225 protein-coding genes, 12 tRNA genes, 1 other RNA gene and 1 pseudogene (1 of these 239 only partly in view) are annotated in these 220598 nt (G+C 66.7%); 87 read left to right on the top strand and 152 right to left on the bottom strand.

Going from position 1 to position 220598, the window contains the following annotated elements:
- Positions 1-37 precede the first annotated feature (37 nt).
- The 10 genes from pcaF to HH110_RS11345 form a co-directional block, all read right to left on the bottom strand.
- Positions 38-1246, bottom strand: coding sequence for a 3-oxoadipyl-CoA thiolase (pcaF, locus tag HH110_RS11390; RefSeq protein ID WP_176989906.1), 1209 nt, complete (start codon positions 1244-1246; stop codon positions 38-40).
- Between the two features lie 7 nt (positions 1247-1253).
- Complete coding sequence (locus HH110_RS11385; RefSeq protein ID WP_176989770.1) at positions 1254-1901, bottom strand: 3-oxoacid CoA-transferase subunit B; 648 nt, start codon at positions 1899-1901, stop codon at positions 1254-1256.
- Positions 1898-2587 (bottom strand): 3-oxoacid CoA-transferase subunit A, encoded by a 690-nt coding sequence (locus HH110_RS11380; RefSeq protein WP_176989769.1) that lies wholly within the window; start codon positions 2585-2587, stop codon positions 1898-1900. The genes HH110_RS11385 and HH110_RS11380 overlap by 4 nt, the downstream gene beginning before the upstream one ends.
- A 150-nt stretch (positions 2588-2737) precedes the next feature.
- Positions 2738-4057 carry an MFS transporter gene (locus tag HH110_RS11375; protein ID WP_176989768.1) on the bottom strand — a complete coding sequence of 440 codons (1320 nt, stop codon included), beginning with the start codon at positions 4055-4057 and terminating at the stop codon, positions 2738-2740.
- 49 nt (positions 4058-4106) lie between these two features.
- The gene (gene aroD / locus HH110_RS11370; protein WP_176989767.1) at positions 4107-4958 is read right to left on the bottom strand and encodes a type I 3-dehydroquinate dehydratase; all 852 of its coding nucleotides are present in this window, start codon (positions 4956-4958) and stop codon (positions 4107-4109) included.
- Positions 4958-6253 carry a carbohydrate porin gene (locus tag HH110_RS11365; protein WP_176989766.1) on the bottom strand — a complete coding sequence of 432 codons (1296 nt, stop codon included), beginning with the start codon at positions 6251-6253 and terminating at the stop codon, positions 4958-4960. The genes aroD and HH110_RS11365 overlap by 1 nt, the downstream gene beginning before the upstream one ends.
- 20 nt (positions 6254-6273) lie before the next feature.
- Entirely contained in the window at positions 6274-7785 is a 1512-nt protein-coding gene (locus HH110_RS11360; RefSeq protein ID WP_176989765.1) for a nitrous oxide reductase family maturation protein NosD, read from the bottom strand.
- A gap of 311 nt (positions 7786-8096) precedes the next feature.
- Positions 8097-9662, bottom strand: coding sequence for a YdiU family protein (locus HH110_RS11355; protein ID WP_176989764.1), 1566 nt, complete (start codon positions 9660-9662; stop codon positions 8097-8099).
- A gap of 37 nt (positions 9663-9699) precedes the next feature.
- Positions 9700-10392 (bottom strand): glutathione S-transferase family protein, encoded by a 693-nt coding sequence (locus HH110_RS11350; RefSeq protein WP_176989763.1) that lies wholly within the window; start codon positions 10390-10392, stop codon positions 9700-9702.
- A gap of 161 nt (positions 10393-10553) precedes the next feature.
- On the bottom strand, positions 10554-10763 hold the full coding sequence (locus HH110_RS11345; protein ID WP_017356920.1) for a cold-shock protein: 210 nt from the start codon (positions 10761-10763) through the stop codon (positions 10554-10556).
- A gap of 300 nt (positions 10764-11063) precedes the next feature.
- On the opposite strand from HH110_RS11345, the gene HH110_RS11340 reads away from it, so the two are divergent.
- The gene (locus tag HH110_RS11340; RefSeq protein ID WP_176989762.1) at positions 11064-11531 is read left to right on the top strand and encodes a YaiI/YqxD family protein; all 468 of its coding nucleotides are present in this window, start codon (positions 11064-11066) and stop codon (positions 11529-11531) included.
- Between the two features lie 192 nt (positions 11532-11723).
- Here the strand turns inward: HH110_RS11340 and HH110_RS11335 are convergent, their stop codons facing one another.
- Complete coding sequence (locus tag HH110_RS11335; RefSeq protein WP_176989761.1) at positions 11724-12608, bottom strand: pseudouridine synthase; 885 nt, start codon at positions 12606-12608, stop codon at positions 11724-11726.
- A 41-nt stretch (positions 12609-12649) separates the two neighbouring features.
- Here HH110_RS11335 and HH110_RS11330 point away from each other — a divergent pair, with 41 nt between their 5' ends.
- From HH110_RS11330 to HH110_RS11320, 3 genes are all read left to right on the top strand, one after another.
- On the top strand, positions 12650-13201 hold the full coding sequence (locus HH110_RS11330) for a YaeQ family protein (protein WP_123729025.1): 552 nt from the start codon (positions 12650-12652) through the stop codon (positions 13199-13201).
- A complete protein-coding gene (locus HH110_RS11325) occupies positions 13198-14382 on the top strand; it encodes an aminoacetone oxidase family FAD-binding enzyme (protein ID WP_176989760.1) in 1185 nt (394 codons plus the stop codon). Before HH110_RS11330 ends, HH110_RS11325 begins: the two co-directional genes overlap by 4 nt.
- A 92-nt stretch (positions 14383-14474) precedes the next feature.
- Positions 14475-16544: an EAL domain-containing protein gene (locus tag HH110_RS11320; protein WP_176989759.1), complete on the top strand. Its 2070-nt coding sequence runs from the start codon at positions 14475-14477 to the stop codon at positions 16542-16544.
- A 118-nt stretch (positions 16545-16662) separates the two neighbouring features.
- Here the strand turns inward: HH110_RS11320 and fabV are convergent, their stop codons facing one another.
- From fabV to queA, 6 genes are all read right to left on the bottom strand, one after another.
- Positions 16663-17922 (bottom strand): enoyl-ACP reductase FabV, encoded by a 1260-nt coding sequence (fabV, locus tag HH110_RS11315; RefSeq protein WP_176989758.1) that lies wholly within the window; start codon positions 17920-17922, stop codon positions 16663-16665.
- A gap of 230 nt (positions 17923-18152) precedes the next feature.
- On the bottom strand, positions 18153-19127 hold the full coding sequence (secF, locus tag HH110_RS11310; RefSeq protein WP_176989757.1) for a protein translocase subunit SecF: 975 nt from the start codon (positions 19125-19127) through the stop codon (positions 18153-18155).
- Between the two features lie 19 nt (positions 19128-19146).
- Positions 19147-21000 carry a protein translocase subunit SecD gene (secD, locus tag HH110_RS11305; protein ID WP_176989756.1) on the bottom strand — a complete coding sequence of 618 codons (1854 nt, stop codon included), beginning with the start codon at positions 20998-21000 and terminating at the stop codon, positions 19147-19149.
- A gap of 58 nt (positions 21001-21058) precedes the next feature.
- Positions 21059-21403, bottom strand: a complete 345-nt coding sequence (gene yajC / locus HH110_RS11300) for a preprotein translocase subunit YajC (protein ID WP_019183141.1) — start codon at positions 21401-21403, stop codon at positions 21059-21061.
- Positions 21404-21558: 155 nt separating this feature from the next.
- Positions 21559-22689 carry a tRNA guanosine(34) transglycosylase Tgt gene (gene tgt, locus HH110_RS11295; RefSeq protein WP_176989755.1) on the bottom strand — a complete coding sequence of 377 codons (1131 nt, stop codon included), beginning with the start codon at positions 22687-22689 and terminating at the stop codon, positions 21559-21561.
- Between the two features lie 66 nt (positions 22690-22755).
- Positions 22756-23823: a tRNA preQ1(34) S-adenosylmethionine ribosyltransferase-isomerase QueA gene (queA, locus tag HH110_RS11290; RefSeq protein WP_342589239.1), complete on the bottom strand. Its 1068-nt coding sequence runs from the start codon at positions 23821-23823 to the stop codon at positions 22756-22758.
- Between the two features lie 211 nt (positions 23824-24034).
- Here queA and HH110_RS11285 point away from each other — a divergent pair, with 211 nt between their 5' ends.
- Together HH110_RS11285 and HH110_RS11280 are read left to right on the top strand one after the other, a co-directional pair.
- Positions 24035-25531, top strand: coding sequence for an aminotransferase class III-fold pyridoxal phosphate-dependent enzyme (locus HH110_RS11285; RefSeq protein WP_176989753.1), 1497 nt, complete (start codon positions 24035-24037; stop codon positions 25529-25531).
- A gap of 237 nt (positions 25532-25768) precedes the next feature.
- On the top strand, positions 25769-26362 hold the full coding sequence (locus HH110_RS11280) for a TIGR00730 family Rossman fold protein (RefSeq protein ID WP_123729018.1): 594 nt from the start codon (positions 25769-25771) through the stop codon (positions 26360-26362).
- 21 nt (positions 26363-26383) lie between these two features.
- Here the strand turns inward: HH110_RS11280 and HH110_RS11275 are convergent, their stop codons facing one another.
- Positions 26384-29233 carry an EAL domain-containing protein gene (locus HH110_RS11275; protein WP_176989752.1) on the bottom strand — a complete coding sequence of 950 codons (2850 nt, stop codon included), beginning with the start codon at positions 29231-29233 and terminating at the stop codon, positions 26384-26386.
- A gap of 203 nt (positions 29234-29436) precedes the next feature.
- Here HH110_RS11275 and HH110_RS11270 point away from each other — a divergent pair, with 203 nt between their 5' ends.
- The 5 genes from HH110_RS11270 (at position 29437) to HH110_RS11250 (ending at position 33597) form a co-directional block, all read left to right on the top strand.
- Positions 29437-29991: an RNA polymerase sigma factor gene (locus tag HH110_RS11270; protein ID WP_176989905.1), complete on the top strand. Its 555-nt coding sequence runs from the start codon at positions 29437-29439 to the stop codon at positions 29989-29991.
- Positions 29988-30923, top strand: a complete 936-nt coding sequence (locus HH110_RS11265) for a hypothetical protein (protein ID WP_176989751.1) — start codon at positions 29988-29990, stop codon at positions 30921-30923. Before HH110_RS11270 ends, HH110_RS11265 begins: the two co-directional genes overlap by 4 nt.
- A 44-nt stretch (positions 30924-30967) precedes the next feature.
- Positions 30968-31576 (top strand): YigZ family protein, encoded by a 609-nt coding sequence (locus HH110_RS11260; RefSeq protein ID WP_176989750.1) that lies wholly within the window; start codon positions 30968-30970, stop codon positions 31574-31576.
- On the top strand, positions 31569-33335 hold the full coding sequence (locus HH110_RS11255; protein ID WP_176989749.1) for an ABC transporter transmembrane domain-containing protein: 1767 nt from the start codon (positions 31569-31571) through the stop codon (positions 33333-33335). Before HH110_RS11260 ends, HH110_RS11255 begins: the two co-directional genes overlap by 8 nt.
- A gap of 67 nt (positions 33336-33402) precedes the next feature.
- Positions 33403-33597: a hypothetical protein gene (locus HH110_RS11250; protein ID WP_176989748.1), complete on the top strand. Its 195-nt coding sequence runs from the start codon at positions 33403-33405 to the stop codon at positions 33595-33597.
- Between the two features lie 147 nt (positions 33598-33744).
- Here the strand turns inward: HH110_RS11250 and HH110_RS11245 are convergent, their stop codons facing one another.
- The 6 genes from HH110_RS11245 to hrcA all read right to left on the bottom strand — a co-directional run bounded on the left by HH110_RS11245 (position 33745) and on the right by hrcA (position 41137).
- The gene (locus HH110_RS11245) at positions 33745-34857 is read right to left on the bottom strand and encodes a prephenate dehydrogenase (protein ID WP_176989747.1); all 1113 of its coding nucleotides are present in this window, start codon (positions 34855-34857) and stop codon (positions 33745-33747) included.
- Positions 34854-35762, bottom strand: a complete 909-nt coding sequence (gene pdxY, locus HH110_RS11240; RefSeq protein ID WP_019183153.1) for a pyridoxal kinase — start codon at positions 35760-35762, stop codon at positions 34854-34856. The genes HH110_RS11245 and pdxY overlap by 4 nt, the downstream gene beginning before the upstream one ends.
- A 304-nt stretch (positions 35763-36066) precedes the next feature.
- The gene (gene dnaJ / locus HH110_RS11235; RefSeq protein WP_176989746.1) at positions 36067-37203 is read right to left on the bottom strand and encodes a molecular chaperone DnaJ; all 1137 of its coding nucleotides are present in this window, start codon (positions 37201-37203) and stop codon (positions 36067-36069) included.
- A gap of 164 nt (positions 37204-37367) precedes the next feature.
- Positions 37368-39296: a molecular chaperone DnaK gene (gene dnaK, locus HH110_RS11230; protein WP_176989745.1), complete on the bottom strand. Its 1929-nt coding sequence runs from the start codon at positions 39294-39296 to the stop codon at positions 37368-37370.
- A gap of 175 nt (positions 39297-39471) precedes the next feature.
- On the bottom strand, positions 39472-39987 hold the full coding sequence (grpE, locus tag HH110_RS11225) for a nucleotide exchange factor GrpE (RefSeq protein ID WP_176989744.1): 516 nt from the start codon (positions 39985-39987) through the stop codon (positions 39472-39474).
- Between the two features lie 82 nt (positions 39988-40069).
- The gene (gene hrcA / locus HH110_RS11220) at positions 40070-41137 is read right to left on the bottom strand and encodes a heat-inducible transcriptional repressor HrcA (protein WP_019183158.1); all 1068 of its coding nucleotides are present in this window, start codon (positions 41135-41137) and stop codon (positions 40070-40072) included.
- A 125-nt stretch (positions 41138-41262) separates the two neighbouring features.
- Between hrcA and recN the strand changes: the two genes are divergently transcribed.
- The gene (recN, locus tag HH110_RS11215) at positions 41263-42924 is read left to right on the top strand and encodes a DNA repair protein RecN (RefSeq protein WP_176989743.1); all 1662 of its coding nucleotides are present in this window, start codon (positions 41263-41265) and stop codon (positions 42922-42924) included.
- A gap of 32 nt (positions 42925-42956) precedes the next feature.
- Here the strand turns inward: recN and HH110_RS11210 are convergent, their stop codons facing one another.
- Positions 42957-43874: a LysR family transcriptional regulator gene (locus HH110_RS11210; RefSeq protein WP_176989742.1), complete on the bottom strand. Its 918-nt coding sequence runs from the start codon at positions 43872-43874 to the stop codon at positions 42957-42959.
- Positions 43875-43970: 96 nt separating this feature from the next.
- On the opposite strand from HH110_RS11210, the gene HH110_RS11205 reads away from it, so the two are divergent.
- A complete protein-coding gene (locus HH110_RS11205) occupies positions 43971-45212 on the top strand; it encodes an SGNH/GDSL hydrolase family protein (protein ID WP_176989741.1) in 1242 nt (413 codons plus the stop codon).
- An 87-nt stretch (positions 45213-45299) separates the two neighbouring features.
- Here the strand turns inward: HH110_RS11205 and fur are convergent, their stop codons facing one another.
- Complete coding sequence (fur, locus tag HH110_RS11200) at positions 45300-45707, bottom strand: ferric iron uptake transcriptional regulator (RefSeq protein WP_070470227.1); 408 nt, start codon at positions 45705-45707, stop codon at positions 45300-45302.
- Between the two features lie 104 nt (positions 45708-45811).
- Between fur and HH110_RS11195 the strand changes: the two genes are divergently transcribed.
- Positions 45812-46204, top strand: a complete 393-nt coding sequence (locus HH110_RS11195) for an outer membrane protein assembly factor BamE (RefSeq protein ID WP_121042056.1) — start codon at positions 45812-45814, stop codon at positions 46202-46204.
- Between the two features lie 16 nt (positions 46205-46220).
- Here HH110_RS11195 and HH110_RS11190 read toward each other — a convergent pair whose 3' ends face one another.
- Together HH110_RS11190 and HH110_RS11185 are read right to left on the bottom strand one after the other, a co-directional pair.
- The gene (locus tag HH110_RS11190; RefSeq protein WP_176989740.1) at positions 46221-46481 is read right to left on the bottom strand and encodes an RnfH family protein; all 261 of its coding nucleotides are present in this window, start codon (positions 46479-46481) and stop codon (positions 46221-46223) included.
- A gap of 3 nt (positions 46482-46484) precedes the next feature.
- Entirely contained in the window at positions 46485-46913 is a 429-nt protein-coding gene (locus HH110_RS11185; protein WP_176989739.1) for a type II toxin-antitoxin system RatA family toxin, read from the bottom strand.
- A 57-nt stretch (positions 46914-46970) separates the two neighbouring features.
- On the opposite strand from HH110_RS11185, the gene smpB reads away from it, so the two are divergent.
- Positions 46971-47474, top strand: a complete 504-nt coding sequence (smpB, locus tag HH110_RS11180; protein WP_176989738.1) for an SsrA-binding protein SmpB — start codon at positions 46971-46973, stop codon at positions 47472-47474.
- Entirely contained in the window at positions 47474-47902 is a 429-nt protein-coding gene (locus HH110_RS11175) for a GNAT family N-acetyltransferase (RefSeq protein WP_176989737.1), read from the top strand. Before smpB ends, HH110_RS11175 begins: the two co-directional genes overlap by 1 nt.
- 17 nt (positions 47903-47919) lie before the next feature.
- Here the strand turns inward: HH110_RS11175 and HH110_RS11170 are convergent, their stop codons facing one another.
- The gene (locus tag HH110_RS11170) at positions 47920-48669 is read right to left on the bottom strand and encodes a hypothetical protein (RefSeq protein WP_241696526.1); all 750 of its coding nucleotides are present in this window, start codon (positions 48667-48669) and stop codon (positions 47920-47922) included.
- Positions 48670-48836: 167 nt separating this feature from the next.
- Between HH110_RS11170 and HH110_RS11165 the strand changes: the two genes are divergently transcribed.
- The 5 genes and pseudogenes from HH110_RS11165 to HH110_RS11150 all read left to right on the top strand — a co-directional run bounded on the left by HH110_RS11165 (position 48837) and on the right by HH110_RS11150 (position 51376).
- Positions 48837-49190, top strand: coding sequence for a hypothetical protein (locus tag HH110_RS11165; protein WP_121042052.1), 354 nt, complete (start codon positions 48837-48839; stop codon positions 49188-49190).
- 106 nt (positions 49191-49296) lie between these two features.
- Positions 49297-49699: a transfer-messenger RNA gene (gene ssrA, locus HH110_RS11160) on the top strand.
- Between the two features lie 313 nt (positions 49700-50012).
- Positions 50013-50072, top strand: a pseudogene (locus tag HH110_RS19570) (hypothetical protein); the annotation flags it as partial.
- Between the two features lie 105 nt (positions 50073-50177).
- The gene (locus HH110_RS19450; protein WP_241696524.1) at positions 50178-50615 is read left to right on the top strand and encodes a site-specific integrase; all 438 of its coding nucleotides are present in this window, start codon (positions 50178-50180) and stop codon (positions 50613-50615) included.
- A gap of 65 nt (positions 50616-50680) precedes the next feature.
- The gene (locus HH110_RS11150; protein ID WP_176989736.1) at positions 50681-51376 is read left to right on the top strand and encodes a hypothetical protein; all 696 of its coding nucleotides are present in this window, start codon (positions 50681-50683) and stop codon (positions 51374-51376) included.
- An 875-nt stretch (positions 51377-52251) separates the two neighbouring features.
- Here the strand turns inward: HH110_RS11150 and yecR are convergent.
- The 3 genes from yecR to HH110_RS11135 form a co-directional block, all read right to left on the bottom strand.
- Positions 52252-52575, bottom strand: coding sequence for a YecR family lipoprotein (gene yecR, locus HH110_RS11145; protein WP_176989735.1), 324 nt, complete (start codon positions 52573-52575; stop codon positions 52252-52254).
- Positions 52576-52889: 314 nt separating this feature from the next.
- On the bottom strand, positions 52890-53456 hold the full coding sequence (locus HH110_RS11140) for a hypothetical protein (RefSeq protein WP_176989734.1): 567 nt from the start codon (positions 53454-53456) through the stop codon (positions 52890-52892).
- 429 nt (positions 53457-53885) lie between these two features.
- Positions 53886-54530, bottom strand: coding sequence for a hypothetical protein (locus tag HH110_RS11135; protein ID WP_176989733.1), 645 nt, complete (start codon positions 54528-54530; stop codon positions 53886-53888).
- A 73-nt stretch (positions 54531-54603) separates the two neighbouring features.
- Between HH110_RS11135 and HH110_RS11130 the strand changes: the two genes are divergently transcribed.
- Together HH110_RS11130 and HH110_RS11125 are read left to right on the top strand one after the other, a co-directional pair.
- Positions 54604-54852 carry a hypothetical protein gene (locus HH110_RS11130; protein ID WP_176989732.1) on the top strand — a complete coding sequence of 83 codons (249 nt, stop codon included), beginning with the start codon at positions 54604-54606 and terminating at the stop codon, positions 54850-54852.
- Positions 54849-55118 carry an AlpA family transcriptional regulator gene (locus HH110_RS11125; protein WP_176989731.1) on the top strand — a complete coding sequence of 90 codons (270 nt, stop codon included), beginning with the start codon at positions 54849-54851 and terminating at the stop codon, positions 55116-55118. The genes HH110_RS11130 and HH110_RS11125 overlap by 4 nt, the downstream gene beginning before the upstream one ends.
- A gap of 129 nt (positions 55119-55247) precedes the next feature.
- On the opposite strand, the gene HH110_RS11120 is transcribed toward HH110_RS11125, so the two are convergent.
- The 4 genes from HH110_RS11120 to HH110_RS11105 all read right to left on the bottom strand — a co-directional run bounded on the left by HH110_RS11120 (position 55248) and on the right by HH110_RS11105 (position 58634).
- Positions 55248-56090 (bottom strand): alpha/beta hydrolase, encoded by an 843-nt coding sequence (locus HH110_RS11120; RefSeq protein WP_176989730.1) that lies wholly within the window; start codon positions 56088-56090, stop codon positions 55248-55250.
- A gap of 115 nt (positions 56091-56205) precedes the next feature.
- Positions 56206-56517, bottom strand: coding sequence for a hypothetical protein (locus HH110_RS11115; protein WP_176989729.1), 312 nt, complete (start codon positions 56515-56517; stop codon positions 56206-56208).
- A 55-nt stretch (positions 56518-56572) separates the two neighbouring features.
- Positions 56573-57124 carry a TetR/AcrR family transcriptional regulator gene (locus HH110_RS11110; protein WP_176989728.1) on the bottom strand — a complete coding sequence of 184 codons (552 nt, stop codon included), beginning with the start codon at positions 57122-57124 and terminating at the stop codon, positions 56573-56575.
- A gap of 4 nt (positions 57125-57128) precedes the next feature.
- A complete protein-coding gene (locus tag HH110_RS11105; RefSeq protein ID WP_176989727.1) occupies positions 57129-58634 on the bottom strand; it encodes an MFS transporter in 1506 nt (501 codons plus the stop codon).
- A 207-nt stretch (positions 58635-58841) separates the two neighbouring features.
- On the opposite strand from HH110_RS11105, the gene HH110_RS11100 reads away from it, so the two are divergent.
- Positions 58842-59120, top strand: a complete 279-nt coding sequence (locus tag HH110_RS11100; protein WP_176989726.1) for a hypothetical protein — start codon at positions 58842-58844, stop codon at positions 59118-59120.
- Positions 59121-59124: 4 nt separating this feature from the next.
- On the opposite strand, the gene HH110_RS11095 is transcribed toward HH110_RS11100, so the two are convergent.
- Positions 59125-59460, bottom strand: coding sequence for a hypothetical protein (locus HH110_RS11095; RefSeq protein ID WP_194243709.1), 336 nt, complete (start codon positions 59458-59460; stop codon positions 59125-59127).
- Between the two features lie 127 nt (positions 59461-59587).
- Between HH110_RS11095 and HH110_RS11090 the strand changes: the two genes are divergently transcribed.
- Together HH110_RS11090 and HH110_RS11085 are read left to right on the top strand one after the other, a co-directional pair.
- Complete coding sequence (locus HH110_RS11090) at positions 59588-59998, top strand: g-type lysozyme inhibitor (protein ID WP_176989725.1); 411 nt, start codon at positions 59588-59590, stop codon at positions 59996-59998.
- 55 nt (positions 59999-60053) lie between these two features.
- Positions 60054-60722 (top strand): hypothetical protein, encoded by a 669-nt coding sequence (locus HH110_RS11085; protein ID WP_176989724.1) that lies wholly within the window; start codon positions 60054-60056, stop codon positions 60720-60722.
- Here the strand turns inward: HH110_RS11085 and HH110_RS11080 are convergent.
- Entirely contained in the window at positions 60703-61272 is a 570-nt protein-coding gene (locus HH110_RS11080; protein WP_206677550.1) for a GNAT family N-acetyltransferase, read from the bottom strand. The genes HH110_RS11085 and HH110_RS11080 overlap by 20 nt on opposite strands.
- Positions 61273-61394: 122 nt before the next feature.
- Between HH110_RS11080 and HH110_RS11075 the strand changes: the two genes are divergently transcribed.
- Positions 61395-61631 carry a hypothetical protein gene (locus HH110_RS11075; RefSeq protein ID WP_176989722.1) on the top strand — a complete coding sequence of 79 codons (237 nt, stop codon included), beginning with the start codon at positions 61395-61397 and terminating at the stop codon, positions 61629-61631.
- A 133-nt stretch (positions 61632-61764) separates the two neighbouring features.
- Positions 61765-62640, top strand: a complete 876-nt coding sequence (locus HH110_RS11070) for an endonuclease/exonuclease/phosphatase family protein (RefSeq protein WP_176989721.1) — start codon at positions 61765-61767, stop codon at positions 62638-62640.
- Between the two features lie 90 nt (positions 62641-62730).
- Here HH110_RS11070 and HH110_RS11065 read toward each other — a convergent pair whose 3' ends face one another.
- The 5 genes from HH110_RS11065 to HH110_RS11045 form a co-directional block, all read right to left on the bottom strand.
- On the bottom strand, positions 62731-64161 hold the full coding sequence (locus HH110_RS11065; protein ID WP_176989720.1) for an efflux transporter outer membrane subunit: 1431 nt from the start codon (positions 64159-64161) through the stop codon (positions 62731-62733).
- Positions 64155-64892, bottom strand: a complete 738-nt coding sequence (locus HH110_RS11060) for an SDR family oxidoreductase (RefSeq protein ID WP_121041922.1) — start codon at positions 64890-64892, stop codon at positions 64155-64157. The genes HH110_RS11065 and HH110_RS11060 overlap by 7 nt, the downstream gene beginning before the upstream one ends.
- A gap of 25 nt (positions 64893-64917) precedes the next feature.
- Positions 64918-68088, bottom strand: a complete 3171-nt coding sequence (locus HH110_RS11055) for an efflux RND transporter permease subunit (RefSeq protein ID WP_176989719.1) — start codon at positions 68086-68088, stop codon at positions 64918-64920.
- Between the two features lie 106 nt (positions 68089-68194).
- Positions 68195-69409, bottom strand: coding sequence for an efflux RND transporter periplasmic adaptor subunit (locus tag HH110_RS11050; RefSeq protein ID WP_176989718.1), 1215 nt, complete (start codon positions 69407-69409; stop codon positions 68195-68197).
- A gap of 91 nt (positions 69410-69500) precedes the next feature.
- Entirely contained in the window at positions 69501-70274 is a 774-nt protein-coding gene (locus HH110_RS11045) for an SDR family NAD(P)-dependent oxidoreductase (protein WP_176989717.1), read from the bottom strand.
- Positions 70275-70641: 367 nt separating this feature from the next.
- On the opposite strand from HH110_RS11045, the gene HH110_RS11040 reads away from it, so the two are divergent.
- The 3 genes from HH110_RS11040 to HH110_RS11030 all read left to right on the top strand — a co-directional run bounded on the left by HH110_RS11040 (position 70642) and on the right by HH110_RS11030 (position 72663).
- On the top strand, positions 70642-71664 hold the full coding sequence (locus tag HH110_RS11040; protein ID WP_121041912.1) for a LysR family transcriptional regulator: 1023 nt from the start codon (positions 70642-70644) through the stop codon (positions 71662-71664).
- 106 nt (positions 71665-71770) lie between these two features.
- On the top strand, positions 71771-72406 hold the full coding sequence (locus tag HH110_RS11035; RefSeq protein ID WP_176989716.1) for a hypothetical protein: 636 nt from the start codon (positions 71771-71773) through the stop codon (positions 72404-72406).
- On the top strand, positions 72403-72663 hold the full coding sequence (locus HH110_RS11030; protein ID WP_176989715.1) for a hypothetical protein: 261 nt from the start codon (positions 72403-72405) through the stop codon (positions 72661-72663). Before HH110_RS11035 ends, HH110_RS11030 begins: the two co-directional genes overlap by 4 nt.
- 244 nt (positions 72664-72907) lie before the next feature.
- Here HH110_RS11030 and HH110_RS11025 read toward each other — a convergent pair whose 3' ends face one another.
- Both HH110_RS11025 and HH110_RS11020 read right to left on the bottom strand, forming a co-directional pair.
- Entirely contained in the window at positions 72908-73603 is a 696-nt protein-coding gene (locus HH110_RS11025; protein WP_176989714.1) for an OmpA family protein, read from the bottom strand.
- Between the two features lie 151 nt (positions 73604-73754).
- Positions 73755-75170 (bottom strand): FAD-binding domain-containing protein, encoded by a 1416-nt coding sequence (locus HH110_RS11020; RefSeq protein ID WP_176989713.1) that lies wholly within the window; start codon positions 75168-75170, stop codon positions 73755-73757.
- Between the two features lie 168 nt (positions 75171-75338).
- Between HH110_RS11020 and HH110_RS11015 the strand changes: the two genes are divergently transcribed.
- Genes HH110_RS11015 through HH110_RS11005 form a run of 3 tightly spaced genes read left to right on the top strand, consistent with a single transcriptional unit; the run spans position 75339 to position 76860 of the window.
- On the top strand, positions 75339-75968 hold the full coding sequence (locus HH110_RS11015) for a superoxide dismutase (protein WP_176989712.1): 630 nt from the start codon (positions 75339-75341) through the stop codon (positions 75966-75968).
- Positions 75968-76522, top strand: coding sequence for a flavin reductase family protein (locus HH110_RS11010; protein ID WP_176989711.1), 555 nt, complete (start codon positions 75968-75970; stop codon positions 76520-76522). Before HH110_RS11015 ends, HH110_RS11010 begins: the two co-directional genes overlap by 1 nt.
- Before the next feature lie 11 nt (positions 76523-76533).
- A complete protein-coding gene (locus HH110_RS11005) occupies positions 76534-76860 on the top strand; it encodes a tetratricopeptide repeat protein (protein ID WP_176989710.1) in 327 nt (108 codons plus the stop codon).
- 25 nt (positions 76861-76885) lie between these two features.
- On the opposite strand, the gene HH110_RS11000 is transcribed toward HH110_RS11005, so the two are convergent.
- The 4 genes from HH110_RS11000 to HH110_RS10985 are packed head-to-tail and all read right to left on the bottom strand — an operon-like array spanning position 76886 to position 82641.
- Complete coding sequence (locus tag HH110_RS11000; RefSeq protein ID WP_176989709.1) at positions 76886-77521, bottom strand: inorganic diphosphatase; 636 nt, start codon at positions 77519-77521, stop codon at positions 76886-76888.
- 49 nt (positions 77522-77570) lie between these two features.
- On the bottom strand, positions 77571-78920 hold the full coding sequence (locus HH110_RS10995; RefSeq protein WP_194243725.1) for a metallophosphoesterase family protein: 1350 nt from the start codon (positions 78918-78920) through the stop codon (positions 77571-77573).
- A gap of 32 nt (positions 78921-78952) precedes the next feature.
- On the bottom strand, positions 78953-80071 hold the full coding sequence (locus tag HH110_RS10990; protein WP_176989707.1) for a phytase: 1119 nt from the start codon (positions 80069-80071) through the stop codon (positions 78953-78955).
- Entirely contained in the window at positions 80071-82641 is a 2571-nt protein-coding gene (locus HH110_RS10985; RefSeq protein ID WP_176989706.1) for a TonB-dependent receptor, read from the bottom strand. Before HH110_RS10985 ends, HH110_RS10990 begins: the two co-directional genes overlap by 1 nt.
- 161 nt (positions 82642-82802) lie before the next feature.
- Here HH110_RS10985 and upp point away from each other — a divergent pair, with 161 nt between their 5' ends.
- Both upp and HH110_RS10975 read left to right on the top strand, forming a co-directional pair.
- A complete protein-coding gene (gene upp, locus HH110_RS10980; protein ID WP_176989705.1) occupies positions 82803-83438 on the top strand; it encodes a uracil phosphoribosyltransferase in 636 nt (211 codons plus the stop codon).
- Between the two features lie 106 nt (positions 83439-83544).
- Complete coding sequence (locus HH110_RS10975) at positions 83545-83829, top strand: PsiF family protein (protein WP_176989704.1); 285 nt, start codon at positions 83545-83547, stop codon at positions 83827-83829.
- Positions 83830-83950: 121 nt separating this feature from the next.
- On the opposite strand, the gene HH110_RS10970 is transcribed toward HH110_RS10975, so the two are convergent.
- The 6 genes from HH110_RS10970 to rsmD all read right to left on the bottom strand — a co-directional run bounded on the left by HH110_RS10970 (position 83951) and on the right by rsmD (position 88736).
- Positions 83951-84838, bottom strand: a complete 888-nt coding sequence (locus tag HH110_RS10970) for an MBL fold metallo-hydrolase (RefSeq protein WP_176989703.1) — start codon at positions 84836-84838, stop codon at positions 83951-83953.
- A 96-nt stretch (positions 84839-84934) separates the two neighbouring features.
- Complete coding sequence (gene ggt / locus HH110_RS10965) at positions 84935-86671, bottom strand: gamma-glutamyltransferase (protein ID WP_176989702.1); 1737 nt, start codon at positions 86669-86671, stop codon at positions 84935-84937.
- Positions 86668-86952: a YfhL family 4Fe-4S dicluster ferredoxin gene (locus tag HH110_RS10960; protein ID WP_019183239.1), complete on the bottom strand. Its 285-nt coding sequence runs from the start codon at positions 86950-86952 to the stop codon at positions 86668-86670. Before HH110_RS10960 ends, ggt begins: the two co-directional genes overlap by 4 nt.
- A 125-nt stretch (positions 86953-87077) precedes the next feature.
- Positions 87078-87569 carry a hypothetical protein gene (locus HH110_RS10955; RefSeq protein WP_070427135.1) on the bottom strand — a complete coding sequence of 164 codons (492 nt, stop codon included), beginning with the start codon at positions 87567-87569 and terminating at the stop codon, positions 87078-87080.
- A 47-nt stretch (positions 87570-87616) separates the two neighbouring features.
- Positions 87617-88126, bottom strand: a complete 510-nt coding sequence (gene coaD, locus HH110_RS10950) for a pantetheine-phosphate adenylyltransferase (protein ID WP_176989701.1) — start codon at positions 88124-88126, stop codon at positions 87617-87619.
- 7 nt (positions 88127-88133) lie between these two features.
- Positions 88134-88736 carry a 16S rRNA (guanine(966)-N(2))-methyltransferase RsmD gene (gene rsmD, locus HH110_RS10945; RefSeq protein ID WP_176989700.1) on the bottom strand — a complete coding sequence of 201 codons (603 nt, stop codon included), beginning with the start codon at positions 88734-88736 and terminating at the stop codon, positions 88134-88136.
- 286 nt (positions 88737-89022) lie between these two features.
- Between rsmD and htpG the strand changes: the two genes are divergently transcribed.
- Complete coding sequence (gene htpG, locus HH110_RS10940; RefSeq protein ID WP_176989699.1) at positions 89023-90921, top strand: molecular chaperone HtpG; 1899 nt, start codon at positions 89023-89025, stop codon at positions 90919-90921.
- Between the two features lie 49 nt (positions 90922-90970).
- Here htpG and HH110_RS10935 read toward each other — a convergent pair whose 3' ends face one another.
- Positions 90971-91267, bottom strand: coding sequence for a hypothetical protein (locus tag HH110_RS10935; protein WP_176989698.1), 297 nt, complete (start codon positions 91265-91267; stop codon positions 90971-90973).
- Positions 91268-91432: 165 nt separating this feature from the next.
- On the opposite strand from HH110_RS10935, the gene ftsY reads away from it, so the two are divergent.
- The 3 genes from ftsY to HH110_RS10920 are packed head-to-tail and all read left to right on the top strand — an operon-like array spanning position 91433 to position 94360.
- Complete coding sequence (gene ftsY / locus HH110_RS10930; protein WP_176989697.1) at positions 91433-92896, top strand: signal recognition particle-docking protein FtsY; 1464 nt, start codon at positions 91433-91435, stop codon at positions 92894-92896.
- A gap of 50 nt (positions 92897-92946) precedes the next feature.
- Positions 92947-94086, top strand: a complete 1140-nt coding sequence (gene mutY, locus HH110_RS10925; RefSeq protein WP_176989696.1) for an A/G-specific adenine glycosylase — start codon at positions 92947-92949, stop codon at positions 94084-94086.
- A 4-nt stretch (positions 94087-94090) separates the two neighbouring features.
- Positions 94091-94360: an oxidative damage protection protein gene (locus tag HH110_RS10920; RefSeq protein WP_019183247.1), complete on the top strand. Its 270-nt coding sequence runs from the start codon at positions 94091-94093 to the stop codon at positions 94358-94360.
- A 103-nt stretch (positions 94361-94463) separates the two neighbouring features.
- On the opposite strand, the gene HH110_RS10915 is transcribed toward HH110_RS10920, so the two are convergent.
- From HH110_RS10915 to HH110_RS10870, 10 genes are all read right to left on the bottom strand, one after another.
- The gene (locus HH110_RS10915) at positions 94464-94928 is read right to left on the bottom strand and encodes a DUF6491 family protein (RefSeq protein ID WP_176989695.1); all 465 of its coding nucleotides are present in this window, start codon (positions 94926-94928) and stop codon (positions 94464-94466) included.
- A 105-nt stretch (positions 94929-95033) separates the two neighbouring features.
- Positions 95034-95747 carry a lipoprotein-releasing ABC transporter ATP-binding protein LolD gene (gene lolD, locus HH110_RS10910; protein ID WP_176989694.1) on the bottom strand — a complete coding sequence of 238 codons (714 nt, stop codon included), beginning with the start codon at positions 95745-95747 and terminating at the stop codon, positions 95034-95036.
- Positions 95740-96981: a lipoprotein-releasing ABC transporter permease subunit gene (locus HH110_RS10905; protein ID WP_176989693.1), complete on the bottom strand. Its 1242-nt coding sequence runs from the start codon at positions 96979-96981 to the stop codon at positions 95740-95742. The genes lolD and HH110_RS10905 overlap by 8 nt, the downstream gene beginning before the upstream one ends.
- 23 nt (positions 96982-97004) lie before the next feature.
- Positions 97005-97352, bottom strand: a complete 348-nt coding sequence (locus tag HH110_RS10900) for a hypothetical protein (RefSeq protein WP_176989692.1) — start codon at positions 97350-97352, stop codon at positions 97005-97007.
- A gap of 52 nt (positions 97353-97404) precedes the next feature.
- Positions 97405-97653 (bottom strand): succinate dehydrogenase assembly factor 2, encoded by a 249-nt coding sequence (locus tag HH110_RS10895; protein WP_019183252.1) that lies wholly within the window; start codon positions 97651-97653, stop codon positions 97405-97407.
- A gap of 105 nt (positions 97654-97758) precedes the next feature.
- A complete protein-coding gene (locus HH110_RS10890; RefSeq protein WP_088432210.1) occupies positions 97759-98544 on the bottom strand; it encodes a succinate dehydrogenase iron-sulfur subunit in 786 nt (261 codons plus the stop codon).
- Between the two features lie 163 nt (positions 98545-98707).
- A complete protein-coding gene (gene sdhA, locus HH110_RS10885; RefSeq protein ID WP_176989691.1) occupies positions 98708-100498 on the bottom strand; it encodes a succinate dehydrogenase flavoprotein subunit in 1791 nt (596 codons plus the stop codon).
- 31 nt (positions 100499-100529) lie between these two features.
- Positions 100530-100916, bottom strand: a complete 387-nt coding sequence (gene sdhD / locus HH110_RS10880) for a succinate dehydrogenase, hydrophobic membrane anchor protein (protein ID WP_176989690.1) — start codon at positions 100914-100916, stop codon at positions 100530-100532.
- Positions 100913-101305 carry a succinate dehydrogenase, cytochrome b556 subunit gene (gene sdhC / locus HH110_RS10875; protein ID WP_176989689.1) on the bottom strand — a complete coding sequence of 131 codons (393 nt, stop codon included), beginning with the start codon at positions 101303-101305 and terminating at the stop codon, positions 100913-100915. The genes sdhD and sdhC overlap by 4 nt, the downstream gene beginning before the upstream one ends.
- A gap of 56 nt (positions 101306-101361) precedes the next feature.
- A complete protein-coding gene (locus tag HH110_RS10870; RefSeq protein WP_176989688.1) occupies positions 101362-101535 on the bottom strand; it encodes a DUF1674 domain-containing protein in 174 nt (57 codons plus the stop codon).
- A 39-nt stretch (positions 101536-101574) separates the two neighbouring features.
- On the opposite strand from HH110_RS10870, the gene HH110_RS10865 reads away from it, so the two are divergent.
- Entirely contained in the window at positions 101575-102444 is an 870-nt protein-coding gene (locus HH110_RS10865) for a folate-binding protein YgfZ (protein WP_176989687.1), read from the top strand.
- A 123-nt stretch (positions 102445-102567) separates the two neighbouring features.
- Here HH110_RS10865 and HH110_RS10860 read toward each other — a convergent pair whose 3' ends face one another.
- Positions 102568-103659, bottom strand: a complete 1092-nt coding sequence (locus tag HH110_RS10860) for an ABC transporter ATP-binding protein (RefSeq protein ID WP_176989686.1) — start codon at positions 103657-103659, stop codon at positions 102568-102570.
- Positions 103660-104013: 354 nt separating this feature from the next.
- Between HH110_RS10860 and zwf the strand changes: the two genes are divergently transcribed.
- The 5 genes from zwf (at position 104014) to HH110_RS10835 (ending at position 109997) form a co-directional block, all read left to right on the top strand.
- Positions 104014-105453 carry a glucose-6-phosphate dehydrogenase gene (zwf, locus tag HH110_RS10855; RefSeq protein WP_176989685.1) on the top strand — a complete coding sequence of 480 codons (1440 nt, stop codon included), beginning with the start codon at positions 104014-104016 and terminating at the stop codon, positions 105451-105453.
- Positions 105450-106457 carry a glucokinase gene (glk, locus tag HH110_RS10850; protein WP_176989684.1) on the top strand — a complete coding sequence of 336 codons (1008 nt, stop codon included), beginning with the start codon at positions 105450-105452 and terminating at the stop codon, positions 106455-106457. The genes zwf and glk overlap by 4 nt, the downstream gene beginning before the upstream one ends.
- The gene (gene pgl / locus HH110_RS10845) at positions 106454-107176 is read left to right on the top strand and encodes a 6-phosphogluconolactonase (protein WP_176989683.1); all 723 of its coding nucleotides are present in this window, start codon (positions 106454-106456) and stop codon (positions 107174-107176) included. Before glk ends, pgl begins: the two co-directional genes overlap by 4 nt.
- Before the next feature lie 45 nt (positions 107177-107221).
- Positions 107222-109138 (top strand): phosphogluconate dehydratase, encoded by a 1917-nt coding sequence (edd, locus tag HH110_RS10840; protein WP_176989682.1) that lies wholly within the window; start codon positions 107222-107224, stop codon positions 109136-109138.
- A 199-nt stretch (positions 109139-109337) separates the two neighbouring features.
- Complete coding sequence (locus HH110_RS10835) at positions 109338-109997, top strand: bifunctional 4-hydroxy-2-oxoglutarate aldolase/2-dehydro-3-deoxy-phosphogluconate aldolase (RefSeq protein ID WP_176989681.1); 660 nt, start codon at positions 109338-109340, stop codon at positions 109995-109997.
- A 54-nt stretch (positions 109998-110051) separates the two neighbouring features.
- On the opposite strand, the gene HH110_RS10830 is transcribed toward HH110_RS10835, so the two are convergent.
- From HH110_RS10830 to ispG, 3 genes are all read right to left on the bottom strand, one after another.
- Complete coding sequence (locus tag HH110_RS10830; RefSeq protein WP_019183265.1) at positions 110052-110699, bottom strand: response regulator; 648 nt, start codon at positions 110697-110699, stop codon at positions 110052-110054.
- A 222-nt stretch (positions 110700-110921) separates the two neighbouring features.
- On the bottom strand, positions 110922-111629 hold the full coding sequence (locus HH110_RS10825) for a phosphatase PAP2 family protein (protein WP_176989680.1): 708 nt from the start codon (positions 111627-111629) through the stop codon (positions 110922-110924).
- Positions 111610-112875, bottom strand: a complete 1266-nt coding sequence (ispG, locus tag HH110_RS10820; protein ID WP_176989679.1) for a flavodoxin-dependent (E)-4-hydroxy-3-methylbut-2-enyl-diphosphate synthase — start codon at positions 112873-112875, stop codon at positions 111610-111612. Before ispG ends, HH110_RS10825 begins: the two co-directional genes overlap by 20 nt.
- A 144-nt stretch (positions 112876-113019) precedes the next feature.
- Here ispG and HH110_RS10815 point away from each other — a divergent pair, with 144 nt between their 5' ends.
- A complete protein-coding gene (locus HH110_RS10815) occupies positions 113020-114246 on the top strand; it encodes an ATP-binding protein (RefSeq protein WP_176989678.1) in 1227 nt (408 codons plus the stop codon).
- Positions 114243-114827, top strand: a complete 585-nt coding sequence (locus HH110_RS10810; RefSeq protein WP_176989677.1) for a response regulator transcription factor — start codon at positions 114243-114245, stop codon at positions 114825-114827. Before HH110_RS10815 ends, HH110_RS10810 begins: the two co-directional genes overlap by 4 nt.
- Before the next feature lie 70 nt (positions 114828-114897).
- Here HH110_RS10810 and HH110_RS10805 read toward each other — a convergent pair whose 3' ends face one another.
- The 7 genes from HH110_RS10805 to pcnB all read right to left on the bottom strand — a co-directional run bounded on the left by HH110_RS10805 (position 114898) and on the right by pcnB (position 121542).
- The gene (locus HH110_RS10805; RefSeq protein WP_176989676.1) at positions 114898-115830 is read right to left on the bottom strand and encodes a hypothetical protein; all 933 of its coding nucleotides are present in this window, start codon (positions 115828-115830) and stop codon (positions 114898-114900) included.
- 26 nt (positions 115831-115856) lie between these two features.
- Positions 115857-117371 carry a glucose-6-phosphate isomerase gene (gene pgi, locus HH110_RS10800; RefSeq protein WP_176989675.1) on the bottom strand — a complete coding sequence of 505 codons (1515 nt, stop codon included), beginning with the start codon at positions 117369-117371 and terminating at the stop codon, positions 115857-115859.
- Positions 117368-117748: an aspartate 1-decarboxylase gene (panD, locus tag HH110_RS10795; protein WP_019183273.1), complete on the bottom strand. Its 381-nt coding sequence runs from the start codon at positions 117746-117748 to the stop codon at positions 117368-117370. The genes pgi and panD overlap by 4 nt, the downstream gene beginning before the upstream one ends.
- Before the next feature lie 248 nt (positions 117749-117996).
- Positions 117997-118839, bottom strand: a complete 843-nt coding sequence (gene panC / locus HH110_RS10790; protein WP_176989674.1) for a pantoate--beta-alanine ligase — start codon at positions 118837-118839, stop codon at positions 117997-117999.
- Positions 118836-119651 (bottom strand): 3-methyl-2-oxobutanoate hydroxymethyltransferase, encoded by an 816-nt coding sequence (gene panB / locus HH110_RS10785; protein ID WP_176989673.1) that lies wholly within the window; start codon positions 119649-119651, stop codon positions 118836-118838. The genes panC and panB overlap by 4 nt, the downstream gene beginning before the upstream one ends.
- Positions 119652-119682: 31 nt before the next feature.
- Positions 119683-120171, bottom strand: coding sequence for a 2-amino-4-hydroxy-6-hydroxymethyldihydropteridine diphosphokinase (gene folK / locus HH110_RS10780; protein ID WP_176989672.1), 489 nt, complete (start codon positions 120169-120171; stop codon positions 119683-119685).
- 3 nt (positions 120172-120174) lie between these two features.
- The gene (pcnB, locus tag HH110_RS10775) at positions 120175-121542 is read right to left on the bottom strand and encodes a polynucleotide adenylyltransferase PcnB (protein WP_176989902.1); all 1368 of its coding nucleotides are present in this window, start codon (positions 121540-121542) and stop codon (positions 120175-120177) included.
- A gap of 50 nt (positions 121543-121592) precedes the next feature.
- On the opposite strand from pcnB, the gene HH110_RS10770 reads away from it, so the two are divergent.
- The 3 genes from HH110_RS10770 (at position 121593) to fdxA (ending at position 123276) form a co-directional block, all read left to right on the top strand.
- Positions 121593-121667 (top strand) — tRNA-Glu (locus HH110_RS10770).
- Positions 121668-121914: 247 nt separating this feature from the next.
- Positions 121915-122847 (top strand): SMP-30/gluconolactonase/LRE family protein, encoded by a 933-nt coding sequence (locus HH110_RS10765; RefSeq protein WP_176989671.1) that lies wholly within the window; start codon positions 121915-121917, stop codon positions 122845-122847.
- A gap of 105 nt (positions 122848-122952) precedes the next feature.
- On the top strand, positions 122953-123276 hold the full coding sequence (gene fdxA / locus HH110_RS10760; protein ID WP_123728932.1) for a ferredoxin FdxA: 324 nt from the start codon (positions 122953-122955) through the stop codon (positions 123274-123276).
- 70 nt (positions 123277-123346) lie between these two features.
- Here the strand turns inward: fdxA and HH110_RS10755 are convergent, their stop codons facing one another.
- Together HH110_RS10755 and dapA are read right to left on the bottom strand one after the other, a co-directional pair.
- Positions 123347-123871 carry a hypothetical protein gene (locus HH110_RS10755; protein WP_176989670.1) on the bottom strand — a complete coding sequence of 175 codons (525 nt, stop codon included), beginning with the start codon at positions 123869-123871 and terminating at the stop codon, positions 123347-123349.
- Positions 123872-123897: 26 nt separating this feature from the next.
- Entirely contained in the window at positions 123898-124791 is an 894-nt protein-coding gene (dapA, locus tag HH110_RS10750) for a 4-hydroxy-tetrahydrodipicolinate synthase (RefSeq protein WP_176989901.1), read from the bottom strand.
- Positions 124792-124955: 164 nt separating this feature from the next.
- On the opposite strand from dapA, the gene HH110_RS10745 reads away from it, so the two are divergent.
- The 10 genes from HH110_RS10745 to HH110_RS10700 all read left to right on the top strand — a co-directional run bounded on the left by HH110_RS10745 (position 124956) and on the right by HH110_RS10700 (position 130876).
- The gene (locus tag HH110_RS10745; protein WP_019183297.1) at positions 124956-125516 is read left to right on the top strand and encodes a glycine cleavage system protein R; all 561 of its coding nucleotides are present in this window, start codon (positions 124956-124958) and stop codon (positions 125514-125516) included.
- A 78-nt stretch (positions 125517-125594) separates the two neighbouring features.
- Positions 125595-126074 (top strand): peroxiredoxin, encoded by a 480-nt coding sequence (locus HH110_RS10740; protein WP_176989669.1) that lies wholly within the window; start codon positions 125595-125597, stop codon positions 126072-126074.
- Positions 126075-126155: 81 nt separating this feature from the next.
- Positions 126156-127553: a PhoH family protein gene (locus HH110_RS10735; RefSeq protein WP_176989668.1), complete on the top strand. Its 1398-nt coding sequence runs from the start codon at positions 126156-126158 to the stop codon at positions 127551-127553.
- Between the two features lie 23 nt (positions 127554-127576).
- Positions 127577-128056, top strand: coding sequence for a hypothetical protein (locus HH110_RS10730; RefSeq protein ID WP_176989900.1), 480 nt, complete (start codon positions 127577-127579; stop codon positions 128054-128056).
- 30 nt (positions 128057-128086) lie between these two features.
- Positions 128087-128737, top strand: a complete 651-nt coding sequence (locus tag HH110_RS10725) for a YoaK family protein (protein WP_176989667.1) — start codon at positions 128087-128089, stop codon at positions 128735-128737.
- 64 nt (positions 128738-128801) lie between these two features.
- The gene (gene thiD / locus HH110_RS10720; RefSeq protein WP_176989666.1) at positions 128802-129611 is read left to right on the top strand and encodes a bifunctional hydroxymethylpyrimidine kinase/phosphomethylpyrimidine kinase; all 810 of its coding nucleotides are present in this window, start codon (positions 128802-128804) and stop codon (positions 129609-129611) included.
- Complete coding sequence (locus tag HH110_RS10715) at positions 129608-130447, top strand: alpha/beta fold hydrolase (protein ID WP_176989665.1); 840 nt, start codon at positions 129608-129610, stop codon at positions 130445-130447. The genes thiD and HH110_RS10715 overlap by 4 nt, the downstream gene beginning before the upstream one ends.
- 62 nt (positions 130448-130509) lie before the next feature.
- Positions 130510-130586: transfer RNA gene (locus HH110_RS10710), tRNA-Arg, on the top strand.
- 54 nt (positions 130587-130640) lie between these two features.
- Positions 130641-130717, top strand: a tRNA-Arg gene (locus HH110_RS10705).
- A gap of 82 nt (positions 130718-130799) precedes the next feature.
- Positions 130800-130876 (top strand) — tRNA-Arg (locus HH110_RS10700).
- Positions 130877-130956: 80 nt separating this feature from the next.
- Here HH110_RS10700 and HH110_RS10695 read toward each other — a convergent pair.
- Together HH110_RS10695 and HH110_RS10690 are read right to left on the bottom strand one after the other, a co-directional pair.
- Positions 130957-132102 (bottom strand): alpha/beta fold hydrolase, encoded by a 1146-nt coding sequence (locus HH110_RS10695; protein ID WP_176989664.1) that lies wholly within the window; start codon positions 132100-132102, stop codon positions 130957-130959.
- A 110-nt stretch (positions 132103-132212) separates the two neighbouring features.
- Positions 132213-133139: a LysR family transcriptional regulator gene (locus HH110_RS10690; protein WP_176989663.1), complete on the bottom strand. Its 927-nt coding sequence runs from the start codon at positions 133137-133139 to the stop codon at positions 132213-132215.
- A gap of 140 nt (positions 133140-133279) precedes the next feature.
- On the opposite strand from HH110_RS10690, the gene HH110_RS10685 reads away from it, so the two are divergent.
- A complete protein-coding gene (locus tag HH110_RS10685; RefSeq protein WP_176989662.1) occupies positions 133280-133981 on the top strand; it encodes a pirin family protein in 702 nt (233 codons plus the stop codon).
- A gap of 57 nt (positions 133982-134038) precedes the next feature.
- Here HH110_RS10685 and HH110_RS10680 read toward each other — a convergent pair whose 3' ends face one another.
- The 3 genes from HH110_RS10680 to HH110_RS10670 form a co-directional block, all read right to left on the bottom strand.
- Complete coding sequence (locus HH110_RS10680; RefSeq protein WP_176989899.1) at positions 134039-136177, bottom strand: TonB-dependent siderophore receptor; 2139 nt, start codon at positions 136175-136177, stop codon at positions 134039-134041.
- A gap of 231 nt (positions 136178-136408) precedes the next feature.
- Entirely contained in the window at positions 136409-137557 is a 1149-nt protein-coding gene (locus tag HH110_RS10675; protein ID WP_176989661.1) for an aldo/keto reductase, read from the bottom strand.
- Between the two features lie 112 nt (positions 137558-137669).
- Positions 137670-138350, bottom strand: a complete 681-nt coding sequence (locus HH110_RS10670; RefSeq protein WP_241696522.1) for an ankyrin repeat domain-containing protein — start codon at positions 138348-138350, stop codon at positions 137670-137672.
- Between the two features lie 185 nt (positions 138351-138535).
- Here HH110_RS10670 and HH110_RS10665 point away from each other — a divergent pair, with 185 nt between their 5' ends.
- The 6 genes from HH110_RS10665 to HH110_RS10640 all read left to right on the top strand — a co-directional run bounded on the left by HH110_RS10665 (position 138536) and on the right by HH110_RS10640 (position 143902).
- Entirely contained in the window at positions 138536-138913 is a 378-nt protein-coding gene (locus HH110_RS10665) for a VOC family protein (RefSeq protein WP_176989660.1), read from the top strand.
- A gap of 195 nt (positions 138914-139108) precedes the next feature.
- Complete coding sequence (locus tag HH110_RS10660) at positions 139109-140284, top strand: site-specific integrase (RefSeq protein WP_176989659.1); 1176 nt, start codon at positions 139109-139111, stop codon at positions 140282-140284.
- A gap of 55 nt (positions 140285-140339) precedes the next feature.
- A complete protein-coding gene (locus HH110_RS10655; RefSeq protein ID WP_176989658.1) occupies positions 140340-140831 on the top strand; it encodes a hypothetical protein in 492 nt (163 codons plus the stop codon).
- Entirely contained in the window at positions 140828-141709 is an 882-nt protein-coding gene (locus HH110_RS10650; protein WP_176989657.1) for a hypothetical protein, read from the top strand. Before HH110_RS10655 ends, HH110_RS10650 begins: the two co-directional genes overlap by 4 nt.
- Before the next feature lie 754 nt (positions 141710-142463).
- Positions 142464-143408: a nucleotidyltransferase gene (locus tag HH110_RS10645; RefSeq protein WP_176989656.1), complete on the top strand. Its 945-nt coding sequence runs from the start codon at positions 142464-142466 to the stop codon at positions 143406-143408.
- The gene (locus tag HH110_RS10640) at positions 143393-143902 is read left to right on the top strand and encodes a hypothetical protein (protein ID WP_176989655.1); all 510 of its coding nucleotides are present in this window, start codon (positions 143393-143395) and stop codon (positions 143900-143902) included. The genes HH110_RS10645 and HH110_RS10640 overlap by 16 nt, the downstream gene beginning before the upstream one ends.
- Here the strand turns inward: HH110_RS10640 and HH110_RS10635 are convergent.
- Positions 143899-144132 carry a hypothetical protein gene (locus HH110_RS10635; protein WP_176989654.1) on the bottom strand — a complete coding sequence of 78 codons (234 nt, stop codon included), beginning with the start codon at positions 144130-144132 and terminating at the stop codon, positions 143899-143901. The genes HH110_RS10640 and HH110_RS10635 overlap by 4 nt on opposite strands.
- A gap of 63 nt (positions 144133-144195) precedes the next feature.
- Here HH110_RS10635 and HH110_RS19445 point away from each other — a divergent pair, with 63 nt between their 5' ends.
- Positions 144196-144555 carry a hypothetical protein gene (locus HH110_RS19445; RefSeq protein WP_241696521.1) on the top strand — a complete coding sequence of 120 codons (360 nt, stop codon included), beginning with the start codon at positions 144196-144198 and terminating at the stop codon, positions 144553-144555.
- Positions 144552-144809, top strand: a complete 258-nt coding sequence (locus tag HH110_RS10625; protein ID WP_176989653.1) for a hypothetical protein — start codon at positions 144552-144554, stop codon at positions 144807-144809. The genes HH110_RS19445 and HH110_RS10625 overlap by 4 nt, the downstream gene beginning before the upstream one ends.
- Positions 144810-144826: 17 nt before the next feature.
- Here the strand turns inward: HH110_RS10625 and HH110_RS10620 are convergent, their stop codons facing one another.
- On the bottom strand, positions 144827-145501 hold the full coding sequence (locus HH110_RS10620; protein ID WP_176989652.1) for a hypothetical protein: 675 nt from the start codon (positions 145499-145501) through the stop codon (positions 144827-144829).
- A gap of 161 nt (positions 145502-145662) precedes the next feature.
- On the opposite strand from HH110_RS10620, the gene HH110_RS10615 reads away from it, so the two are divergent.
- Positions 145663-146517 carry a hypothetical protein gene (locus HH110_RS10615; protein ID WP_176989651.1) on the top strand — a complete coding sequence of 285 codons (855 nt, stop codon included), beginning with the start codon at positions 145663-145665 and terminating at the stop codon, positions 146515-146517.
- Entirely contained in the window at positions 146514-146777 is a 264-nt protein-coding gene (locus HH110_RS10610; protein WP_206677549.1) for a hypothetical protein, read from the top strand. Before HH110_RS10615 ends, HH110_RS10610 begins: the two co-directional genes overlap by 4 nt.
- Before the next feature lie 65 nt (positions 146778-146842).
- On the opposite strand, the gene HH110_RS19315 is transcribed toward HH110_RS10610, so the two are convergent.
- A complete protein-coding gene (locus tag HH110_RS19315; RefSeq protein ID WP_206677548.1) occupies positions 146843-147466 on the bottom strand; it encodes a hypothetical protein in 624 nt (207 codons plus the stop codon).
- A 75-nt stretch (positions 147467-147541) separates the two neighbouring features.
- Here HH110_RS19315 and HH110_RS19310 point away from each other — a divergent pair, with 75 nt between their 5' ends.
- Positions 147542-147874 carry a site-specific DNA-methyltransferase gene (locus HH110_RS19310; RefSeq protein ID WP_206677547.1) on the top strand — a complete coding sequence of 111 codons (333 nt, stop codon included), beginning with the start codon at positions 147542-147544 and terminating at the stop codon, positions 147872-147874.
- Complete coding sequence (locus HH110_RS10600; protein WP_176989649.1) at positions 147871-148107, top strand: AlpA family transcriptional regulator; 237 nt, start codon at positions 147871-147873, stop codon at positions 148105-148107. The genes HH110_RS19310 and HH110_RS10600 overlap by 4 nt, the downstream gene beginning before the upstream one ends.
- A gap of 21 nt (positions 148108-148128) precedes the next feature.
- On the opposite strand, the gene HH110_RS10595 is transcribed toward HH110_RS10600, so the two are convergent.
- The 16 genes from HH110_RS10595 to rlmE form a co-directional block, all read right to left on the bottom strand.
- A tRNA-Ser gene (locus HH110_RS10595) sits at positions 148129-148221 on the bottom strand.
- 81 nt (positions 148222-148302) lie between these two features.
- Positions 148303-148506, bottom strand: coding sequence for a carbon storage regulator CsrA (gene csrA / locus HH110_RS10590; protein WP_019183311.1), 204 nt, complete (start codon positions 148504-148506; stop codon positions 148303-148305).
- Positions 148507-148651: 145 nt separating this feature from the next.
- Positions 148652-151300 (bottom strand): alanine--tRNA ligase, encoded by a 2649-nt coding sequence (alaS, locus tag HH110_RS10585; protein ID WP_176989648.1) that lies wholly within the window; start codon positions 151298-151300, stop codon positions 148652-148654.
- 107 nt (positions 151301-151407) lie between these two features.
- Entirely contained in the window at positions 151408-151899 is a 492-nt protein-coding gene (gene recX, locus HH110_RS10580; protein WP_176989647.1) for a recombination regulator RecX, read from the bottom strand.
- A 110-nt stretch (positions 151900-152009) separates the two neighbouring features.
- Entirely contained in the window at positions 152010-153050 is a 1041-nt protein-coding gene (gene recA / locus HH110_RS10575; RefSeq protein WP_123728917.1) for a recombinase RecA, read from the bottom strand.
- A gap of 205 nt (positions 153051-153255) precedes the next feature.
- Positions 153256-153906, bottom strand: a complete 651-nt coding sequence (lexA, locus tag HH110_RS10570; protein ID WP_176989646.1) for a transcriptional repressor LexA — start codon at positions 153904-153906, stop codon at positions 153256-153258.
- Positions 153907-154439: 533 nt separating this feature from the next.
- Entirely contained in the window at positions 154440-156119 is a 1680-nt protein-coding gene (gene ubiB / locus HH110_RS10565) for a 2-polyprenylphenol 6-hydroxylase (RefSeq protein WP_176989645.1), read from the bottom strand.
- Positions 156120-156155: 36 nt separating this feature from the next.
- Complete coding sequence (locus HH110_RS10560; RefSeq protein ID WP_176989644.1) at positions 156156-156650, bottom strand: CinA family protein; 495 nt, start codon at positions 156648-156650, stop codon at positions 156156-156158.
- 138 nt (positions 156651-156788) lie between these two features.
- Positions 156789-158099 (bottom strand): ribosome rescue GTPase HflX, encoded by a 1311-nt coding sequence (gene hflX / locus HH110_RS10555; protein ID WP_176989643.1) that lies wholly within the window; start codon positions 158097-158099, stop codon positions 156789-156791.
- 26 nt (positions 158100-158125) lie between these two features.
- On the bottom strand, positions 158126-158407 hold the full coding sequence (gene hfq / locus HH110_RS10550; protein ID WP_019183319.1) for an RNA chaperone Hfq: 282 nt from the start codon (positions 158405-158407) through the stop codon (positions 158126-158128).
- A 107-nt stretch (positions 158408-158514) separates the two neighbouring features.
- Entirely contained in the window at positions 158515-159468 is a 954-nt protein-coding gene (gene miaA / locus HH110_RS10545) for a tRNA (adenosine(37)-N6)-dimethylallyltransferase MiaA (RefSeq protein ID WP_176989642.1), read from the bottom strand.
- Entirely contained in the window at positions 159468-160367 is a 900-nt protein-coding gene (folP, locus tag HH110_RS10540) for a dihydropteroate synthase (protein ID WP_176989641.1), read from the bottom strand. The genes miaA and folP overlap by 1 nt, the downstream gene beginning before the upstream one ends.
- A 57-nt stretch (positions 160368-160424) precedes the next feature.
- Positions 160425-160928, bottom strand: coding sequence for a hypothetical protein (locus tag HH110_RS10535; protein WP_176989640.1), 504 nt, complete (start codon positions 160926-160928; stop codon positions 160425-160427).
- 107 nt (positions 160929-161035) lie between these two features.
- On the bottom strand, positions 161036-161221 hold the full coding sequence (locus tag HH110_RS10530) for a hypothetical protein (protein ID WP_019183322.1): 186 nt from the start codon (positions 161219-161221) through the stop codon (positions 161036-161038).
- Between the two features lie 100 nt (positions 161222-161321).
- On the bottom strand, positions 161322-163265 hold the full coding sequence (gene ftsH / locus HH110_RS10525; RefSeq protein WP_176989639.1) for an ATP-dependent zinc metalloprotease FtsH: 1944 nt from the start codon (positions 163263-163265) through the stop codon (positions 161322-161324).
- Between the two features lie 53 nt (positions 163266-163318).
- Positions 163319-163951: a 23S rRNA (uridine(2552)-2'-O)-methyltransferase RlmE gene (gene rlmE, locus HH110_RS10520; protein ID WP_176989638.1), complete on the bottom strand. Its 633-nt coding sequence runs from the start codon at positions 163949-163951 to the stop codon at positions 163319-163321.
- 65 nt (positions 163952-164016) lie between these two features.
- Between rlmE and yhbY the strand changes: the two genes are divergently transcribed.
- A complete protein-coding gene (gene yhbY / locus HH110_RS10515; RefSeq protein ID WP_019183325.1) occupies positions 164017-164322 on the top strand; it encodes a ribosome assembly RNA-binding protein YhbY in 306 nt (101 codons plus the stop codon).
- 13 nt (positions 164323-164335) lie between these two features.
- Positions 164336-164710: an Mth938-like domain-containing protein gene (locus HH110_RS10510; protein WP_176989637.1), complete on the top strand. Its 375-nt coding sequence runs from the start codon at positions 164336-164338 to the stop codon at positions 164708-164710.
- Positions 164711-164762: 52 nt separating this feature from the next.
- On the opposite strand, the gene HH110_RS10505 is transcribed toward HH110_RS10510, so the two are convergent.
- Genes HH110_RS10505 through surE form a run of 4 tightly spaced genes read right to left on the bottom strand, consistent with a single transcriptional unit; the run spans position 164763 to position 167626 of the window.
- Positions 164763-165542, bottom strand: coding sequence for a peptidoglycan DD-metalloendopeptidase family protein (locus HH110_RS10505; protein ID WP_176989636.1), 780 nt, complete (start codon positions 165540-165542; stop codon positions 164763-164765).
- Positions 165539-166153, bottom strand: a complete 615-nt coding sequence (locus HH110_RS10500; RefSeq protein WP_176989635.1) for a YqaA family protein — start codon at positions 166151-166153, stop codon at positions 165539-165541. The genes HH110_RS10505 and HH110_RS10500 overlap by 4 nt, the downstream gene beginning before the upstream one ends.
- A gap of 19 nt (positions 166154-166172) precedes the next feature.
- Entirely contained in the window at positions 166173-166850 is a 678-nt protein-coding gene (locus tag HH110_RS10495; protein ID WP_176989634.1) for a protein-L-isoaspartate(D-aspartate) O-methyltransferase, read from the bottom strand.
- Positions 166847-167626, bottom strand: coding sequence for a 5'/3'-nucleotidase SurE (surE, locus tag HH110_RS10490; protein ID WP_176989896.1), 780 nt, complete (start codon positions 167624-167626; stop codon positions 166847-166849). Before surE ends, HH110_RS10495 begins: the two co-directional genes overlap by 4 nt.
- Before the next feature lie 186 nt (positions 167627-167812).
- Between surE and HH110_RS10485 the strand changes: the two genes are divergently transcribed.
- Complete coding sequence (locus tag HH110_RS10485) at positions 167813-168352, top strand: Smr/MutS family protein (protein WP_176989633.1); 540 nt, start codon at positions 167813-167815, stop codon at positions 168350-168352.
- Positions 168353-168382: 30 nt separating this feature from the next.
- On the opposite strand, the gene truD is transcribed toward HH110_RS10485, so the two are convergent.
- The 9 genes from truD to HH110_RS10440 all read right to left on the bottom strand — a co-directional run bounded on the left by truD (position 168383) and on the right by HH110_RS10440 (position 176135).
- Positions 168383-169426: a tRNA pseudouridine(13) synthase TruD gene (gene truD / locus HH110_RS10480; RefSeq protein WP_176989632.1), complete on the bottom strand. Its 1044-nt coding sequence runs from the start codon at positions 169424-169426 to the stop codon at positions 168383-168385.
- Entirely contained in the window at positions 169423-169920 is a 498-nt protein-coding gene (ispF, locus tag HH110_RS10475) for a 2-C-methyl-D-erythritol 2,4-cyclodiphosphate synthase (protein WP_176989631.1), read from the bottom strand. Before ispF ends, truD begins: the two co-directional genes overlap by 4 nt.
- Before the next feature lie 37 nt (positions 169921-169957).
- Positions 169958-170656 (bottom strand): 2-C-methyl-D-erythritol 4-phosphate cytidylyltransferase, encoded by a 699-nt coding sequence (gene ispD / locus HH110_RS10470; protein ID WP_176989895.1) that lies wholly within the window; start codon positions 170654-170656, stop codon positions 169958-169960.
- On the bottom strand, positions 170653-171003 hold the full coding sequence (gene ftsB / locus HH110_RS10465) for a cell division protein FtsB (RefSeq protein ID WP_176989630.1): 351 nt from the start codon (positions 171001-171003) through the stop codon (positions 170653-170655). Before ftsB ends, ispD begins: the two co-directional genes overlap by 4 nt.
- 4 nt (positions 171004-171007) lie before the next feature.
- On the bottom strand, positions 171008-172294 hold the full coding sequence (eno, locus tag HH110_RS10460; RefSeq protein WP_176989629.1) for a phosphopyruvate hydratase: 1287 nt from the start codon (positions 172292-172294) through the stop codon (positions 171008-171010).
- Between the two features lie 69 nt (positions 172295-172363).
- Positions 172364-172780 carry a hypothetical protein gene (locus HH110_RS10455; protein WP_241696520.1) on the bottom strand — a complete coding sequence of 139 codons (417 nt, stop codon included), beginning with the start codon at positions 172778-172780 and terminating at the stop codon, positions 172364-172366.
- The gene (kdsA, locus tag HH110_RS10450; protein WP_019183338.1) at positions 172777-173607 is read right to left on the bottom strand and encodes a 3-deoxy-8-phosphooctulonate synthase; all 831 of its coding nucleotides are present in this window, start codon (positions 173605-173607) and stop codon (positions 172777-172779) included. Before kdsA ends, HH110_RS10455 begins: the two co-directional genes overlap by 4 nt.
- A 105-nt stretch (positions 173608-173712) precedes the next feature.
- Entirely contained in the window at positions 173713-175377 is a 1665-nt protein-coding gene (locus HH110_RS10445; RefSeq protein WP_176989628.1) for a CTP synthase, read from the bottom strand.
- A gap of 518 nt (positions 175378-175895) precedes the next feature.
- Complete coding sequence (locus HH110_RS10440) at positions 175896-176135, bottom strand: hypothetical protein (RefSeq protein WP_176989627.1); 240 nt, start codon at positions 176133-176135, stop codon at positions 175896-175898.
- 163 nt (positions 176136-176298) lie between these two features.
- Here HH110_RS10440 and parE point away from each other — a divergent pair, with 163 nt between their 5' ends.
- Positions 176299-178188, top strand: coding sequence for a DNA topoisomerase IV subunit B (gene parE / locus HH110_RS10435; RefSeq protein ID WP_176989626.1), 1890 nt, complete (start codon positions 176299-176301; stop codon positions 178186-178188).
- A 128-nt stretch (positions 178189-178316) separates the two neighbouring features.
- Positions 178317-178889 (top strand): GNAT family N-acetyltransferase, encoded by a 573-nt coding sequence (locus HH110_RS10430; RefSeq protein WP_176989625.1) that lies wholly within the window; start codon positions 178317-178319, stop codon positions 178887-178889.
- 116 nt (positions 178890-179005) lie between these two features.
- Here HH110_RS10430 and HH110_RS10425 read toward each other — a convergent pair whose 3' ends face one another.
- The gene (locus HH110_RS10425) at positions 179006-180127 is read right to left on the bottom strand and encodes an inorganic phosphate transporter (RefSeq protein ID WP_176989624.1); all 1122 of its coding nucleotides are present in this window, start codon (positions 180125-180127) and stop codon (positions 179006-179008) included.
- Between the two features lie 13 nt (positions 180128-180140).
- Positions 180141-180767 carry a DUF47 domain-containing protein gene (locus HH110_RS10420; protein ID WP_176989623.1) on the bottom strand — a complete coding sequence of 209 codons (627 nt, stop codon included), beginning with the start codon at positions 180765-180767 and terminating at the stop codon, positions 180141-180143.
- Between the two features lie 282 nt (positions 180768-181049).
- Here HH110_RS10420 and HH110_RS10415 point away from each other — a divergent pair, with 282 nt between their 5' ends.
- A complete protein-coding gene (locus tag HH110_RS10415) occupies positions 181050-182360 on the top strand; it encodes a hemolysin family protein (protein ID WP_176989622.1) in 1311 nt (436 codons plus the stop codon).
- The gene (locus HH110_RS10410) at positions 182344-183000 is read left to right on the top strand and encodes an exopolysaccharide biosynthesis protein (RefSeq protein ID WP_176989621.1); all 657 of its coding nucleotides are present in this window, start codon (positions 182344-182346) and stop codon (positions 182998-183000) included. The genes HH110_RS10415 and HH110_RS10410 overlap by 17 nt, the downstream gene beginning before the upstream one ends.
- Positions 183001-183106: 106 nt before the next feature.
- Here HH110_RS10410 and HH110_RS10405 read toward each other — a convergent pair whose 3' ends face one another.
- The 4 genes from HH110_RS10405 to HH110_RS10390 all read right to left on the bottom strand — a co-directional run bounded on the left by HH110_RS10405 (position 183107) and on the right by HH110_RS10390 (position 186012).
- The gene (locus HH110_RS10405; RefSeq protein WP_176989620.1) at positions 183107-183616 is read right to left on the bottom strand and encodes a pyridoxamine 5'-phosphate oxidase family protein; all 510 of its coding nucleotides are present in this window, start codon (positions 183614-183616) and stop codon (positions 183107-183109) included.
- A 97-nt stretch (positions 183617-183713) separates the two neighbouring features.
- Positions 183714-184706: an LLM class flavin-dependent oxidoreductase gene (locus HH110_RS10400; RefSeq protein ID WP_176989619.1), complete on the bottom strand. Its 993-nt coding sequence runs from the start codon at positions 184704-184706 to the stop codon at positions 183714-183716.
- A gap of 138 nt (positions 184707-184844) precedes the next feature.
- Positions 184845-185597 (bottom strand): sulfurtransferase, encoded by a 753-nt coding sequence (locus HH110_RS10395; protein WP_176989618.1) that lies wholly within the window; start codon positions 185595-185597, stop codon positions 184845-184847.
- 49 nt (positions 185598-185646) lie between these two features.
- Positions 185647-186012, bottom strand: coding sequence for a DUF6164 family protein (locus HH110_RS10390; protein ID WP_176989617.1), 366 nt, complete (start codon positions 186010-186012; stop codon positions 185647-185649).
- A 66-nt stretch (positions 186013-186078) separates the two neighbouring features.
- Here HH110_RS10390 and HH110_RS10385 point away from each other — a divergent pair, with 66 nt between their 5' ends.
- Complete coding sequence (locus HH110_RS10385) at positions 186079-186519, top strand: FKBP-type peptidyl-prolyl cis-trans isomerase (protein ID WP_176989616.1); 441 nt, start codon at positions 186079-186081, stop codon at positions 186517-186519.
- A gap of 10 nt (positions 186520-186529) precedes the next feature.
- Positions 186530-187777 carry a TIGR03862 family flavoprotein gene (locus HH110_RS10380; RefSeq protein ID WP_176989615.1) on the top strand — a complete coding sequence of 416 codons (1248 nt, stop codon included), beginning with the start codon at positions 186530-186532 and terminating at the stop codon, positions 187775-187777.
- A gap of 197 nt (positions 187778-187974) precedes the next feature.
- On the opposite strand, the gene HH110_RS10375 is transcribed toward HH110_RS10380, so the two are convergent.
- From HH110_RS10375 to HH110_RS10340, 8 genes are all read right to left on the bottom strand, one after another.
- Complete coding sequence (locus HH110_RS10375; RefSeq protein ID WP_342589238.1) at positions 187975-188424, bottom strand: GNAT family N-acetyltransferase; 450 nt, start codon at positions 188422-188424, stop codon at positions 187975-187977.
- Positions 188425-188450: 26 nt separating this feature from the next.
- Positions 188451-190073, bottom strand: coding sequence for an FMN-binding glutamate synthase family protein (locus HH110_RS10370; RefSeq protein ID WP_176989613.1), 1623 nt, complete (start codon positions 190071-190073; stop codon positions 188451-188453).
- A gap of 30 nt (positions 190074-190103) precedes the next feature.
- Positions 190104-191390 carry a nucleotide sugar dehydrogenase gene (locus HH110_RS10365; protein ID WP_176989612.1) on the bottom strand — a complete coding sequence of 429 codons (1287 nt, stop codon included), beginning with the start codon at positions 191388-191390 and terminating at the stop codon, positions 190104-190106.
- Positions 191391-191694: 304 nt separating this feature from the next.
- Positions 191695-192150: a BLUF domain-containing protein gene (locus HH110_RS10360; RefSeq protein ID WP_176989611.1), complete on the bottom strand. Its 456-nt coding sequence runs from the start codon at positions 192148-192150 to the stop codon at positions 191695-191697.
- A 75-nt stretch (positions 192151-192225) separates the two neighbouring features.
- A complete protein-coding gene (locus tag HH110_RS10355) occupies positions 192226-193263 on the bottom strand; it encodes a TraB/GumN family protein (RefSeq protein WP_176989610.1) in 1038 nt (345 codons plus the stop codon).
- Between the two features lie 90 nt (positions 193264-193353).
- Positions 193354-193440: transfer RNA gene (locus HH110_RS10350), tRNA-Leu, on the bottom strand.
- A gap of 66 nt (positions 193441-193506) precedes the next feature.
- Positions 193507-194916 carry an oxygen-independent coproporphyrinogen III oxidase gene (gene hemN, locus HH110_RS10345; protein ID WP_176989893.1) on the bottom strand — a complete coding sequence of 470 codons (1410 nt, stop codon included), beginning with the start codon at positions 194914-194916 and terminating at the stop codon, positions 193507-193509.
- Positions 194917-194960: 44 nt separating this feature from the next.
- Positions 194961-195404, bottom strand: a complete 444-nt coding sequence (locus tag HH110_RS10340) for a group III truncated hemoglobin (RefSeq protein ID WP_176989609.1) — start codon at positions 195402-195404, stop codon at positions 194961-194963.
- 182 nt (positions 195405-195586) lie between these two features.
- On the opposite strand from HH110_RS10340, the gene HH110_RS10335 reads away from it, so the two are divergent.
- Complete coding sequence (locus tag HH110_RS10335; protein ID WP_176989608.1) at positions 195587-195880, top strand: hypothetical protein; 294 nt, start codon at positions 195587-195589, stop codon at positions 195878-195880.
- Positions 195881-195882: 2 nt separating this feature from the next.
- The gene (locus tag HH110_RS10330; protein WP_176989607.1) at positions 195883-196974 is read left to right on the top strand and encodes a 4Fe-4S dicluster domain-containing protein; all 1092 of its coding nucleotides are present in this window, start codon (positions 195883-195885) and stop codon (positions 196972-196974) included.
- Between the two features lie 51 nt (positions 196975-197025).
- Here the strand turns inward: HH110_RS10330 and HH110_RS10325 are convergent, their stop codons facing one another.
- The 7 genes from HH110_RS10325 to HH110_RS10295 all read right to left on the bottom strand — a co-directional run bounded on the left by HH110_RS10325 (position 197026) and on the right by HH110_RS10295 (position 202284).
- Complete coding sequence (locus HH110_RS10325) at positions 197026-197274, bottom strand: hypothetical protein (protein WP_176989606.1); 249 nt, start codon at positions 197272-197274, stop codon at positions 197026-197028.
- 271 nt (positions 197275-197545) lie between these two features.
- Positions 197546-198007 (bottom strand): BLUF domain-containing protein, encoded by a 462-nt coding sequence (locus HH110_RS10320; RefSeq protein ID WP_176989605.1) that lies wholly within the window; start codon positions 198005-198007, stop codon positions 197546-197548.
- Between the two features lie 151 nt (positions 198008-198158).
- Positions 198159-200198, bottom strand: a complete 2040-nt coding sequence (locus HH110_RS10315) for an ATP-binding protein (RefSeq protein ID WP_342589237.1) — start codon at positions 200196-200198, stop codon at positions 198159-198161.
- 4 nt (positions 200199-200202) lie between these two features.
- Positions 200203-201714 (bottom strand): ATPase domain-containing protein, encoded by a 1512-nt coding sequence (locus tag HH110_RS10310; protein ID WP_342589241.1) that lies wholly within the window; start codon positions 201712-201714, stop codon positions 200203-200205.
- Between the two features lie 121 nt (positions 201715-201835).
- Positions 201836-201909, bottom strand: a tRNA-Cys gene (locus HH110_RS10305).
- A gap of 77 nt (positions 201910-201986) precedes the next feature.
- Positions 201987-202062, bottom strand: a tRNA-Gly gene (locus HH110_RS10300).
- 146 nt (positions 202063-202208) lie between these two features.
- Positions 202209-202284: transfer RNA gene (locus HH110_RS10295), tRNA-Gly, on the bottom strand.
- Between the two features lie 206 nt (positions 202285-202490).
- Between HH110_RS10295 and HH110_RS10290 the strand changes: the two genes are divergently transcribed.
- On the top strand, positions 202491-202835 hold the full coding sequence (locus HH110_RS10290) for a hypothetical protein (protein ID WP_176989602.1): 345 nt from the start codon (positions 202491-202493) through the stop codon (positions 202833-202835).
- Positions 202836-202924: 89 nt separating this feature from the next.
- On the opposite strand, the gene HH110_RS10285 is transcribed toward HH110_RS10290, so the two are convergent.
- The 12 genes from HH110_RS10285 to uvrB all read right to left on the bottom strand — a co-directional run bounded on the left by HH110_RS10285 (position 202925) and on the right by uvrB (position 216597).
- Positions 202925-203000, bottom strand: a tRNA-Gly gene (locus HH110_RS10285).
- 47 nt (positions 203001-203047) lie between these two features.
- On the bottom strand, positions 203048-203671 hold the full coding sequence (pgsA, locus tag HH110_RS10280) for a CDP-diacylglycerol--glycerol-3-phosphate 3-phosphatidyltransferase (RefSeq protein WP_176989601.1): 624 nt from the start codon (positions 203669-203671) through the stop codon (positions 203048-203050).
- A gap of 9 nt (positions 203672-203680) precedes the next feature.
- A complete protein-coding gene (gene uvrC, locus HH110_RS10275) occupies positions 203681-205528 on the bottom strand; it encodes an excinuclease ABC subunit UvrC (RefSeq protein WP_176989600.1) in 1848 nt (615 codons plus the stop codon).
- Positions 205525-206940: a hypothetical protein gene (locus tag HH110_RS10270; RefSeq protein WP_176989599.1), complete on the bottom strand. Its 1416-nt coding sequence runs from the start codon at positions 206938-206940 to the stop codon at positions 205525-205527. Before HH110_RS10270 ends, uvrC begins: the two co-directional genes overlap by 4 nt.
- Positions 206941-207043: 103 nt before the next feature.
- Complete coding sequence (gene kdsB, locus HH110_RS10265; RefSeq protein ID WP_176989598.1) at positions 207044-207817, bottom strand: 3-deoxy-manno-octulosonate cytidylyltransferase; 774 nt, start codon at positions 207815-207817, stop codon at positions 207044-207046.
- Between the two features lie 66 nt (positions 207818-207883).
- Entirely contained in the window at positions 207884-208906 is a 1023-nt protein-coding gene (gene lpxK / locus HH110_RS10260; RefSeq protein WP_176989597.1) for a tetraacyldisaccharide 4'-kinase, read from the bottom strand.
- Positions 208906-210654 (bottom strand): lipid A export permease/ATP-binding protein MsbA, encoded by a 1749-nt coding sequence (msbA, locus tag HH110_RS10255; RefSeq protein ID WP_176989596.1) that lies wholly within the window; start codon positions 210652-210654, stop codon positions 208906-208908. Before msbA ends, lpxK begins: the two co-directional genes overlap by 1 nt.
- Positions 210651-211073 carry a biopolymer transporter ExbD gene (locus HH110_RS10250; RefSeq protein WP_019183376.1) on the bottom strand — a complete coding sequence of 141 codons (423 nt, stop codon included), beginning with the start codon at positions 211071-211073 and terminating at the stop codon, positions 210651-210653. Before HH110_RS10250 ends, msbA begins: the two co-directional genes overlap by 4 nt.
- A 3-nt stretch (positions 211074-211076) precedes the next feature.
- Positions 211077-211751 (bottom strand): MotA/TolQ/ExbB proton channel family protein, encoded by a 675-nt coding sequence (locus tag HH110_RS10245; RefSeq protein WP_176989595.1) that lies wholly within the window; start codon positions 211749-211751, stop codon positions 211077-211079.
- Between the two features lie 3 nt (positions 211752-211754).
- Positions 211755-214130, bottom strand: coding sequence for a DNA internalization-related competence protein ComEC/Rec2 (locus tag HH110_RS10240; RefSeq protein WP_241696519.1), 2376 nt, complete (start codon positions 214128-214130; stop codon positions 211755-211757).
- Positions 214131-214384: 254 nt separating this feature from the next.
- Positions 214385-214459 (bottom strand) — tRNA-Val (locus tag HH110_RS10235).
- A 107-nt stretch (positions 214460-214566) separates the two neighbouring features.
- Positions 214567-216597, bottom strand: a complete 2031-nt coding sequence (uvrB, locus tag HH110_RS10230) for an excinuclease ABC subunit UvrB (protein WP_176989593.1) — start codon at positions 216595-216597, stop codon at positions 214567-214569.
- 155 nt (positions 216598-216752) lie between these two features.
- Between uvrB and HH110_RS10225 the strand changes: the two genes are divergently transcribed.
- On the top strand, positions 216753-217283 hold the full coding sequence (locus HH110_RS10225; RefSeq protein WP_176989592.1) for a GspH/FimT family pseudopilin: 531 nt from the start codon (positions 216753-216755) through the stop codon (positions 217281-217283).
- Positions 217284-217353: 70 nt separating this feature from the next.
- Here the strand turns inward: HH110_RS10225 and HH110_RS10220 are convergent.
- The 3 genes from HH110_RS10220 to HH110_RS10210 all read right to left on the bottom strand — a co-directional run.
- Positions 217354-217430: transfer RNA gene (locus HH110_RS10220), tRNA-Asn, on the bottom strand.
- A gap of 68 nt (positions 217431-217498) precedes the next feature.
- On the bottom strand, positions 217499-217954 hold the full coding sequence (locus HH110_RS10215; RefSeq protein WP_176989591.1) for a type IV pilin protein: 456 nt from the start codon (positions 217952-217954) through the stop codon (positions 217499-217501).
- Positions 217951-220598 carry the 3' portion of a pilus assembly protein gene (locus HH110_RS10210; RefSeq protein WP_176989590.1) on the bottom strand. The gene runs 1165 nt beyond the window's last position, so the window shows 2648 of its 3813 coding nt (coding positions 1166-3813); the start codon falls outside the window, past its right edge — the gene reads right to left on this strand; it ends in the stop codon at positions 217951-217953. The genes HH110_RS10215 and HH110_RS10210 overlap by 4 nt, the downstream gene beginning before the upstream one ends.

The following is a 220598-nucleotide window of genomic DNA, read 5'->3' as shown; positions in this document are numbered from 1 at the left end:
CGACAGCGGCCGTGAAGCGTAGGAAAGGAAGACGGATTCAGACGCGCTCGATCGCCAGCGCCACGCCCTGGCCGACACCGATGCACATGGTGGCCAGGCCGCGTCGGCCGCCGCTGGCCTCCAGCTGGCGCAGCAGCGTGAGTGCGAGCCTCGCGCCGCTCATGCCAAGCGGATGACCGATCGCGATGGCGCCGCCGTTGGCGTTGACGTGCGCCGCATCGTCGGGGAGCCCGAACTCACGCAGGCAGGCCAGCCCCTGCGAGGCGAACGCCTCGTTGAGCTCGATCGCGTCGAAATCGGCGATGCCCAGCCCGAGCCGGCTCAGCAGGCGGCGAGTGGCCGGGACCGGGCCCATGCCCATGATCGCCGGCTCCACGCCGGCACTGGCAAAGCCGAGGATGCGCGCACGCGGCGTCAGCCCCAGCGCCTCCACCTGCGTACCGGACGCCAGCAGCAGCGCCGCGGCCCCATCGTTGATGCCCGAGGCATTGCCGGCGGTGACGGTACCGGGCTGGCGGAACAGGGGTTTCAGCCTGCTCAGCGCCTCGATCGTGGTATCGGCACGCGGGTGTTCGTCGTGCGCCACGCGCACGCTTTCGCCACGTTTGCGACCCGGCGCGTCGACCGCGACGATCTCGCCCTCGAAGAACCCGCGCTGCTGGGCCGCGGCGGTGCGCTGCTGGCTGCGCAGCGCGAATGCATCTTGGTCCTCGCGCGAAATCGCGTAGCGCTCGGCGACATTTTCCGCGGTCTGTCCCATGGTTTCCACGCCGTGCAGCTCGCGCAAACGCGGGTTGATGAAGCGCCAGCCCATGGTGGTGTCTTCCAGGCTCTGATCCCGCGCGAACGCGGCACCCGGCTTGCCCATCACCAGCGGCGCGCGCGACATTGATTCGACCCCGCCGGCGATGGCCAGCCCGAGCTCGCCAGCGGCGATACCGCGGGCCACCGTGCCGATCGCATCCAGGCCCGAGCCACACAACCGGTTGACGGTGCTGCCCGGCACGCTGACCGGCAGGCCGGCCAGCAGCAGGCTCATCCGCGCCACGTTGCGGTTGTCTTCGCCGGCTTGGTTGGCGCAGCCCAGGTACACCTCCTCGATCAGCGCCGGGTCCAGCTGCGGATGACGCGCCAGCAGCGCCTTGATCGGGAGCGCGCCCAGGTCGTCGGCACGGATGCCGGAGAGCGCCCCGGCATAGCGGCCGATCGGGGTTCGGATACCATCGACGATATAGATGTCCTGCAGGCTCATGTCAGGCTCCTTCACTCATCTGCAGCGGCAGGCCGGTCAGCTCGCTCAGCTTCGCCAGCGTCACCCCGTCGACCATCTCCAGCACGGTCGCGCCGTCCTTGCCCAGGTCGAACACGGCGACATCGGTATAGACCCGCGAGACGCAGCGCAGGCCGGTCAGCGGATAGCTGCATTCGGCCACCAGCTTGCTCTGCCCCTGCTTGGTCAGCAGGTCCATCATCACGAAGACCTGCTTCGCGCCGATCGCCAGATCCATCGCACCCCCTACCGCCGGAATCGCATCGGCGGCACCGGTGCTCCAGTTGGCCAGGTCGCCCTGCGTCGATACCTGGAACGCGCCGAGCACGCAGATGTCCAGGTGTCCGCCACGCATCATCGCGAACGAATCGGCATGGTGGAAATAGCAACCACCGGTCAGCAGGGTCACCGGCTGCTTGCCGGCGTTGATCAGGTCCGGATCCTCCTCGCCGGGTGCAGGCGCCGGGCCCATGCCGAGCAGGCCATTCTCCGACTGCAGGAAGATCTCCTTGTCGGCCGGCAGGAAGTTGGCCACCGTGGTCGGCAGCCCGATGCCGAGATTGACGTAGGCACCTTCGGGGATGTCACGCGCGACGCGCGCGGCCATCTGTTCGCGGCTGAGGCGGTTCATGCGCGGTCTCCTGCAGCGGTGGACGCGGGCAGTTCGACCACCCGCTGCACGAAGATGCCCGGGGTCACCACCGCCTCGGGGTCGAGTTCACCGAGTGGCACGACCGACGCCACCTGCACGATCGCACAGCGCGCGGCCATCGCCATCAGCGGACCGAAATTGCGTGCGGTCTTGCGGTAGACCAGGTTGCCCCAGCGGTCGCCGTGGTGGGCCTTGATCAGCGCGAAGTCAGCATGCAGCGGGTACTCGAGCACGTAATGGCGGCCATCGATCTCGCGGGTTTCCTTGCCCTGCGCCAGCTCGGTGCCATAGCCGGTCGGGGTGAAGATCGCACCCAACCCCGAGCCGGCCGCATGGATGCGCGCGGCCAGATTGCCCTGCGGCACCAGTTCCAGTTCGATCTCGCCGGCGCGGTAGGCCGCGTCGAAATGCTGCGAGTCGGCCTGGCGCGGGAACGAACAGATGATGCGGCGCACGCGCTTGTGCCTGATCAGTGCGGCCAGCCCGCTGTCACCGTTGCCGGCGTTGTTGTTGATGATGGTCATCCCGCGCGCGCCCTGCGCGATCAGGGCATCGATCAGCGCGTCAGGCATGCCGGCGGTACCGAACCCGCCGATCATCACCGTGGCGCCGTCGTGGATATCGGCCACCGCTGCGTCAGCGCTGGCCACGGTCTTGTCGATCACTGCATTGCTCCTTGCCACGCATTGCGATGCGCGGCCACGTGCGGGAAGACTCTGGAAAGGACAATGGTGCGCAGCGCAGCGCGCACGGTCAATCCGATATTCGGCCACTTGATTCGATAATCGCACATCATTGTGATTCTCCTTCCGGGCTCAGGTACGCGTCTGGCCCACGCCGACGCGCAGCCCCAGGCAGGCCCACGCGGCGAGGGCCAGCGGCAGCGCGCACAGCACGTACAGCGCCGCTGGCGACCAACCCGCATCGACCAGCAGGCCCACGCTCAACGGCGAGAGAATCGCGCCGACGCGCCCGATCCCGATCGCCCAGCCGAGCCCGGTGGTGCGCACGTCCGCGGCGAACACCACCGGCGCGGCGGCATACAGGCCGGCCATCGCCCCGAACAACGCTGCGCCGATCACGAAGGCGATCGGGAAGGCGATCTCCAGGCGGGTGTTGAAGCCGGCGAACAACAGCATCGCCAGCATGGCCAGCACCAGGCTGGCGGCGGTCAGCCGCGACAGCGCCCAGCGCGAGGCGAGCCAGCCGAACAGACTGCCGCCGACGATGCCACCGAGGTTGAGCAGCACCCCGCCGGTGATGCCCTGCTGCGCCGAGACGCCGGCGGACACCAGCAGTTTCGGCGTCCAGCTCAGCACGAAATAGAACGCGAACATGTGCAGGAAGAACGCCATCGCGATCAGCACCGCCACCCGCCGCAGATCGCCGACGAACAGCGCCGCATAGCCCTTGCGCCCATCGGCACGCACGGGCACCGGCGGCAAGGCCTGCAGGGTCGGCATCCGCATGCGTGCCAGCAGCGCATTCAGCCGCGGCAGCGCATCCTTCGGCCGACGCGCGACCAGGAAATCCAGCGATTCGGGCAGGCAGGCCATCACCAGCGGAATGCACAGCAGCGATGCACCGGCACCGATCAGGAACACGCTGTGCCAGCTGAAGTGCTCCAGCATCCACGCGGCCAGCAGGCCGCCGAGCGTGGCCCCGATGGGGTACCCGGTCGCCTGCATCGCCACCGCCGTGCTGCGCCATTTCGCATTGGCATACTCGGCCGTGATCACCCCTACCCCGGCCAGCATGCCGCCGATGCCGATGCCGGTGAACACACGCAGTGCGGCGAGCTGCCAGGCGTTGGCGGCCAGCGCGGATGCAGCCATGCCCACGGTCAGGATCACCAGGCAGAGCATGATCATCGGCCGGCGACCCCAGCGGTCGGCCAGCGGTGCGAGCAGGAACGAGCCCAGCGCCATTCCCACCAGGCCGGCACTCAGCATGATGCCCAGTACCTTGCCCGACAGCCCCCAGTCGGCCGATACGTGCGGCGCGGTGAACGCCATCACCATCACATCGAAGCCATCAAGCATGTTCAACAGCACGCAGATCGCGATGGCGGTCCACTGGAAGGGACTCATCCGCTCGAGCACGAGCGGGGAAGCGGAGGCGGTGGCATGGCTCATACAAGGATCCTGCGACGACGTGGTGCGGAAGGCGTCCGGCGGGGAGGTCTCAACGACCGGCCTGGCTGGAAGCGTGGATGACCTGGAGCACCGACTGCAGCTGCTCGACCTCGACCTGGCCCGGCGCCGAGGGCGTGCCGATCATGCCGAAGGTCAGCGCCTGGCCGAAGGTTTCACCGGCCAGCCGCGAGACCACGCCGGTGCCGCCCATGGACATGGTCAACAGCGGCTTGCTGCTGCGCTGGCGCACCTGCCAGGTGGCATCCAGCAGCGTCAGCACATCGCCGGCGTCCTGCGGCATAACCGCGATCTTCAGCACATCCGCGCCCATCGCGTCCTGCCGCAGCAGCCGCGCGATGATCTCCTCGCGCGCGGGCGTGGCATGGAAGTCATGGCTGGACATCACCACCTTGACCCCGGCCTTGTGCGCCTGCGCGACCAGTGACGCCACAAGGGTGGGATCGCGGAACATCTCCACGTCGATCAACTGGGCGAAGCCACCGCGCAGCAGCATGGTGTACAGCGCCGCATAGTCCGCATCGCGGATGGGCTTGCTGCCGCCTTCGGCCTGGGTGCGGAAGGTGACGATCATCGGCTTGCCGTCCAGCGTGCGCGCGATGCGCTTGCCGAGCGCGACCAGCGCCTTGCCGTCGGTGGCGATGTCCAGGTAATCGATGCGCCATTCGGCCAGATCGGTCGACGGGCTGGCGGCGATCGCGGTGGCCTGCTGAAGCGCGAGCTCGGCGGTGGCGCCGGTGATCGGCACGATGGTGCGCGGCGCGCCTTCGCCGATGCGCAGCGCACCGACCTGCAATGGCGTCACCGCCGGCGGGGCGGCCTGCGCGACGGATGCCACGCCGCCCAGCACGGCGGCCAACAGATAGGGAGTGAGTGCGCGCATCAGAAGGTGACCTTGGTCTGTACACCCAACGCCCAGGCGTTGTCGGTGCGGGTATAGGCGAACGTGCCGGGATTGACGATGTACTGCACGTCCGGGCGGATCATCAGCCAGGGGGTGACCTGGATGCTGTAGGACAGTTCGAACAGTTCCTCGGCCTGGCTGAGCTGGTACAGCGGCGAATCGCCCGGCACGCCCATGCCGACGAGATCGGCGCGGCGCGCATCGACCAGGCGGCGGTTGATGTCCGCACCGACGTACCCCAGCGCGATGCTGTCCTGCGCGCGCGAGCCGATGCCCTGGTAGACGCCGCCCAGCGCGTACCAGCGGCGGATCTGCGCGGTATCGGTGTCGGACACCATGTACTGCGCGAACGCGGTCAGCCCGCGCTGCGGATCACCTGCTTCGCGGGTCAGGCGCTGCTCGGCCAGCAGGTAGGCGCCGTGGCGTCCCGTGGTCGGCGAGGTATCCAGGCCACGCTGGCTGACCCGCGAGGTGTCGTAGTAGCCGCCGAACTTGTACACGCCCGGATGGGTGCCGCCCTTGTCCGGGGTCCAGGTTACTTCCAGCGGGAACAGCGAGCCGGTGGTGCCCGACACGAACGGACGGAGCGCATTGCGTTCGATGTTGCCGCCGAGGTTCGGGTTGACCTGGAACCAACCGGTGCGCACGTTCAACGCCGGGCTCACTTGTTGGGCCACTTCACCGCCCCAGCGTGCCGTGGGGTAGTTGTACCAGCCGCTGTTGCCGGACATGGCCAGCGGATGCGCGCAGAAGGCCGCGTTGACGAAGTGGGTCAGCAGGCTGTGCAGGCCGAACTGATTACCCATCGCGTAGTAGCCCAGCTTGAAATACGACTGGCCGGCGTTGAAGGTCTGGTCGTAGCTGGCTTCGGTAAGGCGGGTGTACTGGCCACCGTAGGCTTCCTGGATCGGGAAGCGGTTGCCGACCAGATCGGCCGAGGTGCTGTTGCCGCGACGGTCGTTGAGCGTGACGTGGAACGCACCGCCGCTCCAACCGGCCAGCGTACCCATGTCCAGATCGATGCCCACGCGCACCTGCTGGGCATAGCGCGCGCCGGTACGGCCGTAACCGCCGTCGACCACGCCCATGGCTTCGCCGACATAGTCGCCGCGGAAGCGGATGCCGCGTTCGTCCAGCGCGGTGCGGGTGCCGCCCCAATCGCCGGTAAGGGTAGTGGCGTCGTAGCGGTTGGCGGTCTGCGCGGTGGCCAGCGCCGGGCACAGCAGCGCAGCGGCGGCCAGCGTGGACAGGGAGGTTCGGATCAGGGCAGCCATGGGCATCTCTCGTAGGGGGATCAGCGCAGCGACAGCGGCGCGCTGAGGGGCGACGTCGCGCCCAGCGCGGAGGTCGCGGTGGCGGTCACGGTGGCGATGTCGGCCGCCTCGCCGTTGGCCGGCAACGCCAGCGTGAACCGGCCCTGCCCCTGCGCATCGGTGATCGCCTCGACCGTGCCGAGCAGGCGTTCGGCTTCGCGACCGTGGGGGGCGCGGTTGCCGAAGACCTCCAGCCGATAGCGCTGGCCGGGCACGCCCTGGAAGACACCCTGCACCGTGCGCGCCGCACCGCTGCCCTGCACCGCTCGCAACGTCGGCGCGGCCTGGCCGAGATTGGGGGCCGGCTGGCACTCGGCCTGACCCGGCGCGGTGCAGATGTGCGCGCGCTTGGCGGGATCGCTGTCCACCCCGCGCCCGCGCGAACCGACGAAGTTCGCATGTTCCAGCCCGGGCACGCCGAATACGATGGCGCCGCGTGGCTGGCCCTGGGCGCAGGCACCCCCGGCCTCACAGCGCTCGATCTTCAGCCCGTTGTCGAAGATGCGGTTGGCGCTGAAGCGGTTCGGTGCGCTGACCGGCTGCGGTCGCACTGCGATGCCGATGCCATTGCCGGTGATCGTGTTGCCATCCACTACGTTTTCGCTCCCGGTGATGCTCAGCCCGATCGAATTGCCGGTGAAGGTGTTGGCCGCGATGTAGTTGCGGTTGCCCCAGTTGATCTGCAGGCCATCGGAGTAATCGACGAAGCGATTGCGCACCACGGTGTTGTCATTGCCCCACAGGATCTCGATGCCCTGCGACGGTTCGGGATTGGCGGCGGTGGACTGGAACAGGTTGTCGGCCACCAGGTTCCAGGCCGCACCGCGGGTCAGCTCCAGCCCATCGCCGTTGTCCACGAACTGGTTGCGCACGATCCGGTTGTGCACCGTGGTGGTGGCGGTGGACTGGCCCTTGCCGTCGTCACCGGTGAGCATGATGCCGGCACCGCCTTTGTTGGCGACGATGCGGTTGTCGTGGATCTCGCTGTGGCTGCTGCGGTTGATCAGCACGCCGATGCAGAAATTGCGGATCTCCAGCCCCGTCAGTTCGACGCCGCGGGTATCGCGCAGGACCAGCCCCGGCAGCGTGGTGGTACGCACATTGGTGCCGGACTGGCCGGGTTCGGCCCCCGGGCAGGCATCGGTCCCGGTGCCGGTGACGTAGGCCGAGCCGTCGATGGCGACGTACTGGCCTTCGCGCGCCCACGGCGTGCCGACGATCTGCACCGGCCCGACGATCTCCGGCAGCGGCGTGGCCGGACGGATCACGTAGGGGGCGTTGCCCACCGCGGCGATCTCGATCCGGTAGCGCCCCGGCGCCTGGTTGGCGGTGCTGATCGCCCAGCGCAGCGAGCCCGGGTTGGCATCATCGGCATAGCGCTCGACCCGGAGCACCTCCAGCGACGTGCGCGCGGGCTCGGCCTGGAAGGCGTGCGCCAGCGATGGCAGCACGGCAAGCAGGGACAGGGACACAACAGACAGACGGCAACGCATGCGCATACTCCGCACAGGGAAGGGAACTCCTGCGGTCTTCCCCTGCACCTGGCTTCAGTACCGGTTCGGCACTGCCCTCGCCCGCCAGAGGTGGATCGCTTGGAACGGGATTGAAAGTAGGTTTATCGCACTGCACCATTCAAGTGCGTTTATCGACTATGCGTGCGATTATCGAACAATGTCCGTACGACCATTGTCGTAGAAGCGGCCGCGACGACGGCCACGGCCTTGCTGCAGCGAGGCTGCGACAGCGCGATCAGCGAGGGGAATCAGACGTAGCGGGCGGCATCCATTGCGCCGCCCGGGGGTCCTTACGAGCTGCAGGACAGCATCGAGCAGCCGGCCTTCTCACGCGCCCACTCGGGCCGCTTGCCCGCGAAATGCTCGCGCCCGGGCTGCACGTCATAGGGGTGGCGCAGCACCTCCAGCAACGCATGCACGCCACTGAGGTCACCCTGCTCCGCCCGTTCGATCGCCTCCTGGGCCAGCCAGTTGCGCAGCACGTAGACCGGATTGGCACGGCCCATCTGCTGCTGCCGCGCCTGCACACTCAAGCCATCGGCACGCAGGCGCGCCGCATACTGCTGCAGCCAAGCCTGCAGTGACGGCAGCACCGCCTCGCGGCGTGCCGGGCTGTAGAAGGCCTCCTCCAGCACCGCCACGGAAGGTGACGCGGCATCGAGCGCCATCAGGCCGCGGAAAGCAAGGGCCATGTCCATCTCGCCCTCGTGCAGGATCTCCAGCCAGGCCGCCATCAACGCCACATCCTCGTCGCGACAAACGTCCAGGCCCAGCTTGGCGGCGATATCGGCGCGCTCGCATTGGGCGTGCACCTGCTGGAAGCGCGCCAGCCCGTCGTGCAGCGGCGTGACATCTTCGAACAGCGGCGCCAGTGCCTGTGCCAGCCGGGTGAGATTCCAGTACGCCACCTGCGGCTGCGTGCCGAAACGATAGCGTCGCCCCTGCGCGTCGGTGGTGTTGGGCGTCCACTCCGGATCGTAATCCTCGATCCAGCCGTACGGGCCGTAATCGATGGTGAGACCGAGAATGGACAGATTGTCGGTGTTCATCACCCCGTGCACGAAGCCGACCCGCATCCAGTGCGCGACCAGCACCGCGGTGCGTTCGCAGATCTCGGCGAACCAGCGTGCATGGCGCGCGTCGCCCAGCTCGGCGAGCGCAGGAAAATCCCGCGCGATGCAGACATCGGCGAGTTGCCGCAGCAGCGCCGTGTCGCCGCGCGAGGCCGGCAGCTCGAAGGTGCCGAAGCGGATGAAGGACGGCGCGACGCGGCAGACGATCGCGCCGGGTTCGGCCTCGGGGTGGCCGTCATAGAACATGTCGCGCACGACGGCATCACCGGTCCCGACCAGGCTCAACGCGCGCGTGGTCGGCACGCCGAGATGATGCATCGCCTCGCTGCACAGGAACTCGCGGATCGACGAACGCAGCACCGCGCGTCCGTCGGCACCGCGCGAGTACGGAGTGCGCCCCGCGCCCTTCAACTGCAGCTCCCAGTGCGCACCGTCCGGCGTGAGCAGTTCGCCCAGCGAGATCGCGCGGCCATCGCCGAGCTGCCCCGCCCAATGCCCGAACTGATGGCCACCATAGTTGGCCGCCCACGGTGCCATGCCGGCGTACAGCGCATTGCCGCCGAACACCCGCGCGAAATCGGCGCTCTCGATCAGGTCCTCGCCCATGCCGAGCAGTGCGGCCACCTCCGGCGAGTACGCCAGCAGCCGGGGTGCCGCGACCGGGGTGGGCATCACCGACGACCACGCGGCCTCGCGCACCTCACGCACGCGCGGGCCGGTTTCCGGGTCGCCGGGCAGGTCCCGGATGAAGCGATTGTCGAAACGCAGGGGCTGGGTGCTCATCGGTATGAAATGGGGGCAGCCAGGCTGCCCCGCAAGCTCAGCGCGAACCGCCGCCGAGGTTCAACGGACCACCGCGTTCCACCGCACGCTGGTACGCCGGGCGCTGCTCGATCCGCGCCAGGTACGCCTGCAGCCGTGGGTAGGCGGCCATGTCGCCACCGCGCGCGGCGGCGGCCTGGATCGGGAAGCTCATCTGGATATCGGCGGCAGTGAAGCGCTCACCCGCGAACCACGGCGACTGGGCAAGCTCGCGCTCCATCCAGTCCATGTGCAGCTTCACCTGCGGACCGACGAAGCCCTTCATCACCTTGTCGGCGATCGAGCGCGCGATCGGCTTGGCGAAGAACGGCATCGGCGCCTTGCGCAGCCGCGCGAACACCAGCGTCATCACCAGCGGTGGCATCGCCGAGCCTTCGGCGTAGTGCATCCAGTAGCGGTAGCGCACGCGCTCGGGCGCCTGCGCCGGCATCGGCTCGGGCGAGAACTGGCGGCCACTGTCGTAGCGATCGGCCAGGTATTCCAGGATCGCGCCGGATTCGGCGAGGACCAGCGCGTCGTCCTGCAGTACCGGGGACTTGCCCAGCGGGTGCACATCGCGCAACGCCTGCGGCGCCAGCCAGGTCTTCGGGTCGCGCTGATAGTTGACGACCTGGTACGGCAGGCCCAGCTCTTCGAGCATCCACAGCACGCGCAGCGAGCGCGAGTGGTCCAGATGGTGCACCTTGATCATCGACGGTTCCGCAGGGTCAAAGCGGCATCGTAACCGGGCGGCCGGGAGGATGACGTCGTCAACACAGTCTGCGTCGACCAGGGCCGAATGCCGCCCAATAAAAAACGCCGGAAGCTTTCGCTTCCGGCGTTTTAGGCGACCTTACGGTGGCGGGGGGTCGATTAGACCGCCTGCACCTGGTCAGCCTGCATACCCTTCTGGCCCTGGACGGCGACGAACGTCACCTTCTGGCCTTCCTGCAGCGACTTGAAGCCGGTGCCCTGGATCGCGCGGAAATGCACGAAGAGGTCCGGGCCGCTTTCCGGGGTGATGAAGCCGAAGCCCTTGGCGTCGTTGAACCACTTCACGGTGCCCTGCTGACGATCAGACATGTACTAACTCCTGAAACAATAGTTGAAATAATCGCGGCCGCCGCGTATCGGAGCCGAGACTGAGTTGCAGGCGTTGGTAAAGCGGATCGATGAGCAGATCGTGAGATCAACTGCACCAGGCCACGATTCACGGTGACCCTAGCAAACACAGTGTGGATGACGATACTCGTGTTTTACCGAAAAAGCGATAGCTGGTTTATTCAGCCATCCCCCCTTCTCGCCTGACAGGACAAGGGGTCGGGCGATCTTACACGAAATCCCACCCCCTATTCAGATTTTTCCTACCTTAAGATCAGCCAAATGACCGGTGCCCCTCCCCCTAAAGTTCACATCTGGGTGGACGCCGACGCCTGTCCGGCGGTGATCAAGGAGATTCTGTTCCGCGCGGCCGAACGCGCCGGGATCGAGATGACCCTGGTCGCGAACCACTGGCTGCGGACGCCGCCGTCCCGTTTCATCCGCTCGATCCAGGTGCCGCCGGGCCTGGACGTGGCCGACAGCGTGATCGTGGAACGGATCCAGCCCGGCGATCTGGTCGTCACGCAGGACATCCCGCTGGCGGCACTGGTGCTGGACAAGCACGCGGTCGCGCTGAACCCGCGCGGCGAGCTGTACACCCCCGACAACATGGCCGAGCGGCTGTCGATGCGCAATTTCATGGAGGAACTGCGCGGCTCGGGCATCCAGACCGGCGGGCCGGCGCCCCTGCACGCGCGCGACAAACAGGCTTTCGCCGCGCAGCTGGACCGCTGGCTGGCCAAGCGTTAAGGCTGATGAACCGTTATCGCCCTGATGAACGGTTGGCAGGCTGAGGGTCCGGCGTGGATGGGGTCCGGCGTGGATGGGGTCCGGCGTAGCTGAGGCCCGGTCCTGGTAGTGCCGGCCGCTGGCCGGCTCCTCCGTAGCACCCGGTGACCACAGGACCGACCATGGACCCCGGCAGCCGGCCAGCGGCCGGCCCTACAGGTGAAGCGACAGGCCGCTGGTGAACGTGCGCCGCTCCCCGGTCAGCGGATCATCGAACGCCAGTTCCTTGGCCAGCAGCTGCAGCGGCACCCCCGCCGGAGCATCCGCGAGCAGCTCCGGGTACAGATCGTCGCCCAGGATCGGCGCGCCCAGTCCTGCCAGGTGCACGCGCAGCTGGTGCTTGCGGCCGGTGACCGGGTGCAGCCGGTAGCGCCAGACCGGTCCGGTGCCGTCGATCACCTCGATACGGGTCCGCGCATTGGGCTCACCGGGCACCTCGGCCATGCGGAAGAACGGCTCGCCGGGGACCAACCGGGTATGCCGCTCCAGCGGGAACGAAAATTCGGGCAGTCCCGGCGCCAGCGCTTCGTACACCTTGTCGATCCGGCGCTCGCGGAACAGCCGCTGGTAGGCATCACGACTGTCCGGCCGGGTCGAGAACAGCACCAGCCCGGCGGTCAGCCGGTCCAGGCGGTGCAGCGGCACCAGGTCGATGTTGCCGGTGCGCGCCACCAGCCGGGCCAGCAGCGTCTCGCGCACGTAGCCCCCGGCCGGGGTGACCGGCAGGAAGTGCGGCTTGTCGGCCACCAGCAGGTGCGCGTCCTGATGGACGATGGCCTCCACGAACGGAATCACCGGCTCATCGGCCACCTCACGGAAATACACGATCTCCAGCCCGACCTGCCAGGCATCATCCGGCCGCAGCGCCCTGCCCTGCACATCCTGCACCCGCCCGCGGGCGAAGCGGTCCACCCACTGCGCACGGTCGATGCGTGGGAAGCGCGCGCACAGCCCGTCCAGCAGGCTGGGCCAGTCGCCAGGCGGCAACTGCAGGCGGCTGGGCGCGGGGGCAGCGAGGATCGGATCGGACGGACTCATGGCGAACCATTATCATGGCGCTCTTTGTTTCAGGTATCCCCATGGCCCTCACCGCCACCATCCGCAAGGCCGAACTGCAGATCAGCGACATGGACCGCGGCTATTACGCCAGCCACACGCTGACGCTGGCCCAGCACCCGTCCGAGACCGATGACCGCCTGATGGTGCGCCTGCTCACCTTCGCGCTGAACGCCGATGACCGGCTGGAGTTCGGCCGCGGCCTGAGCGTGGACGACGAGCCGGACCTGTGGCGCCGCGATTACACCGGCGACGTCGAACTGTGGATCGAACTGGGCCAGCCCGACGAGTCGCGCCTGCGCAAGGCCGCCGGCCGCGCGCGGGCGGTGCAGCTGGTCACCTATGGTGGCCGCGCCGCCGATATCTGGTGGGACCGCAACGCCTCCGCGCTGAAGAAGCTGTCCACGCTGGAAGTGATGGACCTGCCGGGCGAGTTCGTCACCGAATGGGGCGCGCAGATCGAACGCACGATGCAGTGGGACGTGCAGATCCAGGACGGCGAAGTGCAGTTGACGTCCGACAAGGCGCAGCTCAGCGTCATCCCGACCTGGCGCAAGCAGAAGCCGCAGGCGTGAGTGTGATCCGCTGCGACGTGCTGGTCATCGGGGCCGGTGCGGCCGGGCTGATGTGCGCGCTCACGGCGGGCCGGCGCGGACGCATCGTGCAGGTGATCGACCACGCCAACAAGGTCGGCAAGAAGATCCTGATGTCCGGCGGCGGGCGCTGCAACTTCACCAATACCGGCACCACGGCGGCCAACTTCCTGTCGGCCAACCCGCACTTCTGCAAATCCGCGCTGGCCCGCTATACGCCCTGGCATTTCATCGAGATGGTGGAGCGGCACGGCATCGCGTATCACGAAAAAGAGCTGGGCCAGTTGTTCTGCGACATCTCCTCCAAGCAGATCGTGAAGATGCTGGTGGACGAATGCCAGGCCGCAGGCGTGCAGATCCGTACCGACTGCGGGGTGCAGAAGGTGGAGCGCAGCGCGGACGGCTTCCACGTGCACACCGCGCAGGGGCATTTCCATGCCGCCTCGCTGGTGGTGGCCACGGGCGGCCTGTCGATCCCGAGCATGGGTGCGACCGGCTTCGGCTATGAGCTGGCCCGCCAGTTCGGCCATGAGGTCCTGCCGACCCGCGCCGGGCTGGTGCCGCTGACCCTGAGCGGCAAGCACCAGGAGCGCTTCAATGACCTCAGCGGGGTGGCGCTGCCGATCGCGGCGCGCTGCAACGACGTCGAGTTCCGCAATTCCATGCTGATCACCCACCGCGGCATCAGCGGCCCGGCGATCCTGCAGATTTCCTCGTACTGGCAGCCCGGCGACGAGCTGCGGCTGGACCTGCTGCCCGGCCAGGACGCGCTGGACTGGCTGCGCCGGATGAAGGCCGAGCGCGGTGCCGCCGAGCTGCGCACGGTGCTGTCCGAGGTGCTGCCGCGCCGGCTGGCGCTGCGCCTGTGCGAGCACTGGCTGCCGGACCGGCTGGTGCGCCAGATCGACGAACCGCAGCTGCGCCAGGCGGCCGATCTGCTGCAGAATTTCCCGCTGGTGGCCAGTGGCACCGAGGGATACCGTACCGCCGAGGTGACGCTGGGCGGGGTCGACACCCGCAAGGTGTCCTCCAGTACATTTGAATCCCAATTGGTTCCCGGCCTGCACTTTATCGGGGAAGTGCTGGACGTGACCGGCTGGCTGGGGGGCTACAACTTCCAGTGGGCCTGGGCCTGTGGCCATGCCGCGGGCAGCGTGGCCTGAGCCGGAACGAACGTTCCGTGATCGGCTGCCGTTTGCCGCATGGACGTAGTCACACGCATCGTGTATCAAGTTTGCAGTCCGGGGAGTAGTGAATGCAGAACGCGAATGACATGACGGTCCGCCTGCTGATCGTGGACGACAGCGGCGAGAACGCCGAGACCATCGTCAGCACGCTGCGCAACAGCGGCATCGCGGTGCGCCCGACGCGCCCGCAGCACAGCGAGGAACTGGCCCAGGTGCTGGGCACCCAGCCGATCGACCTGGTGCTGGTCACCGCCGCGCAGAGCATCCCGCTGCTGCAGGTGACCCAGCAGATCGCCGCCAGTGGCAAGGACATACCGATGATCCTGCTGGCCGAATCGATCAACGAGAACGAGTGGGTCGAAGCCGGCGCCAACGGCATCCGCGCCATTGCCCTGCGCCACCGCCCCGAGCACCTGCTGGCGGTGGTCCGCACGGAATGGACCGATCTGCATGCGCGACGCGGGCTGCGCCGGATCGAGGCGCAGATGCGCGAGACCGAGCGCCGCTGCGACGCACTGATCTCCTCCTCGCGCGACCCCATCGCCTACGTCCATGAAGGCATGCACATCCGGGCCAACGAGGCCTACCTGGAGATGTTCGGCTACGAGACCTTCGACGACGTGGAAGGCATCTCGCTGCTGGACATGGTCGCCCCGCAGCACGTGGACGGCTTCAAGCAGCTGCTCAAGTCGATGAGCAAAGGCGATGCCCCGCCCCCGCAATACCAGGTGGATGCGCGCAACCAGGACGGCGCGGTGTTCCCGGCGACGATGGAGTTCACCCAGGCCAGCTACGAGGGTGAATCCTGCCTGCAGGTGGTGTTCCGCCGGCGCATGGAATTCGACCCGGAGCTGGCGCGCGAGGTCGAAGACCTTCGCCAGCGCGACCAGGTCACCGGCCTGCTCAACCGCCCGACCTTCATGCTGCACGTCGAGAACGCGGTCGCCCAGGCCGGCCGCAGCGAAGGCCGTTTCGGCCTGCTGCTGATCGAGCCGGACCATTACGCGCGCCTGCTGCCGGAGATCGGCCTGGACTCGGCCGATGCGCTGATCGGCGCCCTCGCCCGCGTGCTGGCCCAATCGGTTGGCGACACCGCCCAAGTGGCCCGCTTCGGCGAACACAGCTTCGCGGTGCTGACCGAGGGCGCGTATGCGCAGACTGTCGCGTTGGCCGACCAGATCCGTGACGCCTTCGCCGGGCAGGTGTTCAGCATCGGCGAGCGCTCGGCCACGGTCACGGTCAGCGTGGGCGGCGTGCAGGTCGGCGAGAAGATCGCGAGCATCGGCCAGGTGCTGGCCCGCGCCACGGAGTGCACGCAGGCCGCACTGGAGCTGGGCAACACCACGCGGGTATTCGACCCGGCCGCAGTGGACCGCGTGGAGGAAGAGCGCATCCAGCACTGGGTGGCACGCATCCGCCAGGCGCTGGATGGCGATGGCTTCCAGCTGCATTACCAGCCCGTGCTCAACCTGCAGGGCGAGGCGCTGGAGCTGTACGAGGCGTACCTGCGCCTGGAGCACAACGGCGAGCTGCTCAGCCCGACCGCGTTCCTGGGCATCGCCGAGGATCACGGCCTGCTGGCCGACATCAACCGCTGGGTGGTTACGCACGCGATCGGCATGCTCGCCGCGCGCAGGCGCGAGGGCCATATCACCCACATGATGGTCAAGATCACCCCGGAATCGTTCAACGATCCGCAGATGATCGCCACCCTGCGTCGCGAGCTACAGGCCCAGGGGGTGCCGGGCGAACAGCTGTGGCTGCACGCGCCGGAGGCCAAGGTGTTCACCCATCTGCGCAACGCGCAGCAGTTCCTGTCAGCGGTCGCGCCGCTGGGCTGCCGGATCGGCCTGGAGCAGTTCGGTTCGGGGCTGGATTCGTTCCAGCTGCTGGCGCATTTCCAGCCGCAGTTCCTCAAGCTGGACCGCGATTTCACCTGCGATTTCGCCAGCACCCGCGAACACAGCGAGAAGATCAGCGAGATCACCGCGCGTGCGCAGGCGGCCAACATCCAGACCATCGCCGAGTTCGTCGCCGATGCCAACTCGATGAGCCTGCTGTTCAGTGCCGGCGTGGATTACGTGCAGGGCGAGTTCGTCGGCCCCGCCGGCCCGGCGATGAATTTCGATTTCAGTTGAGGGGAAGCGTCACGACCAAGGGTCGTGACCTACCGGTCATGCGGTGCGGGGCGGCGCGACGATACGCCGTGACCCCCGCCGGTAGATGCCGACCGTGGGTCGGCATCGATCCTTCCGATCAGGCCATCTCGACCAGGTTCGGAATCTTCACATCGGTCGCGACGTCGGCGTCGTAATCCACGCCCTCCACGCCGAACCCGAACAGGCGCAGGAAGTCGGCCTTGTAGCCGGCCAGATCGCTGATCTCGTACAGGTTTTCGTTGGTGACCTGCGGCCACAGCGCGACCACCTCACCCTGCACTTCCGGCGCCATTTCCTTGTAGTCCGCGCGCAGGCGGCCGGCGTCATCGATCAGCGCGACCTTGCGGCCGCCGTCGGTGACCAGGTCATGGCGCAGGCGCTCGGTAGCAGTGCCCGCGTCCTTGCCGCCGTAGAGGATGTCGTACAGCGTATCGAGCTGCTCGATGCAGCCTTCGTGCGTGCCCTTGGCCTTCATCACCTTGAACAGCAGCGACAGGTACAGCGGCATGGTCGGGATCGCCGAGCTGGCCTGGGTGACCACCGCCTTGAGCACGGACACGCGCGCATCGCCACCGATCGGGGCCAGCTTCTGGCGCAGGCCGACGACCTTCTCGTCCAGATCCTTCTTGGCCGCGCCGATGGAGCCGTTCCAGTAGATCGCCTGGGTGATTTCCTCACCGACGTAGGTGAACGCCGTGGTGGTCGCGCCTTCGGCCAGCACACCGGCCTCCAGCAGCGCATCGATCCACATCTGCCAGTCTTCGCCGCCCATGACGGCGACGGTGCCGGCGATCTCTTCCGGCGTCGCCGGCTCGATCGTGGTCTCGGTGATGACTTCCTTGTCGGTGTCCAGGCCACGCAGCGTGATCGGCGCACCGATCGGCTTGAGCGTGGAGCTGATCACTTCGCCGGTCTTGGGATGCTTGCGGCGCGGCGCGGCCAGGCTGTACACCACCTGGTCGACCTGGCCGAGATCCTGCTTGATCAGCTCGATGACCTTGGCCTTGACCTCGTCGGAGAAGGCATCGCCATTGACGCTCTTGGCATACAGGCCGGCCTGCTCGGCGTACTTGTGGAACGCGGCGGTGTTGTACCAGCCCGCCGTGCCCGGCTTGGTCTCGGTGCCCGGGCGCTCGAAGAACACCCCCAGCGTGGCGGCATCGCTGCCGAAGGCGGCGGTGATGCGTGCGGCGAGGCCGTAGCCGGTGGAGGCGCCAAGCACCAGCACCTTCTTCGGGCCGTTGGCGATCTTCGGCTTGGACTGGATGTAATCGATCTGCTGCTTGACGGCCGCATCGCAGCCGACGGGATGGGTGGTGACGCAGATGAAGCCGCGCACACGCGGTTTGATGACCATGTAAACCTCGAGGGGGACTGGCGCAGGGCGGACCGGCGCGATGAAAAGGGAGGTCGCGCGCCACCGGAGCGGCTGCGCGGAACGCAAGGGATCGTAGTGCGCAGCGCTGCGGAGTACAACCGACGGGGGTGTATGTTCCTTGTGGCCTGGGGTCGATGTGGGCGGGAGGGCAGCCAAAAGAAAGGCCGCGCAATGCGCGGCCTCCCAGATACTTCATACCACCAGCACCCTTACGGACGACGCTCCAGCGCTTCCACGTCCTTGGCCTTCGGCAGCAGATCCTGCTTGCTCACCGCCAGCGCGCCCATCGTCAGCAGCGGGCAGGCAATGAAGATCGACGACAGCGTACCGATCACCGCACCGATCATCTGGCTCAGCGCCAACCCTTCCAGCGAACCACCGCCGTACAGGTACAGCGCCAGCACGGACAGGAAGAACACCAGCGAAGTGATGATCGTGCGCGACAGCGTCTGGTTGATCGACCGGTTCATCACTTCCAGCGGCTCGACACGCAGGCTGCGGAAGTTTTCACGCACACGGTCGAACACCACGATGGTGTCGTTGATCGAGAAGCCCATCACCGACAGCAGGCCGGCCAGCACGGTCAGATCGAACTCGCGGCCACTCAGCGAGAAGTAACCGGCCACCACCAGTACGTCGAACAGCGTGGTGATGATCGCCACCATCGCGAACTTCCACTCGAAGCGGAAGCCGATGTAGATCAGGAAGCCGATCAGCACGAACAGGGCCGCGTACAGGCCGTTCAGGGCCAGCTCCTTGCCGACCTGCGGGCCCACGAACTCGGCACCCACGATGGCGGCCTGGTTGCCCTCCACGGAGATCGCCTTCTGCACGGCTTCCGCGGTGCGGTTGTTGGCTTCGCCGGCATTCTCGCCAGCGGCCATCTCCTGCGGCTGCAGACGGATCAGCAGGTTGCTGCCGCTGCCGAAGCTCTGCACCTGGGCACCGGCATAGCCGGCACCTTCCAGGTGCTCGCGGACGGCATCGACGTCAGCGGGCTTGTCGAAGCGTACTTCGACCACAGTGCCGCCGGTGAAGTCCAGCGCGTAGTTGAAGCCCTTGAAGGCAATGCAGCCGATGGCGGCAATGAACACCAGCGCCGCCAGCGATACAGCCACCCAGCGGGTGCGCATGAAGTCGAACTTGGTGTCGTTCGGGATCAGATGCAACGGGAAAAGTTTCATGGTTTCTATTCGCTTCCCGTCAGATGGCCAGGGTCTTGAGCTTCTTGCGGCGGCTGTAAAGCAGCACGGCAAGGGCACGCGAGACGGTGATTGCAGTGAACATGGAGGCCAGGATGCCGACGATCATGGTCACGGCGAAGCCCTTCAGCGGGCCGGTACCGAACGCATACAACGCCACACCCGCCAGGATGCCGGTGAGATTGGCGTCCAGGATGGTCCCGGAAGCCTTCTCGTAACCGGCGACGATGGCCGACTTGGGCGGCATGCCGGCCCGCAGCTCTTCACGGATACGCTCGTTGATCAGCACGTTGGCGTCGACCGACAGGCCGATCGACAGCGCCAGACCGGCGAAGCCCGGCAACGTCATCGTCGCGCCGAACAGCGACATCACCGCCACCACGATCAGCAGGTTGAACAGCATGGCCACCGAGGTGATCACGCCGAACATGCGGTAGTACACGGTGAAGAAGATCAGGGTGAACAGGAACGCGAAGCCGACCGCGGTCACGCCGCGCTCGACGTTCTCCGCACCCAGGCTCGGGCCGACGATGCGCTCTTCGACGAAGTCCATCGGTGCGGCCAGCGAGCCGGATTTCAGCAGCTTGGCCAGGTTGTCCGCTTCGAGCTTGTCCAGGCCGGTGGTCTGGAAGTTCTTGCCGAACACGCCGTTGATGTTGGCGACCGAGATCACCTCTTCCTTGACGCGGAAGCTGCGCACTTCCTTGCCGTCGACCACGTTCACGGTCGGGATGCGCTCGGTGTAGACCACCGCCATCGGCTTGTTCACGTTGGCGCTGGTGAAGTCGAACATGCGCTGGCCGCCGACGTTGTTCAGCGTCACGCTGACCGCCGCCGAACCGTTCTGGTCGGTGGTGGCCTGCGCGGCGACCATCTGGTCACCGGTCACGATCACGCGCTTGTTGAGCAGGATCGGGCCGCGGTTGTCGCGCTGCTGGTAGACCTTGGCCTCCGGCGGGATGCGGCCGCTGGTGATCGCATCCTGGGCATTGCCCTCGACCACGGCGCGGTACTCCAGCGTCGCGGTGGCACCGATCATGCGCTTGGCTTCGGCGGTGTCCTGCACGCCCGGGAGCTGCACGACCACGCGGTCGGCACCCTGGCGCTGGATGATCGGCTCGGCCACGCCGAGCTGGTTGACGCGGTTGCGCAGGGTATTGACGTTCTGCTCGATGGCGCCATTGGCGATCGCGGTCAGCTCGGCCTCGGGCATGCTCACCGTGATGCGGTTGCCCGCCACCTCGTAGCCCAGCGTCGGCTGCGCCTTGAGCATGACCTCACGGGCACGCGCCGCCGCATCGGCACCGGCGGACGGGCTGATGGTGGCCACGATGGTGTTGTCGCCACGACGCTCCACCGACTGGTAGGCGATGCGGGCATCGCGCAGGCTGGTCCGCACGTCTTCGGCGTAGGCATCCAGACGCTTGTCCAGGGCCGCCTTCTGGTCGACCTGCAGCACGAAGTGCACGCCGCCCTGCAGATCCAGGCCCAGCACCATCGGCTTGGCGCCGAGGTCGCTCAGCCAGTCCGGCACGGTGGACGCCAGGTTCAGGGCGACCACGTAGTCCTCGCCCATCTCGTCGCGCAGGGCGTCGTTGGCGGCGGTCTGCGCCTGCAGCGTCGGCAGGCGCACGATCAGGCTGTCGCCTTCCTTGGCCACCGACAGCGGCTCCACGCCGGCCTGCTTGAGGTCACCCAGCACGCGGTCGCGCAGGGCGTCGTCGATCTGCCCGCCACGGTTGGCGGTGATCTGCACGGCAGGGTCCTTCTGGTAGATGTTGGGCAGTGCGTACAACGCACTGACCGCCAGCACGATCAGGATGAGGAAATACTTCCAGCGTGGAAATTCGAGCATTGCTTGGGTCCCGCGCGGTGCCCGTCCCGGCACCGCGGTTGAACGGAAAGGGAGTGGATCAGTTGGCCGACTTCAGCGTGCCGGTCGGCAGCACATTGCCCACGGCGCCCTTCTGCACGCGGATGCGCACGTTCTCGGCCACTTCGATGGTGATGAAGTTGTCGCCGATGTCGGTGACCACGCCGGCGATGCCGCCGTTGGTCAGCACTTCGTCACCGCGCTTGACCTTCTCCAGCATGGCCTTGTGTTCCTTCTGGCGCTTCATCTGCGGGCGGATCATCAGGAAGTACATGATCGCGATCAGGATGATCGGGAACAGCAGGGTGGTCAGACCCATGCCCTGCGGCTGGCCACCGGCGGCCTGGGCGTTGGCGGTGGGAATCAGGAAGGCGAGCAGGTTCATAGTGTGTCCTTGGGTTGGGAGGCGCCCTGCCCCCTTTGAGGGTCAGGGAGTCGCCGCGAAACGGGGGTCAGCCTCGAAGTATGCCATGGCCCCGGGAGTTCGTCCTTGGGCCGTTTGGCAGGGTCGGCGCGCCGGAGCGGCCGGCCGGGGTCACTTTACAGCGCGGGCGTGACCGCACCACGGGCCGCGTAGAAAGACTCGCGGAAGGCGGTAAAGGTTCCCGCCGCGATCGCCTCGCGCATGTCGGCCATCAACTTCTCGTAGTAATAGAGGTTGTGGATGGTGCCCAGCATGGGCGCCAGCATCTCGTTGCAGCGGTCCAGGTGGCGCAGGTACGAGCGCGTGTAACCGCTGGTGCAGGCATGGCAGCCGCAGCCAGGCTCGATGGTGTCCATGTCGCGCTCGTAGCGGGCGTTGCGGATGCGCACCGTGCCGAACGAGGTGAAATAGTGGCCGTTGCGGGCGTTGCGGGTCGGCATCACGCAGTCGAACATGTCCACCCCGCGGGCGACGCCTTCGACCAGATCTTCCGGGCGGCCCACGCCCATCAGATACCGCGGGCGGTCGGCCGGCAGGATCGGATGCATGTGGTCGAGCATGGCGTTGCGCTCGTGTTCGGGCTCGCCGACGGCCAGCCCGCCGATGGCATAGCCGTCGAAGCCGATCTGCTGCAGGCCCTCGGCCGAGCGGCTGCGCAGATCGTGATGGACACCGCCCTGGACGATGCCGAACAGCGCCGCGTCGTTGCCCAGCTCATCGTGCGCGTTGCGGCTGCGCTGGGCCCAGCGCAGGCTCAGCTCCATCGAGGTGCGCGCGACCGGCTCGGTGGCCGGGTACGGGGTGCACTCGTCGAAGATCATCACCACGTCCGAGTCGAGCACCTTCTGGATGCGCATGCTCTCTTCCGGGCCCAGGAACACGCGGGCGCCGTCGGTCGGCGAGGAGAAGGTCACGCCCTGCTCGGTGATCTTGCGGCGGTGGGCCAGCGAGAACACCTGGAAGCCGCCGGAGTCGGTCAGGATCGGGCCGTTCCATCGCGCGAAGCCGTGCAGGCCGCCGTGGTCGGCGATCACGTCCAGGCCCGGGCGCAGGTACAGATGGAAGGTGTTGCCGAGGATGATCTCCGCACCCAGCGCGCGGATCTGCTCCGGCAGGATGCCCTTCACCGAGCCATAGGTGCCCACCGGCATGAAGGCCGGGGTTTCCACGGTCCCGCGCGGGAAGGTCAGGCGGCCGCGGCGGGCGCGACCGTCGGTGGTCTGGAGCTGGAACTGGAGTCGGGACATGGAGCGGTCATTCGGGCAAATAGTCTGCCATTGTCGCCGAAAACGGCCGCGCCTGCCCCGCCAGCCTCATTCCCCCTGCGGGAACAGCAGCATCGCATCGCCATAGCTGAAGAACCGGTACTTCTCCTGGATCGCGGCCTGGTAGGCCTCGAACACCCGGGCCTGGCCGGCAAACGCCGAGATCATCATCAGCAGCGTGCTTTCCGGCAGATGGAAGTTGGTCACCATCGCGTCCACGCTGCGGATGCGGTAGCCCGGGGTGATGAAAATCTGGGTTTCCCCGGCGTACGGCAGCAGCTCGCCCTCGCGCATGGCGCTTTCCAGCGCCCGCACCACGGTCGTGCCGACCCCGATCACCCGGCCGCCGGCAGCGCGCGTGCGGCGCACCTGCTGGACCAGCTCGGCGCCGACGTTCAGCCATTCGCGGTGCATCACGTGTTCCTTCAGGTCGTCCACGCGGACCGGCTGGAACGTGCCCGCGCCCACGTGCAGGGTCACATGGCCGAAGTCGACGCCGGTGTCCTTCAAGGTGGCCAGCAGGGCTTCATCGAAGTGCAGCCCGGCGGTCGGGGCGGCCACCGCGCCGATCTCGCGGGCGAACACCGTCTGATAGCGCTCGCGGTCGTCCACCCCCGGCTCGCGCTGGATGTAGGGCGGCAACGGCAGCCGGCCGGCGTGTAGCAGCCACTGCTCCAGCGCCTCGGGCACATGGAACTGCAGCACATAGAACTCGCCATCGCGGCCCAGCACCTCGGCCTCGCCACCCGCATCCAGGGCGATGCGGCTGCCCGGCTTGGGCGACTTGCTGGCGCCGACCTGGGCGCGCGCCTGCTGCCCGCCGAGCAGGCGCTCGATCAGGATCTCGACGCGGCCGCCGCTGGCCTTCTGGCCGAACAGGCGGGCCGGGATCACGCGGGTATCGTTGAACACCAGCAGGTCGCCCGCACGCAGCAGCTGCGGCAGGTCGCGCACCTGGCGGTGCTCGAAGGGGGCCGGGGCTGGCGGGACCACCATCAGGCGGCTGGCCGAGCGCTCCGCGAGCGGGGCCTGGGCGATCAGTTCGGGCGGCAGGTCGTAGTTGAAATCGGACTTCTTCAAGGGAGCGCACGGCAACGTGTAGGCAATGTCGGCCATTGTACGACTGGCCCTCGGTGGCAATGCAGCTTTGAGCAAACGTCGCGCAAAATGCTGCTCTGCAACAGTTTTTGACGGGGTTATCGCGCGAAAAACCGCGTGCTAGCATCGAGCCGGAAGTCTGATGCACGAGCAGGAATGCCCGAAGCGCGCGCGAATAGACGCGCGTTTTGCTTTTCCGCCGTGCCGCCATCGTTTCAGGAGATCTGCAATGAGCTTCATCGAACGTCTCGCCCCGCTTCGCGCCCAGCCCGGCACCCGCCTCACCACCGGCCTGGATGACGCCACCCTCGAACGCCTGGCCGCCGGCCACCCCGCCCTGGTCGCCGCCATCGATGCCGCCGCCGCTGAATTCGAGCGTGTGCGCGCCGATCTGGGCGACCTGCTGGCCCTGGACGAGCGCGCCCAGATCGATGCGATGCAGGAGGGGTTCGTCAATTTCTATGCCGATGATGCGGTCACCCCGTATGTCGCCCTCGCCGCCCGTGGCGCGTGGGTCGTCACCCTGAAGGGTGCAGTGCTGTACGACGCCGGCGGCTACGGCATGCTCGGCTTCGGCCACGCCCCCGAGGCGGTGATGGAGGCGATGGCCGCCCCGCAGGTGATGGCCAATGTGATGACCCCCAGCCTGTCCCAGCATCGCTTCATCCAGGCGCTGCGCAAGGAGATTGGTCACCGGCGCGGCGGCTGCCCGTACAGCCACTTCATGTGCCTGAATTCCGGCTCCGAAGCGGTCGGCCTGGCCGCCCGCATCGCCGACGTCAACGCCAAGCTGCAGACCGACCCGGGCGCCCGCCACGCCGGTGCGAAGATCAAGCGCGTGGTGGTCAAGGGCAGTTTCCACGGCCGCACCGACCGTCCGGGCCTGTATTCCGACTCCAGCCGCAAAACCTACATGCAGCACCTGGCCAGCTACCGGGGCGAGGACACGGTCATCGCGATCGCGCCGTATGACGAAGACGCGCTCAAGCGCGTGTTCGCCGAGGCCGAGCAGAACCGCTGGTTCATCGAGGCCGTGTTCCTGGAGCCGGTGATGGGCGAAGGCGATCCGGGCCGTTCGGTGCCGCCGACGTTCTATGCGCTGGCCCGCGAGCTGACCCGCCAGCACGGCAGCCTCCTACTGCTGGATTCGATCCAGGCCGGCCTGCGCGCGCACGGCGTGCTCTCGATCGTGGATTACCCGGGCTTCGAAGGCCTGGACGTGCCGGACATGGAGACGTATTCCAAGGCGCTCAACGCCGCCCAGTTCCCGCTCTCGGTGCTGGCCGTGACCGGGCATGCCGCGCAGCTGTACCGCAAGGGCATCTACGGCAACACGATGACCTCCAACCCGCGGGCGCTGGACGTGGCCTGCGCCACGCTGTCGCTGCTGACGCCGCAAGTGCGCGAGAACATCCGCGTGCGCGGTGCCGAAGCGGTGCGCAAGCTGGAGCAGCTGAAGACCGAGCTGGGCGGGCTGATCACCAAGGTGCAGGGCACCGGCCTGCTGTTCTCCTGCGAGCTGGCCCCGCAGTTCAAGTGCTACGGCACCGGTTCCACCGAGGAATGGCTGCGCAACCACGGCATCAACGTGATCCATGGCGGCGAGAACTCGCTGCGCTTCACCCCGCACTTCGGGATGGATGGCGAGGAGCTGGACCTGCTGGTCGGCCTGGTCGGCCGCGCCCTGAAGGAAGGCCCGCGCAAGGAGCAGTCGCAGGCCGCCTGAGTTCGGCGGCCGTGCGGGTGTGAGCCCGCACGGTGGGTAGCCGACCGACGGGAGGAGAAAAGGCAGCCGACCAACGGTCGGCTCTACCCCCGTGGCCGATTGGCCCCCGCGCCCGAAACACGCGATAATCCGGCACCGCACCTGCGGAACGACACCCCGTCACGAGACCAACGCACCGGTCATCGGCGGGGCTTTTTCGTTTCCGGTCGCTACAGATACGAACAACAGGAAGATCCAATGAAGTCGATTTGCGTTTACTGTGGTTCCAACCCCGGCAGCAAGCCGGTCTATACCGAGCGCGCCATCGCGCTGGGTGACCGCATCGCCCGGGACGGCCTGCGCCTGGTCTACGGCGGCGGCAACGTCGGCCTGATGGGCACCGTGGCCAATGCCGTGCTGGAAGGCGGTGGTGAAGTCACCGGCGTGATCCCGCAGCAGCTGGCGGACTGGGAAGTCGCCCACCGCGGCCTGACCGAGCTGGAAATCGTCGGTTCGATGCACGAGCGCAAGTCGCGCATGTTCGACCTCTCCGATGCGTTCGTGGCCCTGCCCGGCGGCTTCGGCACCATGGAAGAAATCTTCGAGATGCTGACCTGGCGCCAGCTGGGCATCGGCAACAAGCCGTGCGCGTTCCTGGATGTGGACGGCTTCTACGCCCCCCTGATCGGCATGATCGATCGCATGGTCGAAGAGCGCTTCCTGCACCCGGCCCAGCGCGCGGACCTGTGGTACGGCTCGGACATCGATGAAATGCTCGCCTGGATGCGCGCCTACGAGCCTGCGCAGGCGTCCAAGTGGATCGATGAGAAGCGGGCCAACGCGCTGCGTTGATCCACCCGCTGCCGCGACGGTTCAGGCCGTCGCGGTCGCCGCCATCGGGGCCGGCCGGCCGAGCAGGTAGCCCTGGCCGTAATCGCAGCCCAGCTGCAGCAGCGTGTCGTGCTGGGCCTGGGTCTCGATGCCCTCGCCCACGGTTTCGATGCCCAGCGTGCGCGCCAGCGACAGCACGCCCTGCACCAGCGCGTGCGTGCTCTGCATGTCCTGCCCATGCAGGCCGGCGATGAACGATTGATCGATCTTCAGCGTCGAGATCGGGAACCGGTGCAGGTAGGACAGCGCCGAGAATCCGGTGCCGAAATCATCCAGCTGCACCAGCACGCCGCGGTCGCGCAGGGTCTGCAGGATGCGCAGCGTACGCGGGCCATCATCGAGCAGCGCCACTTCGGTGATTTCCAGGCGCAACCGATGCGGATCGGCGCCGGCCGCTTCGATCAGTCCGAACAGGCGGGCGCTGAAGTCGGCCGAGCGGAAGTGCCGCGGCGACACATTCACCGACAGATAACCGCGGCCGCCGCGCGCGAGCTGGGTGATCACCTGCTCGTACAGCAGCCAGTCCACCTGCTCGATCAGGCCGCTCTCCTCGCCCAGGTCCAGGAACGCACTGGGCAGCAGCAGCCCGCGACGCTCGTGCTGCCAGCGCAGCAGTGCCTCGTGGCCGACCAGCTCGCCGTCGCTGAGCCGCATGATCGGCTGGTAGAACGGCACGAAATCGCGGTTGATGATGGCCCGGCGCAGGTCCGCTTCCAGGTCCAGGCTGCGCAGCGCCTGCTCGCGCATCGCCTCATCGAACACGGCGCAGCGGTCATTGCCCTGCGCCTTGGCCCGGTACATCGCCGCATCCGCATCGCGCACCAGTTCTTCGCCGTTGCGATAGCGCGGATTCCACATGGCGATGCCCAGGCTGCCGGACGGGAACAGCTCGCGCCCCTTCACCCACATCGATTCCTCCAGCGCCACCAGCATGCGCTGCGAGAACTCCAGCGCCGAGGCCAGGCCATCGCCACACTGGAGCAGGATCGCGAACTCGTCGCCCCCAAGCCGGGCGACCACGTCCTGTGCGGAAATCATCGAGACGATGCGTTTGGCCACCTCCACCAGCATTTGATCGCCGGCGGCATGGCCGATGCTGTCGTTGACCAGCTTGAACCGGTCCAGGTCCAGGAACAGCACCGCAAAGCCCTGCCCTTCGCTGCCGCGCGCACGCGCGATCGCATCTTCCAGCCGATCCAGCAGGTGCAGGCGGTTGGGCAAACCGGTCAGCGCGTCGTGCATGGCCTGGTGGGTCAGGCGCTGTTCGGCGCGCAGGCGCTCGCCGATCTGGCCGAGCAGTTTGTCGTTGACGTCGGCCAGCTCGCGGGTTCGCTCGTCCACGCGCTTTTCCAGGTCGGCATGCGCGTTGCGCAGCCGCTCCTGGTCGCGCTGGCGGGACAGGCCGTTGCCGATGTTCTGCGCGACGAAGGTCAGCAGACGCTGGTCGTGGACGGTGAACACCACCTCCGGCGAATAGCTCTGCACCACGATCACGCCGACCACATCGTCATCGCTCAGCAGCGGCACCCCGAGCCAGCAGTTCGACCGGGCGCCGAACTCACGGACCACGCCGCTGTCGCGCAGCGCGTCGATGCGCTCGCGGGTCGCCAGCAGGGGTTGCCGGTTGCGCACGATGAACTCGGTCAGTCCTTCGCTGAAGGGGCGCGGCGCGCGCGACGGGTTGTACTCGTCCACCGAGTACACGAATTCCAGCCCATCGCCCTTTTCGTTGACCAGCGCGATGTAGAAATTGCGTGCGTCCAGCAGCGTACCGACGACGCCATGCACCTGGCCGTAGTACTGCGACAGCGACTCGGCGCTCATCGCCAGTTCGGCGATGTTGAACAGGGCCAGCTGCAGTTTCTCGGCGCGGCGGCGCTCGACCACCTCCTCCTGCAGGTTGCGGTTGGCGCGCTGCAGCTCCACCGTGCGGCGCTCGACCTGGCGCTCCAGCTGCACCTGCGCCTGGCGCCGGTCCATCGCGGTGAGAATATGCTGGGCGACATAGCCCAGCAGGGTGCGGTCGGCCTCGTCATAGCGCGCGCGGTGTTCGTAGCTCTGGACTACGATCGCGCCGCACACGCGCCCATCGCGCAGCATCGGGACGCCGAGCCAGTCCAGGCTTTCCGGCCCGCGCTGCGGATCGTGCTCGTCATCGAGGATCGCCAGCAGCTCGCGCGAGGGGCCGCTCAGCGGCTCGCCGTGCCGCAGCAGCGCGAAGGTCAGGCTGCGCGGCATTTCGTGTTCTTCGTAGCTGCGGTCCGGGTCGGCGACGAAGTCGTCTTTCTGGTCGGCGAAGTACAGGAACCGCACCCGGTGCCGGATGTCGTCGTACTCGACGATGAAACAGTTCTGCGCGTACATCAGCGAATTGAGCACGCGGTGGAAGTGGCGCAGCATCTCGGCCATTTCCAGATCCGCGCCGGCCAGATCGGCGATCTCGTACAACGCCTGCTGCAGGCGTTTGGATTCCTCCAGCGAGGCGATCTCGCGACGCTGCCGGGCCAGCGACAAGGTGCTCTGGACCAGCAGGCGTGCGGCCGTCCACCAGCTGTCCGGCGGCGGGCCGGCAGCCAGCGTCACGCTCACGCTCAACCCGACACCGTCGTGGGTCCAGCGCTGCTGCCATGGCGGCCCGCCCTGCATCGCCGCGCCGCTGCCCTCCGGATGGGCCTGGCTGCCCTCGCCCAGCAGCGGATCAGACCAGGCCAGTACGACCGCTGCCCCGGCCGGCAACAGGGCGCACAACGCCGTGGCGACTGCGGCAGGGATCACCGCATCACCGTCCCGTTGCACTGAAGAGGTCACCATCTGGCTGGACACGTCGCTCATCTCTCGGGTGCCGGCTGCCCGGCACCTCCCCTGTCCTGCGAGCATAACGCGCGAACCGGGGGGCAGTGGAAGAGCCCCAACCCCTTCCGGCACGGCGGGACGTTCTTACTGCCATGTCCCAGGTCATCGCCATGCCAGCCCGTTCCGCCACCCGGCACGCCATCGACTATGCGAACACCCCCGCAGCGCTTACTCTGTGCGGCGTGGATGCCCTCGCCCTGCCGACCGACGAAGCACTGATGCTGGCCTGGGCCGGCGGCGACCTGCGTGCGTTCGAGGCACTGTATGGCCGCCATCGCAGCCGCCTGTACAGTTTTCTGCTGCGCCAGCTGCGCGACGGCGCGCTGGCCGATGAGATGTTCCAGGATGTCTGGCAGAGGGTGATCGCGGCCCGTGCCGGCTGGCAGCCCGAGGCGGCCTTCACCACCTGGCTGTTCCGGATCGCCCACAACCGCCTCAACGACCATTGGCGCGCCGCCAGGCACCGTCCCTCGGCACCGATCGACGCCGACGAGCGCGTGGCGGCGATCACCGATGCACGGACCCCGGAAACCCAGCTGTCCGACTTCGAACAGCGCCGCCAGCTGCAGTTGGCGATGGAGCAGCTGCCGCCGGAACAGCGCGAAGTCCTGCAGCTGCGCCTGGAACAGGAACTGAGTCTGGAAGAGATTGCCGAGATCACCGGCGTCGGCCGCGAGACGGTCAAGTCACGGCTGCGCTATGCCATGGACAAACTGCGTGCGGGGTTGAGCGGATGAATCGCCCGGATCCGCTGACGCCCGAAGAACGCGAGCTGGCCCGGCTGCTGGGTCGCCCAAGCGCGACCGGCCCCGCGCCGTCGCTCGACGAGGCCGTGCTGGCCGCCGCGCGTACCGCGGTGGAAGCACCGGCCGCCGACGCGGCCACCTGGAAGCTGCCACCGGACGCCCCGGCACGTTCGCGGCGCCCGCGCTCGCGGCTGCCGGCGGTGTTCGGGCTGGCCGCCTCGGTGATCTTCGCCGTCGGCATCGCCTGGCAGCTCAAGCCCGAAGCCCCGCCCGCGCCTCCGCTGGCCGAACCAGTCGCCGCACCCGCATCGAGCGCCACCGTGACGAAGGCTGCGCCGGCGATGGACGCCGCGCCGTTGCCGGCCCCGGCCGCTGCACCACCGCCCGTCCCGCGGCAGCGCGCGGCGAAGGCGGCAGTAGAGACGCCGGCACCGGCCAGTACGACCGCTGCGCCGACGCGTGCGCGCGCCGTGTCTGCGCCGCGCCCCGAACCCATTGCCGCACCTGCGCCGCCCGCATCGGCACCGGCACCGGCACCGGCACCGATGATGTCCGCCCCCGCACCCGAAGCAGCGGCGTCCTATGCCATGGATGCAGGCGAACCGGCGCTGGACGCCGTCGCGGTGACCGGCTCGACGATCGAGCGCTCGGCGCCGGCCAAACCCGCCCCGGGTGCTCCCGGCGTGATGCGTCGCGGCGCCGCGCCGATGGCCGCACCTGCCTCGGCAGACGATGCCGTGCGTGCACTGCACCAAGCCGTTGCCGCCGATGCCGGCCTGCCCCGCAAGCAGTGGCTCAAGCGCATCCGCGAACGCCGCGACGCCGGTGATGTGGACACCGCGCGCGCCAGCCTGGAGCGCTATCTGCAGCACTACCCGGAAGTACGCATCCCGCGCGACCTGCGCCAGCTGCTCGAGAACTGATGCTGCGCGTACGGTGACCGGGCATCCCCACTAGAATGAGGGGAATGCCCGATACGCTCGCCACCCCCGTCAGCCACAGCCTGGAGATCAAGCACAGCCGCTTCGTCGCCCATGCCGCGCCAATCCCGCATGCGGCCGCCGCGCTGGAGTTCCTGCAGCAGGTTGCCATCGTGGATGCCACCCACAACTGTTGGGCCTATCGCTACGGGAATGAATACCGCTCCAGCGATGACGGCGAGCCCTCCGGCACCGCCGGCCGTCCGATCCTGGCCGCGATCGATGGCCAGAGCTTCGATCGGGTGATGGTGGTGGTGACCCGCTGGTATGGCGGCATCAAGCTGGGCGCTGGCGGCCTCGTACGCGCCTATGGCGGCACCGCCGCCGAATGCCTGCGGGTCGCGCCGCGGCTGCCGCTGATCGCCATGGCCGAGCTGGACGTGCACGCCGGCTTCGAGGATCTGGGCCCACTGCACGCCGCGCTGGGCATGCATCTGGCCGAGAAAGTGGACGAAGGGTTCACCGCCGACGGCGTGAACCTGCACCTGCGCTTGCCGGCCGATCAGGTCGAGCCGTTGAAAAACCGCCTCCGCGACGCCACTCGTGATCGTGTCCGTATTGAATCCCGCACCGAACCAGGCCCATCGAATGACTGACGCACCCGCTCCGCACGACACGCCGATGCGCCGCCTGGGCAGCTTGAACACCCTATGGCCGTTCGTACGCCGGCATGTCGGGCTGTTCAGTGCCTGGCTGGTGGCCCTGGCGGTGTCCTCGGTCGCCACCCTGAGCCTGCCGGTCGCGGTCCGCCAGATGATCGACCACGGCTTCACCAGTGGCGGCCAGATCAACAAGGCGTTCGCGCTGCTGTTCCTGGTCGCGGTGGTGCTGGCCTTGGCCACCGCCGCGCGCTTCTTCTTTGTCTCGCTGCTGGGCGAAAAGGTGGTCGCCGATCTGCGCAGCCGCCTGTATGCCCACCTGATCACGCTCGGCGCCGGCTTCCACGACCGCAGCCGCAGCGGCGAGCTGGTCTCGCGCCTGACCGCCGACAGCGAACTGCTGCGCAGCGTGATCGGCTCGACCATGTCGGTGGCGCTGCGCAGCACCGTCACCGTGATCGGCAGCCTGGTGATGCTGTTCGTCACCAGCCCGCATCTGGCGGCGTGGTCGTTGGTCGGCATTCCGCTGGCGGTGCTGCCGATCATCATCGGCGCCCGTCGCCTGCGCAACATCGCACGCGCCAGCCAGGACCGCATCGCCGATGCCAACAGCCTGGCCTCGGAAACCCTGGGCGCAGTGCGTACCGTGCAGGCCCACGCGCGTGAGCCGTATGAGCGCGGCCGCTTCAACGCCGCCCTCGGCGATGCCATCGGTGCCGCGCGTCGTCGCATCCGCGCGCAGTCGATCGTCACCGCCAGCGCCATCGTGCTGGTGTTCGGCGCCATCGTCGGCGTGCTGTGGCTGGGCGCGCACGAGGTGATCGACGGCAACATGAGCGCCGGCACGCTGGGCCAGTTCGTGCTGTATGCGCTGATCGGCGGCGGCTCGGTCGGTGCCTTGGCCGAAGTCTGGAATGAACTGCAGCGCGCGTCGGGCGGCATGGGCCGGATCGCCGAGCTGCTGCAGGAGGACGTGGAGATCACCGCCCCCGCCCATCCGACCCCATTACCGCAGCCGCTGCGTGGCGAAATCCGCTTCGAGGATGTCGTGTTCCATTACCCGCAGCGCCCGGATACCGCCGCGCTGGACCATGTGGACCTGCACGTGCGCCCGGGCGAGACTGTCGCGCTGGTCGGTCCGTCCGGTGCCGGCAAGAGCACCATCCTGTCGATGCTGCTGCGCTTCCACGATCCCGCGGCCGGCCGCATCCTAATCGACGGCGTGGACCTGCGCGAGGTCGATCCGGCGCAGCTGCGCGAGCAGCTGGCACTGGTGCCGCAGCAGCCCACGTTGTTCGCGAGCAGCGCGTTCGAGAACATCCGCTACGGTCGCCTGGAAGCGACCGATGAAGAGGTGCAGCGCGCGGCCGAAGCCGCCGAGGCCGATGAGTTCCTGCAGGCCCTGCCCGAAGGCTATTCCAGCGAGCTGGGCGAGCGCGGTGCGCGCCTCTCCGGCGGCCAGCAACAGCGCATCGCGATCGCCCGCGCCCTGCTCAAGGACGCACCGATCCTGCTGCTCGACGAAGCCACCAGCGCCTTGGACGCCCAGAGCGAGCGCGCCGTACAGCAGGCACTGGAGCGGTTGATGGCCGGCCGCACCACGCTGGTGATCGCGCACCGCCTGGCCACCGTGCTCAAGGCCGACCGCATCGTGGTCATGGACCACGGCCGCATCGTCGCCCAAGGCACGCATGCCGAGCTGCTCGCCGAGGGCGGTCTCTACGCCGAACTGGCACGTCTGCAATTCATCGATTGATGACGGGCCGGTAACACCGGCCATCGCATCCTGCAGCCCTCACTGGATGCGCTGCAGGAGGTGTTTCATGTCGTTCCGACAGTTCCCCGCCACCGACGCCAACGGCGACGATTACGTCATCATCGAGTTCAAGGATGAGCAGCCCGATGCTTCTGCGGGCAACGGCCAGAGTGCGCGCTACGAGCTGGCCGATGGCCGCCATCTGATCCGCGACGGCCGCGAGTTCCGCACGGCGGGCGGCGAGCTCACCCTCGTCACCTGAGGCGTTGAAAAAAAGTTACGCGGATGTTGGTCAATTTTTGACCAAGCATCTTGACAGCCTTTGCCCGCAAGGCGCGTACGCACTTATCCACACGTTTGTGCGCAGATCATCCACACCCCCTGTGGATGAATGCTGCAGCGCACCGTGTCAGCGGACCAGCACGCGGCCGATGCCCGAGGCATCGATCTCGATGGCCGCCGCCTGCAGCGCGAGGGCATCGCTGCCCGCCACGAAGCTCACCCGGAAGTGCACCTCACCGGCGGGCGTGCGCGAGGAATGGATCGAGGCCAGGCTGACCCCATGCCGCTCGAACACATGCAGCAGCTCGCGCAGCGAACCGGGCCGGTCTTCGGGCAGATGCACGCTGATCGCGTTGCGCTCGGTCAGGTCGGCCAGCAGGTAGCCGACCCGCTCGAAGGTGTAGTTGCCGTCGGCCAGCACCTCCGTCCCCATGCTGTCACGGTTGTCCAGCAGCAACTGCTGGCGGAACGCTGCGCGCGCCGCGTCATCGCCCTGCTCCAGCTGTGCCCGAAGCTGCTGCAGCTGGGCCAGCAGGCGATCCAGCATCGGTGCCACGTGCGGATTGCCAAACTGGATGTCTTCGTAGATCGCCGGATTGAGCGAGAGGATGCGCGCGATGATGGCGGTATCCAGCTCGAACGAGGCCGACCGGTACGGCATCAGCGCCGACAACGCGCCCAGGATCGGCGCGTACTCGCGCAACACGCCGGCCTGCGCCAGATGCGTGGCATGCACCATCGCCTGGACCAGCGCCATGACCTGGTCGTGATGCTCGGGCGTGGCGCGCACGCACTCCGCTTCCAGTGCGTCGCACAGCTGCTGCACGAACGGCTGCCACTGCGCCAGGCGCGCCTCGCAGACCACCATCACCCTGCCCTTCAGCGTGGGTGCCTTGGGCGGGGCCGTCATCGGATGCAGGCCCACCACCTCGGCCTGCGAGGCAAGCATCGCCTCCACCGGTGCGGATTTGACCGAGGTGACATCCAGCCACAGGCGACCGGCTTCACGACCCGCCGATCGCGCGACGTAGTCGGCGATCAGCGCGGGCGTGTGCCGGATCGGTGCCGAGAAGATCAGCACCTGCGCGCGCTCGAGCAGGGTCTCCGGGCTGTCCGACTGCGGATCGGCTGGATCGTGGCCGATCACCTCCAGACCCAGTCGCTGCGCCAGGAACCGGCGCAGCCAGCGCCCGTAGGCACCGTCGCTGCCGACGATGCCGACCACCGGCGTCAGGCTCACGCCAGGCGCTCGGGAACGAAGCGATCCGGCAGGGCCAGCGCTGCCGGCGCCGCCGCCAGCACATCGAACTCTTCATGGCCGTTGGCCAGGGTGGTCTCCAGCGCGACGTGCACGCCGGCGATGGCGCGCGAGATCGCCTGTTCGAAGGTTTCCCCACGCAGCAGGAAGGCGACCAGCAACGACATCAGCACGTCGCCCGTGCCCGCCACGTCCACCGGCAGGTGCGGCGAGGACCAGCGCCAGATCGCGTCGCGGCTGACCGCCAGCGTGACCAGCTGGCCCGGATCGCCACCGACGCTGTGCGCTAGCACCCACTCCGGGCCACGCGCCAGCAGCGCCTGCGACGCGGCGATCGCATCGTCCTGGGCCAGGCTGGGCATGCCGGTCAGGCGGCCGAGTTCAAAGGCATTCGGCGTGACCAGCCAGGCATGCGGCAGCAGACGTTCGGCGAAGACCTTTTCCAGGCCCGGCTCGACATAAGGGCCGGTGTGGGTGTCGCCGATCACCGGGTCCAGGCAGTAACGCAGCTGCGGCGAGGACGGCAGCACCGCATCGAGCCAGTCGGCGAAGGCCGCACCGTTGCCAACGCTGCCGAAGTAGCCCGACACCAGCATCCGCGCCCGCTGTGGCAGGCCGCGCTCACCGGCGCCGAGCAGCAGATCGGCGAACCAGTCCGAGGGCAGCACGCGACCGCGCGTCGTTTCGTAGAACGGCGCGTTGCTGAGCAGCGTGGTGGGGATTTCGGCCACGCGCACGCCCAACGCGCGCAGCGGCGGCACGGCAGCACTGTTGCCGGCATAGCCGTACACCAGCTGGGACTGCACCGAGATGACGTCGACCGGCGACGGACCGTCCGGGCGCTGGCGGCGGCCGTGGACCAGGTGGCTTTCGAGGGATTCGTTCATGCCGACATTTTACGCCTGCCCCGCGCAGGTGTCGGCGATGCTTGCAGATGCAATCGTACCCACAGCCCCCACCATGGGGGCGAACGATGACGATGCGAAGCGCGCGCGACGGCGGGTGTGTAGGGCGGTGGGGTGCGATGCCCTTGTCGGCGAATGTCCCCCGGCGTCGGCCTGCGGCCGTCGCCTCCTCCTTGAGTTCGCCCACAAGGGCATCGCACCCCACCCAGTCGAGACGCCTGGCGGCCCAAAGAAAAAGCCCCCTGTTTCCAGGGGGCCTTCGCTACTTCACAGGAACCGGCGTCGCTTACGACGTCATCCGGTCCCAGAAGCCCTTCACGCCATCGATGAAGGTCGCCGACTTCGGCGAGTGCTTGCGGGCTTCATCACCGGTGAAGGTGGTCTCGAACTGTTCCAGCAGCTTGCGCTGCTCCGGGGTGAGATTGACCGGGGTCTCCACCACCACGCGGCAGTACAGATCGCCTTCGCTGCGGCTGCGTACCGAGCGCACGCCCTTGCCGCGCATGCGGAACAGCTTGCCGGTCTGGGTCTCGGCCGGAATGCGGATTTCCGCATAGCCACCGAGCGTCGCCACGCGCACGGTATCGCCCAGCGCGGCCTGCGAGATGCGGATCGGCACTTCGCAGTGCAGGTCGTCGCCATCGCGCTGGAAGATCGCGTGCTCGCGCACCCGCACTTCCACGTACAGATCGCCTGCCGGGGTGCCGGCCGGACCGGCCTCGCCCTCGCCGGACAGACGGATGCGGTCGCCGGTGTCGACGCCCGCAGGCACCTTGACCGACAACACCTTGTCTTCCTCGACACGGCCATTGCCGTGACAGGTCTTGCAGGGATTCTGGATGATCTGGCCACGGCCGTTGCAGTGGTGGCAGGCCTGCTGCATCGCAAAGATGCCGCGCTGGATGCGCACCTGGCCCTGGCCACGGCAGACCGAGCAGGTCTCGACCTTGCCATCTTCCGAACCGCTGGCGTTGCAGTCATCGCACTCGACCAGACTCGGAATCTCGATGCGGCGTTCCACGCCCATCACCGCTTCTTCCAGGTCCAGCTCCATCACGTAACCGATGTCGGCACCGCGACGGGCCTGGCGCGGACCACCACCGCCGGCGCCACCGCCGAAGATGTTGCCGAAGATGTCCCCGAAGATATCGCCCATGTCCGGGCCACCCGGACCACCGCCACCGCCGCCCATGCCGTGCTCGAACGCCGCGTGGCCGTGGGCATCGTACATACGGCGTTTGTTGCCGTCGGACAGGGTTTCGTAGGCTTCCTTGCATTCCTTGAAGGCGGCCTCGGCCTCGTTGTCACCCGGATTGCGGTCCGGATGGAACTTCATCGCGCAACGGCGATAGGCCTTCTTCAGTTCTTCGTCGCTGGCGGTGCGGGACACGCTCAGCACTTCGTAGTAATCGCGCTTGCTCATAGCTTGAATCGGTTTCCGGAAGTCGGGATTCGTCAAAGCGGAAGAGCGGCACCAGGTCCGCTCTTTCGCCGGGCGCCCCGACAGGCCGGGATACGGCTGTCAGGACCAGAAGGGGGATACGACAACGGGACGTTGCCTGCGCAACGTCCCGTGTCATGGCCGGATCAGGACTTCTTGTCGTCCTTGACTTCGGTGAATTCGGCGTCGACCACATCGTCGTGCGCGCCGTTGTTGCCACCGGCATCCGGACCCGGTGCGGCGCCACCCTGCTCGGCCGCCGCGGAGGCCGCGAACAGGGCCTGGCCGGCTTCTTCCAGCACCTTCGACTTGGCTTCGATCTGGGCCTTGTCGTCGCTCTTCATCGCGGTTTCCAGATCGGCCAGGGCCGACTCCACCTTGCCGATCACGTCGCCACCGACCTTGCTGCCGTGCTCGGTGATCGCGGTACGGGTACCGTGGATCAGCGCGTCAGCCTGGTTGCGGGCCTGGACCAGCTCATGGAATTTCTTGTCTTCTTCGCGGTTGGCTTCCGCGTCGGCGACCATGCGCGCGATCTCGTCCTCGGACAGACCCGAACCGGCCTTGATCTCGACCTTCTGTTCCTTGTTGGTCTTCTTGTCCTTGGCCGACACGTGCAGGATGCCGTTGGCGTCGATGTCGAAGGACACTTCCACCTGCGGCAGGCCGCGCGGCGACGGCTCGATGCCGGAGAGGTCGAACTTGGCCAGCGACTTGTTGAAGCGGGCCTGCTCGCGCTCACCCTGCAGCACGTGCACGGTCACGGCCGACTGGTTGTCCTCGGCGGTCGAGAACACCTGCGAGGCCTTGGTCGGGATGGTGGTGTTCTTCTCGATGATCTTGGTGAACACGCCACCCAGGGTCTCGATGCCCAGCGACAGCGGGGTCACGTCCAGCAGCAGCACGTCCTTGACGTCGCCGCCCAGCACGCCGCCCTGGATCGCGGCACCCAGTGCCACGGCTTCGTCAGGGTTGACGTCCTTGCGCGGTTCCTTGCCGAAGAACTCGGTCACGGCCTGCTGCACCTTCGGCATGCGGGTCTGGCCACCGACCAGGATCACTTCACCGATGTCGCTCGAACGCAGGCCGGCATCGTTCAGCGCGATGCGGCACGGCTCGATCGACTTCTTGATCAGGTCTTCCACCAACGCTTCCAGCTTGGCGCGGGTCAGCTTGATGTTCAGGTGCTTCGGGCCCGACGCGTCAGCGGTGACGTACGGCAGGTTCACTTCGGTCTGCTGGCTGGTGGACAGCTCGATCTTGGCGCGCTCGGCGGCGTCCTTCAGGCGCTGCAGGGCGAGCGGATCCTTGCGCAGGTCGATGCCCTGGTCCTTGTTGAACTCGTCGACGAGGTACTCGATGACGCGGTTGTCGAAGTCTTCGCCGCCCAGGAAGGTGTCGCCGTTGGTGGCCAGCACTTCGAACTGCTTCTCGCCGTCGACGTTGGCGATCTCGATGATCGACACGTCGAAGGTGCCGCCGCCCAGATCGTACACAACGATCTTGCGGTCACGGCCGTCGCCCTTGTCCAGGCCATAGGCCAAGGCAGCCGCGGTCGGCTCGTTGATGATGCGCTTGACTTCCAGGCCGGCGATGCGGCCGGCGTCCTTGGTCGCCTGGCGCTGGCTGTCGTTGAAGTAGGCCGGCACGGTGATCACGGCCTCGGTGACGGTCTCACCCAGGAACGCTTCGGCGGTCTTCTTCATCTTCTCCAGCACGCGGGCGGAGATTTCCTGCGGGGCCATCTTCTTGCCGTCGCTGGTCTGCACCCAGGCGTCGCCGTTGTCATGGGCCAGGATGCCGTAGGGCACGTGCGCGATGTCCTTCTGGACTTCAGCGTCGGTGAACTTGCGGCCGATCAGGCGCTTGACGGCGTAGAAGGTGTTCTTGGGGTTGGTCACGGCCTGGCGCTTGGCCGAGGCGCCGACCAGGACTTCGCCGTCCTTGGTGTAGGCGACGATGGAGGGCGTGGTGCGATCGCCTTCCGCGTTTTCGATGACGCGGGCCTTGCCGCCGTCCATGATCGCCACACACGAGTTGGTGGTGCCGAGGTCGATACCAATGATCTTGCCCATGAGGGAGACTCCTGAAAGTTCTGGGTACATCCGGCAGCTGCCGGGTTATGAATGGGATGTGTGGGACGCTGCGGACACTTTCAAGCCGTCCATCAAACACAGTGTTCGATGGCGACCCAACGCGTTCAGCGTCCGGTCGAGCCGCCGGGCCAGGCCCGGCAGACCGGGATGTGGGTCAGTCGCGGGCCACCACGACCAGCGCCGGACGCAGCAGGCGGTCGTTGAGCAGGTAGCCCTTCTGGAACACCTGGACCACGCTGCCCGGCGCCGCGCCGGGCGCGTCGACCTGGCTGATCGCCTGGTGGTGGTCCGGGTTGAAGGTCTGGCCGGTCGGGTCGAGCAGGGTCAGGCCATTGTCGGCGGCGACCTTGAGCAGCTGCTTGTAGGTCAGTTCAAGACCTTCGCGCAGCGGGCTCGGTTCGCTGCCGGCGGCATTGAGGCCGGCATCGAGGCTGTCGAACACCGGCAGCAGCTCGCCGAGCAGCTTTTCATTGGCGAAGCGGCGCGCCTGTTCCACGTCGCGGGCAACGCGCTTGCGCTGGTTGTCCAGGTCGGCGCGTTCGCGCAGCGACTCCGAACGCAGCAGGGCCAGCTCGTTGTGCAGGCTGTCCAGCTGCTGCTGCAGGGACGGCTCAGCGGCCGGCTCGCCGGCGGGATTCTGGGATGCGATATCTGACTGATCTTGGTTCATTTCCGGATCCTTGGCGGTGACTCTCCGCCTCCACCCACCCCTATGTGGGCGCGGCTACGGGATTCAAGAGTCCAGGGCTGCTTTATGCGCGATCGCGGGACAATCCGCCGCCGCCGGGCGAGCCCAGCGCGGCCCCCAGTACCTGGGCGGTGGCTTCCACCAGCGGGATCATGCGGTCGTAGGCCATCCGCTTCGGGCCGATCACCCCCAGCACGCCCAGCACCTGGCCATCGGCCGAGTACGGGGCGGTGACCAGCGAGACGCTCTCCAGCGGCATCACCCCGGTCTCTTCCCCGATGAAGATGCGCACCCCGGGGGCCTGGATGGTGCGCTCGAGCAGTTGCAGGATCTCGCGCTTGCTGGCGAACACGTCGAACAGCTCGCGCAGCCGCTCCAGGTCGGAGAGGTCCTGCACGCCCATCAGCCGGGTCTGCCCGGCCAGCACCATGTCATCGGCCGGCGGCACCATCGCCTGCTCGGCCAGCTCGATGCTGTGCGCCAGCAACTGCTCCATCTCCGACTGCGCATCGCGCAGCTCCAGCAGCAGCCGGGCCCGGATCTCGGCCAGCGGCCGCCCGGCGCAGTTCGCATTGAGATAGTTGGCGACCTGCTCCAGCTCGCCCGGGTCGAAGCTGCGCCGCGGCTCGATCACCCGGTTCTGCACTTCGTTGTCGGCGAACACCAGGATCGCCAGCACCCGGCGCGCGTCCAGCGCCACGAAATCGATATGCCGGAACGCGAACTGCTCCCGGCGTGGGGCACTGACCACCCCGACGAAGTGACTCATCGCCGACAGCAGCTCCGAGGCACTGCCGAGCAGGGCCTGGGTGCCGGTGCCGGTGGCCAGCTCGGTACGCAGGCGGCTGAGCTCGCCCTCGCCCGGCGGCTGCATCTTGACCAGGCTGTCCACGAACACCCGGTAGCCGTGCGCGGTCGGCACCCGGCCGGCGGAGGTATGCGGCGAGCTGAGCAGGCCCAGGTCTTCCAGGTCACCCAGGATGTTGCGGATCGTGGCCGGGCTGACGTCCAGGCCGGCATGCCGGGCAAGCGTCTGCGAGCCGACCGGCTCGCCATCCTGGATGTGGCGGGCGATCAGCGTCCGCAGCAGATGGCGGGCGCGTGGCGCGAGATGTGACGCGGAAGGATGCATGGAATCAGCCTGTGAGACGCCCACTTAGATAATGGCTGCACGGGGCGTTGGCAAGTCATTGGAGACGCCCCCGGCCCATGCTAGCGTGCGCGGCTTGGAGACACCCCTCGTGTACAACGTAGACCATGCTTAGACATCTATCGATCAAGGATTTCGCGGTCGTCCGCGCCACCGAGCTGGAATTCGGCGCCGGCATGACCGTGGTCTCGGGTGAAACCGGCGCGGGCAAGTCGCTGATGGTGGACGCGCTGGGCTTTTTGTCCGGGCTGCGCGCCGACAGCGGCGTGGTCCGCCACGGTGCCGCGCGCGCCGAGCTCTCGGCCGAATTCGCGCCGCTGGCCGACGCCCCGGCGCGCCAGTGGCTGCGCGACAACGAGCTCGACGACGAAGAACAGTGCCAACTGCGACGCGTGATCCGTGCCGACGGTGGTTCGCGCGCCTTCATCAATGGCCGCCCGGTGACGCTCTCCCAGCTGACCGAGCTGGCCGGCATGCTGGTGGAGATCCACGGCCAGCACGAACAGCAGGCCCTGCTCTCGCGCCCCTCGCAGCTCTCGCTGCTGGACGCTTTCGCCCGCAACGACGCCGAGCGCGCCCAGGTCCGCCAGACCGCGGCACGCTGGCAGGCGCTGGTCGATGAAGCCGAGGCCTTGTCGCGCCAGGGCGACGTGAGCGACCGGATCGGCTACCTCGAGCACCAGCTCGGCGAGCTCAAGCGCGAAGACCTCGACCCGGCCTCGATCGCCACCCTGGGCAGCAGCCACCGCCGCCAGGCCCATGCCAGCGCGCTGATCAGCGCCTGCGACGTGGCCGTCAGCCGCCTCAACGGCGACGACGAGGTCTCGGTGCTGCAGCTGCTGCAGCAGACCCGCCACGATCTGACCCGCGTGGCCGAACACGACAGCCGTCTCGGCGAAGTCGACGCCCTGCTCGACAGCGCCGCCATCCAGCTGGACGAAGCGCTGTCCCTGCTCGATCGGGTCCACGACGACCTGGATGCCGACCCGGAGCAGTTCGAGGACATCGAACGCCGGCTGGGCCGCCTGCACGACCTCGCCCGCAAGCACCGCGTGCCGATGGAAGCGCTGGGCGAGCACCGCGACGCGATGGAGGCCGAAGTCGAGCAGCTGCGCGGCGCCGATGAGCGCCTGCAGGCCCTGGCCGGTGAGATCGACCGCGCCGCCGGGCAGTGGAAGACCGTGGCCGAGGTGCTCAGCGCCAGCCGCCGCAAGGCTGCCAAGGCGCTGTCGGACACCACCACCACCCTGATCGGCGAGCTGGGCATGGGTGGCGGTCAGTTCCTGATCGATATCGAGCCGCAGACCGTGGCCAAGCCGGACCCGAACGGCGCCGAGCGGGTCGAGTTCCTGGTTGCCGCCAACGCCGGCCAGCCGCCTCGCGCCCTGCGCAAGGTCGCCTCGGGCGGTGAACTGTCCCGGATTTCGCTGGCGATCGAAGTGGCCGCGCTGGGCCTGGATGCCGTGCCGACCATGGTCTTCGACGAAGTCGACTCGGGCATCGGCGGCGCCGTGGCCGATATCGTCGGGCAGAAACTGCGCGCCTTGGGCGAGAAGCGTCAGGTGCTGTGCGTTACCCATCTGCCGCAGGTCGCCTCCAAGGGCCACGCCCACTACCGGGTCAGCAAGGCCCCGGTGGACGGCATGACCCAGAGCGCGGTCGAGAAGCTCGATGCCAAGGCCCGCGAAGAAGAGCTCGCCCGGATGCTGGGCGGCGTGGAAGTCAGCAAGGAAGCCCGCGCCGCGGCGCGCAAGCTGCTCCAGGTCTGACCGGTAGTGCCGGCCGCTGGCCGGCTCCTCCATCATCCCAGGGGCCTGGCCAGGTCCACCCGCGCCACCAGGAAATCCAGCAGCGCGCGCACCCGCAGCGGCAGGTAACCGCCCTGCCCCTGGAACACCGCATGCACCTCTTCCAGATCGCCGGGATTGGCGTGCTCCAGCACCGGCAGCAGCCGCCCGGCCGCGACATCGGCCTGCACCTGGAACGCCGCCAGCCGCGCGATGCCCACGCCGCCGAGCACCAACCGGCGCAGGGCCTCGCCATCACTGGCGCGCACGTTGCCCTCGGTCGGAACGACCCTCCGTTCCCCGTTGAGCTCCAGCGGCCAGCCCGTATAGGCGCGTGGGTGCCCGATATCGAGCCGGTTGTGCGCCAGCAGCGCGTCGGCGTCTTCCGGCAACCCATGCCGGGCGGCATAGTCGGGGGCGGCCACGATCATCATCCGGGTCGCGCCCAGCCGCCGCGCGACCAGGCTGGAGCTTTTCAGCGGCCCGGCCCGCACCGCCACGTCGGTGCGCTGCTCGAGCAGATCGATCACCTCGTCGGTCAGCACCAGGTCCACCCCGACCTGCGGGTGCAGGGCGAGGAAGCTCGGCAGCAGCGGCAACAGGAAATGCTGGCCGAACGGCACGTTGGCGTTCACCCGCAGGCGCCCGCGCGGCTCGGCATGTGCGCTGGCACAGCGCTCGGCCTCGTCCAGATCGGCCAGCACCCTCAACCCGCGCTCATAGAAGGCGCAGCCCTCCTGGGTCAGCTGCAGCTGCCGGGTCGAGCGCTGCAACAGGCGCGTGCCCAGCCGCTGCTCCAGCCGCGAGACCAGCTTGCTGACTGCCGAGGGGCTCAGCTCAAGCGAGCGGGCCGCCGCCGAGAACCCGCCGGTTTCGACAACCCGGACGAATACTTCCAGTTCGCCGGAGCGGTTGATGTCGGTGCCTGCCATGGGATGAATCCAGTTCACAGATGATTGTCCGCAAGCAGTCTAGTTCACAGGTAATCCGCAGATCACCATGGCGTCCCTTCGCCCACGGACTGCCCGATGAATACCCTCGCCCGCCTCACCGCCACCGCCCTGCTTGCCACCGCCGGGAGTGCGGCAGCAGCCCCTCCGACGACGTGGGTAGCCAGTTGGCAGGCCAGCCCGCAACCGGTCTGGGACGCAGGCTTCCTGTTCCCCACGCTGATTCCCGGGCACCTGGAGGCACAGACCTTCCGCCAGACCGCGCGCCTCGGCCTGGGGGGCGAGAAGCTGCGCGTGCGCCTGAGCAATGCGTATGGCAGGCAGCCCCTGCGGATCAGCGCGGCCAGCGTTGCTGCCGGGACGGGACGACCCCCGCTGCCGCTCTCGTTCGACGGGCACAGCGACACCCTGATCGCGCCCGGCAAGGAACGCCTGAGCGACCCGCTGGCGCTGGCCACGGCCGATCTGCAGGCCGTGCAGGTGAGCGTCTACCTTGCCGAACACACGCCGCTGCAGACGTTCCACTGGGACGGCCGGCAGACCGCGTCGTTCGCCGCTGGCGACCAGACCCTCGCCCCCGCCCTGACCGCCACCGCGACCACGACCGCCCGCCTGTTCGTCTCGGGCATTGATGTGGAAGTGCCCGCCGACGCCCGGAGCGTGGTCGTGATCGGCGACTCGATCACCGATGGCGCGACCGCCAGTCTGGACCGCGACCAGCGCTGGACCGACCACCTCGCCGCGCGCCTGGCGCCGCAGGGGGTGGCCGTGGTCAACGCCGGCATCTCCGGGGGACGCCTGCTCCGCGATGGCATGGGTGAGGCAGCGCTGTCGCGGTTCCAGCGTGATGTGCTCGATCAATCCGGCGTGGCCAGCGTGATCGTGCTGCTGGGAACCAACGACATTGGCTGGCCCGGCACCGCCTTCGCCCGCACCGAGCCGGCGCCGACCCTGGCCGAGCTGCAGGCGGGCTATCTCGCCCTGGTCGAGCGCGCCCATGCGCGCGGCGTCCGCATCCTCGGCGCGACCCTGCCGCCGTTTGAAGGCGCCCTGCCCGGTACCCCGCTGGACGATTACTACCAGCCCGACAAGGACGCGCTGCGCCGTCGGCTCAATGACTGGCTACGGCAGGAAAGCCCGTTCGATGCCGTGATCGATCTCGATGCCATGCTGCGCGACCCGGCCGATCCCTCCCGGATGGCGGCGGCATTCGATTCCGGCGATCACCTGCACCCGGGCGATGCAGGCAACCGGGCGATGGCCGACGCGGTGGATCTGCAGGTGCTGCTGCCCCGCCAAGTGCCGGTCACGACACGCTGAGAACGAAAAAACCCCCGGGCCGAAGCGCGGGGGTCTGATCAGCAGCCCGTTCTGGCCAGGCCGGTCATCACGACCGGCCCAGGGCCATCACCGGCGCTTCTTGCGCACGTAGAGCACCAGCGAGTGCTCTTCCAGCTCGTAGCCGTGGTCCGCGGCGATCTTGCGCTGCAGCTCCTCGATCTCGTGGCTCTCGAACTCGATGATCTTGCCGCTGTCCACATCGACCATGTGGTCGTGATGACCACCGCGGTCCAGCTCGTAAACGGCCTGGCCGCCTTCGAAGTTGTGCTTCAGCACCAGGCCGGCGGCCTCGAACTGGGTCAGCACCCGGTACACCGTGGCCAGGCCGATCTCGTCACCGTGCTCCAGGAGCTGGCGGTAGATGTCTTCGGCGGTCATGTGGTGGCTGGCATTGCGCTGCTCGAGCAGCGCCAGGATCCGCATACGCGGATGGGTCACCTTCAGGCCGACTTTGCGCAGGTCGTGGGTTTCCATAGTTCTCCGTTCATTGGCGATTTAGCGCCAGCTGCCTCGGATTGGGTCGCGGCGACACGTCAGGAGTGTATCATCGACTCGATTTCCCCAAACGCCATTCCCCGATGCGCAATCTCCTGCTGGTCGCCGCCGTTGCCCTGTCCACCACGGGCTGCGGCATCATTTACAAGCAACCCATCTATCAGGGCAACCTGATCCGGGAGCAGGCCGTCGGTCAGCTGCAGGTGGGCCAGAGCAAGCAGCAGGTCAGTGCCCTGCTCGGCACGCCCTCCGTCGCGGACCCGTTCCACGCCCAGCGCTGGGACTACACCGCCAGCCAGCGCGTGAACCGCGTCGGCAAGACGGACGTGAAGAACTTCACCGTCTACTTCGAGAACGACGCGGTCACCCGCTGGGACGGCGAGTACTTCGCCAGCGATGATGCCCAGCTGGCCCGCAGCACGGTGCGCCAGTTCGGCCGCAACCTGCCCAAGGACAAGAAGAAGCGCGGCCGCTGAGGCCCGCCTTCTTCACTCAGCTGCCGGCGCGTGCGCGTCGGCGGCGATTGTCTTTCGGGTCGGCCAGCAGCGGACGCAGCAGCTCGACCCGGTCGCCCTCGCGCAGCCCCTGATCCGCCTTGGCCAGCAGGCCGTGCACGGCCACGGCCGGGCACCGGTCACTGCCTTCGATGGCGGCCAGCGCGACGGCGTCGGCTACGGTGGCCCCCTCGGCCAGCGTTAGCACCCGCGACTCGACCCGATCAGGCCACGCCAGCACCACCTCGACCGTGATCACGGCTCACTCCTGGGCGTCGGCGACGCGGACGAAATCATTCACCATGCGATCGGCCAGACCCTGGAAGCCCAGCGCCAAGGCCGGACCGAGCAGGCGTGAGGTCGGCTCGAACTCCAGCGTGAGCGTGACCTTGCAGGCGTCCTCGGCCAGCGCATGGAACTCCCAGCGCCCGTGCAGGCGCTTGAACGGCCCGTCCTTGAGCTGCATATCGATGCTGTGCGGGCGCTGCAGCGTGTTCTCGGTCATGAACCAGGTCGAGAACGAACCGAAGCCCAGATCCAGGCGCGCGACCAGGCGGTCCGGGCCGGACTCCAGGATCTGCGAGGCCGAACACCAGCGGAAGCGGCGCGGATAGGCGTCAATATCATTGACCAGGTCGAACATTCGGGCAGCCGAATGTTCGACCAGGGCACTACGGCGGATAGTTGGCATGCGATACAGATGTCTGATGAATCGACCGGGCGTGCCCGAATCGGAGACAATAGGGAAATGAGCAAGAACAGCGGCAAGGATAAAGCAAAGGACGCGACGGCCAACAAAACCATCGCGCTCAACAAGCGTGCCCGTCACGAGTACCACATCGAAGATCGCTTCGAAGCCGGCCTGGCCCTGCAGGGCTGGGAGGTCAAGTCGATCCGCGCCGGGCGCGGCAACATCATCGATGCGTACGCCTACGTGCGTGATGGCGAGATCTACCTGATCGGTGCGCAGATCACCCCGTTGATCCAGGCCTCCACCCACGTGGTGGCCAACGACCGCCGGGAGCGCAAGCTGCTCCTGCATCGCAGCGAGATCGACAAGCTGATCGGCAAGGTCCAGCGCGACGGTTACACGATCGTGCCCACCGCGATGTACTGGAGCAAGAACAAGATCAAGCTCGAGATCGCGCTGGCCAAGGGCAAGCAGACCCACGACAAGCGCGATGCCGAGAAGGACCGCGACTGGGCGCGCGAGAAGTCGCGCACGATGCGCCGCCACAACCGCGACGCCTGATGACGCGCACGGTGCCCGCGCCGGGCATCCAGCCGGCCAGCGCCGAGGACACCCGCGCGGTGTTCGCCGGTCTGCTGGCCTTCAACCAGGCCGCCAGCGGCGATGCCCTGGACGACCAGCCGGTCAACCGCGTGATCCACGACGCCGCCGGCCAGGTGGTGGCCGGGATCGCCGCCGATGTCTGCGGTGGCTGGCTGATGGTGCATGCGCTGTGGGTCGACGACACCCGTCGCGGCGAAGGCCTGGGCCAGGCCCTGCTGGCCGATGCCGAACACCAGGCCCGCACGCTCGGCGCACACGCCGTGACGCTGGATACCTTCTCCTGGCAGGCCGAGGGCTTCTACCTCAAGCAGGGCTATGAGGTGTTCGGCCGACTGGAGGAGTTTCCGCCCGGTCATCAGCGGCTGTATCTACGCAAGCGGCTGTAGGGCCCTGTGCGGCGCCTTCAGCGCGCAGTATCGTCCGGATCGGCCAGGTAGGGCCGCATCTCCACCGGCGGCGGGTCCACGCCGTGCTTCTGGCGGTACAACGCATTGAGATGCAGATTCAGATGCAGCGCCTCGGCCTCGGCCAGCAGGCGCTGCTCGCCGCTCAGCCGCGCCCCCAGCATCACTTCCCGGTGCAGCGCCGTGGTGAGATCACCGCGCATCTCGGCCACGCGGGATATCGCGTAGGCCTCGGGAATTCCTGCCGCATGGGTACCCGCCTTCCAGGACGACAGCAGGCTCAGCGCGAACAGATCGCCTTCCGCGCCGGCGGCCAGCAGACGACTTTCGGCCTCCGGATCCACGCCCAGCCGCCGCGCATCGCGCATCGTTGCCGCCACCGTGTCGCCGGCCCGTGCCGCCTGGTCGAGCTCGGCGTCGGAGGCCTGCTGATAGCGGGTCCACTGCGCGCCATTGGGGAAGCCGTGCTGGTCGAGCCAGCGCCGCTCCTCCGGGTGACCGGTGCTGAAGGGGTCCTGGCCGATATCCAGCCCCTCCCGCGAGCGGGGGAGATCGGGGAAGGGATGCGGCGGTTTGATCGAGGCGGTCGGCGCCGCTTCCACCGAAGGCGTGGCCGCCTGTCCGGCCGGTTTCGACGCCTGCCCTGCCCCGTGAGGCGCCTGCGCACCCGACGTCGACCGCCAAACGCTGGCGGCTCCGATCACCGCCACCACCAGCACCGCCACTGCAATCCACACCTGCTTCTTCAACGCCTCGTCCCTGTCTGCAACCGCCCTTCCGGGGCCGGATTGTAGTCCGCCCGTGCACCCGGGGGCCCGCCCCGCCTGACCTACGGACGCCAGCGGGACAACGATCTTTCCCCGCCAACCCCGCACAACTGTCAGAATCCCCGCATTGATACGGAAAGGATCCGCGCGTGACTCTCGAAACTACCCCGGCACCCGCACTGGCGGCGGACGAACTGACCACCCTGCGCGCCGACGTGGCGGCGCTGGAGTTCATCTTTGACGAACTCGCCCGCGCCATGGACCCGGCCGCGCTGCTGAAGGTGCTGACCTACCTGATCCGCAACGCCAAGCGCGTCGCCTCGGAGACGCAGAGCTACGACAGCCTGGAGCACCGCCGCCTGGTGGCCCAGGTGGAGTCGCTGATGGCCCGGGTCGAACCGCAGGCCAAGAAGCAGGCGATGACCGTGCGCAACGAGCACAACCGTCTGAAGAAGGAAAAGGCCCGCCACAAGGCCGACAGCCGCCGCCAGCTGCAGAAGTAAGTACCTGGCGGGCAAGGTGACTGTTCAGCTGGATTGGAGTAGGATCCAATCCGTCAAGTAGACGTCCGGTGCCGTTTCCGGATGAAGTGCGGTTCTTGAAGAAACCGGGGGTGCATTGGTTTCGACGGGGGTTGTGAAGTTACTTGGTGCATGCCGAGGGGGCAGCTTTCCTCGTTAATCCAGCAGCAAACTTTTAGTTGCCAACGACGACAACTACGGTTCGAACGACTTCGCAATCGCTGCCTAAAAACAGCTTTAGCGTTTAGTTCTACAGCCGCCTTAGGCGAACCCCCGAACCTACTTGTGCCCGTGCTCGTAGATGTAGGGTCATTATCACGGAACCGGTTGTGATGGCTGCCTGTCAGTCACGACTTAACTAAAGCAGGCTGGTCCTGGGGTGCGCTTTGCACACCGTGCTGCCACAGGATGAGATTCAACGGTGAGCTAAGCATGTAGTACCGGGGATGGAGTGCCTTCGGACGGCGGTTCAATTCCGCCCACCTCCACCATTAGACGGTCCCACAAGGACCACAGAAAGCCGGAACCTCCCGTCAAACAAGGGGTTCCGGCTTTTTTGTTGTCCGGGGGTGTCCGGCCTGTTCCGTTGCAGCCCATGAGACGCTGGGGGTATATCTAGGGGCACAAGCCCGCCCTGAAAACCTTGTACCCCATGCCCCTGTCCTATGCCGCGATCCGTCGCGTGAAGGCCACCGAGAGGCAGCAGAAGCTGTCTGACGACGGTGGCGACCTGTCCTCCTTGCCACCGTTGCCGACGCCAAAAACTGGCGATGGAAGTACCGTGTAGCCGGTAGGGAGTAGCTCCTGACGTTAGGCCTGTACCCCGAGGTCAGCCTGGCCAATGCCAGAGAGGCGCGAGAGGACGCGCGGCGCCTACTGTCCAGCGGCATGGACCCGAGCGAACACCGCAAGGCTGCGACCACCTCCCGTTCCGTGGCGGAGGACCAAGGTCGATCTGGATGCCGCTGTGTGGAGCATCCCGGCCGCGCGCAGAAGATGCGCCAGGCACACATTGTTTCCCTCGCAAGACAGGCGGTAGAGGTGCTGTCGGAGCTGCAGCAGATCACCGGCCACGGGCAGTACGTGTTCGCCGGCGGGCGCACCGACAAACGGGCCATGTCCGAGGTGGCCGTGCCCGCGGCGCTGCGGGTCATGGGGTTCGACAAGGACACGGTGACCGGCCACGGATTCCGGGCGACCGCGCGCACACTGCTGGATGAGGTGCTGGGTTACCGCCCGGACATCATTGAGCGCCAGCTGGCGCACGCGGTAAAGGATTCGAACGGCCGGGTCCACAATCGGACCACGCACCTGGTGGAGCGCACGCGGATGATGCAGGAGTGGGCGGACTACCTTGACTGCCTGCGCAGCGAGAATGTTGTGACGATGGTTTCAAGCAAGACCTAGGTCACCTTGCAACGCGAGCTCGGATGCGCGAATCTGCTGTGAACTCAGAGAACAAGGACAGTCCTGTGCGGAAGATCGATCCAACCTCGGTGAAGACGGACTTCATCCAACAGGTGCAAGGAATCCGAACATTCTACGCTGCGGGTCTAGACGGATTACCGAGCAAAAGCGATCAGTCAACTCTAAGCGAGCATATGCTGATGGCGGCAGCCGTGAGTTGGGAGGGCTTCGTCAGCGACATGTTCATCGCGTACATGAATCGCAACCCATCACAGCTAAAAGTTCACTTGCAAAACTCCTTCGACGAGCATCTACGCAATAGCGGAAAGCCCAAAGCACTGCATGATCTTTTCGGAAAGATCACATTTCCGACTCATCTCAGCAAGGCGGACGTGCAATCGCTAGCCAATCCTTCAGGCAACAACATCACATACTCGAATTACGAGCTACTCAAAGAAGGTGCAGTGAGACTTCTTTCTGCCGATCATGCGAAAAAGTTCACGAAAGTCTCTTCGAAAAGCAGCGCGACCGTCGACGCAATGATCTCGATGAGAAATCACATTGCACATAGAAGTGAGCGGTCGGGCAAGGCGATGAATCGTGCTTTGGACGCTGCGGCGCTACATTCGACGGGCCTAAAACGCGGGGTAAACAAGCCGGCAAACGTGGGAGCGTGGCTCAAGGCAAAGCCGAAGGGCAAGGCGGATAGTCGCTTGGAAATTGTGCTCACGACTTTGGATAGCATCGCTAACACCTTCTGAAAAATAGCGGTGGTACAGCGGCGTCATGCAGCCTCGTGGTCCGGGCGGGGATTTAAGCGGGTCGCGATTCGATCGAAGCGCGCCGCCTCAACTCGGAGGCGGTCGGCGCCCCTGCCTCTCTTTGCCCGCACCCGCCAGCCGCCGCTGTGATTCCTGTCTAGGTCGTCGGCCTACTGCCATAGCGAAGCCGCCCTCGCGCACGCCTAGCGCGCCTTGCCGATGCTCTTCTGATCCATGCGGCTACTGTCGCCACTGTCGGTCGCACGCGCCGATACGGAGGCAACGCCGGCTGACTGGTGAGGCAGCCGCGCCTGCTACATCTTCGGGTTGGGCATCGCGTCAGGGCGCCTCTGCTGCCGTATCTCGGTGCGGGGGAGCTTGGGGCCCGGCTCGTTCGTCGCTACCAGCTGCGCTACGGCCTTCTTCAGCGGCACACCCTCGACTACTCGGGCCGCGCACCACCGCTCGGCGTAGTGTTTGCCTTGGCGCACGGTGGCGGCCCGACCCTCCTTGTCTTCCCAGCGCTTTCGGCAGGACGGTCGGACACAGCGTCCTTGGCATCGGCTAGCACGGCGGCGATCTCCCGGCCGTTCTGCCGCAACCCCCACCGCTCGCCGTCCTACACCCAGTCCGCGGGGCGAGGTGCTGTCGTGAAGCCCGTTGTAGTTGCAGGGGGAAGCACTGGATCAGGATAGGGGCCGGGATCTCAGATTCCGCGACCGCGCGTCTGGGCGATCCAAAGGTTCCGGCGAGGCGGCTGCTCAGGTCGCCCCATCACCTAGGCTGAGCTGCCTGCGGCTCCCGGATTCGGCGACCACAGATCGCCCAGATGGATAACATCTGCATGTCCCTAATGCAGCCTGACTACCTTTGCATCAGCGTTCTGGGTTGCCCAAGCACTGGTACTGGATCATGACCTGTCTACCGCCACAGTTGCCGAACCCGCGCCGGCTTGTACAGGTGGATTTCTCCGTACCAAAAGATTCAGCGTCTTCGTAGCCCCAACCCTTGCAGCGTTTCGCGGCCAGAGCCTCGGCGGCATCTGCATCGAACTGGACACGCTGGAACTCGTTTCGCTCGTACCCAAGCTCGACGATTCCATCCGCCCTGCTTCCCCCAGTTACTAGCAACTCCCGATGGGTCGAACAGCCGACGAGGCCGACCAAAGCTACCGCCATGACAGCGATCTTCGCACGCATCCATATGCTCCAGAAGCAAAATTCTGCGCGGAGTATAACGTGCACACCAATCAACTACATTGAGATTAGGTAACCGCCAGGCAGATTAGTGGATGGCGGCTGAGGCCGACGATACGATGGCGATGCTGCTAGCCAGCGAGCCGCCTGCGATGCAGGCCTATCGCGTCAGCCGCGCGATGAACACGCCACGGAACAATCAATCCAAGCTGCATGCAGGTTGCTTGATCAGCAGCGATTGGGGTGCCAACGCAACGCCGAGGTATGCCAAGTCCTGCCCGCCACAGAAGCCGATGGCGGGCAGGACTTGAATCGCGTTACAGCCAGATGTAGCCAATAATCCCGTCATTGGCAGGATTTTTTACGTTCTCGCAGTTTGCACTCGTCGTGTCGAAATGGTCCGCCCAGTTGCCCGGCTTCAGTCCACCACGCATGCAGCGATAAAGGGGAACCGTACCAGCCAGCTGCGTACTCGCGATGTAGCCAGTGATCGGGCTGGCGGTCATTTTTATATGACCTTCGCAGTTCGGATCCAAGGACGTAAATCTGTCGCGATAGTCATTCGTGTTGCACGAGTAGAGGGTTTGGCTGCCCTCAAACGGATAGTACGAGATGAAGCCCAAGACGCCTTGCCTGCTGCCAGGGTGAATCTGTGGCCCACCGCTCGGGAGCGGTCGGACGGAATAGGTGTCGTCTCGATAGAACCACCGCTCCAACTCCACCAACTGAACACCTACGGGAAGTGAAGCGGGCTGAGCCTTCGCCTCACTGATAATTTGGCGCGTTGCTCCGAGGTAATCTAGCTCTTGAGCCCCTGCCGAACCTGCGACGCAGAGCGCAACGCCAAGCGCAGATGTTGCGAACAACTTCTTCCCAAAGTTCATTAGTTCTTCCTGTGGCCGGCGTATCCCGGCCCTCCAGTCTGCCCCCCCCTGAGACCAGTCGGGAGGAAGGAAGCCCCTAAATCTGTGTAGGAAATATCTGAGCTGATTCGCAGTGTGATCGTGATCACCGCTCTGCACCGCCGGTGATGTCGGGTATCCGTGCCCCCGTTGCCGACATAATCACCGGCACGCTGATAGTTGGCGCCCAAGGCCATACACCGCCACCCACCGGGCACTGGGCAGAACCGTTCTGGCAGGCACAGCACGGGCTGATGCGAACACGCAGGCCGTGGACTTGGTGGAGTTCCGCGAGGCTGTAGAGTTCTTCTCGGCGCACGCCGGACGGCATGGATCGCTGGCGGATTGCCAATTCGGCGATCGCCTGCTGGCCCTGATCGACAGCCAGGCGGTGGACACATGACTCGAACGTCACAATCTGTCGGGCGGCGTTTCCATTGGGAGGAAGCTATTTCCTGCGTTCGCGACCAGCCTAAGCTCATCGGCATAGATTGGAACAATAGGCTCAATCACTTCTGCCACTCCTCTGATCGCATTCATGAGGGAACCAAAGTGAGAGTGCAGCGTACTCACTGCGTACTCTGCGATATCTCCTCCTTGGCTATCACTTATAGGGGTCATATCAAACGTATTGACCGTTTCAAGCCACGTTTTGAATGCACGACGAAGCTTATTCAACGCTTTGACAATCTTAACTGTCTCACTATTGACGGCGATCTCGGGAACCACAAGCACGTAATTCCCCATAGTGCTTACGGACTTCTTCGCGTCTTTCGGCGAGGAGCTCGTCTTCACAAACTGTATAAGGAAACCTACGCTTCCGATTCGATATCTATATTCGATGAGCTCAGCTGCAAAGTGTTCCATCGCAGTAGTTGCCACGGCACGGGCCTCATCTCTCCTACGCCGTTCAGGCCGTACAACTGCGTAGTAGGTTGCGAACGCTGCAAGCCAGCTTCCGATCCCACCGAAAATTGCGGCGGCGACGGCCCAGGCCTCCCATCGCGGGATGCACTCCTTTCCCAACCACCAACATGGGCCAAGCGCGTCCAACATGCTCATTCTTCCTTGATCGATCCGTGGAATGGCCGGCATTCTGCCACGGCTTTACGTGAAGGGAATCCCGCCCATGGCTGACCAGCTGCTCAACACCGATCACCGTCAGGTCGGCCACGAACTGGCCAGCATATCCGGAGTGGACGTGGCCAAGGCTCGCCCGGCCACGCTCCGCGCATGGGAGGCACGCGGTCTGGCGTTGCACCATCTGAGCGCCGGCGACGTGGCCGAGGCGCTGAAGGTCACGGTCGCAGCGGCAAGCGGGCCCTCCCGAACTCCTGCAGTGATTCAGCCGCGCACCGCGGCGAAGGAGAGAAGATGACCAGCAACGTGCAATCGCTTACCTCACGCCGCCTGCTCCGCAGAAGCGAGGTCCAAGACCGGGTCGGCCTGTCGAGGTCGACCCTCTACTCGCGCATGTCGGCCGGATCTTTCCCCAAACCGGTCACCTTGAGCTCGGTTCGGTGGGCGGAATCCGAGGCTGAGGCGTGGATTTCGGAGCGAGTTTCGGAGCGGAATCTTGGCAACGAAACTTGGGGTACGGCTGGGGGTACAGGCGGCTTCCGGCGCGCCTCCCTTGCCGCATAAGGGTTGTCGGCGCGAGTAAGGTAGAGCCCACCTCCACCATTAGACGGTCCCACAAGGACCACAGAAAGCCGGAACCTCCCGTCAAACAAGGGGTTCCGGCTTTTTTGTTGTCCGGTGCCAGGCCACTGCTTATGGCGAGGCAGACGCTGGCGCCGGAAACATCGTGCGCAACGCCTGCAGGGCCGCCGGGTGATAGATCGTGGCGTGGGTCTCGTCCGGCATCGGCTGGTACTTCACCAACAGCGAGGGCGAAGCCTGCTGCAGCAGCGCCGAGAACTGCAGCGTGGTGGCCGCCAGTTGCGGCTGACCGCTGCTGGCCAGGAACACCCGCGGCTCCGCTTGGCGGGCGGCCGCCAGTTGCTTCGGTGCATCAGCCAGCAACTGCCCCCGGTTCCACCACAGGCTGGGGTCGATCGCGATGTAGCTGCTGAACAGCGTGGGTTCCTGCAGCAGCGTCTCGACCACGAACAGGCCCGCCAGCGATTCGCCGATCAGCGCCCGCTCGTCGGTGGTTGCATAGCGCTGGCGCACTTCCGGCATCAGCTCATCGCGCAGGAACGCACGGTACGCAGCTGACCCACCGATGCGCGGGGCGATTTTCCTGTCCTCGGGATCGCTACTGGGGCCGGTCATATCACGGCGACGCTCGGTGTTCTCGATGCCGACCAGAAGGAATGGACGGATGCTGCCATTGCCGGACAGCACCTGCACCAGGCCCGCCACGTGCAGGAAATCCTCCTCGATGCCGCCGTCGGGCATGTAGATCACCGGAAGCGGCTCTTTGGGGTCCAGTCCCCATGGCCGCGGACGGTACACGTTGATGCGGCGGGTCTCACCCAGCACCTTCGACTGCACCGTGAACGTTTCACCGATCACCAGCGGCGCGCTGGGTGCGGACGGGACCAGCTCGGCAGCCAGCGAGGGTGCAACGAACGCGGTAAGCAGCAACAAGGACAGCACGAATAGGCGCATGGAGCGATCCATCGATGGAAAGCAGCGAGCATAGCCGCCAGCGAACCGGAATCGGATCAACCGGAGTGACGGGATCAACCGGAGTGACGGGAACGCCCTGACCGACAGGAGCCCCTCACGGCAACGTAAACTTCCGCGCCATCCGCAGCGGCCACACCGAGGTGAACTGCGCGCCGCCCACCAGCCGGTACGCCGCAGACACACTGTGCAGCACTCCCAACCTCTCCAGCACATCCTTGGTCTTCCGGAACGTCGGGCGCGGATCCGCGGTGAACATGAAAAGGTTGATCTCCTTCGCGCTGACGTCATAGCCATCCAGCGTCGCGGTCTTGCCGAGCGCGGTGGTCAGCTCGGCCTCCAGCGTCGCCAGGAAGGCCTCATCGTCCAGCGACTTGCGCCAGAACTTGATCACAAGTTGGTAATCCATCAGGCGGACCCGTCATTCAAGAAGTGAACCGCCAAGGTTACCCGCATGGCGGGCATCACGCTGTCGTCGAGGCCGCCGCGATCGACTGCGCCAGCCGGTCGGCGATGGCCTGCCGCACCTCGGGTGCCAGCCGCGAGCGCGAGAGCGCTTCGAACACCCACATGCCGTCGGCGGCGAGCTTGGCGATGAACAGGTCCAGCGCGGACGGGTCGCTCAGGTCCTGCGGCGTGGGCGGCGACCAGCGCTCCACCACCGTGGTCCAGGGCTGCATGTTCTCGTCGGTGGCGGCTGCATCGAACATCAGCTGCAGCTCCGCCCGGCTGGCGGTCTGGGCACAAGTGAGTGCGTAGGCCTGGTAGCGTTCGGTCCTCCCCGCGGCCTCGGCCGGCTTGCCGGCGGCACCGATCATGCTTGCCTCCCACACGCTGGCCAGGTGCTGGTGGATGCCCTGCAGCAGCGCGTCGCGCGAGGGGAAGTGGTACAGCAACCCGCCCCGGGCGATGCCGGATTCGGTGGCGACCGCTTCGAAGGTGAGCGCGGTGATGCCGTCGCGTTCGATCACGCGGACGGCGGCATCGAGGATGTTGATTCGGTTGCTCGGGCGCATGGGCTCAGTGGGCGTGGGAGACGGTGGTGGCCGTGCCGGGGCCATGGCGGCGCAGCAGCACGCCCGTGATGACCGTGCCGACCAGCAGCACGGCGGCAATCATATACAGTACCCAAACATAGCTGGCGTCGTAGGCGCTGGCAGCGGCAGCGAGCCACCCCGCGTCAGCGCCCGGCCGGGCCGCCAGGGCAAACGCCTGCTGGATGCTCTCACCGGCACCGGCATCCACGCCGTCCGGCAGCGACACGGTGGCCGAGTAAAGCGCGGCGATCAGGCTGCCCAGCAGCGAAACCGCGAACAGGCTGCCGAACTCATAGGAGACCTCCTCCACCGACGACGCCATGCCGGCGCGATGATGCGGCACGTTGCCGATGATCGCGGTGGAGGCGACCGAAATCGTCGCGCCCATGCCCAGCCCGGTGAGCAGCAGCCCGGCAACGGTCCAGCCCAGGTCGGCACCGAAGGTCGTCGCCACCAGCAGCACGCCCGCGGTGCCGACGCCGAGGCCACCGGTGATCAAGGGCAGCAGCCCGACGCGGTGCAGGAACGCACCGCCGAAGATCGCGCTGGGCAGGCAGCCGAGCGCGACCACCGAGACCAGCAGACCCGCCTGCAGCGGCGTGTAATCCGCCACCAGCTGGAAACGCTGGGTGGTCAGCAGCTGCAGGCCCGCGATGGCGAACATCGCGAACGCGGCCGAGAGCACGCCGGCCAGGAACGGCGCGTTGCGGAAGATGGCCACGTCGAGCATCGGGTACGGCAGGCGACGCTGGCGACGCAGGAACAGCACCAGGCCGACAACGAAGGTCAGCGCGGCCCCACCGGCCAGCGGCCAGTTCGGCGGTGCATGCGCGATCTCCTTGATCGCCACCACCAGGCCGGACAAGGCCACCAGGCTGAGCAGCGAGGAGAACATATCCCACGGCCTGCTCGCATCGGGCGTGCCGTGCGGCGCGAACAGCACCGCACCGACCAGGGCCAGCAGCACGATCGGCACGTTGATGAGGAACACCGAGCCCCACCAGAAATGCGCCAACAGCACGCCGCCGACGATCGGGCCGAGTGCCGCGCCGATGATGGAGATGCAGCCCCAGACCGCGATCGCCAGGTTGCGCTCGCGCTCGTCTTCGAAGGTCAGGCTGATCAGCGCCAGGGTGGCCGGCATCATCGCCGCGGCACCCACCGCGAGCAGCGCGCGGGCCCCGATCAGCAGGTCGGCATCCGGGGCGAACGCGGCGAGCAGCGAGGCGATGCCGAAGACCACCAGGCCGATCAGGAACATCCGGCGATGACCCAGGCGGTCCCCCAGGGTGCCCGCCCCCAGCAGCAGGCCCGCCATCACCAGCGGGTAGGCGTTGATGATCCACAGGCCCTGCAGCGGCGTGGCGCCGAGCTCGGCGGTCAGGGTCGGCAAGGCGGTGTACAGCACCGAATTGTCGAGCGTGATCAGCAGCAGGCCGGCGGCGACGGTGAGGAGCAGGCTCCAGCGCTGGGTCTTGGTCGGGGTCATGGGGGAGGCAAACGGATCGGGCGGGGTCGTAACTATACAGTACGTCCTGTTTTGTTAAGAACCCTCTGCAGCTCGGGTGTTCAGGCTGCGGAGGGCGCGTCGGTGCGCCACCCGGACGTGGCCGCCCGGCCCGCCCATTCGCGTTTGTTCGATGGCAGGGGGGCTCACCCGGGCAGGCGCGCCTGTCCGGTCCGCACGGTGTCGGGGATGGCTATGGACGGACAGAAAGAGGCATTTCGGCAGGCACACGCCGAGCTGGAACAGTGCTGGACAGGCGGCCGGTCGGCCGCCCAGCGTTGGGCGGTATACGACCAGATCCACGATCGGCTGGTCACGCAGTGGCCGGCCGATGCCAACCGTATCGTCGGGATGATGGTGATGTGGGTGACCGAAATCCGCGGCAGCTGCCCGTCCCCCTGCCCCGCCACCGGGTCAGCCGGGAAGAGCAGTACGCTGCGGCTGCGCCCCTGCCGCATCGATTCCTGACCGCCTACGGCGCGGGCGGCTGGAAGGGCTCGTTGTGCCCGGCCACTTCCATGTTGATGGCATTGATCAGTGCCGATACGGCGGACGCCAGGCGGCGGCTGTCGGCGATGGAGCCGAAGAACAGGATCGAGGTGCCGTCCAGTTCGACGCCGGCCAGGCCCAGTTCGCCCTTCAGCGCGGCGACGCGCTCGTCGAACAGTTTCAACCAGTGCGCATCGGGAATGACATCGAGCATCGCTACGATGGCTTCGTCCGCACCATGATCGACACGGGTCTGCAGTGTCGGGACGTCGAAACCCAGCAGCCTTGGCACGCTGCTGTCCGGTACGGGGATGCTCATGCGCGCATGGTAGCCGGTAACCCTGGGCGGTGCCGGGGAATCCAGCCACGAAGCATCCACAGTCCCTTGATCGGCGCGCAATCATGCTCGGCACGACACGCCCCTGCCGGGCCACCGAGGACCTGCCATGACACCGTTCCGTTCACTGCTGTTGACCACCCTGCTCGCCGTGACACCGATGCTGGCCACCGCGGCGGACAAGGTCACCACCACGCCGGTGCATTTCACCAAAGGTGCCAGCAGCGCCACGCTGCGCGGCACGCTGTCCAGCTATGAGACCGTCCGTTACACGATCGCGGCGCGCGCCGGCCAGACCATGGCGGTGACGATCGATGGCAGCCCGAATGCCAGCTTCAACGTGTTCGCCCCCGGCGTGGTACCCGGCCAGGGTGAGGCGCTGGGCGGCAACGATGAGAAGCGGCGCTGGAGCGGCACCTTGCCGACCACCGGCACCTATGTCGTGCAGGTCTACCAGATGCGCGCGCAGGCGCGCCGTGGCGAAAAAGCGCCGCACAGCCTGACGGTCGCCATCCGCTGAGCCCTTCCCCGGGTATCCTCGGCGTTGTCGGCTGCTTCCTCGCAAGGACCCCGGGATGGACTTCCTCAAACTGCTGCGGTCGCTGGAAGAGTTTCTCTACGAGCTGTGTACCTGGTTCCTGTTCTTCCCGCGCACGCTGTATCGGGTGATCGTGCATCCGCGGCGGATGGCGCAGTACGTGGATACCGAGCTGAAGGAAAAACTGGAGCATCAGTTCGACGATGCGATCAGTCCGCCGATGTTCCTGATGCTGGCGGTGCTGGTCGCACACGGCGTCGAGCTGATGCTGCACCAGCAGATCGTCGGCACCGGGGCACTGTCGCGCTCGGTCTTCGGCAATGAGGAAAGCCTGCTGCTGTACCGCTCGATTACTTTCGCGATCTGGCCCCTGGTGACCACCACGCACCTGCTGCGGCGCAAACACGTGGCGCTGACCCGCGAGTCGCTGCGCCGGCCGTTTTTCATGCAGTGCTACCTGACCGCGCCCTTCGCGGTGACACTGTCCACAAGCATGGTGTTCGTGCGGCTCCCGGGCGAGCTGTCGACCGTGCTCGGCATCATCGTCGGCGTAATCGCCGCGCTGTGGTACGCGGTGGTGCAGGCCCGCTGGTTGAAGGTCGCACTGCAGCGTTCCTGGCTCAACACGATTCTCTCCACGGCGTGGGTGCTGGTACTGGGCTCGCTGATCAACCTCACGCTCGGGATCATCCTGCTGTCGAACTGATCACATCGCCGGAAGGCTCCGCGAGGCAGGAGTAGACGTCGAAATCACGCGACACGCCGGCGACCCGGCGATAACGGCGCAGGCGGCCTTCCAGGTCGAAGCCACACCGGCGCAGCACGCCTGCCGAGGCGGCATTGGTATCCAGCACCGACGCCTGGATCCGTTGCCAGCCGAAGCGCTGCCAGGCCCACACGACCACGTCATTGCAGACGGCACTGGCGATACCTCGCCGCCAGTAGTGCGGTGCAAGTTCGTAGGCGATCTCGGCCGTGCCATGCTGCGAGTTGATGCTGTGGAAACCGATGCTGCCCGCCAGCGCACCCTCGATGTCGACGATGGCCAGCCGCACCTGGGAGGCGGACGAATCCTGGCCGCAGGCAGCGAGGATCGGCTTCAGATCCTCGACGGAGGCCAGCGACCAGCTGGTCTGGGCGGTCACCTCCGGCAGCCGCAGCACCGCGTACCACGCGTGCGCGTCTTCGGGCTGCAACCAGCGCAGCGACACATCGGGGTGGCCGCCGGGCGGCACGGCAACAGGCGAACGGGTCACAGCGATCTCCAGCGAGGCGTAGCGCCATTCAAGCGGAGTGCCGCAACGTGTACAAGCCTGGTGCCCCCGTGATAGATATCCAATGCGCATGTGCGCGACTGCAGAGAGCAAGGATCATGCTGATGAAACTGCATTTGGCCACGACGGCCGCACTGGTCATGGCGTTGGGTGGCATCGGGGCGGCCGCGACGACCGACGCGGCGGGACGTGGGACGTCCACCACCGATTGCGTCCGCCTCTCCAATGGCCCCTACGCCCATCAACGCTGCACCGTCACGCATATCGAGGACGACGGCAGCGTGTGGACGTCGGTGTACTACATCGACCACAACGGCCAGTGGTATCTGCCGGCCGACTGACTCCAGGTTGCCGGCAGGGGGACGGGCCGTGCAACCGGCCCGTTCCCCGTTCAACCGCCATGTCGCGCATAGCCTTGCCCCGCCCTTCCATGCGACCCTCTGGGAACGTTTTCATGGAATGGAGGGATTCCACATGCTGTCTCGTTTCCATCGGCCCGCGCTGCTGGCCCTGATGATGCTCGCGGCCCCGCTGGGTACCGCCTGGGCGCAGGCACCGGCTGCGTTGAAGGTGATGTCCTTCAACGTCCGCACGCCGGCCGATACCGACCCCGGCAAGCGCTGGGAAGACCGCCGCGATGCGATGGTCACGCTGATCCGTGAGCAGAAGCCCGAGGTGATCGGCACGCAGGAACTGGTGCAGAAACAGGGCGCGTACCTGTTTGAGCACCTGCCCGGGTATGCGCTGTTCGGCAAGGACCGCCGCGGCGGCCACGGCGACGAACACATGGGCGTGCTGTACGACACGGCGCGCCTGAAAGTGCTGGAATCGGGGGACTTTTGGTTGTCCGATACGCCGGACGTGCCGGGCAGCATCACCTGGGGCAACCTGTTCCCGCGCATGGTGACCTGGGCGCTGTTCCAGCGGCAGGCCGACGGCCAGCGCTTCTATCTGTTCAACACCCACCTGCCCTACCGCGATGAGGATGAGCCGCGTCGCGTGCTCGGTGCGAAATTGATCGTCTCGCGCCTGGCGGCGTTGCCCAAGGACATCCCGGTGGTGGTCACCGGCGATTTCAACAGTGAGCCCGGCAGCGACACCTACAAGGCATTCACCGCCGCGCTGGGCGATGCACGCACGCTGGCCGGCAGGGTCGACGGCCCGCGCCTGACCTTCCACGATTTCACCGGTACGCCGACGGTGGAACTGGACTGGATCCTGGTGCGCGGCTTCAGCGTGGACCGCTTCAGCACGCTGGACCAGACACCCGGTGGCGTGTTGCCGTCGGACCATTATCCGGTCCAGGCCGAGCTGCGTTTTGCTGCACCGGCTGCCGCCGAAGGCAGGTAAGCGCCTGTCCGCTGGACGGCCGGGAGCCGTCCAGCGGCATCACACCGCCGCGAGGGCGGTGCGATAGCGGAGTCGTCACCGGCGCTGCGGTCAGCGCTGGGTGACCGCCACCGGGGTGTTGGCCGCGTCCTGCTGCTGGCCCCAGCCACCCAAGGCCTTGTATACACCGACCACGCTGACGTTGACCGTGGATTCGGCCTCGGCCAACGCATCATCCGCGGCAAGCTGCGTGCGCTGTGCATCCAGCAGGGTCAGGAAGTCTTCCGAGCCCTCGCGGAAGCGGATCTGCGCCAACTCCTCGGCACGCCCTGCGGCCTGGGCCTGCTCGGCGACGATCGCCAGGCGGGCCTGCTGCTTGGCGTAACGCGTCAGTGCGTTCTCGGTGTCTTCCAGTGCCAGCAGCACGGCCTTTTCGTACTCGGCCGCGGCACCGTCGGCCTGCGCCTTGCTCGCGCGCAGACGGGCTTTCACCGTGCCGAAATCGAACGCGGCCCAGCTGATCGATGGGGTCACCGACCATGCCTTGTTGCTGCCGTTGACCAGCCCACTGGCATCGCCGGACAGGAAGCCGACGAAGCCGCTCAGGCTGATCCGCGGGAACAGATCGGCCGTGGCCACGCCAACGCGCGCGGTCGCCGCTGCCAGGCGGCGCTCGGCCACGCGTACGTCGGCACGCTGACGCAGCAGTTCGGTGGTGTCACCCAGCGGCAACGCCTTGGCGTACGGCCGCATCTCGCGGGGCTGCAGCAGGCTGTCCAGCGCGTCCGGGCGCTGGCCCAGCAGTACCGCCAGACGATGACGTGACTGCACTTCGGCCACTTCCAGCAGCGGGATGTCGGCCTCGATCGCCTTCAGTCGGGCACGGCTGCTCTGCACGTCCAGCTCGCTGCCGGCGCCCAGTTCCCACCGCGTTTCGGTGAGCTTCTGGGTGTCGCGCAGATTGACGAGGGTGCGTTTGGCCACCGCGATGCGCTTCTGGGTACCGCGCAGCTCGAAGTAGTTGCGGGCCACTTCGGCGGCGACGGTGACCTGCGCATCGGCGAGGTTGTCCTGCTCGGCACCCAGGTCCGCGCGCGCCGCTTCGGCGGCACGGCGCTGGCGGCCGAACAGATCCAGCTCCCAGCCGGCATCGAAGCCGAGCTGGTAGGTCTCGCTGAAGACGCGCTCGCCACCGACGGTTGCATCAGGCTGCTTGCGACGGTCGTAGCTGCCACCGCTGGTGACGTGCGGCAACTGGTCCAGGCGCTGCTCGACGAAAACCGCGCGGGCCTCGCGCACACGCGACATCGCGATGCGCAGGTCCAGGTTGGTGCCCAGTGCGTCATGCACCAGCTGCTCCAGTACCGGGTCATCGAACTGGGCCCACCAGCTCGCCACTGGCGAGGTGGTGGTGAACACCGGCGCGGCGGCGCCCTGCAAGGTCACCGGCTGGGCCGGTGGTGCATGGTAGTTGGGGCCGACGCTGACGCAGCCGGCCAGCAGCGCGCTGGTCACGGCCACGGTCAACAGGCGGATCACCATGGCAGCACCTCGCCGAGGTAGGTGAAGCTGCCGTTCGGGCCGTCGGCATCGATCAGCGCCATGCCAACGCTGGAACGCGCGCCTTCGCTGATTTCGATCTCACCCTCGCCACCGTTCATATCGGTTTTGACGTAGCCCGGATGCACGGTGTTGACCTTGGTAGTGCTCTCGCGCAGCTCGTAGGCCAGCTGTACGGTCCAGGCATTCACCGCGCTCTTGGAGGCGTTGTAGGCCGGCACCGCGAAACCGTAGATCGGCGAACCCGGCTGGCTGTGCAGGGTCAGCGAGCCCAGGATGCTGGACACGTTGACGATGCGGCCGGCCGGCGACGCGTTGAGCAGCGGCAGGAAGGCCTGGGTGACGGCGATCACCGCGAACACATTGGTGTCGAAGGTATCGCGCCAGGTCTGCAGGGTCTGCGCCGAGGGGGCCAGTTTGATGTCGTCCAGCAGGATGCCGGCGTTGTTGACCAGGATGTCCAGGCGGCCGTGACGCTCGGTCACGGTCTGCACGGCGGCGGCGATGCTGGCGGCGTCGCCCACGTCGAGCTGGATCGCCTCGACCGGCAGGCCTTCGGCCTGCAGCTTCAGCGCCTCGGCCACGGCGACGTCGCGCTTGCGCCCGGCCAGGAGCGTATGCACGCCGGCCTGGGCCAGCTGACGGACGGTTTCCAGGCCGATGCCGCGGGTGGCACCGGTGACCAGGGCGATCTTTTGGGTAGCGGTATTCATGTGAAAAACCTCGCGGGGGAAGGAATCAATGGTGGATGGTCGGTTCGCCGTGGGTCACCAGCTGCCCGCCGCCGTTACGGCTGACGAACTTGCGCAGGGCCACGTAGAACACCGGGGTCAGGAACAGGCCGAACAGGGTGACGCCCAGCATGCCGGCGAACACCGTGATACCGGTCACCGAGCGGACTTCCGCGCCGGCGCCATGCGAGATCACCAGCGGGATCGTGCCGGCAATGAACGCGATGGAGGTCATCACGATCGGGCGCAGACGCAGGCGGCACGCTTCCAGTGCAGCCTCCACGATGCCCTTGCCGCCCATTTCCAGTTCTCGAGCGAACTCGACGATCAGGATCGCGTTCTTGCATGCCAGGCCCATCAGCACCACCAGGCCGACCTGCACGAACACGTTGTTGTCGCCACCGGTCATCCATACGCCGAACAACGCGGACAGCAGGGTCATGGGGACAATCAGGATCACCGCCAGCGGCAGCGACCAGCTTTCATACAGCGCAGCCAGCACCAGGAACGCCAGCAGGATCGCCACCGGGAACACGATGAAGGCGGCCTTGCCCTGGGTGGCCTGCTGGTAGCTCAGGTCGGTCCACTCGGTCTGCATGCCCACTGGCAGGACCTGCCCGGCGATCTCGGTCAGCTTGGCCATGGCCTCGGCCGAGGACAGCATGCGCGGGTCGGCTTCGCCGGCCAGATCGGCCGCCGGGTAACCGTTGAAGCGCAGCACCGGGTCGGGACCGTAGGTCTCCTTCACGGTGACCATCGAGCCGATCGGCACCATCTCGCCACGGTTGTTGCGGGTACGCAGGCGACCGATGTCTTCCACGCTGTCACGGAACTGGCCGTCAGCCTGTGCGATCACCTGCCAGGTACGCCCGAACTGGTTGAAGTCGTTCACGTACGCCGAGCCCAGGTAGGTCTGCAGCGTGTCGAACAACTCGGTCAGCTCCACGCCCTGGGCCTTGGCCTTGACGCGGTCCACTTCGGCATCCAGCTGCGGCACGTTGGCCTGGTAGCTGGTGATCGGGAACGCCATGCCCGGCGTCTGCGCGACCGCACCCTGCATCGTGCTTACTGCAGTCTGCAGTGCGCCGTAGCCGAGATTGCCACGGTCCTGGATGAACATCTGGTAGCCGTTGCCGTTGCCCAGGCCGAGGATCGGCGGCGGCATCATGGAGAACGCGAAGCCCTCCTGCAGCCCGGCGATCTTGGCGTTGATCTCGGCATTGATCTGCGCGGCGGTACGGCCCTTGCGCTCACTGAACGGCTTGAGCGGAACGAACGCCACACCGGTGTTGGGCGTATTGGTGAACTGCAGCGCGTTCAGACCCGGGAACTGGATCGTGTGCGCCACGCCATCGGTGTTGCGCGCGATCTCGGCGACCTTGGCCAGCATGGCGTCGGTACGTGCGATCGAGGAACCCTCCGGCAGCTTCACACCGGCGATCAGGTACAGCTTGTCCTGGGTCGGAATGAAGCCGGCCGGCACCGCCTTGAACATCAGGCCGGTGGCCAGCAGCAGGCCGGCGTAAACCACGAATACCAGGCCACGACGGCCCAGCAGGCGGCCGACCGAACCGTGGTACTTCTCCGAGCTCGTCTTGAAGAAGCGGTTGAACGGACGGAAGATCCAGCCGAACAGACGGTCGATCAGACGGGTCAGGCCATCCTTCGGTGCACCGTGCGGCTTGAGCAGGCGTGCGGCCAGGGCCGGCGACAGGGTCAGCGAGTTGATCGCCGAGATCACGGTCGAGATGGCGATGGTGACGGCGAACTGCTTGTAGAACGCACCGGTCACGCCCGACAGGAACGCCATCGGCACGAACACGGCGCACAGCACCAGCGCGATCGCCACGATCGGGCCGGAAACTTCACGCATCGCCTGGTGGGCCGCGGCCAGCGGGGTCAGGCCTTCTTCGATGTTGCGCTCGACGTTCTCCACCACCACGATCGCGTCATCGACCACGATGCCAATCGCCAGCACCAGCCCGAACAGGGTCAAGGTATTGATCGAGAAGCCCAGCACGTACAGCGCCGCGAACGTACCCACGATGGACACCGGCACGGCGATCAACGGAATGATCGAGGCGCGCCAGGTCTGCAGGAACAGGATCACCACCAGCACCACCAGCGCGATCGCCTCCAGCAGGGTGGAGACCACGGCCTTGACCGAGTCGCGCACGAAGATGGTGGTGTCGTACACCGCTTCGTACTTCACGCCGGCCGGGAACTGCTTGGTCAGCTCATCCATGGTGTGGATGACCGAGTCGCGGATTTCCAGCGCGTTGGCGCCCGGGGCCTGGAAGATACCGATACCGACCGCGTTCTTGCCGTCCAGCTGCGACCGCAGCGTGTAGTCACCGGCGCCCAGTTCCAGGCGGGCGACATCGGACAGGCGCACCACTTCACCGTCGTCACCGGCCTTGAGCACGATGTCGCGGAATTCCTGCTCGCTGCGCAGGCGACCCTGGGCGTTGATCAGGGTCAGGAAGTCGCTGCTCGGCATCGGTTCGGCGCCGAGTTGGCCGGCCGAGACCTGCACGTTCTGCTCGCGCATCGCACGCACCACGTCGCTGGCGGTCAGGCCGCGCGCGGCGATCTTGTCCGGGTCCAGCCACGCCCGCATGGCGTAGTCGCCGCCGCCGAACATCTGCGCATCACCGACGCCCTGCAGGCGTGCCAGCGCATCCTTGACGTGCAGGCGGGCGTAGTTGCGCAGGTACAGCGAGTCGTACTTGCCGTCCGGCGAGGTCAGGTGGACCACCATCAGGAAGGTCGGCGACTGCTTCTGGGTGGAGACACCCTGGCGGCGCACGTCTTCAGGCAGGCGCGCCTGCGCCTGGGCGACGCGGTTCTGCACCTTGACCGCCGCCTCGTCCGGGTCGGTACCCGGGCGGAAGGTCACCGTCATCTGCAGTACGCCGTCGGAGCCGGCGACGGACTTGATGTACATCATGTCCTCGACGCCGTTGATCGCTTCTTCCAGTGGCGTGGCCACGGTTTCAGCGATCACCTTGGGGTTGGCGCCCGGGTACACCGTGCGCACCACCACCGATGGCGGCACCACTTCGGGGTACTCGCTGATCGGCAGCATGGGGATCGCGATCAGGCCTGCGGCGAAGATCACGATCGACAGCACCGCCGCGAAGATCGGCCTGTCAATGAAAAAACGGGAAAAGTCCATGGGTGGATTCCTGGGTGTTCGCCGACACCGGCGTGCAGGACCCCTGCCGCTGTCGCGGACGACAGCGGAGACGGGCAGCCCCGCACGGGGCATCAGCGAGGGAAGATCAGTTCAGAGCGGCGGTGGCTTTCGGTGCAACGGTGCCGCCGGCCGGCTGCATCGCGACGGCCTTGGCCTGGACCGGCATGCCCGGCATGAAGACTTTCTGCACGCCGTCGATGATCACACGGTCACCGGCCTTCAGGCCCTGCTCGACGATGCGCAGGCCGTCGGCGGTGCGGCCGAGTTCGATATCGCGGCGCTGTGCCTTGTTGTCCTTGTCGACCACGTAGACGAACTTGCGGTCCTGGTCGGTCAGCACGGCCTTGTCATCGATCAGCATGGCCTGGAACTGGCCGCTGCCGAGCAGCTGCACGCGTGCGAACAGGCCCGGGGTGAAGGCGCGGTCGGCGTTGTCCAGCAGCGCGCGGACCCGGATGGTGCCGGTGCTGCGGGTGACCTGGTTGTCCAGGAAGTCGACCTTGCCTTCATGCGGGTAGCCGGTCTCGCCGGACAGGCCGACCTTCACCGGCAGTTCGCTGTCGCGCTCGCTCGGGCGTTCACCCTTGCGGGCCATCTGGGCGTAGCGCAGGAAGGTCCCTTCATCGGCATCGAAGTACACATGCACCTTGTCCAGCGAGACCAGCGTGGTCAGCACGCTGGCACTGTCGCCGGCGGTCACCAGGTTGCCGGCGGTCACCATCGCGCGGCCGGCACGGCCGTTGATCGGAGCGCGCACCTGGGTGAACTCCATGTTCAACCGCGCCGCATCCACCGCCGCCTGTGCGGCCTGGACCTGAGCCAGTGCCTGTTCGGACACCGCGCGGCGCTGTTCCCAGGTCTCGGTGGAGATCGCCTGCTGGTCGGACAGGCGGCGGGCACGGTCGGCTTCGCTGCGGCTCACCTGGGCCTGGGTGCGCGCGCGGTTGAGCTCGGCGGTGGCGCGGTCCAGCTCGGCGCGGTAGCTGCGTGCGTCGATGGTGAACAGCACGTCGCCCTTTTTGACCTCCTGGCCTTCGACATAGTTGACCTTGTCGATGTAGCCGGAGACGCGCGGGCGCAGCTCAACGCTTTCGACCGCTTCGACGCGGCCACTGAAGTCGTCCCACTGGCTGACCTGCTTGACCAGCACCGGGGCGGCGCTGACCGACGGCGGCGGCGGCATGCCGGCTTCTTCAGCGTGGCTGCCACTGCAGGCGGTCAGCACCGCGGCGGCGAGGATCGAGACGCCGGCCATGGCCAGCCGTCGGGTGAAACGATGCGGGGAGGAGTTGGAAGTCATGTCATGCATCCGTACGTAGGGGTGGTGATACAGAATCGAAAACGTGGGGCGACGTGGGGGGCGTAGCCTGGGACCTGAACCTTGGTAGAGGTCAAGCGGTGCCGGCCGTGTTGCGCGACATCGGAGGGGGGCGGTCCAGATGCAGCAGCCCGCGCGGCAACTCGGCATCGCGCGCGTCGCAGCGCACGATCGCGCGGTTGTCGGTGCAGTTGTCCAGCAGCGAGACCACGCGACGGCCGACCAGCAGCGCGCTCGGCCATTCGATGCAGGCCTTGGCCGCATTGGCCGGGGTACACACCGGATCGCACACTTCCAGCATCTGCGCGCGCACACCGAGGGCCTGGGCCTCCTGGTGCAGCACCTGCGCGTACATGCGGGTGGCGGACATGGTGATGGAGGATTCCCCATGCCCGGCCCACGGCTTGAAACCGGCGGGACCGCCGACCAGCACGTAGCGCCGTGCCTGCCCGCCACCGCGCAGCAGCGGCAGCAGATGCCGCCCCGCATGCACGTGCGGCATCACGTCGGCCTGCAGCGCCTGCAACAGCGCATCGCCACTGCGATCGGTCACCCGACCACGGTTGTACGGGCCGCCCATTGCATCGACCACGGCCGCCAGCGCACGGCGACGCCCGCCGATCCGCTCGGCCACGGTGCGCGCAGAGCCGTCATCGCCCAACGAGCCCAGCAGGACTTCCAGCCCGGGCTCATCGGCGAACTGCTCCTGCAGCGCGGCCAGCCGCGCGGGATCGCGGCCGACCACCAGGACCGGGCTGCCGGCCTCCAGCAGGGCGGCCACGATGCCGTGGCCCACGCTGCCGGTGCCACCGAGCACCAGCACCTCGGGGGCCAATGTCCCATTCATGGGACTTTCACTCCCGTCGCCGGGATAATCCCAATTCGACCCAGTCGGTCGTTGCCACGGGCACCCAGGCGAAGGCTGCCCCCGCGCTGCATGTTGGCAGGCGGCGTGAATTCCCGGAAAGCCTTGCGGGACAAGGAACCCAGGCGGGGTTCCACGGTCAACGCGAGGTCCAGCGGGGCGTTGGGGCCGCTACGCAGGCGGCCAAGAATGTTCCGCAACCACATGGTTGTCGTCCTTCATATCTGGAATGGCGCCAGATTAGTCCTCAAACTCCCCCTTGATTAGTCCGGATTTAGGGGAATAATCATCCCGTGCCCGGCACAATCATTTGCGGCACGCTTCCCCTCCCCCGACTTTGGATCCCGTCATGGCCCACGATCTCAACGACACGCTGATCTTCGTCAAAGTGGTCGAGCAAGGCAGTTTCATCGCCGCCGCCACTGCACTGGGGCTCCCCAAGACGACGGTGAGCCGCAAAGTGCAGGAACTGGAAACGCGTCTTGGCGCACGCCTGCTGCACCGGACCACCCGCCGCCTCGGCCTCACCGAGGCCGGCTCGGTCTATCACGAGCACTGCCAGCGCATCGCACGCGAACTGGAAGAAGCCGAAGGTGCGGTCAACCAGCTGCAGTCCGGCCCGCGCGGCTGGTTGCGCTTCACCGTGCCGTATTCGATCGGCATCACCTGGATCGCGCCGCTGCTCGGCCAGTTCCATGCGCAATACCCGGAAATCCAGCTGGACATGCACCTGGGTAACGAGAAGCTCGACCTGATCGCCGGTGAAGCGGATCTGGCGCTGCGCGTGGGCACCCTGCCCGACTCCAACCTGGTGGCGCGCAAACTCGGCAGCCTGCGCACGCAGGTGTTCGCCAGCCCGGCCTACATCGAGCGCTACGGCGAGCCGCTGCATCCGGATGAGCTGCAGTTCCACCGCATCCTGGCGATGCGCAAGGCGCGCAATCTCAACAACAATCGTTTCTTCTGGCAGCTGGGCGAGAACGGCGGCGAGCTGCTCGATTTCCCGGTCAATCCGCTGCTGGTCGCCAATGATCCGTCTGCATTGAACGGCGCACTGGTGTGCGGCGAAGGCCTGCTGCTGACCGGTGACGTGATGGCCAAGCCCTTCGTCGAATCGGGCATGGTGCGCCGCGTGCTGGCTGGCTGGACCGGCCCCGAAGTCGACTTCAACGCGGTGTTCGCCGGCGGCCGGCTGGTCTCGCCGAAGGTGCGCGCGTTCGTCGATTTCCTGGTCGAGAAGATGAACTTCGACGCCAACTACATGCTCGCCCAGTGCCCGGCGGCGAAGCTGGCCAAGCAGCAGCAGACCCAGGTGGAAACGGAACTGCAGGCGGCCGGGAAGCGGATTCTGGAGACGGTGACCGCGGGGTGATGCTGACAGTACGCCGGGCTGGCGACCTACACCATGCCGTCGCTTTGCGCTCTTGCCGGGTAGGAGGTAGTGACCGCAATCTCGTTCCACCGTCACACGGGAACGGATGTTGGACACCTTACCTGCACGCAAGGTTGCGGAAACGCGGCACCTCCGGTTGCGGGAAGAAGCCTGTGCCGTTGTCGTAAACGAACTGAAGGCTCTTTATCCGCATCTGCATCTGTCTGATATCGACGGTGATGCGGTTGACCAGGCGCGACGTTGGGCAGAGGCCCCGGACACCACGACGCGCCCGCGGGCCCATGTTCCATGGGACTGGCGGGAACTCTGGAAGCGCTTTAGAAATCATGCGTGCAGAGTGGATCTTGCGATTCGGGATGCGGAAGTGCTGTGCGCTCTGGCCGTCGGTCGAGTCAGCAAGGGGCGGATGGTGGCAAGCATCCACTATCTTCAGTCGAATCCCGCGTCACATGGTTTGGAAGGTGAAATCGGGCGTATTGCGACTGCCTATCTGCTTGCACTTGCCACTGCGCTGCGGTGTAGTGAAATCGCGCTGAATCGTCCGGTACCGGAGTTGGTGAGGTACTACGAGAGGCTGGGCTTCACCAGGCATGTCCATCGCAGAGGCGTGCTCTCGCGCCTTGTTCAAGACATCACGGTTGATGCCCATGATTTGACAGCCGCCGCAGACCACAGTAGTAGACTGCCGTCAGGACCGACCCACCCAGGGGGCCAGCGATGAAACGCTCCACTCAATTGAAGCCGGGCAAGCGCGCCGCATCCGCCGTGGACGTCGCCAAGGTCAGACGCCATCTGTCTGGAGGCATTGCCACGAGGCCTGGCGAGACGTTGACCAAGGTCGAGCTGAAAGCAGTGTTTGATTCGGACAAGGCGGTTCTTGCCCGGGCAACCCGAAGGGCGGGCGAGGGTGTACTGGTCAAGTACAACGGGGTGATGGCCGGCGCAATGAACCCGCGCAAGCGTTCCAAGCCTGTCTAGACTGATGCTGCGCTCGGTTGGTCGGTAACCGGTAAGCGGGCGGCGTCATCTGGGAAGAGCAGCCGGCCAGTGGCCGGCACTTTGGCGGCGCTGTCGTTTGGGCGTTGCGGGTGTGCAGGTGCGCGGGCGAACGGAATTGTTCATGGCGTACCGGCCAACGGCCGGTACCCACAAGAATGCCGCCTGCGAGGGCGGCATTCTGTTCCCGCCTGCGGCGCGAACGTTGCAGCAATAACGCGGCGCGTTATTGTTGCAACGGAATCACACGGATCTCGACGCGGCGGTTCTGCGCGCGGCCGGCATCGGTGTTGTTGTCGGCGATCGGGTAGGCCTTGCCGGCACCCAGGGTTTCGATGCGGGCGCGCTGCACGCCCTGGCCAGCCAGGTAAGCGGCGACCGAGTCGGCGCGTTCCTTGGACAGGCGGTTGTTGACCGCATCGCTGCCGATGCTGTCGGTATGGCCGACCACTTCGATCATCGTCTGGTTGTACTCGGCCAGCGTGCTCGCCACGCCGTTGAGCGACCCGTAGAACTGCGGCTTCAGCGTGGACTTGCCGAAGTCGAAGGTGATGCCGTCCGGCAGGTTCAGCACGAGGTTGTCGCCATTGCGGGAGACGTCGATACCGGTGTTGGCGGTGCGCTCGCGCAGGGCGCGTTCCTGGCGGTCCTGGTACTGGCCGACGGCCGCGCCGCTCAGTGCGCCGATACCGGCACCGATCATGGCGTGCTGGCGGCGCTCGGTGGCGCTGTTGCCGCTGAGCAGGCCCGCGGCGACGCCGACGGCGGTACCGATCAGGGCGTTGCGGCCGGTGCGGTTCTGCTGCTCGACGGGATTGCCGTACTGGTCACTCTGCACGTAGGAGCCACCGGTGGCGCAGGCCGTCAGGGCGGCAGCAGTCATCAGGGCCAGGGCCACGTTGCGGGTTGCGGGTCGAATCATGAGGTTTCTCCTTGGTTACCGGTCGGCGCCGGCGTGCGGGCCGTGAAGAGCATAAACAGCCCAACGCGATGCCGGCATGATGAATGGCACACTCGGCAGCTCCCTGTTCAGGTAATCGTTTACGGCTGCGGCGCTCGATCCGGGGTGCGGGTCACGCTCCGCCGGTGTGGCGATACGCGGCCAAGGCGGCATCCCGGCCCTCGGACAGATCCACCAGCGGCAAGGCCGGATAGCCTGGTGCGCACTCGGCCAGCAGCTGCGGGGACTGCCACGGAGCAAAGCGCGCCTTGACCGGCAATGCGGCCAGTTCCGGCACCCACCGCGAGATGTACCGCGCCTGCGGGTCAAACTTCTGCGACTGCGTCACCGGATTGAAAATCCGGAAGTACGGCGCGGCGTCCGCCCCGGTGCCGGCAACCCACTGCCAGCCCATCGTGTTGTTGGCCAGGTCCGCATCGACCAGCGTGTCCCAGAACCAGCGCGCGCCTTCGCGCCAGTGCTGGCGCATGTGCTTGCACAGGTAGCTTGCGACGATCATGCGCACGCGGTTGTGCATGTAACCGGTGGCCCACAGCTCACGCAGGCCCGCATCGACGATCGGAATGCCGGTGCGCCCCTGCTGCCATGCACGCAGCGCGTCCGCATCGGGCTTGGCCCATTGGAACTGATCGAAGCGCGGGTTGAGGTTGTGATCCGGCGTCTGCGGGAAGTGATGCAGCAGGTGATACGAAAACTCGCGCCAGCCCAGTTCGCGGATGTAGCCGTCGATGTCGGCATCCCGGCTGGCACTGCGCTCGCCCTGCAGGCGGCGGACGATCTGCCACGGGGCGATCTCGCCGAAATGCAGGTGCGGCGACAGCAGCGAGGTGCCGACCCGGTCCGGCAGATCACGTTGCTCGCGATAGCCGTTGAGGGCACCGTCGATGAAGACCGTCAGTGCCTCTTGGGCACCGGCTTCGCCGGGCTGCCAATGCGTCCAGAACTGCCGGTCCCATGGGATCGCCGGCGCCAGGCCCAGTGACTCCAGCGTCCCGCCGCTCGCGCTGTGCCCGGGGAGCCGGTCCGGGACACCGCTCGGCGCCGGCAGCTGGAGGCGGGTCTGCGCATTCCGCCAGAACGGGGTGAACACTTTGTACGGCCCGCCCTGCTGGGTTGCCACGTCCCACGGCTCGAACATCAGGCTGCCGTTGTGGCTTTCGGCCTCGATGCCCTGCTCGCGCAGCTCCCGCTTGATCTTCGCATCGCGCGGCTGGGTGGCCGGTTCGTACTTGCGGTTCCAGTAGACCGCCACTGCACCGGTCTGCTCGATCAGCGCCTGGAGCTGCGACCGACTGTCGCCCTGGCGCAGCACCAGCGAAGAACCGCGCGCACGGAGGTCAGCGTCCAGCGCTGCCAGCGAACGATGCAGCCACGTGTTGGACGCGCCACCGGGCGCCCAATCGCCTTCTTCGTGTGGCGCATGGATGTAGACCGGCACCGGCACATGGCCGGCATCCAGAGCGGCCTGCAGGGCCGGGTTGTCCTGCAGCCGCAGGTCACGGCGAAACCACACCAACGCTACCGACACGAGACTACCCCGGAAGATTCGAGAGGCAATGATAGCCAGTGCAGGTGAAGGACAGGCAGCGATCACGCATGGGTGGCCCGCACTGTTCCACATCACCGCGCTTGACCTCAATCATGCTTGAGGTTCTATCGTGGCGTCCTCCCTCCCGCTTCCCCTCTGGAGATGCACATGGCTTACACCCTCCCCGCCCTGCCCTACGCTTACGACGCACTCGAACCGCACTTCGATGCACGCACGATGGAAATCCATCATGCTAAGCACCACCAGGCCTACGTCACCAATCTCAATACCGCCCTCACTGATGCCGGGATCGAGAGCACCGACATCGACGCGCTGATCGCCGATATCGGGGCTCTGCCGGAGGGTGTGCGCAACGTCGTCCGCAACAACGGCGGCGGGCATGCCAACCACAGCCTGTTCTGGACAGTGCTGACCGCCAGCGGCGGCACGCCGGAAGGCGCCGTGGCCCAGGCGATCGAGCGTGACCTCGGCGGCTACGCTGCGTTCAAGGAGGCCTTCACCAAGGCCGCGCAGACCCGCTTCGGCAGTGGCTGGGCGTGGTTGACGTTGAGCCACGACGGCAAACTTGTGGTGGAGAGCAGCCCGAACCAGGACAACCCGTTGATGGGCGACTTCGCGGGTCTCTCCGGTGGCACGCCGATCCTGGGGCTGGATGTGTGGGAGCACGCTTACTATCTGAACTACCAGAACCGCCGCCCGGACTACATCGCCGCGTTCTTCGAGCTGATCGACTGGGCAGAAGTCGCGCGCCGTTACCAGGCCGCCGGCGGCCGTTGATGGACACGGGTCCTGCACTGGGCCTCGGCACGCAGCCCTCCGCCACGCCGTCCGAGGCTGCAGTGCGGGACCCGCCGCTGTCCGCGGCCGCCCTGCGCCATGCCTTTGGCCAGTACCCGACCGGGGTCGCCATTGTCGCCGCCCGCAGCGACGACGATGCTCTGTTCGCGATGACGATCAACTCCTTTGCTTCGTTGTCGCTGGACCCACCGCTGGTGCTGTGGAGCCTGTCGAACCGCTCGCCCGATGTGGCCGTGTATCGCACCGGCAGGCCGTTCTCGATCAGTATCCTGGCCGCCCGGCAGCTCGCCTTGGCGCGGCATTTCGCCGATGGAAAACGGCGGCGCGTGCCGGTGCCCGGCACGATGATGGCGCACGCCAGTGGCGTGCCCCTGGTCCGCGATGCGGTGGCACAGCTCGTCTGCACGGTCGAACAAACCCTGCCCGCGGGTGATCATGTGCTGGTCATCGGCCAGGTGGTGCAGCTGGATACCGCCCCCGGCGACACCCTTGCCTTCCACCGCGGGCGCTACGCCCGCGTCACCGCTGCCTGAGTCCGCATCGAATGGATATCCCCGCACTGCAACGTCTTCTCGAACAGGGGCGCGACAGCGCCCTGCTTCGCTTCGGGCTGGGCAAGGCCCTGCTCGACGCGGGTGACATCACGGAAGCGGTCATCCATCTGCAGCGCTGTGTCGCACAGGATCCACAGTACTCGGCAGGCTGGAAATGGCTGGGTAAAGCCCATCTGGCGGCCGGCGATCCGGACGCTGCGGCACAGGCATGGCAACAAGGCCGTTCTGTCGCCGAGACCAACGGCGACAAGCAGGCGGTCAAGGAAATGGCCGTGTTCCTTCGGCGGCTGCAGAAGGCCAGCGCCGGCCCGGCGTGATCGCCCGGGAGCGCGCACTTGCAGATCAATCGCCCTTCGCCCGCCGCTGCTGCGCGTCGAAGCGCTGCATCGAAGCCCGGATCAACGCCTTGGCCTCGGCGGCATTGCCCCAGCCGTTGAGCTGGACCGGATTGCGGCCGGCGGGCAGGTCCTTGTAGACGCGGAAGAAGGCTTCGATGCGCTGCCGTTCGATCAGCGGCAGATCGTCCAGATCGCGGATGTTGGCGTAGGTGGGGTCGATCTTGTCGGTCGGCACGCCGATGACCTTTTCATCCTGCTCGCCGTCATCGACCATCTTGAGGTAGCCGATCGGACGGAACCGCACGATCACGCCGGGATGCAGCGGCTCACGGGTCAACACCAGTGCGTCCAGCGGATCGTTGTCGCCGGCCAGGGTGCGCGGCATCGAGCCGTAGTTGGCCGGGTACGCCACCGGCATCGACTGGAAGCGGTCCACATGGACCAGGCCGTCTTCCTTGATCTCGTACTTGGTGAAACTGCCGGCCGGGATCTCCACGGCCAGATGCACTTCGTCAGGCGCGTTCTTCGGCTGGGCGGCGAGGAACGGGTGCAGGACTGCGTTGCCGGCCACGCTGGCGCCGGCGAGCAGCAGCAGCGAGGCGGCCAACACGGCCCGCGCGATGGAACGGCGATGCGTCATCTCGATCTCCACGGAAGGCCGGGCGCACCGCAGTGGCCCGGTCGGTCGGTCATTCCCAGCAACGGTCGGCGCGGCCCTTGAGGGTCTGGGCGCGCGTGCAGTCGCGGGGGGCGATGCGTCCCTGCGTCAGTTCGGCCTTCTGTTTGCGGCCATCGGCAGCGCGTGTCAACTCGAAGCCGTCGTACAGGCGGCCGGTGACGGTGCGCGCCTCGTAGCGAAGGTGCGTCGGATCGATCTTCAACACCTGGAACAGCTGCGTGTCCTCCCCCACCGGCGCCATGGTGGTCCGGGCCTCGTCGGAGAGCCGGTACTGCTTCGGCCCGGCGACGGTGACGACGAACTGCGGCGTCGCGCCCTGCCCTTCGCCACGGCGGCCATAGGTGTGGTCGTGGCCCTGCAGGACCAGATCGACCTGGTGGCGGCGCACCACCGGCAGCAGCACATCGCGCAGTTCGGTGTTCTCGCGGCCCTCGCGCGGGGAATAGAACGGCTGGTGCAGCAACACGATGCTCCACGGGTGCGGATTATCGGCCAGCACCGTGTCAAGCCAGGCGGCCTGCGCCTTGGCCGTGCCCAGATCGAGCGCGGAGGTACCGTCGAGCACGGCGATGCGCACGCCCTGGTAGTCGAACCAGTAGGTACTGGTATCGGCGGCGTCCACGCCGTTGCGCGGCAATGCGAACGTCACCGGCCAGTGGCGGCCCAGCACGCGGCGCTCCTGCGGCGTGTCTTCGAACTCCTCGAAATACTCGTGGTTGCCGATCGCCGGGGCGACCGCGGTCTCCTGCGGCAGCCAGCCGGCGGCCGCGAACCACTCGCCCCACTCGCTGTCATCCTGCCCGTCGCCGCCACTGACCAGGTCACCGGCGAACAGGCTCAGGCGCGCGTCCGGGGCCGCCTTGATGCCGGCCCGCAGGACCCGGGAAACGTGGCTGAGGTTCTTGTTCTGGGTGTCACCGAAATACAGCAGCGTGAGCGGCTGATCGGCACGCCCGGCCGTGCGCAGCTGGTTCCAGGCACTCCAGGTGTTCTGGCCCTGCACGCGCCACAGGTACAGGGTGTCCGGCTGCAGGCCGGTCACGTCGGCCCGGTGATGATGGGACGCGCCGAGTTCAGTGGTCAGCGCCTGGGTGGTCGCGGTGATGCGGGTCGGCGTGCCGACATCCGGCGAGTCACCGGCCACCACCCATTCCAGCACGGGCGCTTTCACCGAGGTGTCGGTACGCCAGGCGACGGAGAAGCCGCGCGCAGCGTCCTGCGCCGGCGAGGCGACCAATCGATCCGGGAAGCCGGTCGCTGCGTAGTGGCGGTTTCCGGCCGGCACCTGGGTGTTCGGCTCGGCACCGTTTTCGGCATCTTTCTTCGCCACGGCACTGCCGCTGCACAGCAGCAGCGCCATCGCCAGCGCGGTCAGGGCGGCAGGAACGCGGCTCACGCGCCACACTCCAGCGGCAGCGACATCTGCTTGGCGATGCTCGCCCAGTCGAACGCCACCACGCCCTGGTCATCGTGCACCGCGTACAGCGCGCCATGCGGGAAACGCGCGGACGGCGCCTGCATCGACCAGATGCCGTCGGTGTTGGCCACCGTATTGCCCTGGAACGCGCCGACATGTTTCAGGCTGTGCCGGTCGAACAGGTGGAACACGCTGCGCTGCTTGCCCTGCTCGGTGGTGATCCACCAGCCATCCTTGCCGCAGGTCCGCAGCATCACGCCTTCGGCCTGGGCCTGGAACGCATCGCGTCCGAAAGTGGTGCCGCTGAAACGGCCTTCCAGCGTGTAGACCTTGAACTCGCTGGCGTAGGTTTCGTCTTCTTCGGCGATCAGCAGGCGGTCGTTGGCCGGGTCGCCCCAGATCGATTCGACCACCCGCAGCGCGCCCGCTTCGGTCGTGTCACCGATGCTGGCGGTGAGCGTGGCCTGCGCCTTGCCGTCCTGCACGGTGAGCGCGTAACGGCGCACGCGCTTGTCCAGTTCGGCCAGCGGCGGCAGCACGTCGTTGCCCTGCGCGTCTTCGCCCGCATCGTAGGAATCGGTCACGTACACGTCGTAGCCGCTGCCCTGCTTGTTCACCCACAGGCCGTAGGGCTTGCGCAGGTCGTCGGCGGCGAACACACCCAGCGGGGTGAAGTCCGGCAGCTGCAGCACCTGCACGCGATGGTTGTCGCGCTCCACGATCAGCACCAGGTCATCGACCACGGCGATGCCGTTGGGGCGGTCGAACTGGCCGGGGGCGGTGCCGAGGCTGCCGACGTCACGCAGCTTCGCGCCGGTCTGCCCGTCGTAGACCACCAGCTTGTCGGTGGCCTTGGCGGTCGCGATCAACCAGACTTGGCCCTCGGGCGTGGTCCAGCTGGCCGGCGAGTCGATGTTGTCGTCCGGGGTCATCGGGGTCAGGAACGCCTCGGCGACCGTAGCGACATCGCGTGCGGCGGAGGCGCCGGCCGCAGCCGTCGGCGCGGCGGGTGCCGCAGCGTCCGGCGTCGCTGGCGGCGTGCAGGCGGTCAACAGCGCCAGCGCGAGCAGGCTCAGGCAATGGGAGGCGCGCATCACAGGGCCACCTTCAGGCCGAGGGCGTAGGTGCGGCCATATTCTTCGTTCTGCAGGGTGCGCGAGCGCACGCCCTGGTAGAGCTCCAGCGGCTTGTCGAGCAGGTTCTGGGCTTCGAAGTAGAGGCTCACGTTGGCGGTGAACTTGTAGTCCAGGCTGAAATCGAGCTGGGTATTGGGCGCCACGTAGATATCGTAGGCGCGGCTGTCGCCCAGCGAATCCAGGTACTCGCTGCGGTAGACCGCCGCCACGCGGGTGCTGAAACCGGCCTTTTCATAGCCCAGGTGTGCGCTGTACACATGTTTGGAGGCGCGCGGCAGCATGAATTCGTCGCGCTCGCGGCCGGCCACGCCCGGATCGAAATCGGTATCCAGCCAGGTACCACTGGCACCCACCAGCAGGCCATCCCAGCCGGCCGGCAGGAAGGCGAGCTGCTGCTGCCAGTTGAATTCGGCGCCCCTGACCGTGGCCTTATTGCCGTTGATCACACGGGTGACCTCGAAGTCCGGGTACGCGGGATCCGTGTTGCTCACCGTGTTGACGATATAGCCATCGATCGACTTGTGGAACACGCCCAGCGAGACGATGCCGGTGCTGCCGAGGTACTTCTCGAGCGACAGGTCGATGTTCTTCGATTCGTACGGATCCAGCTGTGGATTGCCGATCCGGACTTCTTCGTCGCCCCGGCTCAGGCCGACGCGCGGCGCCACATCGCCGAACGACGGGCGCGAGACGGTCTTGTTGGCGGCCGCGCGCAGCACCCAGTCATCGCCCGCGTCGTAACGCAGGTGCAGGCCGGGCAGCACGTTGGTGTAGCTGCGGCTCACGCTCAGCGGCGTGACCGTGAAGCTGCGGCCGTTGCTGGCCACCTCGACGCTGTTGCCGGTAGCGCTGAACTGGGTGTTCTCCACGCGCACGCCGCCGATGATGCGCAGCGCGCCGACATCCCAGGTGCCCATCGCATAGCTGGCGAAGATGTCTTCGCTGGCGGTGTAGTCCTCTTCCAGCGAGGTCAGCGCGTTGCCACCGGCGTCCTGCGGGCGGGCGCTGTACTGGCCGCCATGCTGGGCCCAGTAGCGACGCATGGCGTCCGAGCTCATGCCCTGGCCGAGGCTGCCACCGCGGTGATCGGGGGTGGCGGCGGTCCAGTCCGACAACGCCACGTCCGGGCCGACGCGCAGTTCGCGCTCGTCGACATTGACGTCGCGGTCGCGCCAGCGGCCGAGCAGGCCGAACTTGACGCTGGAGGAATCTCCATCGAAGCGCACGTTGATCTGCGCACTGCGCTCGCTGTCGTTGACCTGTTTCGGCGAGAGCACGAAGCGGTCGAAATCGTAGTTGCCGTTGTCCATCCACTGCGCGCTGGTCAGCGCATAGCGCGGGATGCCGCTGTTCTGATCGACGCTCGCGCCGAGGTCGTCGCCGTTGTACTCGAAGCGCGCCTCCATCTCATCGTTGACGCGCTCTTCGGTGCGGGTGTAGCCGACCTTGTAGTCGACAACCGCGTGGGTGAGGCGGTTTTCGCCACCAGCGCTGGTGGTGAAGGTATTTTCCTTCTTGGTGCGGTACCGCATCCGCTTCTGGATCGCATCGGCCGGCAGGTCCTCGACACGGTACTGGTTGTTGCCCAGCGCGGTGACCTCGCCATCGCCGAAGTTGAAGATCGTGCGCTGACGGGTTTCTGCATCGTCGAACTGGCTGTACAGCGTGCGCAGGTAATAGCGGTTGTCTTCATCCGGACGCCAGTCGAGATTGAGGTTGGCGCCGATGCGCTTGCGTTCGATCTCGTACTTGCGCTGCTGCAGGCTGTTGGCGAACAGGTCGTCCTCCGCACCCCCGTCGAGTTCGCCGTACTCCACTTCGGTGTTGTCCGACTCGAACTTGCGGTTCTGGTAGTTCACGCCCAGCGCAACGCCGAACGTATCGGCGAACACTTCGCTGTAATTGATCGCCGCCTTCGGGCTGGTGTTGCCGGAGAGCTGCTGGTGACTGGCTTCGATCTTGCCGCGCAGGTTGCGGCCTTCGCGGTCGAAGGCGGAGGCGGACTCGACCAGGATCGCACCGCCGATCGCGTCGCCGGGCATGTCCGGGGTCGGCGATTTGACCACGCGCAGGCGCTCGGTCGAATCGGAGGGAATCACATCCAGCGGCGCCGCACGGCTCGAATCTTCCGGGGTGCCGATGGCGATGCCGTCGACACTGACGCTGTTGAGGTTGGCATCCAGGCCGCGGATGACCACGAAGCGCCCCTCGCCCTGGTCACGGGTGACGCTGACGCCCGGCAGGCGCTGCAGCGATTCGGCCACGTTCTTGTCCGGATAGACGCCCATGGCATCGGAGGACACCGCATCTTCGATCGCATCGCTGCTGCGCTTGAGGTCGACCGCACGGGTCTGCGACTCCAGCTGCGGGCGGACCTCGACGCGGTCCAGGTCGATGGCGGCGGCCCCGGCGGCGGCGCTGCCGGCCACCGTGCTGCCATCGGGGGTGTCGGCGGCATGGGCCGACGGGGTGATCACCGCCAGCAACGAAAGGCTGATCGCCAGGCCCAACGGACGCTTCTTCTGCACTGCATTCCCCAATCTGTGTAAAGAATGGGTCAGGACGGTATGTCCGGGAGGTTGCATGGGGATGACACCGGGGACATCGAGGCGATCAGCGGCGGCTTCGGCTTTTGGCTTCGGTGGGGTGTTGCGGCACACTATCGGCCTCTCCTTTGCCAGTCTCCCCCATGAAAATCGTCGAAGTGCGCCATCCGCTGGTGCAGCACAAGATCGGCCTGATGCGCGATGCGTCCCTGAGCACCAAGGACTTCCGCGAGCTGGCCAATGAACTCGGTGGGCTGCTGGCCTATGAGGCCACCGCCGATCTGGAGACCGAGGCCCACACCATGGCCGGCTGGGCCGGGCCGGTGACGGTGCAGCGCATCGCCGGGGCCAAGATCACCGTGGTGCCGATCCTGCGCGCCGGCCTGGGCATGCTCAGCGGCGTGCTCTCGCTGATCCCGGCCGCGCGCCTGAGCGTGGTCGGCCTGCAGCGCGATGAGGAAACCCTGCAGCCGGTGCCCTACTTCGAGCGCCTGACCGGCCGCCTGGAAGAGCGCGATGCGCTGATCCTGGACCCGATGCTGGCCACCGGCGGCACCCTGATCGCCACCATCGACATGCTCAAGCGCGCCGGCGCCCGTCGCATCAAGGGCATCTTCCTGGTCGCCGCACCGGAGGGCATCGCCGCGGTGCAGGCCGTGCACCCGGACGTGGAAATCTTCACCGCCGCGATCGACGCCCAGCTCAACGACAAGGGCTACATCCTGCCGGGCCTGGGCGATGCCGGCGACCGCATTTTCGGGACCCGCGTGGTCGGTTGATCCACGCGTTGGCTGGCGGCCCTGCGCGGCCGCCGGCTTCTTCACGCGGCCTGCTCAGGGCGAGGCAGAAGCTGCGCGCAACCCTACCCGTGCGCGGAGTGTTGCCATGAAGACTGCGTCCCTGCTGGCCTGCCTGCTGCTGATCGGCAGCCCCGTGCTGGCCCATGCCGCTACCCCGCAGCAACAGCGCATGGCCGACTGCTCGGCCAAGAACAAAGGCAAGACCGGCGAGGACTACAAGACCGCGCAGAAGGCCTGCCTGAGCGCGCCGGCACCGGTAGCGACCACGCCGCAGGAACGCATGAAAACCTGCAATGCCGATGCCGCCGCGAAGAAGCTGGCCGGCGATGCGCGCAAGATCTTCATGAGCGGGTGTCTGAAGGCGCATTGAGGGTCGCGCCGGTTTTGGACGGTGCGTGGACGGGGTGCCGTGCCGACCAACGGTCGGCACCTACCGGCTTGCTTGGACGGACGCCCAACGGTCGGCACCTACCGGTGTGGTTGCGCAGGCGTTACGCCAGCGCGCGGGCCTTCAGTTCGCCCTGTTCGTGCAGGGTGCCGAAGCGGCCCTTCTCATCGCGTGACACCTGCGCCATCGCGCACTGCGGGTCATGGGTGAAGAACAGATGGACGTTGCGGGCGAACTTGTCTTCCAGGAAGCTGCGCTTCTCGTCGATCAGCAGCTCGGCGTTGCGGTCGTAGCCCATGGTGATCGGAACATGCACCCATGAGCGGCCCGGGATCAGGTCCGCACAGAACACCACGCCGCCTCGCGGCTGACCCTCCACGGTCTCCGGCCCGATGATCTCCGCCAGCATCAGGCCCGGAGTATGCCCGTCGCTGAAGCTGAAACGCACGCTGTCGCCCAAGGTTTTCGAGTACGGGCCATCGACGATTTCCAGCCGACCGCTCGCCTCCAGCAGGCCGGGCAGTTCCGGAATGAAACTGGCGCGGTCGCGTGGATGCGGATGCAGCGCGCGGGCCCAGTGCTCGGCCCCGACCAGGAAGGTCGCATTCGGGAACAGCAGTTCGGGCGAGCGGCCCTCGCTCCACGGCGCCAGCAGGCCGCCGGCGTGGTCGAAGTGCAGGTGGCTCAGTACCACCACGTCGATGTCTTCGTGCTCGAAACCCGCCTCGCGCAGCGATTCGATCAGCACGTGGCTGGGTTCCTGCACGCCGTAACGGTCCCGCAGTTTCGGCTCGAAGAAGGCGCCGATGCCGGTTTCAAACAGCACGGTCTTGCCGGCCAGCGGGCTGGCCAGCAGCGCGCGGCAGGCCAGCTCGATCCGGTTGAGATCGTCCGGCACTGCCCATTTTTCCCAGACCGCGCGCGGCGCATTGCCGAACATCGCGCCGCCGTCGAGTTTCTGCGAGTTACCGCGGATGGACCATAGTTTCATCCGCAAATTATCGTCGCGCGACCGTTAAATATTCGCTAGCCGTCGCCCATGAAAAAACCCCGCCACTGGGACGGGGTTTTTCGTTTCCGCACTCAATCAGTGCGCTTGGCTGACCTTGGCGCTGCCCACCGGGTTGCGCGGATCGCTGCCACCGCTGAGCACGTTGCTGCGGCGGTCCCATTCCACGGTCTGCAGGTTGCCCCAGACGTGGCTGGAACCCCGGCCGCCGGCAGCGCTGTCGCCGGGCAGATCGATCTTGTGGCCCATCGCCTGCAGCTGCTTGATGGTATCCGCATCGAAGGTGCCGTCCTCGGCCTCGATCAGGTCCGGCAGCCACTGGTGGTGGTAGCGCGGCAGCGCGGCGACCTGCTGGGCGGTCAGGCCGTCGTCGTAGCCGAGGATGCCGAGCAGCACCATGGTGATGATGCGGCTGCCACCGGGCGTACCGAGCACCACGACCTTGTCGGCGGATTCCATGAAGGTCGGCGTCATTGAACTGAGCATGCGCTTGCCCGGCTTGGGCGCATTGGCCGCATAGCCCATCACGCCGAAGGCATTGGGCGTGCCCGGCTTCAGCGCGAAATCGTCCATTTCATTGTTCAGCAGCACGCCGGTACCCGACGGAATCAGGCCCGAGCCGTACAGCAGGTTCACGGTCTGGGTCGCACCGACGCGGTTGCCTTCGCGGTCGATGATCGAGAAATGCGTGGTCTCGTCATCCTCCAACGGGGTCGGGTTGCCCGACAGCAGATCGCTCGGGGTGGCCTTCTCCGGGTGGATGGTGGCACGCAGGCCCTGGGCGTAGTCCTTGCTGGTCAGCACCTTCTGCGGGATATCCACGAAGTCCGGATCACCCAGGAAGAAGGTGCGGTCGCGGTAGGCGCGGCGCATCGCTTCCACCACCAGATGGGTGCGGTGGGCCTGGTCCATCGACTTCAGATCCCAGCCTTCCAGGATCTGCAGCATGGCGGCCAGCGCAATGCCGCCGGAGGACGGCGGCGAGGCGGTGGTGATGGTCCAGTCGCGGTACTTGAACGCGATCGGCTCGCGCAGCTTGACCCGGTAGCCGGCCAGTTCCTCGGCGGTCCAGTGGCCGCCGGCCTGCTTGACGCCCTTGAGCAGCAGCGTGCCGGTCTCGCCGCGGTAGAACCCATCAAAGCCCTGGTCGGCCAGGCGCTCCATGGTCCGCGCCAGTTCCGGCTGGCGGAACAGGTCGCCCTCGGCGATCGGCTTGCCGTTGCGCTCGTACACCTCGCGCGTGCCGGGATAGCGCTGCATCACCTCGCGCCGGGACTGATAGCCCTTGGCCATGCGCGCGTACACCGGGAAGCCTTCGCGTGCGATGCGCATCGCCGGTTCCAGCGAAGTCTTCAGCGGAAGCTTGCCGTGTTTGGAGGACAGCTCCACCAGCGCTGCCGGCAGGCCGGGGATGCCGGCCGACCACGCACCGTTGACCGAACGGTCGCGGTCCAGCTCGCCCTTCTTGTCCAGGAAGGCGGCCGGGGTTGCGGACTGCGGCGCGGTTTCGCGCGCATCCAGCATCACGTCCTTGCCGGTGGCGGCATCGTGCAGCAGGAAGAAACCGCCGCCGCCGAGGCCCGAGCTGATCGGCTCGACCACCGCCAGGGTGGCGGAGACCGCCACCGCGGCATCGAACGCATTGCCGCCCTTGGCCAGGATTTCCATGCCGGCTTCCGTCGCCAGATGGTGACCACTGGCGACGGCCACGCCATCCGGATGTTTGGCCAGGACCGCCTGCGCGGATCCGGCAGCCCAGGCACTCGGGGCCACCAGCAGGACGAGCAGCAACCAACGACGCGACAGCGTTCTCATTTCGGCAGAAACTCCGTGACATACAATTCGGGATGATCGCGCTGCAGCCCGCGCAGTTTGGCGAGCAGGGCGTCCTGGGTTTCCGGAATGTCCGGATCGGGATCGATGCATTCGACCGGGCAGACGACCACGCACTGGGGTTCGTCGAAATGCCCCACGCACTCGGTGCAGCGGGCCGGATCGATCACGTAGATGGTTTCACCCATCGAGATGGCCTGATTGGGGCAGGCCGGCTCACAGACGTCGCAATTGACGCAGAGCTCATTGATTTTCAGCGACATGGCGTTACTCCACGCCCGCGCCGGCGGATGAGAACCGGCCCACGCGGGCGCGCGGGCCGGTCATCGGTGACGCCCCTGCGGGCGCCACCCGGGCCGCGCACAAGGCGCGGCCGCCACTGCACGGGTTACTTGGCTTCGACGAAGATGTACTCGGCGCCGGTCGGCTGGATGATCGACTGGACGCGGGCGTTGTCGGCGGCCTTGCCGATGAAGACCACGCGCACACCCTTCATCGAGTCCGGCGAGACGTCCTTGAACACGGCCTGGATCATGTCGGCCATCTTGGCCGAAGCCGAGGAACCGAAGGCCAGCATGTTGCCCGGCTGCACGCCACGGGCGACGGCCTGGGTGGCGCTTTCGACCTGACGCTCATACTTGGCGGCGAATTCCGGATCCGATTCCGGCGAGAGGTAGTACAGATACGGGCTGTTGCTGATGTTGCCCATGTTCTGCACGGCCACGGCCTGCAGGTACTTCTTCCAGCCGGCATCGTCATCGGCAGCCGGGGCGACCAGCGCCTGCTGGGCTTCGACGACCGGTGCGGCCTCTTCCTTCTTGCAGGCGGTGAAGGCCAGCGCGAACGACGCGATCAACATGGCACGCATGGTGTTGTTCATGGAATTCCTCCCTTGGTGATTCTTGGTATGTATGGGTCTGACAGGTACTACGCTTGGCCCGACTTCGCTTCACGGACCTTGCGCAGCGCCTCAAGCACGGCGGACGGCACAAAGCCGGACACGTCGCCGCCCAGGCGGGCGATCTCGCGGACCAGCGAAGACGAAATGAAGCTGTGCTGCTCGGCCGGGGTCAGGAACAGCGTCTCGACCTCCGGGATCAGATGACGGTTCATGCTCGCCATCTGGAATTCGTATTCGAAATCGGATACCGCGCGCAGGCCGCGCAGCAGCACCCCGCCCTGCACCGAGCGCACGAAATGCGCCAGCAGGGTATCGAAGCCACGCACTTCCACGTTGCGGTTGTGGCCCAGCGCATCGCGGGCCAGCTGAACGCGCAGGTCCAGCGGCAGCGTCGGCCCCTTGGACGGACTCTGCGCCACGCCCACCACCACCTTCTCGAACAGGGGCGCAGCGCGGTTCACCAGATCGATGTGACCGTTGGTGATCGGATCGAAGGTGCCCGGGTACACGGCAATGCGGCGGTTGGCCACGGTCATACGGTAGCTACGCGTGTTGGTCTGGTGAAAGTGTAGCAGTGGCGCGCCGATACAGGGCAAAACGGACCTCCCGGGTGCCCCCCTCGCGGTGCAGCAGCCACGTCGCGGGCATCTTCGGCGCCTGATCGGCCGGCGACTCCACGTACAGCCAGGCATCGGCGGCCAGATGCGACGGCAGGCCGGCGATCACCGCCTCCCACAGCCCATCGGCAAACGGCGGATCGACGAACGCGATATCCGCCAGCGGCCCGGCCGGCTGCCGCAGCCACTGCAGCGCATCGGCCTGGACCACCGCGATCTGGTCCTGCGCCCCCAGCCCGGCGACCGACTCGCGCAACTGCCGGGACAATGCCGCATCGCGCTCGACCAGCGTCGCCTGCGCCGCCCCGCGCGACACCGCCTCCAGCCCCAGCGCCCCGCTCCCGGCGAACAGATCCAGCACCCGCGCCCCGCCCAGGCGCGGCATCAGCCAGTTGAACAGCGTCTCCCGCACCCGGTCACTGCTGGGCCGCAGCCCGGGCGACAGCGGTACCGGCAGCTTCGTATTGCGCCACCTGCCCCCGATGATCCGCACCTGGCCCACGGCGGCTGCCGGCTGGCGCGGCTTCATGCGTGGCTCCTGGGGCAGAGGGGGATGGGAGGGGCGAACGGGCGGAAACGGGTCATGGGCACGGATGGCAGGCAGTTCAGGACGACATTCTAGGCGGTCCGGTGGTTGCCTCCACCCGGTGCCCCGATGCCGGAAGGAAATGCAGCCACGCATGGCGTGGCTCTACCGGCCGCACGTACGACCTACGAGCCGAGGGCGGCGGCCTTGAATTCGGGACAATCCACCCCTACCCCTTGAGCCAGCCGCCGCGCCGGGCGCGGCAATGTCCCAAGGAGCAACACGACCCATGACCGTGCAGACCCAAAAAGAAACCCTGGGCTTCCAGACCGAAGTCAAACAGCTGCTGCAGCTGATGATCCACTCGCTGTACTCCAACAAGGAAATCTTCCTTCGCGAGCTGATCTCCAACGCGGCCGACGCCTCGGACAAGCTGCGCTTCGAAGCGCTGACCCAGCCGGACCTGCTCGAGAACGACGGCGACCTGCGCATCCGCGTCAGCTTCGATGCCACGGCCAACACCCTGACCATCGACGACAACGGCATCGGCATGAGCCGTGACGAAGCGATCGCCCACCTGGGCACCATCGCCAAATCCGGCACCGGCGACTTCCTGCGCCAGCTCTCCGGCGACCAGAAGAAGGACTCCCAGCTGATCGGCCAATTCGGCGTTGGCTTCTACAGCGCCTTCATCGTCGCCGACCAGGTCGACGTCTACTCCCGTCGCGCCGGCCTGCCCGCCAGCGAGGGCGTGCACTGGTCCTCGCGCGGCGAAGGTGAGTTCGACGTGGAAGGCATCGACAAGCCCGAGCGCGGCACCCGCATCGTCCTGCACCTCAAGGATGACCAGCGCGACTTCGCCGACGGCTGGCGCCTGCGCGGCATCATCAAGAAGTACTCCGATCACATCGGCCTGCCGATCCAGATGGTCAAGGAACACCACGGCGAAGACGCCCCGGCCGAGATCGAATGGGAAACCGTCAACCGTGCCAGCGCGCTGTGGACGCGGCCGCGTACCGAGATCACCGACGCCGAGTACCAGGAGTTCTACAAGCACGCCGCGCACGACCACCAGGACCCGCTGGCGTGGAGCCACAACAAGGTGGAAGGCAAGCTCGAGTACACCTCGCTGCTGTACGTCCCCGGCCACGCCCCGTTCGACCTGTACCACCGCGATGCGCCCAAGGGCCTGAAGCTCTACGTCCAGCGCGTCTTCGTCATGGACCAGGCCGAGCAGTTCCTGCCGCTGTACCTGCGCTTCATCAAGGGCGTGGTGGATTCCAACGATCTCTCCCTGAACGTCTCGCGCGAAATCCTGCAGTCCGGCCCGGTCATCGATTCGATGAAGTCGGCGCTGACCAAGCGCTCGCTGGACATGCTGGAGAAGCTGGCCAAGGACAAGCCGGAGGTCTATGCCGGCTTCTGGAAGCAGTTCGGCCAGGTCCTCAAGGAAGGTCCGGCGGAAGACTATGGCAACCGCGAGAAGATCGCCGGCCTGCTGCGCTTCGCCACCACCCATGACGACAGCGGCGAGCCCAGCGTCTCGCTGGCCGACTACGTGGGCCGCATGATCGAGGGCCAGGACAAGATCTACTTCCTGACCGGCGACAGCCACACCCAGGTCAAGGACAGTCCGCACCTGGAAGTGTTCCGCAAGAAGGGCGTGGAAGTGCTGCTGCTCACCGACCGCATCGACGAGTGGCTGATGGGCTACCTCACCGAGTTCGACGGCAAGTCGTTCGTCGATGTCGCGCGTGGCGATCTGGACCTGGGCGCGCTGGAAAGCGCCGAAGACAAGCAGGCCCAGGAAGCCGTCGCCAAGGACAAGCAGGCGCTGGTGGACCGCATCAAGACCGCACTGGGTGACGACGTCGCCGACGTGCGCGTTTCGCACCGCCTGACCGATTCGCCGGCGATCCTGGCGATCGGCGAACAGGATCTGGGCCTGCAGATGCGCCAGATCCTGGAAGCCAGCGGCCAGAAGGTGCCTGACAGCAAGCCGGTGTTCGAGTTCAACCCGGGCCATCCGCTGATCGGCAAGCTGGATCAGGAAGGCGATGCCGCGCGCTTCGACGATCTGAGCCGCGTGCTGTTCGACCAGGCCGCGCTGGCCGCGGGCGACACGCTGAAGGACCCGGCGGCGTATGTGCGCCGGCTCAACAAGCTGCTGCTGGAGCTGTCGGCGTAACGGGCGCTACGGGAGGGTGCCGGCCACAGCGGCCGGCACACCGACCGGATCAGGCCCAGCGGTCCAGCAGGGTGCCCAGCATCTCGTCCTGACGGCGGACCACCGTCGCGTTGGCGGCAAACGCCAGCGCGGCTTCCCTGGCCGTCAACAGGTCCGCGATCGGCGCATTGGCGTCGTCCGGCGCGGTAACCACGGTGGCGGTGACGCCGCCTCCTGCCGCTGTCGTCTGGGCGACCCCCAGCCGGGTGGTCTCCGTGACCGGCAGCCGTGCCACGTTGGAGGCTGCGGCCTGCACGCCCAGCGAGGCAGCGCGCATGCCTGAGCTGGCAATGGACATCACGCTCATCGTTCACCGTTTCGTTGTTCTGGCCGCACCCACATGGCGCAGCCCTTCACAACAGGTAACGGCCGCATCGGCCATTACTTGAGTCCCGCCCCACCGCACCTGCACGCCCATGGGCATTCGGGGCGCAGTGGTAGCATACCCCTCTGATTTCAGCGTCTTTTGCCAATGCTCAGCTTCTTCCGTCGCAAAAAGCCCCAGGACGCCCCGCAAGAGGCGGCCAAGACCCAGCATTACTCCACCGAGGAGCTGGCTGCCGCGTTCCCGCAGGCCGCTCCCGAGCCTGCAGCACCGCCGGCGCCTGCGCCGCTGCCGCCCGTGGTGGAAACCGCTGTTCCCGCTGCCGAGCCCGCCGCTCCGGTAGAGCGCGTGATCGCGCCGACCCCGGTGGTTCCTGCGCCTGTGGTTCCCGCGCCGGTTGTGCCTGCCCCTGTGGTGCCTGTGCCCGTCGTGGCTGCGCCGGTGGCCCCGGCCCCGGTTGCGCCCGCACCCGTGGTGGCTGCTCCGGTTGCACCGGAACCGATCACCCCCGCGCCTGCGGTGACCGCACCGGTTCAAGCACCGATCGCCCCGGTAAGCGCACCCGCGCCCGCTGCTGTCGCACCACCGTCTGTCACTCCGGTTGCTCCGGTTGCTCCAGCCCCGGTCACTCCGGTCGCCCCGACCATCGTGACCGAGCGCCCGACCTCCCACGACATGGCCCCCGCCGCCGCCGGCAAGAGCGGCTGGCGCGAGCGCCTGCGCAACAGCGTGATCGCACGCAGTTTCGGCGGCCTGTTCTCGCGCAATCCCAAGCTCGATGACGACCTGCTCGACGAGCTGGAAACCGCGCTGATCACCGCCGATGTCGGCGTCGGCGCGACCACCGCGCTGGTCGAAGGCCTGCGCAAGCGGATGAAGGCGCGTGAGTTCACCGATGCCAATGCACTGCTGACGGCGCTGCGCGCCGAACTGATCGCGATCCTGCAACCGGTCGCCAGGCCGCTGGTCATCGACCGCACCGCCAAGCCGTTCGTGGTGCTCACCGTCGGCGTCAACGGCGTCGGCAAGACCACCACCATCGGCAAGCTGGCCAAGCGCTTCAAGGACGACGGCCACAGCCTGATGCTGGCCGCCGGCGATACCTTCCGTGCTGCTGCCGTCGCGCAGCTGCAGGCCTGGGGCGAACGCAACGGCGTCGCCGTGGTCGCGCAGGGCCAGAACGCCGATGCGGCCTCGGTCGCCTTCGATGCGCTGCAGGCCGGCAAGGCCCGCGGCACCGAAGTGCTGATCGCCGATACCGCCGGCCGCCTGCACACCCAGGCCGGCCTGATGAACGAGCTGGGCAAGATCCGCCGCGTGCTCGGCAAGATCGATCCCGATGCCCCGCACGAAGTGCTGATGGTCATTGATGGCACCACCGGCCAGAACGCGCTGTCGCAGCTGCGTCAGTTCCACGCGGCGGTCAACGTGACCGGCCTGGTGGTGACCAAGCTGGACGGCACCGCCAAGGGTGGCGTTGTGTTCGCGCTGGCCCGTGAGTTCGGCATTCCGATCCGCTTCTGCGGCATCGGCGAGCGCCCGGAAGACCTGCGCGTGTTCGATCCGGAAGCCTTCGTCGACGCGCTGCTGCCGGAAGCACTGGGCGGCTGAGCCGATGCAGCCACGCATGGCGTGGCTCTACCCTCTTCTCCGGAACCTGCATGACCCGCCAGCCTCCCGCCAGCGCCCCGGTGCCGACCGAAGATGTGTTCGTCGCGCGGCTGCTGCACTGGTTCGACGACCATGGCCGGCACGACCTGCCATGGCAGCACCCACGCAGCCCGTACCGGGTGTGGCTGTCGGAGATCATGCTGCAGCAGACCCAGGTCGGCACGGTCATCCCGTACTTCCTGAAATTCCTCGACGTGTTCCCGACCCTGCCCGACCTGGCCGCGGCCAGCAACGATGCGGTGATGGCACAGTGGGCCGGGCTCGGGTACTACGCCCGTGCACGCAACCTGCATGCCGCCGCACAGCGCTGCGTCGAACTGCACGACGGCGAGCTGCCGCGTGATTTCGATGCACTGCACGCGCTGCCCGGCATCGGCCGCAGCACCGCGGGCGCGATCCTCAGCCAAGCCTGGAATGATCGGTTCGCGATTCTCGACGGCAACGTCAAACGCGTGCTGACCCGCTATCACGGCATCGAGGGCTTCCCCGGCCTGCCGGTGATCGAAAAACAGCTCTGGGCGGTGGCCGAGGCGCATGCGGCGCAGGTGCCCGCATCGCGCATGGTCGACTACACCCAGGCGCAGATGGACCTGGGCGCCAGCGTCTGCAGCCGCAGCCGACCGGCCTGCGTGATCTGCCCGCTGCAGGCCACCTGCGTGGCGCGTCGCGAGGGCCGCACCGATCAGCTGCCGACGCCCAAGCCGGGCAAGACCCTGCCCGAACGCGAGGCGGTGGCGCTGCTGCTGCGCGATGCGCGCGGCCGGGTATTGCTGCAGAAGCGGCCGGACACGGGGATCTGGGCACAGCTATGGACCCTGCCCCAGGCCGACAGCGGGGTCGTGCTGCAGGACTGGTTCGACGCGCACATTGAGGGTTCGCTGGACGATGCCGAGCCGTTGCCGGTGCTGGAGCACACCTTCAGCCACTACCGGCTGCACCTGCAGGTGCTGGTGGCAACGGTGCAGGGCCTGCGCAACGAGGCCGAGGGACTGCGCTGGGTCGCCGCCGAAGAACTGGCCACGCTGGGCCTGCCCGCGCCGATCCGCAAGCTGCTGGAGACCGGTGCACCGCCCGCTCAGCCCAAGCGCCGTACAATGCGGCGCGCAGCAACATCCCAAGACATCGAGTAACGCTATGCCCCGCACCGTTTTCTGCCAGTACGAACAACGCGACGCCGAAGGCCTGGACTTCGTGCCCTACCCCGGCGAGCTGGGCCAGCGCATCTTCAACCATATCGGCAAGCCGGCGTGGGCCGCGTGGCTGGCGCACCAGACCATGCTGATCAACGAAAACCGCCTGTCGCCGCGTGATCCCAAGCACCGCGCGTTCCTGGAAGAGGAACTGGTGAAGTACCTGTTCAGCGGTGGCGCCGAAAAGCCGGCTGGATTCGTTCCGGAGGCGTAACCGGCTCTGATACCGACCAACGGTCGGTATCTACCGCGAGGATGGGACGGCCCCGAGATGGCGGTGCCTTCTTCGATATGCCTTGGCCGGCCAGCGGCCGGCACTACCGGGTCGGCGCCTGCTGGCCTTCTTCGCGCTCCTGCACCTGTGCCTGACGCAGCGCCTGTTCCGAGCTGCGCAGAGCCTTGGTGTCCAGCTTGCGGATGCTGCTGATGAAGCACGGCATGTTCATCGGTCCGGGCGTGGGGTCACGCACCAGCACCTTGTCGAAGCGGGCCGACACACGGCCGACCCGGCTGGTCAGGCCGATCGCCGGGGCGTAGTCCAGCCCCTGGCACGGCCCGGTCAGTTCCAGCAGATAGCCTTCGCTCGGGCGCGTCCACACCGCCAGCGCGCTCTCGCCCAGCTCGGTCCAGCCTGACAGCGAACCGTACAGCGGCATGTCCTGCTGCGGCGGCCCGGCGTGGGCCCGGTAGAGATCGAGCTTCTGCGCGGTGGATAGGCGGCCGGTACTGGCGCACGCGGCCAGCCCAAGGCACAGGGCCGCGATGGCAAGGGTCTGCTTCATGACGCCTCCTGCTGGGGACTATGCGCCGATCATGCGCCGCCCAACGTGCTCCCGGCGAGAGGAACCCGCCGGGTGTTCAGCGCTCAGGCAGGCATCGATGCCTGCTCAAACCTCGCTGTGGGCCAGGCTGTGCAGCCGCCCTTCGCGCAGCTCCAGCACGCGGTCCAGCTTGCGCGCCAGCGAGCGATCGTGGGTCACCAGCACCAGGCTGGTGTGGTGTGCGCGGTTGAGCTCCAGCATCAGCTCGAACACGGTCGCCGCCGTCTTGTCATCCAGGTTGCCGGTCGGCTCGTCGCCGAGCACGCAGGCCGGCCGGTTGACCAGCGCGCGGGCCACGGCAGCGCGCTGGCGCTCACCACCAGAGAGTTCACCGGGCTTGTGGTCCAAGCGATGGCCCAGGCCGACCGATTCCAGCAGCGCCTGCGCGCGGGTGCGCGCGTCCTCCACTTCTTCGCCCCCGAGCAGCACCGGCATCATCACGTTTTCCAGCGCGGTGAATTCGGGCAGCAGGTGGTGGAACTGGTAGACGAAGCCGAGCGCGCGGTTGCGCAGCCGGCCGCGCTGGCTGTCGGACAGGCCGGACATGCGCTGGCCGGCCACATAGACCTCGCCCGCCGTCGGGGTATCCAGGCCGCCCAGCAGGTGCAGCAGGGTGCTCTTGCCGGCGCCGGAGGCACCGATGATCGCCACGGTTTCGCCGGCAGCCACGCGCAGGTCCAACCCGTTGAACACGGGCGTCTGCATGCGGCCTTCGGCGTAGGTCTTCGCCAGGGCTTCGGCGCGGATGACTTCCTCGCCCAGGGTGAGTGCTTCATTCATAACGCAGGGCCTCCGCCGGCTGGGTACGTGCCGCGCGCCAGGCGGGATACAGGGTGGCAAGGAAGCTCATGACCAGCGCCACGGCCGTGATCATGATGATGTCCGGGGTCTGCATGTCGGTCGGCAGGCCGGTGATGTAGTAGACGTCTTCCGGCAGCAGCTTGACGTTGAACAGCGTCTCGATCGCACCGAGGATGCGCTCCAGGTTCAAGGTCAGGGTGATGCCGCCGATCACGCCGAGCACGGTGCCGAAGATGCCGATCAGCGAGCCCTGCACCATGAACACCTGCATGACCCCACCCGGGGTGAGCCCGAGCGTGCGCAGGATCGCGATGTCCGCCTGCTTGTCGGTGACCAGCATCACCTGCGAGGACACCAGGTTGAAGGCGCCCATGGCGATGATCAGCGAGAGCAGGATGCCCATCACTACCTTCTCCATGCGCAGCGAGTGGTACAGGTTGGCGTTCTGCTGGGTCCAGTCGCTGACGCGGTAGGCGCCGGTCAGGTTGTGGGCCAGATCGACACCAACGTCCAGCGCCTTGTCCATGTCGTGCAGCTTCAGGCGCACGCCGGTGACGCCGTCGATGCGCAGTACTTTTTCCAGATCGGCCATGTTGGCGTATGCCACGCCGCGGTCGACCTCGTTGTAGCCGGCTTCGAAGATGCCACTGACGGTGAAGCGTTTCATGCGCGGGATCGCACCGATCGGCGTGCCCTGCACTTCCGCCAGCGTCACCAGCACGGTGTCGCCCACGCCGACACCGAGGTAGATCGCCAGCTCCTGGCCGACCAGCAGGTTGTAGCTGCCCGCGGTCAGGCTGTCGAAACTGCCCTTCTTGACCTTCTGGTTGATCACCGAGACGTTCGGCTCCAGCGCCGGGTCGATGCCCTGCACGATGGCGCCCTGCACGCGGGGACCGCTGAGCATGGCCTGGATTTCGATGTACGGCGCCGCGCCGGCGACACGCGGATCCTTCTTCGCCACCTCCACCGCATGCGCCCAGTCGGCCATCGGCGCGCCGTCGGTGGTGATGGTGGTATGCGCGGTCATCTGCAGCAGTCGATCGCGGATTTCCTTCTGGAAACCGCTCATGACCGCCAGCGTGGTGATCAGCACGGTCACGCCCAGGGCAATGCCGAGGATCGAGGCCATGGAGATGAAGGAGATGAAGCCGTTGCGGCGTTTGGCGCGCAGGTAGCGCAGGCCAATCGAGACAGGTATGGGTTTGAACATGCAGGTACGCCGGACAATTCAGGCTATGGTGCCACTGCAGGGGGTGAACGGGAAATGCAGTGTGCCCGGACGGCTAGTCGCAGTTCACGTGCCTGCCCCTGCGGGAGGGTATCGGGCCAGAACAAACGCCAGTGGCGGCGCCCCTCGTGCCGCCAGGCCAGTTGCACCAGCGGGCCGCGGCGCCGCATCTGCAGCTCCTCGACCGGCGCGTCATCCACCTGCGCCGGGGCGTCATCGACCGGGATCAGGAAGACGCAGCCCGGGCGGTGCGCATAGCGCCACGCCTCCCACCAGGTACCGGCCATCGCCACCACGCCCAGCCCCAGGCCCCACGGCGCGGGCAGATCGGTCGCCCACAGCGCCCAGGGCATCAGCGCCCCCATGGCGATCAGCGCACGGCATTGCCAGCGCGAGGGATGCCACTCACGCCGGAAGGGCGCGGATCCGGGCGATGAGGGCGGCGGGCGCGGCATGCGGGCACTCCTCGTAGCCCATGAACCAGCGCCACAACTTATCGTCCTCGCTCTCGAGCAGGAACAGGAAAACCTCGCGCTCGTCTGTCGGTGCCTGCAGCCAGCAACGGTCCAGGTAACGGCCGAACAGCTGGTCCAGCTCGCGCATGCCACGGCGGCAACGCCAGCGCAGCTTTTTCAGTTCGGTTGCTTCATCCATTTTCTGCGTTTCCAGATAAGGCAAAGCCACGCATGGCGTGGCTCTACCGTTTCGATCGATTTTTGCAGAACCCCGCATGGCGTGGCGCTACAGGACACCCCTGGATCAGGCGCGGCGCGCCATCATCAGCTTCTTGATCTCGGCAATGGCCAGCGCCGGGTTCAGGCCCTTCGGGCAGGTGCGCGAGCAGTTCATGATGGTGTGGCAGCGGTACAGCTTGAACGGGTCTTCCAGCTCGTCCAGGCGCGCACCGGTGTCTTCATCGCGCGAGTCGATGATCCAGCGGTAGGCCTGCAGCAGGATGGCCGGGCCCAGGTAACGCTCGCCGTTCCACCAGTAGCTCGGGCAGCTGGTCGAGCAGCACGCGCACAGGATGCACTCGTACAGGCCGTCCAGCTTCTTGCGGTCTTCCGGCGACTGCAGACGCTCGCGATCCGGCGGCGGCGGGGTCTGGGTGCGGATCCACGGCTTGATCGAAGCGTACTGCGCGTAGAAGTGGGTCAGGTCCGGCACCAGATCCTTGACCACGCTCATGTGCGGCAGCGGGTAGATCGGCACTTCGGCCTTGCCGCAGTCGGCAATCGCGCGGGTGCAGGCCAGCGTGTTGGTGCCGTCGATGTTCATCGCGCACGAACCGCAGATGCCCTCGCGGCACGAACGACGGAAGGTCAGGGTCGGATCAATCTCGTTCTTGATCTTGATCAGCGCGTCCAGGACCATCGGGCCGCAGGCGTCCAGATCGATCTCATACGTATCGGTGCGCGGATTGCTGTCGTCGTCGGGACTCCAGCGGTAGATCTTGAAGGTGCGGGTGTTCTTCGCACCGGTCTGGGCGGGGAAGTGCTTGCCCTTTCCGATCTTGGAATTCTTGGGGAGGGAAAACTCGGCCATGGCTGTTCTCGTTGGCTCAGGCGGCTCGCGCTGCGGAGCAGGCGCGGGTAGCACGGAAGATGAGGAAGTCGACACCACCGGCCAGCGGCGCACGCGCCACCCCACCCGTGCGGGTGGCGGCGGTCGCGAGCGCTGCGTGGACGGAGGTCATGCCGCAGGTCTCTTAGTAAACGCGCGGCTTGGGCGGGACGACGTCCACGTCCTTGCTGAGCGTGTACATGTGGACCGGACGGTAGTCGAACTCGCACTTGCCGTTTTCGTCGACGTTGACCAGCGTGTGCTTCTGCCAGTTGACGTCGTCGCGGTCCGGGAAGTCCTCATGCGCATGCGCGCCGCGGCTTTCCTTGCGCTGTTCGGCCGAGTTGATCGTCGCCACCGCGTTGAGCAGCAGGTTGTTCAGCTCGTAGGTTTCGATCAGGTCCGAGTTCCACACCAGCGAACGGTCGGAGACCTTGACGTCCTGGAAGGAGTCGAAGATCTCGGCCATCTTGCTGCAGCCCTCTTCCAGCGTCTTGCTGGTACGGAACACCGCCGCGTCGTTCTGCATGGTGCGCTGCATGCGATCGCGGATGACCGAGGTCGGGGTGTCGCCGTTGGCGTAACGCAGCTTGTCGAGCAGGCCCAGGGCCTTGTCGCAGGCATCGGACGGCAGGGTCTTGTGCGGTGCGCCGGACTTGATGGTGTCGGCGCAGCGGTTGGCCACCGCACGGCCGAACACGACCAGATCCAGCAGCGAGTTCGAGCCCAGGCGGTTGGCGCCGTGCACGGACACGCAGGCCGCTTCGCCGATGGCGTACAGGCCCGGCACGACCGCATCGGGGTTGTCGCCGACCTTGCGCACGACTTCGCCGTGGTAGTTGGTCGGGATGCCGCCCATGTTGTAGTGCACGGTCGGGATGACCGGGATCGGCTGCTTGTGCACGTCCACGCCGGCGAAGATGCGGGCGCTTTCAGCGATGCCCGGCAGCTTGTCGTCGATGACGCCAGGGCCGAGGTGGGTCAGGTCGAGCAGGATGTGATCCTTGTGCTCGCCGACGCCGCGGCCTTCGCGGATCTCGATGGTCATCGAACGCGACACCACGTCGCGCGAAGCCAGATCCTTGTAGTGCGGTGCATAGCGCTCCATGAAGCGCTCGCCGTTGCTGTTGCGCAGGATGCCGCCTTCGCCGCGCACGCCCTCGGTGATCAGGCAGCCCGCGCCGTAGATACCGGTCGGGTGGAACTGCACGAACTCCATGTCCTGCATCGGCAGGCCGGCACGCATGACCAGACCGCCGCCGTCGCCGGTGCAGGTGTGGGCCGAGGTGGCGCTGAAGTAGGCGCGGCCGTAGCCGCCGGTGGCCAGCACTACGCCGTGGGCGCGGAACAGGTGCAGCGAGCCGTCGGCCATGTCCAGCGCGAGCACGCCGCGGCAGACGCCTTCGTCATCGAAGATCAGGTCGAGCGCGAAGTACTCGATCATGAAGCGCGCGTTGTGGGCCAGCGACTGCTGGTACAGCGTGTGCAGCATGGCGTGGCCGGTACGGTCGGCGGCGGCGCAGGTGCGCTGCGCGGACGGGCCTTCGCCGTACTTGGTGGTCATGCCGCCGAACGGGCGCTGGTAGATCTTGCCGTCTTCGGTACGGCTGAACGGCACACCGTAGTGTTCCAGTTCGATGATGGCCGGGATCGCTTCGCGGCACATGTACTCGATGGCGTCCTGGTCACCCAGCCAATCCGAGCCCTTGATGGTGTCGAAGAAGTGGTAGCGCCAGTCGTCTTCGCCCATGTTGCCCAGCGCGGCGGAAATACCGCCCTGCGCGGCCACGGTGTGCGAACGGGTCGGGAAGACCTTGGTCAGACAGACCGTCTGCAGGCCCTTGGCGGCAAGGCCGAACGTGGCGCGCAGGCCAGCACCGCCGGCGCCGACCACGACCATGTCGTACTTGTGTTCCGTAATCTTGTAAGCGGACATCTAATCTGGATTCCTGTCTTGGTGCCTGGACTCAGGCGACGCCGAGCGCGATGCGGGCGACCGCAAAAACACTGACGATCCCGCCGAGCACGGCGATGAACTTCACCGTGGTCTGCAGCGCCAGGGCCAGCAGCGAATTGTGGATGTAGTCTTCCAGCACGACCTGCAGGCCGAGCTGGGCATGCCAGAACATCGCGACCAGGAAGCCGACCAGCAGCACCGCGTTCCACGGCTTGGACACCGCGTCGGTGGCGGTCACGTAATCGGCGCCGATCAGGCTCAGCACGAACACCAGGAACCAGATGGTCAGGCCGACCAGCGCGGTGGCGGTCAGGCGCTGCAGCACGAAATGCTCGGTGCCGGTCTTGGCGGCGCCCAGGCCACGCACGTTCTTCAGCGGGGTACGGTACTTGTTCATGCGGCCGCTCCCATGAAGACATAAGCCCAGATCAGGGCGGTGATCACCAGGCTGGCGAAGACCGAGACCCAGCTGCTGCGCACGAAGGCGGGAATGGAGAAGCCGATCGCGAAGTCCTGCACGATATGGCGGATGCCATTGCACAGGTGGTAGGCGAAGGACCAGCTCCAGGCGAACAGGAACAGCTTGCCGTACCAGCTGCCGGCATGGCCGGTGAAGCAGTTCCAGGATTCAGGGCCCATCATCAGGGCGAGCAGGCCGCCGGCGATGACCAGGGCTCCAACAGACAGAAAGATGCCGGTCGCTCGATGCAGGATCGAGGTGGCCATCTGAATCTGCCAGCGATACACCTGAAGGTGCGGGGAAAGGGGACGTTCTCTGGCGGCCATTCGCTGGGCTCGTTGTCTCGGCTGGGCGGCGCAATGCCGCGTTGGCTCAATGCTGATCAAAAATCGATGCAGCGTCCGTTTTTTTCCCAATCTCCGTACCGCACCGGATCAAGTCCGCCGCGGCCGCCGATTTCCAAAGGCAATGCGTCGGTCTCGGGAAGCGGCTGCTTCTCCGGTACCAGCGTGCCTTCAGCTTCAGAATCTGGAGTGGGGGTTGTTTGGCCTATCATGGGTGTTCTCGCAACGCACAAATTTTAGACCCCGTTCACGTGCCTGACAACCTGCCCTCCGATTTCGCCGGCTTTTCGCGCCTCCCCGGTCACCAGCTGCTCAGCCTCAGCGGTGCCGATGCGGCCGCGTTCGCCCATGCCCAATTCTCCAGCGATGTCACCGCCCTGCCCCTGCGGCATTGGCAGTGGAGCGCCTGGCTGACGGCCAAGGGCCGCACCATTGCTGTGTTCCAGCTGTTGCGGCTGGACGAGGAGCGCATCGTGCTGCTGCTCGCCGACGGCGACGCCGATGCGATTGCGTCGCAGTTGCAGCGTTTTGTATTCCGCCGCAAGGTCCGGATCGAGGTGCGCAACGACCTGGCCGTGGTGGCGAGCTTCACCGCCCCCGAAGCGGCCTCCGGCGCCGCGATTGCGCAACTTGGTGGCGAAACCGTGGAATTGGACCTGGGCAGCGATGCGCTTCCGCGCAGCCTGCGGATCGGTGCCGCCGATGCCGTGGCCGCCGCCGCGGACAGCGCGGATATCGCACTGGCCTGGCGCCAGTCCGACCTGCGCTATGGGCTGCCGCGACTGGACGCCGATCAGCGTGAACAGTGGACGCCACAGCAGCTGGGGCTGGACCGCCTGAACGGGTACAGCGTCAAGAAGGGCTGCTACCCGGGCCAGGAAATCGTGGCCCGCACCCACTTCCTCGGCAAGGCCAAGCGCGCCCTGCAGCTGCTGCGGGTCGTGGAGGGCACGACCAGCGGCACGCAGGTGCAGCAGAACGAGGCGGCGATCGGCACGGTCGCCTCGGTGGCCGGTGACCTGGCCCTGGCAGTGCTGCCGCTGGAGATCGCGCCGGCGCCGTTGACGGTCGGTGGGGTTGACGCCGTCCACCTGCCGTTGCTGGACGGCCTCGCGCGGTAACAGGCGTCGGCCGTTGGTCGATGCGTACGCGCCCCGGTCCGATCGCGGTCACGACCAACGGTGGTGACCTACCCCCGGTAGGCGCCGACCGTTGGTCGGCGCGCCGCGCAACCCATCCGCGCCTTACGCGTCGTTCAAGCGCTCGCCGGTCTCTGCATCGAAGAAATGCAGGCCCTGCGGGTGGATCGCCACGCGGATCGGCTCGCCAACGGACGGCAACGCCTGCGGCGCCACGCGCATCACCAATGGCTGGCCGCCGCTGGTCATGTTGACGAAGATCTCGTTGCCGACCGGCTCGATGCCATCGATCATCGCCTCGAACGCGGTCGCATCCCCGGCCGCGGCCGGCTGCAGATGCTCCGGGCGCACGCCCACGGCGATCGCCCTGCCGACCCATGCCTGATCGATCCGGGCCTGGCCCAGCGGTGCGGTCAGTGCGGTGTCCTGCACGGCATAGCCACTGTCGGTGCGCTGCAGGGTGCCGCGCAGCACGTTCATCGCCGGGCTGCCGAGGAAGCCGGCCACGAACAGATTGGCCGGACGGTCGTACAGCGCCATCGGGGTATCGATCTGCTGGATCACGCCATCCTTGAGCACCACGATCCGCTGGCCCAGGGTCATCGCTTCCACCTGATCGTGGGTCACGTAGATCATCGTGGTGCCGAGCTTGCGATGCAGCTGCGCGATTTCCGTGCGCACGCTGTGGCGCAGCTTGGCGTCCAGGTTGGACAGCGGCTCATCGAGCAGGAACACCGCCGGCTCGCGCACCAGCGCACGGCCCAGCGCGACGCGCTGGCGCTGGCCGCCGGACATCGCCTTGGGCAGCTTGTCGAGCATGTCGGTCAGGCCGAGCGTTTCAGCCGCCTCGCCCACCCGCTTGCTGATCGTGGCCTTGTCGTGCCCGCGCAACTTCAGACCGAAGGCCAGGTTCTCGGCCACGGTCATGTGCGGGTACAGCGCATAGCTCTGGAACACCATGGCGATGTCGCGATCCTTGGGCGCCACGTCGTTCACCACGCGGTCGCCGATCGTCAGCGTGCCGCCACTGATTTCTTCCAGGCCGGCGACCATGCGCAGCAGTGTGGACTTGCCACACCCCGACGGCCCCACCAGCACCATCAATTCACCATCGGCCACTTCGAAGGTCGCGCCCTGCACGGCCACCTGACCGTTGTCGTAGACCTTGCGAACGCCCTGCAACTGCACTTTTGCCATATCACCATTCCAGTCCGCCCGGTCTCCGGGCTGTTATGCGGAACTGCCTTCGGCCCTCCCGATGGCAGGTCGATGGCGTGGTGCCGCATGACGGCGACCACTGCAATCGAATACAGTCTGCGCATTCTGCCATGTAAACGTTTTCACGTGGCACTATCCGATAGTCGGCCGTGACCTGGATGCCGGGGAGGATGCGATATCCCCCACGACACCGGGTTGGCAGGCCATCATGCCGGGCGGAATCCATGGGGCGTGCTGCACCTGCAACAAGCAGACAACGGACCCCGCCCGACCCCCGAGAACATAGACGAGAAGCGATTGACAACGATGTCACCCGGATCTGAAACTCGAGCGATGCACGACACCCTTTTCCTGTTTGGCGCCACAGGTGACCTGGCCCAGCGCTATCTGTTCCCCTCGCTGCTGCGATTGCTGGGTGACGGCCTGCTCCCCGAGGACTTCAAGGTCCGTGCGCTGGCGCTGTCGCCGCACGATACCGAAGCCTTCCGCGAGATCCTGCGCCCGCGCCTGCAGCAGGCCATGCCGATGGCCAGCCAGGACGACATCCACTCGCTGCTCCAGCGCATCGACTACCGCTCGGTGGATCTGCGCGACCCGGACTCGGTGGCCGAGTCGGTCAGCGATCTGGTCGACCGCCACTGCGTGAGCTACCTGGCCATTCCGCCGGGGCTGTACATCTCCACCTGCGAAGGGCTGGCCAAGGGCGGCGCGTTGGCCGCTCCGCACCGCCTGATGCTGGAAAAGCCGATCGGCAGCGACAGTGCCAGCGCCGAGGAGATCATCTCCACCATCGGCCAGTGGATCGACGAAGACCGCGTGTTCCGCCTGGATCACTACCTGGGCAAGGCCGCGGTGCAGAACCTGATCGCGCTGCGCTTCGGCAACACGCTGCTCGAGGCGGTATGGAACCGCAACTACATCGAATCGGTGCACATCCTGGTCGCCGAGAGCGAGGGCGTGGACGGTCGCGATGCCTACTACGCCCGCTCCGGCGCGCTGCGCGACATGGTCCAGAGCCACATCCTGCAGTTGCTGTGCCTGGTCGCGATGGAGCCGCCGGCCTCGCTGGAAGCCGACCGCATCCGCGATGAAAAGGTCAAAGTGCTGCGCGCCCTGCGCCCGCTCGACGCCAAGCACGCCGCACGCGACAGCGTCCGCGGCCGCTACACCGCCGGCACCATCAACGGCCAGCCCGCGCAGGCCTACCAGCCGCCGGAAGGCAGCGATGTGGAAACCTTCGCCGGGGTCACCGCGCATATCGACAACTGGCGCTGGTCCGGCGTGCCGTTCCACCTGGTCACCGGCAAGCGCCTGGCCGAGCGCACCACCCGCGTGGTGGTCACGCTGAAGCCGGTCACCCACTGGCTGTTCGAGCGCCCGCACCGCCGCAACGCGACCCCGAACCGCATCACCTTCCAGCTGCAGCCGCAGGAGAACATCGAGCTGGGCCTGATGAGCTCGCTGGCCGGCCCGGAATGGGGCGCGCTGGAACTGCATCCGCTGGAACTGGAACTGTCCGTGCCGACCGGCCTGCACCGTCGCATCGCCTACGAGCGCCTGTTCCTGGATGCGTTCAACGGCAACCATGCGCTGTTCGTGCGCGATGACGAAGTGCGCGCCGCCTGGGCCTGGATCGACAGCGTCAGCGACGCGTGGAAGGAAGCCAAGCTGCCGCTGCAGCCCTACCCGGCCGGCGAATGGGGTCCGCGGGAAGCCACCGGCTTCCTGCCCGCCGACGCCGAGGCCGACGCTGTCCACGGTGATCAGGCATGACGGTGTTGTCCCAGCCGGTCCTCGTCGCGGATATCGGAGGTACCAACGCACGCTTCGCCCTGGCCGATACCTCGCTGGCCGCGCCGCTGCAGCAGGACAGCATCCGCGAGTTCCGCGTCGCGGAGTTCCCGTCGCTCGGTGAGGCGGCGCGCCACTATCTGGACGAGATCGGCGCGGAGGCAAAACGCGGCGTGTTCGCCGTGGCCGGCCGCGTCGACGGTGACGAGGCGCGCATCACCAATCACCCGTGGGTGATCTCGCGCATGCGCACCGCGCACATGCTCGGCTTCGACGAGCTGCACCTGATCAACGACTTCGCCGCCCAGGCGATGGCGATTTCGCTGCTGCAGCCGCAGGACGTGATCCAGGTCGGCGGCGCGGCGTGGGTGCCGGGCAAACCCGGCCAGCCGCGCAACTATGCGGTGATCGGCCCGGGCACCGGGCTGGGCGTGGGCGGGCTGATCCTGCGCCACGGCCGCTGCTACCCGCTGGAAACCGAAGGAGGCCACGTCAGCTTCCCGCCAGGCACGCCAGAGGAGATCCGCATCCTGGAGATCCTGTCCGAGCAGTTCGGCCGTGTCTCCAACGAGCGCCTGATCTGCGGCCCGGGCCTGGTCAACATCCATCGCGCCGTGTGCGAGATGGCCGATATCGATCCGGGCCAGCTGCAGCCAGTGGACGTCACCGCGCGTGCGCTGCATGGCGACCCGCAGGCGATGCGCACCGTGGATGTGTTCTGCGCCGTGTTCGGCGCGATCGCCGGCGACCTGGTGCTGATGCAGGGCGCCTGGGACGGCGTGTTCCTGACCGGCGGCCTGGTGCCGAAGATGCTCGATTCGCTGCAGCACTCCGGCTTCCGCCAGCGCTTTGAACACAAGGGCCGCTTCTCTTCGATCATGTCCAAGGTGCCGTCACTGGCGGTGATGCACCCCAGCCCCGGCCTGCTCGGCGCGGCCGCGTATGCGGCGGATGTGGAACGCGATCTGCCGGGAGGCACCGCATGAATACCCTGGATACGTCCGATCGTTTCACCCTGATCCGCCATGGCGATGCCGATGGCTGGATCGAAGCCGTCGCCGCCGAAATGGCGGCCGAGCTCAACCGCGACATCGCCGAATTCGGCCGGGCGCGCATGCTGCTCTCCGGCGGCACCACGCCGGCGCCGGTCTACCAGGCGCTGGCCGAGCTGGACGTTCAATGGGACCGGGTGGAAGTGAGCCTGGTCGATGAGCGCTGGCTCTCGCCGCAGGATCGCGACAGCAATGCATGGCTGGTGAAGGAGAGCTTCCTCACCCGTGCCGAAGGCGCGCATTTCGATCCGCTGGTGCGGGTCGGCAAGCCGCTGCCCGAGTGCGTCTACAGCGCCAACCTGCAGGCCCAGCACAGCCAGCGGCCCTGCCTGAGCGTGCTCGGCATGGGCAATGACGGCCACACCGCCTCGCTGTTCCCGGGTTCGAAGGATCTGACCCGCGCACTGGAAAGCACCCTGCCCTACGCGGCGCTGGATGCCACCGGCTGCCCCGGTGCGAACCAGTGGCCGCTGCGCATCACCCTCACGCCACACGGCCTGAAGCAGAGCCGCCAGCGCCTGTTGCTGCTGCGTGGCAAGCAGAAGCTGGAAGTGCTCAAGCACGCGCTGGAAAGCAACAATCCGCAGCTGTATCCCATCCTCAACGCGATCGATCTCGACGGCGCGAAACTGCGCGTCCACTGGTGTGACTGAGTTGCCCCGGTGTTGTTCCGTTCGCCTTCTCATAGCCGGTAGCCAATGAGCCTGCATCCCAAACTCCATGCCATCACCGAGCGCATCGTCCAGCGCAGCGTCGCCTCCCGCGCCGCCTACCTGGCCGGTGTCGACGCGGCGCTGCGCGACGGTCCGTTCCGTTCGCGCCTGAGCTGCGGCAACCTCGCCCACGGGTTCGCCGCGTGCGGCCCGACCGACAAGTCGCGCCTGCGCGGCGGCGTGACGCCCAACCTGGGCATCATCACCGCGTACAACGACATGCTCTCGGCGCACCAGCCGTTCGAGCACTACCCGGAGATCCTGCGCGAAACCGCGCGCGAACTCGGCGCGACCGCACAGGTTGCCGGTGGCGTGCCGGCAATGTGCGACGGCGTCACCCAGGGCCGCGGCGGCATGGAGCTGTCGCTGTTCTCGCGCGATGTGATCGCCCAGTCGACCGCAATCGGCCTGAGCCATGACATGTTCGACGCCAGCGTCTACCTCGGCGTCTGCGACAAGATCGTGCCGGGCCTGCTGATCGGTGCGCTCGCTTTCGGCCACCTGCCGGCGATCTTCCTGCCGGCCGGCCCGATGACCCCGGGCATTCCGAACAAGCAGAAGGCCGAAGTGCGCGAGCGCTATGCGGCCGGCCAGGCGACCCGCGAGGAACTGCTGGAAGCCGAAGCCGCCTCGTACCACGGCGCCGGCACCTGCACCTTCTATGGCACCGCCAACTCCAACCAGACCCTGCTCGAGGCGATGGGCGTGCAGATGCCGGGCGCCTCGTTCGTCAATCCGGATACGCCGCTGCGCGATGCACTGACCCGCCAGGCGGCAGTGCGTGCGCTGGAGATCAGCGCGCTGGGCGACGACTTCCGTCCGCTCGGCCGCCTGATCGACGAACGCGCGATCGTCAACGCCGTGGTCACCCTGATGGCCACCGGCGGCTCGACCAACCACACCATCCACTGGATCGCAGTGGCGCGTGCGGCCGGCATCGTGCTGACCTGGGACGACATGGACCAGCTCTCGCAGCTGATCCCGCTGCTGGCCCGCGTCTATCCGAACGGCGAAGCCGACGTGAACCGCTTCGCTGCCGCGGGCGGCACCGCGTTCGTGTTCCGTGAGCTGATGGAGGCCGGCCTGATGCACGCCGACCTGCAGACCGTGGCCGAAGGCGGCATGCCGCAGTACGGCCAGGAGCCGGCGTTGCGCGACGGCAAGCTGACCTACATCGATGGTGTGCGCGAGAGCGCCGATCCGGATGTGGTGCGTGGCGTGGCCAATCCGTTCGAATCCCAGGGCGGCCTGCGCCTGCTGCGCGGCAATCTCGGTCGGTCGCTGATCAAGCTGTCTGCGGTGAAGCCGGAGTTCCGCACGATCGAAGCGCCGGCGGTGGTGGTCGATGCGCCGCAGGTGCTGAACAAGCTGCACGCAGCCGGTGTGCTGCCGCACGATTTCGTTGCGGTGGTCCGTTACCAGGGCCCGCGCTCCAACGGCATGCCGGAGCTGCATTCGCTGGCGCCGCTGCTGGGCCTGCTGCAGAACCAGGGGCGCCGGGTGGCGCTGGTCACCGATGGTCGTCTGTCGGGTGCCTCGGGCAAGTTCCCGGCGGCGATCCACATGACGCCGGAAGCGTCGCGCGGGGGTCCGCTGGCGCGGGTGCGCGAGGGCGACATCATCCGTCTGGATGGCGAGGCCGGCACGCTGGAACTGCTGGTGGATGCGGCGGAGTTCGCGGCACGCGAGCCGGCGCCGAACACGGCACCGGCGGCGCACGATCTGGGCCGCAATCTGTTCGCGATGAGCCGTCGCCTGGTGGGTCCAGCCGATCAGGGCGCGATGTCGATTTCGTGTGGGCCGGCGGCCGATGACGGCAGCATCTGGAACTACGATGCGGAATACGAGCTTGGGCATGATGCGGCGGCTGCGGATGCGCCGCATGAGGCGAAAGACGCCTGAGCTGACGCGGCGGTGGATTTCCTGGTTGAGGCAGCGGGATGGCCCCAACCAGGACGCGCCGTGAACCCATCCATGGGGGCTCGTCAGCGCCATCCATGGCGCTGTAACGGTCCTGGTTGGGGCCATCCCGCTGCCTCCCGACACATTCCGGCGCGTCGTTCGCGCTGCAGACATTGATGAAAAGAAGGATTGGAAACGCATGAGCATCGCCGAACATCAGAAACGCGCTGAAACCCTGTTGACGGCTGCCGGCATTCTGCCGGTGGTGACCGTGCATACGCTGGATCAGGCCCGTGCGGTCAGCGCGGCGTTGCTGGAGGGCGGGCTGCCCGCGATCGAGCTGACGCTGCGTACGCCGGTGGCGATGGAGGCCTTGGCGATGCTCAAGCGCGAACTGCCCGATGTGGTAGTGGGTGCGGGCACGGTGTTGACCGTGGAGCAGATGCAGCAGTCGATCGATGCGGGTGCGGATTTCCTGGTCACGCCGGGTACGCCGGCGCACATGGCCGATGCGTTGGCGCAGGCCGCGTTGCCGGTGGTGCCGGGTGCGGCGTCGCCGACCGAAATGCTGGCGCTGTATGCGCGCGGCTTCCGGGTCTGCAAGTTGTTCCCGGCCTCGGCGGTGGGCGGCCTGGCGATGATCAAGGGTCTGGCAGGTCCGATCCCGGATCTGAAGCTGTGCCCGACCGGTGGCATCACCGAAGACACGGCGGCCGAGTACCTCGAGCAGAAGAACGTGGTCTGCATCGGCGGTTCGTGGATGGTGCCGGGCGGGTGGATCGAGCGCGGTGAGTGGGACAAGGTGCGCGAGAGTGCGGCCCAGGCCGCGAAGATCGTGGCGCGGGTCCGCGCGCACTGAACGAAAACGCCCGGGCATGCCCGGGCGTTTTTCCATCCGCCGCCAGCACGCGGATTACATCGGGCGTGCCGGATCCACCAGACCGTACTGGCTGGCCATGCGCGCGAGCGCGATGTTGTCGTTGATGCCCATCTTCTCGAACAGGCGCGCCTTGTGCGTGTTGACGGTCTTCGCGCTGAGGCTCAGGCGCTTGGCGATGTCTTCCTGGCGCAGGCCTTGGGTAAGCAGCAGGGCCACTTCCAGTTCGCGGGGAGAGAGCGTGTCGAAGGGCGAGTGGTTGCCTTCCACGTTCGACAGCGCGAGATTCTGCGCGATGCTGTTGCCCAGGTAACGGCGGCCCAGCGCGGCATCGCGCACCGCACGCAGCAGTTCCTGCGCATCGCAGGCCTTGCCGATGTAACCGGAGGCACCGGCTTCGAGCAGGCGCTTGGGCATCGGGCCGTCTTCAAGGACGGAGACGATCACCACGCGGGTGCCGTGATCGCCACGGACCACGCGTTCGGTGACCTCCATGCCGCTCACGCCCGGCAGGTGCAGATCGCACAGCACGACGTCGGGCCGCAGGCGGCGGATATCCGGCAGCGCATCTTCACCGCTCTCCGCCTCACCGACCACCTCGATGTCGGTCTCGTTGGAGAGGATCATCTTCATGCCCGTACGCACCAGAGCATGATCGTCCACCAGATACACTCGAATCGTCATCCGCCAACCTCGTCAAACACTGTGAACGGGGGCAAGCCTAGCCGCGGGATGTGTCGATCACAAGGAACCGGGTTCCCCATCATCGCGTTCTGGTCCGCGCATCACAGACATGCTGTCCTGCCCCTCCCCCTGTGCCTCTCACCCTCGCCTGATCCAATGGGCCAGCCTATGGGTGCAGCCCGCTTTCATGCCGCTTTCGGCCAGTTTACCGCCGTATTCGTTTCAGTGGCGATGCCGCCACGGATGGCGGCGGCGGAACATGACCAGGAAGCACCCTACCACCCAGACCAAGGCGGCACACCAGCCGGCCAGGATGTCGGAGGGGTAATGGACCCCGAGGTAGACCCTCGAGAGGCTCACCAGCACCGCGAAGGTCACCGCCGACAGGGCCACCGGCCAACGCCAGCGGGTGTTCCAGGCCAGCAGCACCAGGGTGACGGCCAGGGTCATCGAGCCCATCGCGTGGCCGCTGGGGAAGCTGAAGGTGCTCTCCGGGGCGATCGATTCCCACAGGCTGGGGCGGTCACGCTGGAAGAAGCGCTTGCTGCCCAGGTTCAGCAGGGCGGAGCCGACGAAGCAGATCGCCACGAAACTGGCTTCGCGCCAGCGTTTGCGCCAGACCAGCAGGGACACGATCAGCACGTCGGCCGGGATCAGGAACCACTCGTAGCCCAGCTTGGAGAGCAGCACGAAGAACGCGTCCAGCCCCGGCGAATGCAGCCCGTGCATCTTCCACAGCAGGGGCGCGTCGAAATAGATCGATTCCAGTTCGTGGACTTCGTCGGCCAGCGCGACGAACCCGGCCAGCGGCAACAGCACGCCGACGAACAGCAGGACGAAGCGCCAGGCGTTGCGGCCCATCCAGTGGCGGAAACCGGCCGCCTGCTCCGGGGCGGCCAGCACCGCCGGCTTATCCCGCGCGTCGGACATAGGTCCGTTCGACGTATGCGTCGATCAGCGCCACGAAGTCCTGGGCGATGTTGTCGCCGCGCAGGGTCACCGTCTTCTCACCGTCCACGAAGACCGGTGCAGCCGGGGTTTCGCCGGTGCCCGGCAGCGAGATGCCGATGTTGGCGTGGCGCGATTCGCCCGGCCCGTTGACGATGCAGCCCATGACCGCCAAGGTCATGCTCTCCGCGCCGGGGTGGCTCACTTTCCAGACCGGCATCTTCTCGCGCACATGGTTCTGCACGACCTTGGCCAGTTCCTGGAAGAACTCCGAGGTGGTCCGGCCGCAGCCCGGGCAGGCCGTGACCAGCGGCGTGAAGGCCCGCTGCCCGGTGGTCTGCAGCAGTTCCTGGGCGACGATCACCTCGGCCGTGCGCGACTGGCCCGGCTCGGGCGTCAGCGAAATACGGATGGTGTCGCCGATGCCTTCCTGCAGCAGCACCGCCAGCGCCGCCGAGGAGGCGACGATGCCCTTGCTGCCGATGCCGGCTTCGGTCAGGCCCAGATGCAGCGCGAAATCCGAGCGCTGGGCCAGGTCGCGATACACCGCGATCAGTTCCTGCACGCCACTGACCTTGGCCGAGAGCACGATGCGATCGCGCGGCAGGCCGAGCTCGACAGCAGTTTCAGCCGAATCCAGCGCCGAACGGATCAGCGCTTCGCGCAGCACGCGGCCGGCATCCCACGGCTGCGCGCGCTGGCTGTTCTCGTCCATCAGGCGCGCGGCCAGGGACTGGTCCAGCGAGCCCCAGTTGGCGCCGATGCGGACCGGCTTGTTGTAGCGGATCGCGAACTCGATCAGCTGCGCGAACTGGGTGTCCTTCTTCTTGCCGAAGCCGACGTTGCCCGGGTTGATCCGGTACTTGGCCAGGGCCTCGGCGCAGGCCGGTTCCTGGGTCAACAACTGGTGGCCGTTGTAGTGGAAGTCGCCGATCAGGGGGACATCGATCCCCATCATCTGCAGCTTCTCCACGATCCGCGGGATGGCCGCGGCCGACTCGGGATTGTTGACGGTCAACCGCACCATCTCCGAGCCCGCACGCCACAGTTCGGCCACCTGCTTCACGCTGGAGGCGACATCGGCGGTGTCGGTGTTGGTCATCGACTGCACCACCACGGGATGGCCCCCACCCACGACCACGCCGCCGATATGGACAGGCTGGGTCTGGCGGCGGGCCCACACGGCGGAGTCGGCGGGTTGGGTCGGTCGGGTCACGGCGTCATGCATCGGCCTATTTTAGCGCGCCAGGCGCACGCTGAGGTGCTTGCCGTTGGTTGCCGCTCATGTTCAGCACTCCCGCTGCGCGGCCCCGCACCGATGCGGCCGATTGTCGCAGGCAGGCGTTGGCGGGAGCGCATACGATGTGCGGACATGACCGGTACCGACGCCCCCTTCCTCCGCACCCTGTGCAGCCTGCGCTGGCTGGCCGTGGCCGGCCAGGCCGCGACGATCCTGGTCGCCACCTCGGTGCTGGGGCTGGAACTGCCGCAACTGCCGCTGTGGGCCGGCGTTGCCGCGCTGACCCTGTTCAACCTGTACGCGCAGCTGCGTGTCCAAGGCCCCGACACCGCGCCGGTCACCGCCTTCGGCCACATCCTGGTGGATGTCACCGTGCTGACCTGGATGGTCGGGTGGAGCGGCGGCATCGCCAATCCCTTCGGCTCGCTGTTCCTGATCCTGATCGCGCTGGCCGCGCTCGCCCTGCCCCTGCGCTGGACCCTGGCCGTGGCCGCGGCCTGCCTGATCGGTTACGCGGTCAGCGGCGTGTTCGGCCTGCCGCTGCCGAGCGGCTACTTCACCGGTGCGCAGATGCAGCAGTGGGGCGTGGTCTGCAACTTCCTGCTGTCGGCGACCGTGGTGCTGGTGTTCGCGACCCGGCTGGCGATCGCCCTGCGCCAGCGCGAGCATGAACTGGCGATGCTGCGCGAACGCTTCGTGCGCAACGAGGGCATCGTCGCGCTGGCCACCCACGCCGCCTCGGTCGCCCACGAACTCAATACGCCGCTGGCGACCATGACCCTGCTCGCCGACGACATCGCCGACCAGACCGAAAGCAGTGAGGTCCGCGATGACGTGGAAACCCTGCGCGAGCTGCTGGTGCAGTGCCGTGAGCGCGTGCTGGCGCTCGCCCGCCCGGCCGCCGGCGATGCGCCGGGCCGCGACGCCGTGACCCTGCCGCAGGTGCTGGAACAGTGGCGGCTGGTGCGGCCGACCATCGCGCTGCATCGCAATGAAGATGCCCCGCTGACCCTGCCGCTGGACCCGGGCATCGGCCACCTGCTGATGGTGCTGCTCAACAATGCCGCCGACGCCGGCGAGAAGGCCGACCGCGCGCAGGTGGATCTGACGCTGCGCATCGAAGGCGACGATCTGATCGGCGAAGTGCGCGATTACGGCCACGGCTTCGACGCCCGCCAGGCGGTGCTGCCCGGCACGCTGTTCAACAGCGGCAAGACCGACGGCATGGGCGTCGGCCTGGCCCTGTCCCACGCCACCATCGAACGCCTGGACGGCGAGCTGTGGATGCGCCCGGCCAAGGGCGCCGGCACCCGCGTCGGCTTCCGCCTGCCTCTGTCCCCACGGGAGACTTCCGCATGACCACCTTCACTCCGGCGCCCGGCCTGGCCAGCCATGGCCTGCTGGTCGACGACGACGAACTCTATCTGCGCACGCTGCAGCGCAGCCTGGCCCGCAAGGGACTGGAAACCGTGACCGCCAGCGACACCGCCTCGGCGCTGCTGCTGGCGCGGCAACAGCCGCCGGCCTACGCCTTGATCGATCTCAAGCTCGGCACCGAATCCGGCCTGGCCCTGATCCAGCCGCTGCGCGCCCTGCGCGAAGACATGCGGATCCTGCTGGTGACCGGCTATGCCAGCATCGCCACCGCGGTGGAGGCGATCAAGCTCGGCGCGGACGACTACCTGCCCAAGCCGGCCACGGTGCCGATGATCCTGCGCGCGCTCGGCGAGGAAGACGATGGCCCGGCCGACGATGGCGACATGGAGCCGCCGGATGCGATGACGCCGATCAGCCGGCTGCAGTGGGAACACATCCAGCAGGCGATGCATGAGACTGGCGGCAACGTCTCCGCCGCTGCGCGCCTGCTCGGCATGCACCGGCGCTCGCTGCAGCGCAAGCTGGCCAAACGGCCGAGCCCGGAGCGCGATCCGACGCGGTGAGGCCGGTGCAATCGGTCCACGTAGGTGCAGCGCGACGTGCTCCCCGGGCCACTGTGTGGCTCGGCTTCCTTCAAGGTTCGAGAAGAATCCGCACGTCCATCCCTTGCGCACGGGCGTGTGCCTGGACTTCCGCGCTCCACTGGACCATCCCCCCGCGCAACAGGTCGCCCCGGCTGGGCAGCACTTCGCGACTGGGGCAGTAAAGATCCAACAGCAGGCGGTTGCGCGCCTCAACGGTCATCTCGGCACCCGCCGAGCTGGCGGCAATCGCGTCCGCTCGCGCAAGAGCACCCTCGTCCAGGGTACCTTCCTCGTGGCGAAGCAGGACCAGAACCGGCACGTCCATCCCCTGCTGCACCGCAGCCTGCAATCGATCATGCCCGTCAAGCACGACATGGGCCTGCAGCCCGCTGACCCACATCAGCAGCACCGGCGGGAGCGTACCCGCGCGGGCATGTCGCGCCCAGGCATTGACCCGTCCATTCTGGGCGGGCGATGGGGAACGCAACGGAATCGGTGCGACTGGGCGGCCGAGGGTAATGTCCGACCAGTTCAGCGCATCCAATGCTGGACGTGCCAGTGCAAGGGCGGCCATGTCGGGTCGAATCGAGACCGCAGCGCTGCCATGCAGCGAAGGCTGCAACAACCATTGGCCATCGGCCAAGGGAGAACTGCCGGATCCAGCCAACGCCTCAGCGAAGAATCGGGCCCATCCAGCGCGCGCCCGAGCAGGGTCGGCCGCATGTTTTTCGCGCACCTGGGCGGCCGTGATTGGAGGCACGATGCCGGGGGACAACGGCGAGTCACTGCGAAGCAGGTCTACCCCCCAGTAGTCCCTCTCCACCCGGGCCCACAGCATTGCGCGGTCGCCTGCGGCCACCCGCAGGCAGTGCGGTGGACACACCGAGACAGTAAACGCAGGCGGCGTGCACGCCGAAACATCGAGGAGCAATCCGCCCCAGACCCCGGGCTGCTTTCGCTGCCCGAGATCACGCCAATGCATGGACACCCCCATCGCAGGCTCCGCGATCAGGCCTTCAGTTCAGCCACAATCGCGCGGGTCACCAGGTCATCGATGACCACGTCCTCGCCCTGCAGGGCAGGCAACAGGCCACTGGCCAACTGCTTGCCCAGCTCCACGCCGAACTGGTCGAAGGCGTTGATGTTCCAGATCAGCGACTGCACGTACACGGCGTGTTCGTACATCGCGATCAGCGCACCCAGCGAGTGCGGGGTCAGCGCGTCGAGCAGGATCAGCGTGCTCGGGCGGCCGCCGGGATACTCGCGATGCGGATCATCGCTGCCCTGGCCGTTGGCCAGCGCTTCGGTCTGCGCCAGCAGGTTGGCCATCAGCGCCTGGTGGTTGACCACATAGGGATCATCGTTGTGCACGCAGCCGATGAAATCGGCCGGGATCACGCTGGTGCCCTGGTGCAGCGCCTGGAAGAAGCTGTGCTGCACATCGGTGCCCGCCCCGCCCCACCACACCGGCACGGTGTCGCTGGCGACCGGGCTGCCATCGAGCTGCACGCGCTTGCCCAGGCTTTCCATCACCAACTGCTGCAGGTAGGCCGGCAGCAGCGCCAGGCGCTGGTCGTAGGTCATCACGGCGTGCGTGGCATGGCCGAGCAGGTTGCGGTTCCAGATGTCGGTCAGCGCATGCAGCACCGGCAGGTTCTGCGCGAGCGGTGCGGTCAGCGCGTGTTCGTCCATCTGCGCCGCGCCCTCGAGCAGCTGCTCGAAGCGCGTGAAGCCGATGGCCAGTGCGATCGGGAAACCGACCGCCGACCACAGCGAATAGCGCCCGCCGACCCAGTCCCACATCGGCAGCACGCGGCCGGCGGCGATCGAGAAGGCCTTGGCCGCACGCTCCGGATTGGCGCTGACCGCATACAGGCGTTCGCTGCCGCCCAGCCAGTCGTGCAGGATCTGCCCGTTGAGCAGGGTTTCCTGGGTGCCGAAGGTCTTGGAGATCAGGATGCCGGCGGTGGTGGCCGGGTCCAGCGTGGCCAGCGTGCGCTGCATCGCCGCGCCGTCCACATTCGACACGAAATGCACGCGGAAGCGTGCGCCGGTGACCGGACGCAGCGCATCGGCCACCAGCCGCGGACCGAGGTCCGAGCCGCCGATGCCGACGCTGACGATATCGGTGATGTTGGTGGCTTCCAGCGCGGCGATCAGCTCGCCCATCTGCTGGCGCACCTGCGCGGCGGTAGCGAAGGCCTCACCGGCCACCGGTGCGCCGCTGGCGTCCCCCCGCAGCGCAGTGTGCAGCGCCGCGCGGCCTTCGGTCACGTTGACCGTTTCACCGCGGAACAGGCGCTGGAAGCCGCCGGCGACATCGCGCTCGGCGGCCAGCTGCAGCAGTGCGTCCAAGGCCGCGCGGTCGTATTTCTGCCGCGCGAAATTGACGTACAACGGACCGACCCGCAGCCCCAGCGATTGTGCGCGGCCCGGTTCGGCGGCGATCAACGAAGGGATGCTCGCGCCACGCAGGCGCTGGGCATGGGAATGAAGCGGGTCGAATCCGTTGTGCTGTGTCATGCGGCCTGTGTCGGGATCGTGTCGTTGGTGTGGGAGATCTGGTTCTTGCCGTCCACATATACCAACTTCGGCTTGAAGCTGTCAGCTTCTTCTTCGCTCATGCTGGCGAAGGCCGCGATGATGATGATGTCGCCCACCTGCACGTGGCGCGCGGCGCCACCGTTGAGCGACACCACGCCGCTGCCGGCTTCGGCGCGGATGGCATAGGTGGAGAAACGCGCACCGTTGGTGACGTCCCAGATGTGCACCTGCTCGAACTCACGGATGCCGGTGGCAGCCAGCAGGTTGTCATCGATGGCGATGGAACCTTCGTAGTTCAGCTCGGAATGCGTGACGGTGGCGCGGTGGATCTTGGTCTTCAGCAGGGACAGGTGCATGGCGACGGGACAACGGTAAAGGAAAGGGAAATTCTAGCACCCGCTGGATAGGCGGCAGGGCGCGCGGCGCCGGTCCCGGGAGGGGGCTGCCCACGGTTCAGCATCGTCACGACCCACACCTGACCCCGGTAGAGCCACCCCATGGGTGGCTGCGCGGGATCGCGGGTCACATCGCCGGGACGATAGGTGACCCGTAGAACAGCCACGCGTGGCGTGGCTCTACCGCCGCCCCGCCCGGAGTTCGCCCCTCAGAACTCCAGGTTGTCGATCAACCGGGTGTTGCCGATCCGCGCGGCGATCAGCGCTACGCGGGTGCCGTCGTTGGCATCGGCCGGCTCGGAGAGGTCCGGCAGGCGCACCACGGCGTAGTCGACCTGGAAGCCCGCCGCCTGCAGCGCGGCGGCCGCCTCGGCCTCGATCAGGCTGCGGCTCTTGCCGGCGATGAAGCCTTCGCGCATGCCCAGCAGCACCTGGTGGATGCTGGTCGAGACCGGGCGCTGTTCGGCGTTGAGGTACTGGTTGCGCGAGCTCATCGCCAGGCCGTCGTCTTCACGCACGATGTCGCCCCCGACGATCTGGATCGGGAAGGCCAGGTCTTCCACCATCTGGCGGATCACCGCCAGCTGCTGGTAATCCTTCTTGCCGAAGGCCGCCACGTCCGGCTGGACCTGGTTGAACAGGCGCGAGACCACGGTGCAGACGCCATCGAAATGGCCCGGGCGGTGCGCGCCCTCGAGCAGGCCGCTGATGCCCGGCACGTTGACGCTGGCCGCCAGCTCGACGCCGAACGGGTACATCGATTCAACGGTGGGCAGCCACAGCACATCGCACCCGGCCTGCTCCAGCCCGGTGGTGTCGGCTTCGGGCGTGCGCGGATAGCGAGTGAAATCCTCGTTCGGGCCGAACTGGGTCGGATTGACGAACACGCTGGAGACCACGCGGTCGGCGTATTGCCGGGCCAGCGTGACCAGCGAATAATGACCTGCATGCAGGTTGCCCATGGTCGGGACCAGCGCGACGCGCAGGCCCTCGCGCTTCCAGCCGTTGACGACGGCGCGCAGACGGGACAGTTCGGTGACGGTTTCGATCATGAGGCGTAGGCGTGTTCTGCGTCGGGGAAGGAGCCGTCGCGCACGGCGTCGGCGTAGGCACGGACCGCACCGGCAACCGACCCGCCTTCGGCAAGGAAATCCTTGACGAACTTGGGACGGCGATGGCCGCTGTCCAGGCCGAGGAAATCATGCAGCACCAGCACCTGGCCATCGCAGTGCGGGCCGGCACCGATGCCGATGGTGGGCACACTGATGTCCGCGGTGACCTGGGCAGCCACCGGCGTCGGCACGCATTCGAGCACGACCAGGCTGGCGCCGGCAGCGACCGCGGCCTTGGCGTCGTCGCGCAGCTGCTGGGCGGCATCGCCACGGCCCTGCACGCGGTAACCGCCCAGGCGCAGCACCGACTGCGGCGTCAGGCCCAGGTGCGAGCAGACCGGAATCTCGCGCTCGACCAGATAACGGATGATGTCCAGCTTGAAGCCGGCACCTTCGATCTTGACCATCTCCGCACCGGCCTGCAGCAGGCGCAGCGAGGCATCCAGCGCGCGCTCGGGCGTCGCGTCGGCGCCGAACGGCAGGTCAGCCACCAGCAGCGCGCGTTGCAGCACGCGGGCCACGGCGCGGGTGTGATAGACCATATCGTCGGTGGTCACCGGCAGGGTCGAATCGTGCCCCTGCACCACCATGCCCAGCGAGTCGCCGATCAGGATCAGGTCCACGCCGTTGGCGTCGAAGCTGCGGGCGAACCCGGCATCGTAGGCGGTCAACATCACCAGCTTCTGCCCCGTGCGCTTGGCCTCCGCCAATGCGGGGACGGTCCAGGGCTTGCTGTCTGCGTGGGTACTCATGAGCTGATAACCGGTGGCGATAAGCCCCGCATTATCCTCCTATTGGAGAGATCCCGCAGGCCTCGACCCGCATCACAGCATCCCGCACGCGGCCGTGCCCGGGAATGGTGGCGTCCGGCGCGATCTCGGCCAGCGGCAGCAGCGCGAACGCACGCGCGTGCAGATACGGATGCGGCACCTGCAGCTGCGGCAGATCGATGACTTCCTCGCCGTACAGCAGCACGTCCAGATCCAGCGCGCGCGGGCCCCAGTGCACGGCCGGATCGCGCACGCGGCCGAAGTGGCGCTCGATCTCCAGCAACGCCTCCAGCAGCGCGGGCGCGGGCAGCGCGGTATCCAGCACGGCGGCGGCATTCACGAACGCCGGCTGGTCTTCGTTGCCCCAAGCCGGCGTGCGGTACAGCTGCGAGCGCGCGCGCAACGAGGTCTGCGGCAGCGCCGCCAGCGCCTGGAACGCATCGCGCAGCGCCTGCGCGGCGTCCCCGAGATTGGCGCCCAATCCGATACAGGCCAGGGTCACGGCTTACTCGCCTGCCACTCCACCGGGACGACGACGGCGGCGGCGACGCTTGCGCGGTGCACCGTCTTCGCCCTCGCCATCGGCCTGGGCGGCATCCAGTGCCGAGTCGAGCTCGGTACCGGACTGCAGCTGGGCCTCGCGCCAGAACGCCACGTCCGCTTCATGCTCGCTGGAGGCGACCTGGCGCAGGACCAGGAAGTCGTAGGCGGCGCGGAAGCGCGGGTGGGTCAACGTACGGATCACGCGCTTGCGCTGGCGCGAGGCGAAGCGGCCCTGCAGCAGCCAGATTTCCTGCATCGGCAGCGAGAAGCGGCGCGGCAGGGCGATCGTGGTCAGCTGGTGCAGGGTCACGCGATCCGCGGCGCGGCGCTGTGCCTCTTCCAGTGCGACGCCCTGCTTCTGCAGGCTGGCCAGGGCGCGGCAGAAGGCCGGCCACAGCAGCAGCGCGAACAGGAACGACGGCGACACCGGCTCATCGTTGGCCACGCGCAGATCGGTGTTGTGCAGGCCTTCGATGACCATCCGGCGCAGCGCACCGCTGCGGTTGCTGCGCAGGGCGGCGGCGCTCTCCGGGAACATGACGTCGAGCAGACCGTAACGCTCCAGGCCTTCGAAGCTGGCCACGCCATGCCCGGACAGGAACAGCTTGAGCACTTCCTCGAACAGGCGCGCCGGGGCGGCCTCGGCCAGCAGGTTGGCCAGGCGCGGCAGCGGCTCGGCGGTCGCCTCTTCGATCTGGAAGCCCAGCTTGGCCGCCAGGCGCACTGCGCGCAGCATGCGTACCGGGTCTTCCTGGTAACGCTGCTCGGGGTCGCCGATCAGCTTCATCAGGCGTGCCTGCACGTCTTCAAAGCCACCGGTGTAATCGCGCACCGAGAAATCCTCGATCGCGTAGTACAGGGCGTTGCAGGTGAAGTCCCGGCGGATCGCGTCGTCTTCGATGCTGCCGTACACGTTGTCGCGCACGAGCATGCCGTTTTCCATCTCACGGTCGCCGCTGCCATCGTCGATGTTGGCGCGGAAGGTGGCGACCTCGATGATCTCGCGGCCGAACACCACGTGCGCCAGGCGGAAGCGGCGGCCGATCAGCCGGCAGTTGCGGAACAACTGCTTGACCTGTTCGGGCGTCGCGTCGGTGGCGACGTCGAAATCCTTGGGGTGGCCGTTCACCAGCAGATCGCGGACGGCGCCGCCGACCAGGTAACCGGCAAACCCGGAATCACGCAGCCGGTACAGGACGCGCAGGGCGTTCGGGCTGATGTCCTTGCGGGAGATGTTGTGCTGATCGCGCGGGATCACGCGCAGGCTGAACGGTGATGTAGCAGAGGAATTGATGTTGGCGCTTCCGGTTGAGTTTTCGGGATTGCCCAATGGCATCTAGGTCCATATACTAGCGCGCTGCGCAGTTCGCGACAAAGCCTGCTCCCTTCGTCTAATGGTTAGGACGTGGCCCTCTCAAGGCTAAAACAGGGGTTCGAGTCCCCTAGGGAGCACCAGTCGCGGTGCAGAAAGCCAAAAACCCCGCCACGGCGGGGTTTTTTGCGTTCCGGGCCCCGGTCTGTCGCGTCTGCCCCGCCCGGCCCGGACCCGGGGAGAACGCGCGCCGGCCACCGCCAGCCCCGAGCCACGGATCTGGTTGGGGAACATTTCGCCCCGCATCACCACATCACCGTGCCCCAGGACATGGGATTGATCGACCGGATGGCAGAATGCAGCAGCTCCTGCTGTCGTGAGACCTGCCCCATGCCCGATTTTATCGCCGCACCCTCCACCGCTGTCGCGGCTGTCCCCCTGCTGGTCGACAGCCGTTGCACCCATGGCGAAGGCGCCCTGTGGTCGGCACGGCGGCAATGCCTGTTCTGGGTGGACATCGGCGAGCGCCGCCTGTGGCAGCACCGTACCGCCGATGGCAGCCACCGGAGCTGGTTGCTGCCCGACCGCCCCGGCTGCCTGGCCGAGGGCGAGGACGGCCGCCTGCTGATCGCGCTGGCCGGTTCGCTGCAGCGCCTGGATCTCGACCGCGATGGCGATGCCCCCGCCCCGCCCCTGGAATGGCTGGCCGATGTGCAGCCCGAGGTCGCGGACACGCGCAGCAATGACGGCCGGACCGACCGCGCCGGCAACCTGGTATTCGGCACCATGAGCGAGGATCCTGCGCGTGCGCCGCTCGGCCGCTTCTACCAGTTCTCGATGCGGCACGGCCTGCGCGAACTGAACCTGCCCGCCGTCGTGATCCCCAACGCGATCTGTTTCAGCCCGGACGGCACCACGATGTACTTCTGCGATTCGGTGCGCCCGGCGCTGTGGTGCTGCGACTACGACGCCGGACGCGCGCACTGCGGCCCACCCCGCCTGTTCGCTGCCCTGCCCGATCCGGGCTGGGAACCCGATGGCGCCATCGTCGATGCCGAAGGCGGCATCTGGAACGCGCAGTGGCGTGCTTCCCGCGTGGTGCGCTATCGACCCGACGGCCAGGTCGACCGGGTCGTACTGCTGCCGGTGCGGAACCCGACCTGCGTCGCACTCGGTGGGCCGTCGCTGCGGCAGTTGATGATCACCAGCTCCCGGCTCGACCACACCGACGCGGAACTGGCGGCCAGCCCCCGCGCGGGCGGCGTGTTTGCGCTGGAAACCGGCATCGCGGGCCTGCCCGAGCAGCCCTTCCGCTGGTCCTGAGCCTTGCGCCGAGGGCATTTCGGGGTTTGAGGCACGATCCGATCCCGCGCCACGGACCAACCTGTTCTAGAATTGTCCGGCTTACTGTCGGATCCAGATCCAGCCATGCCTTTTGTCGTCACCGAAAACTGCATCAAGTGCAAACACACCGATTGCGTGGAAGTGTGCCCCGTGGATTGCTTCCATGAAGGCCCCAACTTCCTGGTGATCGACCCGGATGAGTGCATCGATTGCACCCTGTGCGAACCGGAGTGCCCGGTCAACGCGATCTTCCCCGAAGACGACGTGCCCGCCGGGCAGGAAGCGTTCGTGGCGCTGAACGCCGAACTGGCCCAGGCCTGGCCGGTGCTGACCGTGCGCAAGGACCCGCCCGCCGATGCCGGCGAATGGGACGGCAAGCCGGACAAGCTGAAGCTGCTGGAACGCTGAGCCTCCGGGTTCTGGCGGCAACGAAAAAGGGCGCCGAGGGCGCCCTTTTCGTTTCTCTGAGACTGTCCGGTTACGGAGCCAGCTTCGCCTTCAGCTCACCCAGCAGCTTGGTCGGGGCTGCGGCGGTCGCCGGCAGGCCACGCGGATCCACGGCGGAGACGTAGGCACCGGCATCGACGGCGACCACGCGGACCAGGAAGTCGCTGCCTTCGAAGGCCACGTCGTAGGAACCGAGCAGTTGGGCCTTGCTGGCGATCTTCACGCCTTCAACGGACTCCAGCGCGGTGCCGACCTTGGCGAACACCTCTTCCTTGGTACCCGGCACGGTGAAACCGGCATTGTTGGCGGCCGCCTGGGTCGAGGCCGGGGCCGGACGCGCGGCCTGCGAGGCCAGCGAGGAGCTGGTGGCAGCGGTGGCGGCGGCCTGGCCGGCCGGGACGTTCAGATCCGGCGGCACTTCCAGCGGACGGACTTCCGGGGCCAGAGCGTAGTCGCCCTTGGCGCCGCGCTTGAAGCAACCGGTGGTGCCGATGAGGGTGGCGGTAGCCAGGATCGCGAAGGACAGCACGCGGAAGGCGGAAACGGATTGACGCATGGGAATCTCCTGGGTGACCACTGTCATCAGTGGTTGGATAGTGCTTCCAGCGCACCGATATCGGTGGCCAAGTGTTCGGCAGCGGCGTGATGGGCCGCGGACAAGGGCAGCAGCGGCAGGCGCAGGCCGTCACCAATGCCGATCCGGCGCAGCAGGTCCTTCACCGGGATCGGGTTGGACTCCACGCCGCAGAATTCATGGAAGGGCTCAAGACGGGCGTCCCACGCCTCGGCCGCCTCGCGCTCACCGGCCGCGGCCAGGTCGCACATCCGGCGGTAGGCCCCCGGCAGCGCGTTGGAGCCGACCGAGATCAGGCCATCCACGCCGGACAGGATCGAGCGCGCGGCGGTGCCATCGTCGCCACTGAGAATGACGAAGTCCGGCGAACGCAGGGCCAGCAGCGCATGGACCCGGCCGACATCGCCGACCGCTTCCTTGATGCCCACGATGTTCGGGTGGCTGGCCAGCTCGGCCACGGTTTCGGGCAGCATGTCGCAGCCGGTGCGCCCGGGCACGTTGTACAGGATGACCGGCAGGCCGCCCTGGTCGGCCACCGCGCGGTAATGCGCGATCAGGCCGGCCTGGGTCGGGCGCACGTACGGCGGGGTCACCACCAGCGCGTGGGTGGCGCCGTTGGCGGCCGCCCGGCGGGTCTGCTCGATGGTTTTGGCCGTCCCCGACAGCCCGGTCCCGGCCAGCACCGGAATGCGCCCGGCCACGGTTTTGACCGCACTGCGCAGCAACTGGTCGTATTCGTCGTCGGACAGGGCCGCCGCTTCACCGGTCGAACCGGCCACCACGACACCGTGAACACCACCCTCCAGTTGCAGATGCAGCAGGCGCTGCCAACCGTCGGGATCCAATGCGCCGTTCGCCTGGAAGGGCGTCGCCAGCGCGGTGATGAGACCGGAAAGGGACAAGGACATCGTGCTCGGAAGAAAGGGGGCACCCTGCCTGCGTAAACGCCGGCCAGATGTACGTTGCATGTTACTTGCGGGTCGAAAGCGCGGGCAAGTATGCTGGACTCCGGCGAACGTGCCGTCGTCCGGCCGTTCAGACTCACCTTGCATCACCCGGAACCATCTTGACCGACACCACGCCGCGGCCTGCGCCGACCGAAAACCACCTCCTGATCAACGCCTATACGACGCATCCGGAGTCCCCCCTGCTGCCTGTGACCCGGCGTATCGCCGACAGTGGCTGCAATCTGGTCGATGCCCGCCTGGCCACGGTCGGTCGCGACGTCTCCGTCACCGCCCTGGCCACCGGCTCGTGGGATTCGGTGGCCAAGCTGGAGGCGATGCTGACCCGGCTCGAGCGCGAGGAAGGCCTGAAGCTGGTCTGGTACCGCACCGGTGCCAAGCAGGCGCAGTCCAACCTGCTGCCCTACATCGTGGAAGTGATCGCGGCCGACAAGCCGGGCATCCTCTTCCAGCTGGCCGATTTCTTCGACCGCCAGGGCATCACCATCGAGAACCTGCAGAGCACGCGTTACCGCGCGATGCAGACCGGTGCGGAAATGTTCTCGGCGCAGGTCACCATCGGCGTGCCGGCCAACATGCACATCGCCGCGCTGCGCGATGATTTCCTCGAGTTCTGCGATCACCTGAACCTCGATGCGATCATGGATCCGATGAAGTTCTGATGTTTCGCGCGTTCGTCACGGGCGCGCGGGGTTTCATGCAGCTGTAGTAGACGTACCCCAGGATCCGGAAAGGAACCCATGAACGACGGCGACACCCTGGACAGCACCACCCTCGCACTGCCGCTGGCCTTGTCCGGCGGCGAGACCACCACCCTCGGCGATCTGGCCGGCCAGTGGCTGGTGCTGTACTTCTATCCCAAGGACAGCACCCCGGGCTGCACCACCGAGGGCATCGATTTCAACGCGCTGCTCCCGCAGTTCACGAAGGCAGGCGCCCGCGTCTTCGGCGTCTCCCGCGATTCGGTCAAATCCCACGACAATTTCTGCGCCAAGCAGGGCTTCGCCTTCCCGCTGATCAGCGATGGCGACGAAGCGCTGTGCACCGCGTTCGACGTGATCAAGCTGAAGAACATGTACGGCAAGCAGGTGCGTGGCATCGAACGCAGCACCTTCCTCATTTCGCCGGACAGTCGTATCGTGCAGGTGTGGCGCAAGGTCAAAGTGGCCGGCCACGCAGACACCGTCCTTGAAGCCCTGAAGGCCGCGAAAACCCAGTGATCAACCCGGCACCCCCAATGGCCATCACCCTGCCCCGCAGGTCGTGATGGCTTGTCCCTGTTCTGCCACCAGGAATTGACGATGACCCGAGGCAAGCGCATCTACGTACTGGATACCAACGTGCTCATGCACGATCCGACCGCGCTGTTCAAGTTCGAGGAGCATGATGTCTACCTGCCGATGCAGGTGATCGAAGAGCTGGACAACGGCAAGAAGGGCACCACCGAGGCGAGCCGCAATGCGCGCCAGGTCAGCCGCTTCCTCAATGAGCTGGTGCAGGCCTCGGGCCTGGACAACCTGGCCGATGGCATCCCGCTGCAGCGCCCGAACGGGCTGCAGCTGCGCGGCAAGCAGAGCGTGGGCCTGCTGCGGTTCCAGACCAGCCACTTCGAGGCCGGAAAGAGCTTCGGCGCCGTCATCCCCGACAACGCCATCCTCGGCGCGATCCTGGCGCTGAAAGAGCAGGTGCCGGAAATCCCGGTGGTGTTCGTCTCCAAGGACATCAACCTGCGGATCAAGGCGGCGATCGCCGGCATCGTGTCCGAGGATTACGAGAACGACCGCGCGCTGGACGATTTCAGCCTGCTCTATACCGGTGCCACCGAGCTGCCGGAAGACTTCTGGAAGAAGCACACCGACAACCTGCGAAGCTGGAGCGACAAGGGCCGCACCAGTTACGAGATCATCGCCAGCGAAGACGAGAACTGGCATCCCAACCAGTACGCCTACCTGCCGGGCGACGATGAAGTCGAACTGCGCGTGGCCAAGATGGACGGCGACAAGATCACGCTGTCGCTGGTCAACGATTTCCGCCATGGCAGCCACGCGGTGTGGGGCATCAGCGCGCGCAACCGCGAACAGAACTTCGCGCTCAATGCGCTGATGGACCCGGAGATCGATTTCGTCACCCTGCTCGGCACCGCCGGCACCGGCAAGACCCTGCTCGCGCTGGCCGCCGGCCTGGCCCAGACCATGGACCAGCAGCGTTACCGCGAGATCATCATGACCCGCGCGACGGTCAGCGTCGGCGAGGACATCGGTTTCCTGCCCGGTACCGAGGAAGAGAAGATGACGCCGTGGATGGGCGCGCTGACCGACAACCTGGAAGTGCTCACGCATACCCAGGAAGGCGGCGCATGGGGCCGTGCGGCGACCAACGACCTGATCGCGAGCCGGATCAAGATCCGCTCGCTGAATTTCATGCGCGGCCGTACGTTCCTGTCGCGCTATCTGATCCTGGATGAAGCGCAGAACCTCACCCCCAAGCAGATGAAGACCCTGATCACCCGTGCCGGCCCCGGCACCAAGATCGTCTGCCTGGGCAACGTCGAACAGATCGATACCCCGTACCTGACCGAGACCACCTCGGGCCTGACCTACGCGGTGGACCGCTTCAAGAACTGGCCGCACAGCGCGCACATCACGCTGCGTCGTGGCGAGCGTTCGCGCCTGGCCGATTACGCTTCGGAGGTGTTGTGAGCCGTTCCCTGTCACGTGCCGTCCTGCCGCTGGCGCTTGCCGCGCTGGCGGCGGCCTGCACGCCCGCCAATACGCGGCCGGGCGCCAGCGTCCCGACCGCGATCAAGACCGGCCAGTCCTGGGTGGTGACGCGACCGGTGGTCGCCGCCCAGGTGCTGGACACCTGCTCGCGCGACAGTCCCGGCCGCGAGGCCGGGCGGGTCACCGGTTACTGGGCGCCCAGCCGCAAGGAGGTCGAGCAGTTGGAGGCCGCATTGCCGACGCTGGAGGCGCAGGTGCCAAAGGCCGCCGATTTCGATCGCCAGTACGTCGGCATCGAAATGAGCGGACGCAAGCTGATCTACCTCAATGCCTTCCATCTGCCGGATGACGCTGACATCGATCCGGCCCGCGAAGCGATCCGGGTCTGCGATGGTGGCGCGCAGTTCTGGGGCGCGGTGTTCGATCCGGCCAGCGGCAGCTTCTCGGATGTGCAGTTCAACGGCCCGCCCCCGGGTCGTTGATCGTGCCGTGACCCCCACCGCGCACGCCGGATGAGCATCCGGCTGCCCACCTGGGTCTGGATCGGGGCGATCGCCCTGTCCTGCGTGGCCGGGATGGTCAACGTGGTCGGCTTCCTGGGGTTCGAGCACCAGGCGGTGAGCCACATGACCGGCACCACCAGCCAGCTCGGCATGGCGCTCGCCCAGCGGGACTGGCGGGTGGTCGCGCATCTATGGGGACTGCTGATCGCGTTCTGTGCAGGCGCCACGCTCAGCGGCATGATCATCCAGGACAGCGGCCTGCAGCTGGGCCGCCGTTATGGCGTCGTGCTGGCGCTGGAATCGCTGTTGCTGCTGATCGCGATCCCGCTGTTCAAGCAGCAGCAGATCTGGGGCGCACTGGCGGCGGCGATGGCCTGCGGCCTGCAGAATGCGATGGCGACCACCTTCAGCGGCGCGGTGGTGCGCACCACCCATCTCAGCGGCATGTTCACCGACCTGGGCATCGGCCTGGGCCATCTGCTGCGCGGCCTGCCGCTGCCGGTCCGGCGCCTGACCCTGAGCGGACTGATCATCAGTGGTTTCCTGGCCGGCGGCGTGATCGGCGCCATGTTGTTCCTGCGCTTCGGCTACGACGCCCTGCTCGCCCCGGCACTGCTGACCGGCGGCACCGGGCTGGGGTACGTGCTGTACCGGCAGTGAGCACTGCTGCGGGCGCGCTGAGGGCGCGGCAGCAATGCCGCGGCAAACATTGCACAATCGGGGCATGACACCGTCCAGCCCCGTTTCCGCCCTGACCATCGCCGGCTCCGATTCCGGCGGGGGTGCCGGCATCCAGGCCGACCTGAAGGCCTTCGCCGCCCATCGCGTGCATGGGCTCTCCGCGATTGCCGCGCTGACCGCACAGAACACCCGTGGCGTCATCGCCGTGCACGTGCCGCCGCTGGATTTCCTGCAGGCGCAGATTGATGCCTGTTTCGCCGACTTCGACATCCATGCAGTGAAGCTGGGCATGCTGGCCAACGCCGAGGTGATCAGCCTGGTCGCCGACGCACTTGAAAAGCACCGGCCACCGCACGTCGTGCTGGATCCGGTGATGGTCGCCACCAGCGGCGCCAAGCTGCTGGAGGACAGTGCACTGGCGGCGATGCGTACCCGCCTGATCCCACTGGCCACGCTGCTGACGCCCAACATACCCGAAGCCGAGCTGCTGCTCGGCCGCCGCATCATTACCGCCGAAGATGCAGAGGATGCCGCCGACGCGCTGCTCGAACTGGGTGCCGGTGCGGTACTGCTCAAGGGCGGCCATCTGGACGAAGGCAGCCGCGTGATCGATCGCTACTTCGACGGCGTGACCCGCGAAGAATTCATCCATACGCGGCTGCCCGTGGATGCGCACGGCACCGGCTGCACGCTGGCCTCGGCCATCGCCGCACAGCTGTGCCAAGGGCTGTCCTTGCCGAACGCCTGCGAAGCGGCCATCGATTACGTCGCGCGCGGCCTGCAGAGCGGCTATTACCCCGGCCGCAGCGAGGTGCTGGTGATCGACCACTTCGGTGCGGCACGCCCGGCATGATCGACGCCTCGCCCCTGCCCGTGCAGGCCGCAGACGGCCATCGCTTCGAGCTGCTGGCGCGCGTCCCCGTGCAGCCCCGCGCGCGGCTGCTGTGGTTGCCCGCGCTGGGTGTCGCCGCGCGGCACTACCTGCCCTTCGCCGAGGCGCTGGCAGCACGCGGCATCGCGGTGTACCTGCACGAGTGGCGTGGCAATGGAAGCAGCAGCCTGCGGCCCTCGCGCACGCAGGATTGGGGCTATCGCGAAATCCTCGAACAGGACCTGCCGGCGAGCCTCGCAAATGTGCGAGGGGAATCTGAAACACCGTTGATCATCGGCGGCCACAGTCTCGGCGGCCAGCTCGCCTGCTGCTTCGCGGGGCTGCATCCGCAGCGTTTTGGCCGCGTCTGGCTGGTGGCCAGCGGCACGCCGTACTGGCGTACCTTCCCTGCCCCGCGTGGCTGGACGCTGCCGCTGGTGTATCGCTTCCTGCCCTGGCTGGCCCAGCGCCAGGGGGTCCTGCACGGCAAGAAGCTCGGCTTTGGCGGCACCGAGGCACGCGGGTTGATCCGCGACTGGTCGCGCGTGGGCCTCAACAACCACTACGCGGCCGTCGGCATGGCGGCCGATCTGGAGGCCGGCATGCGCGACCCGCGCGGCCAGGCCACCGCGGTGGTGATGGCGGCCGACTGGCTGGCCCCGACGGGATCGATGCAGGGCCTGCTGGCCAAGATGCCGGGCATGCGTGCGCAGCTCAGCGTGATCAGTGCGCAGATGCTGGGTGCGCGTGCCGATCACTTCGCGTGGATGAAAACGCCGGAAGCCGTGGTGGAGCGCCTTTTTCATTCATTTGAATGAAGACCTTCACAAAAACCGTTGACGAATGCGACGCCGATCCGCATAATTCCGCTCCTGTTGACGCGCCCGTAGCTCAGTTGGATAGAGTACCTGGCTACGAACCAGGCGGTCGGGAGTTCGAATCTCTCCGGGCGCACCATCAACAGGGTATCGATTTCGCCGTCGGTATCAGCAATGAAAATTCGATGTAAATGCGCCCGTAGCTCAGTTGGATAGAGTACCTGGCTACGAACCAGGCGGTCGGGAGTTCGAATCTCTCCGGGCGCACCATTACATCGAACGGCAGGCTCGCCTGCCTTCCCGTCGAACGTGGCGACACGCGCGGCAGGACACACAACCAGACAATGCAAATGCGCCCGTAGCTCAGTTGGATAGAGTACCTGGCTACGAACCAGGCGGTCGGGAGTTCGAATCTCTCCGGGCGCACCATTGCATCGACGAAGACAGCAGCCATCGGTTGCTGTTTTTTTTTGCGTTGGCGCCGGAAAGCGGCCGGCACTACCGGGAGGTCAACCCTGCGGTGCGGGTGCCTGGGCCGCCTGCATCGCCATCAGATCGGCTTCACCCGGCAGCTCCGGTGCCGGGCACGCGCCACCAGCGTGGTCGTCATGCGCCAGCCAGTCGTCCACCACGCCGCCCAGCAGGTCCACCCGCAGCGGGAGGGTGATGTGGTCTTCGCCACGCATTTCGATGTAATGCACGCGCGGGCTGGCGGCGGCCAGGCGGCGGCCCTGCCCGACCGGCACGTGCTCATCGTCCTGGCCGTGCAGCAGCAGCACGCAGGCGCGGCTGTCGGCCAGCGCGCGGGTGACGTCGACACGATCCAGGTCCAGATCCAGGCGCTGGCTGGCGGCGGCGATCACCTGGTCGATATCCTGCCCGCCATAGCGCCAGCGCCCGTAGGCCGCCATGGCCTGCGCCTTCCATGCGGTCGGCTGCAGCGACATCAGGTGCGGGATCATGCTGCGGATCGCATCGCCGGCATTGGCGAAGGACTCCATCGCCACCACGCCGGTGACCTGGTCGCCGAGCTTGTCGGCAGTGAACAGCGCGGTGGCCGCACCGTAGGAAACACCGAACAGGTACAGCGGCCCGACCACCTCGCCGCGCGCCTTCAATGCCGCGATGACATCGACCACGTCATCCGATTCGAACGTGCCGTAGCCGGACGGGCCGGCGCCGGAATGGCCGTGGTTGCGCAGGTCGATGGTGACCACGCGGTAGCCGGACTGCGCCAGCTGCAGCGACCAAGGCAGCATCGCATCACCGTTCATCATCCAGCCGTGCAGCAGCACCACCGTGCCGCGTGGCGCCTGCGGCTGGAACGGATGCGGCAGGTCCAGCGCCATGCCGGTGCGCAGCGGCTCGCCGTTCTCGTGCTGCTGGGCCAGGTATTCGTAGCGCACCCCGTACTGGCCCGGGTCGAAGGCCCGCCAGAAGATCGGCACGCCCGCGCGGCCGGTCACGAGGCCGTGCCGGTTGGGCACGCTGTCCACCGCTTCGGCGATGCGCGCGGTGTCCAGCAGCGTGGACACGCCACCCGGCGCGATCAGCCGATCGCTCAACGAGGTCGAGGCGGCGGTGGAGGTCAGGGAGGAGCAGGCAGCCAGCCACAGGCCAGCCCCGGCCAGCAGCAACAGCAGCAAGCGCTTCATGGGGAGATGTGCGAAAACCAGACGAGTCGGGCAGGTTACCGATCAGGCCGACGGCGCTCTATCGCATCCAGATGACCGTCCGATGACAGCGAGGCCACGATTCAGGTTGACTAGCCCAGCCAGGCCTCCATGGTCGGCCACCAGCCCGCCAGCACCTCCGGGCGCTGCATGCGCTCGCGCCACCACTTCAGCGCCGCCCCCTCCTCGCCGGTGCGCCAGGCCAGCCAGAAGGTCTCATCCGGCTTGGGCTCCTCGACCTGCTTGATCACCAGCCGCCCCTCGCGCACTGCCTGCTGCACGTACGGCTCGGGCAGGAAGCCGAACCCCAGTCCCGCGCACTGCAGGCGGAACTTGCTGACCATGTCCGGCACGGTGACCGTCTCCTGCCCCATCAGCAGCCCGACCGTACGCGGCAGCAGCCGCCGCGCCGAATCGGCCACGGCGATGGCACAGTGGCCGGCCAACTGCTCGCGGCCCAGCGGCTCGGGCGCGGTGGCCAACGGGTGCGAGGGCGCCACCGCGAACACGAAACGCACCACGCCCATCGGCTCGACCACGTAGCCCCCGCCACTGGGCCCCTCGCCCGCCGCGCCGACCAGCAGGTCCGCACGCCGGTCCAGCAGCGCCTCCCAGGTGCCCGACAGCGATTCACTGATCAGCCGCATCCGGGTCTGTTCGGCCACCGCGTTGAAAGCGCGCACGTCCTCGGCCAGCAGTGCCGGCACGAACATCGAGTCGACCGCCACGGTCAGTTCGGCCTCCCAGCCGGAGGCCACCCGCCGCACCCGCATCTCCAGCTCGCGCGCCGCCCGCAGCAGGTGGCGCCCCTCTTCCAGCAGGGCCTCCCCGGCCGGGGTGAGGTGCGCGCGCGGCCCGACCCGGTCGAACAGCTGCACGCCTAGGTCCTCCTCCAGCTTGGAGACGGTGTAGGAAATGGTCGAAGGCACCTTGTGCAGGGCCTTGCCAGCCGCGGCGAACGAGCCCCGGCGGTCGATGGCATCCAGGATCTGCAGGGCGTCGAGGCTGAGCTTGAGCATTCGAATTTTTCGATGATGGCTTGCAAAACTATCCGTTTTTCAAGCCGGCGGAGCAAGCGGATACTGGCCGCAACAGGAAAGGGGACGGCAGCGACCGCCCCGGACCGCCATCGAAACCATCGAACACCAAGGAGATTCCCATGCTGCAGATCCGCAAGAGCAACACCCGTGGCAAGGCCGACCATGGCTGGCTGAACTCCATGCACACCTTCTCATTCGCCAACTATTACGACCCGCGCTACGTCAGCTTCGGCCCGCTGCGGGTGATCAACGAAGACCGCGTCCAGGGTGGCCAGGGCTTCGGCACGCACAGCCACAGCAACATGGAGATCATCTCCTACGTGCTCGGCGGCGCGCTGGAGCACAAGGACTCGATGGGCACCGGCTCGGTGCTGCGCTACGGCGACGTGCAGCGCATGAGCGCCGGCAGCGGCGTCAGCCACAGCGAGTTCAACCACTCGGCCGACGAAGCAGTGCACTTCCTGCAGATCTGGCTGTTCCCCGACCAGGAAAACATCACCCCGAGCTACCAGGAGACCCACTTCGCCCCGGACACCAAGCGCGGCCAGCTGCGCCTGATCGCCTCGCGCGATGGCCGTGAGGGCTCGCTGCTGATCCACCAGGACGCCAACATCTACGCCACGATCCTCGACGGCGACGACCGCGTTCACCTGCCACTGACCCCGCGCCGCGGTGCCTACGTGCAGGTCGCCCGCGGGCAGCTGCAGGTCAACGGCATCACGTTGGAGACCGGCGATGCACTGCAGGTCAGCGACGAAGCACAGCTGACGCTGGAAAACGCCAACGACGCGGAAGTCATCGTGTTCGAGCTGGCGCTGTAACCACCCGGCCTCAAACGCAGACACCCCGGTTGCCCGGGGTGTCGTTCGTTGCGTGGATCAGAATTTGTAGTTCAGCGTCAGCCGCACGTTGCGCGGCTCGCCCCAGGTGTACGTGCTGTACCAGCTGAAGATCGTGTAGTAGTGCTTGTCCAGCAGATTGTTGACGTTGAGCGTCGCCGACAGCTGGTCGTTGAACTGATAGCGCGCCATGGCATCGAGCAGCCAGTACGGCTCGGTGCGATGGAGCTGGCTCCCGCCGGTGGCGGGGTTGGTGATGGTGCCGAACGTGCTGCCCTGCCAGCGCGCGCCACCGCCCACGCTCCAGCCATCGGCTGCACCGGTGAGGCGGTAGCTGGTGTGCACGCTGAACTGATCTTCCGGCTCCAGCGTGGAGACCTTGGTGGACTGCTGGCGCGCGATCTTGTGCGCATAGCCGCCCTGGACCTGCCAGCCCGGCGCCAGCTGACCCGACACCTCCAGCTCGTAGCCCTTGGTGCGCACCCCCATCAGGCCTTCATAGGCGATCCCGCCGCTCGGCGTCCTGCCGCCGGTCGGTTGTGCGTAGTTGTCCTGCTCCAGCTGGAACACCGCCGCGCTGGCGTTGAGTCGGCCGTCGTAGAACTCCGCTTTCAGGCCGGCCTCGTAGCTGCGCCCTTCCATCGGATCCAGTACCCGGCCCTGTTCGTCCTGGTTGCCCTGCGGCTTGAAGATGGTGCTGTAGCTGGCGAACACCGAGAAGTTGCGGTTGAGGTCATACACCAGCCCGGCGTACGGCACGACCACGCCACTCTCGTCGGTATCCGGAGATTTATAGTTGGCGATGCGGCTGCCGACGATCAGCTTCAGCGGATCGGCCAGGTCGAAACGGCCCACCACGTAGGCACCGCTTTCGCGGGTGACCTGGTTGTCACCGTAGCCCCACTGCCAGTCCGGCTCGGGCACGTCGCCGGTCCAAGCGTAGTAGTCGGCAACGCTGCTGACATAGCCCGGCTGCGGCGAGTAGCCGTTGTTGACCCAGCGCTTGCGCGACACGCTGCCACCGACGACCAGCTCGTGCTGGCGGCCGAACCATTCGAACTTTCCGCTCACATATAGATCGGCCGCGTTGCTGGTAGTCTTGCCGATGTACTGGCCCAGCCACATGCTCACGCCCTCGCCGGTCACCGGATCCGGATTGCCACCGGCCGCGGCACCCAGCGAGGCGTCATACCCGTTGACCTGGTGGTTGAGCTGCAGCTTGGCGACCCAGTCATTGCCGAAGGTGTGCTCCAGCGTGGCGAAGCCGGTACGGGCGTACTGGCCCCAGCGGCTCCATTGCGCGCCGTTGTTGAACGAGCGCGGCATCTTGTTGAAATTGCCTTCGCTGTCCAGCAGCGGAATGCCGCCCCAGCTGGAACCCTCGGGATCGCTGTCCTGGTAATCGGCCCCGACGGTGAGCAGCGTACTCTCGCCGATATCGGCCTCGAGGATGCCGTAGAACACCTCATTGCTGCGCTGGTAGTGGTCGGCATTGGAATGCCTGTCCTGGTAGGCGCCCACCACGCGGCCGCGCACGCGGCCACTTTCGGTGAGCGGCCCGCCGACATCGACCTCGGCGCGATAGCTGTCCCACGAGCCCACGCCCAGCGTGGCGCTGCCGGCCAGTTCGCGGGTCGGCTTCTTGCGCACCAGATTGATGGTCGCACCCGGGTCGCCCATGCCGGTCAGCAGGCCGGTGGCGCCCTTGAGCACTTCGATGCGGTCGTAGATGGCCATGTCGCTGAGCGTGTTGCCGGCCGAGTACGCCGAATCACGCGCCATCGGGATGCCGTCGTACTGGAAGTTCTGCACCGCGAAGCCGCGCGCGTAGTACTCGGTGCGCTCGCTGTCATAGGTGACGATGCTCACGCCGGGCGTGACCTTCATGACGTCGTCGATGCCGTTGAGGCCGAAGTCGTTCATTTCCTGCCGGGTGATCACGCTGATCGACTGCGGGGTCTGGCGCGGGCTGAGCACCAGGCGGGTCGCGGTGGCGATCGTGCCGGGCGTATACGAATCACTGCCTTCGGTCACGGTGCCGAGCTGGTTGGCGGTGACCTGCACCGTCTGCAGGGTCTGCGCGCCTTCCTTGGGCGGCGCCTCGCTACGTGGCGCCTCGTCGGCCTGCACGGCCGAGGCGGACAAGGCCAGGCCCAGCACGCAAGCCATCGCCTGCATCAGCGGGGAGAGCGCGGGAACAGCACGACGGCGACCCGGGTGGATCGGGGCAACACGGAACGGAACGACGGACACGGCAATGCCTCCAGGCAGGAAGGGACTCCTCTGGCGGCGGCTGGAGGGAACGAATGGGCGGCATGATGCCGCATCCGGGGCGCCAGTGGAAGATGGCGCGACCGTTGAGGCAGAAGGCGTTCGGGGGTCGCCCCGCACCAGGCGGGGCGTGGTGGGTCAGCCGCGCGGCACCGGGGCATCCGAGGCGATCAGCTTCTCCTGCTTCAGCTCGGTCCAGAACGCAGCCGGAATCGCCACGGACATCGAGGCGACATTGGCCAGCACCTGTTCCGGCGTCCGCGCGCCGGGAATGACCGCCGAGACCACCTCCGGCGCATCGGCGAACTGCAGCGCCGCGGTGCGCAGATCCACACCATGGCGATCGCAGAGGGCCTGCACCTTCGCGCGCTTCTCCGGCGCCCACGACGGCACCCTGCCGTCATACAGATAGCGATCGCGCCCGGCCAGGTAGCCAGCCAGCAGCGGCGAGCCGACCACCACCGATGCACCGTGTGCGGCGATCTTCGGGAAGGTGTCGTGCAACGCCTGCTCGTGGTCCAGCAGTGAGTACTGGCAGGCGAGCAGGAAGATGTCCGGATCCGCCTCGGCCACCGCACGCAGGGCCGGCTCGGGACGGTTCACACCGAAGCCCCACGCCTTGATCAACCCCTCCTCGCGCATGCGGGTCAGCGCCGGCATCGCGCCCTTCGCCGCTTCCGCGAAACGCTGCTCCCAGGGCATGCCCAGGTCCTTCTCGTTGTCCGGCGACAGGTCATGGATGAAGACCACGTCCAGCTGCGACACACCGAGCCGGTTGAGGCTGTCCTCCACCGAACGCCGCGTGCCGTCCGCGGAGTAGTCGTAGCGGTAATGGAACGGCGACGGGTCCTTCCACATCACGTCCTGCAGCTCACCGGCGGTCGCCGTCAGCAGGCGCCCGACCTTGGTCGACAGCGTGTACTCGCGTGCCGGGTGGTTGTGCAGATGATGGCCGTAACGACGCTCGCTCAGGCCCAGCCCGTACCAAGGCGAGGTGTCGAAGTAGCGCACCCCGGCCGCGTACGCTGCGGCCAGGGTGGCTTCGCTCTGCGCATCGGTTGCGGCCTCGAAACCATTGCCGATCGCGACGCCGCCCAGGCCCAGGCGGGTCTGCGGCCGGTAACGCCTGCCCTGCTGCGCGGGATTGCCGGGCAAGGGCTTCGCTGAAGCCTGGCCGCGGGTGGGCAGGACGCTGCCCGGGCCGGCCGCTTGCGCCATCAACGGGGAGGCGGCGAAAGCGGCAGTGCCGGCGGCGGCAACGGAAAGGAAGTGGCGACGTGCGTTCACGGCGACTCCTGTTTCTGCGGGGAAGCGGACAGCGTCGCAGAGCGGTGGTGCAGAGCATGCCGTTGCCGCGTCAAGGCAGCGACAACATTGCCCCCTTCCGCCCTGCGTATGCTCAGCCCTGCGCAGCGCCGGCGGCGAGAAGCAGCGTCTCGATCGCGCGGTACCCGCGCTGGCGTGCATGCTGCAGTGGGCTCACGCCTTCACCGTCGGGCAGGTTCACATCCGCGCCTGCCGCGATGAGCTGACGGACGATCTCGACATGCCGTGGGCCGCCATCGGCGAGGATGATCGCCTCCAGCAGCGCGGTCCACTGCAGGTTGTTGACGTGATCCACATCGACACCGGCCGCGATCAGCGTCGCCACGGTTTCCACGTGCCCGCGTTCGGCCGCTGGAATGAGTGCGGTGCCGCCGTAGCGGTTGGTGCTCTTCAGGTCCGCGCCGGCCGCCAGCGTCGCGCGCAGGATCTCGAGATGCCCGCGGGCACCGGCGTAGAGGTAGGGGCTGTCCTGGATCGCATCCTTGGCATTGACGTCGGCACCGGCCTGGATCAGCGCCAGCGCGGCCTCCACGTGATTGTGGTGGGTCGCGACCAGCAACGGTGTCGCCTTCGCCACGCCGCGCGCATCCACCCGGGCGCCCTGCCCCAGCAGCGCACGCACCGCCGTGGCATCGCCCTGCTCCGCCGCCCGATGCAGCCGCTCTTCCAACGAGGCGGCACTGGCCGGCATGACCATGCCCATCAGCAGGCCCATGACCACCCAACCACGCAGCGACCTCCGTCCCCTCGACATTTTCCTGCTCCTTCCACGGGGGCGTCCGGTGACGCCGCTGGAGAACGAACGTAGCCGAGCCGCCGCGCCGGCACCAATGAAGATTGGGGATCGACGGCATTCGCCATCCGAATGCGTCGGCCGGCGCGCGTGCCGCCGATTTCATGCGACGCTGCGCGCGACATTCGACACGGACGCACATCGCCATGCTGCATCACATTTCCCTGGGGGTGCGCGATCTCGCGCGTGCCGCCGCCTTCCACGATGCCGCGCTCGGTGCGCTGGGCATGCGCCGCGTCTTCGAAGACGACGAGGCCATCGGATATGGCTACGCGGAGGATGAGGACCTGGTGTGCCTGAAACTGCGGGCCGATGCCGCAGCGCCGGGCCCTGGATTCCACCTGGCGTTCGGCGCCCCTTCCCGCCAGGCCGTGGACGCATTCCATCGCGATGCGCTGGTGGTCGGCGGCACCTGCAATGGTGCGCCGGGACTGCGCGAGGACTATGGCGATCACTACTACGCCGCGTTCCTGATCGATCCGGATGGGCATCGGATCGAAGCGGTCTGCAAGTCGGTCGTTTGAACCGGATCGCACAAAGAAAAAGGCCTCCGTACTTGCGTACGGAGGCCTTCTCTACAACTGGCGGAGCGGGAGGCCGATTTCGCCATCTCACGCTGCCTCATGTGATCGCAAACGCCTGCTGTATCAGGCGTTGCGACTCCACACCCTTACCATCCTGTCTCATACAATCGCACCTATAAGCATGGGGCAGATCTGATGGCAAGACCAACGAATCGGCTGAGCGCTCGCGCCGTTCAGACCACTGTCAAACAAGGCTACCACGCTGACGGCGCGGGCCTTTACCTCCTCGTCGGCCCAACAGGGGCCAAATCGTGGGTGTTGCGCTATCAGCGCGACGGCCGCCGGAGAGAGATGGGCCTGGGGTCTACCGGCGCGGTCACCCTGCAGGAGGCGCGCGCCTCTGCTCTTGAGCAGCGAAAGATGCTTGTAGCAGGCAAAGATCCCATTTCGGCCAGACGCGTAGCGCGATCTGCCGGCGCGACCTTCGCAGAGGCAGCCGATGCATACATCACATCCCACCGGTCCGGTTGGAAGAATGACGCCCAGGCTGAACAGTGGATTCAGTCCCTTCGCGACTACGGACCGAACCGCTCGATACCGATCACCGAAGTCGACACACGCGTAGTGATGTCCTGCCTGGTTCCAGTATGGGAAGCCAAGACGGTGACGGCGACACGAGTGCGCGGACGCATCGAGCGTGTTCTGGACTGGGCAAAGGTGCACGGCATGCGAGAGGGTGAGAACCCGGCGCGCTGGCGCGGACATTTGGAGAACTTGTTACCTAAACCTAGCAAAGTGAGCAAACCCCAACACCATGCGGCAATGCCTTATGGGGATACTCCAGCGTTTATGATAACCCTTGCGCAACGAGACGCCAGATCACGCCGAGCCCTGCGCTTTACGATCCTGACGGCGGCACGTACCGAAGAGGTCACAGGTGCTGACTGGTCAGAGTTCGACTTAAAAGCGAAGCTCTGGACGATCCCTGCCAGCCGTATGAAGGGCGGTCGGCAGCACGTGGTGCCACTCGCCCATGCCGCATTGAATATCTTGGATGCGCTTCCACGGAGCGAGCCTCCGTTCTCGCTATCGGAGAACGCGATGCTCTACCTGCTTCAGAAGGTGCCTCCAAAAGGGCTGGGGCTTCCATTCACCGTTCACGGGTTTCGGTCCAGCTTCCGTGACTGGGCGGCGGAAACCACGAGCTTCCCGCACGAGGTCGTAGAAATGGCACTAGCACACGCTATCCGCAATAAAGCAGAAGCCGCGTACCGACGAGGCCAGCTCATCGAAAAGCGCACTCTACTCATGAACGCCTGGGCCGACTACATCGCTGGAGAAGCACAACTCACCGATCCAGTGAAATCTTAGATATGGCTACTATAGCCAGCTAGACACGCCCGCAGCTCAAAAAAAGGAATACGCAATGACCATGGAAGTTATCGACATCGTTTCAATGACTGAAAGAATCGCCGCGCTAGGCGGGCACCCACCGGCAGGGCTTGCAATTCTGCCTGAGAACCTCGCCACAGCGGCGACAAAGAGCGATCTCCGGCAACAAGTCGAATCTGACACAGTAAGAACGCTCCTCAGGGAGCACGGAATTCACTTTTCGGAAGTCTTCTCAGATGCCGACCAGCCTCCATACTTGCAGCAGTACAGCTATGAATGGTTCGGCCCCACCCTATTTGTATCTGCATCGCTACTATCCCAAAACCCCACCGCGCTCTCAGTAGCGCTAGGCATAATCACAAACTACCTTTATGACTTGTTTAAAGGGGCCACAGAAGGAAAGGCCTCACTTAAAATTGTCCTAGAGAGACCAGACGGAACTTGCAAGCAGATTATGTATCAAGGACCAGCTGAGGGCATGAGCGAAATTGCAAGCATTGTAGATGCTCTGGAGAAAGGCCCATGAATGCCGAAATCTCTGCGCCACCCACCGAGATGTCTATTGAAATGATCATTGATGACTTCAATCAAAATCTATCAAGGGCGGCAGAGGCTTTGGGCATAACTGTGGCGAGCAACATACAAGTTGACGCAGCTCGATCTCTTGATGGATTGATGAACCAAGCAATCGCAGTGATGCACCAGGCGATTGATCGCAATGAGGAAGACATTGCAAACTTGCTACTCGCTTTCCAATGCACCATTGGAGCGCTACGCGCGGAATTGTTGATGTGGGTATTACTCAAGAGAGACTTGCCGAATGCAGCGTGGGATCAGCTAGTTGCTGCCCAACTCGGCTGTTTGGATGCCGTCCGTGCTCATGAGGGCTTTGACGGATGTCAAAGGCACCTCAAAAGCCTGAACGAGCTAGAGTCGACACTTTTTCCGCCACAGACCTTTCTCAGCGCCGGGTTCGTCGCCGATAGACTGGACTGTTCAATATGCGGAGAGAGGTACGCGACCTGCCGACATCTGCGAGGGAAGGCATACATGGGGGCGTTCTGCGAAGTTGTACATCGCAATCCCAGAGGAGACCACGTTGCCATAGTCAAGGTTCCCGCGGATAAACGATGCCGGGTCATATCCATTAAGACCGAATCCGGACATCGAGATAAGCTCTCATTAGAGGTAACGCCGTACACGTCGAGTGAGACATTCGTCGCAGATGGACCGCTAGAAGTGCAGTCTATTCTACTATCCACCAACCGCTACCCGTATATGTTTTCCTCCGAAACTGTATTGGGAAAGGGAGGTCGTCCAGAAGCCACATCCACATTCCCAGCTCAGCCGGCCCACAGCTTGACTGAGGAAGACCCGCTCGTCAGCAACAATGCGGAGGAATGACGACACCAACATGGCTCCTGCACCAACTCATCCTTACATAACAGAGCCAAGTATCGTAAGGGCGCGAGATTAAAATTCGGCACCAACGAACTCACTCCACAAAGGCTGAGGGCGGCAACGTGTTCAGGACATGCCGTGAAACCATTGATGGTGCAAGGAAACATCGACGATAGTCAGGCCCCTATCGCCGGATCGTGGGGGAGGCAGTGCGGCGGCCAGCCTTCGCGCTTGCTGGCGCTCCTCCGTTGTTTTCTTAGGCTGGCAGGCAATCTCCGCGTCTGTCTCGGCGGTGGCCACGAGCCTGGCCACCGCCTCTCGCAACGGCACCCCCTCCAGTACGCGAACAGCGCACCATCGCTCGGCGTAGCGCTTTCCTTGCCGCACGCTGGACGCCCAGACCTCCTTCTCTTCCCACAGCTTCCTGCAATAAAGGACGACCCGGATACCCCGCGCGCTGGGCTGCACGCTGGCGATCTGACGGTTCCCCCACCATAGGCCCCAGTGGTCACCGCACTGCACCCCAGCCCTTGGGGCGAGGCGCAGACCTGAAGCCGGTGAAGTTGCATGGAGGGAGCATGGACGCAGGATACGGGCCGGGATCTCAGATTCTGCGACGGCGTGTCAGGACGATGCAAAGTTACCGGCGGGCGCCGCTCAAGCGGCCCATGACACAGGCTGAACTACCTGCGGCTCCCAGGTCCGGCAAAAATAGGTTGTAGGGTCAATAACATCCCCCCTATGATCAGGTGAATTGATGGGTGCGGAATCGCACCGGGACAGGGGGGGGCAACCAATGCCGAAATGGAACTATGTCGAGAAGCGATTCAGCACATTCCTGTCAAATATCGAATTGACGGCCACTCAAAAAGAAAACGGTCAAACGAAGATATCAAGCGTGACCAAATGCCTAAATCAGGCCTATTGGGACAGCGACTCCAGCACAGAGAATTCATTTGCCATAGGGTCCTGGGGAAAAGGCACCGCCATCAGACCACCCCGCGATGTAGACCTATACTTCGTCCTGCCCAGCGAGGTGTACTGGCGCTTTGAAGGCTACTCAGCCCTCTCCAACAAGCAAAGCGCGCTCCTGCAGGAGGTGAAGTCCAAGCTCCTCGGAACCTTCAGTCGAAGTGACATCAAAGGAGATGGCCCCGTTGTTGTCGCTGCATTTGCTTCATACGACGTGGAAGTTGTCCCGGCATTTCTACTCGACGCCGAGGCTCAAACCTATTGGGTAAGCGACACGAAAAATGGCGGTTCGTACATCCTAACCATGCCGCAGTCAGAACAAACAGCAATAAACAGCAATGACGCTTTGTACCGTGGAAATTTGCGGCCACTGATCAAGATGATTAAGACATGGCAAGCATACTGCGATGTACCCATCAAGTCCTTTCACTTGGAGCTACTCGCCACTAACTTTATAAGTAGCTGGGCATTTAGCAATCAAGGTCTGTTCTACTATGACTGGATGTGCAGGGACTTCTTTCACTGGCTGACAACGAAAGCGAACTCATATCAGTTCAGACCTGGAACCTTCGAGTTGGTGTCCGTTGGTGACAAGTGGCTCTCAAAGGCCACAAGGGCCGCCGATACAGCGGAAGCCGCCTGTGAAAACGAGCGTGACAATTGGAATGCACTCGCTGGAAACGGTTGGCAGCAAATATTTGGAGCCGACATCCCATGCATAGCGGAATAGATCCACGCGTTGAGGCGATCACCAAAGAGTGCAAACGCCTTGAGGAATCCTGCCTTTACACCGCCGCCTCCCTCTTCAGTTGGGAGAGAGAAGCGAGGGCCCTGCGAATTTTGTTCATTGTGGCGCCTATTATCCTAGGAGGCATAGCGACGATCCGGCCGCTATTGAGGGAGGCTTCATACGAATGGCTCACTGCACTTTGCGCCTTGGGGGCAGGACTTTTTCCTGCGATATTCAAGGCTCTTGACTGGGATGTAAGCGTAAAGCTAGTGGGCGACAGCGCCAACAGATTCAAAAATCTAGAAAACCGCTTCAGGCAGCTCTCTGCGTTTTCCGAAACAAGCACGTACGAGGATGCAAAGTCCTCTTTTGATGAGCTTTACGAGAGGCTCGAGGATGCCCGAGCATCAAACCCAACCCCGCCCGAGAGACACTTTAATAACGCCCGCAAGAAGATAAAGAAGGGCCACTTCCAGAGCGAGCCCCAACCCTAAATGGCCACTTCGATGAGCGGTAGATTGGGAGCTATCTCAAAAACCCGCCCGTCCCGGACCCACACGTTGTAAGGGATAGTGCTCCCGAGGATGCCGATAGCCCGCATCTGCGCCCCGTCATAGGCGACCAGGCTGCTGGTCCCGTCGGCGTTGTGAGCGGTGACGGTTGCCAGCAGCCGGGCGCTGGGGCCGACCAGGCCATCAAACTGGTCCCACAGATCAGTTCGCATCGGTGTAATGCCTCCGGAACACTGACGTGCACGCTGAAGCAGCTCAGCAGTTCGCTGGCAGCGATGCGCAACACCGGCCAGGTGCAGGTCAGCATCACCAAGGGCAACAGGGTCTGGATGCTGACCACCACGATGCACAGGCTGATGCGCACCCCTGATGCGCGCGTGGAGCCGACTCGCGTCGCAGTGGCCCGCGTAATGCGCTCAGCCCCAACTGGCAGCCACAACAGCACCACGGTCCAGCACAAGGACCGGGATCGTGCCGAAATCGCCGATCAGCTTGCCGCGTTCCGGCGCGCCGGCGGCAAGGTCGAAGTCCTGGGCAATACTCCAACCCGTCGCGAGATGACCCGCCGCGAGATCAATGACGCCTCCGGCAGCCAACGGCTGGCGCATGCAACCGCGCAACGAGGCCACCCATGAGCCGCTTTGTGGCGCGACGCTCGCCGAAGAAGCTTGGCGGGTTCTCTTGGGGCCGCTTCCCAGTGGGCGATACCGGCGTCGTCGCGTACCGCCTGTTCCGCCGCGACCACCGCGGCGCGCTTCATACCTCGATCCTGCACTTCTACCCGCGCGACCAGCGCCGCGAAGTCGCGCTGGCTCTGCGTCCGGCGTGCCACCGCCTGCGCGACCGAGTGGACGAGATCGACTTCGTGGCGATGGGGGTAGCCGCGTGAGGACGCTCCTGCGCGCGCTACTCAGCAGCAACTTCTCCGACTATGCCGGGCAGCACGAACTGTCTGAACTCACTCGCGAAGCTGGGAGCAAGCGTCGACATATATCGCAAGTGTTCCAAAAGGAGGCCGGGTTTCGAGGGATTGCCTGCATAACTGTAGGTGGTCTTAGTGCCGATAGCTCTTGCCTCATGCATCACGATCGCGTCTTTGACACGCTTGGCGGCATCAACCAGATCCCGTGTGTGGCTGATCATCGTTGCCAAGTTCGCGCCAATCATGTCAGGCAGCGCATGAATCCTGTCCTCCACGCGCTCAGCATTCGGCAGCAGCGGGATACTGAGCTCGCCAGTTGCGTTCAGCAGCCTCAGAGCACCCCAGCCAGAATCACCGTCGATGGCGGACTCCAACAGCTTTTCCAGGGCGCGGAGGCGGTTTGGAAGCCCAAGAACTTCATGCAGCAGCAGTCGACCAATGATCCGCGCGTTCGCCTCGCGCGTGTTGACCGCTTCCAGATGCTGCTGCTGAGAAATTCCCTTCGCCTCCTCAGCAATCTCTGCGGCTCTCTGGGACGTTCGATTCGCGGACGACGCCACCCAAATTGTTCCTACTGCGGCGAGGAGACCGACCGCGACAGCAAGCCAGTCCGTCAGCTTTCCTACTTCGTCCGCGAGCGGACAGAACTCGATTCCCATAACCCCTCCCTGTTGGAGCCGATTCTGCCATGAACTGCACCCATGCAAAGAAGCACCCCCTTCCCGCCTCCGGCGCATCTCACCTCGCAGGACTAGCTTTCGATGTAGAGCCGATGCTTACCGCTTGCGTTCCGGGTGGGAGCATCCTTGACCCCCAAGTAGTGGCAAACAACATCCGCGCATGGGTAGCCGACCGGAAGCCCGCAGAGCTGGCCGAGCAGCAGGGGCTGGTGCTGCCGCCGCTGCCGGAAGCGTTCGAGGCTGAATTTGCCTGTCCGGGGGCGTCCCCAGTCTCGGCCTACACCTCCGAACAGATGCAGGAGTACGCACGCGACGCCCTCGCCGCAACTGGCAAGCAGCAGGGTGGCGAGGTGCAGGGGGATGGGCGGGCGCAGTTTGAGGCGTGGGCACACGCACAGAGCTACCGCGGCGGCAACATCATCACAGACCGCCATGCGGACCACCCGGACGTGTATGCCTGCCCGAATGCGCAGCTGACCTGGCAGTGCTGGAAAGCCGCCCTCGCCGCCCGCCGGCCGGGGGCGCAGGTGCCGGTGGCTACTGCTATACAACCCGGCAAGCGCGTGAGCATTCTGGTGTCTGCCTGCGGCCCCGCCCGAAAGTTTGATCCTGTTTCGGCTGACGCTGAATTGGCGAGCGTCCAGCTGGTGCCGCTGTGGGAGCTTCCCGAGCTTCACCCCAGGAAGGTCGCATCCGAATGCCTGACCACGATGGAGCACGTGCGGCGGGCTACGCGGCCGAACACAATCAATCGCGTCAAACTGACCGATGCCGTCGCGCTCGTTGGTCGGTTCGTTGCGCAGCTGGAGCGCTCCGAACGACTCGGCGCCGCCCAGCCCGCACAGGGCATCGACCTGGCGGCGTTGCAGGGCGTCAGCGATGAGTACAACGCCTGTATACATTTCCATGCAGCAGGCGAAGGCGACTACGACGACTTCCTGCGCAAACACGCATACGCGAATGAGCGCGATGCAGCGCCGGAGGTGGGGTCGTGAGCGGCAGCATGGCATGGGTCAGGAAGAATTACGGCGTGCCAGCGAAGCGCGGCATGCGCGTGAAGTACACGGGCGACGGCAAGGTCGAGATGGGCACTATCCGGTCCGCCAGCGGCGGCCGGCTCAACATCCAACTCGACACCGCCAAGCACACCTGCCAGTTCCACCCCAGATGGGAGCTGCGCTACTTGACGACCACCACCCTGGCTACCGTCAAGCCGCCTCGTGACCGGCGCACCAGGCTGCGGGAGGACGTGTAATGCGCGAGCATCCAATCCGATCCGCGGCCGCCCAAACTTCTGCCGAATTGCTAACTCCGGCGCAATCACTTGCCGTCGCTGTAGCTGGGCGCTATTCGTCCACTCACTGCATTAACGACCTTCTCAGCCTCGGAGGCAAATCTGAGCAGCTGCCAGACTGCAGTTCTCGCATCTTCCGCCCACGACTTCCGGACTGCTGGCGTGTACCAAACCATCTGGAGCATCGTGGCATTTTCGGGCGCAGCGATTCTTCGCGCTTGTCGCGCTACATACCCGGCAATGGACACGGCCGCCGCAAGGCGCTCAGCAGGGGCCGTATCAAGGGACACCCCCAAAGCACTGATAACCTTCAACTCTGCCTCCAAGGATTCAATCAGCACCAGAAGATTGCCCCTGGCACCAGTCTCTGGCGCGTCGCCGTCCTTGTCGATAGCGCGACCAATTCCGCCAAGGTCTCCCTGCGCTCGGTGCAAGCGAGGCCAGAGGGCGATCATGGCGAACTTGTTGGCAGCAGCTTGCTGTGCCTCCCGTTTCTCGCGCTCACCCCCAGCCAAGCGAAGGGCAACCAAAGCTGCTCCAACCGCGGCTGCGGCACCAAGCCATCCTCCAATTGCCGAAATAGCAGTCCAGTCGGGATGGCATCCGTTGCCGACGGTGAAGCATGGAACAACCACGTTGGCCAAGTACATCGCCCGTCCTCATCCCTTAGTTGCACGGATTCTGCCATATGCGCCAAGGCCACCAACGCAGACCGCGATGCCGGCTTGGAAGGCTTCAACAAGTCAGCGGCCGGCATGGCGTCAAACACCAGCGGCCAACACCTGACTCGCTGCGATGAGGGCTACCAGGTTGCGAGCAGCGCTAACCACCGTCCCACCGTGAAGCCGACCGAACTCATGCGCTATCTGTGCCGCCTCGTCACCCCGCGCGGCGGGCTGGTGCTGGATCTGTTCGCCGGCAGCGGGAGTACCGGCCGGGCCGCGCTCATGGAGGGCTTGCAGTTCGTCGGCATTGAGCTTGACCCCGAATACGCCGCGATCGCAGAGGCCCGCATCCGCGCGGTTCAGCCCGGCCTCTCCCTTGGAGATGCCGCATGACAAACGAAGCAAGGCTACTGACTCTGACGGACGTGAAGTCTCGCGTGGGCATCAGTGGTGCGACCATCTATCGCAAGGTGGCCGACGGAACGTTCTCCAAGCCGGCGAAGGTCGCTGCGCGATCGCTGTGGCCATCGCCCAAGATCGACGAATGGATGGCCTCAGTTATCGAATCACAAAACATGGGGCAAAGCATGGGGCAGGAAGCGCAGGCAAGAAAAAAGCCCCTGTAAACAGGGGCTTATCTCTACAACTGGCGGAGCGGGAGGGATTCGAACCCTCGATAGAGTTTTAAGCCCTATACTCCCTTAGCAGGGGAGCCCCTTCAGCCACTCGGGCACCGCTCCAGTGTTCTTGGTCCGCCGCCGTGATGAATCATCTCAGCGGGGGCGCGAATAATAACGTTTTCCGCGCCCTCAGGTAAAGCCTTAATCCGAAGAATTTTCACTTCCGGATGCATTCGGCTCATCACCGCGCTGGATGCGCTGGTAAATCTCTTCGCGGTGCACGGCCACGTCCTTCGGAGCGGTGATACCGATACGCACCTGGTTGCCCTTGACGCCGAGCACGGTCACGCTGACCGAGTCACCGATCATCAGGGTTTCGCCTACACGGCGAGTCAGGATCAACATTTGTTCAAGTCTCCAGGGGAACCGGTGGTGGCATTTCCCCACCGGCTTGGCGCCCCGGCAAGAGCGCCCCACGACAACGGGAAAAGATTCGCCATAGTACCGTCAGGCCTCCCGACCCATCAAGGAGCAGGAGGCTTCAGGCTGTTCAGATACGGGGGGTGACCCAGTCGACGACGGCGGCCAGTGCAGAAGCAAGGGCGGGCCCGTCCTCACCACCACCCTGGGCGAGGTCCGGGCGGCCGCCGCCCTTGCCCCCGATCTGACTGGCGATATGGGCCAACAGTTCCCCAGCCTTGACCTTGCCCATTGCGCTGCCGTTCACGCCCGCGACCAGAGCAGCCTTGCCGTCCTGGGTACCGGCCAGCACGATCACCGCGTTGCCGAGCTGCTGCTTGAGGCGGTCGATCGCATCGCGCAGCGCCTTGGCATCGAAGCCTTCCAGGCGCGCGGCCAGGATCTTGATGCCGTTGACCTCGACCGCGGCGGCGCCAAGATCAGCGGTCGCACCGGCGGCCTGCTTGGCCTTGAGCGCCTCGAGTTCGCGCTCGAGCTTCTTCTGGCGCTCGCCCAGCTGGCGGATCTTGTCGACCACGTCGCCGGCGTTGCCACCGAGCAGTGCGGCCGCTTCGCTCAGCTGCGCTTCTTCATGGGCCACGTAATCCAGCGCGCCCTGCCCGGTCACCGCTTCGATGCGGCGCACGCCCGAGGACACACCGCCTTCAGCGGTGATCTTGAACAGGCCGATGTCACCGGTGCGCGACACATGCGTACCGCCACACAGTTCGGTGGAGTAATCGCCCATCTTCAGCACGCGCACGTGCTCGCCGTACTTCTCGCCGAACAGCGCCATCGCACCGAAGTCGAGCGCTTCCTGCATGCCCATGTTGTGGACTTCGGCCGCGTTGTTGGCGCGCACCTGCTCGTTGACCTTGCGTTCGATGATCGCCAGGTCCTCGGCGCTGATCGGCGCGAAGTGCGAGAAGTCGAAGCGCAGGCGATCGGGTGCGACCAGCGAGCCCTTCTGCTGGACGTGGGTGCCCAGCACTTCGCGCAGGGCGGCATGCAGCAGGTGGGTGGCCGAGTGGTTGAGGATGGTCGCGCCGCGGCGCTGGCCATCGACCTGGCCGGACAGCACGTCGCCAACCTTCAGGCTGCCGCTGGTGATCCTGCCCACGTGCCCATGGAACTGGCCCGCGAACTTCTGGGTGTCACTGACGTCTACCTGCACGCCGGCGCCTGACAGGCTGCCATTGTCGCCGACCTGGCCACCGGATTCGGCGTAGAACGGGGTCTGGTTGGTCAGCACGATGACGTCGTCGCCGGCCTGCGCGGTCTCCACCGGGCGACCGTCCTTGAGGATCGCCACCACGGTGAGGCCGTCGGCCTGCAGGCGGTCGTACCCGAGGAACACGGTCGGCTTGAGCGTGGCGACCAGATCGGCCGACAGGGTCACGCCGCCGCCGAACTTGCCAGCCGCGCGCGCGGTCTCGCGCTGGGTGTCCATCGCGGCGTTGAAGCCCTCGATATCCACGGTCAGGTCACGCTCGCGCGCGATGTCCTGGGTGAGGTCGAGCGGGAAGCCGTAGGTGTCGTACAGGCGGAACGCATCCACGCCCGGGATCACGCCGTTGCTGACCTTGGCCGCGACGTCGTCGAAGATCTTCATGCCCGAATCCAGCGTTTCAGCGAAACGCTCTTCTTCGGCCTGCAGGGCGCGCACGACGGTGTCGACCTGCGCCGGCAGTTCCGGATAGGCCACGCCCATCTGCTCGACCAGGGTCGGCACCAGCTTGCTGAAGAACGGCTGCCGCACGCCCAGCATCCAGCCATGGCGCAGAGCGCGGCGGATGATCCGGCGCAGCACGTAACCACGGCCTTCGTTGGACGGCAGCACGCCATCGACGATCAGGAACGAGCAGGCGCGGATGTGATCGGCGATCACGCGCAGCGACTTGTTCTCCAGATCGGCCATGCCGGTCAGCTCGCTGGCCTTGCGGATCAGCGCCTGGAACAGGTCGATCTCGTAGTTGGTGTGGACGTGCTGCAGGATCGCGGCCAGCCGCTCCAGGCCCATGCCGGTGTCCACGCACGGCGCCGGCAGCGGCACGAGGGTGCCGTCGGGCTGGCGGTCGAACTGCATGAAGACCAGGTTCCAGATTTCGATGAAGCGATCACCGTCTTCATCCGGGGAGCCCGGCGGACCACCGGCGATATGGTCGCCATGGTCATAGAAGATTTCGGTGCACGGGCCGCACGGGCCGGTCTCGGCCATCTGCCAGAAGTTGTCCGAGGCAAACGGCGCGCCCTTGTTGTCGCCGATGCGCACGATCCGCTCTTCCGGAATGCCCACCATGTCGCGCCACAGCGCATAGGCCTCGTCATCGGTCTGGTAGACGGTGACCAGCAGGCGCTCGGCCGGCAGCTTCCAGACCTGGGTCAGCAGCTCCCAGGCCCAGGCGATGGCGTCCTTCTTGAAGTAATCGCCGAACGACCAGTTGCCCAGCATTTCAAAGAAGGTGTGGTGGCGCGCGGTGTAACCGACCTGGTCCAGATCGTTGTGCTTGCCACCGGCGCGCAGGCAGCGCTGGACGTCGGCCGCGCGCACGTAGCTGCGCTTCTCGGCGCCAAGGAACACGTCCTTGAACTGCACCATGCCGGAGTTGGTGAACAGCAGGGTCGGATCATTGCCCGGCACCAGCGGCGCCGACGGCACGATCGTATGGCCTTTGCCCTTGAAGAACTCAAGGAAATCGCTGCGGATCTGGGAGGTAGTGAATTTGACGGATGCGTTCATGGGGGGCTGGCTTTGTGCGGGCCGGTCAGTCCCTGGCACGCAGCCCCAATGGCCGGGTGTCAACTGCAGGACCGCCGAAACCACAAAGGGTATCAGGCCCGGGCCGCTCAGTCCTCAGGGTCGTAACGGGTGGCCTGGCGGATGCTGTCGCCGGGGAACCCGCGGCGGGCCAGAAGATCGGCGGCTTTGCGCCGCGCAGGCAGTTCCTGCGGGCCGGCGTCGCCGAAACGGCGGCAGACCAGGTCGCGGGCGTTTTCGGTCCAATCGCCTTCGAAGGTGTCCATGGCGGCGGCGATCTGGTCGCTGTCCAGCCCATGCGTGCCCAGTTCGGCGCGGATGTGGATCGGGCCATAGCCCGTGTTGGCCCGGATCCGGACCAGGTTCTCGGCAAACCGGGTGTCATCCTGCCAGCCGGCCTCGGCCAGCTTGGCGACGGCCGCCTCGGCCGCCTCGTTCTCGATGCCACGGGCCTGGAGCTTGCGGGTCAGTTCTTTACGCGAATGCTCGCGGCGCACCAGCAGCCCCAACGCCCGCTGGACCGGCGTCTGTTCCTGGACACGGCGCTTGCGCCGGGGTGCGGGGGCTTCGGAGTCTTGCATGGCAGCAGTCCATTACAGTGCGCCGTCCTTGGCGCCATCCCGTCGGGGAGACGTGAAACTGCAGGACAGGGCGAGCGTCACTGACGGCGCTGCCCTGCCCCGCAGGAAACTCATTCGGCGTCGTCTTCGGCCTCGTCGCCGCCTTCGCGCACAGCTTCTTCCGGCTGGAACTTCTCGCGCAGCTCGGCTTCCAGGCGCTGGGCAATCTGCGGGTTGTCGCGCAGGTAGCCGCGGGCGTTGTCCTTGCCCTGGCCGATGCGCTCTTCGCCGTAGCTGTACCAGGCGCCGGCCTTCTCGACCAGCTTGGCTTCCACGCCCATGTCGATCAGTTCGCCTTCGCGGCTGATGCCTTCGCCGTACAGGATCTCGGTGATGACCTGCTTGAACGGGGGCGCCAGCTTGTTCTTGACCACCTTGATCTTGGTCTGGTTGCCGATGATCTCGTCGCCCTTCTTGATCGCGCCGATACGGCGGATGTCCAGGCGCACCGAGGCATAGAACTTCAGCGCGTTGCCGCCGGTGGTCACTTCCGGGCTCTGGCCCGGCATCATCACGCCGATCTTGTGACGCAGCTGGTTGATGAAGACCACCAGGGTGTTGGAGCGCTTGATGTTGCCGGTCAGCTTGCGCAGCGCCTGGCTCATCAGACGGGCCTGCAGGCCCGGCAGCTGGTCGCCCATTTCGCCTTCGATTTCGGCCTTCGGCGTCAGCGCGGCGACCGAGTCGACCACCACGATGTCCACCGAGCTCGACCGCACCAGCATGTCGGCGATTTCCAGCGCCTGCTCACCGGTATCCGGCTGCGAGAGCAGCAGGTCGTCCACGTTGACGCCCAGCTTGGCGGCGTAGATCGGATCCAGCGCGTGCTCGGCATCGATGAAGGCGGCGGTACCGCCCTTCTTCTGGCATTCGGCAATCGCCTGCAGGGTCAGGGTGGTCTTGCCCGAGGATTCCGGACCGTAGATCTCCACGACGCGGCCCTTGGGCAGGCCACCGATACCGAGGGCGATATCCAGCATCAGCGAACCGGTCGGGATGACCTCGACCGCCTCGACGACGCGGTCGCCCATGCGCATCACGGCGCCCTTGCCGAACTGCTTTTCGATCTGGCTCAGCGCGGCGGTGAGGGCGCGCTTTTTGTTTTCGTCCATCGGAGTGGTCCTTGCAGAGGTCGTATCGGTGGAGGTGCTGTCTTTGGAAGTCTTCTTGGCCATGGGTTCACTTTAAGGCTGGCGTATCGCACGGGCTGAGATTCTGCCCGGCGTTCGGAAAAAAAGTATCGGACATCCGTACCAACCTCAGCAGAACCAGAGATGTGCCACAAAAGACCGCGCGTAATAAGGGGGGAGAACCGGGTCAGCGGTTGGGCCGCAGCAACCCGCAATAGAGGCCTTCGATGGCGAAGTCCTGGTCGGGCAGGACTTCGATCGGCTTGTAATCGGGGTTGCGCGGCAGCAGGCGGATCCGGTCCTTGCCCATCTTCAGCAGCTTGACCGTGATCTCGTCGTCGATGCGGGCCACCACGATCTGGCCGGACCGGGCGTCGCGGGTGCGATGCACGCCGATCAGGTCGCCGTCGAAGATGCCTTCGTCGATCATCGAGTCGCCCTGCACTTTCAGCAGGTAATCCGGTGCCGGCGAGAAGAACACCCGGTCCAGCACCACGAAATCGTCTGAGCCGATGTCCGCCCCGATCGGCAGACCGGCCGCGACCCGGCCCAGCACCGGCAGGCGCAGGACATGGTCCGGCAGCGCCGAGGCGGGCAGCGACTCGGGCAGGCCGCTCTGCAGCGACGGCGCCTGGACCAGCCGGATGCCGCGGGCCTGGCCCGGGATGCGACGGATCGCCCCGGCCTGCTCCAGCGCCTCGAGGTGGTACTGCGCGGCCCGGACGCCCTTGAAGCCGAACGCACGGGCGATTTCAGTCTGCGACGGCGGTGCGCCATCGGTCTCTATACGCTCGGCGATCAACTGCAGGATCGCCTGCTGGGTATCGGTCAGGTCCATGGTTAGTAGTATTACTACTAACGATGCGGGCACGCAAGTGCCCGCAGAGAAGAGCAGATAGAAGAAGGGCGGTCCTGCCCCGGCCGAAGCCGCCGGCAACACTTGTAGCCACCGACCGTTGGTCGGTGACCGCGCGCAGCGCGGCAATGCCTGACGGCGCGGGCGCATGTCGCTTGCGGCCATCTCTCCGGCGTTTAGCCTCTGCCATCTTTTGGGTCAGGCATTCGTGGGGTCCGGATGAGGAGCAGCCACGCGTGGCGTGGCTCTACCGGTGAAAGCGGTGACCGGCCGAAGCAGCCACGCATGGCTTGGCTCTACCCGTGGACGCGGTGACGGGCTGGAGCAGCCACGCATGGCTTGGCTCTACCCGTGGCAGCGGTGACGGACCGGAGCAGCCACGCATGGCGTGGCGCAACCGGGAAGCGGTGACGGGCCGGTCAGGAAGGAGCGTCCGACCAACGGTCGGACCTACACGGAATCCCCCGCTTGGGCGGGAGATTCCCGGGATCCTTCGGATCCCGGCGGCAAGAACCCTACGGGTTCTTGCCGCTGCGCCAGATCGAAAACAGGATCCACACGCCGCAGAACCCGGCGCCGATGAAGCCGGCCACGCCGAGCGCGAGCAGCCAGCGGCTGGAGATGCCGCCGACGCTGTGCATGACGATCGAGGAGCCGATGATCAGCGCGGCAGTCACGATCCCCATCACCAGCCGGTTGGCGGCGCGGTTGACCTGGTCGCCGAAACCCTGCAGCGCGGTGGTCTCGATCTTGAGCTGGAGCCGCCCGCGGCGCGCCATCTGCAGCAGGCGACGGACATCGCGCGGCAGATCGCCGACCAGGTCCATCACCCCGACCAGGCTGCGCTTGCCGCGCTTGAGCATCGCGCCGGGCGAGTAGCGCTGCCACATCACGCGCTCCAGATAGGGACGCGCGGCACTGGCCATGTCGAACTGCGGATCGAGCTGGCGCCCCATGCCTTCCAGGGTGAGGAAGGTCTTGATCATCAGCGCGAGGTCGGCCGGCAGGGTCAACGCGTACTGGCGCAGCAGCTGGGTGATGTTGCCCAGCATCAGGCCCATGTGCAGGTCCTTGAGCGGCACGCCGCGGTACTGGTCGACGAAGGTGCTGATGTCCTGCTGCAGCCGCGATTCGTCGACCTCCACGCCCCCGGCCCAGTCCAGCAGCACGTCGGCCACCTGTTCCGGCTCCTGGGTGACCAGGCCATGCAGCAATTGGGCGACCTGGAAACGGCGCTGCTCGGAGATCGCACCGACCATGCCGAAATCGATCACGCCGATGCGGCCGTCACGCAGGTAGATGATGTTGCCCGGGTGCGGGTCGGCGTGGAAGCAGCCGTCCTCCAGCACCATCTTCAGCACGATGCGCGCACCGGTGCGCGCCAGCTGCACGCGGTCGAGACCGGCTGCATCGACGCCGACCAGGTCACGGCCGGGAATGCCGTCGACGAAGTCCTGCACGTTGAGGCTCTCGCAGGTCCACTCCCAGTGCACGTTGGGGATCAGGATGTCCTCGCGGCCCTGGAAGTTGCGTGCGATGCGCTCGGCATTGCGGCATTCGGCCGCGAAATCCAGCTCGCGGCGCAGCGAGACCTGGAACTGCTGCACGACTTCGGCCGGGCGGTAGCGCTGCAGGTCGGGCAGGCGCGCTTCGACGATTTCGGCCAGCCGCGCCAGCAGGCGCAGATCGGCCTCGATGACGTCACGGATGCCCGGCCGCCGGATCTTCAGCACCACCGCGGTGCCGTCGTGCAGGGTCGCGCGGTGGGCCTGCGCCAGCGACGCCGCCGCCATCGGCGTTTCATCCAGCCACGCGAACACCTCGGTCGCGGGCGCGCCAAGATCGCGCTCCAGCTGATCGCGTACCTGTGCATACGGCAACGCGGGTACGGCGTTCTGCAGTTCGGAGAATTCAGCGATCCAGTCCGGCGGGAACAGGTCCACGCGGGTCGCCAGCACCTGGCCGAGTTTGACGAAGGTGGGGCCCAGGTCTTCCATCGCTCGGCGCACGCGCACCGGCGCGGTCATCCGCAGCATCTGCTGGGTATCGTTCCAGTGCAGCAGCCGGCCGGCGCGTTCGAGCACATCGGCCAGGCCGATGCGGCGCACGAGGTCGCCGAAGCCATAGCGGATCAGGACCGACGCGATTTCCTGCAATCGCCCCAGGTCACGCACGGTACCCAGCGTTTCCCACATCGGCCCACTCTCCTGTCAGCACACCCGGTCAGGATGTCACAACAGCGGGAAGATTCCGGTCAGCGCCTGCTGCACGGTCTGCCGCCGTATGGCTTCGCGGTCGCCCTCGAACTGGAACAGCTGCGCACGCGCGTAGCCGCCACGGCCCTTCCAGCCGATCCAGACGCTGCCCACCGGCTTGTCCTCGCTGCCGCCGCCGGGCCCGGCGATGCCGGTCACCGCCACGGCGATGCCGGCACCGGAATTGATCAGCGCACCGGAGACCATTTCCAGCACGGTCTCGCGGCTGACCGCACCGAACTGCTCCAGGGTCTGCGCACGCACGCCGAGCAGGCGTTGTTTGGCTTCATAGCTGTAGACGACCATGCCGCAGTCGAAGAACGCCGAGGAGCCGGCGATATCGGTCATCGCCTTGGCGATCCAGCCGCCACTGCAGCTTTCGGCGGTCACCAGCTGCAGCGAGGCCTGCTGCAGGCGCTGGCCCACGTCACTGGCGAGGGCGCCCAGCTCGGCGTCGGAAGGAACTGTCATGGGGAAATCCTGGATCAACGGGGGGACGAACGCCCCCTGTTTTAGCCGAAAACGTGGGTGGTGTCGTGTGTCCGCGGGTGCGACGGAGGGTCGCGCTTCCTCAGGATCATGGGCGCCGGCCAGTGGCCGGCACACCCATCACCATTCCGGGAGCTTCTCCGGGAGCATCGCGCGGATCGGTTCGCCGCCCTCGCCGGCCGCCAGCTTCTCGGCCTCGGCGATCGGGATCTCGACCTGGAGGAGCCAGCCGTCCTCGTCGGTGACTTCGCTGCGTACGACCTCCAGCTGATGCAGGCGCGAACGCAGGCGACCTGCACTCGGCGGCAGCCGCAGCTCGCCACTGACGTGCTGCAGGCCCAGGCGCTTGCCCAGCACGGACTGCAGCAGCGGCAGGCCGACATTGTCGCGGGCGGAAATCCAGACCCGCTCGCGGCGTGCGCTGTCCGGGATGCCATCCTGGCCATCGTGGCGCACTTCGGCCCCGTCGATACGGTCGATCTTGTTGAACACCAGCAACTGCGGCAGATCGCCCGCGCCGATGGCGGTCAGGACTTCATCGACCTGCGCGATGCGTTCCTCGCGGTGCGGATCGGCGGCATCGACGAGATGCAGCAGGAAGTCCGCTTCGCGGGCTTCGGACAAGGTCGACCGGAACGCGGCCACCAGATCATGCGGCAGGTCGCGGACGAAGCCGACGGTATCGGCGAGCACCACGCTGCCGCCCGGCAGCGCGATGCGGCGCACGGTCGGGTCCAGCGTCGCGAACAACTGGTCCGCGGCGTAGGCCTCGGCACCGGTCAAGGCGTTGAACAGGGTCGACTTGCCGGCGTTGGTGTAGCCCACCAGGGCCACGCGCGGCAGCTCGCTGCGCAGGCGGGCACGGCGCATCTGGGTGCGCTGCACTTCCACCTTTTCCAGCTTCTTCTGCAGCTGCTCCACCCGCTTCTGCAGCAGGCGGCGATCGGTTTCCAGCTGGGTTTCACCCGGCCCGCGCAGGCCGATGGAACCGCCGCGCTGGCGCTCCAGATGGGTCCAGCCGCGGATCAGCCGCGTGGACATGTGGCGCAGCTGCGCCAGTTCGACCTGCAGCTTGCCTTCGTGGCTGCGCGCGCGCTGGGCGAAGATGTCCAGGATCAGCCCGGTGCGGTCGATCACGCGCCGCTCCAGGAAGCGCTCCAGGTTGCGCTCCTGCCCCGGCGACAGCGCATGGTTGACCAGGATCAGGTCGGCACCGGTCGCATCGGCCGCGGCCTTGACCTCGTCCAGCTTGCCGCTGCCGATCAGGATCGACGGATTGGGCCGATCGATGCGCGCGGTCAGGGTGGCCGCGATGCTGGCCCCGGCGGAGCGGGCCAGATCGGTGAACTCTTCAAGCACGTCGTCTTCGAGCCGGCCGGCATGCGGCTGGATGAGGAGTGCGTGTTCGCCTCGCTTGGAACGGTCAAACACGCAGTTCTCCAGAATTTTTCACACTGTCACTCAACGTCGTCATCACCTTGGACGCCTTCGGCGCCATCATTGGACTGCACATAGCCACCACCGGGCCCGACCTTCACGTTGCGCGCCGGAACGACGGTCGAGATGGCGTGCTTGTACACCATCTGGCTCACCGTGTTACGCAGCAGCACCACGAACTGGTCGAACGATTCAATCGTCCCCTGCAGCTTGATGCCATTGACCAGATACACCGACACCGGCACACGTTCGCGCCGAAGTGCATTCAGAAACGGATCCTGCAGCGATTGCCCCTTGGACATTGCACACTCCTGATTATTGTTTTTATGGTCTTCCGGCAGTTGCCACGGCCCCCGCCGCCCGCCGGAACCCTTGATGGTACACGGGGTGGAGGCGTGAAGGCGTGGACTCAGCGTGCGACGAAGGTCGACACCGCATCCGCCAGGGAAGCCCTGTCTAAATGGGGATCGAACCAGCGCGCATCAAGCTCCCCGCGCAGCCAGGTCAGCTGGCGCTTGGCCAGCTGACGGGTGGCCTGGATGCCGCGTTCACGGAACGCCGCCGCCGTACCCTGCCCGTCCAGATGCTCCCAGGCCTGCCGGTAGCCCACCGCGCGCACCGCTGGGAGATCCAGCGGCACCGCGACCCCGGCCATGGCAGGAAGGGCCCGCAGCGCGCGGACTTCGTCCAGGAACCCGTGGGCCAGCATGGCGTCGAAACGGGTCTCGATGCGCTGGTGCAGCACCGAGCGTTCGCGCGGTGCGAGGACCAGTTTGAGCGCCCGCACCGGCAGCCGGTCCACGCCAGGCAGCTTCTGCCACTCGCTGATCGGGGTGCCGGTCAAGCGATGGACTTCCAGCGCCCGCTGGATGCGTTGCGGGTCGGTGGCGTGAATGCGCTTTGCAGCGGCCGGATCGATGCCGGCCAGCTGCGTATGCATCGCCGCCCAGCCCTGCTCGGCCGCCTCGGCCGCGATCTGCGCGCGCACCGCCGGATCGGCTTCGGGCATCGGCGACAGGCCCTGCAGCAGGGCGCGGAAATACAGCCCGGTGCCGCCGGCCAGAATCGGCATGCGCCCGCGCGCGATGATGTCGCGGACGGCACGCGCCGCGTCGCTGGCGAACTCTGCCGCCGAGTAGGTCTGCCACGGGTCGCGCACATCGAGCAGATGGTGCGGCGCCTGCGCGCGCTCGGCCGCATCGGGCTTGGCCGACCCGATATCCAACCCGCGATAGACCAGCGCCGAATCGACGCTGACGATCTCACCGTCCAGCTGCCGGGCCAGCGCGATCGCGGTGGCGGTCTTGCCCGACGCGGTCGGGCCCATGACCGCGATCGCCAGCGGGCGCCGATCGACGGCCATCAGTCCTCGTCCGGCCAGCGCGGCATCGCCGGGGCGGCGGACACCCGCGGCATCGGGACGGCATCGACCGCTGCCCACACCTTCAGGGCATCGACCGTGGCCGCGACATCGTGCACGCGCAGCAGCATCGCGCCGCGCTGGGCGGCGATCAGGTGCGCGGCCACCGAACCGGCCACGCGGTCACGCGGCTGCTCGCGACCGGTCAGTTCACCGATGCTGCGCTTGCGCGACAGGCCGGCCAGCATCGGCACGCCCAGCTCGAGGAAACGGTCCGAGCGCGCGAGCAGGATCATGTTGTGTTCGGTGGTCTTGCCGAAGCCGAAGCCCAGATCGATGATCAGGTGCTTCTTGGCGACGCCGGCCATCTCGGCCTGGAACATGCGCTCGGTCAGGAAGCGGTGCACCTCGGCGACCACGTCATCGTAGTGCGGGGTGTCCTGCATGCTGCCCGGCTCGCCCTGCATGTGCATCAGCACCACCGGCACGCCGAGGTCGGCGGCGGCGTCCAGCGCGCCCGGCTGGCGCAGTGCATGGATGTCATTGATCAGGCCGGCACCGGCCGCGACGGCGGCACGCATCACCTCGGGCTTGAAGGTGTCGATGCTGATCGGCACGGTGGTTTCGCGTGCCAGGCGCTCGATCACCGGGATGACGCGGCGCAGTTCTTCGTCCAGCGGCACCGGCGCACTGCCAGGCCGGGTCGACTCGCCGCCGATGTCGAGCAGGTCGGCGCCCTCGGCCACCAGCTGCAGGCCGTGTGCGACCGCGGCCTCGACGCTGTCGTGGTCACCGCCGTCGGAAAACGAATCCGGGGTGACGTTGACGATGCCCATGACCCGCGGGCGATCCAGCCGCAGCAGGCGGCCGCCGCAATCGAGCTGGGGGGAGATATCGAACATGGGCAGATCCACGAAGTACGCCAGCGCGTAGTTTACGCCGGCGCACCGGACCGGCAGTCAGAGGTCGCCGAGGCGGGCCCCATCGACCGGCTTGGCCAGCCAGATCGCCAGATCGTTGCCGATCGCATTGACGGTGCGTTCAAGCACATCGCAAGAGCCCTTGAAGCCGGCAAACGCGCCACCGCGCGACACGCGGCGTGCGGTGACCGTGGCCACCTGCTGGCCGTTCTGGAACAGAACGCCGCGCACGGCGGCCGACTTGAAGTGGCCGGTGAACGCATTGCCTGCGCTCTGCGCCTCCACCAGCTCCAGCTTCAACGCGTGTCCACTGCCGGTGTTCACCGGATCACTGCCGAAGACGATGGTGTTGCCATGCGCCGGGGCATTCCTGCCCAGCGCGGTCGCCAGCTGCGCGCCCATCCGGCACTCGGCCTTGATGTTCTCGGCGATGATCGCCGACTCGTTGAACGGCACCGGATCCTGCACGTGGATCTCGGCCGCCATGACCGGCGTGGCACAGCACAGCAGCGCAGCAACGGCTGCGCGCATCGAATGACGCATGAAAATCCCCCTGGAAAGTGTGTCGGCCGATCCCCCGGCCATGCCCGACCGCAGCATGCGGCGCGGGCAAGCGCATCGTGCCCACTGCCGGCCGCGCGCGCAACCGCTCAGCGCTGGCGGCGCTTGCGCTCCACGTAGACAGTCTTGGCGATGCTCATCAACACACCGACCGCGATGCCGATGCCGGCGCCGAGCAGGAAGTTGTCGCGGGTCAGGCCGATGGCCACGCCGATGATCGTGGCGATCACCATTTCGGTGGTATGCGAGATCGGCTGCGGCGGGGGTGCGGACATGGCGACTCCAGTACGGGAACGAATACGGTGTCCCATTATGACCTGCCGGAAACGACGAAGGCCGGGTTTCCCCGGCCTTCGTCACTTACGTGGGCAACACTCAGATCTGCTCGGCAGGACCGGCGATCGGCGCGACCGGACGGGCATCGCCGCCCTTGTCGTTGTTGTTGCCGCCATCCTTGTTGCTGGGCGACTTGTCCCAGCCCATCGGCGGCGGCGGATCGCGGCCTTCCATCACGGCGTTGATCTGCGGCGCATCGATGGTCTCGTACTGCAGCAGCAGCTGGGACATCGTGTGCAGCTTGTCGAGGTTGGCGGTCAGGAGCTCCGTGGTCCGGGCGTAGGCCTTGTCCAGGATGCTGCGGACGACTTCGTCGATGCGGCGGGCGGTGTCGTCGGAGACGCTCTTGTGCTGCGTCACCGAACGGCCGAGGAACACTTCATCGTCCTCTTCGCCGTAGGCGATCGGGCCGAGCTCGTCGGACAGGCCCCACTTGGTGACCATGTTGCGGGCCATCTTGGTGGCGCGCTCGATGTCATTGGAGGCACCGGTGGTGACCTTGTCTGTGCCGAAGATCAGCTCTTCGGCAACGCGGCCACCGTACAGCGAGCACAGCTGCGACTCGATCGCGACGCGGTTCATCGAGTACTTGTCGCCTTCCGGCAGGTACATCGTCACGCCCAGCGCACGGCCGCGCGGAATGATGGTGACCTTGTAGACCGGATCGTGCTCGGGCACCAGTCGGCCGACGATGGCGTGGCCGGCTTCGTGATACGCGGTGAGCGTCTTTTCTTCTTCGCTCATCGCCATCGAACGGCGCTCGGCACCCATCAGGATCTTGTCGCGGGCACGATCGAAGTGGTCCATGCGGACTTCCTTCTCACCGCCACGCGCGGCAAACAGCGCTGCTTCGTTGGCCAGGTTGGCCAGGTCCGCACCGGAGAAGCCCGGGGTACCCCGCGCGATCACCATCGGCTCGACATCGTCGGCCAGCGGCAGCTTGCGCATGTGCACCTTGAGGATCTGCTCGCGGCCCTTGACGTCCGGCAGGCCGACCACGACCTGGCGGTCGAAACGGCCCGGGCGCAGCAGCGCCGGATCCAGCACGTCCGGACGGTTGGTGGCGGCGATGACGATCACGCCCTCGCCTCCCTCGAAGCCGTCCATTTCGACCAGCAGCTGGTTCAGGGTCTGCTCGCGCTCGTCATGACCGCCGCCCAGGCCGGCACCACGGTGGCGACCGACGGCGTCGATTTCATCGATGAAGATGATGCACGGCGCCTGCTTCTTGGCCTGTTCGAACATGTCGCGCACGCGGCTGGCGCCGACGCCGACGAACATTTCCACGAAGTCCGAACCGGAGATCGAGAAGAACGGCACCTTGGCTTCGCCGGCGATCGCACGGGCCAGCAGGGTCTTGCCGGTACCCGGCGGGCCGACCATCAGCACGCCGCGCGGAATCTTGCCGCCCAGCTTGGTGAACTTGGTCGGGTCGCGCAGGAAATCGACCAGCTCGCCGACTTCTTCCTTGGCTTCGTCGCAACCAGCGACGTCGGCGAAGGTGACCTTGATCTGGTCTTCGCCCTGCAGCTTGGCGCGCGACTTGCCGAAGGACATCGCGCCCTTGGCACCGCCGCCACCACCCTGCATCTGGCGCATGATGAAAATCCAGAAGCCGATGATCAGGATCACCGGGAGGAAGTTCATCAGGATCGCGCCCAGCGAGATGCCGCTGGACGGGGGCGCCTGCTCGAATTCCACTTTCTTGCCACGCAGCACGTTGATCAGGTCGCGATCGTAGGGCGCGGTGATGGTGCTGGTCTGGCCGCTGCGGGTGGTGTAGGTCACATCGTTGGCACCGCCGCGCATTTCGCCCAGCACTACCTTCTGGATGTTGCCGCTGTCCACCTGGTCCAGGAACTGCGAGTACGTCGCGCCCTGTGCGCCGGCTCCGCTGCTCTTCGGCGAGAAGCTCTGGAAGACCACCATCAGCACGACGGCGACGACCACCCATAGCAGGAGGTTCTTGGTCAAGTCGTTCATCCTCATTGGCTCCGGTGTTCCTCTAATTCCTGACGCGATTCGTATGGTTGAGCTTACTTGATCTGCGCGCGTTTTCCCTGCCCCAAGGCATACACCTCGGGCGAGCGCTTCCGGGACGCTTCAGGCTTGCGGATCACCACTTTGTCGTACCGGCGGCGCATTTCGCGCACGTAGTCGTCAAAGCCCACGCCCTGGAACAGCTTGATCAGGAACGCGCCACCGGGCTTGAGATGGTTGTCGGCAAAATCCAACGCCAACTCCGCCAGGTGCATCATCCGCGGTTGGTCCACCGCGTCCATTCCACTCTTATTGGGGGCCATATCCGAGAGCACAAGGTCCACCGGCTGATCGCCCAGCATGGCTTCGAACTCCGATAGGACGGTCTGCTCCCTGAAGTCCCCGTGAAGGAACTCCACGCCGGCCAGCGGCGGCATCTCCAGGATGTCCAGCGCCAGCACCCGGCCGGTGTCGCCGATCTGGCGGCGGACCTGCTGGGACCAGCCGCCCGGGGCGGCGCCCAGGTCGACCACGACCATGTGCGGCTTCAGCAGCCGATCCCGCTGCAGCAACTCCTCCAGCTTGTAGGCTGCGCGCGAACGCATGCCCTCGGCCTGGGCCTTCTTCACGAAGGGGTCGGCGAAGTGCTCTTTCAACCAGCGTTGACTGCTTTTGCTACGGGTTGCCATTGAGATGCGGGTCGGATGGGGAGGTCATGATACCCTGATCGCCCCAGTTAACCGCTTGTTCCTGAATGGCTATCGCCCTGACTTCTTCCCAAACCCGTTTCCTCCGCGGCCACGCGCATGATCTGAAAGCCCTGCTCCAGATCGGCGGCAAGGGGGTGACACCGGCCTTCCTGGCTGAACTGGAAGAGGTGCTGGAGCGCCACGAGCTGATCAAGGTCAAGGTCGCCGCCGAAGACCGCGAGGCCCGTGACGCCCTCATCGCCGAGCTGGTCAGTGCCAGCGAAAGCGCGCTGGTGCAGCGCATCGGCCACGTTGCCGTGCTGTACCGCCCGAGCAAGGAACAGCGCCAGATCGTCCTGCCGCGCGGCTGATCCCGGAACGCCCATGCAGCTGAGCCACGAAATCCCCGACTACGCCTACGCCCTGCGCGCCGCCGATGGCCGCAGCGCGAAGGTGAATGACCGGACGCTGGCCGCCAGTTTCATCCTGGCCCCGGACACGCTGATCGAAGCCTGGCCGGTGACCGACATCGCCCAGCTCACGCCCGAGCACCTGCAGCCGGTGCTGGCCTTGAACCCGGCGCTGGTCGTGCTGGGCACGGGCGACACCCAGGTGTTCCCGCCGGCTGCGGTCATGGCCGCCTGCCTGACCCGGGGGATCGGCCTGGAAGTGATGAACAACCCGGCCGCGGCGCGGACCTTCAACATCCTCGCCAGCGAGGGTCGCAAGGTGGCGGCCGCGTTCATCCTGAAGGGGTGAGACCGGGATTTGCGTTCAGAAAAGGCCGCCCCTGGGGCGGCCTTTTTCGTTCTTACTTCGGCGGCAGGTACAGCAGCGGATCGACCGGCTTGCCGTTGTAGCGGATCTCGAAGTGCAGCATGTCGCGTGCAGCACCCGTCCGGCCCATCTCGGCGATCTGCTCGCCGGCCTTGACGCTCTGGCCTTCGTTGACCAGACGCTTGCGGTTGTGGCCATAGGCCGACAGCCACTGGTCGCTGTGCTTGATGATGATCAGCTCGCCGAAGCCGACCAGGCCGGCACCGGAGTACACCACCACGCCGGCGGCCGTCGCGCGGACCGGCTGGCCACTGGCACCGGCGATGTCCACGCCCTGCTTGGTCGCTTCACCCGCGACGAAACGGCCGACGATCGCGCCGTCCGCCGGCCAGCGCCAGCTGATGTTGCTCTTGATCGCGGTGGTCGGCGCGGGGGTCGCGACCGGCGCGGTCGTGCCCGGACGCGGCGCGGTGACCACGGTGGTCGGCGCGCGGCCGGGGCTGCCGCTGCCGCCCGGGTACAGGCGCAGCGACTGGCCGGGATAGATCGTGTACGGCTCGGCCAGCCCATTCCAGGCCGCCAGATCGCGCGGCGTGATGTTGTGGATGCGGGCCAGCGCATACAGCGTGTCACCGCGACGGACGACCGCCGTCTGGCCCGGCTTGGCCACCGAGGTCTGCGGGGTGCTGTGGGCCACGCCACCGCCCGAGCCCGAGGGCCGCACCACGGTGGCGGTGCCACAGGCGCTCAGCGCCGACACCACCAACAGCAGCGCGCCGGTGCGCACTCCTTTGCTCAAACGATCAGCACTCATGCGAACTTCGACCTCCATACAAGCCAGGCCACCAGCACGACCACCAGCGCGGTCGCGATCCAGCCCAACGGTTCAATCCAACGGCGCAGCGCAGCTTCCGCGCGCGGCCCGCCAATACGAATGACCGCCGCCAGCACGTACACGCGCTTGCCACGGCCGATCAACATGCTCAGGAAATACTGTGGCAACGGCACGCCGACGATACCCGATGCCCATGTGAAGACCTTCATCGGGATCGGCATGAAACCGCCCAGCACCAGGAAGGTGAACACTGCCCAGGGCGACTCGGCCATCTTGGCCTGCACGAGGGCGATGCCGCCTTCGATGCTGGTCAACATGCCCAGCGCGGCGAACACCGGCTTGAGCGCTTCGAAGGCGAAGTGACCCAGCGCATAGCCGACCAGCGCGCCTGCCATGGAGCCGGACAGGCTGAGCGTGGCGAACCACCAGCCGCGTTTGGGCTGGGCAACGCACATCGGGGCGAGCATCACCTCGGGCATCACCGGGAAGATGATCGCCTCGATGAAGCTCAACACCGTCAGATAGGTCGGCGCGCGCTCGTGCGCGGCCCACTTCATTGCCCGCTCGTACAGCGGACCGAAAATCTTCATGACGCAACGCTCCTTGGAATCAGTCCAGCATGCCAGACAGCAGCGGCACGAACGTGACCGGTGCCAGTACCTGCTGTTCGACACTGCCGTCATCGCGACGGGTCAACTGGATCAGCGACTGCGCGCCCGGGCCACCGACCGGCGCGACCAGGCGGCCGCCGACGGCAAGCTGCTCGACCAGCGCATCGACCAGCGCCGGTGCCGCCGCAGTCACCACGATCGCATCGTACGGACCGTGCTCGGCCCAACCGACGCGGCCGTCGTCATGCTTGCTGCGGATGTTCATGCCCAGGGCGCGGAAGCGCTTGCGCGCCTGGCGCAGCAGATCGCCGATGCGCTCGACCGTGTACACCTCCAGCCCGATCGCGCCCAGCACGGCGGCCTGGTAGCCCGACCCGGTGCCGACTTCCAGTACCGTCTTCGGGGCCGACTGCAGCACCGCTTCGGTCATGCGCGCCACCACCCAGGGCTGGGAAATGGTCTGGCCATGACCGATCGGCAGTGCGGTGTCTTCGTAGGCACGCGAGGCCAGCGCTTCATCGATGAACAGATGGCGCGGCACGACACGGATGGCATTGAGGGTGGCTTCGTCGGCGATGCCGGCATCGCGCAGGCGATCCACCAGGCGATCGCGGACCCGCTGCGAGGTCATGCCGATGCCGACGGCTTCGGGCTGCAGGCGCAGGCGCGGGCTCATGCCGGCCGGTCCAGTGCGGCAGTCAGCCCGCCGACCCAGCTGGCCACCTTCTCCAGCGCCTGGTAACGGGTGAGGTCGACCTGGATCGGGGTGATCGAGATGAAGCCGTTGCGCACCGCATGGAAATCCGTGCCGGGGCCGGAGTCCTGCTCGCGCCCGGCCGGGCCGATCCAGAACACCTGGTTGCCGCGCGGGTCGCGCTGCGCGATGCAGCCCTCGGCGCGATGGCGGTTGCCCAGGCGGGTCACTTCGAACCCCCGCACCTCGCTCCACGGCAGGTCCGGCACGTTGACGTTGAGGATGGTGTCGGCCGGCAGCGGATCGGCCTTGAGCCGGGTCACGATCTCGACCGCGGCACGCGCGGCGGTCTCGAAATGACGGGGCTCGTGGTTGTGCGTGACCAGCGACATCGCCACGGCAGGCAAACCGAGGAACCGTCCTTCCATCGCCGCCGACACGGTGCCGGAGTAGATGACGTCGTCGCCGAGGTTGGCGGCGTTGTTGATGCCCGAGACCACCATGTCCGGCTCGTACTCGAGCATGCCGGTCAGGGCCAGGTGCACGCAGTCGGTCGGCGTGCCGGCCACCGAGCAGGTGTAGTGGTCGATGCGCTTCATGCGGATCGGCAGGTCCAGGGTCAGCGAATTGCTGGCGCCGGAACGATCACGATCAGGAGCGACCACGGTCACTTCATGACCGGCGTCACGCAATACCGTGGCGAGCATCTTGATGCCCGGCGCATCGACACCGTCGTCGTTGCTGACCAGAATCCGCATCTGCGATTTAACCGCTTGATTTTTCAAGACTTCGATTCCATCACTTCCCACTGTTGGCGGCGGTGGCCCTGCCCCTCCCGGGACCGGACGACCGCGCAAGTGCGTCAGCTATTGTGCCGCAAGCAGACAGATCGTCCTACCCCGATAACGGTAGGCATCGCCCTTCCCGCCCATTAGGCTGTACGCATGTCACATCCTGAAGACGAAGATCCCGCGGCGCTGTTCCGGGCCGCCATCGGCGAGGTCACGCCGCTGCGCAAGGCGGTCACCCCGCCGCCGGCCGCGCCGCGGCCCAAGCCGCGTGCGCGGATGGCCGAACAGGATGAACAGGATGCCCGCGGGGAATTCGCCCGGCTGCTGCGCGACGGCAGCCCGCTGGAGGCCGGCGATACCGCCAGCTACCGGCGCGACAACCTGCCGCCGCAGATGTTCCAGCGGCTCAAGCGCGGGCAGTATTCCGTGCAGGACGAACTCGACCTGCATGGCGCGACGGTGGCCCAGGCCGAGGCACTGGTGCGGCAGTTCCTGGTGGAGGCGCATGCGCATGAGTACGGCTGCGTGCGCATCATCCACGGCAAGGGGCTGCAGTCCGACGGGGGTGCGCCGGTGCTGAAGAATCTGGTTGATCGCCTGCTGCGGCTGCGCAACGACGTGCTGGCGTTTCATTCCGCGCCCGCCGGGCAAGGCGGAACGGGCGCGGTACTGGTGCTGCTGGCAAACCGGTAGAGCCACCCCGCAGCCACGCATGGCGTGGCTCTACGCCTCAGGTGCGGCCTGGCTGGCGTCTTCCACCGGACCCAACTCGTGCAGTACTGCAGTGGCGTAGCAGCCCGGCGGCAGTGCGAAGCTGAGTTCCAGCACATCCGCAGCCAGCCACTGGTGCTGCAGCATGGCTGGACGCAGGCGCAGCGCGCGGCGCTCCTGCTTCAGGCGGGCGCTTTCCAGGCCGGCCCGCAGCGCCAGCGATTGCGCGTCCGACACCGCGCCCAGCTCCAGTTCGGCGGCGGCACCGGTGCTGCGCAGCTCGCCCTCGCCCCACAACGGGCCGCTGGGATGGATGTCGAACCGGCCGAGGCGATCGGCCAGCAGATCCGTCCACGGCTCCGGGCCGAACACGCTGCGGCTGCCGTCGAGCATCCAGACCTCGCCGTCCAGCGGCGTGTCCCAGTTGCCCTGCTCCACGCGTGCCGCCAGCACCTGGTTGAACAGGGCCGAACGGGCCGCCGAAAGCAGCAACGAACGCTGGTCGGGGCGCATGCGACGGCCACCGAACATCGCCAGCGCGGCCGGCACGTTGCCGCCATCGCGGCCGAAGCGCTGCTCACCGAACCAGTTCGGCAGGCCGCGCGAGGCGATATGGGACAGGCGCTCTTCGATGGCCGCGGGATCGCCCTGCACATCGCGCAGCACCAGCTTGAAGCGGTTGCCGGCCAGCGCACCGCGCTGCAGCTTGCGGTTGTGCCAGGTCGACTCCACCACCTCGATCTCGTCCGACGCCAGCAGCGCCGGGTCCGGTGCCACGCGCTTGGGCAGGTGCACGCTGAAGCGCTGCGTGGTGACCGCGTGGCGATCCTTCATGCCGGCGTAGCTGACCCCCATGTCCGGCAGCCCGGCCCACTTGGCCAGCACCTTGGCGACATGCACGGTATTGGCGCCGCGCTTGCGGAGGGTCAGCAGCAGGTGCTCGCCCTCCCCGCTCGGCTCGAACGCCGGCAGTTCGTCGACCTGGAAATCCTCGGGCGAGGTGCGGATCTTCGCGCTGAGCAGCGGCGCGCCGAACGCCAGCGGCAACGGGATCACAGGGCCACCAACAGCACGCTGGCCTGGGCGGCGATGCCCTCGCTGCGGCCGGTGAAGCCCAGCTTCTCCGACGTGGTCGCCTTGACGCTCACGCAGTCCAGCGCGATCCCCAGCACGGTGGCGATGCGCTCGCGCATGGCCAGGGCGTGCGGGCCGACCTTCGGCCGCTCGCAGATCACGGTGATGTCGGTGTTGCCGACCTGCCAGCCGCGCTCGCGCAGCAGCCCGTTGCAATGGTCGAGCAGGTGCGCGCTGTCCGCGCCCTTCCAGCGCATGTCGGTCGGCGGGAAATGCACACCGATGTCGCCCAGCGCCAATGCACCGAGCATCGCATCGCACAGCGCGTGCAGGATCACATCGCCATCGCTGTGCGCGAGCACCCCGCGGCTGTGTTCAACGCGGATGCCGCCGAGCATGATGTGGTCGCCCTCGCCGAAGGCATGGACGTCGTAGCCCTGTCCGATGCGGAAGGGAGGAAACTGGGGCGTGGTCATTGCAAGAACCTGCGGTTGGGTGCGGCGCGTGCGGACGTCAGGGTGCGCGACGCGACAGCACGAATTCGAAACGGGACAGATCAGCCGGGGTGGTGACCTTGAAATTGTCTTCGCTGCCTTCCACCAGCAGCGGGCGCAGCCCCTGGCGCTCCATCGCCATGGCTTCGTCGGTGATGTCCACGCCGGCGTCGGCCGCCTCCTGCAGCGCGCGCGCCAACTGGTGGCGGCGGAACAGCTGCGGGGTCAGCGCGCGCCAGAGGCGTTCGCGTGGTTCGGTGGCATCGATGCCGCCGTCGTCGCCGGCACGCTTGAGCGTATCGCGCACCGGTGCGGCCAGGATCGCCCCGACCGGGTCGGCACGCCCGACTTCCAGCAGGCGGCCGAGATCGGCAGCGGCCAGGTTCGGGCGCGCGGCGTCGTGGACCAGCACGAAATCGTCGGCGCGTACGTCATCCGGCAAGGCCTGCAGGCCGGCCAGCACCGAGCTGGCGCGGGTTGCACCGCCGATGCAGGTCAGAATGGGTTTGTCCGCCAGCGACTGCCAGCCCGGCCAGTCGGCGTCGTTCTCGGCGATAACCACCATCACCCCGGCCACGACCGGGTGCGAGAGTAGTGCCTCGAGAGTATGGGCCAGCAGCACACGGTCGCCGGCGAGCAGATACTGCTTGGGCGTGGCCCCGCCGAAGCGGGTGCCACGGCCAGCGGCGGGAACCACCGCCCAGATGCCCGCCATCAGGGAATATCCTGATGCGGCGCGTCCGGGTCGGTGACCGCCGTCGGCGCACGCGGAGGCGGCACCGGCGCGTCTTCGACCACGCGGTAGAACTTTTCGCCGGGCTTGATCATGCCCAGCTCGCTGCGCGCGCGTTCTTCGATCGCTGCTTCGCCTTCCTTGAGGTCCTTGACCTCGGCAGCGAGCGCGTCATTGCGCTGCTGCAGCCCGGCGTTGTCCCGCTTCTGGTTCTCGACCTGGGCCTCGAGCATCATCACTTCGCCCGAGTTGCCCGGTCCAAACCAGAAACGGTACTGCAGCCATGCGAGCAGCAGCGCGAGCACCAGCAGCAGCCAGCGCCAGTTGCGCATGCGATCAGCGCTTCAGCGACACGAACGCGTCACGACCGGCGTAACGCGCGCCGGCACCGAGGGCTTCCTCGATACGCAGCAGCTGGTTGTACTTGGCCACGCGATCGCTGCGGCACAGCGAGCCGGTCTTGATCTGGGTGGCGGTGGTGGCCACGGCGATGTCGGCGATGGTGGTGTCTTCGGTTTCGCCCGAACGGTGCGAGACGATCGAGGCGTAGTTGGCCGCGTGCGCCATGGCGATCGCTTCCAGGGTCTCGGTCAGGGTGCCGATCTGGTTGACCTTGATCAGGATCGCGTTGGCGGTGCCGGACTCGATGCCTTCCTTGAAGATCTTCGGGTTGGTGACGAACAGATCGTCGCCCACCAGCTGCACCTTGTTGCCGATGCGGTCGGTCAGCAGCTTCCAGCCGGCCCAGTCGTTCTCGGCCAGGCCGTCTTCGATGGTCACGATCGGGTACTGCGCGGCCCAGTCGGCCAGGAAGTCGACGAACTGCTCGGAGGTCAGGCGCTTGTTCTCGCCGACCAGGTTGTACTTGCCATTCTCGTAGAACTCGCTGGAGGCCACGTCCAGGCCCAGCAGCACGTCTTCACCGGCGGTGTAGCCGGCCTTGCCGATCGCTTCCAGGATGGTGTCCAGCGCTTCGACGTTGCTGCGGAAGTCTGGCGCGAAGCCGCCTTCATCACCCACCGCCGTGCTCAGGCCGTGGCCCTTCAGCACCGACTTCAGCGAATGGAAGATTTCGGTACCGGCACGCAGCGACTCGGAGAACGAGGTGAAGCCGACCGGCAGCACCATGAATTCCTGGAAGTCGACGTTGTTGTCGGCATGCGCGCCGCCGTTGATGATGTTCATCATCGGCACCGGCAGAGTCACGTCACGGCCGTTGGCCAGGTGCTGCCACAGCGCCTGCTTCTTCGAGGCGGCCACGGCGTGGGCATTGGCCAGCGAAACACCGAGCAGCGCGTTCGCGCCCAGGCGGCCCTTGTTCTCGGTGCCGTCCAGGTCGATCAGGCGGCGGTCGAGGCCTTCCTGGTCGGCGGCATCGAAGCCCTTCAGCGCGGTCGCGATGGCGGTGTTGACGTTGGACACGGCGTTGCGCACGCCCTTGCCCAGGTAACGGGTCTTGTCGCCGTCACGCAGTTCCACGGCTTCCTTGGTGCCGGTCGAGGCGCCCGAGGGCACCGCGGCACGACCGAACGAGCCGTCCTCGAGGATGACTTCGGCTTCCAGCGTGGGATTGCCACGGCTGTCGAGGATTTCACGGGCGTGGATGCTGCGGATCGTGGTCATAGCGGGCCGGTTACCAGTCAGAGGGGGGAGGCGCCGCCAACGCAGCGCCGAAAAATAGATGCCGCGTGATTATCCCTGCACACCCGTCACTTGCCAAATCGGCGAGGGCGCGGACAGCACCCCAACCACGCTGGCGTTGCCCGGAACCAGCGACGGGATCACCAGCAGCACCAGCAGCAACGCCAGCAGGACCAGCCCGACACCGCCGCCGGCCGGTTGCCGGCGCAGCCGGAACGCGAGCACGCTGGCGGTCACGCAGGCCAGTGCGGCGGTGCCGGTCAGCGACAGCGTCACCAACAGCATCGGCATCACCGCGCGCAGTGCGTTGTCGCCATCACCGGGCGAGCCCATGCTGGTGAACATCAGCACCACCAGCAGGAACACCCCGCACCAGGCGGCGATCGCCGCGCCCAGCGCGATCCAGCCCCAGGCCCAGCCGCGCCAGCCGCGGCGCACCGCGGGTGACGCCGGAACGTCGGCCATCATGCGAAGCGCGAGAACCCGTGCTTCTTGGTGACCGCGTCGAGCTCCATCAGGGTTTCCAGCAGTTCTTCCATGCGATCCAGCGGCCAGGCGTTGGGGCCATCGGACAGCGCCTTGGACGGATCCGGGTGGGTCTCGGCGAACAGGCCGGAAACACCGACCGCCACCGCCGCGCGCGCCAGCACCGGCACGAACTCGCGCTGGCCACCGGAGCTGTTGCCCTGCCCGCCCGGCAGCTGCACCGAATGGGTGGCATCGAACACGACCGGGCAACCGGTATCGCGCATCACCGACAGCGAGCGCATGTCGCTGACCAGGTTGTTGTAGCCGAAGCTGGCGCCGCGCTCGCAGACCATGATGTCCTGGTTGCCGGTGGCCTTGGCCTTCTCCACGACAGGCTTCATGTCCCACGGCGACAGGAACTGGCCCTTCTTGATGTTGACCGGCTTGCCTGCCGCGCACACCTTGGTGATGAAATCGGTCTGGCGCACCAGGAAGGCCGGCGTCTGCAGCACGTCCACCACCGAGGCCACTTCGTCCATCGGGGTGTATTCGTGCACGTCGGTGAGCACCGGCACGCCGATCTGCTTCTTCACTTCGGCCAGGACCTTCAGGCCCTCTTCCATGCCCGGACCGCGGAAGGCGGTGCCGGAGGTGCGGTTGGCCTTGTCGAAGCTCGACTTGAAGATGAAGTTGATGCCGAGGCGATCGGTGATTTCCTTCAACTTGCCAGCCACGTCCAGCTGCAGCTGCATCGACTCGATCACACACGGGCCGGCGATCAGGAACAGGGGCTGGTCCAGCCCGACGTCGAATCCACACAGTTTCATGGCGTTTCCTTGTTGTCCGGCGGACACTGGCCAGGCCAGCCGCCGTGGGTGATTAGCGCTCTGCAATGGGGGCGCGCGGCCCCCACTGCAAGTGCGGCGTGCCGATCAGGCGGCCGCGTCCTGGGCCAGCTTGCCACCGGCCTTGCGCTCGCGCGCGGCGCGGATGAAGCCGATGAACAGCGGGTGGCCTTCGCGCGGCGTGGACAGGAACTCCGGGTGCGCCTGGCAGGCCAGGAACCACGGATGCTGGTCGCGCGGCAGCTCGATGACTTCCACCAGGGTGTCGTCCATCGACTTGCCGGCGATCACCAGGCCCGCATCCTCCAGCTGGGTGCGGTAGCGGTTGTTGAACTCATAACGGTGGCGGTGACGCTCGGAGACCACGTCCTTGCCGTACAGCTCGCGGGCCAGCGTGCCCGGCTTCAGGCGCTGCTCCTGCAGGCCCAGGCGCATGGTGCCGCCCAGATCGCTCTTGTCGTCACGCTTCTCGACATCGCCGGTGGCGGTGCGCCATTCGGTGATCAGGCCGATCACCGGGTTCGGCGACTGGCGGTCGTTCTCGGTGCTGTTGGCGCCGTCCAGGCCGGCCACGTGGCGGGCGAAATCGACCACCGCGGCCTGCATGCCGTAGCAGATGCCGAAATACGGCACCTGATGCTCACGGGCGAACTGCGAGGTCAGCACCTTGCCTTCGAAGCCGCGGTCGCCGAAGCCGCCTGGCACCAGGATGCCGTCGACATCCTTGAGCGCGGCCAGGTCGCTGTCCTCCAGCTCCTGGGCTTCGAGCCACTTCAGGTTGACCTTGGTGCGCTGGCGCAGGCCGCCGTGCTTGAGCGCCTCGCCGACCGACTTGTAGGCGTCCTGGTGATCGACGTACTTGCCGACCACGGCGATGGTCACCTCATCCAGCGGGTGCAGGGTGGCATCCACCGCGGCTTCCCACTCGGCCAGGTCGACCGGGCCGGCCTTGTCACCGAGCTTGAGCTGGTTGACGACGATGTCGTCCAGACCCTGCGCATGCAGGCCCATCGGGATGCGGTACAGCACATCCACGTCGGGCACGCTGATCACCGCGCGCTCGGAGACGTTGGTGAACTGGGCAATCTTTCGGCGCTCCGAATCCGGCACGACCTGCTCGGAACGGCACAGCAGCACGTCCGGCTGGATGCCGATCGAGCGCAGCTCCTTGACCGAGTGCTGGGTCGGCTTGGTCTTCAGCTCGCCGGCGGCGGCGATGTACGGCACCAGGGTGAGGTGCATGAACAGCGCCTTCTCCGGGCCGCGCTCGGTGCGCACCTGGCGGATCGCTTCCAGGAACGGCAGCGACTCGATGTCGCCCACGGTGCCGCCGATCTCCACCAGCGCCACGTCGAAGCCTTCGGTGGCCTCGTCCATGCAGCGGCGGATTTCATCGGTGATGTGCGGAATGACCTGCACGGTGGCGCCCAGGTAGTCGCCGCGGCGCTCCTTGCGGATCACGTTCTCGTAGATCCGGCCGGTGGTGACCGAGTTCTTGCGGCTCAGGCGGGTGCGCACGAAGCGCTCGTAATGGCCCAGGTCCAGATCGGTCTCGGCGCCGTCGTCGGTGACGTAGACCTCACCGTGCTGGAACGGGCTCATGGTGCCCGGATCGACGTTGATGTACGGATCGAGCTTCATCATCGTCACCCGCAGGCCGCGGGCCTCGAGGATGGCGGCAAGCGACGCGGCGGCAATACCTTTGCCGAGCGAGGACACTACGCCGCCGGTTACGAAGATCAAGGGAGTCATGGCTGGGGGTGTCCTGTCAGGAAGGGGGAAACGGCGCCGGCGCGCAGGGCGACGGACGACGTGAAGGGGGAAATCGGGGCGATCCGGGCGGCTGCGGGGCGTTCACGCGCCAGGGCCGGGATCAGGGGGGAGACGGTACGGGAGTGAGTCAGCGACGTCGGGTCAGCCGTGCCGGCCACTGTCTGGACCGTCACCTCCTGCCTACCCTGCTGGCGATCGCGCACGATCAGGCCAGTCCATTCGCTGATGGATGACACGCACTACTCCCGGAAAGCCATAGTTTACAGATTGCCGGCCTCCAGCCCAAGGGGCGGATGACGGTCTTCACATAAAAAGAAGAGCCCCGGCGCGATACCGGGGCTCATGGTGAGTACTTTTTCAGATTCCCAGGCCTCTCTGGTGGAGAGCCCCCTTGGAGTTCAAGGGGGCGCGCCGACAGGCGCGGGGATGTGGAGGAGAGGGTGAGCGGGGCCCACGGTTTGCCGCGCAAACCGTGGGGAAGCGTCAGCGCGAAGCGCTTATCGCTTCTTCCGCGCCTCTTCTTCCTCTTCCTTCTGCGGGGCCTGCTCGCCCCTGGCCTTCATTTCGGCCGTGGCGGCGGCGCGGCGCTTGGCCTTGGCGTCCGCCTCGGCCTGCGCCTTGTCGGCCTGTTCGCCCTGCTGCGGCGTGGGCTGGCCCTGTCCGGCGTTCTGGGCCAGTGCCATGGGCACGGCCACCACCGCGGCGGCGATGGCAACGATGGTCAGCAACTTCTTCATGGGGTGCTCCTCGCGGTATGGCATGGAATGGGTCGCCGGAGGGTCCGGTTTCCCATCCCAGACAGTCTATCGCGCCCCGGTCGGCCGCCCCCTGAACGTGTGGCGTGCAAAAAACCCGTCCAGACCGCAAACTTCGCCGTCGCATTGCGCTTTATGAAGACAGATGAACGCCCGCTATAACGCCGCCGATATTGAAGTCCTGTCCGGCCTGGACCCGGTCAAGCGCCGCCCCGGCATGTACACCGACACCGCGCGCCCGAACCATCTGGCGCAGGAAGTCATCGACAATGCCGTCGACGAAGCCTTGGCCGGACACGCCCACACGGTCGAAGTCACGCTGTTCAAGGACGGCAGCTGCGAGGTCAGCGATGACGGCCGCGGCATGCCCGTGGACATCCACCCCGAGGAGAAGATCCCCGGCGTCGAACTGATCCTGACCCGCCTGCATGCGGGCGGCAAGTTCAACAACAAGAACTACACCTTCTCCGGCGGCCTGCATGGCGTCGGCGTCAGCGTGGTCAACGCGTTGTCCACCCTGGTCGAAGTGCACATCAAGCGCGACGGCAGCGAACACCGCATCACCTTCCGCAACGGCGACCGCGCCACTCCGCTGGAAGTGGTCGGCAGCGTCGGCAAGAAGAACACCGGTACCCGCGTGCGCTTCTGGGCCGACCCGAAGTACTTCGATACGCCCAAGTACAACCTGCGTGCCCTTCGCCACCTGCTGCGCGCCAAGGCTGTGCTGTGCCCGGGCCTGACCGTCAAGCTTCTCGATGAAGCGACCGGCGAGCAGGACACCTGGTACTACGAAGATGGCCTGAGCGATTACCTGAAGGCCGAGCTTGGCGAGCGCGAGATGCTGCCGGCCGACCTGTTCGTGGGCCACCTGAAGAAAGAAAACGAGATCGTGGACTGGGCCCTGGCCTGGATTCCCGAGGGCGAACTGGTCCAGGAAAGCTACGTCAACCTGATTCCCACCGCCCAGCACGGCACCCACGCCAACGGCCTGCGCACCGGCCTGACCGAGGCGCTGCGCGAGTTCTGCGACTTCCGCAACCTGCTGCCGCGTGGCGTCAAGCTGGCCCCGGAGGATGTCTGGGACCGCGTGTCGTTCGTGCTGTCGCTGAAGATGACCGACCCGCAGTTCAGCGGCCAGACCAAGGAGCGGCTGTCCTCGCGCCAGGCCGCGGGCTTCGTCGAGGGCGCAGCGCATGATGCCTTCAGCCTGCTGCTGAATCAGAACGTCGCATTGGGCGAGCAGATCGCGCAGCTGGCGATCGAGCGCGCCAGTGCGCGCCTGAAGACCGAGAAGCTGGTGACCCGCAAGAAGGTCACCCAGGGCCCCGCCCTGCCCGGCAAGCTGGCCGACTGCATCAGCCAGGACCTGTCGCGCACCGAGCTGTTCCTGGTCGAAGGCGACTCCGCGGGCGGCAGTGCCAAGCAGGCCCGCGACAAGGACTTCCAGGCGATCCTGCCGCTGCGCGGCAAGATCCTCAACACCTGGGAAGTGTCCTCGGGCAGCGTGCTGGCCTCGGAAGAAGTGCACAACCTGGCGATCGCGATCGGCTGCGACCCGGGCAAGGAAGACATCGCCGGCCTGCGCTACGGCAAGGTCGTCATCCTGGCCGACGCCGACTCGGACGGCCTGCACATCGCGACCCTGCTGACCGCGCTGTTCCTCAAGCACTTCCCGGCGCTGGTCGATGCCGGCCACGTATTCGTGGCGATGCCGCCGCTGTTCCGCGTCGACGTGGGCAAGCAGGTGTTCTACGCCTTGGACGAGGAAGAAAAGCGCACGATGCTGGACAAGATCGAGCGCGAGAAGATCAAGGGCCAGGTCAGCGTGACCCGCTTCAAGGGCCTGGGTGAAATGAACCCGCAGCAGCTGCGCGAGTCCACCATCCATCCCGATACGCGTCGCTTGGTGCAGCTCACCATCGACGATGGCGAGCAGACCCATTCGCTGATGGACATGCTGCTGGCCAAGAAGCGCGCCAGCGACCGCAAGGGCTGGCTGGAAAAGAAGGGCGACCTGGCCTCGCTGGAAGTCTGATCGATCGGTTGTGATACTGGAAAAACCCGCCTCCCGGCGGGTTTTTTTTGGGGCGCGGGGAGACACCGGGCATGGCTACACGGGGCAGGAGCGGCTAACGTGGCCATACCTCGAGCACAGGAACCCGCATGCCGTTCGATCCGACCCTGCAGTTGGACAGCGCACGCCTGGCACTGACCCCTGTCCGGGCCGGCGACGCGCAGGCGCTGTTCGCGATCCAGTCCGACCGTGCCGGCATGCGCTACTGGAACCATCCGGCGTGGACGGACCTCAAGCAGGCCTACGTGCAGATCCTCGACGATCTGGCTGCGCTGGATGCGGGCACGCAGTTGAAGCTGGCGATCCGTGAGTGTGTGGACGGGCCACTGCTGGGGATCGTGGTGGTGTTCGCGATCGACGAGACGTCCCGGCGCGCGGAGATCGGGTATCACCTCGCGCCGTCGGCGCAGGGCAAGGGCTACATGCACGAGGCGCTGTCACGGTTCGCGGCGTATCTGTTCGACGTGCTGCGCCTGCGTCGCCTGGAAGCGGAGATCGATCCGCGCAACGTGCCCTCGGCGAAGGTGCTGGAGCGGCTCGGCTTCCAGCGCGAAGGAGTGCTGCGGGAGCGCTGGCGGGTTGCCGGCGAGGTCTCCGATTCAGCCGTGTACGGCCTGCTGGCACGCGAGTGGCAGGACCGGGCCGACCCAGCGCCGCATTAGAGCCGGCGCGACGCCATCCTGGGTGTGCCGGCCCAGCCCCACCCTGTCCGGCAGGATCCCTCCCACGAAAAAGCCCGCCTTTCGGCGGGCTTTTCGATGTTCAACGCGTGGACCGATCAGGCCCAGCCGAACATTTCGAACAGACGCAGGATCAGGTACGCACAGCCCCCAGCGGCCGGGATCGTCAGGATCCAAGCCCACACGATGCGCTCGATCACGCCGAAGCGCAGCGAACGCGGGTTCTTGGCGAAGCCCACGCCCATGATCGCGGTGGAGATGCTGTGGGTGGTGGAGACCGGCATGCCGAAGTGCGCCGCCACGGTCAGGATCGTGGCCGAGCTGGTTTCCGCGGCGAAACCGTGGATCGGGTGCAGCTTGACCATCTTGTGGCCCAGGGTCTTGATGATCTTCCAGCCGCCCGACGCGGTACCGGCGGCCATCACCACGGCGCAGGTCAGCACGATCCACATCGCGATGCCGTCACCGGCGCTCGCGTCCGGGTGCATGAAGGCCAGCCAGGACGGCAGGTCGTTCAACGCACCGGTCGCCTCGGCACCGATCAGGGTCATGGCGATGATGCCCATGGTCTTCTGCGCGTCGTTGTGACCGTGGGCGAAGCCCATGTAGGCCGCCGACACGATCTGCGCCTTGCCGAAGAAGGCGTTGACGATGCGCGGCCGGGCCAGGCGGCCCAGGAAGCCACCGATCTTCGCCATGCCCGCGATCATGCCCCACAGCAGCAGCATCACCGCGATGCCGAGCAGGAAGCCGGCGATCGGCGAGGTGATCATCGGCAGGAACACCTTCCACAGCAGGCCCTTGTTCTGGGCCCAGGTGCCGATGCGTTCAGACCAGATCAGTGCATCCCAGTTGTTATGGGCAGCGGCCAGGCCGGCGCCGCACAGGCCGCCGATCAGGGCGTGCGAGGACGAGGACGGCAGGCCCTTCCACCACGTGATCAGGTTCCAGATGATGCCGCCCAGCAGCGCGCACAGGATCACCTGCGGGGTCACATCGACCACGTTGGTGTTGAGCAGGCCCGAGGCGATGGTCAGCGCGACGGCGGTGCCGGTCAGCGCGCCGATGAGGTTCATGAACGCGGCGAGCATCACCGCCCAGCCGGGCGAGAGCACTTTGGTCGCCACCACGGTGGCGATGGAGTTGGCGGTGTCGTGGAAGCCGTTGATGAACTCGAAGACGAGCGCGGCCAGGATCACCACCAGGACAAGGGTCAGCATGCTGTGGCGTCCGTCAGCTGTTCTTCAAGACGATCTGGTACGCCACCACGCCGGCCTCGCGGCAACGATCGATGGCCTTTTCCAGGATCTCGAAGAATTCCTTGAGCAGGAACATCTGCAGGCTGTCCAGGCGGCCGGAATAGATGTCGCGGTACAGCTCGAGCATCAGGCGGTCGGCTTCGTTTTCCAGCGAACGCAGCTTCTCGTTGAGCGCGGTCATCCGGTCCAGGTTCATGTGGCGCAGGTCGTTGACCATCTCCACGACCACGTTGGCAGCCTGTTCCAGCATCGCCGCGCGCGGCGCGAAATCGATGTGTTCCAGATGCTGGGTGGCCAGCGAATAGCGATCGGCGAACTTCTCGATCTGCTTGGGAATCTTGTACAGCGCCGAACCCAGCGCTTCGATGTCTTCGCGCTCGATCGGGGTCATGAAGCTGTCGACCAGCGCCTGGCTGATCTTGTCCGAGGCCGCGCGCTCGCGCAGGCGGGCCAGCTTGAAGGCGTCCAGCGCCGGCTGGCGGTCCGCTTCGCGCAGCATGGAGTGCAGCGCCTTGGAGCTGTCCTGGGCGGCCTGGGCAGCCTCGTCCAGCAGGGTGTAGAACTGTTTGCCGGAGCCAAAAATGGTCTGCAGAGAGAACATTGAGAAACCTATTCGCCGTCGAGGAAGGACGGCACCGGGCGGAATTATGACGGTTTGATGTCCAATCCGGGTACTCCCTGTCATCTTCACGCTCTGACGGCCCTGCCTGAACGACCCTGATTGCATCCCTGCCCCGGCCTTTTGTTAAGATGCGCGGGCACCTTCGGGTGCACTCTATGGACGACGACCCTTACCCCCCGCCGCACCGCCGCGCTCACGCGCCCTCCGGTAGCCGACATCGCTTGAACACGCCCTCCCTGCCACCAACCGGGGATGCCGCCCGTGTTTGAACTGATTATTGTCCTCGCCCTGATCCTGCTCAACGGCTTCTTCGCCATGTCCGAGATGTCGGTCATGACCTCGCGCAAGAGCCGCCTCAAGCAGATGGCCGGCTCCAGCAAGCGCGCCGAGCGCGCCCTGGCGCTGTCCGAGAAACCCGAGAACTTCCTCTCCACGGTCCAGATCGGGATCACCCTGATCGGCATCCTGACCGGCCTGTTCGGCGGTGAGGCGATCGGCCTGACCATCGCCGAGTGGCTGCAGGGCATGTTCCCGGCCTTTGCTTACTCGGGCGTGGTCGGCAAGACGCTGGCCGTGGCCCTGATCACCTTCCTGACACTGATCTTCGGCGAGCTGGTTCCCAAGCGGCTGGCCCTGACCCGTTCGGAGGACATCGCCGGCCTGGTGGCGCTGCCGATGAGCTGGCTCGCCCGCATCGCCGCGCCCGGCGTCTGGCTACTGTCCCACTCCACCCGGCTGGTGCTGCGCGTGCTCGGTCTGGGCAAGGACGAATCGGCCTCGGTGACGGAAGAAGAGATCCGCATGCTGGTGGCCGAGAGCCACGAGGCCGGCGTGATCGACGCCCACGAGCGCGACATGATGAACCGCGTCATGCGCCTGGGCGACCGCACCGCCGACAGCCTGATGACCCCGCGCAATCGGATCGCCTGGCTGGATACCCAGGCCGATCCGGAGAAGAACATCGCGACCATGCGCGAGAACGAGTTCTCGCGGTACCCGGTGTTCCGCGACAACGACCAGGACATCGTCGGCGTGCTCGAGGTCAAGAGCCTGGTGACCCGCCTGGTGCGCGATGACCATTCGCTGTTCCAGAACCTGCGCGAGCCGCTGTACGTCTCCGAGTCCACCCATGCGATGAAGCTGCTGGAGATCTTCCGCGAGGAACAGCAGTCGATGGCGCTGGTGGTGGACGAGTACGGCGAGATCCAGGGCCTGGTCACGATCAGCGACCTGATGGGCGCGGTGGTTGGCCGCCTGCAGTCGGTGGAGAACGTGGACGAGGACGCGCTGGTGGTGACCCGTGAGGACGGCTCGTTCCTGGTCGACGGTTCGCTGTCGATCGAGGACCTGCGCGAACTGATGGGCAACGCCGAGCTGCCCGATGCCGACGATGGCGACTACTACACGCTGGCCGGCATGTGCATCCACTATTTCGGCCGCATCCCGCATGCGGGCGAGTACTTCGATTGGGCCGGCTGGCGCATCGAGATCGTCGATCTCGACGGTGCCCGGGTCGACAAGCTGCTGCTGCGTACCCTGAGCGAAGACGAGACCGATGACATCACCGGCTGAGCCGACGCCGCCGGACCCGACGCGGCCGCAGTACCGCAACGAGGGTATCCGTACCCTGCTGGCGATGTTCGACCACGGTGACCCGGAGCAACGGCTGCTGCTGGGCCAGATCCTGCAGGACCTGCAGCAGAGTGCGTTCGGTGTGTTCCTGTTCGTCGCGATCCTGCCCGCCTTCATTCCGATCCCCGGGATCGGCGGTGCGGTCAGCGGGCCGCTGGTGGTGCTGATCGGCGCGCAGATGCTGTGCGGCATGCGCCGGCCGTGGCTGCCGGGCTTCATCAGCAGGCGGGGTCCGAAACGCGGAACCATGCATCGTTTCCTGGAGCGGATCGACGGTCCGCTGCGGCGGCTGGACCGCCTGCTCAAGCCGCGGATGCCCGGCCTGCTGGTGCCGCTGCCGGCGCATGCGTTCAGCGGCCTGCTGCTGATCCTGATCGGCGTGCTGTTGTCGCTGCCGATCCCGCTCACCAATTACCTGTTCGGCTTCCAGCTGCTGCTGTTCGCCCTCGCGCTGCTGGAGCGCGATGGCGTGCTGATGCTGCTCAACTGGATCGGCGCCGTGGCCGCCGTGTTGTTCTTCGGCTTCAGTTCGGGGCAACTGGTGGGCTACACGGTGGATCTGTTCCAGCGCTGGTTCTGACGTACTGAAGTACCGACCAACGGTCGGTACCTACCGCATTGCTGAGCAACGGTCGGTACCTGTCGTTGAAGTACCGACCAACGGTCGGTACCTACCGCTGAATTACCTACGCGCTCGGCTTGAGATCCACCGTGCCGGTGTCGGACATCGCGCCCGGATCGTCGGTCACCGCCGACAGCACGAAGTACAGCGCCTTGCCCAGCAGGCCACCGGGACCATCCCAGTACTCGGCCGATTCGGCGCTGACGTGGATCAGGCGCAGGTTCGGGTCGTCCTTGCCGCCGGGGAAGAAGATCTTCATCGCCGGTGACCACAGCTGCTCGATCTTCGCGCGATCATTGACCACGCGGGCCGTACCCGAGACCGAGACATAGGTGTTGCCCGAGGGCGACGCGTAGGCGACGTTGACGCGCGGATTGGCCGCGATCTCGGCGATTTTCGGGCTGTCGGCGCCGGTGGCGAACCACAGGTCGCCATCGAACTCGACTTCCTGCGTGCCCAGCGGTCGACTGAACAACCGGCCGTCCGCGCCGACCGTGGTGAACATCGCGATGTCCACGTCGCGGATCAATCCGGCCAGTTGTTTGATGTGCTGCTGGCGATCGTGTTCGGCCATGAGGTGGCTCCTGTAAGGGGAGCCCCCATCACAGCCGATTGGCGGCTACGGCGACGTGAACCGCGTGGTCACGTGTTCTTCGCATGCAGCGCCGGGGTCAGGCCTGCAACGCGCGCCATGCCTGCATCGCCAGGCCGAACGAACGCTTGCGCGCGGCATGATCGTAGATGTTGGCGGTGACCAGCACTTCGTCCGGCTTGTGCCGCGCCACGAAGGCGGCGAGACCGTCCTGCACCTGCTTCACGTCGCCGACCACCGCACAGGCCAGCGCGCTCTGCACACCGGCCTTTTCGTGCGGCTGCCAGAACGCTTCGATGTCGTCGATCGGCGGCGGAATCAGGCCCGGCAGGCCACGACGCAGATTGACGAAACTCTGCTGCTGGGTGGTGAACAGCCGCTTGGCGTCGGCTTCGGAATCACTGGCGACCAAGTTCAGGCCCAGCACCGCGTACGGCGCCTGCAGATACTGCGAGGCGCGGAACTCGCGACGGTAGACCGCCAACGCTTCGTCCATCGCGTCCGGGGCAAAGTGCGAGGCGAACGCGAACGGCAGCCCCATCGCCGCCGACAGGCGCGCACTGAAGAGACTGGAGCCCAGCAGCCACACCGGCACCGGAATGCCCGCACCGGGCACGGCGCGCACGGCCTGGCCCTTCTGGGCCGGCTCGAAGTAGTGCAGCAGCTCGCGCACGTCCTGCGGGAACTGGTCGGCGCTGTCGAAGTAACGGCGCAGCGCGCGGGCGGTCGGCTGGTCGGTGCCCGGCGCGCGGCCCAGGCCCAGATCGATGCGGTCCGGGTACAGCGAGGCCAGCGTGCCGAACTGCTCGGCCACCTGCAGCGGCGAGTGGTTGGGCAGCATGATGCCGCCGGCGCCGACCCGGATGCGCTGGGTGCCCCCGGCCACATGACCGATCAGCACCGCGGTGGCGGCGCTGGCGATGCCGGGCATGTTGTGGTGCTCGGCCAGCCAATAGCGATGGAAACCCCAGCCTTCGGCGTGCTGGGCCAGGTCCAGCATGTTGGCGAAGGCCTGCGTGGTGTCGCTGCCTTCGCAGACCGGCGCCAGATCAAGAATCGACAGCTGCATCATGAATGCTCGTTCCAACCAGGAGATATCTCACTGAGATGGGGCTGTCCGCGCGGTTTGCCACCGCCCACAAGGCGCGGATGGCAAGACGCTGATTTCCGTCTCGCGACGATTCAGGACAATCAAGGCCGTGAAGACGGCTCAGGCGGCGTCGGCGTCCTGGTCGACCAGCGGTTGCAGAGACGGGTCCAGCGCCACCCGCTCGTCGAACACGAAGCAGCGGCCGTCATAGCCCTCGCCGCCCACGGCCTCGAAATAGCCCAGGATGCCGCCGTCCAGCTGCAGGACGTTGTCCATGCCATCGTTGCGCATCCACAGCGCCGCCTTCTCGCAGCGGATGCCGCCGGTGCAGAAGCTGACCACCGTGCTGTCCTTGAGCGCCTCGCGGTGCGGGGCCAGGGCCTCGGGCAGGTCGGTGAACTTGGTGATCGGCAGCACCAGCGCGTCTTGGAAGGTGCCGTACTCGATTTCCTGGGTGTTGCGGGTGTCCAGCATCACCACCGGCTTGCCCGCGTCATCGTGCCCCTGGCGCAGCCAGCGCTGCACCGTGGCCGGATCGATCGAGGGTGCGCGCGGATAGGCCAGCGGCTGGCCGTCGTCGATGCGGAAACTGATGATCTCCGGCTTGACCTTGGCCTTGAGCCGGGCGAACGGCTGCATGGGGCTGTAGCTGGTCTTCACGCGCAGCCCGGCAAACCGCGGATCCGCCCGCAGCGCGGCGTAGAAGCCGTCGATCCCGGGCTCGGCGCCGGCCAGGAACAGGTTGATGCCCTCGCCCGCCACCAGGATCGTGCCGCGCAGCTGCGCGGCGGTTGCCCGCTCCAGCAGGGTCGCGCACAGCGCGTCCGGGTCGGCGACGGGAGTGAAGTGGTAGGCGGCGGTATTGGCGATCATCCCGCCATTTTAGCCGCTGGGCAGGCGCCGCGCCTGACCCGGCCGGGAATCAGCCGCGCAGCAGCACGAACGGCAGCAGCACCAGCGCGGTCGCGACGGCCATGCCGATCAACACCGCGACCACGAACACCGGGCGGCGCCGGATCAGGCTGCCGAAGGTCTCGGCCGTGCCCTCGCGCAGGGCGGCCTCGCGCTCACCGCGGACGCGTTCGCCGCGCGCCTGCTGGTACTCGGCCATCAGCGCCTTGGCCCGTGGGTGATCCTCGTTGTCGCGGACCCATATCCCGCCAAAGGAGATTCCCCAGGGGCTGGGCTCGGTGCGGTAATGGGCGATGCCCGCCTTGTCCAGCAGGGCGGTGACATCCTGGATTTCATCGTCCGCGACATTGCGCAGGTTGAGCAGCAGTTTCGACATGCGCCCATGATAGCGCCCGGCGATGCGCTACCCTTGCGTCCCCGTTTTTTGGATCCGGAGCCCGCCATGCGCCGTCTGCCGCGTTACCTGCTCGCCCCCCTGATGTTGTCGCTGCTGGCGGCCTGCACCCCGCCCGGCCCGCCGCCCGGTGGCAGCATCGCGCAGTTCGAGAAGATCGACACCCAGCCGGGCACCGGCGCCGAGGCCACGCCGGGCAGCAAGGTCACGGTGCATTACACCGGGTGGATCTACGACGAACGCACCGCGGACAAGCATGGCGACAAGTTCGACAGCTCGGTGGACCGTGGCGAGCCCTTCAGCTTCGATCTCGGCGAAGGCCAGGTCATCAAGGGCTGGGACGAAGGTTTCGCCGGCATGAAGGTGGGCGGCAAGCGCACGCTGATGATTCCCGCCGAGTATGGCTATGGCGCCCGCCGCGCCGGCCCGATCGCACCGAACTCCTCGCTGGTGTTCGATGTCGAGCTGCTCGACGTCAAGCCGCGTTGATCCTGCCTGCATGAGCATTGCCCTGACTACCCCACGCCGGGTCGCGATCATCGGCGGCGGTCCCGCCGGCCTGATGGCGGCGGAAACCGTGCGCGCCGCCGGCCACGTCGTCGACCTGTACGAGGCCAAGGGATCACCCGGCCGCAAGTTCCTGATCGCCGGCAAGGGCGGCCTCAACCTGACCCACTCCGATGCGCGCGACGTGTTCGTCTCGCGTTATCGCGAGCGTGCGGAGGCGGTAGGCGGCTGGCTGGCCGATTTCGATGCCGAGGCGCTGCGCGCCTGGGCGCTGGCATTCGGCGTGGAGACCTACGTGGGCAGTTCGGGGCGCGTGTTCCCGGTCGACCGCAAGGCCGCGCCGCTACTGCGCGGCTGGGTGCGCCGGCTGAAGGAACAGGGTGTGCGCTTTCATGTGCAGCATCGTTGGACCGGTTGGGATGACACGGGCGCGCTGTGTTTCCAGACCCCTGAAGGCGAGACCACCGTGACTGCCGCCGCCGTGGTGTTCGCGCTCGGCGGCGGCAGCTGGCCGGAACTGGGGTCGGATGGCGCGTGGGTCTCTCCCATGACCGCGCGTGGCATCGACATCGCCCCGCTGAAGCCGGCCAACTGCGGCTTCGACATCGGCTGGACGCCCTACTTCAGCGAGCGCCAGGCCGGTGCCCCGCTCAAGCCGGTGGTGGCGCACTGGACCGACCTGCAGGGTCAGCCGCGTTCGCTGCAGGGCGAATGCGTGATCACCGCAACCGGGATCGAAGGCAGCCTGATCTATGCGCTGTCGGCCGATCTGCGCGACAGTCTGGCCCGCGATGGCCGGGTGGACCTGCAGCTGGACCTGTTGCCGGGCCAGACCGAAGCGCAGGTGCTGGAGAAGCTGCAGAAGCCGCGCCAGGGCCGCAGTTTCGGCGAGTTCCTGCGTCGCCAGCTCGGCCTGGGCGGGGTCAAATCCGCTCTGCTGTTCGAGGTGCTGGGCCGCGAGGCCGGGCAGCTGCCGCAGGACCGGATCGCGCACGCGCTCAAGCGCCTGCCGTTGGCACTGCAGGCACCGCGGCCGATCGATGAAGTGATCAGCACCGCCGGTGGGGTGCGGCTGGAGGCGATGGACGCGCAGTTGATGCTGCGCGAGCGCCCCGGCACGTTCTGCGCCGGCGAGATGCTGGACTGGGAAGCGCCGACCGGCGGTTACCTGCTGACGGCGTGCTACGCCAGCGGGCTGCGCGCCGGGCGTGGCGTGGTGGCGTGGCTGGCGCAGGCATAGATCGCGAGGTGCCGGCCAGCGGCCGGCACTACCGACATGTGCCCTGACGGGCGTTCAGTGCGACACGGTGCGCGCGTGGTGCCCGCGGCCAGCCCGCAACGACCAATACGTGCCCTGACGCGCGCTCGGCGCGGCTCAGCGCACCTCGTCGCGCATGCCGCGCGCAGCATCCAGGTAGTGCCGGCCGCTGGCCGGCATCACCGTGTGCGCTGCATGCGCACCGAGGCGAGCGCTACCCCGCTGGGATGCGGATAGCGTTCCTCGCGCAGGGCCTCGAAGCCACAGCGGGTGTAGAACGGCACCGCGTTGAGCGAGGCCGAGAGCACCAGCGGACGCGCCGGATCGGCCAACGCCTCCATCGCCTGCATCAAGGTCAGGCCGATGCCACGGCCACCGCAGTCGGGATCGACGAACAGCGCGTCGATCTCATTGCCGTCCCGATCGATCACCCCATACCCCAGCAGGGCGCCGTCGCTGTCTTCGGCGACCACGCAGCCACCGGCCGCCAGCAGCGCGCGATAGTGCGCCGGCGGTGGCGTGGCCGACCAGGGCGCGATCACCTCCGGCGGATAGGCCGCGCTGCACAGTTCGCGCACGCAGCGCGTGCGAAGCACCCACAGGGTGTCGGCCTCATCGGCACGTCCCACACGCAGTTGAACGGTACGGTCCCCACTCACCGCGATTTGCTCGCACGCAGCGCCTGGATGCGCGCCGGGGGCTGGAAGGAATCGCTGCGCGCATCGGCCCAGTAATCGTGGAAGACGGCATGGTCCGGCACCTTGCGCAGCAGCTCGCCGGGGGCGAGATACCGGTACAGCGATGCCAGCGAACGGATCTCCACCGGCGAGACACGGCGCAGGATGTGCTCCGGCCCCAGCTCCGACGGATCATTGAGGCCGGCCGCGCACAGCAGGTCGCGCAGCGCACGCAGCGTGTTCTCGTGATAGCTGTGCACGCGCGTGGCCTTGTCGGTCGCATCCAGGTGGCGCCAGCGATTCGGGTTCTGCGTGGCGATGCCGGTCGGGCATTTGTCGCTGTGGCAGCTCAGCGACTGGATGCAGCCCAGCGCGAACATGAAACCCCGCCCGGCATTGCACCAGTCCGCGCCCAGCGCGATGGTGCGGGCGATCTCGAACGCGCTGGTCACCTTGCCGGCCGCGCCGAGCCGGATGCGATCGCGCAGGTCCAGCCCGACCAGGGTGTTGTGCACCAGCAGCAGGGCTTCATGCATCGGCACGCCGACATGATCGATGAACTCGGCCGGTGCCGCGCCGGTACCCCCCTCGGCCCCGTCGACCACGATGAAGTCCGGCAACAAGCCGGTCTCCTGCATCGCCTTGGCGATGCCGAACCACTCCCAGGGATGACCGATGGCCAGCTTGAAACCGACCGGCTTGCCGCCGGACAACTCCCGCAGCCGCGCTACGAACTGCAGCAGCTCGACCGGCGTGTTGAACGCACTGTGCTTCGACGGCGAGACGCAATCCACGCCCATCGGCACGCCGCGGGTGATCGAGATTTCCTCGCTGACCTTGGCCGCCGGCAGCACGCCGCCGTGGCCGGGCTTGGCACCCTGCGAGAGCTTGATCTCGATCATCTTGACCTGATCGTGGTTGGCATTGGCGACGAACTTCTCTTCGCTGAAGCCACCCGCATCGTCACGGCAGCCGAAGTAGCCCGAGCCGATTTCCCAGACCAGATCGCCGCCCATCTCACGGTGGTACGGTGAGATCGACCCTTCGCCGGTGTCGTGGTAGAAGCTGCCGCGTCGTGCGCCTTCGTTGAGTGCGCGGATCGCATTGGCCGACAGCGAGCCGAAGCTCATCGCGGAGATGTTGAACACACTGGCCGAATACGGCTTGGCGCAGTTCGGGCCGATCTGGATGCGGAAATCGTGGTGGCCGATCTCGGTCGGCGCGAGCGAATGGTTGATCCATTCGTAGTCCACGGCATAGGTGCTGCGCAGCGTGCCGAACGGCACCACGTCCATTTCATTCTTCGAGCGCTGGTAGATCAGGGCGCGCTGCTGCCGCGAGAACGGCACGTCCTCCAGATCGCTCTGCACGAAATACTGGCGGATCTCCGGGCCGATCGATTCCAGCCCGTAGCGGAAGTGCGCCAGCACCGGGTAGTTGCGCCGCAGCGTGCTGCGTTTCTGTAGCAGATCCCAGGTGCCCAGCACCGCCAGTGCGGCCGTCACCCCCACGCCCCAGTACCAGGCGGGCCAGATCGTGGCCAACCACAGGCAGACCGGAAACAGCAGGATGGCGAGCAGATACGCGAGATAGCGATGCATGGCTTTCCTCAATCAATAGCTGCCCCGAGTCTACAGGCGGTCGTCCACCACTTCCCGGGGCCATACGGATTTGACGTCGTACACCACGCCACCGGGCGTGAGCAGCGCGCGCACCTGCGCCGCGTCGAAAGCGCGGAAACGATCATGCGCCACCGCCAGCACCACGGCGTCATAGCCGGCCGCCGCCGGTGCCTCGACCCAGTGCACCCCCGCATCGGCGAGCGCGGCCGGCCCGACCCACGGGTCCTGCACGTCCACCCGCGCGCCACTGGCCTGCAGCCGCTGCGCCAGCTCCAGCGCACGGCTGTTGCGCAGGTCCGGGCAGTTCTCCTTGAAGGTCACGCCCAGCACCAGCACGCGCGCCTGTGCGACGGCGATGCTGCGCGAGGCCAGCAGCGCCAGCACCCGCTGTGCGACGTGCTCGCCGACACGGTTGTTGACCTGGCGCGCGGTGTGGATCAGATCGGGGTGATACCCCACGCTCTCGGACTTGTGCAGCAGGTAATACGGGTCCACGCCGATGCAGTGGCCACCGACCAGGCCGGGGCGGAACGGCAGGAAGTTCCACTTGCTGCCGGCGGCGTCCAGCACATCCTGGGTGTCGATGCCGAGCCGGTCGAAGATCAGCGCCAGCTCGTTGACCAAGGCGATGTTGACGTCGCGCTGGATGTTCTCGATCACCTTGGCCGCTTCGGCCACGCGGATCGAGGGCGCCGGCCAGGTGCCGGCGGTGATGATGCCCTTGTACAGCGCGTCGACCACGGCGGCGACCTCGGGCGTCGAGCCGGAGGTGATCTTGCGGATATCCGGCAGCCGGCGTTCGCGGTCGCCCGGATTGATCCGCTCGGGGCTGTAGCCGCAGTAGAAATCGACGTTGAAGCGCAGTCCCGATCCTGCTTCCAGCAGCGGCACGCACACTTCTTCGGTGGTGCCGGGATAGACCGTGGATTCGTAGATCACGATATCGCCGGGCGTGAGCAGGCCGGCGATCAGGGTGCTGGCACTGCGCAACGGCGCCAGGTCGGGCTGCTCGTGCGCGTCGATCGGGGTCGGCACGGTGACGATGTATACATTGCACTCGGCCAGATCCGACGGATCGGCGGTGTAACGCGCGTGCACCGCGGCGGCGAGTTCGTCCGCCTCCAGTTCCAGGGTGTGGTCCACCCCACGCTGCAGTTCCGCCACGCGCGCGTGGTCGATGTCGTAGCCGATCGTGGCGTGTTTTCCGCCGAAGGTCACCGTCAACGGCAGCCCGACGTAGCCGAGCCCGATGACGCCGATGCGCGGGGCGAGCGCGGCGGAGATGGCCTGCGTCATCGAGCGGCTCCGCACCGCGGAACCGGGCCGGCCATCAGGCGGGGCATCATCAGGGAATACGTCATGCGCTACGGAACCGGGGGTGCAGGTGATGCAAGCCTAACGCGCCGGACCCTGCCCCACAAAGAACAAAGCCGCCGCCCGCGGAGAGTACGGACGACGGCCAAAGGAATAATGGTCCAGCTGCGGTTACTACCCTTTCAGACAGCCTCCAAGGGCAAACCCCGCAAGACTGGTCACAGCTGGTAGAAACATACTAGGCGCTGAGCCGTGATCATTCTGTTACGGCCAGCGTTGTTTTGCGTTACGACCCCAGCGTCACTGCCGCCGGTTCCAGTTCTCCGGAGACACCGGTCCAGGCAGCGAGCAGACATCCGAACCCCGCCAGCGTGTCGCCGCCAGCCGCAGGTCGCGACTGGAATCCCTGCCACGGCGCGTCGGCGATGCGCGCCAGTGCCGACGGGTCGCCCGCTGCCGATGCCATCGTCCAGCGAGGGAAATGGCGGGTGTCCACCGGACCACGCGCGAGTTCGCGAAGATTCGTATGGATGCGCGCGTTGAATACGCGCTGGAACACCGAGTCGACGCCGTCCTCCGGCCCTTCGAAGTACTGCAGGAAGCGCTGGCCGTCGAACATCAGCACGCCGGTCACGCCCGCCACTTTGTTGAATCCCACTGCTGCCTGCAGAATCTGATCGATATCAGACGTTTCGATTCCTTCGATAGCGTCGCTGACATAAGCGACCGCATGCAGCGGCATGAAATATTTCCTTGATGAACTTGAGCTGACTATGCCACGAAGCATTCGCACTGGGTAGACGCCCTGACATCGCGCTCATTCCGGCACCAGGACCTCGTAGCCCCGGGCCCGCAGTTGATCGGCATAGCCACCGGGCGTGACCATTGACGTCACCGGGACGGTGGCGAAGGTCACCGCATTGCGACGCAGCGCATCGCTGGCCATGTCCATGCATTTGCGGTGCGCCTGGGCATCGACGTCGGCCAGCCCGCGCCGCCGCCCGAACTCGCTGGTCGCCACCGCATCCACGCAGGCCAGGTACTGCCCTTTCACCGCCAGGCTCTCCAGCGCCGCGATGTCGCCAACCGACCAGGCATTGGCCCGCTCGGCCAGCAGCGGCAGGCCATGTTCGACCACGTCCAGCGTGCGACGGAAGCACTCCACGTCCTGCAGTGCGGTGCCGCGTACTTCCTTGAGCGCTTGCCGCGGGTCGGCGATCTTGATCGTCACCCGCGTCGATACCGCTGTGAGGCCGTGGGCCTTGCTGGCCTTCTCCACCACCTTGGACACCGGCGAGGAATGCCCCAGGCCGACATCCTTGAGGGCGGCCGCATACAGCTCCCCTGCGGCGACCAGCGGCCGGTCCTTCTCGATACCCTTATCGCGTCCGATGTGACGCTGCTTGAGTACCTCCCAGCGCGCGTAGAGATCGGGTGGCAGGCGCTCGCGCAGCGTGCGCCCGTCCGGGTCACGCGCGGCCTTCATCGCCGAGGGCAGCAGGGTCAGTCCGCGGAAGAAACCCACATCGGCGTCCAGCGTCCAGCCGGGTGAGCCAAGCACCTCCTGCGCGCTGGCGATCACGGCCCGCACCTCGTCGGCGCGCCATTCCAGCTTGGCGGGCAGCGGCGACACGGTACCGAGGATCCACAGGGTGTGGCCCTGCGCGTCGCGGACCTGCCACATGCCGGGCCCGGGCTGCTCGCCCGAGACCAGCACCGGCGCGAGGTCGATCACCTCGCCCGCAGCTTCCTTCGGCGCCGGCGGCAGCGTCGGATCCTGGGCGTGGGCGGCGCCGCCAAGCAGCAGCGCGACGCTCCACACCAGTGCTTTCCCTGCACATATTGCGTTTGCCATGAGGCCTGTCCGGAGAGCGTTGCTGCGCAGCCTACGGTGGCGCGCGTCCGGCTGCGTAAAGTTTGCGTTGCGCGCGATCCCAAGAAGCCTTGGTGCCCGGGGCCGGAATCGAACCGGCATGGGGTTGCCCCCGGCGGATTTTAAGTCCGATGCGTCTACCAGTTTCGCCACCCGGGCAACGGCGCGCATAGGGTGCCTGATCACGCCGGGTTTTGGAATGCACGCGCGCCGATGCGCCCCTGCTCAGATCGCGCGCGAGTACCGCACCGGCTGGTCCGGCTGGGCCAGATAGCGGTCGAAACACATCGCCAGCAGCCGCAGCAGCGGACGTCCACGCTCAGTGACCCGCACCACGCCCTGCGTGTACTCGGCCAGGCCGTCGGCCTGCAGTGCGGCCAGCGCGCGCAGCCCGTCGGCGAAATACGTCTCGAAGTCCACCCCGTGCCGTGCCGCAAACGCCCTGCCATCCACGTCGCCCTGGCACATCAGCTGGCCGATCAGCTCGGCACGCAGCACGTCGTCCGGGTCCAGCGCCAGGCCGCGCCAGACCGGCAGCCGCCCCGCATCCACCGCCGCTTCCCAGGCCGGCAGCTCGCGCGGATTCTGACTGTAGGTGTTGCCGATGTGGCTGATCGCGCTGGCGCCAAGGCCGACCAGATCGGTATCGGAATGCGTGGTGTAGCCCATGAAGTTGCGGTGCAGTTGACCCGCCCGTTGTGCGCGCGAGAGGTCTTCCTCCGGCAGCGCGAAGTGGTCCATGCCGATGTACTGATACCCCGCCTCGGAGAGCCGTTGCACCGCCAGGCCGAGCAGGGCGAGTTTCTGTTCGGGGCTGGGCAGATCCGCATCGGCGATCTGGCGCTGCGCGCGGAACAGATGTGGCAGGTGCGCGTAGCCATACACGGCCAGGCGATCCGGCCGCTCGCGCAACACCGTTTCCAGCGTCTGCGCGAACCCGGCCAGCGTCTGTTTCGGCAGCCCATAGATCAGATCGACATTGACCGAGCGCAACCCGTACTCGCGGCAGGCACGCAGGATATCCAGCGTGGCTTCCACGCCCTGCTCGCGGTTGATCGCCTTCTGCACATCGGGATCGAAGTCCTGCACGCCCAGGCTGGCGCGATTGAAGCCCAGTTCGGCCAGTACCGCGATGTCGGCGCGCGTAACGAAGCGCGGATCGAGCTCGATGGAAAAGTCGCGCGAGGCCGCCGTGCTCAGCGTGAAGCGCTGGCGCAGCCCCTCGATCAGCTCGCGCATCTGTGCCGGCGCGAGGAAGTTCGGCGTGCCGCCGCCGAGGTGCAGCTGGATCACCTCCCGCGCCGGATCGAACTGCGGCGCCATCAGATCCGCCTCGCTCAGCACCCGCGCGACATAGGCGATGCCCTTGCCATGATCACGGGTGATGACCCGGTTGCAACCGCAGTAAAAGCACGGGCTGCTGCAGTACGGCACGTGGACGTACAGCGACAACGGTCGCCCGAGCCGGTTGCTGTCCACGATGGCGCCGCGCAGGGCCGATTCATCGTAGCCGTCATGGAAGTGCGGCGCGGTCGGATAGGAGGTGTAGCGCGGGCCGGGCCGATCATGGCGGCGCAGCAGCTCGGGGTCGAAGTGCCAGGCGAGACCGGCGGCGGCAGGCGAGAAGGTATCCATGTCGCCAGCGTGCGCGTACATGGGCGCGCGCGCATTGCGTCAGATCAATTCAGGCCCGGGCGCCCCGCCATCGGCAGGCTGGGCCAGCGCAGCATCTGGAAGCGGCGCCAGAACGTATCGGCGATGCGCTCGGCGACATCATCGGCCAGCCGCTGCATCGGCAGGTTGCCGCATTCGGCAGTGGTCTGACGGAACAGCGCCAGCCAGCGGTCGAAAAGATCGCGGTCGAGCTCGTCCATGGCCATGTGCTTGGGCATCGGCGCGCCTTTGAAGCGACGCGTGCCACGCAGCATCGCCGACCAGAAATCGACCAGCTGGGCCAGGTGCGCATCCCAGTCGTGGATCCGTGCCGCGAACACCGGCGCCAGGCGCGGCTCCTCGCGCACTCGCGCGTAGAAGTCGTGCACCAGGCGGGTGACCTCGTCCTCGCTGCACAGGTCCAGCGCCGGGAGCGGCAGCGTGTTGTCGGTGGGATCGGCCATGAACATCCTCGGGCGGCAACGCCCAGCATCGTCGGCAGGGTCCGCCTCTGCCTTGATCAGGATCAATGAAGCCGGTGGCGAAGCCTTCTAGTCTGGGAGCTCGACAGGAAGCGCGCACCCGCGATCCCGGCCCCCGGTCGGCGCGAAGTATAGCCGTGCCCTGCCCCCTCCTCCTGAGCGTGGCCGCAATGAACGACCTGCACGACCCGCCCGACGGCAGCCGCCGACGGCTGATCCAGCAATGGGGCGCCATCCTGTGGCCCAGCTTCGTCGCCGCCGGCCTGGCCAGCGTGGTGTTCTTCGCCTTCGTCGACCCATTGCGCCTGCGCGACATCAGCTTCCCGCAGCATGAGATCAGCCGCGAGCTCGGCTATACGCTGGGCTTTTTCATGTTCTGGGCGGTCACCGCCGCCGCCAGTGCGATCACCGGATACCTGCTGCGGCCGATGCCCGACGACGACGACGATCTGCCGCTGGGGTGACCATGTCCAATCGCCTGACCCTGCACCTGGTCGATACCCCGCCGGCCTCCCCGCCAGCACAGCCGCACACGCCGCTGCGCTGGCGTCCGCTGTTGTCCGCGCTGCTGCTGGCCGGGTTCTACGCGCTGCCGTGGCTGCGCTGGGACGGCCGCCAGGCGCTGCTGTTCGACCTGACCGCGCGCCGCTTCGATCTGTTCGGCTGGACGCTCTGGCCGCAGGACGTGGGTCTGCTGTTGGGGCTGGCCGCCGTGCTCGGCACCGCGCTGGTACTGGTCACCAACCTGGCCGGGCGGGTGTGGTGCGGCTACGGCTGCCCACAGACCCTGTGGAGCCGGCTGTTCCGCTGGATCGAACAGGGCATTGCGCGCCGGGTGCCGGCCGCGGGTGCGGCGCGCGCCATCAAGCACCTGGCGTGGATGCTGGTGGCGGCATGGACCGGTATCACCTTCGTCGGCTTCTTCAGTCCGATCCACGGGCTGGTCGCCACGTCATGGCCGCCGCTGTGGAGCGGATGGGAAACCTTCTGGATCGTGTTCTATGCGGCGGCCACTTGGGGCAATGCCGGTTTCCTGCGCGAGCATGTCTGCCGCGAGCTGTGCCCGTATGCGCGCATCCACGGCATGTTCTGCGACGGCGACACCCCGCGGGTGCATTACCACGCGCGCCGCGGCGAACCACGTGGAGCGCGCGTGCCGGGGTTGGGCGGTGTCGAGGCGCGTGGCCGCGGGCTGCTCGACCCCACCAGCGCCAGCGATTACGCCTTCCGCGCCGCGCATGAAGACATCGCCGGCCCGATGCCGCGTTTCAGCGCCGACCGCCTGGGGGATTGCCTGGATTGCGGCGCCTGTGTCCGCGTCTGTCCGATGGCGCTGGACGTGCGTGCCGGGCCACACGCGGACTGCATCGGCTGTGGCGACTGCCAGGATGCCTGCGATGCACGGATGCGCGCGGCGCAGTTCCCGATCGGCCTGATCCGGTACACCAGCACGGCGGCCATGCAGCAACGTCCCGCGCGCTGGCTGCGCCCGCGCACGCTCGCCGCGGCCGGCACGCTGCTGGCGCTGTTGGGTATCGGTCTTCATCACGTGTCGTAGCGCCGCGCTGGCGGTGTTTCCCCTGCTGATTCCCGCTCCCCCGACCCGGTCTCAGCGTGCGCGTGCCCGCGCAGTGCGCGGCGGCACCAACTGCGCCCGCCGCACGATCCCCAACTGTTCGATGATCAACGCCAGCTCATTGGTGACACGGGTTCGCGCGGTGCCCTGCGCCGGTGGGACCAGGCGCTCGAGCACGCGCTGGTAGGTGGACCAGAATTCCGGGCCGCAGCCATGTTTCACGTAGCTGGCTTCCAGCTCGGTTCGCACTCCGTCAGCCAAGTCATGTTCGCCGTATTCCATACGACCTCCGTGGGACTTGCTTGCTTCAGGGACGACAAAACCCCCTCAGGGGTGGATTCACTTCGGGTTCACCTAAAATTTGCACGGTCGTTGCATTAAGTCAATTACCCGCCCGGCAAACGCAGACGCCATGATGAACCGTTCATAATGCGCCCCGCCCGCATCTGCATCATGCAGCTGCGGTATTGACAGCAATATGTCAGTGGCGGCCCCGCGGATAATCGGTGACCGTCCGGCCTCACTCCCCCGGAAAACTTCACGGGAGGCACGCTCACTCGGCGGACGAGCGGGTTTCCTGGACCCCGGCGCGCTCGGGCAGGTGCGGTGCGACGAACCGCATGAGACGCTCCATTGCACTGTCCACCGGCGGGCCGCCCAGGCTGCGATCGGCAAACGCCTCCCAGTCACCGGCCGACAACTCCGCGATCAGGGTCGGTTCCACGCCCAGCCAGCGCATGCTCCAGTACGGAAAATAACGCTGCGGCACGCGTGCATGGCCAAGTTTGTGGATGGCCCGATGGCTGCGCGCCTGCAGCACGCGCTCATGCACCGCAGACACGCCATCATCCGGACCTTCGAAATACTGCAGGAACCGACTGCCATCGCAGAGCAGCACACCGGTGACCCCAGCCAGGCTGTTGAAGCGGATGGCATCTTCGACAAGAGCATCGAGATGCGCCGCAGACAACGGACCCGCAACGTCGCTGACATACGCGATCGCGCACAGGGGCATGGGTAAACTCCGACAATTTCAAACCACTATGCTGGCACTTTCAGGTATCTAAATAAAGCGCTTGCCTGAAGCGTTCAGACCCTGCGTAAAACGAAGGTATTCAGCCGTTTTCTCTTTCGCTGGGCTGTCGCGTGCGCTGGCCACACACGACTTACGGACGCGGGGCAATCGAACTGCGGACCGCCTCACTGAAGGCATCGAGCAGGAACGGTTTGGCGATCATCGCCATGCCGTTCTCGAGAAACGCCGAACGTTCCTGCGCTTTCTCCGCGTAGCCCGTCATGAACAGCACCGGCAACGACGGGCGCGACTGCCGCGCGATTTCCGCCAGTTGTCGTCCGTTGAGGCCCGGCAGCCCGACATCGGTGATCAGGAGGTCGATTTTCTTCGACGACCCCAGGATCGGGATGGCGCCGTCGGCATCGCCGACCACCTCCGCGGTGTACCCGAGATCCTCCAGCACCACGGTCACCAGCATGCGCACCTGCTCGTCATCCTCCACCACCAGGATCGACTGCCCGGCGCCGAGCGACACCGGCGGCGCGTTGGGGGCGTCGTCGTGTTCGGTGACCTCGTGGACCACCGGCATGAACAGCGACACCGTGGTGCCCTGCCCCGGGACGGAGTCGACGGTGATATGGCCGCCGGACTGCTGCATGAAGCCGTAGACCATCGACAGGCCCAGCCCCGTTCCCTTGCCGATCGGCTTGGTGGTAAAGAACGGCTCGAAGATGCGCTCCACCACTTCCGGGGGCATGCCGGTACCGGAATCGGCGACGGACACCACGGCGTACTCGCCGGTCGGAATGGTCGGCAACTCGCCGTCGGCGACGTGGATGTGCAACGTGCGCAGCTGCAACTCGCCGCCATCGGGCATCGCGTCACGCGCATTGATGGCCAGATTCAGCAGCGCGCTTTCGAACTGGTTGCTGTCCAGGTTCGCGCGCAGCGGCGTCTCGCTGATGGCCATCTGGATGCGGATCGTTTCACCCAGGGTACTGCGCAGCAAGTGCTGCACCGAACCGACCAGCTCGTTGATTTCCACCGTCCTGGAATCCAGCGATTGCCGGCGCGAGAATGCCAGCAGCCGCTGGGTGAGCGCCGCCGCACGCTGGCTGGAGGCGGTCGCCGCATCCAGGAAGCGCTCCAGCCCATCCATGCGCCCCATGTCCAGGCGCATGCGTACGATATCCAGCGAGGACAGGATGCCGGTCAGCATGTTGTTGAAGTCGTGCGCGATACCGCCGGTCAACTGCCCGATCGCGTCCATTTTCTGCGACTGGCGCAGGGCGGCTTCACTGGCCTCGCGCGCGGCCATCTGGCGCTCCAGTTCGGCGGTGCGCTCGGCCACCATCGCCTCGAGGTCCAGCGCGTGCTGTTGGCTGGTCTCCAGGGCCAGTTTGGACGCGGTGATATCGGTGACGAACACATGGAAACCGTCCGGCGCGCCTTCCGCATTGAAACGCGGCGAGTAGCGGATTTCACTGTCGCGTCGGCGGCCGTCACTGAACGGCCAGTTGGCTTCGAACACGATGTGTTCTCCCGCCAGCGCGCGCTCGATCAGCGGCCGGCGGCTGGTCCACACGTCCTGCCCGAACACCTCCGGCACGCGCTTGCCGATCACCTCCGCTACCGGCCGCTCGAACCAGGCCTCATAGGCCTTGTTCGCGAAGCGGTAGTACAGGTCGCGGTCGATGAAGGCGATAAGCACCGGCATGGCATCGGCCACCAGGCGCAGTTCGGCTTCGCTGCGCTCCAGTGCGGCGCGCCCGTCGGCCAGGGCGCGCATCTGGTCACGCACCAGGAACTGCTTGTCGCGCGCCCTCAGCGCACTCTGCACCGAACTGAGCAGCGAGCTGCGCCCCAACGGCCGATCCAGCTCGATGATGTTGATCGCCAGCGGCAGGCCGGGACCCGCCAACGGGCGCTTCTGCGAACGCGGCGAGCGCAACAGGATGAAGGGGATGTCCGACCAGGAGGGCTGCCGGGCCAAGGGCTCCAACAGGGCACCCGCGCCTTTGGCTACCGCCTCCTCGGTGACGACCACCGCGCCGACGTCATCATCGAGTGCGTCGGCCAGCCGCGCCAGGCTGTCATGGACCGTGGTTGTCAGCCCGGAGGCATCGAGCACGGAGGCGATGCTCTGCGCATCGTGCCCGAACGGCGCAAAGATGTGGACGGCGCCGGACACGCCCTCATTCTGCACGGGCAAGACCAAGCAGATGCGCCGTGTCGCCCACGAACTCCGGCGTGCCGGTCAGGATGCCCTTGAATTCGTCGAGGGGCGCACTGAGCGAAATGCCCTTGCCGTCGATCTTCAACTCCCGGATCGTGTTCTCGTGCGCACCACCGCGGTTCTTGATGACCGAGATCGCCTTGCGGATGCGGCCCTGCGATTCGAAGAAACGGAACAGCACGACCGAGTCGGCGATGTAGGAGACATCGAGGTTGCCCGTCGACATCGTTCCGACCAGGCCATGTTGCGGATTGATCAGGACGGTCACGACGCCCTTCTGGTTGAGGTAGGAGAGCATCTCGTGCAGCTGCAGCATGAGCTGCTTTTCCTGCGGCATCGCGGTGACATAGCCGTTGAGGCTGTCGATCACCAGCACGCGACACTGCCTCTCCTCGACCGCACGCCGCATGTTCCAGGCGAACTCGCCGGGCGAGATTTCCGCCGGATCGACCTGCTGGATTTCCAGCAGTCCCGACTCGAGATGCTTGCTGAGATCAATGTCCAGCAACTCCGCGCGGGCCAGCAGGGTGCCGATGCGTTCATCGAACTCGAAGATGCAGCAGTGCTCGCCGCGCTCGCAGGCAGCCCAGACATACTGCAGCGCCACGTTGGTCTTGCCGCTGCCGGCCGGGCCGGTCAGCAGGGTGCTGGTACCCCGCAGCGGGCCACCTCCGAGCAGGCTGTCGATTCCGGCCACGCCACTGCTGATGGGCGTCCCCAGGAACTTCGCGTGGTGGTCGGAGGCGATCAATCGCGGGAACACCTCCAGGCCGCCTTCGCGGATGACCATGTCATGGTAGCCGGCGGTGAAGTTCACCCCGCGCAGTTTCTGCACGTGCATCCGGCGACGTGCCGGACCGAAATCCAGCGTCAAGCGCTCCAGCGACACCACGCCATGACACAGGCTGTGCAGCTGGCCATCGCGCTCTTCACCGGAAGCGGTCATGTCATCGACCAGCACCACCGTCGCGCTCTTCGGCGCGAAGAACTGCTTCAGCGAGAGAATCTGGCGCCGGTAACGCAGCGGATCCTGCGCCAGCAGCCGCAGTTCGGACAATGAATCGAAGACCACACGGTGCGGTTTGATGCGCTCGACCTCACCCAGGATCAGCTTGACCGTTTCGTCCAGCTCCACCTCCCAGGGATGCAGCACGGACTGCATGCGGCCGTCGCCGAGGGCCTCTTCGGCCGAGGCGAGCTCGAACAGCTCCAGCCCCTCCAGCGACCAGCCGTGGGCATGCGCGACTTCGCGCAGTTCGTCAGCCGTTTCCGAGAGCGTGATGTACAGGCAGCGCTCTCCCTTGCTCAATCCATGCAGCAGGAACTGCAGGGACAGTGTGGTCTTGCCCGATCCGGGGGGCCCCTCGAGCAGATACAACCGCCCCTGGGGGAAGCCTCCGCCCAGAATGCTGTCGAGCCCTTCGATCCCGGTCGCTACGCGCGCTTTTTGTGTCTGCATAAGGCTGCCAATGTGGACGGCCGCAGCATACGAAGCCCACTGTGTAGGCCCCGTCGGCTCTCGCGCCCGAAACTGAATGGAGCCCCCACAACGCACAAAGCCCGCTTTCGCGGGCTCTGGGCTTGTTTCTATTTGGAGGCCTGGGTCGGAATTGAACCGGCGTACGCGGATTTGCAGTCCGCTGCATGACCACTCTGCCACCAGGCCGGTGACCCTACGATCATCGAAGGCGTGTTGCGTGCCCCGATAAAACAAGACCCCGAGAACGGGGCCTGGTCAGGATTTGGAGCGGGAAACGAGACTCGAACTCGCGACCTCAACCTTGGCAAGGTTGCGCTCTACCAACTGAGCTATTCCCGCAAAATCAAGCGTGCATGTTACCGAAACCACTCGAAACACGCCAGCTTTTTCACACCTTTTTTCACATCCCGGTCGATGCTGCCGGACCGGATGCCCGCGTGCCACCGCGGAGAAAAACAAGGCCCCAAGGGGGCCCTGTCGAAATCTGGAGCGGGAAACGAGACTCGAACTCGCGACCTCAACCTTGGCAAGGTTGCGCTCTACCAACTGAGCTATTCCCGCAGACTTTCGCTTGCCCCGACCGCACCGCACCCTGGGGCGCTGGAGGCTGTCGGCCCCTCGACCTGCGTCGAAGGAGCGCTATTCTGTCGGAATTCCTTCACGTCGTCAACATCCTTTTCGCCGCATTTCCGTGCGTTGCGCCGGGCCGCCCCGGGGCGCTTGCCGGGCTTGCCCTGCCCCTCCCCGGTCAATCCATGAATCACCGCATGCCACGCCCTCTCCGCATTGCCAGCCTCGCCATCGCCGCCCTGATCGGCGCCCTCGCCATCGTCGGCGCGACCACCCACGTCTTCTCCAATGCCTGGATGATGCTGACCGACAGGAGCAACGTGATCCCGGCCGAATCCTCGATCCTCTCGTTCGAGCCCTACGTCATCAACCCGGGCTCATCGAACTATTGGCTGTACGGCAAGGACCGCACGAACTATTACCACTTCGTGCACACGGAGCAGGCGCTCTACGTGTACCTGCCCATCGAAAACAGCTGTCCCGGGTTCGACCGCGGGAACATCCGCACGTGGTGCAACGTCCGGATCGGAACGCGCCACTGACCGCAGACACGCGCATACGAAAAAAGCGACCCGGAAGGTCGCTTTTTTCGGCGTTTCCGTTCGCGACGGATCGCGATGGAAACAGTATCTGGAGCGGGAAACGAGACTCGAACTCGCGACCTCAACCTTGGCAAGGTTGCGCTCTACCAACTGAGCTATTCCCGCTTGGGAGGCGAAATTCTACAGCCAAATGCGGGGCTGTCAACAGCCCTTTACGCATTCTTTTTCGCCTTGGCGCTCTCACGCGCGAGGCGCTCGTCTTCGCGCAGGCTCGGCCAGGCCGCGTGCAGGTACTGCAGGCCCGACCACAGCGTCAGGATCGAGGCGATCGCCAGGGTCCAGTCGCCGATATGGAAGACCTGGATGCCCATCCAGATGTCCTGCATCGGGGTGTGCGGTGCGACCGAATACAGCAGGCACAGCAGCGCGACCATCTGCGCGGTGGTTTTCACCTTGCCGATCACGGCCACGCGCACCTTGGCGCGCTGGCCGATTTCCGCCATCCATTCGCGCAGTGCGGAGACGGCGATTTCACGGCCGACGATCACCGCCGCCCAGACCGCCATCCACGCCGTGGGATGGCCCTGCACGATCAGGAACAGCGCCACCGCCACCATCAGCTTGTCCGCGACCGGATCCAGGAACGCGCCGAACGCGGACTGCAGGTCATAGCGGCGGGCGATCCAGCCGTCGAGCCAGTCGGTGAGCGCGGCCAGGCCGAAGATCGCCGCGGAGGCGAAATTCGTCCACTTGTAGGGGAGATAGAACACCAGCACCAGCACGGGGATCATCACGATCCGCAGCAGGGTCAGCCAGGTGGGGAGGGTCAACTTCATTGCGTCTCTCTACTCGCCCGCCGCGTCGGGCGTGGGCAGTCCATGAAGGTTAGCGTAGATACGCGCAGCGAGGGCGTCATTGATGCCTTCCACCTTCGCGATTTCCGCTTCGCCGGCGGCTTTCAGGCCGACCAGGCCGCCGAAATGTTTGAGCAGGCTGGCACGCCGGCGCGGGCCGATGCCGGGGATATCTTCGAGTTTGCTGGTCATGCGGGCCTTCTGGCGGCGCCCGCGGTGGCCGGTGATGGCGAAGCGATGGGCCTCGTCGCGCACCTGCTGGATGAACTGCAGCGCCGGTGAGGCCGCACCCGGGCGCAGCTCGCGGCCGTCCGGCATGACCAGGGCTTCATGCCCTGCCCTGCGCTCCACGCCCTTGGCCACGCCGACCAGCATCACCCCTTCCACGCCCAGATCGGCCAGCGCGGCCTGCGCCTGGGCCAACTGGCCGGCGCCACCATCGATCAACAGCAGATCGGGCAGCACGCCATCCTCTTCGACCGCACGGCGGAAGCGCCGCTCGATCGCCTGGCGCATGGCGGCATAGTCATCGCCCGGTTCGATCCCGCTGATGTTGAAGCGGCGGTACTGGCTGCGCACCGGGCCCGCCGCATCGAACACCACGCACGAGGCCACGGTGGCTTCGCCCATGGTATGGCTGATGTCGAAACACTCCACCCGCTTGACCTGCTCGGTGAGACCGAGCATCTGGCGCAGGTCTTCGCTGCGCGCGTGCTGCGCGGTGCGGCTGCCCAGTTCGGTGACCAGGGTGATCTGCGCATTGCGCGCGGCCAGCTCCACATACCCGGCGCGCTCGCCACGGACATTCCACCGCAGCTGCACCTTGTGCTCGGCGGAAGCACTCAGCGCCGATTCGATCAGGCTGGCATCGGGAATCTCGCGGTCGAGCAGGATCTCGCGCGGAGGGGCGTGCTCGGCGTAATACTGGGATACGAACGCGCCCAGCACTTCGTCGGCGCTCTCTTCGCCATTGGTGCGCGGGAAGAACGGCCGCGTGCCCATGTTGCGGCCATCACGGAAGGCCAGCAGCAGCACACAGGCACTGGCGCCCTGGGTGGCGCAGGCGAGCACGTCCAGGTCGGCGGCACGGCCGTCCACGTACTGACGGGTCTGCATGCTGCGCAGCGAGGCGATCAGATCACGCAGGCGCGCGGCCTGCTCGAACTCCAGTGCTTCGCTGGCGGTCTGCATCTGGGTGCCGAGCTCGCGCGCGAGCTGGTCGCTCTTGCCTTCCAGGAACATCGAGGCGCGGCGCACGGATTCGGCATAGTCCTCCGGCGCCACCAGGTCCACGCACGGCGCGCTGCAGCGGCCGATCTGGTATTGCAGGCAGGGCCGCGAGCGGTTGCGGAATACGCTGTCTTCGCAGCTGCGCAGCTTGAACAGCTTGTGCATCAGGTTGAGCGTTTCGCGCACCGCGGTGACACCCGGGTACGGCCCGAAGTACCGCCCCGGCACGGCGCGCGGGCCACGGTGCAGCGCGATGCGCGGCCATTGCTCCCGGGTCAGCAGCACGTGCGGGTAGGTCTTGTCGTCGCGCAGGGAGACGTTGTAGCGCGGCGAGAGCGACTTGATCAGCTGGTTTTCCAGCAGCAGCGCCTCGGCTTCCGAGCGGGTCACGGTCACGTCCATGCGCGCGACCTGCGACAGCATCGACATGATCCGCGTGGTCTTGGGCGTGCCGTTGAAATAACTGCCCACGCGATTGCGCAGCGCACGCGCCTTGCCGACGTACAGCAGGGTGTCGTCGGCAGCGTACATGCGGTACACGCCGGGGGCGGTGCTCAGGTGGGCCGCAAATGCCTTGCCATCGAAGGCGGGGGCGGAAGAAACAGTCATTCGTTGATCGGCACGTCGCTCAGGACACCACTGACGGGGTCGAAACGGAGGACGGCATGGGCGTCGGTTTCCGCGATCCAGACCGCACCGCCGCCCAGCGCCAGGCCGGCCGGGCCATGCAGGCGGCGCGGCAACTCCAGCGTGCTCAGCTCGCCCCCGCCGAGGCGCAGCGTGCGCAGACGGCCGTTGCCGGCATCGGCGATCCACAGCAACGGGGCATCCGGACTCAGCGCGATCGCCTGCGGATACTGGAGCAGTGCCGAGGCACGCGGGCCATCCTGTTCGCCGAAGGTCCACAGGCCCTGCCCGACCAGTGTCTGCACCAGGTCGCCGCGCAGCTGCATGGCGCGGATCGACGAGCCGAGCGCATCGCAGACGTACAGCACCTGCTGGACCGCCGCGACCGAGCACGGCTGCGCGAACGCGGCCAGATGACCGCTACCGTCGCGCGCGTCGATCGCGCCGCTGCCGGCGCGCCACTGCAGGCTGCGCTGGCCGAGGTGATAGGTCCAGATGCGGTTGTCGCCGGCCATCGCGATATGGATCTGGTTGTCGGCGACCGCCAGGCCCTGCGGGTGGTTGAGCGCGGTACGGCGCGGATCGGCTACCGGCCCTTCGATCGGCTCGCCGGGGCGGCCGGTGCCGCACAGCGTATCGACCTGGCCGGACAGCAGATGGATGCGGCGCAACGCATGGTTGCCGGTGTCGGCGACGTACAGCCATTCGCGCTCCAGCGCGAGGCCCTGCGGGTGGTGGAAGGCCGCTTCGGCCTGACCCCCGTCCATGAAATCGGCGGTGCCCATGCCGAACTGGCGCAGCACGCGGCCACCGTGGCTGCATTCCAGCACGCGGTGATGGCCGGTATCGGCGATGTACAGGCGCTCGGTGGTCACCGCCAGCCCGGTCGGGAAGCGCAGCGCGAGGCGCGGCTCGGGGCTCAGTTCGCGGGCACCGTGCAGGTCGTCATCGGACGGCCGCGCGCTGCCTTCGCAGAGGGCCGTGAGGGCGCGGTCCAGTTCGCCGCCGAGGCCGACCATCCGTTCGCGCTCGCGCCCCTGGGCATCCAGCAGGACCAGGGTCGGCCATGCGGTCACGCCGAAGCGGCGCCAGCCGTCCCACTCCGCATCCAGCAGGGCCGGGGCGTTCAGGCCCTGGCGCCGGAGCAGTTTCAGCGACTGCGCGGGATCGCGCTCGCCATCGAACCGCGGCACCTGCAGCACCAGCAGCTGCAGCTTGCCCGGGTTGCGCGACTGCCACTGGGCCAGCTCGGCCAGCCGCTGCGCGCACCACACCGAGGCGGCATTGACGAAGGCCAGCACCACCGGCCGTCCCTGCAGCTCGGCGAGGGTGGTCGGCGGGGCGTTGAGCCAGGTGGCGAATTCGGGCAGATCCTGGACGGGCTGGACGTTCATGCCCCGATTATGCCGGACTCGGCGTCATGCATCCGTCGTGCCACGGTCATCCGGTGGTCCATCGGCGTGCGGCGGAGGTCGCCGCGGCGGACGACCGCCCCGGTCACGGGTGCGCGGCCCACCATGCCTCTGCGCGCTCCAGATCCTCCGGCGTATCGATGCCGGGCGGGAACTCGGACGGGGTCAGCGCCACGCTGATGCGGTGCCCCGCTTCCAGCACGCGCAGCTGCTCCAGCGATTCCAGCTGCTCCAGCGTGCCGGGCGGCAACGCAGCGAACTGGCGCAGGAAGCCGGCGCGGTAGCCGTAGATGCCGATATGGCGCAGCCAGTGCGGGCCGGCCAGGGTGTCGCGCGAGCGCGCGAACGCATCGCGGTGCCACGGGATCGGTGCACGGCTGAAGTAGAGCGCGTCCAGGTTCTGCCTGCGCACGACCTTGACCACGTTCGGGTCGAACAGGGTTTCGGTGTCCTCGACCGGGGTGGCCAGCGTGGACATCTCCGCACCGCTGTAGACCAGGGCTTCGGCCACTGCGCGGATGCCCTCGGCCGGGGCGAACGGCTCATCGCCCTGCAGGTTCACCACCACCGTGTCATCCGCCCAGCCGGCCTGCGTTGCGCACTCGGCCAGGCGATCGGTGCCGGACGCATGCGCGGTGGAGGTCATCGCCACGCGCACCTCGGCCAGCCCCTGCAGGGCATCGGCGATGCGCTGATCATCGGTGGCGACCCAGACTTCGCGCGCACCGGCAAGCAGGGCGCGTTGCGCCACGCGCAGCACCAGCGGCTCACCGCCGAGCAGACGCAGTGGCTTGCCCGGCAGCCGCGATGCGGCGTAACGGGCGGGAATGGCGACGACGAACTCGACGGAAGCGCTCATGGGGGACGACCTGTACGGAAGGAATGCAGTCAGGGCCTCAGTGTGCCGCACGCGGCACCGGGCCCGTCAACGCTTGCCGAGTTTCTCGACGCGGTCCAGCAGCGTGATCCAGAACGCCGCCGGCAGTTCGGCCGACAGCGGCACGGCGAAGTGCCATTCGGTCGCGAAGGCCTTGCACTTGACCGCATCTTTCTCGGTCATCAGCACCGGCAGTTCGCTGCCGAAACGCAGATCGGCCGGCTGGTAGGCATGGTGATCGGCGAAGGCATGCGGCACCACGCCGATGCGATGCGCACGCAGCATGTCGAAGAAGCGCTGCGGGTTGGCGATACCGGCCACCGCGTGCACGCGCTGCCCCTGGAAATGCGCGAGGCGCCGCGCGCGGCCGCCCTGCAGCGGCTGGGCGCTGTCGATGCGCAGCTGCATCGGCCATTCGCCGAAACCGCAGGCGGTCTGCGCTTCGGTGCCATCGCTGGCCTGGCCCATGTTGACCACCCGGAAGTCGCAGTCGCGCGCACGGCTGGCCGGCTCGCGCAGCGGCCCGGCCGGAATCAGCCGGCCATTGCCGTAGCGACGCTGGGCGTCGACCACGTCGATCTCGATGTCACGCGCCAACCGGTAATGCTGCAGGCCGTCGTCGCAGACGATGATGTCGCAGCCCGCCTCGACCAGTGCCTTGCCGGCCGCGACACGGTCCGCATCCACCCGGACCGGCACGCCGGTTTTCCAGGCGATCAGCACCGGCTCGTCGCCGCCGATCGCGGTATCGGTCGTGGCCAGCACCCAGCGTGGCGTGCCCGCGTCCTCGCGGCCATAGCCACGGCTGGCAACGCCCGGCTTCCAGCCGGCCTCGCGCAGCCGGTTGACCAGCGCGATCGTCAGCGGGGTCTTGCCGGTACCGCCGGCGGTGATGTTGCCGACCACCACCACCGGCACCGGCAGCGGATGCCGCTTCAGCCAGCGGCGGCGATACGCCATCCGCCGCAGCGCGATGGCCGCGCCGTACAGCGGCGACGCCAGGCGTGCCAGGAACGGAATCGCGGTGCCGTCATACCAGTACGACGGCGTGTGCGTACCCTTGCCGGCCATCAAGGCTGCCTTTCGCGGAACTGCATCTTGTGCAGGTGCTCATACAGGCCACCCAGCGCCAGCAGTTCAGTGTGCGTGCCACGTTCGACGATGCGGCCGTGGTCCATCACCAGCACCTGGTCGGCATGCTCGATGGTGGACAACCGGTGCGCGATCACCAGCGTGGTGCGCTCGGGCATCAGGCGCTGCAGGGCATCCTGCACCAGGCGCTCGGATTCGTTGTCGAGCGCGGCGGTGGCTTCATCCAGGATCAGGATCGGCGCGTCGCGCAGAATCGCGCGGGCGATCGCCAGACGCTGGCGCTGGCCGCCGGAGAGCAGCGCACCGTTCTCGCCGACCGGCGTCTGCAGCTGCTGCGGCATGCGCGCGATGAACTCCCAGGCATTGGCCGCTTCGGCCGCCGCGCGGATCTGTTCTTCGGTGGCGTCCATGCCGTAGGCGATGTTGGCGCCCACGGTGTCATCGAACAGCATCACCTTCTGCCCGACCATCGCGACCTGGCGGCGCAGATCGGCCAATGGATAATCATCCAACGCCACGCCATCGAGCGTGATGCGGCCACCGCTGGGTTCGTAGAAGCGCGGCACCAAGCGGATCAGGCTGGTCTTGCCGCTGCCGGAGCGGCCGACGATCGCCGTCACCGTGCCCGGCTTGGCCACGAAACTGATGTCATCCAGCGCGATGCCGGTGTCCTCGCGGTAGCGCAGCATCACGTGTTCGAACGCAAGCTCGCCACGCGCGCGACCGATCCGCTGGATGCCTTCGTCGCGCTCGACCGGCATGTCCAGAATCCCGAACAGGCGCTCGGCTGCAGCCACGCCGCGCGAGATCGAGGTCTGCACGCTGGTCAGGCGACGCAGCGAGGGAATGATCGCCATCATCGAGGTCATCAGGCCCATGAACTGGCCTGCGTTGAGCTTGCCGGCCAGCGCCTCACGGGTGGAGACCCACACGATCACCGCCAGCGCCAGCGCGGCCAGGAACTGCACCGTGCTGGAGGCCAGCGCGCGCGTGGTTTCCACCTTCATGTTCAGGCCGAGCATGCGGTTCGCCAGACGCGAATAGCGCGAGATCTCGTGCGCCTGGGTGCCATGCACCTTCACTTCCTGCTGCGCGGCCAACGACTGTTCGGCGGTCTGCGCCATGCCGCCCATGCCGTCCTGGATGCCCCGGCTGATGCGGCGGTAACGCTTGCCGACGACCGAGACGATCACGCCGATCAGCGGCACCACGACCAGCATCGCCATCGTGACCTTGACGCTCATCTGCAGCATCACCACCAGCATGGCGATGATGGTGAGGGTATCGGCCACCAGGGTCTTGAGCGCATCGGCGCTGGCCTGGGTGACCTGCTCGGTATCGAAGTTCAGGCGGCTGACCATCACCGGCGTGGCTTCGGCATCGAAATGCGAGGACGGCAGATGCAGGTACTTCTCCAGCACCTGCTCACGCAGGTCGCGCACCACGCTGCGCCCGGTGCGGGCAAGCGCGTAGTCGCTGACCAGGGTGGCCAGGCTGCGCATCATGAACAACCCGAGGATGGTCAGCGGCAGGATCACCGCCATGCGCGGCTCCGGGTTGACGAATCCCCGGTTGACCAGCGGCTCCATCAGCTTGGTGAAGCTGTAGCCGGCCAGAGCTTCGACCACCATCGCGACCACGGCGGCGACCATGAACACCCAATAGGCACCGGTATACCCGAGCAGGCGCTTGTAGATCGGCCAGACGGGAGAATGTTTCTTGCTCATGGACGCACCTCCGGCGCGGTAGCGATGGCGATGCGGCGGAAGCCCAGCTGGCCCAGGGCATCCTGGGCAGTGACGACAGCCTGGTAAGGCGTACGCGCGTCGGCGCGCAACAGCACGGTCTGTTCGCGATCACTGCCGGCCACGGCGGCGATCGTCTGCTTGACCGACTCCACGTCGGTACGCAGCACTTCCTGGTCGTTGATGAAGTAACGCCCTTCGGCATTGACCAGCACGCTCAGCGAACGCGGCGGCTCGGTGGTGTCCTGCTGGCTCGCGGTCGGCAGCTGCAGCTGCAGCGTCGAGCGCGCATCGAAGGTGGTGGTGACCACGAAGAAGATGATCAGGACGAGGATCACATCGATCAGGGGAACCAGATCGATGTGGGGCTCGTCCTGGATCCGGTCATTGCGGATGCGCATCCGTCAGCCCTTGACCGTCACGGGTGCGGCGCCGGCCGAAGCACCGGTGGCGCGCGGAGCGTTGTTCATCACGCCCGGGCGGCCATCGAGCGCGTCCAGCAGGGCCGAGGCCTCCTGCTCCATGTCGATCACGTAGCCGGCGATACGGCCCTTGAAGTAGCGATGGAACATCAGCGCGGGGATCGCCACGATCATGCCGGTGGCGGTGCAGACCAGCGCCTTGCCGATACCGCCGGCCAGCTGGTTCACATCGCCCACGCCGTGGTCGAGGATGCCCATGAACATCTGGATCATGCCGACCACCGTGCCGAGCAGGCCGAGCAGCGGGCCGGCCGAGGCGATCGTGCCCAGGGCGTTCAGGAACCGCTCCATGCGGTGAACCAGGTGCCGGCCGGCATCTTCGATGCGCTCGCGGATCTGGTCGCGCGGGCGATTGCGCGCTTCCAGCGCGGTGGCCAGCAGCGCGCCCAGCGGCGAATTGCCGCGCAGCGACTGGATATGGCTCGGGTCGAGCTTGCCGCGCGCGGCCCAGTTGCGCACTTCCTGGCCCAGCCCGGGAGGCAGGACTTCATTGCGGCGCAGGGTCCAGAAACGCTCCAGGACAATTGCCAAAGCCAGTACGCCCAACAGCAGCAGCGGCAGCATCGGCCAGCCACCGGCCTTGACCAGTTCCCACACGTTTCAATCCTCCGGCCCAGCGGCCGCCTGTTTGATCGCCGATAGGATAGCAGCCGGCCGGCTCCGCTCCGCGGCATCCCACCAACGCCGCTCGAAAACCCGTTGTTCACGCACCTGCAGGCCTTCACGCCCGAGCCAGACCCGCACCGCGCCGCTGTCGGCAGTGGTGAGCACTTCGGCGCCCACCGCCTGCCAGCGCTCCACCACCTCGGCACGGGGATGACCGAAGCGGTTGCGGTGGCCCGCCGAGACGATCGCCAGCCGCGGCGCGACCGCTGCCACCCATGCCGGCGTGGACGAACCGGCGCTGCCGTGGTGTGGGACCACCACCGCTTCCGCCGCCAGGCGTGCGCCCGCCTGCTGGACCAGCAGGGCTTCGCTGCGCTTTTCGATGTCACCGGCCAGCAGGATCGCACCCTGCGGTGTCTCCAGCCGCAGCACGCAGCTGCTGTCGTTGGTGGACTGCGGTTCGTCGCGCGGGGGATGCAGCACCCGGAACGTCACCCCGTCCCATTGCCAGGACTGCCCGGCATGGCAGGCCGAGGCACGACCGCGCAGCGCATCAGGCGGCGCCTGCAGCATCGCGCCCGGAAAGCTGCGGCGGACCCCGCGCAGCCCGCCGGTGTGGTCGCGGTGGTCGTGGCTGATCATGATCCGGTCCAGACGCCCCTGCCCCAGCGCCCGCAGGGTCGGCACCACGATCCGCTCGCCCGCGTCGAAGCCATCGTCGGCCCCGGGCCCGGTGTCGTACAGCAGCGTGTGCCGGCGCGTACGCACGGCTACCGCCAGGCCCTGCCCGACATCCATCACGATCAGCTCCACCTCTCCCTCGCCCGGACCATGCCGCGCCGGCCACAGCAGCGGCAGGCACAGCAGCAGGGCCGGCACGCGGCCACCACTGCCGCGCGGCAGCAGCAGCCAGAACACACCGAACACGGCCGAGATCAACGCCCAGCGGTTGGCCTGCGGCAACCACCACAGCGACAGCTCGCTGCGCGCGGCATACCCGAACAGCCACCAGCTCGCCTCGAAGCACCATGCCGCCAGCTGCCACGGCCAGCGCCCCGCCCCGTCGATCAGCGCCTCCAGCGCGGTGCCGAGCAGCGCCAGCGGCACCACCACCATCGTCCACCACGGAATCGCCACCAGATTCACCAGCGGCCCCGCACGCGAGGCCTGGCCGAACAGCGCCACGGTCAGCGGCAGCAGCGCCACGGTCGCCACGCCCTGCGCGCCCAGAAAACCACGCAGCCAGCCCTCTTCACGCCCCGGCAGACACCAGATCAACCACAGCACGCCGGCAAAGCTCAGCCAGAAGCCGGGGGCGAGCACAGCGAGCGGATCGAACAGCAGCATCGCCAGCGCCGCCAGCGAGAGCGACTGCGCGACGGTCGCCCGCCGCCGACTACAGCGTGCAGCGGCCACCACCGCGATCATCAGCACGGTCCGCACCGTGGGCAGCGCGAAGCCGGCCGCCGCCGCGTACAGCGCCGCACCCGCGACGGCGGCTACCGCGGCGCCCATCGGCCGCGGCCAGTACAGGCCGAGCATCGGCAGGCAGCGCCAGAGCCCGCCCGCCAGCACGGCGGCAACGCCCGCCACCACGCCGACATGGAAACCGGAGATCGCCACCAGGTGGGTCACCCCCAGCGCGCGCAGATCGTCCCAGTCGGCCGGGCTCAGGCCGCGGGTGTCACCCAGCGCCAGTGCCTGGACGAAGCGGCGGCCGTCGCTCTCGACCGCCGTGGCGATCGCGTCGGCCATCCGCTCGCGCCACGCAGGCAATCCCGTGGGCGCGGCCAGCGCAGCCGCCTGGGCGGGTTCGCGAACGTAGCCACTGCCGGCAACACGGTGCCGGAGTGCGTAGCCCTCGGCATCGAACCCACCAGGATTCACCCGGCCGCGCGGGGGCCGGACGCGCACGCCGAGCGACCAGCGCTCGCCCGCGCGCAGCGTGCGCCGTCGATCATCGGCCGCGCCACGGAATCCGTCGTACCAGCCCAAGGCCAGGTCGCGGCCACGGAGTTCGGCGGGCATCGCCGGATCATCGTCCACCCGAAAGCCGAAGCGGGTGCCGCCGGGGCCGTGCACCGGCAGGCTGGTCACCCGTCCCTGCACGACGTGGTCCACCGGCACGCTGCCGGCGGGAAGCTGCTGTGCGAGCCCGGCGTGGCCGTGGAAGGCGGCCCAGCCGAGGCCGAAAAGGGCGGCGCCGAGGAGGCGCAGACGGGAGGGCAGGATCCAGAGCAGGATGCCGACCGACGCCGCGGCCACGCCCCATCCCGCCGGCAGCAGCCGGGGTGCGAACACAGTCGCGCAGACGCCGACCAGCAGGGCAACGACACAGGCCTTGCCGAAGATCGGAAGGTGCGTCGGCATTGCCATGGCACTAGCGTGCAGCACTCGCAGCATGCGAAGCGCCCTGGAAAACCAGAGTGTCGGTCGTTCGCTACATGCCGGGTATCAGGGGGGTATGCACTACGTTGTCGGGATACGCACAGGAAGCGCCAAGGGGAAATCACACCGACGTCGAGAAACGCGCCCTTTCCTGTCACCAACAAAACGCACATAGCAAAAAAGCCAACCTGATGGCTGGCTTTTCTGATGTTCCACTGCAGTCTCCGGGACTGAAGTGGTGGGCGGTACAGGGTTCGAACCTGTGACCCCTACCATGTCAAGGTAGTGCTCTACCGCTGAGCTAACCGCCCGTTTTGCTTCCCTGCCCCGCTGCGAATGCGTCGGTGCAGGCCGCGTATATTACGGACGCCCCCTGGAAAGCGCAACACTTTTGTGAAGATATTTCACAACGCGTTGTTCAGCCCAGACTGGCCTCCTTCAACTTGCGGATCTGGTCGCGGACGCGGGCGGCATCCTCGAACTCCAGATCACGTGCGTGCTGGTACATCTGCTGCTCCAGCGCCTGCAGGCGCTTGGCGATCTGGGCCGGCTCCATCGTTCGGTAATCGGCCGCCTCTTCGGCCACGCGGCCGCCCTTGCCCTTGGCCTTCCCTTTGCCGCGCGACTCCTTCTCGGCCGCTTCCGATCGCGCGCCTTCCAGCACATCGGTGATCGGCCGCAGCACCGACTTCGGCACGATGCCATGCAGTTCGTTGTACTCGACCTGCTTGGCGCGACGGCGGTCGGTCTCGTCGATCGCCGCCTGCATCGAGCGGGTCATCTTGTCCGCATACAGGATCGCCTTGCCACGCAGGTTGCGGGCGGCGCGGCCGATGGTCTGGATCAGCGAGCCGGTCGAGCGCAGGAAGCCTTCCTTGTCGGCATCCAGGATTGCCACCAGCGACACTTCGGGCATGTCCAGGCCTTCGCGCAGCAGGTTGATGCCGACCAGCACATCGAACTTGCCCAGGCGCAGGTCGCGGATGATCTCCACGCGCTCGACGGTGTCGATATCCGAGTGCAGGTAACGCACGCGGATGCCGTGCTCGGTCAGGTATTCGGTGAGGTTCTCGGCCATCCGCTTGGTCAGCGTCGTGACCAGCACGCGGTCGCCGAGCTTGATGCGTTCGTTCACCTCGGACATCAGATCGTCGACCTGGGTGCCGACCGGACGGATCTCGACCACCGGATCGATCAGGCCGGTCGGACGCACCACCAGCTCGGCAATCTCGCCCTCGGTCTCGCGCAGCTCATACGGCCCCGGCGTGGCCGAGACGTAGATGCTGCGCGGGCACCGTTCTTCCCACTCCTCGAACCGCAGCGGACGGTTGTCCAGCGCCGACGGCAGGCGGAAACCGAACTCGACCAGGGTCTCCTTGCGCGAGCGATCGCCTTTGAACATCGCGCCGATCTGAGGGATGGTCACGTGCGATTCGTCGATCACCAGCAGCGCGTCCGGCGGCAGGTAATCGAACAGGGTCGGCGGTGGATCGCCGGCATTCTTGCCGGTGAGATGCCGCGAGTAGTTCTCGATGCCGTTGCAGTAGCCGACCTCGGCCATCATCTCCAGATCGAACTGGGTGCGCTGCGCCAGGCGCTGCGCTTCCACCAGCTTGTTCTGCTCGTACAACTGCTCCAGGCGGACCTTCAACTCCGCCTTGATCGTATCCACCGCCGACAGCACGCGCTCGCGCGTCGTGGCGTAGTGGGTCTTCGGATAGATCGTGTAGCGCATCATCTTGCGCAGGCTCTCGCCGGTCAGCGGATCGAACATGCTGATCTGCTCGACCTCGCCTTCGAACAGCTCGATGCGCACCGCCTCGCTGTCCGACTCGGCCGGGAACACGTCCACCACTTCGCCGCGCACGCGGAAGGTGCCGCGGTGCAGCTCGAACTCGTTGCGGGTGTACTGCAGCTGGGTCAGGTGCTTGATCAGGTCGCGCTGGTCGATCCGCTCGCCGGTGGAGAGGATCAGCCGCATCGACAGGTAATCCTCCGGCGCGCCGAGGCCGTAGATCGCCGACACCGTCGCCACCACGATCGCGTCCGGGCGCGACAGCAGGGTCTTGGTCGCGGCCAACCGCATCTGCTCGATGTGCTCGTTGATCGAACTGTCCTTCTCGATGAAGGTGTCCGACGAAGGCACATAGGCCTCGGGCTGGTAGTAGTCGTAGTAGCTGACGAAATACTCGACCGCGTTGTGCGGGAAGAACGACTTGAACTCGCCGTACAGCTGCGCCGCCAGCGTCTTGTTCGGCGCCATCACCAGGGTCGGCTTCTGCACCTGCTGGATCACGTTGGCGATCGTATAGGTCTTGCCGGAACCGGTGACGCCGAGCAGGGTCTGCTTGGCGATGCCCGCCTCGAAGTTGGCGGTCAGTTTCTCGATGGCCGCCGGTTGGTCGCCCGCCGGCGAATACGGGGATACAAGTTGGAAACGATCGCTCATGGTGCCGCCACTGCCGGGAAGCGCCTAGTATAACGGCCGCCTTGGTGACGGCCGGTTGATGGGAATACCCACCCTTCAGGACGGGTCAGGCTGATATTCAGGCTGTGCGCCACAGGGCAACCTCATGCCTTCCCTGCTGACGGATGCCCAGCCCCATGCCCCGGCGCCCTTCCTGCTCTCGTCACACCGGCCTGACCCTGCTGGAGCTGATGGCCACCCTGGCAGTTCTCGGCCTGCTGGTAGCGGTCGCTGCGCCCAGTTTCATCGAGACGGTCTCCAGCCTGCGCGCGGACGCCCTGCGGATGCAGCTGAACTCGGCCTTTTCCGGCGCCCGGATGGCGGCGGTGACCCGCAGGGAGAATGTCAGTGTCTGCCCCAGTGACGACGGTAGGCGGTGCACGGCGGAATGGAGCAAGGGGTGGCTGACCTACCGCGACCCACTTCGGCGGCCGCAACCTGCTGCCGAGCAGGACATCCTGCAGTACTACCCCGGCCAGACCGCTTTGACGCTGCTGGCCCCCACGTCGGCTGGACGTCCGCGCCTGCGGTTCCGGCCGGATGGCAGCAGCATGGGCATCAACCTGACCGTGACCATTTGTGCACGGGGCCGCAGACACAGCAGAGTGATTGTCAATAATGCCGGGCGCGCCCGCTCGGAACGACTGGCCGATCGCGCTCCCTGCTGAGCACGTTGGATCGCAAGAACGCCGTGCAGGAACGACAAAAGCCGCGATTGCTCGCGGCTTTTGCAGAATCTGGCGCCCGAAGTTGGACTCGAACCAACGACCCCCTGATTAACAGTCAAGTGCTCTAACCGGCTGAGCTATTCGGGCGGGGAGGCGCATTGTACGGGGCACTGGCGGGGAGGGCAACACCCCGGCGCAAGGTTTCCCTCAGCACGTCACCAACATTCGGAGAGCGTACCGCCACTGGTCTTGACGTTGGCCTGGTTGATGCCGAGGTCCCCGCATTTGTCCTTGGCTTGATTTCCTTGCGCGGTCGCAGACAAGGTGAAGGTCGACTGGGTGCCGACGAACCCGACGCTGTAAGCCGCGGTGCCGCCTTCGCGCGGCGAGCTGACCGACGAGCCGCCACCGGGTAGCGTGAACCCCTCGTAGGTGTTCTGCGTGGTGTGGTAGCGCTCGGCCAGCTGCGCATACTCGACCAGATCCGCCTTGACCTGGCCACGCTTGGACTTGCGCGTCTGCTCCACGTAACTCGGGTAGGCGATACCGGCCAGGATCGCCATGACGATCACCACCAGCATCAGCTCGATGAGCGTGAAGCCGCTCACCCTGCGCGCAAAGGCGGGCGACGCGCCACGGGCACGGGCTATGGCAGGAAACAAACGACTCATTGCAACTGCCTCCAGGACTGGCGACCACAGGGATAGGGCACGTACATCGGGACGCCGCCCGCAGCGGTAACCAACATCTGGCAGGGTTCGGCAGGCGGATCCACCGGGGGCGGCGTGCTACCGCCGGGCGACCCCGGCCCACCGTTACCCGGACCGCCCGGGTCACCGCCGGAAATGCTGCCCGGCGGTTGCTGGCGCGGCAGCACCTGAACGCCGACGTCCTTCACCGGTGCATTGCCGCCCGTCGACAGCGGTACCGCCGCCGTGCCCGCACCGTACTTGGTGCCGGTCGGCGACCCGGCGCGCATCTTTGACAACGCGGGCGCGCCGGACTGCGCACTCAAGCCGAACAGCCAGTTGGAGCCATCCGAGGCACAACTCTTGGTGGTCGGGTTGGGCACATAGGTGGGCATGAAAACCACTCCCGAGGCCAATGCGGGATAGGCAACGAAACGCTCACCCGCCGGCAGGTCGACATGCCAGCCGCGCGCGTTGGCCGGTACCGTCCCCAGCGTCATCGTGCGCACATCACCGGATGCGGACACGCTGTACGGGCGCAGATCCGCTGCGGTCATCGTCTCGCCGGGCGCGCCATCCGAGGCGTCCAGGACGGCATACAGCGATTGAATCGACTCGTCGCGGACGTCTTCGTTGAACACAAAGCTGCCCGTACCGAAGAACAGCATCACGCCGCCGCGGTCACCGTTGGTAGCATTGATGCCGCCGGTGATCGGCTGACGGTACGTCAACCCATTCTTGGTGCTGGTCTGTGTGGTGAACAGCGGCGTGGAGACCTTGGCACTGGTGTCGCGCAGGTCGAACTTCCACATCGCGCCCTTCTGATCGGCCGCGTAGACGGTATCGGCGTAGCCGTCACGCCCGCGGCTGCTGCCGGACCAGCGGTCGACCACCAGGATATTGCCCAGGCCGTTCTTGCCGGCCGGCGGGGTGCCTGCGGTCTCGGACGCTTCGATCATCGTGATGTTGGGCGAGCCGGTGCCGATGTCCACCATGAACAGCACGACCTTGCCACTGGCGCTGCCGTAGCCGTTGCCGAAGATGGCCTTCCACGTCACCGTCCCGCTGGCATCCTTGAACGGAACGATGACCGGCTTGCCCAGCACGTGCCCGATGTTGGCCTTCACTCCATCTGACCCGCTGAGGTCGTTGATTTCCCACAGGCGGCTGCCGGTACCGAAGCTGCCCGGCTTGGTCACATCCAGAGCGAACACGCCGCGTCCGCCCGCACCGGTCGTGCCGACCAGCACGGTGCCCCAGCTCTTACCGATCCGCGCATCGGAGACCGCGACCGGGCCATCGACGTAATAGCGATGGGAGAACTTCTGGAATGCCTGGTTGTTCGGATCGAGCGGGAACAGCAGGTTGCCCATGTGGCCCATCGACGTGGCGGGAATGTAGGCGAACGTTTCAGCGCCACCGCCATTGTCCATCGTGCCGGCCACCCCCATGCCACCATCGAAGGCGTGCAGCATGCCGTCGTTGGCGCCGACATAGACCATGTAACGCCCACTGCGCTTGGTCTCCAGGTAGGTGGCATAGCTCGCGCCCAGGCCTCCATCCAGCCCCCGATAACCGTAATCGTCGATGGGGGCACTGATGACCGGCGACGAATTGATGATGTCGCCAAGCACCGTGGTGCGGTCGCGGAAGCGCCCCCCTCGCCGCGTTTCCAGACTTCTGTCGCCCAGCAGGTAGCTGACCGCGTTTGCGGGCGACGCGCCGAGATCGGTCAGCTCACCGACCGAGCAACGGGCCATGCCCGGGTACAACGACGGGGACAGGTCACACAACGACTCCAGCGTGACACTGTTGCTGCTGAAGGGAAGCACTTCGGTGTTCGTACCGAAGAAAACCTTGCGCGCGGTCGGCTGCGGCATCTTGGCGCTGGCTTCCCACGCGGTGGTGTAGACCGCTTTGCGCGTTGCCTGGTCCACGGTGATCTGGCTCGCGGTGAGGCGGCTGAACCAGTCGGTCGATTCGTTGGCGATCTCGTAGTACGGCGCCACCGCCATCGAGCCGGTGCCGATGCGCGCGCCCGACTGCGCGTAGCTGCCCGAGGACGACGCACCGGCCGTCACCGACGACAGCACGCGGCGCATGGCTTGGGTGATGTCGGCCGGGGTACGCGCGTTGATGAACTCGCCACGCGTGTTGACGGCGGCATGCCAGATGTCATCGATGGTGCTGATCGCACCGTTCTCGCGCTTTGGCCAGTTGTTGTAGATGGAGGCGTTGGTATACGGGTCCTGGACGATATCGGGATTGAACAGCTTGCCGCGCCCGCCCAGGGTGATGCCGTAGAAATTGACGTGCAGGTTCTTCTGGCAATCCAGGCGCGGATCCGGGTTGGCCGTATTGCAGGCCTCCGGCACCGGCACCAGCCCGGGCGCGAGTTCCGGACGCAGTGGGGATTTGCCATCCTTGTTGATGTAGTACGAAGCGGCGATATCGGCCATCGTATTGTCGTGGCTATCCTTGAACGGGATGCCCATGTTGCCGTCGCCATTGGCATTGGCGACCGCCGGACCGTCAAGGTTGCTGTAGCCGTCCGTGAACAGCATGACGGCATTCTTCTGGCAGGCCAGCTGCACCGGGGCGAGATCATCGGTCCGGGTGAACTGCG

Source organism: Stenotrophomonas sp. SAM-B (assembly GCF_013387485.1).
Taxonomy (GTDB): Bacteria; Pseudomonadota; Gammaproteobacteria; order Xanthomonadales; family Xanthomonadaceae; genus Stenotrophomonas; species Stenotrophomonas maltophilia_AA.
The sequence above is the reverse complement of the archived record's forward strand: the minus strand, read 5'-3'. Positions and strand labels throughout refer to the sequence as shown.

What these genes read in the sequence shown, in the direction of transcription:
- folP (WP_176989641.1), bottom strand. Translation starts at nt 160,367, where the DNA reads ATGTTCGATATCTCCCCCCAGCTCGATTGCGGCGGCCGCCTGCTGCGG.
- pgl (WP_176989683.1), top strand. Translation starts at nt 106,454, where the DNA reads ATGAATACCCTGGATACGTCCGATCGTTTCACCCTGATCCGCCATGGC.
- ftsY (WP_176989697.1), top strand. Translation starts at nt 91,433, where the DNA reads ATGCTCAGCTTCTTCCGTCGCAAAAAGCCCCAGGACGCCCCGCAAGAG.
- kdsA (WP_019183338.1), bottom strand. Translation starts at nt 173,607, where the DNA reads ATGAAACTGTGTGGATTCGACGTCGGGCTGGACCAGCCCCTGTTCCTG.
- msbA (WP_176989596.1), bottom strand. Translation starts at nt 210,654, where the DNA reads ATGAGCAAGAAACATTCTCCCGTCTGGCCGATCTACAAGCGCCTGCTC.
- HH110_RS10330 (WP_176989607.1), top strand. Translation starts at nt 195,883, where the DNA reads ATGTCCAATCGCCTGACCCTGCACCTGGTCGATACCCCGCCGGCCTCC.
- eno (WP_176989629.1), bottom strand. Translation starts at nt 172,294, where the DNA reads ATGACCACGATCCGCAGCATCCACGCCCGTGAAATCCTCGACAGCCGT.
- HH110_RS10660 (WP_176989659.1), top strand. Translation starts at nt 139,109, where the DNA reads ATGGCAAGACCAACGAATCGGCTGAGCGCTCGCGCCGTTCAGACCACT.
- ubiB (WP_176989645.1), bottom strand. Translation starts at nt 156,119, where the DNA reads ATGTGGGAAACGCTGGGTACCGTGCGTGACCTGGGGCGATTGCAGGAA.
- HH110_RS10560 (WP_176989644.1), bottom strand. Translation starts at nt 156,650, where the DNA reads ATGACAGTTCCTTCCGACGCCGAGCTGGGCGCCCTCGCCAGTGACGTG.
- HH110_RS10600 (WP_176989649.1), top strand. Translation starts at nt 147,871, where the DNA reads ATGACAAACGAAGCAAGGCTACTGACTCTGACGGACGTGAAGTCTCGC.
- HH110_RS10405 (WP_176989620.1), bottom strand. Translation starts at nt 183,616, where the DNA reads ATGGCCGAACACGATCGCCAGCAGCACATCAAACAACTGGCCGGATTG.
- HH110_RS10360 (WP_176989611.1), bottom strand. Translation starts at nt 192,150, where the DNA reads ATGCCGCTGCATGCGGTCGCTTATGTCAGCGACGCTATCGAAGGAATC.
- HH110_RS10625 (WP_176989653.1), top strand. Translation starts at nt 144,552, where the DNA reads ATGAGCCGCTTTGTGGCGCGACGCTCGCCGAAGAAGCTTGGCGGGTTC.
- kdsB (WP_176989598.1), bottom strand. Translation starts at nt 207,817, where the DNA reads ATGAGCGCTTCCGTCGAGTTCGTCGTCGCCATTCCCGCCCGTTACGCC.
- HH110_RS10920 (WP_019183247.1), top strand. Translation starts at nt 94,091, where the DNA reads ATGCCCCGCACCGTTTTCTGCCAGTACGAACAACGCGACGCCGAAGGC.
- HH110_RS11260 (WP_176989750.1), top strand. Translation starts at nt 30,968, where the DNA reads ATGCCCGATACGCTCGCCACCCCCGTCAGCCACAGCCTGGAGATCAAG.
- HH110_RS10895 (WP_019183252.1), bottom strand. Translation starts at nt 97,653, where the DNA reads ATGGATGAAGCAACCGAACTGAAAAAGCTGCGCTGGCGTTGCCGCCGT.
- pgsA (WP_176989601.1), bottom strand. Translation starts at nt 203,671, where the DNA reads ATGAAGTTGACCCTCCCCACCTGGCTGACCCTGCTGCGGATCGTGATG.
- HH110_RS10990 (WP_176989707.1), bottom strand. Translation starts at nt 80,071, where the DNA reads ATGCGCGCCTCCCATTGCCTGAGCCTGCTCGCGCTGGCGCTGTTGACC.
- HH110_RS10905 (WP_176989693.1), bottom strand. Translation starts at nt 96,981, where the DNA reads ATGTTCAAACCCATACCTGTCTCGATTGGCCTGCGCTACCTGCGCGCC.
- yhbY (WP_019183325.1), top strand. Translation starts at nt 164,017, where the DNA reads ATGGCTATCGCCCTGACTTCTTCCCAAACCCGTTTCCTCCGCGGCCAC.
- HH110_RS10510 (WP_176989637.1), top strand. Translation starts at nt 164,336, where the DNA reads ATGCAGCTGAGCCACGAAATCCCCGACTACGCCTACGCCCTGCGCGCC.
- fdxA (WP_123728932.1), top strand. Translation starts at nt 122,953, where the DNA reads ATGCCTTTTGTCGTCACCGAAAACTGCATCAAGTGCAAACACACCGAT.
- HH110_RS10270 (WP_176989599.1), bottom strand. Translation starts at nt 206,940, where the DNA reads ATGAACGTCCAGCCCGTCCAGGATCTGCCCGAATTCGCCACCTGGCTC.
- HH110_RS10835 (WP_176989681.1), top strand. Translation starts at nt 109,338, where the DNA reads ATGAGCATCGCCGAACATCAGAAACGCGCTGAAACCCTGTTGACGGCT.
- grpE (WP_176989744.1), bottom strand. Translation starts at nt 39,987, where the DNA reads ATGAACCAAGATCAGTCAGATATCGCATCCCAGAATCCCGCCGGCGAG.
- sdhD (WP_176989690.1), bottom strand. Translation starts at nt 100,916, where the DNA reads ATGAACAAGTACCGTACCCCGCTGAAGAACGTGCGTGGCCTGGGCGCC.
- ftsH (WP_176989639.1), bottom strand. Translation starts at nt 163,265, where the DNA reads ATGAACGACTTGACCAAGAACCTCCTGCTATGGGTGGTCGTCGCCGTC.
- HH110_RS11320 (WP_176989759.1), top strand. Translation starts at nt 14,475, where the DNA reads ATGCAGAACGCGAATGACATGACGGTCCGCCTGCTGATCGTGGACGAC.
- HH110_RS10645 (WP_176989656.1), top strand. Translation starts at nt 142,464, where the DNA reads ATGGGTGCGGAATCGCACCGGGACAGGGGGGGGCAACCAATGCCGAAA.
- HH110_RS10695 (WP_176989664.1), bottom strand. Translation starts at nt 132,102, where the DNA reads ATGAAGCGCTTGCTGCTGTTGCTGCTGGCCGGGGCTGGCCTGTGGCTG.
- HH110_RS10225 (WP_176989592.1), top strand. Translation starts at nt 216,753, where the DNA reads ATGCCCCGGCGCCCTTCCTGCTCTCGTCACACCGGCCTGACCCTGCTG.
- HH110_RS10635 (WP_176989654.1), bottom strand. Translation starts at nt 144,132, where the DNA reads ATGCGAACTGATCTGTGGGACCAGTTTGATGGCCTGGTCGGCCCCAGC.
- HH110_RS10215 (WP_176989591.1), bottom strand. Translation starts at nt 217,954, where the DNA reads ATGAGTCGTTTGTTTCCTGCCATAGCCCGTGCCCGTGGCGCGTCGCCC.
- edd (WP_176989682.1), top strand. Translation starts at nt 107,222, where the DNA reads ATGAGCCTGCATCCCAAACTCCATGCCATCACCGAGCGCATCGTCCAG.
- HH110_RS11025 (WP_176989714.1), bottom strand. Translation starts at nt 73,603, where the DNA reads ATGATTCGACCCGCAACCCGCAACGTGGCCCTGGCCCTGATGACTGCT.
- HH110_RS10320 (WP_176989605.1), bottom strand. Translation starts at nt 198,007, where the DNA reads ATGCCCCTGTGCGCGATCGCGTATGTCAGCGACGTTGCGGGTCCGTTG.
- fabV (WP_176989758.1), bottom strand. Translation starts at nt 17,922, where the DNA reads ATGGTCATCAAACCGCGTGTGCGCGGCTTCATCTGCGTCACCACCCAT.
- HH110_RS11060 (WP_121041922.1), bottom strand. Translation starts at nt 64,892, where the DNA reads ATGAATACCGCTACCCAAAAGATCGCCCTGGTCACCGGTGCCACCCGC.
- HH110_RS10740 (WP_176989669.1), top strand. Translation starts at nt 125,595, where the DNA reads ATGAACGACGGCGACACCCTGGACAGCACCACCCTCGCACTGCCGCTG.
- HH110_RS11205 (WP_176989741.1), top strand. Translation starts at nt 43,971, where the DNA reads ATGAATACCCTCGCCCGCCTCACCGCCACCGCCCTGCTTGCCACCGCC.
- HH110_RS10410 (WP_176989621.1), top strand. Translation starts at nt 182,344, where the DNA reads ATGACATCACCGGCTGAGCCGACGCCGCCGGACCCGACGCGGCCGCAG.
- HH110_RS10485 (WP_176989633.1), top strand. Translation starts at nt 167,813, where the DNA reads ATGTCACATCCTGAAGACGAAGATCCCGCGGCGCTGTTCCGGGCCGCC.
- HH110_RS11285 (WP_176989753.1), top strand. Translation starts at nt 24,035, where the DNA reads ATGAGCTTCATCGAACGTCTCGCCCCGCTTCGCGCCCAGCCCGGCACC.
- lpxK (WP_176989597.1), bottom strand. Translation starts at nt 208,906, where the DNA reads ATGGCCGGCAAGGGTACGCACACGCCGTCGTACTGGTATGACGGCACC.
- HH110_RS11105 (WP_176989727.1), bottom strand. Translation starts at nt 58,634, where the DNA reads ATGACCCCGACCAAGACCCAGCGCTGGAGCCTGCTCCTCACCGTCGCC.
- HH110_RS10650 (WP_176989657.1), top strand. Translation starts at nt 140,828, where the DNA reads ATGAATGCCGAAATCTCTGCGCCACCCACCGAGATGTCTATTGAAATG.
- HH110_RS11385 (WP_176989770.1), bottom strand. Translation starts at nt 1,901, where the DNA reads ATGAACCGCCTCAGCCGCGAACAGATGGCCGCGCGCGTCGCGCGTGAC.
- HH110_RS11125 (WP_176989731.1), top strand. Translation starts at nt 54,849, where the DNA reads ATGACCAGCAACGTGCAATCGCTTACCTCACGCCGCCTGCTCCGCAGA.
- panD (WP_019183273.1), bottom strand. Translation starts at nt 117,748, where the DNA reads ATGCACCTGTCCCTGCTGAAGACCAAGATCCACCGCGCCACCGTCACG.
- lolD (WP_176989694.1), bottom strand. Translation starts at nt 95,747, where the DNA reads ATGAATGAAGCACTCACCCTGGGCGAGGAAGTCATCCGCGCCGAAGCC.
- HH110_RS11275 (WP_176989752.1), bottom strand. Translation starts at nt 29,233, where the DNA reads ATGAGCGACGTGTCCAGCCAGATGGTGACCTCTTCAGTGCAACGGGAC.
- HH110_RS10735 (WP_176989668.1), top strand. Translation starts at nt 126,156, where the DNA reads ATGACCCGAGGCAAGCGCATCTACGTACTGGATACCAACGTGCTCATG.
- HH110_RS11110 (WP_176989728.1), bottom strand. Translation starts at nt 57,124, where the DNA reads ATGCGCCCGAGCAACCGAATCAACATCCTCGATGCCGCCGTCCGCGTG.
- HH110_RS11255 (WP_176989749.1), top strand. Translation starts at nt 31,569, where the DNA reads ATGACTGACGCACCCGCTCCGCACGACACGCCGATGCGCCGCCTGGGC.
- HH110_RS10365 (WP_176989612.1), bottom strand. Translation starts at nt 191,390, where the DNA reads ATGACGCAGGCCATCTCCGCCGCGCTCGCCCCGCGCATCGGCGTCATC.
- HH110_RS10960 (WP_019183239.1), bottom strand. Translation starts at nt 86,952, where the DNA reads ATGTCGCTGAAAATCAATGAGCTCTGCGTCAATTGCGACGTCTGTGAG.
- HH110_RS10420 (WP_176989623.1), bottom strand. Translation starts at nt 180,767, where the DNA reads ATGTTCTCTCTGCAGACCATTTTTGGCTCCGGCAAACAGTTCTACACC.
- HH110_RS10400 (WP_176989619.1), bottom strand. Translation starts at nt 184,706, where the DNA reads ATGATGCAGCTGTCGATTCTTGATCTGGCGCCGGTCTGCGAAGGCAGC.
- HH110_RS10830 (WP_019183265.1), bottom strand. Translation starts at nt 110,699, where the DNA reads ATGACGATTCGAGTGTATCTGGTGGACGATCATGCTCTGGTGCGTACG.
- rsmD (WP_176989700.1), bottom strand. Translation starts at nt 88,736, where the DNA reads ATGAAGCCGCGCCAGCCGGCAGCCGCCGTGGGCCAGGTGCGGATCATC.
- HH110_RS11095 (WP_194243709.1), bottom strand. Translation starts at nt 59,460, where the DNA reads ATGAGCATCCCCGTACCGGACAGCAGCGTGCCAAGGCTGCTGGGTTTC.
- HH110_RS10495 (WP_176989634.1), bottom strand. Translation starts at nt 166,850, where the DNA reads ATGAGCCCGCGCCTGCGCCTGCAGCCCGAAGCCGTCGGCATCGGCATG.
- HH110_RS11090 (WP_176989725.1), top strand. Translation starts at nt 59,588, where the DNA reads ATGACACCGTTCCGTTCACTGCTGTTGACCACCCTGCTCGCCGTGACA.
- pdxY (WP_019183153.1), bottom strand. Translation starts at nt 35,762, where the DNA reads ATGAACGAATCCCTCGAAAGCCACCTGGTCCACGGCCGCCGCCAGCGC.
- secF (WP_176989757.1), bottom strand. Translation starts at nt 19,127, where the DNA reads ATGAAACTTTTCCCGTTGCATCTGATCCCGAACGACACCAAGTTCGAC.
- ftsB (WP_176989630.1), bottom strand. Translation starts at nt 171,003, where the DNA reads ATGCGCAACTGGCGCTGGCTGCTGCTGGTGCTCGCGCTGCTGCTCGCA.
- HH110_RS19445 (WP_241696521.1), top strand. Translation starts at nt 144,196, where the DNA reads ATGCGCAACACCGGCCAGGTGCAGGTCAGCATCACCAAGGGCAACAGG.
- HH110_RS11030 (WP_176989715.1), top strand. Translation starts at nt 72,403, where the DNA reads ATGAAACGCTCCACTCAATTGAAGCCGGGCAAGCGCGCCGCATCCGCC.
- HH110_RS10975 (WP_176989704.1), top strand. Translation starts at nt 83,545, where the DNA reads ATGAAGACTGCGTCCCTGCTGGCCTGCCTGCTGCTGATCGGCAGCCCC.
- HH110_RS10385 (WP_176989616.1), top strand. Translation starts at nt 186,079, where the DNA reads ATGCGCCGTCTGCCGCGTTACCTGCTCGCCCCCCTGATGTTGTCGCTG.
- HH110_RS10380 (WP_176989615.1), top strand. Translation starts at nt 186,530, where the DNA reads ATGAGCATTGCCCTGACTACCCCACGCCGGGTCGCGATCATCGGCGGC.
- panB (WP_176989673.1), bottom strand. Translation starts at nt 119,651, where the DNA reads ATGAGTACCCACGCAGACAGCAAGCCCTGGACCGTCCCCGCATTGGCG.
- HH110_RS11050 (WP_176989718.1), bottom strand. Translation starts at nt 69,409, where the DNA reads ATGACTTCCAACTCCTCCCCGCATCGTTTCACCCGACGGCTGGCCATG.
- parE (WP_176989626.1), top strand. Translation starts at nt 176,299, where the DNA reads ATGAACGCCCGCTATAACGCCGCCGATATTGAAGTCCTGTCCGGCCTG.
- dnaJ (WP_176989746.1), bottom strand. Translation starts at nt 37,203, where the DNA reads ATGAGCAAGCGCGATTACTACGAAGTGCTGAGCGTGTCCCGCACCGCC.
- yecR (WP_176989735.1), bottom strand. Translation starts at nt 52,575, where the DNA reads ATGCGTGCGAAGATCGCTGTCATGGCGGTAGCTTTGGTCGGCCTCGTC.
- recA (WP_123728917.1), bottom strand. Translation starts at nt 153,050, where the DNA reads ATGGACGAAAACAAAAAGCGCGCCCTCACCGCCGCGCTGAGCCAGATC.
- mutY (WP_176989696.1), top strand. Translation starts at nt 92,947, where the DNA reads ATGACCCGCCAGCCTCCCGCCAGCGCCCCGGTGCCGACCGAAGATGTG.
- HH110_RS10665 (WP_176989660.1), top strand. Translation starts at nt 138,536, where the DNA reads ATGCTGCATCACATTTCCCTGGGGGTGCGCGATCTCGCGCGTGCCGCC.
- HH110_RS10935 (WP_176989698.1), bottom strand. Translation starts at nt 91,267, where the DNA reads ATGAGCGTGATGTCCATTGCCAGCTCAGGCATGCGCGCTGCCTCGCTG.
- HH110_RS11340 (WP_176989762.1), top strand. Translation starts at nt 11,064, where the DNA reads ATGACCGGTGCCCCTCCCCCTAAAGTTCACATCTGGGTGGACGCCGAC.
- HH110_RS10425 (WP_176989624.1), bottom strand. Translation starts at nt 180,127, where the DNA reads ATGCTGACCCTTGTCCTGGTGGTGATCCTGGCCGCGCTCGTCTTCGAG.
- HH110_RS11265 (WP_176989751.1), top strand. Translation starts at nt 29,988, where the DNA reads ATGAATCGCCCGGATCCGCTGACGCCCGAAGAACGCGAGCTGGCCCGG.
- HH110_RS11115 (WP_176989729.1), bottom strand. Translation starts at nt 56,517, where the DNA reads ATGGATTACCAACTTGTGATCAAGTTCTGGCGCAAGTCGCTGGACGAT.
- HH110_RS10810 (WP_176989677.1), top strand. Translation starts at nt 114,243, where the DNA reads ATGACCACCTTCACTCCGGCGCCCGGCCTGGCCAGCCATGGCCTGCTG.
- HH110_RS10440 (WP_176989627.1), bottom strand. Translation starts at nt 176,135, where the DNA reads ATGAAGAAGTTGCTGACCATCGTTGCCATCGCCGCCGCGGTGGTGGCC.
- HH110_RS11120 (WP_176989730.1), bottom strand. Translation starts at nt 56,090, where the DNA reads ATGCGCCTATTCGTGCTGTCCTTGTTGCTGCTTACCGCGTTCGTTGCA.
- HH110_RS11250 (WP_176989748.1), top strand. Translation starts at nt 33,403, where the DNA reads ATGTCGTTCCGACAGTTCCCCGCCACCGACGCCAACGGCGACGATTAC.
- glk (WP_176989684.1), top strand. Translation starts at nt 105,450, where the DNA reads ATGACGGTGTTGTCCCAGCCGGTCCTCGTCGCGGATATCGGAGGTACC.
- upp (WP_176989705.1), top strand. Translation starts at nt 82,803, where the DNA reads ATGAAAATCGTCGAAGTGCGCCATCCGCTGGTGCAGCACAAGATCGGC.
- HH110_RS10395 (WP_176989618.1), bottom strand. Translation starts at nt 185,597, where the DNA reads ATGATCGCCAATACCGCCGCCTACCACTTCACTCCCGTCGCCGACCCG.
- HH110_RS11355 (WP_176989764.1), bottom strand. Translation starts at nt 9,662, where the DNA reads ATGAGCACCCAGCCCCTGCGTTTCGACAATCGCTTCATCCGGGACCTG.
- HH110_RS11065 (WP_176989720.1), bottom strand. Translation starts at nt 64,161, where the DNA reads ATGGTGATCCGCCTGTTGACCGTGGCCGTGACCAGCGCGCTGCTGGCC.
- HH110_RS10860 (WP_176989686.1), bottom strand. Translation starts at nt 103,659, where the DNA reads ATGGCAAAAGTGCAGTTGCAGGGCGTTCGCAAGGTCTACGACAACGGT.
- HH110_RS10240 (WP_241696519.1), bottom strand. Translation starts at nt 214,130, where the DNA reads ATGCCGACGCACCTTCCGATCTTCGGCAAGGCCTGTGTCGTTGCCCTG.
- HH110_RS11280 (WP_123729018.1), top strand. Translation starts at nt 25,769, where the DNA reads ATGAAGTCGATTTGCGTTTACTGTGGTTCCAACCCCGGCAGCAAGCCG.
- HH110_RS10900 (WP_176989692.1), bottom strand. Translation starts at nt 97,352, where the DNA reads ATGCCCTGGGCGCTGTGGGCGACCGATCTGCCCGCGCCGTGGGGCCTG.
- HH110_RS10535 (WP_176989640.1), bottom strand. Translation starts at nt 160,928, where the DNA reads ATGCGTCATTCGATGCGCGCAGCCGTTGCTGCGCTGCTGTGCTGTGCC.
- HH110_RS11130 (WP_176989732.1), top strand. Translation starts at nt 54,604, where the DNA reads ATGGCTGACCAGCTGCTCAACACCGATCACCGTCAGGTCGGCCACGAA.
- HH110_RS19315 (WP_206677548.1), bottom strand. Translation starts at nt 147,466, where the DNA reads ATGTACTTGGCCAACGTGGTTGTTCCATGCTTCACCGTCGGCAACGGA.
- panC (WP_176989674.1), bottom strand. Translation starts at nt 118,839, where the DNA reads ATGATCGAAACCGTCACCGAACTGTCCCGTCTGCGCGCCGTCGTCAAC.
- HH110_RS10530 (WP_019183322.1), bottom strand. Translation starts at nt 161,221, where the DNA reads ATGTCCGCACCCCCGCCGCAGCCGATCTCGCATACCACCGAAATGGTG.
- HH110_RS11070 (WP_176989721.1), top strand. Translation starts at nt 61,765, where the DNA reads ATGCTGTCTCGTTTCCATCGGCCCGCGCTGCTGGCCCTGATGATGCTC.
- HH110_RS10955 (WP_070427135.1), bottom strand. Translation starts at nt 87,569, where the DNA reads ATGAACAACACCATGCGTGCCATGTTGATCGCGTCGTTCGCGCTGGCC.
- HH110_RS10620 (WP_176989652.1), bottom strand. Translation starts at nt 145,501, where the DNA reads ATGGGAATCGAGTTCTGTCCGCTCGCGGACGAAGTAGGAAAGCTGACG.
- HH110_RS10500 (WP_176989635.1), bottom strand. Translation starts at nt 166,153, where the DNA reads ATGAAGATTTTCGGTCCGCTGTACGAGCGGGCAATGAAGTGGGCCGCG.
- HH110_RS10430 (WP_176989625.1), top strand. Translation starts at nt 178,317, where the DNA reads ATGCCGTTCGATCCGACCCTGCAGTTGGACAGCGCACGCCTGGCACTG.
- HH110_RS11135 (WP_176989733.1), bottom strand. Translation starts at nt 54,530, where the DNA reads ATGTTGGACGCGCTTGGCCCATGTTGGTGGTTGGGAAAGGAGTGCATC.
- hemN (WP_176989893.1), bottom strand. Translation starts at nt 194,916, where the DNA reads ATGGATACCTTCTCGCCTGCCGCCGCCGGTCTCGCCTGGCACTTCGAC.
- HH110_RS11140 (WP_176989734.1), bottom strand. Translation starts at nt 53,456, where the DNA reads ATGAACTTTGGGAAGAAGTTGTTCGCAACATCTGCGCTTGGCGTTGCG.
- HH110_RS10715 (WP_176989665.1), top strand. Translation starts at nt 129,608, where the DNA reads ATGATCGACGCCTCGCCCCTGCCCGTGCAGGCCGCAGACGGCCATCGC.
- HH110_RS10505 (WP_176989636.1), bottom strand. Translation starts at nt 165,542, where the DNA reads ATGAGTGCTGATCGTTTGAGCAAAGGAGTGCGCACCGGCGCGCTGCTG.
- HH110_RS11175 (WP_176989737.1), top strand. Translation starts at nt 47,474, where the DNA reads ATGACGCGCACGGTGCCCGCGCCGGGCATCCAGCCGGCCAGCGCCGAG.
- HH110_RS11005 (WP_176989710.1), top strand. Translation starts at nt 76,534, where the DNA reads ATGGATATCCCCGCACTGCAACGTCTTCTCGAACAGGGGCGCGACAGC.
- sdhC (WP_176989689.1), bottom strand. Translation starts at nt 101,305, where the DNA reads ATGGCCGCCAGAGAACGTCCCCTTTCCCCGCACCTTCAGGTGTATCGC.
- HH110_RS10340 (WP_176989609.1), bottom strand. Translation starts at nt 195,404, where the DNA reads ATGTTCATGGCCGATCCCACCGACAACACGCTGCCGCTCCCGGCGCTG.
- HH110_RS10815 (WP_176989678.1), top strand. Translation starts at nt 113,020, where the DNA reads ATGACCGGTACCGACGCCCCCTTCCTCCGCACCCTGTGCAGCCTGCGC.
- HH110_RS10995 (WP_194243725.1), bottom strand. Translation starts at nt 78,920, where the DNA reads ATGGCGCTGCTGCTGTGCAGCGGCAGTGCCGTGGCGAAGAAAGATGCC.
- coaD (WP_176989701.1), bottom strand. Translation starts at nt 88,126, where the DNA reads ATGACCGTGGCCAACCGCCGCATTGCCGTGTACCCGGGCACCTTCGAT.
- HH110_RS11330 (WP_123729025.1), top strand. Translation starts at nt 12,650, where the DNA reads ATGGCCCTCACCGCCACCATCCGCAAGGCCGAACTGCAGATCAGCGAC.
- HH110_RS10370 (WP_176989613.1), bottom strand. Translation starts at nt 190,073, where the DNA reads ATGCATCGCTATCTCGCGTATCTGCTCGCCATCCTGCTGTTTCCGGTC.
- ispG (WP_176989679.1), bottom strand. Translation starts at nt 112,875, where the DNA reads ATGCATGACGCCGTGACCCGACCGACCCAACCCGCCGACTCCGCCGTG.
- queA (WP_342589239.1), bottom strand. Translation starts at nt 23,823, where the DNA reads ATGGCCGACATTGCCTACACGTTGCCGTGCGCTCCCTTGAAGAAGTCC.
- fur (WP_070470227.1), bottom strand. Translation starts at nt 45,707, where the DNA reads ATGGAAACCCACGACCTGCGCAAAGTCGGCCTGAAGGTGACCCATCCG.
- rlmE (WP_176989638.1), bottom strand. Translation starts at nt 163,951, where the DNA reads ATGGCAACCCGTAGCAAAAGCAGTCAACGCTGGTTGAAAGAGCACTTC.
- HH110_RS10805 (WP_176989676.1), bottom strand. Translation starts at nt 115,830, where the DNA reads ATGCATTGGCGTGATCTCGGGCAGCGAAAGCAGCCCGGGGTCTGGGGC.
- yajC (WP_019183141.1), bottom strand. Translation starts at nt 21,403, where the DNA reads ATGAACCTGCTCGCCTTCCTGATTCCCACCGCCAACGCCCAGGCCGCC.
- HH110_RS10455 (WP_241696520.1), bottom strand. Translation starts at nt 172,780, where the DNA reads ATGATGGCCGACGTTCCGGCGTCACCCGCGGTGCGCCGCGGCTGGCGC.
- HH110_RS10825 (WP_176989680.1), bottom strand. Translation starts at nt 111,629, where the DNA reads ATGTCCGACGCGCGGGATAAGCCGGCGGTGCTGGCCGCCCCGGAGCAG.
- HH110_RS11075 (WP_176989722.1), top strand. Translation starts at nt 61,395, where the DNA reads ATGAAACTGCATTTGGCCACGACGGCCGCACTGGTCATGGCGTTGGGT.
- HH110_RS11040 (WP_121041912.1), top strand. Translation starts at nt 70,642, where the DNA reads ATGGCCCACGATCTCAACGACACGCTGATCTTCGTCAAAGTGGTCGAG.
- HH110_RS11335 (WP_176989761.1), bottom strand. Translation starts at nt 12,608, where the DNA reads ATGAGTCCGTCCGATCCGATCCTCGCTGCCCCCGCGCCCAGCCGCCTG.
- HH110_RS11100 (WP_176989726.1), top strand. Translation starts at nt 58,842, where the DNA reads ATGGCTATGGACGGACAGAAAGAGGCATTTCGGCAGGCACACGCCGAG.
- uvrC (WP_176989600.1), bottom strand. Translation starts at nt 205,528, where the DNA reads ATGACTGTTTCTTCCGCCCCCGCCTTCGATGGCAAGGCATTTGCGGCC.
- csrA (WP_019183311.1), bottom strand. Translation starts at nt 148,506, where the DNA reads ATGTTGATCCTGACTCGCCGTGTAGGCGAAACCCTGATGATCGGTGAC.
- HH110_RS11345 (WP_017356920.1), bottom strand. Translation starts at nt 10,763, where the DNA reads ATGTCTGATCGTCAGCAGGGCACCGTGAAGTGGTTCAACGACGCCAAG.
- HH110_RS10655 (WP_176989658.1), top strand. Translation starts at nt 140,340, where the DNA reads ATGACCATGGAAGTTATCGACATCGTTTCAATGACTGAAAGAATCGCC.
- HH110_RS11185 (WP_176989739.1), bottom strand. Translation starts at nt 46,913, where the DNA reads ATGCCAACTATCCGCCGTAGTGCCCTGGTCGAACATTCGGCTGCCCGA.
- HH110_RS11045 (WP_176989717.1), bottom strand. Translation starts at nt 70,274, where the DNA reads ATGAATGGGACATTGGCCCCCGAGGTGCTGGTGCTCGGTGGCACCGGC.
- hrcA (WP_019183158.1), bottom strand. Translation starts at nt 41,137, where the DNA reads ATGCATCCTTCCGCGTCACATCTCGCGCCACGCGCCCGCCATCTGCTG.
- HH110_RS10335 (WP_176989608.1), top strand. Translation starts at nt 195,587, where the DNA reads ATGAACGACCTGCACGACCCGCCCGACGGCAGCCGCCGACGGCTGATC.
- HH110_RS10755 (WP_176989670.1), bottom strand. Translation starts at nt 123,871, where the DNA reads ATGCGTCAATCCGTTTCCGCCTTCCGCGTGCTGTCCTTCGCGATCCTG.
- HH110_RS11000 (WP_176989709.1), bottom strand. Translation starts at nt 77,521, where the DNA reads ATGACGCATCGCCGTTCCATCGCGCGGGCCGTGTTGGCCGCCTCGCTG.
- surE (WP_176989896.1), bottom strand. Translation starts at nt 167,626, where the DNA reads ATGCGGATTCTGGTCAGCAACGACGACGGTGTCGATGCGCCGGGCATC.
- alaS (WP_176989648.1), bottom strand. Translation starts at nt 151,300, where the DNA reads ATGAACGCATCCGTCAAATTCACTACCTCCCAGATCCGCAGCGATTTC.
- thiD (WP_176989666.1), top strand. Translation starts at nt 128,802, where the DNA reads ATGACACCGTCCAGCCCCGTTTCCGCCCTGACCATCGCCGGCTCCGAT.
- HH110_RS11035 (WP_176989716.1), top strand. Translation starts at nt 71,771, where the DNA reads ATGTTGGACACCTTACCTGCACGCAAGGTTGCGGAAACGCGGCACCTC.
- HH110_RS10290 (WP_176989602.1), top strand. Translation starts at nt 202,491, where the DNA reads ATGCCACGCCCTCTCCGCATTGCCAGCCTCGCCATCGCCGCCCTGATC.
- HH110_RS11195 (WP_121042056.1), top strand. Translation starts at nt 45,812, where the DNA reads ATGCGCAATCTCCTGCTGGTCGCCGCCGTTGCCCTGTCCACCACGGGC.
- dnaK (WP_176989745.1), bottom strand. Translation starts at nt 39,296, where the DNA reads ATGGGCAAGATCATTGGTATCGACCTCGGCACCACCAACTCGTGTGTG.
- HH110_RS10890 (WP_088432210.1), bottom strand. Translation starts at nt 98,544, where the DNA reads ATGGCCGAGTTTTCCCTCCCCAAGAATTCCAAGATCGGAAAGGGCAAG.
- HH110_RS10250 (WP_019183376.1), bottom strand. Translation starts at nt 211,073, where the DNA reads ATGCGCATCCGCAATGACCGGATCCAGGACGAGCCCCACATCGATCTG.
- sdhA (WP_176989691.1), bottom strand. Translation starts at nt 100,498, where the DNA reads ATGTCCGCTTACAAGATTACGGAACACAAGTACGACATGGTCGTGGTC.
- HH110_RS11210 (WP_176989742.1), bottom strand. Translation starts at nt 43,874, where the DNA reads ATGGCAGGCACCGACATCAACCGCTCCGGCGAACTGGAAGTATTCGTC.
- HH110_RS10725 (WP_176989667.1), top strand. Translation starts at nt 128,087, where the DNA reads ATGAGCATCCGGCTGCCCACCTGGGTCTGGATCGGGGCGATCGCCCTG.
- HH110_RS11375 (WP_176989768.1), bottom strand. Translation starts at nt 4,057, where the DNA reads ATGAGCCATGCCACCGCCTCCGCTTCCCCGCTCGTGCTCGAGCGGATG.
- HH110_RS11055 (WP_176989719.1), bottom strand. Translation starts at nt 68,088, where the DNA reads ATGGACTTTTCCCGTTTTTTCATTGACAGGCCGATCTTCGCGGCGGTG.
- aroD (WP_176989767.1), bottom strand. Translation starts at nt 4,958, where the DNA reads ATGCGCGCACTCACTCCCTATCTGTTGGCCGCCGTGCTGGGCGGCGTG.
- HH110_RS10670 (WP_241696522.1), bottom strand. Translation starts at nt 138,350, where the DNA reads ATGTCGAGGGGACGGAGGTCGCTGCGTGGTTGGGTGGTCATGGGCCTG.
- recX (WP_176989647.1), bottom strand. Translation starts at nt 151,899, where the DNA reads ATGCAAGACTCCGAAGCCCCCGCACCCCGGCGCAAGCGCCGTGTCCAG.
- HH110_RS10915 (WP_176989695.1), bottom strand. Translation starts at nt 94,928, where the DNA reads ATGAAGCAGACCCTTGCCATCGCGGCCCTGTGCCTTGGGCTGGCCGCG.
- HH110_RS10685 (WP_176989662.1), top strand. Translation starts at nt 133,280, where the DNA reads ATGCTGCAGATCCGCAAGAGCAACACCCGTGGCAAGGCCGACCATGGC.
- HH110_RS10325 (WP_176989606.1), bottom strand. Translation starts at nt 197,274, where the DNA reads ATGGAATACGGCGAACATGACTTGGCTGACGGAGTGCGAACCGAGCTG.
- HH110_RS10680 (WP_176989899.1), bottom strand. Translation starts at nt 136,177, where the DNA reads ATGCAGGCGATGGCTTGCGTGCTGGGCCTGGCCTTGTCCGCCTCGGCC.
- HH110_RS11010 (WP_176989711.1), top strand. Translation starts at nt 75,968, where the DNA reads ATGGACACGGGTCCTGCACTGGGCCTCGGCACGCAGCCCTCCGCCACG.
- uvrB (WP_176989593.1), bottom strand. Translation starts at nt 216,597, where the DNA reads ATGAGCGATCGTTTCCAACTTGTATCCCCGTATTCGCCGGCGGGCGAC.
- HH110_RS10690 (WP_176989663.1), bottom strand. Translation starts at nt 133,139, where the DNA reads ATGCTCAAGCTCAGCCTCGACGCCCTGCAGATCCTGGATGCCATCGAC.
- HH110_RS10640 (WP_176989655.1), top strand. Translation starts at nt 143,393, where the DNA reads ATGCATAGCGGAATAGATCCACGCGTTGAGGCGATCACCAAAGAGTGC.
- HH110_RS11085 (WP_176989724.1), top strand. Translation starts at nt 60,054, where the DNA reads ATGGACTTCCTCAAACTGCTGCGGTCGCTGGAAGAGTTTCTCTACGAG.
- htpG (WP_176989699.1), top strand. Translation starts at nt 89,023, where the DNA reads ATGACCGTGCAGACCCAAAAAGAAACCCTGGGCTTCCAGACCGAAGTC.
- HH110_RS11365 (WP_176989766.1), bottom strand. Translation starts at nt 6,253, where the DNA reads ATGGCTGCCCTGATCCGAACCTCCCTGTCCACGCTGGCCGCCGCTGCG.
- HH110_RS10970 (WP_176989703.1), bottom strand. Translation starts at nt 84,838, where the DNA reads ATGAAACTATGGTCCATCCGCGGTAACTCGCAGAAACTCGACGGCGGC.
- HH110_RS11360 (WP_176989765.1), bottom strand. Translation starts at nt 7,785, where the DNA reads ATGCGTTGCCGTCTGTCTGTTGTGTCCCTGTCCCTGCTTGCCGTGCTG.
- smpB (WP_176989738.1), top strand. Translation starts at nt 46,971, where the DNA reads ATGAGCAAGAACAGCGGCAAGGATAAAGCAAAGGACGCGACGGCCAAC.
- HH110_RS11350 (WP_176989763.1), bottom strand. Translation starts at nt 10,392, where the DNA reads ATGATCAAGGTGCACCATCTGGACCACTCGCGCTCGCTGCGCGTGCTG.
- miaA (WP_176989642.1), bottom strand. Translation starts at nt 159,468, where the DNA reads ATGGCCGTCGATCGGCGCCCGCTGGCGATCGCGGTCATGGGCCCGACC.
- ispF (WP_176989631.1), bottom strand. Translation starts at nt 169,920, where the DNA reads ATGACCACGCCCCAGTTTCCTCCCTTCCGCATCGGACAGGGCTACGAC.
- HH110_RS11015 (WP_176989712.1), top strand. Translation starts at nt 75,339, where the DNA reads ATGGCTTACACCCTCCCCGCCCTGCCCTACGCTTACGACGCACTCGAA.
- recN (WP_176989743.1), top strand. Translation starts at nt 41,263, where the DNA reads ATGCTTAGACATCTATCGATCAAGGATTTCGCGGTCGTCCGCGCCACC.
- tgt (WP_176989755.1), bottom strand. Translation starts at nt 22,689, where the DNA reads ATGTCCCGACTCCAGTTCCAGCTCCAGACCACCGACGGTCGCGCCCGC.
- secD (WP_176989756.1), bottom strand. Translation starts at nt 21,000, where the DNA reads ATGCTCGAATTTCCACGCTGGAAGTATTTCCTCATCCTGATCGTGCTG.
- HH110_RS10390 (WP_176989617.1), bottom strand. Translation starts at nt 186,012, where the DNA reads ATGTCGAAACTGCTGCTCAACCTGCGCAATGTCGCGGACGATGAAATC.
- HH110_RS10870 (WP_176989688.1), bottom strand. Translation starts at nt 101,535, where the DNA reads ATGATAGGCCAAACAACCCCCACTCCAGATTCTGAAGCTGAAGGCACG.
- lexA (WP_176989646.1), bottom strand. Translation starts at nt 153,906, where the DNA reads ATGGACCTGACCGATACCCAGCAGGCGATCCTGCAGTTGATCGCCGAG.
- HH110_RS10765 (WP_176989671.1), top strand. Translation starts at nt 121,915, where the DNA reads ATGCCCGATTTTATCGCCGCACCCTCCACCGCTGTCGCGGCTGTCCCC.
- HH110_RS10355 (WP_176989610.1), bottom strand. Translation starts at nt 193,263, where the DNA reads ATGGCAAACGCAATATGTGCAGGGAAAGCACTGGTGTGGAGCGTCGCG.
- zwf (WP_176989685.1), top strand. Translation starts at nt 104,014, where the DNA reads ATGCACGACACCCTTTTCCTGTTTGGCGCCACAGGTGACCTGGCCCAG.
- ggt (WP_176989702.1), bottom strand. Translation starts at nt 86,671, where the DNA reads ATGAGAACGCTGTCGCGTCGTTGGTTGCTGCTCGTCCTGCTGGTGGCC.
- pgi (WP_176989675.1), bottom strand. Translation starts at nt 117,371, where the DNA reads ATGACACAGCACAACGGATTCGACCCGCTTCATTCCCATGCCCAGCGC.
- HH110_RS10445 (WP_176989628.1), bottom strand. Translation starts at nt 175,377, where the DNA reads ATGACTCCCTTGATCTTCGTAACCGGCGGCGTAGTGTCCTCGCTCGGC.
- hfq (WP_019183319.1), bottom strand. Translation starts at nt 158,407, where the DNA reads ATGTCCAAGGGGCAATCGCTGCAGGATCCGTTTCTGAATGCACTTCGG.